The 230,686-nt window shown below is 51.5% G+C and carries 219 protein-coding genes, 1 tRNA gene and 2 pseudogenes (2 of these 222 only partly in view); 100 read left to right on the forward strand and 122 right to left on the reverse strand.

Features of this window, described 5'->3' with window-relative positions:
• On the forward strand, positions 1-312 hold the 3' end of the coding sequence (locus P8H26_RS05685; RefSeq protein WP_289631915.1) for an NlpC/P60 family protein. The gene continues 549 nt to the left of window position 1, outside the view; the window shows 312 of its 861 coding nt (coding positions 550-861); its start codon lies off the left edge, out of view; the stop codon is at positions 310-312.
• 52 nt (positions 313-364) lie between these two features.
• Here the strand turns inward: P8H26_RS05685 and P8H26_RS05690 are convergent, their stop codons facing one another.
• Positions 365-1,366, reverse strand: a complete 1,002-nt coding sequence (locus tag P8H26_RS05690; protein WP_289631916.1) for a D-glycerate dehydrogenase — start codon at positions 1,364-1,366, stop codon at positions 365-367.
• Between the two features lie 194 nt (positions 1,367-1,560).
• On the opposite strand from P8H26_RS05690, the gene P8H26_RS05695 reads away from it, so the two are divergent.
• The 17 genes and pseudogenes from P8H26_RS05695 (at position 1,561) to pnp (ending at position 22,910) form a co-directional block, all read left to right on the forward strand.
• Complete coding sequence (locus P8H26_RS05695) at positions 1,561-2,214, forward strand: SH3 domain-containing protein (protein ID WP_308446652.1); 654 nt, start codon at positions 1,561-1,563, stop codon at positions 2,212-2,214.
• A gap of 102 nt (positions 2,215-2,316) precedes the next feature.
• Positions 2,317-3,744, forward strand: a complete 1,428-nt coding sequence (gene miaB / locus P8H26_RS05700; RefSeq protein ID WP_289631917.1) for a tRNA (N6-isopentenyl adenosine(37)-C2)-methylthiotransferase MiaB — start codon at positions 2,317-2,319, stop codon at positions 3,742-3,744.
• A gap of 420 nt (positions 3,745-4,164) precedes the next feature.
• Positions 4,165-5,205, forward strand: a complete 1,041-nt coding sequence (locus P8H26_RS05705; RefSeq protein WP_289632189.1) for a PhoH family protein — start codon at positions 4,165-4,167, stop codon at positions 5,203-5,205.
• A 95-nt stretch (positions 5,206-5,300) separates the two neighbouring features.
• Positions 5,301-5,795: an rRNA maturation RNase YbeY gene (ybeY, locus tag P8H26_RS05710; protein WP_289631918.1), complete on the forward strand. Its 495-nt coding sequence runs from the start codon at positions 5,301-5,303 to the stop codon at positions 5,793-5,795.
• Positions 5,796-5,797: 2 nt separating this feature from the next.
• A complete protein-coding gene (locus tag P8H26_RS05715; RefSeq protein ID WP_289631919.1) occupies positions 5,798-6,835 on the forward strand; it encodes a hemolysin family protein in 1,038 nt (345 codons plus the stop codon).
• A gap of 189 nt (positions 6,836-7,024) precedes the next feature.
• Positions 7,025-8,650, forward strand: coding sequence for an apolipoprotein N-acyltransferase (gene lnt, locus P8H26_RS05720; RefSeq protein ID WP_289631920.1), 1,626 nt, complete (start codon positions 7,025-7,027; stop codon positions 8,648-8,650).
• 138 nt (positions 8,651-8,788) lie between these two features.
• Complete coding sequence (locus P8H26_RS05725) at positions 8,789-9,202, forward strand: helix-turn-helix domain-containing protein (RefSeq protein ID WP_289631922.1); 414 nt, start codon at positions 8,789-8,791, stop codon at positions 9,200-9,202.
• A gap of 385 nt (positions 9,203-9,587) precedes the next feature.
• The gene (gene metK / locus P8H26_RS05730; protein ID WP_289631924.1) at positions 9,588-10,853 is read left to right on the forward strand and encodes a methionine adenosyltransferase; all 1,266 of its coding nucleotides are present in this window, start codon (positions 9,588-9,590) and stop codon (positions 10,851-10,853) included.
• Positions 10,854-11,016: 163 nt separating this feature from the next.
• Positions 11,017-11,775: a tRNA (guanosine(46)-N(7))-methyltransferase TrmB gene (locus P8H26_RS05735; RefSeq protein ID WP_289631926.1), complete on the forward strand. Its 759-nt coding sequence runs from the start codon at positions 11,017-11,019 to the stop codon at positions 11,773-11,775.
• Between the two features lie 181 nt (positions 11,776-11,956).
• On the forward strand, positions 11,957-12,637 hold the full coding sequence (gene rimP / locus P8H26_RS05740) for a ribosome maturation factor RimP (protein ID WP_289631928.1): 681 nt from the start codon (positions 11,957-11,959) through the stop codon (positions 12,635-12,637).
• 107 nt (positions 12,638-12,744) lie between these two features.
• Positions 12,745-14,358, forward strand: a complete 1,614-nt coding sequence (gene nusA, locus P8H26_RS05745; protein ID WP_289631929.1) for a transcription termination factor NusA — start codon at positions 12,745-12,747, stop codon at positions 14,356-14,358.
• Positions 14,359-14,609: 251 nt separating this feature from the next.
• Positions 14,610-15,221: pseudogene (locus P8H26_RS05750) on the forward strand (RNA-binding protein); the annotation flags it as partial.
• A gap of 65 nt (positions 15,222-15,286) precedes the next feature.
• Positions 15,287-18,349: a translation initiation factor IF-2 gene (gene infB / locus P8H26_RS05755; RefSeq protein WP_289631933.1), complete on the forward strand. Its 3,063-nt coding sequence runs from the start codon at positions 15,287-15,289 to the stop codon at positions 18,347-18,349.
• Positions 18,350-18,480: 131 nt separating this feature from the next.
• Entirely contained in the window at positions 18,481-18,924 is a 444-nt protein-coding gene (gene rbfA / locus P8H26_RS05760) for a 30S ribosome-binding factor RbfA (protein ID WP_289631934.1), read from the forward strand.
• Positions 18,924-19,910 (forward strand): tRNA pseudouridine(55) synthase TruB, encoded by a 987-nt coding sequence (truB, locus tag P8H26_RS05765; RefSeq protein ID WP_289631936.1) that lies wholly within the window; start codon positions 18,924-18,926, stop codon positions 19,908-19,910. The genes rbfA and truB overlap by 1 nt, the downstream gene beginning before the upstream one ends.
• 216 nt (positions 19,911-20,126) lie before the next feature.
• Positions 20,127-20,396, forward strand: a complete 270-nt coding sequence (rpsO, locus tag P8H26_RS05770; RefSeq protein WP_113943696.1) for a 30S ribosomal protein S15 — start codon at positions 20,127-20,129, stop codon at positions 20,394-20,396.
• A gap of 372 nt (positions 20,397-20,768) precedes the next feature.
• On the forward strand, positions 20,769-22,910 hold the full coding sequence (gene pnp / locus P8H26_RS05775; RefSeq protein ID WP_289631937.1) for a polyribonucleotide nucleotidyltransferase: 2,142 nt from the start codon (positions 20,769-20,771) through the stop codon (positions 22,908-22,910).
• A 107-nt stretch (positions 22,911-23,017) separates the two neighbouring features.
• Here pnp and P8H26_RS05780 read toward each other — a convergent pair whose 3' ends face one another.
• Together P8H26_RS05780 and P8H26_RS05785 are read right to left on the reverse strand one after the other, a co-directional pair.
• Positions 23,018-23,185: a hypothetical protein gene (locus tag P8H26_RS05780; protein WP_289631938.1), complete on the reverse strand. Its 168-nt coding sequence runs from the start codon at positions 23,183-23,185 to the stop codon at positions 23,018-23,020.
• Positions 23,172-23,387 (reverse strand): hypothetical protein, encoded by a 216-nt coding sequence (locus tag P8H26_RS05785; protein WP_289631939.1) that lies wholly within the window; start codon positions 23,385-23,387, stop codon positions 23,172-23,174. Before P8H26_RS05785 ends, P8H26_RS05780 begins: the two co-directional genes overlap by 14 nt.
• Between P8H26_RS05785 and P8H26_RS05790 the strand changes: the two genes are divergently transcribed.
• Complete coding sequence (locus P8H26_RS05790) at positions 23,386-24,408, forward strand: class I SAM-dependent methyltransferase (RefSeq protein ID WP_289631940.1); 1,023 nt, start codon at positions 23,386-23,388, stop codon at positions 24,406-24,408. The genes P8H26_RS05785 and P8H26_RS05790 overlap by 2 nt on opposite strands.
• Positions 24,409-24,459: 51 nt before the next feature.
• Here P8H26_RS05790 and fabI read toward each other — a convergent pair whose 3' ends face one another.
• The 3 genes from fabI to fabA form a co-directional block, all read right to left on the reverse strand.
• Complete coding sequence (gene fabI, locus P8H26_RS05795; RefSeq protein WP_289631941.1) at positions 24,460-25,278, reverse strand: enoyl-ACP reductase FabI; 819 nt, start codon at positions 25,276-25,278, stop codon at positions 24,460-24,462.
• Between the two features lie 12 nt (positions 25,279-25,290).
• Positions 25,291-26,514, reverse strand: coding sequence for a beta-ketoacyl-ACP synthase I (gene fabB / locus P8H26_RS05800; RefSeq protein WP_289631942.1), 1,224 nt, complete (start codon positions 26,512-26,514; stop codon positions 25,291-25,293).
• Between the two features lie 185 nt (positions 26,515-26,699).
• Complete coding sequence (fabA, locus tag P8H26_RS05805; protein WP_289631943.1) at positions 26,700-27,215, reverse strand: 3-hydroxyacyl-[acyl-carrier-protein] dehydratase FabA; 516 nt, start codon at positions 27,213-27,215, stop codon at positions 26,700-26,702.
• Positions 27,216-27,487: 272 nt separating this feature from the next.
• Between fabA and irrA the strand changes: the two genes are divergently transcribed.
• Entirely contained in the window at positions 27,488-27,925 is a 438-nt protein-coding gene (gene irrA / locus P8H26_RS05810; protein ID WP_289631944.1) for an iron response transcriptional regulator IrrA, read from the forward strand.
• Positions 27,926-27,979: 54 nt separating this feature from the next.
• Here irrA and P8H26_RS05815 read toward each other — a convergent pair whose 3' ends face one another.
• Genes P8H26_RS05815 through tsaB form a run of 3 tightly spaced genes read right to left on the reverse strand, consistent with a single transcriptional unit; the run spans position 27,980 to position 30,005 of the window.
• Positions 27,980-28,795, reverse strand: coding sequence for a 1-acyl-sn-glycerol-3-phosphate acyltransferase (locus tag P8H26_RS05815; RefSeq protein ID WP_289631946.1), 816 nt, complete (start codon positions 28,793-28,795; stop codon positions 27,980-27,982).
• Entirely contained in the window at positions 28,792-29,292 is a 501-nt protein-coding gene (gene rimI, locus P8H26_RS05820) for a ribosomal protein S18-alanine N-acetyltransferase (protein WP_289631947.1), read from the reverse strand. The genes P8H26_RS05815 and rimI overlap by 4 nt, the downstream gene beginning before the upstream one ends.
• Positions 29,289-30,005: a tRNA (adenosine(37)-N6)-threonylcarbamoyltransferase complex dimerization subunit type 1 TsaB gene (tsaB, locus tag P8H26_RS05825; protein WP_289631948.1), complete on the reverse strand. Its 717-nt coding sequence runs from the start codon at positions 30,003-30,005 to the stop codon at positions 29,289-29,291. The genes rimI and tsaB overlap by 4 nt, the downstream gene beginning before the upstream one ends.
• A gap of 274 nt (positions 30,006-30,279) precedes the next feature.
• On the opposite strand from tsaB, the gene dps reads away from it, so the two are divergent.
• Positions 30,280-30,777 carry a DNA starvation/stationary phase protection protein Dps gene (dps, locus tag P8H26_RS05830; protein ID WP_289631949.1) on the forward strand — a complete coding sequence of 166 codons (498 nt, stop codon included), beginning with the start codon at positions 30,280-30,282 and terminating at the stop codon, positions 30,775-30,777.
• A gap of 63 nt (positions 30,778-30,840) precedes the next feature.
• On the opposite strand, the gene P8H26_RS05835 is transcribed toward dps, so the two are convergent.
• The gene (locus P8H26_RS05835; protein ID WP_289631950.1) at positions 30,841-32,058 is read right to left on the reverse strand and encodes a serine hydrolase; all 1,218 of its coding nucleotides are present in this window, start codon (positions 32,056-32,058) and stop codon (positions 30,841-30,843) included.
• 161 nt (positions 32,059-32,219) lie between these two features.
• Complete coding sequence (locus P8H26_RS05840) at positions 32,220-33,485, reverse strand: aminopeptidase (protein WP_289631951.1); 1,266 nt, start codon at positions 33,483-33,485, stop codon at positions 32,220-32,222.
• Between the two features lie 181 nt (positions 33,486-33,666).
• Between P8H26_RS05840 and P8H26_RS05845 the strand changes: the two genes are divergently transcribed.
• Entirely contained in the window at positions 33,667-33,954 is a 288-nt protein-coding gene (locus tag P8H26_RS05845; protein ID WP_289631952.1) for a hypothetical protein, read from the forward strand.
• Positions 33,955-34,026: 72 nt separating this feature from the next.
• On the opposite strand, the gene P8H26_RS05850 is transcribed toward P8H26_RS05845, so the two are convergent.
• The 9 genes from P8H26_RS05850 to P8H26_RS05890 form a co-directional block, all read right to left on the reverse strand.
• Positions 34,027-34,992 carry a cell wall hydrolase gene (locus P8H26_RS05850; RefSeq protein WP_289631953.1) on the reverse strand — a complete coding sequence of 322 codons (966 nt, stop codon included), beginning with the start codon at positions 34,990-34,992 and terminating at the stop codon, positions 34,027-34,029.
• A 572-nt stretch (positions 34,993-35,564) separates the two neighbouring features.
• Positions 35,565-36,251: a phosphate regulon transcriptional regulator PhoB gene (phoB, locus tag P8H26_RS05855; RefSeq protein ID WP_289631954.1), complete on the reverse strand. Its 687-nt coding sequence runs from the start codon at positions 36,249-36,251 to the stop codon at positions 35,565-35,567.
• Positions 36,252-36,389: 138 nt separating this feature from the next.
• The gene (gene phoU / locus P8H26_RS05860) at positions 36,390-37,112 is read right to left on the reverse strand and encodes a phosphate signaling complex protein PhoU (RefSeq protein ID WP_289631955.1); all 723 of its coding nucleotides are present in this window, start codon (positions 37,110-37,112) and stop codon (positions 36,390-36,392) included.
• A gap of 114 nt (positions 37,113-37,226) precedes the next feature.
• Positions 37,227-38,000, reverse strand: a complete 774-nt coding sequence (gene pstB / locus P8H26_RS05865) for a phosphate ABC transporter ATP-binding protein PstB (protein WP_374708244.1) — start codon at positions 37,998-38,000, stop codon at positions 37,227-37,229.
• A gap of 65 nt (positions 38,001-38,065) precedes the next feature.
• Entirely contained in the window at positions 38,066-39,382 is a 1,317-nt protein-coding gene (pstA, locus tag P8H26_RS05870) for a phosphate ABC transporter permease PstA (protein ID WP_289631958.1), read from the reverse strand.
• Positions 39,379-40,866, reverse strand: a complete 1,488-nt coding sequence (pstC, locus tag P8H26_RS05875) for a phosphate ABC transporter permease subunit PstC (protein ID WP_289631959.1) — start codon at positions 40,864-40,866, stop codon at positions 39,379-39,381. The genes pstA and pstC overlap by 4 nt, the downstream gene beginning before the upstream one ends.
• A 76-nt stretch (positions 40,867-40,942) precedes the next feature.
• Positions 40,943-41,989, reverse strand: coding sequence for a PstS family phosphate ABC transporter substrate-binding protein (locus P8H26_RS05880; RefSeq protein WP_289631960.1), 1,047 nt, complete (start codon positions 41,987-41,989; stop codon positions 40,943-40,945).
• A 205-nt stretch (positions 41,990-42,194) separates the two neighbouring features.
• Positions 42,195-43,268, reverse strand: coding sequence for an AI-2E family transporter (locus tag P8H26_RS05885; protein ID WP_289632191.1), 1,074 nt, complete (start codon positions 43,266-43,268; stop codon positions 42,195-42,197).
• 253 nt (positions 43,269-43,521) lie between these two features.
• Complete coding sequence (locus tag P8H26_RS05890; protein WP_289631961.1) at positions 43,522-44,451, reverse strand: DMT family transporter; 930 nt, start codon at positions 44,449-44,451, stop codon at positions 43,522-43,524.
• A gap of 609 nt (positions 44,452-45,060) precedes the next feature.
• Here P8H26_RS05890 and P8H26_RS05895 point away from each other — a divergent pair.
• Positions 45,061-46,383 carry an MFS transporter gene (locus P8H26_RS05895; protein WP_289631962.1) on the forward strand — a complete coding sequence of 441 codons (1,323 nt, stop codon included), beginning with the start codon at positions 45,061-45,063 and terminating at the stop codon, positions 46,381-46,383.
• 126 nt (positions 46,384-46,509) lie between these two features.
• On the opposite strand, the gene guaD is transcribed toward P8H26_RS05895, so the two are convergent.
• From guaD to P8H26_RS05915, 4 genes are all read right to left on the reverse strand, one after another.
• Positions 46,510-47,835 (reverse strand): guanine deaminase, encoded by a 1,326-nt coding sequence (gene guaD / locus P8H26_RS05900; RefSeq protein WP_289631963.1) that lies wholly within the window; start codon positions 47,833-47,835, stop codon positions 46,510-46,512.
• A gap of 107 nt (positions 47,836-47,942) precedes the next feature.
• A complete protein-coding gene (locus tag P8H26_RS05905) occupies positions 47,943-49,175 on the reverse strand; it encodes a urate hydroxylase PuuD (RefSeq protein ID WP_289631964.1) in 1,233 nt (410 codons plus the stop codon).
• A gap of 94 nt (positions 49,176-49,269) precedes the next feature.
• Positions 49,270-50,478, reverse strand: coding sequence for an aminotransferase (locus P8H26_RS05910; RefSeq protein WP_289631965.1), 1,209 nt, complete (start codon positions 50,476-50,478; stop codon positions 49,270-49,272).
• 54 nt (positions 50,479-50,532) lie between these two features.
• Entirely contained in the window at positions 50,533-50,949 is a 417-nt protein-coding gene (locus tag P8H26_RS05915; protein WP_374708245.1) for a YbaN family protein, read from the reverse strand.
• An 801-nt stretch (positions 50,950-51,750) separates the two neighbouring features.
• Here P8H26_RS05915 and P8H26_RS05920 point away from each other — a divergent pair.
• Together P8H26_RS05920 and P8H26_RS05925 are read left to right on the forward strand one after the other, a co-directional pair.
• The gene (locus P8H26_RS05920; protein WP_289632192.1) at positions 51,751-52,068 is read left to right on the forward strand and encodes a septal ring lytic transglycosylase RlpA family protein; all 318 of its coding nucleotides are present in this window, start codon (positions 51,751-51,753) and stop codon (positions 52,066-52,068) included.
• A gap of 186 nt (positions 52,069-52,254) precedes the next feature.
• Positions 52,255-52,890, forward strand: a complete 636-nt coding sequence (locus tag P8H26_RS05925; protein ID WP_374708236.1) for a transglutaminase-like cysteine peptidase — start codon at positions 52,255-52,257, stop codon at positions 52,888-52,890.
• Positions 52,891-52,909: 19 nt separating this feature from the next.
• Here the strand turns inward: P8H26_RS05925 and P8H26_RS05930 are convergent, their stop codons facing one another.
• From P8H26_RS05930 to P8H26_RS05980, 11 genes are all read right to left on the reverse strand, one after another.
• Positions 52,910-54,445, reverse strand: a complete 1,536-nt coding sequence (locus tag P8H26_RS05930; RefSeq protein WP_289631967.1) for a YifB family Mg chelatase-like AAA ATPase — start codon at positions 54,443-54,445, stop codon at positions 52,910-52,912.
• A 131-nt stretch (positions 54,446-54,576) separates the two neighbouring features.
• Positions 54,577-55,518 carry a glutathione synthase gene (gene gshB, locus P8H26_RS05935; RefSeq protein WP_289631968.1) on the reverse strand — a complete coding sequence of 314 codons (942 nt, stop codon included), beginning with the start codon at positions 55,516-55,518 and terminating at the stop codon, positions 54,577-54,579.
• 101 nt (positions 55,519-55,619) lie between these two features.
• Positions 55,620-55,913 (reverse strand): DUF1330 domain-containing protein, encoded by a 294-nt coding sequence (locus P8H26_RS05940; protein ID WP_289631969.1) that lies wholly within the window; start codon positions 55,911-55,913, stop codon positions 55,620-55,622.
• A 21-nt stretch (positions 55,914-55,934) separates the two neighbouring features.
• Positions 55,935-56,651: an orotidine-5'-phosphate decarboxylase gene (gene pyrF / locus P8H26_RS05945; RefSeq protein ID WP_289631970.1), complete on the reverse strand. Its 717-nt coding sequence runs from the start codon at positions 56,649-56,651 to the stop codon at positions 55,935-55,937.
• Positions 56,652-56,720: 69 nt separating this feature from the next.
• Positions 56,721-57,281, reverse strand: a complete 561-nt coding sequence (locus P8H26_RS05950; RefSeq protein ID WP_289631972.1) for an NADPH-dependent FMN reductase — start codon at positions 57,279-57,281, stop codon at positions 56,721-56,723.
• A gap of 137 nt (positions 57,282-57,418) precedes the next feature.
• On the reverse strand, positions 57,419-58,018 hold the full coding sequence (pmtA, locus tag P8H26_RS05955) for a phospholipid N-methyltransferase PmtA (protein WP_289631974.1): 600 nt from the start codon (positions 58,016-58,018) through the stop codon (positions 57,419-57,421).
• Between the two features lie 189 nt (positions 58,019-58,207).
• Positions 58,208-59,356: a molecular chaperone DnaJ gene (gene dnaJ, locus P8H26_RS05960; protein WP_289631975.1), complete on the reverse strand. Its 1,149-nt coding sequence runs from the start codon at positions 59,354-59,356 to the stop codon at positions 58,208-58,210.
• A gap of 359 nt (positions 59,357-59,715) precedes the next feature.
• Positions 59,716-61,623 carry a molecular chaperone DnaK gene (gene dnaK / locus P8H26_RS05965; protein ID WP_289631976.1) on the reverse strand — a complete coding sequence of 636 codons (1,908 nt, stop codon included), beginning with the start codon at positions 61,621-61,623 and terminating at the stop codon, positions 59,716-59,718.
• Positions 61,624-61,941: 318 nt separating this feature from the next.
• Positions 61,942-62,913, reverse strand: a complete 972-nt coding sequence (locus tag P8H26_RS05970) for a Gfo/Idh/MocA family protein (RefSeq protein ID WP_289631978.1) — start codon at positions 62,911-62,913, stop codon at positions 61,942-61,944.
• 15 nt (positions 62,914-62,928) lie between these two features.
• Positions 62,929-63,555 (reverse strand): nucleotidyltransferase family protein, encoded by a 627-nt coding sequence (locus tag P8H26_RS05975; protein ID WP_289631979.1) that lies wholly within the window; start codon positions 63,553-63,555, stop codon positions 62,929-62,931.
• Between the two features lie 14 nt (positions 63,556-63,569).
• Positions 63,570-64,454 (reverse strand): LysR family transcriptional regulator, encoded by an 885-nt coding sequence (locus P8H26_RS05980; protein ID WP_289631980.1) that lies wholly within the window; start codon positions 64,452-64,454, stop codon positions 63,570-63,572.
• A 100-nt stretch (positions 64,455-64,554) separates the two neighbouring features.
• On the opposite strand from P8H26_RS05980, the gene P8H26_RS05985 reads away from it, so the two are divergent.
• Positions 64,555-65,535, forward strand: coding sequence for an aldo/keto reductase (locus tag P8H26_RS05985; protein ID WP_289631982.1), 981 nt, complete (start codon positions 64,555-64,557; stop codon positions 65,533-65,535).
• 53 nt (positions 65,536-65,588) lie between these two features.
• Here the strand turns inward: P8H26_RS05985 and P8H26_RS05990 are convergent, their stop codons facing one another.
• A complete protein-coding gene (locus P8H26_RS05990; protein WP_289631984.1) occupies positions 65,589-66,800 on the reverse strand; it encodes an MFS transporter in 1,212 nt (403 codons plus the stop codon).
• 97 nt (positions 66,801-66,897) lie between these two features.
• On the opposite strand from P8H26_RS05990, the gene P8H26_RS05995 reads away from it, so the two are divergent.
• The 3 genes from P8H26_RS05995 to P8H26_RS06005 are packed head-to-tail and all read left to right on the forward strand — an operon-like array spanning position 66,898 to position 68,282.
• The gene (locus P8H26_RS05995) at positions 66,898-67,506 is read left to right on the forward strand and encodes a TetR/AcrR family transcriptional regulator (RefSeq protein WP_289631985.1); all 609 of its coding nucleotides are present in this window, start codon (positions 66,898-66,900) and stop codon (positions 67,504-67,506) included.
• 29 nt (positions 67,507-67,535) lie between these two features.
• Positions 67,536-67,922: a GFA family protein gene (locus P8H26_RS06000; RefSeq protein WP_289631986.1), complete on the forward strand. Its 387-nt coding sequence runs from the start codon at positions 67,536-67,538 to the stop codon at positions 67,920-67,922.
• A 6-nt stretch (positions 67,923-67,928) separates the two neighbouring features.
• Entirely contained in the window at positions 67,929-68,282 is a 354-nt protein-coding gene (locus P8H26_RS06005; RefSeq protein ID WP_289631987.1) for a VOC family protein, read from the forward strand.
• 53 nt (positions 68,283-68,335) lie between these two features.
• On the opposite strand, the gene pheT is transcribed toward P8H26_RS06005, so the two are convergent.
• The 5 genes from pheT to infC form a co-directional block, all read right to left on the reverse strand.
• Entirely contained in the window at positions 68,336-70,753 is a 2,418-nt protein-coding gene (gene pheT, locus P8H26_RS06010; RefSeq protein ID WP_289631988.1) for a phenylalanine--tRNA ligase subunit beta, read from the reverse strand.
• A gap of 20 nt (positions 70,754-70,773) precedes the next feature.
• Positions 70,774-71,883, reverse strand: a complete 1,110-nt coding sequence (gene pheS / locus P8H26_RS06015; protein ID WP_289631989.1) for a phenylalanine--tRNA ligase subunit alpha — start codon at positions 71,881-71,883, stop codon at positions 70,774-70,776.
• A gap of 215 nt (positions 71,884-72,098) precedes the next feature.
• Positions 72,099-72,500 (reverse strand): 50S ribosomal protein L20, encoded by a 402-nt coding sequence (gene rplT / locus P8H26_RS06020; protein WP_289631991.1) that lies wholly within the window; start codon positions 72,498-72,500, stop codon positions 72,099-72,101.
• Between the two features lie 24 nt (positions 72,501-72,524).
• The gene (gene rpmI / locus P8H26_RS06025; protein WP_289384429.1) at positions 72,525-72,728 is read right to left on the reverse strand and encodes a 50S ribosomal protein L35; all 204 of its coding nucleotides are present in this window, start codon (positions 72,726-72,728) and stop codon (positions 72,525-72,527) included.
• A 336-nt stretch (positions 72,729-73,064) separates the two neighbouring features.
• Positions 73,065-73,604, reverse strand: coding sequence for a translation initiation factor IF-3 (infC, locus tag P8H26_RS06030; RefSeq protein ID WP_075653946.1), 540 nt, complete (start codon positions 73,602-73,604; stop codon positions 73,065-73,067).
• A gap of 367 nt (positions 73,605-73,971) precedes the next feature.
• Here infC and P8H26_RS06035 point away from each other — a divergent pair, with 367 nt between their 5' ends.
• The 9 genes from P8H26_RS06035 (at position 73,972) to P8H26_RS06075 (ending at position 83,012) form a co-directional block, all read left to right on the forward strand.
• On the forward strand, positions 73,972-74,739 hold the full coding sequence (locus P8H26_RS06035; RefSeq protein WP_289631993.1) for a carboxylesterase: 768 nt from the start codon (positions 73,972-73,974) through the stop codon (positions 74,737-74,739).
• A 33-nt stretch (positions 74,740-74,772) separates the two neighbouring features.
• Complete coding sequence (locus P8H26_RS06040; protein WP_289631994.1) at positions 74,773-75,918, forward strand: benzoate/H(+) symporter BenE family transporter; 1,146 nt, start codon at positions 74,773-74,775, stop codon at positions 75,916-75,918.
• A gap of 180 nt (positions 75,919-76,098) precedes the next feature.
• Positions 76,099-76,530: a DUF2852 domain-containing protein gene (locus P8H26_RS06045; protein ID WP_289631996.1), complete on the forward strand. Its 432-nt coding sequence runs from the start codon at positions 76,099-76,101 to the stop codon at positions 76,528-76,530.
• A 90-nt stretch (positions 76,531-76,620) separates the two neighbouring features.
• Positions 76,621-77,418, forward strand: coding sequence for a M48 family metallopeptidase (locus tag P8H26_RS06050; protein WP_374708237.1), 798 nt, complete (start codon positions 76,621-76,623; stop codon positions 77,416-77,418).
• Between the two features lie 67 nt (positions 77,419-77,485).
• Positions 77,486-78,148 carry a phosphoribosylanthranilate isomerase gene (locus P8H26_RS06055; RefSeq protein ID WP_289631997.1) on the forward strand — a complete coding sequence of 221 codons (663 nt, stop codon included), beginning with the start codon at positions 77,486-77,488 and terminating at the stop codon, positions 78,146-78,148.
• 49 nt (positions 78,149-78,197) lie between these two features.
• Positions 78,198-79,442, forward strand: a complete 1,245-nt coding sequence (gene trpB, locus P8H26_RS06060) for a tryptophan synthase subunit beta (protein ID WP_289631999.1) — start codon at positions 78,198-78,200, stop codon at positions 79,440-79,442.
• A gap of 2 nt (positions 79,443-79,444) precedes the next feature.
• A complete protein-coding gene (trpA, locus tag P8H26_RS06065) occupies positions 79,445-80,284 on the forward strand; it encodes a tryptophan synthase subunit alpha (RefSeq protein WP_289632000.1) in 840 nt (279 codons plus the stop codon).
• A 220-nt stretch (positions 80,285-80,504) separates the two neighbouring features.
• A complete protein-coding gene (gene accD, locus P8H26_RS06070; RefSeq protein ID WP_289632001.1) occupies positions 80,505-81,410 on the forward strand; it encodes an acetyl-CoA carboxylase, carboxyltransferase subunit beta in 906 nt (301 codons plus the stop codon).
• Between the two features lie 264 nt (positions 81,411-81,674).
• A complete protein-coding gene (locus P8H26_RS06075; RefSeq protein ID WP_289632002.1) occupies positions 81,675-83,012 on the forward strand; it encodes a folylpolyglutamate synthase/dihydrofolate synthase family protein in 1,338 nt (445 codons plus the stop codon).
• A gap of 69 nt (positions 83,013-83,081) precedes the next feature.
• Here P8H26_RS06075 and trxA read toward each other — a convergent pair whose 3' ends face one another.
• From trxA to P8H26_RS06135, 12 genes and pseudogenes are all read right to left on the reverse strand, one after another.
• On the reverse strand, positions 83,082-83,402 hold the full coding sequence (gene trxA, locus P8H26_RS06080; RefSeq protein WP_151158825.1) for a thioredoxin: 321 nt from the start codon (positions 83,400-83,402) through the stop codon (positions 83,082-83,084).
• Between the two features lie 214 nt (positions 83,403-83,616).
• Positions 83,617-87,150: a double-strand break repair helicase AddA gene (gene addA / locus P8H26_RS06085; RefSeq protein WP_289632003.1), complete on the reverse strand. Its 3,534-nt coding sequence runs from the start codon at positions 87,148-87,150 to the stop codon at positions 83,617-83,619.
• On the reverse strand, positions 87,147-90,275 hold the full coding sequence (gene addB, locus P8H26_RS06090) for a double-strand break repair protein AddB (protein ID WP_289632004.1): 3,129 nt from the start codon (positions 90,273-90,275) through the stop codon (positions 87,147-87,149). Before addB ends, addA begins: the two co-directional genes overlap by 4 nt.
• 30 nt (positions 90,276-90,305) lie before the next feature.
• Entirely contained in the window at positions 90,306-91,046 is a 741-nt protein-coding gene (locus tag P8H26_RS06095; RefSeq protein WP_289632005.1) for a nucleotidyltransferase family protein, read from the reverse strand.
• Between the two features lie 5 nt (positions 91,047-91,051).
• Positions 91,052-92,578, reverse strand: coding sequence for a tRNA (adenosine(37)-N6)-threonylcarbamoyltransferase complex ATPase subunit type 1 TsaE (gene tsaE / locus P8H26_RS06100; protein WP_289632006.1), 1,527 nt, complete (start codon positions 92,576-92,578; stop codon positions 91,052-91,054).
• A gap of 92 nt (positions 92,579-92,670) precedes the next feature.
• Positions 92,671-95,283: a PAS domain-containing sensor histidine kinase gene (locus tag P8H26_RS06105; protein WP_289632007.1), complete on the reverse strand. Its 2,613-nt coding sequence runs from the start codon at positions 95,281-95,283 to the stop codon at positions 92,671-92,673.
• A 198-nt stretch (positions 95,284-95,481) separates the two neighbouring features.
• Entirely contained in the window at positions 95,482-96,882 is a 1,401-nt protein-coding gene (gene ahcY / locus P8H26_RS06110; protein WP_289632008.1) for an adenosylhomocysteinase, read from the reverse strand.
• 169 nt (positions 96,883-97,051) lie between these two features.
• The gene (locus tag P8H26_RS06115) at positions 97,052-97,363 is read right to left on the reverse strand and encodes an HPr family phosphocarrier protein (protein ID WP_289632009.1); all 312 of its coding nucleotides are present in this window, start codon (positions 97,361-97,363) and stop codon (positions 97,052-97,054) included.
• 76 nt (positions 97,364-97,439) lie between these two features.
• Positions 97,440-97,841: a PTS sugar transporter subunit IIA gene (locus P8H26_RS06120; protein WP_289632010.1), complete on the reverse strand. Its 402-nt coding sequence runs from the start codon at positions 97,839-97,841 to the stop codon at positions 97,440-97,442.
• A gap of 287 nt (positions 97,842-98,128) precedes the next feature.
• Positions 98,129-98,611 carry an HPr kinase/phosphorylase gene (locus P8H26_RS06125; RefSeq protein ID WP_289632011.1) on the reverse strand — a complete coding sequence of 161 codons (483 nt, stop codon included), beginning with the start codon at positions 98,609-98,611 and terminating at the stop codon, positions 98,129-98,131.
• A gap of 22 nt (positions 98,612-98,633) precedes the next feature.
• Positions 98,634-100,382 (reverse strand): annotated as a pseudogene (locus P8H26_RS06130) (stimulus-sensing domain-containing protein); the annotation flags it as partial.
• Between the two features lie 221 nt (positions 100,383-100,603).
• Positions 100,604-101,323 (reverse strand): response regulator transcription factor, encoded by a 720-nt coding sequence (locus P8H26_RS06135; RefSeq protein ID WP_022709262.1) that lies wholly within the window; start codon positions 101,321-101,323, stop codon positions 100,604-100,606.
• A 312-nt stretch (positions 101,324-101,635) separates the two neighbouring features.
• On the opposite strand from P8H26_RS06135, the gene P8H26_RS06140 reads away from it, so the two are divergent.
• The 3 genes from P8H26_RS06140 to lysM all read left to right on the forward strand — a co-directional run bounded on the left by P8H26_RS06140 (position 101,636) and on the right by lysM (position 104,339).
• Positions 101,636-103,246: a phosphoenolpyruvate carboxykinase gene (locus P8H26_RS06140; RefSeq protein ID WP_289632013.1), complete on the forward strand. Its 1,611-nt coding sequence runs from the start codon at positions 101,636-101,638 to the stop codon at positions 103,244-103,246.
• A 100-nt stretch (positions 103,247-103,346) separates the two neighbouring features.
• The gene (gene arfB, locus P8H26_RS06145) at positions 103,347-103,787 is read left to right on the forward strand and encodes an alternative ribosome rescue aminoacyl-tRNA hydrolase ArfB (protein WP_289632014.1); all 441 of its coding nucleotides are present in this window, start codon (positions 103,347-103,349) and stop codon (positions 103,785-103,787) included.
• Positions 103,788-103,889: 102 nt separating this feature from the next.
• Positions 103,890-104,339, forward strand: a complete 450-nt coding sequence (gene lysM / locus P8H26_RS06150) for a peptidoglycan-binding protein LysM (RefSeq protein ID WP_289632015.1) — start codon at positions 103,890-103,892, stop codon at positions 104,337-104,339.
• Positions 104,340-104,401: 62 nt separating this feature from the next.
• On the opposite strand, the gene coaA is transcribed toward lysM, so the two are convergent.
• The 7 genes from coaA to hisB form a co-directional block, all read right to left on the reverse strand.
• Positions 104,402-105,367: a type I pantothenate kinase gene (coaA, locus tag P8H26_RS06155; RefSeq protein WP_289632016.1), complete on the reverse strand. Its 966-nt coding sequence runs from the start codon at positions 105,365-105,367 to the stop codon at positions 104,402-104,404.
• Positions 105,368-105,410: 43 nt separating this feature from the next.
• Positions 105,411-105,734 (reverse strand): phosphoribosyl-ATP diphosphatase, encoded by a 324-nt coding sequence (locus P8H26_RS06160; protein ID WP_289632017.1) that lies wholly within the window; start codon positions 105,732-105,734, stop codon positions 105,411-105,413.
• A gap of 274 nt (positions 105,735-106,008) precedes the next feature.
• A complete protein-coding gene (gene hisF, locus P8H26_RS06165; protein ID WP_289632018.1) occupies positions 106,009-106,794 on the reverse strand; it encodes an imidazole glycerol phosphate synthase subunit HisF in 786 nt (261 codons plus the stop codon).
• Positions 106,787-107,533, reverse strand: coding sequence for a 1-(5-phosphoribosyl)-5-[(5-phosphoribosylamino)methylideneamino]imidazole-4-carboxamide isomerase (gene hisA, locus P8H26_RS06170; protein WP_289632019.1), 747 nt, complete (start codon positions 107,531-107,533; stop codon positions 106,787-106,789). Before hisA ends, hisF begins: the two co-directional genes overlap by 8 nt.
• Entirely contained in the window at positions 107,530-108,180 is a 651-nt protein-coding gene (gene hisH / locus P8H26_RS06175; protein ID WP_289632021.1) for an imidazole glycerol phosphate synthase subunit HisH, read from the reverse strand. Before hisH ends, hisA begins: the two co-directional genes overlap by 4 nt.
• A 1-nt stretch (position 108,181) precedes the next feature.
• Positions 108,182-108,700, reverse strand: a complete 519-nt coding sequence (locus P8H26_RS06180; RefSeq protein ID WP_289632022.1) for a DUF2628 domain-containing protein — start codon at positions 108,698-108,700, stop codon at positions 108,182-108,184.
• A gap of 2 nt (positions 108,701-108,702) precedes the next feature.
• Positions 108,703-109,305, reverse strand: a complete 603-nt coding sequence (gene hisB, locus P8H26_RS06185) for an imidazoleglycerol-phosphate dehydratase HisB (RefSeq protein ID WP_374708238.1) — start codon at positions 109,303-109,305, stop codon at positions 108,703-108,705.
• Positions 109,306-109,570: 265 nt separating this feature from the next.
• Here hisB and hslV point away from each other — a divergent pair, with 265 nt between their 5' ends.
• The 4 genes from hslV (at position 109,571) to P8H26_RS06205 (ending at position 113,232) form a co-directional block, all read left to right on the forward strand.
• Entirely contained in the window at positions 109,571-110,128 is a 558-nt protein-coding gene (gene hslV / locus P8H26_RS06190; RefSeq protein WP_289632023.1) for an ATP-dependent protease subunit HslV, read from the forward strand.
• A gap of 64 nt (positions 110,129-110,192) precedes the next feature.
• Complete coding sequence (locus P8H26_RS06195) at positions 110,193-110,786, forward strand: DUF2585 domain-containing protein (protein ID WP_374708246.1); 594 nt, start codon at positions 110,193-110,195, stop codon at positions 110,784-110,786.
• Between the two features lie 5 nt (positions 110,787-110,791).
• Positions 110,792-112,099, forward strand: a complete 1,308-nt coding sequence (gene hslU / locus P8H26_RS06200) for an ATP-dependent protease ATPase subunit HslU (RefSeq protein ID WP_289632024.1) — start codon at positions 110,792-110,794, stop codon at positions 112,097-112,099.
• A 164-nt stretch (positions 112,100-112,263) separates the two neighbouring features.
• Positions 112,264-113,232: a DUF1402 family protein gene (locus P8H26_RS06205; RefSeq protein WP_289632025.1), complete on the forward strand. Its 969-nt coding sequence runs from the start codon at positions 112,264-112,266 to the stop codon at positions 113,230-113,232.
• Between the two features lie 4 nt (positions 113,233-113,236).
• Here the strand turns inward: P8H26_RS06205 and P8H26_RS06210 are convergent, their stop codons facing one another.
• Genes P8H26_RS06210 through P8H26_RS06225 form a run of 4 tightly spaced genes read right to left on the reverse strand, consistent with a single transcriptional unit; the run spans position 113,237 to position 116,236 of the window.
• Complete coding sequence (locus tag P8H26_RS06210; RefSeq protein ID WP_289632026.1) at positions 113,237-113,614, reverse strand: helix-turn-helix domain-containing protein; 378 nt, start codon at positions 113,612-113,614, stop codon at positions 113,237-113,239.
• On the reverse strand, positions 113,611-114,300 hold the full coding sequence (locus P8H26_RS06215) for a Smr/MutS family protein (RefSeq protein WP_374708239.1): 690 nt from the start codon (positions 114,298-114,300) through the stop codon (positions 113,611-113,613). The genes P8H26_RS06210 and P8H26_RS06215 overlap by 4 nt, the downstream gene beginning before the upstream one ends.
• Positions 114,301-114,358: 58 nt before the next feature.
• Entirely contained in the window at positions 114,359-115,474 is a 1,116-nt protein-coding gene (locus tag P8H26_RS06220) for a murein transglycosylase A (RefSeq protein WP_289632027.1), read from the reverse strand.
• 57 nt (positions 115,475-115,531) lie between these two features.
• Positions 115,532-116,236 (reverse strand): Tim44/TimA family putative adaptor protein, encoded by a 705-nt coding sequence (locus P8H26_RS06225; RefSeq protein ID WP_289632028.1) that lies wholly within the window; start codon positions 116,234-116,236, stop codon positions 115,532-115,534.
• A gap of 480 nt (positions 116,237-116,716) precedes the next feature.
• On the opposite strand from P8H26_RS06225, the gene P8H26_RS06230 reads away from it, so the two are divergent.
• Positions 116,717-117,265 (forward strand): FxsA family protein, encoded by a 549-nt coding sequence (locus P8H26_RS06230; protein WP_289632199.1) that lies wholly within the window; start codon positions 116,717-116,719, stop codon positions 117,263-117,265.
• Positions 117,266-117,614: 349 nt separating this feature from the next.
• Positions 117,615-118,100 (forward strand): protein-export chaperone SecB, encoded by a 486-nt coding sequence (gene secB, locus P8H26_RS06235; protein WP_289632029.1) that lies wholly within the window; start codon positions 117,615-117,617, stop codon positions 118,098-118,100.
• Between the two features lie 172 nt (positions 118,101-118,272).
• Here the strand turns inward: secB and dnaQ are convergent, their stop codons facing one another.
• The 5 genes from dnaQ to P8H26_RS06260 all read right to left on the reverse strand — a co-directional run bounded on the left by dnaQ (position 118,273) and on the right by P8H26_RS06260 (position 122,040).
• A complete protein-coding gene (gene dnaQ, locus P8H26_RS06240) occupies positions 118,273-118,974 on the reverse strand; it encodes a DNA polymerase III subunit epsilon (RefSeq protein ID WP_289632031.1) in 702 nt (233 codons plus the stop codon).
• A gap of 20 nt (positions 118,975-118,994) precedes the next feature.
• A complete protein-coding gene (gene coaE, locus P8H26_RS06245) occupies positions 118,995-119,585 on the reverse strand; it encodes a dephospho-CoA kinase (RefSeq protein ID WP_289632032.1) in 591 nt (196 codons plus the stop codon).
• A gap of 11 nt (positions 119,586-119,596) precedes the next feature.
• Entirely contained in the window at positions 119,597-120,448 is an 852-nt protein-coding gene (locus P8H26_RS06250; protein ID WP_289632033.1) for a shikimate dehydrogenase, read from the reverse strand.
• Positions 120,441-121,040, reverse strand: coding sequence for a Maf-like protein (locus tag P8H26_RS06255; RefSeq protein WP_289632034.1), 600 nt, complete (start codon positions 121,038-121,040; stop codon positions 120,441-120,443). The genes P8H26_RS06250 and P8H26_RS06255 overlap by 8 nt, the downstream gene beginning before the upstream one ends.
• Positions 121,041-121,155: 115 nt before the next feature.
• Positions 121,156-122,040, reverse strand: a complete 885-nt coding sequence (locus tag P8H26_RS06260) for a pyruvate, water dikinase regulatory protein (protein WP_289632035.1) — start codon at positions 122,038-122,040, stop codon at positions 121,156-121,158.
• 368 nt (positions 122,041-122,408) lie between these two features.
• On the opposite strand from P8H26_RS06260, the gene hemE reads away from it, so the two are divergent.
• From hemE to rho, 3 genes are all read left to right on the forward strand, one after another.
• Positions 122,409-123,434, forward strand: coding sequence for a uroporphyrinogen decarboxylase (gene hemE, locus P8H26_RS06265; RefSeq protein ID WP_289632036.1), 1,026 nt, complete (start codon positions 122,409-122,411; stop codon positions 123,432-123,434).
• Positions 123,434-123,964: a protoporphyrinogen oxidase HemJ gene (gene hemJ, locus P8H26_RS06270; RefSeq protein ID WP_289632037.1), complete on the forward strand. Its 531-nt coding sequence runs from the start codon at positions 123,434-123,436 to the stop codon at positions 123,962-123,964. The genes hemE and hemJ overlap by 1 nt, the downstream gene beginning before the upstream one ends.
• Positions 123,965-124,208: 244 nt before the next feature.
• The gene (rho, locus tag P8H26_RS06275) at positions 124,209-125,474 is read left to right on the forward strand and encodes a transcription termination factor Rho (protein WP_289384346.1); all 1,266 of its coding nucleotides are present in this window, start codon (positions 124,209-124,211) and stop codon (positions 125,472-125,474) included.
• Between the two features lie 55 nt (positions 125,475-125,529).
• Here rho and P8H26_RS06280 read toward each other — a convergent pair whose 3' ends face one another.
• Positions 125,530-127,554, reverse strand: a complete 2,025-nt coding sequence (locus tag P8H26_RS06280; RefSeq protein ID WP_289632038.1) for a thioredoxin domain-containing protein — start codon at positions 127,552-127,554, stop codon at positions 125,530-125,532.
• Between the two features lie 91 nt (positions 127,555-127,645).
• Between P8H26_RS06280 and mnmE the strand changes: the two genes are divergently transcribed.
• The 5 genes from mnmE (at position 127,646) to P8H26_RS06305 (ending at position 133,502) form a co-directional block, all read left to right on the forward strand.
• Complete coding sequence (mnmE, locus tag P8H26_RS06285) at positions 127,646-128,974, forward strand: tRNA uridine-5-carboxymethylaminomethyl(34) synthesis GTPase MnmE (RefSeq protein ID WP_289632039.1); 1,329 nt, start codon at positions 127,646-127,648, stop codon at positions 128,972-128,974.
• 219 nt (positions 128,975-129,193) lie between these two features.
• A complete protein-coding gene (gene mnmG / locus P8H26_RS06290; RefSeq protein ID WP_374708240.1) occupies positions 129,194-131,089 on the forward strand; it encodes a tRNA uridine-5-carboxymethylaminomethyl(34) synthesis enzyme MnmG in 1,896 nt (631 codons plus the stop codon).
• The gene (rsmG, locus tag P8H26_RS06295) at positions 131,086-131,718 is read left to right on the forward strand and encodes a 16S rRNA (guanine(527)-N(7))-methyltransferase RsmG (RefSeq protein ID WP_289632041.1); all 633 of its coding nucleotides are present in this window, start codon (positions 131,086-131,088) and stop codon (positions 131,716-131,718) included. Before mnmG ends, rsmG begins: the two co-directional genes overlap by 4 nt.
• Positions 131,719-131,771: 53 nt before the next feature.
• Positions 131,772-132,572, forward strand: a complete 801-nt coding sequence (locus P8H26_RS06300) for a ParA family protein (protein ID WP_289632042.1) — start codon at positions 131,772-131,774, stop codon at positions 132,570-132,572.
• 51 nt (positions 132,573-132,623) lie between these two features.
• A complete protein-coding gene (locus P8H26_RS06305) occupies positions 132,624-133,502 on the forward strand; it encodes a ParB/RepB/Spo0J family partition protein (RefSeq protein WP_289632043.1) in 879 nt (292 codons plus the stop codon).
• A 58-nt stretch (positions 133,503-133,560) separates the two neighbouring features.
• On the opposite strand, the gene holA is transcribed toward P8H26_RS06305, so the two are convergent.
• From holA to P8H26_RS06340, 7 genes are all read right to left on the reverse strand, one after another.
• A complete protein-coding gene (gene holA / locus P8H26_RS06310) occupies positions 133,561-134,607 on the reverse strand; it encodes a DNA polymerase III subunit delta (protein ID WP_289632044.1) in 1,047 nt (348 codons plus the stop codon).
• 107 nt (positions 134,608-134,714) lie between these two features.
• Positions 134,715-135,509, reverse strand: coding sequence for an ABC transporter ATP-binding protein (locus P8H26_RS06315; RefSeq protein ID WP_289632045.1), 795 nt, complete (start codon positions 135,507-135,509; stop codon positions 134,715-134,717).
• Positions 135,506-136,387 (reverse strand): ABC transporter permease, encoded by an 882-nt coding sequence (locus P8H26_RS06320; RefSeq protein WP_289632046.1) that lies wholly within the window; start codon positions 136,385-136,387, stop codon positions 135,506-135,508. The genes P8H26_RS06315 and P8H26_RS06320 overlap by 4 nt, the downstream gene beginning before the upstream one ends.
• A gap of 251 nt (positions 136,388-136,638) precedes the next feature.
• Positions 136,639-137,607, reverse strand: a complete 969-nt coding sequence (locus P8H26_RS06325) for an ABC transporter substrate-binding protein (protein WP_374708241.1) — start codon at positions 137,605-137,607, stop codon at positions 136,639-136,641.
• A 187-nt stretch (positions 137,608-137,794) separates the two neighbouring features.
• Entirely contained in the window at positions 137,795-138,910 is a 1,116-nt protein-coding gene (locus P8H26_RS06330; RefSeq protein ID WP_289632047.1) for an NAD(P)-binding domain-containing protein, read from the reverse strand.
• A 107-nt stretch (positions 138,911-139,017) separates the two neighbouring features.
• A tRNA-Arg gene (locus tag P8H26_RS06335) sits at positions 139,018-139,094 on the reverse strand.
• Positions 139,095-139,244: 150 nt separating this feature from the next.
• Positions 139,245-140,441, reverse strand: coding sequence for a M20 aminoacylase family protein (locus P8H26_RS06340; protein WP_289632049.1), 1,197 nt, complete (start codon positions 140,439-140,441; stop codon positions 139,245-139,247).
• 476 nt (positions 140,442-140,917) lie between these two features.
• On the opposite strand from P8H26_RS06340, the gene P8H26_RS06345 reads away from it, so the two are divergent.
• Together P8H26_RS06345 and P8H26_RS06350 are read left to right on the forward strand one after the other, a co-directional pair.
• The gene (locus P8H26_RS06345; protein ID WP_374708247.1) at positions 140,918-141,940 is read left to right on the forward strand and encodes a D-alanyl-D-alanine carboxypeptidase family protein; all 1,023 of its coding nucleotides are present in this window, start codon (positions 140,918-140,920) and stop codon (positions 141,938-141,940) included.
• A 9-nt stretch (positions 141,941-141,949) separates the two neighbouring features.
• The gene (locus P8H26_RS06350; protein ID WP_289632051.1) at positions 141,950-143,113 is read left to right on the forward strand and encodes a GTP-binding protein; all 1,164 of its coding nucleotides are present in this window, start codon (positions 141,950-141,952) and stop codon (positions 143,111-143,113) included.
• 203 nt (positions 143,114-143,316) lie between these two features.
• On the opposite strand, the gene P8H26_RS06355 is transcribed toward P8H26_RS06350, so the two are convergent.
• From P8H26_RS06355 to P8H26_RS06425, 15 genes are all read right to left on the reverse strand, one after another.
• Positions 143,317-143,553 (reverse strand): sulfurtransferase TusA family protein, encoded by a 237-nt coding sequence (locus P8H26_RS06355; protein ID WP_289632053.1) that lies wholly within the window; start codon positions 143,551-143,553, stop codon positions 143,317-143,319.
• Entirely contained in the window at positions 143,553-144,782 is a 1,230-nt protein-coding gene (locus tag P8H26_RS06360; protein WP_289632054.1) for a hypothetical protein, read from the reverse strand. The genes P8H26_RS06355 and P8H26_RS06360 overlap by 1 nt, the downstream gene beginning before the upstream one ends.
• Positions 144,783-145,023: 241 nt before the next feature.
• Positions 145,024-145,977, reverse strand: a complete 954-nt coding sequence (locus tag P8H26_RS06365; RefSeq protein WP_289632056.1) for an acetyl-CoA carboxylase carboxyltransferase subunit alpha — start codon at positions 145,975-145,977, stop codon at positions 145,024-145,026.
• A 134-nt stretch (positions 145,978-146,111) separates the two neighbouring features.
• Positions 146,112-147,047, reverse strand: a complete 936-nt coding sequence (gene xerD, locus P8H26_RS06370) for a site-specific tyrosine recombinase XerD (protein ID WP_289632058.1) — start codon at positions 147,045-147,047, stop codon at positions 146,112-146,114.
• The gene (locus tag P8H26_RS06375) at positions 147,037-147,264 is read right to left on the reverse strand and encodes a hypothetical protein (protein WP_289632059.1); all 228 of its coding nucleotides are present in this window, start codon (positions 147,262-147,264) and stop codon (positions 147,037-147,039) included. Before P8H26_RS06375 ends, xerD begins: the two co-directional genes overlap by 11 nt.
• 153 nt (positions 147,265-147,417) lie before the next feature.
• Positions 147,418-148,824, reverse strand: coding sequence for a dihydrolipoyl dehydrogenase (lpdA, locus tag P8H26_RS06380; RefSeq protein ID WP_289632060.1), 1,407 nt, complete (start codon positions 148,822-148,824; stop codon positions 147,418-147,420).
• A 71-nt stretch (positions 148,825-148,895) separates the two neighbouring features.
• A complete protein-coding gene (locus P8H26_RS06385) occupies positions 148,896-149,429 on the reverse strand; it encodes a hypothetical protein (RefSeq protein WP_289632061.1) in 534 nt (177 codons plus the stop codon).
• A gap of 67 nt (positions 149,430-149,496) precedes the next feature.
• Positions 149,497-150,156 carry a LysE family translocator gene (locus P8H26_RS06390; protein ID WP_289632062.1) on the reverse strand — a complete coding sequence of 220 codons (660 nt, stop codon included), beginning with the start codon at positions 150,154-150,156 and terminating at the stop codon, positions 149,497-149,499.
• 99 nt (positions 150,157-150,255) lie between these two features.
• A complete protein-coding gene (gene odhB / locus P8H26_RS06395) occupies positions 150,256-151,485 on the reverse strand; it encodes a 2-oxoglutarate dehydrogenase complex dihydrolipoyllysine-residue succinyltransferase (protein WP_289632063.1) in 1,230 nt (409 codons plus the stop codon).
• A 78-nt stretch (positions 151,486-151,563) separates the two neighbouring features.
• Positions 151,564-154,581 carry a 2-oxoglutarate dehydrogenase E1 component gene (locus P8H26_RS06400; protein WP_289632202.1) on the reverse strand — a complete coding sequence of 1,006 codons (3,018 nt, stop codon included), beginning with the start codon at positions 154,579-154,581 and terminating at the stop codon, positions 151,564-151,566.
• Positions 154,582-154,886: 305 nt separating this feature from the next.
• Entirely contained in the window at positions 154,887-155,789 is a 903-nt protein-coding gene (gene sucD, locus P8H26_RS06405) for a succinate--CoA ligase subunit alpha (RefSeq protein WP_289632064.1), read from the reverse strand.
• Between the two features lie 4 nt (positions 155,790-155,793).
• Positions 155,794-156,990, reverse strand: a complete 1,197-nt coding sequence (sucC, locus tag P8H26_RS06410; protein WP_289632065.1) for an ADP-forming succinate--CoA ligase subunit beta — start codon at positions 156,988-156,990, stop codon at positions 155,794-155,796.
• Between the two features lie 154 nt (positions 156,991-157,144).
• Positions 157,145-158,107, reverse strand: a complete 963-nt coding sequence (mdh, locus tag P8H26_RS06415) for a malate dehydrogenase (protein WP_289632066.1) — start codon at positions 158,105-158,107, stop codon at positions 157,145-157,147.
• A 436-nt stretch (positions 158,108-158,543) separates the two neighbouring features.
• Positions 158,544-159,728: a cell division protein ZapE gene (zapE, locus tag P8H26_RS06420; RefSeq protein WP_289632067.1), complete on the reverse strand. Its 1,185-nt coding sequence runs from the start codon at positions 159,726-159,728 to the stop codon at positions 158,544-158,546.
• 71 nt (positions 159,729-159,799) lie between these two features.
• Positions 159,800-160,345, reverse strand: coding sequence for a protease inhibitor Inh/omp19 family protein (locus P8H26_RS06425; protein WP_289632069.1), 546 nt, complete (start codon positions 160,343-160,345; stop codon positions 159,800-159,802).
• A 525-nt stretch (positions 160,346-160,870) separates the two neighbouring features.
• Between P8H26_RS06425 and dapF the strand changes: the two genes are divergently transcribed.
• From dapF to P8H26_RS06455, 6 genes are read left to right on the forward strand one after another with little or no spacing between them, the layout of a single operon-like run.
• Positions 160,871-161,755, forward strand: a complete 885-nt coding sequence (dapF, locus tag P8H26_RS06430; protein WP_289632203.1) for a diaminopimelate epimerase — start codon at positions 160,871-160,873, stop codon at positions 161,753-161,755.
• Positions 161,756-161,757: 2 nt separating this feature from the next.
• The gene (mtaB, locus tag P8H26_RS06435) at positions 161,758-163,038 is read left to right on the forward strand and encodes a tRNA (N(6)-L-threonylcarbamoyladenosine(37)-C(2))-methylthiotransferase MtaB (RefSeq protein ID WP_289632070.1); all 1,281 of its coding nucleotides are present in this window, start codon (positions 161,758-161,760) and stop codon (positions 163,036-163,038) included.
• Between the two features lie 31 nt (positions 163,039-163,069).
• Positions 163,070-164,491: a signal recognition particle-docking protein FtsY gene (gene ftsY, locus P8H26_RS06440; RefSeq protein WP_289632071.1), complete on the forward strand. Its 1,422-nt coding sequence runs from the start codon at positions 163,070-163,072 to the stop codon at positions 164,489-164,491.
• Complete coding sequence (locus tag P8H26_RS06445; protein ID WP_289632072.1) at positions 164,488-165,162, forward strand: septation protein A; 675 nt, start codon at positions 164,488-164,490, stop codon at positions 165,160-165,162. Before ftsY ends, P8H26_RS06445 begins: the two co-directional genes overlap by 4 nt.
• Before the next feature lie 15 nt (positions 165,163-165,177).
• Complete coding sequence (gene gloB, locus P8H26_RS06450; RefSeq protein ID WP_289632073.1) at positions 165,178-165,942, forward strand: hydroxyacylglutathione hydrolase; 765 nt, start codon at positions 165,178-165,180, stop codon at positions 165,940-165,942.
• A gap of 28 nt (positions 165,943-165,970) precedes the next feature.
• Entirely contained in the window at positions 165,971-166,474 is a 504-nt protein-coding gene (locus P8H26_RS06455; protein ID WP_289632074.1) for a hypothetical protein, read from the forward strand.
• Between the two features lie 71 nt (positions 166,475-166,545).
• Here the strand turns inward: P8H26_RS06455 and P8H26_RS06460 are convergent, their stop codons facing one another.
• Positions 166,546-167,382, reverse strand: a complete 837-nt coding sequence (locus tag P8H26_RS06460; protein ID WP_289632075.1) for a DUF3108 domain-containing protein — start codon at positions 167,380-167,382, stop codon at positions 166,546-166,548.
• Positions 167,383-167,711: 329 nt separating this feature from the next.
• Here P8H26_RS06460 and rpmB point away from each other — a divergent pair, with 329 nt between their 5' ends.
• The 3 genes from rpmB to P8H26_RS06475 all read left to right on the forward strand — a co-directional run bounded on the left by rpmB (position 167,712) and on the right by P8H26_RS06475 (position 169,747).
• Positions 167,712-168,005 carry a 50S ribosomal protein L28 gene (gene rpmB, locus P8H26_RS06465; RefSeq protein WP_289632076.1) on the forward strand — a complete coding sequence of 98 codons (294 nt, stop codon included), beginning with the start codon at positions 167,712-167,714 and terminating at the stop codon, positions 168,003-168,005.
• A gap of 156 nt (positions 168,006-168,161) precedes the next feature.
• Positions 168,162-168,818: a VUT family protein gene (locus P8H26_RS06470; RefSeq protein ID WP_289632077.1), complete on the forward strand. Its 657-nt coding sequence runs from the start codon at positions 168,162-168,164 to the stop codon at positions 168,816-168,818.
• Positions 168,819-169,006: 188 nt separating this feature from the next.
• Positions 169,007-169,747 carry an SDR family oxidoreductase gene (locus P8H26_RS06475; protein ID WP_289632078.1) on the forward strand — a complete coding sequence of 247 codons (741 nt, stop codon included), beginning with the start codon at positions 169,007-169,009 and terminating at the stop codon, positions 169,745-169,747.
• Positions 169,748-169,755: 8 nt separating this feature from the next.
• On the opposite strand, the gene cobT is transcribed toward P8H26_RS06475, so the two are convergent.
• The 3 genes from cobT to P8H26_RS06490 all read right to left on the reverse strand — a co-directional run bounded on the left by cobT (position 169,756) and on the right by P8H26_RS06490 (position 173,596).
• On the reverse strand, positions 169,756-171,642 hold the full coding sequence (gene cobT / locus P8H26_RS06480; RefSeq protein ID WP_289632079.1) for a cobaltochelatase subunit CobT: 1,887 nt from the start codon (positions 171,640-171,642) through the stop codon (positions 169,756-169,758).
• A 94-nt stretch (positions 171,643-171,736) separates the two neighbouring features.
• On the reverse strand, positions 171,737-172,723 hold the full coding sequence (gene cobS, locus P8H26_RS06485; protein WP_289632080.1) for a cobaltochelatase subunit CobS: 987 nt from the start codon (positions 172,721-172,723) through the stop codon (positions 171,737-171,739).
• A 249-nt stretch (positions 172,724-172,972) separates the two neighbouring features.
• Entirely contained in the window at positions 172,973-173,596 is a 624-nt protein-coding gene (locus P8H26_RS06490; RefSeq protein ID WP_289632082.1) for a J domain-containing protein, read from the reverse strand.
• A 180-nt stretch (positions 173,597-173,776) separates the two neighbouring features.
• On the opposite strand from P8H26_RS06490, the gene P8H26_RS06495 reads away from it, so the two are divergent.
• Entirely contained in the window at positions 173,777-174,106 is a 330-nt protein-coding gene (locus P8H26_RS06495) for a BolA family transcriptional regulator (RefSeq protein WP_289632083.1), read from the forward strand.
• Positions 174,107-174,309: 203 nt separating this feature from the next.
• Positions 174,310-174,570, forward strand: coding sequence for a DUF2798 domain-containing protein (locus P8H26_RS06500; protein WP_289632084.1), 261 nt, complete (start codon positions 174,310-174,312; stop codon positions 174,568-174,570).
• Positions 174,571-174,637: 67 nt separating this feature from the next.
• Here P8H26_RS06500 and aroB read toward each other — a convergent pair whose 3' ends face one another.
• The 3 genes from aroB to P8H26_RS06515 form a co-directional block, all read right to left on the reverse strand.
• Positions 174,638-175,762: a 3-dehydroquinate synthase gene (gene aroB / locus P8H26_RS06505; RefSeq protein WP_289632085.1), complete on the reverse strand. Its 1,125-nt coding sequence runs from the start codon at positions 175,760-175,762 to the stop codon at positions 174,638-174,640.
• Positions 175,763-175,784: 22 nt separating this feature from the next.
• A complete protein-coding gene (locus P8H26_RS06510; protein WP_289632086.1) occupies positions 175,785-176,393 on the reverse strand; it encodes a shikimate kinase in 609 nt (202 codons plus the stop codon).
• A 108-nt stretch (positions 176,394-176,501) separates the two neighbouring features.
• Positions 176,502-177,467, reverse strand: a complete 966-nt coding sequence (locus P8H26_RS06515; RefSeq protein ID WP_289632087.1) for a tyrosine recombinase XerC — start codon at positions 177,465-177,467, stop codon at positions 176,502-176,504.
• 118 nt (positions 177,468-177,585) lie between these two features.
• On the opposite strand from P8H26_RS06515, the gene rimM reads away from it, so the two are divergent.
• From rimM to P8H26_RS06570, 11 genes are all read left to right on the forward strand, one after another.
• Positions 177,586-178,188 carry a ribosome maturation factor RimM gene (gene rimM, locus P8H26_RS06520; protein WP_289632204.1) on the forward strand — a complete coding sequence of 201 codons (603 nt, stop codon included), beginning with the start codon at positions 177,586-177,588 and terminating at the stop codon, positions 178,186-178,188.
• Positions 178,188-178,883, forward strand: coding sequence for a tRNA (guanosine(37)-N1)-methyltransferase TrmD (gene trmD, locus P8H26_RS06525; RefSeq protein ID WP_289632088.1), 696 nt, complete (start codon positions 178,188-178,190; stop codon positions 178,881-178,883). The genes rimM and trmD overlap by 1 nt, the downstream gene beginning before the upstream one ends.
• Positions 178,880-179,236 carry a DUF4260 domain-containing protein gene (locus tag P8H26_RS06530; RefSeq protein ID WP_289632089.1) on the forward strand — a complete coding sequence of 119 codons (357 nt, stop codon included), beginning with the start codon at positions 178,880-178,882 and terminating at the stop codon, positions 179,234-179,236. Before trmD ends, P8H26_RS06530 begins: the two co-directional genes overlap by 4 nt.
• Positions 179,237-179,447: 211 nt before the next feature.
• Positions 179,448-179,882, forward strand: a complete 435-nt coding sequence (gene rplS, locus P8H26_RS06535; protein ID WP_289632090.1) for a 50S ribosomal protein L19 — start codon at positions 179,448-179,450, stop codon at positions 179,880-179,882.
• Positions 179,883-180,124: 242 nt separating this feature from the next.
• The gene (leuC, locus tag P8H26_RS06540) at positions 180,125-181,534 is read left to right on the forward strand and encodes a 3-isopropylmalate dehydratase large subunit (RefSeq protein ID WP_289632091.1); all 1,410 of its coding nucleotides are present in this window, start codon (positions 180,125-180,127) and stop codon (positions 181,532-181,534) included.
• 143 nt (positions 181,535-181,677) lie between these two features.
• Positions 181,678-182,145 (forward strand): GNAT family N-acetyltransferase, encoded by a 468-nt coding sequence (locus P8H26_RS06545; RefSeq protein WP_289632092.1) that lies wholly within the window; start codon positions 181,678-181,680, stop codon positions 182,143-182,145.
• A 430-nt stretch (positions 182,146-182,575) separates the two neighbouring features.
• Entirely contained in the window at positions 182,576-182,977 is a 402-nt protein-coding gene (gene sdhC, locus P8H26_RS06550; RefSeq protein WP_289632094.1) for a succinate dehydrogenase, cytochrome b556 subunit, read from the forward strand.
• Between the two features lie 12 nt (positions 182,978-182,989).
• Entirely contained in the window at positions 182,990-183,373 is a 384-nt protein-coding gene (gene sdhD, locus P8H26_RS06555; RefSeq protein WP_289632095.1) for a succinate dehydrogenase, hydrophobic membrane anchor protein, read from the forward strand.
• A gap of 8 nt (positions 183,374-183,381) precedes the next feature.
• Positions 183,382-185,217 carry a succinate dehydrogenase flavoprotein subunit gene (gene sdhA / locus P8H26_RS06560; protein WP_289632097.1) on the forward strand — a complete coding sequence of 612 codons (1,836 nt, stop codon included), beginning with the start codon at positions 183,382-183,384 and terminating at the stop codon, positions 185,215-185,217.
• A 17-nt stretch (positions 185,218-185,234) separates the two neighbouring features.
• The gene (locus P8H26_RS06565; RefSeq protein ID WP_289632098.1) at positions 185,235-186,014 is read left to right on the forward strand and encodes a succinate dehydrogenase iron-sulfur subunit; all 780 of its coding nucleotides are present in this window, start codon (positions 185,235-185,237) and stop codon (positions 186,012-186,014) included.
• A gap of 173 nt (positions 186,015-186,187) precedes the next feature.
• The gene (locus P8H26_RS06570) at positions 186,188-186,559 is read left to right on the forward strand and encodes a VOC family protein (RefSeq protein WP_289632099.1); all 372 of its coding nucleotides are present in this window, start codon (positions 186,188-186,190) and stop codon (positions 186,557-186,559) included.
• A gap of 154 nt (positions 186,560-186,713) precedes the next feature.
• Here P8H26_RS06570 and P8H26_RS06575 read toward each other — a convergent pair whose 3' ends face one another.
• Entirely contained in the window at positions 186,714-187,151 is a 438-nt protein-coding gene (locus tag P8H26_RS06575) for an OsmC family protein (RefSeq protein ID WP_289632100.1), read from the reverse strand.
• A gap of 109 nt (positions 187,152-187,260) precedes the next feature.
• A complete protein-coding gene (locus tag P8H26_RS06580; protein WP_289632101.1) occupies positions 187,261-188,532 on the reverse strand; it encodes a ubiquinone biosynthesis hydroxylase in 1,272 nt (423 codons plus the stop codon).
• 307 nt (positions 188,533-188,839) lie between these two features.
• Between P8H26_RS06580 and tesB the strand changes: the two genes are divergently transcribed.
• From tesB to P8H26_RS06605, 5 genes are all read left to right on the forward strand, one after another.
• Complete coding sequence (gene tesB, locus P8H26_RS06585) at positions 188,840-189,703, forward strand: acyl-CoA thioesterase II (protein WP_289632102.1); 864 nt, start codon at positions 188,840-188,842, stop codon at positions 189,701-189,703.
• 166 nt (positions 189,704-189,869) lie between these two features.
• Positions 189,870-192,425, forward strand: coding sequence for a DNA translocase FtsK (locus P8H26_RS06590; RefSeq protein ID WP_289632103.1), 2,556 nt, complete (start codon positions 189,870-189,872; stop codon positions 192,423-192,425).
• 96 nt (positions 192,426-192,521) lie between these two features.
• Positions 192,522-193,163, forward strand: coding sequence for an outer membrane lipoprotein carrier protein LolA (locus P8H26_RS06595; protein WP_308446653.1), 642 nt, complete (start codon positions 192,522-192,524; stop codon positions 193,161-193,163).
• A 157-nt stretch (positions 193,164-193,320) separates the two neighbouring features.
• Positions 193,321-194,127: an exodeoxyribonuclease III gene (locus tag P8H26_RS06600; RefSeq protein ID WP_289632104.1), complete on the forward strand. Its 807-nt coding sequence runs from the start codon at positions 193,321-193,323 to the stop codon at positions 194,125-194,127.
• Between the two features lie 164 nt (positions 194,128-194,291).
• Positions 194,292-195,875 (forward strand): ABC-F family ATP-binding cassette domain-containing protein, encoded by a 1,584-nt coding sequence (locus P8H26_RS06605; protein WP_289632105.1) that lies wholly within the window; start codon positions 194,292-194,294, stop codon positions 195,873-195,875.
• Here P8H26_RS06605 and P8H26_RS06610 read toward each other — a convergent pair.
• Positions 195,872-196,327 carry a cyclic nucleotide-binding domain-containing protein gene (locus P8H26_RS06610; protein WP_289632106.1) on the reverse strand — a complete coding sequence of 152 codons (456 nt, stop codon included), beginning with the start codon at positions 196,325-196,327 and terminating at the stop codon, positions 195,872-195,874. The two genes, P8H26_RS06605 and P8H26_RS06610, sit on opposite strands and share 4 nt — an antisense overlap.
• Positions 196,328-196,495: 168 nt before the next feature.
• Positions 196,496-197,176 carry a response regulator transcription factor gene (locus P8H26_RS06615; protein ID WP_289632107.1) on the reverse strand — a complete coding sequence of 227 codons (681 nt, stop codon included), beginning with the start codon at positions 197,174-197,176 and terminating at the stop codon, positions 196,496-196,498.
• Positions 197,177-197,530: 354 nt separating this feature from the next.
• On the opposite strand from P8H26_RS06615, the gene P8H26_RS06620 reads away from it, so the two are divergent.
• Positions 197,531-198,049 (forward strand): L,D-transpeptidase, encoded by a 519-nt coding sequence (locus tag P8H26_RS06620; protein ID WP_289632205.1) that lies wholly within the window; start codon positions 197,531-197,533, stop codon positions 198,047-198,049.
• A 1-nt stretch (position 198,050) separates the two neighbouring features.
• Here P8H26_RS06620 and P8H26_RS06625 read toward each other — a convergent pair whose 3' ends face one another.
• Entirely contained in the window at positions 198,051-199,424 is a 1,374-nt protein-coding gene (locus tag P8H26_RS06625; protein WP_289632206.1) for a PLP-dependent aminotransferase family protein, read from the reverse strand.
• 237 nt (positions 199,425-199,661) lie between these two features.
• On the opposite strand from P8H26_RS06625, the gene P8H26_RS06630 reads away from it, so the two are divergent.
• Entirely contained in the window at positions 199,662-200,543 is an 882-nt protein-coding gene (locus tag P8H26_RS06630) for a DMT family transporter (protein ID WP_374708242.1), read from the forward strand.
• 126 nt (positions 200,544-200,669) lie between these two features.
• On the opposite strand, the gene P8H26_RS06635 is transcribed toward P8H26_RS06630, so the two are convergent.
• The 5 genes from P8H26_RS06635 to tsaD all read right to left on the reverse strand — a co-directional run bounded on the left by P8H26_RS06635 (position 200,670) and on the right by tsaD (position 204,275).
• Complete coding sequence (locus P8H26_RS06635; protein ID WP_289632108.1) at positions 200,670-201,353, reverse strand: methyltransferase; 684 nt, start codon at positions 201,351-201,353, stop codon at positions 200,670-200,672.
• A gap of 89 nt (positions 201,354-201,442) precedes the next feature.
• Entirely contained in the window at positions 201,443-201,871 is a 429-nt protein-coding gene (locus P8H26_RS06640; protein WP_289632109.1) for an EVE domain-containing protein, read from the reverse strand.
• Between the two features lie 32 nt (positions 201,872-201,903).
• Positions 201,904-202,194 carry a YciI-like protein gene (locus P8H26_RS06645; protein WP_022709672.1) on the reverse strand — a complete coding sequence of 97 codons (291 nt, stop codon included), beginning with the start codon at positions 202,192-202,194 and terminating at the stop codon, positions 201,904-201,906.
• 12 nt (positions 202,195-202,206) lie between these two features.
• Positions 202,207-203,187 carry an NAD(P)H-dependent glycerol-3-phosphate dehydrogenase gene (locus tag P8H26_RS06650; protein WP_289632111.1) on the reverse strand — a complete coding sequence of 327 codons (981 nt, stop codon included), beginning with the start codon at positions 203,185-203,187 and terminating at the stop codon, positions 202,207-202,209.
• Positions 203,184-204,275, reverse strand: coding sequence for a tRNA (adenosine(37)-N6)-threonylcarbamoyltransferase complex transferase subunit TsaD (gene tsaD, locus P8H26_RS06655; protein WP_289632112.1), 1,092 nt, complete (start codon positions 204,273-204,275; stop codon positions 203,184-203,186). Before tsaD ends, P8H26_RS06650 begins: the two co-directional genes overlap by 4 nt.
• A gap of 213 nt (positions 204,276-204,488) precedes the next feature.
• On the opposite strand from tsaD, the gene hemC reads away from it, so the two are divergent.
• The 5 genes from hemC to P8H26_RS06680 all read left to right on the forward strand — a co-directional run bounded on the left by hemC (position 204,489) and on the right by P8H26_RS06680 (position 210,107).
• The gene (gene hemC / locus P8H26_RS06660; protein ID WP_289632113.1) at positions 204,489-205,418 is read left to right on the forward strand and encodes a hydroxymethylbilane synthase; all 930 of its coding nucleotides are present in this window, start codon (positions 204,489-204,491) and stop codon (positions 205,416-205,418) included.
• A gap of 3 nt (positions 205,419-205,421) precedes the next feature.
• A complete protein-coding gene (locus tag P8H26_RS06665) occupies positions 205,422-206,129 on the forward strand; it encodes a uroporphyrinogen-III synthase (protein ID WP_289632114.1) in 708 nt (235 codons plus the stop codon).
• Between the two features lie 83 nt (positions 206,130-206,212).
• A complete protein-coding gene (locus tag P8H26_RS06670) occupies positions 206,213-207,601 on the forward strand; it encodes a COG4223 family protein (protein WP_289632116.1) in 1,389 nt (462 codons plus the stop codon).
• 24 nt (positions 207,602-207,625) lie between these two features.
• Positions 207,626-209,347, forward strand: a complete 1,722-nt coding sequence (locus P8H26_RS06675; protein WP_289632117.1) for a heme biosynthesis protein HemY — start codon at positions 207,626-207,628, stop codon at positions 209,345-209,347.
• Between the two features lie 208 nt (positions 209,348-209,555).
• Positions 209,556-210,107, forward strand: coding sequence for a TerB family tellurite resistance protein (locus P8H26_RS06680; protein WP_289632119.1), 552 nt, complete (start codon positions 209,556-209,558; stop codon positions 210,105-210,107).
• Between the two features lie 84 nt (positions 210,108-210,191).
• Here P8H26_RS06680 and aqpZ read toward each other — a convergent pair whose 3' ends face one another.
• The gene (aqpZ, locus tag P8H26_RS06685) at positions 210,192-210,878 is read right to left on the reverse strand and encodes an aquaporin Z (RefSeq protein WP_289632208.1); all 687 of its coding nucleotides are present in this window, start codon (positions 210,876-210,878) and stop codon (positions 210,192-210,194) included.
• Positions 210,879-211,287: 409 nt separating this feature from the next.
• Between aqpZ and P8H26_RS06690 the strand changes: the two genes are divergently transcribed.
• Together P8H26_RS06690 and P8H26_RS06695 are read left to right on the forward strand one after the other, a co-directional pair.
• Entirely contained in the window at positions 211,288-211,557 is a 270-nt protein-coding gene (locus P8H26_RS06690; RefSeq protein ID WP_289632209.1) for a hypothetical protein, read from the forward strand.
• A gap of 147 nt (positions 211,558-211,704) precedes the next feature.
• A complete protein-coding gene (locus P8H26_RS06695) occupies positions 211,705-212,484 on the forward strand; it encodes a class I SAM-dependent methyltransferase (RefSeq protein ID WP_289632210.1) in 780 nt (259 codons plus the stop codon).
• An 8-nt stretch (positions 212,485-212,492) separates the two neighbouring features.
• Here P8H26_RS06695 and metW read toward each other — a convergent pair whose 3' ends face one another.
• Both metW and P8H26_RS06705 read right to left on the reverse strand, forming a co-directional pair.
• Positions 212,493-213,167, reverse strand: a complete 675-nt coding sequence (gene metW, locus P8H26_RS06700; protein ID WP_289632121.1) for a methionine biosynthesis protein MetW — start codon at positions 213,165-213,167, stop codon at positions 212,493-212,495.
• 5 nt (positions 213,168-213,172) lie between these two features.
• Positions 213,173-214,354 carry a homoserine O-acetyltransferase gene (locus tag P8H26_RS06705; protein ID WP_374708243.1) on the reverse strand — a complete coding sequence of 394 codons (1,182 nt, stop codon included), beginning with the start codon at positions 214,352-214,354 and terminating at the stop codon, positions 213,173-213,175.
• A gap of 319 nt (positions 214,355-214,673) precedes the next feature.
• Here P8H26_RS06705 and hisC point away from each other — a divergent pair, with 319 nt between their 5' ends.
• Together hisC and P8H26_RS06715 are read left to right on the forward strand one after the other, a co-directional pair.
• On the forward strand, positions 214,674-215,783 hold the full coding sequence (gene hisC, locus P8H26_RS06710) for a histidinol-phosphate transaminase (protein WP_289632212.1): 1,110 nt from the start codon (positions 214,674-214,676) through the stop codon (positions 215,781-215,783).
• Position 215,784: 1 nt separating this feature from the next.
• Positions 215,785-216,717, forward strand: coding sequence for a prephenate/arogenate dehydrogenase family protein (locus tag P8H26_RS06715; RefSeq protein ID WP_289632122.1), 933 nt, complete (start codon positions 215,785-215,787; stop codon positions 216,715-216,717).
• Positions 216,718-216,934: 217 nt separating this feature from the next.
• Here P8H26_RS06715 and P8H26_RS06720 read toward each other — a convergent pair whose 3' ends face one another.
• Positions 216,935-217,951, reverse strand: a complete 1,017-nt coding sequence (locus P8H26_RS06720) for a DUF2125 domain-containing protein (RefSeq protein ID WP_289632123.1) — start codon at positions 217,949-217,951, stop codon at positions 216,935-216,937.
• A 314-nt stretch (positions 217,952-218,265) separates the two neighbouring features.
• Between P8H26_RS06720 and P8H26_RS06725 the strand changes: the two genes are divergently transcribed.
• On the forward strand, positions 218,266-218,805 hold the full coding sequence (locus P8H26_RS06725; protein ID WP_289632213.1) for a gamma-glutamylcyclotransferase: 540 nt from the start codon (positions 218,266-218,268) through the stop codon (positions 218,803-218,805).
• Positions 218,806-218,974: 169 nt separating this feature from the next.
• Positions 218,975-219,268: a YggT family protein gene (locus P8H26_RS06730; protein ID WP_289632124.1), complete on the forward strand. Its 294-nt coding sequence runs from the start codon at positions 218,975-218,977 to the stop codon at positions 219,266-219,268.
• A gap of 88 nt (positions 219,269-219,356) precedes the next feature.
• On the opposite strand, the gene ppa is transcribed toward P8H26_RS06730, so the two are convergent.
• The 5 genes from ppa to ftsE all read right to left on the reverse strand — a co-directional run bounded on the left by ppa (position 219,357) and on the right by ftsE (position 223,568).
• Entirely contained in the window at positions 219,357-219,890 is a 534-nt protein-coding gene (gene ppa / locus P8H26_RS06735) for an inorganic diphosphatase (protein ID WP_289632126.1), read from the reverse strand.
• 112 nt (positions 219,891-220,002) lie between these two features.
• The gene (locus P8H26_RS06740) at positions 220,003-220,836 is read right to left on the reverse strand and encodes a 1-acyl-sn-glycerol-3-phosphate acyltransferase (protein WP_289632128.1); all 834 of its coding nucleotides are present in this window, start codon (positions 220,834-220,836) and stop codon (positions 220,003-220,005) included.
• Positions 220,837-221,059: 223 nt separating this feature from the next.
• Entirely contained in the window at positions 221,060-221,821 is a 762-nt protein-coding gene (locus P8H26_RS06745; RefSeq protein ID WP_289632129.1) for a YdcF family protein, read from the reverse strand.
• Between the two features lie 99 nt (positions 221,822-221,920).
• A complete protein-coding gene (locus tag P8H26_RS06750) occupies positions 221,921-222,916 on the reverse strand; it encodes an ABC transporter permease (protein ID WP_289632130.1) in 996 nt (331 codons plus the stop codon).
• The gene (ftsE, locus tag P8H26_RS06755) at positions 222,909-223,568 is read right to left on the reverse strand and encodes a cell division ATP-binding protein FtsE (protein ID WP_308446654.1); all 660 of its coding nucleotides are present in this window, start codon (positions 223,566-223,568) and stop codon (positions 222,909-222,911) included. The genes P8H26_RS06750 and ftsE overlap by 8 nt, the downstream gene beginning before the upstream one ends.
• A 301-nt stretch (positions 223,569-223,869) precedes the next feature.
• On the opposite strand from ftsE, the gene hpt reads away from it, so the two are divergent.
• Complete coding sequence (hpt, locus tag P8H26_RS06760; protein WP_289632215.1) at positions 223,870-224,415, forward strand: hypoxanthine phosphoribosyltransferase; 546 nt, start codon at positions 223,870-223,872, stop codon at positions 224,413-224,415.
• A gap of 163 nt (positions 224,416-224,578) precedes the next feature.
• Here hpt and P8H26_RS06765 read toward each other — a convergent pair whose 3' ends face one another.
• From P8H26_RS06765 to argH, 3 genes are all read right to left on the reverse strand, one after another.
• Positions 224,579-227,113, reverse strand: coding sequence for a TIGR02302 family protein (locus P8H26_RS06765; protein ID WP_289632131.1), 2,535 nt, complete (start codon positions 227,111-227,113; stop codon positions 224,579-224,581).
• 92 nt (positions 227,114-227,205) lie between these two features.
• The gene (locus P8H26_RS06770) at positions 227,206-227,388 is read right to left on the reverse strand and encodes a lipoprotein (protein WP_289632133.1); all 183 of its coding nucleotides are present in this window, start codon (positions 227,386-227,388) and stop codon (positions 227,206-227,208) included.
• Between the two features lie 151 nt (positions 227,389-227,539).
• On the reverse strand, positions 227,540-228,940 hold the full coding sequence (gene argH / locus P8H26_RS06775) for an argininosuccinate lyase (RefSeq protein ID WP_289632134.1): 1,401 nt from the start codon (positions 228,938-228,940) through the stop codon (positions 227,540-227,542).
• A 44-nt stretch (positions 228,941-228,984) separates the two neighbouring features.
• Here argH and P8H26_RS06780 point away from each other — a divergent pair, with 44 nt between their 5' ends.
• Positions 228,985-229,698 carry a TlpA disulfide reductase family protein gene (locus P8H26_RS06780; RefSeq protein WP_289632216.1) on the forward strand — a complete coding sequence of 238 codons (714 nt, stop codon included), beginning with the start codon at positions 228,985-228,987 and terminating at the stop codon, positions 229,696-229,698.
• 80 nt (positions 229,699-229,778) lie between these two features.
• Entirely contained in the window at positions 229,779-230,399 is a 621-nt protein-coding gene (locus P8H26_RS06785) for a LysE family translocator (RefSeq protein ID WP_289632135.1), read from the forward strand.
• A gap of 5 nt (positions 230,400-230,404) precedes the next feature.
• On the opposite strand, the gene P8H26_RS06790 is transcribed toward P8H26_RS06785, so the two are convergent.
• Positions 230,405-230,686, reverse strand: partial view of a YaiI/YqxD family protein gene (locus P8H26_RS06790; protein ID WP_289632136.1) — the 3' portion only. It continues 219 nt past the right edge of the window; 282 of the gene's 501 nt are visible here — the last part of the coding sequence; the start codon falls outside the window, past its right edge — the gene reads right to left on this strand; the stop codon is at positions 230,405-230,407.

Raw genomic sequence — 230,686 nt, forward strand, 5'->3', positions numbered from 1 at the left:
ACATCCGGTTTTGGTATTGACTGCTCCGGTCTGGTGCAACTTGCCATGCTGGACGCAGGGCGCGATGTTTTGCGCGATTCCGACATGCAGGGTGATCATCTGGGTGATGTGATTGATGCCGGTGAGAATTATGCCAATCTGCAGCGTGGCGATCTGGTGTTCTGGCCGGGTCATGTGGCGATTATGGCCAGCCCCGATATGATGATCCATGCCAATGGCCACACCATGACTGTGGCCTATGAGCCATTGCGCGAAGCAATTGAGCGGATCGCTTATTTATATGACTTACCCAGCCATTTTAGGCGCCCGTAAAAATAAAAAAGCCGCTGAAAATTCAGCGGCTTTTTTAATAAATTCGATGCGCTTAAACCTTTGGCGGCAACACGCGGTCCGGTGCGCGGTGCCCGTCCCAGAAAGCGCGGATATTGACGATGACTTTATCGCCCATATCAATACGTCCCTCCATCGTGGCAGAGCCCATATGTGGCAGCATCACCACTTTGCCTTCAGCAGCCAGTTTCAGCAAACGTGGGTCAACCGCTGGATGCTGCTCAAACACATCAAGACCAGCGCCTGCAAGTTTGCCCTGCTCGATCTGATGGATCAGGGCATTTTCATCGACAATCTCGCCGCGTGATGTGTTCACGAGATAGGCATTCGGCTGCATCAGCTCGATGCGCCGCGCTGACAAAAGGTGAAATGTTGCCGGTGTCGAAGGGCAGTTGACGGAAATAATATCCATCCGCGCCAGCATCTGGTCGAGGCTGTCCCAATAGGTTGCTTCCAACTCTTCCTCAACCGCCGCATGAACCCGCTTGCGGTTGTGATAGTGAATAGCCAGACCAAAAGCTTTGGCACGGCGCGCAACAGCGGTGCCAATGCGGCCCATGCCAACAATACCGAGGCGCTTGCCCCAGATGCGGCGACCCAGCATCCATGTCGGAGACCAGCCCGGCCATTCACCGGAAGTAGAAAATATATTCGCTCCCTGCACGAGGCGGCGCGGCACTGAAAGGATCAGCCCCATTGCCATATCGGCGGTGTCTTCTGTCAGCACATTAGGGGTATTGGTTACCGCAATGCCGCGTTTGGCAGCAGCAGCAACATCAACATTGTCCACGCCATTGCCGAAATTGGCGATCAGTTTCAGATTGGCACCGGCCTGCTCAATCAATTCTGCGTCAATCACATCGCGAATCGTCGGCACCAGCACATCGGCCTCGCGCATGGCTGCGGCCAGCTCTTCACGCGACATTTTATGATCATCAATATTCAGGCGCGCATCAAACAATTCGCGCATGCGCGTTTCAACCGGATCCGGCAATTTCCGGGTAATGACGACCAATGGTTTCTTTTTGCCCGACATTTCTACCCCTTTGATGTGTCGCGTTGAGACCTCCTTAACCAAGAAGGTGCAGAGTGCGGCATTGTCATGGTTCATCACCTGTCTAGCAAGGCAGACGAACAAAGACAAAGAAAAACCGCCGGTCTGGGTAAGCCATTTTAATACACAATCCGGTGATGGTAATATACCACAATATAAGCCGGTCGGGACTGTGAATGAAACTGCATATGCGTAAAACAGAAAAATCAAAATTTTATCTGCTGATGGCCGCAAGCCTCCTTTCCGGTTTATTTCTGCTGCCTTCTTTAACCGGAGGACATCGCGCAAATGCACAAAATGCCGACACACAACAGGAAGCCCCCGCGCTTGAAGAGGGCCCGTCCGGTGAAGAGCCATCATCCAAAGAAACAGCTTCTTCCGCCAATCTGGGGCCAAGCGGCCTGCCAATTCCTCGTTTTGTCAGCCTGAAACCTGCCCGCGTGAATATCCGTGTTGGTCCGGGGCGCGATTATGGTGTTTCATGGCTTTATACAAAGTCCGGCCTGCCGGTCGAAATTATTCAGGAATATGATAACTGGCGGCGTATCCGCGATGCAGACGGCACAGAAGGCTGGGTTTATCAGTCGCTTCTCGCCGGCAAGCGCACAGCGATTGTTGCACCGTGGGAACGCGGCAAAAGCGAGAATCTGATTGATCTTTATGCCAGTGCCAGTGACACATCTCGCGTGATTGCCCGTGCAGAACCGGGTGTCATCAGCACGATCCGTGAATGCAACGGCCAGTGGTGCCAGCTCGATGTTCAGGGCGAACGCGGCTGGATCCGGCAGACACTGATCTGGGGCGCCTATCCCGGCGAAGTTTTTGACTAAGCGAAGCAAAGGCCTGATCGTAAAATCCATCTGAGTCTTCATACTGGTTTGCGCGCATCTGTCCCCTTCTCAACGTAAGGGAAAAGCGTTAAAAGCCGCTCCATGAAGGATCAAACAGCACCCCAACCGCATCACGAGACCTCAGACGCCGTGCTTGGCGTCTCAACGTCCGGTAATGACCTGTCCAACAGCCGCAAGGTTTTTGTTAAAACCTATGGCTGCCAGATGAATGTCTATGACAGTCAGCGCATGGCCGACAGCCTGGCCAGCGAAGGCTACGTCACCACCGACTCTGCCGATGATGCGGATATGGTGCTGATTAATACCTGCCACATCCGTGAAAAAGCCTCCGAAAAACTGTATTCCGCGCTGGGTCGTCTGCGCAATTTGAAGAATAAACGCCAGGCTGACGGCAAAGACCTGATTATCGGCGTTGCCGGTTGCGTGGCACAGGCCGAAGGCGATGAAATTCTGCGTCGTTCCCCGACCGTTGATCTCGTGGTCGGCCCGCAGACCTATCACCGTCTGCCGCAGGCATTGGCACAGGTGCGTGAAGGTCTTCAGGTTGTTGACACCGAATATGCGGTGGAAGACAAGTTTGAACATCTCCCAGTTGCCAGCCGCGAGCAGGTTCGTAAACGTGGTGTCTCCGCATTTCTGACCGTGCAGGAAGGCTGCGATAAATTCTGCACTTTCTGCGTGGTGCCTTATACACGCGGTTCTGAAGTTTCCCGTTCTGTTGCCCAGATCGTTAATGAAGCCACGAAGCTGGCACAGGCCGGTGTGCGTGATCTGACGCTGCTCGGCCAGAATGTGAATGGCTGGCATGGTGCAGGTGATGACGGCCGTGAATGGGGCTTGGGTGAGCTGCTCTACCGCTTGGCAGAAATTCCGGGCATTGCCCGTTTGCGCTACACCACCAGCCATCCGCGCGATATGGATGAAACGCTGATCAAAGCGCATGGTGATCTCGATATTCTGATGCCTTATCTGCATCTGCCGGTGCAGTCTGGTTCAGACCGCATTCTGAAAGCTATGAACCGCAAGCATAAAGGCGAGGATTATATCCAACTCATTCAGCGCATTCGTGCTGTGCGCCCTGACCTTGCCTTGTCCGGTGATTTTATTGTCGGCTTCCCCGGTGAAACCGATCAGGATTTTGAAGACACAATGCAGCTGGTGCGTGACGTGGGCTATGCACAGGCCTATTCGTTCAAATATTCACCACGTCCCGGTACACCGGGCGCTGATCTGCCTGACCATGTGGACGAGGCCGTCAAGGATGAACGCTTGCAGCGTCTACAGACGCTGCTCAGCGAACAGCAATATGCATTTCAGAATAGTCTTGTCGGTACGGAAATGGATGTTCTTCTGGAAAAACCGGGGCGCTTTGAAGGCCAGATGATCGGCCGTTCACCGTGGCTTATTCCGGTCATTCTTGACAATGAAACGGGTGAAGTCGGCGATATGATCCGTGTACGCGTGATCTCAACCGGCACCAACAGCCTTGTCGCCGAAAAAATAGCTTAAAGCGCTTCCGGCAACAGTGCGCAGTACCTACGAAGAGCAATCAGTCCAGTGGACTGATTGATGATCCCGCTTCAATGTATAGGATATGCGTAAAAACAAAGGTTTCGAGCCGATTCAAAATTCAGTTTCAACTGAAACCGCTCTAAATAATGCTCAAGCCCTGAACGGCTCTGCTTTCCCGCGTGACAGTGTCATTAATCTGTACCATAATCGTGTCAAATATGATCCGTCACGGCGGATCAGCGCCTCTTAGAACGTCCTGCGTCTTATGGGCGTACAAAGGTCGCTCTGACAGTTTAAATGTAAAGCCAAACCGCAATCAAGGAGAGCCGGTTGAACGTCACCACGGGCAAACAGGTTACTAAAGAACTGAAAAACCCCGCCACCACAATCCCTGCACTGCAGGATGGCGCGTCCGATATGGCTCATATTGTCCTCGACTTTGACAGCAACCGGCTGGCCAGTGCGCTGTTCGGACAATTCGACGAAAATCTTAGTTATATTGAGCAAAAGCTCGGCGTTGATGTGCGCTCAAAAGGCAATCAGCTGATCCTGCGCGGTGAAGCTGCTGCCACGGCACAGGCACGCATGGCACTGGATCACCTCTATTCGCTTTTGCAAAAGGGGCATGATCTGAGCAAGTCCGATGTCGATGGTGCATTGCGCATGGCCGCCACTGCCACACCGGTGAGTGACGATCAGCTGAGCCTGCCGACATTGGAATCCAAAGCGCGTCTCTCCGCAGCGCAGATCTCCACACGCAAAAAGACCATCTTTGCCCGCACGCCGACGCAGGATGCCTATATGCGTGCGATGGAGCGCTCGGAACTGGTGTTCGGCACCGGCCCTGCCGGTACGGGTAAAACCTATCTCGCCGTTGCTCATGCCGCTATGCTGCTGGAACGCGGTCTGGTGGAGCGTATTGTGCTTTCCCGCCCGGCGGTTGAAGCCGGTGAGCGGCTCGGCTTTTTGCCCGGTGACATGAAAGAGAAGGTCGACCCTTATCTGCGCCCTCTCTACGATGCACTTTATGACATGATCCCTGCGGATAAAGTCGAGCGTGCACTGGCTGCCGGCGTGATTGAAATTGCACCTCTCGCTTTCATGCGCGGGCGCACACTGGCACATGCTGCTGTCATCCTCGATGAGGCGCAAAATACGACAACCATGCAGATGAAAATGTTCCTGACCCGCTTGGGCGAAGGGTCTCGTATGATTGTCACCGGCGATCCGAGCCAGATCGATCTGCCGATCGGTCAGAAATCCGGCCTTGTGGAAGCGCTGGAAATTTTGGGTGATGTTGAGAATATTGTTACTGTGCGTTTCAGTGACAAAGATGTGGTGCGTCACCCGATGGTTGCTGCAATTGTCCGTGCTTATGAAAAGCGCGGCGCTGCCCGAACACTCAGCCGCCAAAAACACATTGTTACTGAGGGTGAAAACACGCCTTCAGAAACCTAAATACATATTCTGACTATATCTGATCTGTTTAACAGCCCGCCTTTTTTTGCACAGGCGGGCTGTTATCTTAGTTATTAGGCTCTCACGGAACTGAAATGATAACAATCGACATCCTTACTGAAAGCCCGCTCTGGGGTGACAGTGAAACTTACGAAACACTTGCACAATCCTGCGTTGATGCTGTCTGGGCGCGGCTTGAACTGCCGAAAAAACCGACAGAACTGAGTCTTGTCCTGACCGATGACGCCTCGATCCGCACCATCAATGCGGAATGGCGCAATAAAGACAAAGCCACCAATGTGCTGTCTTTTCCGGCTTTTGACATCGCGCCGGGCGACGCACCGGGGCCGATGCTCGGCGATATTATTATTGCGCGGGAAACAGTTGAACGCGAAGCACAAGAAGAAAACAAAAGTTTTGACCAGCACCTGCATCACATGATTGTGCATGGCCTGCTGCATCTTCTGGGCTATGACCATGAGGATGATGAAGAAGCGGAAGAAATGGAAGGACTGGAGCGCGAAATTCTTCATGCTCTTGCCATACCTGATCCTTATACTGTACATTCAACCGATAATGAAAACGATTGACCATGGCTGATCAGACTAATCACAACTCTTCAACGGGCGCTGTTAACAGCGACGCCGTTTCTCAGAATGATCCGGAAGCGCAGAGTACGGGGCAAAGTCCTGTACGGTCGGGGGGAGCCGAAAAACGCTCGCTCTTTGCCGGATTATTTCCGTTTCTCCGTTCCCGCCAGACCAGCTCGATCCGTGAGGATTTGACAGATGCATTGTCTGATGATGCCGGCGGAGACACCGCTTTTTCTGCAGAAGAAAAGGCAATGCTCAACAATATTTTGCGCCTGCGGGAGCTTCGCGTTGATGACGTGATGATCAGCCGCGCCGATATTGAAGCGATTGAATATTCAACACCGCTTGGTGAACTGCTGGAACTGTTTGAATCGTCCGGCCACTCCCGTATGCCGGTTTATGTTGAGACGCTCGATGATGCGCGCGGGATGATCCATATCCGCGATGTTCTCAACTACATTACCCGTATGAGCAGACAGCAAGCTTCCGATACGGAAACCGCTGCCGCTGCCAAGCGCTATGATCTTTCTAAAATTGACCTCACTACGCCGATCAGCGAACTGAACCTGATGCGCAAGGTGCTGTTTGTGCCATCTTCTATGCTGGCAAGCAGCCTGATGGCGCGTATGCAGGCCAGCCATATCCAGATGGCACTGGTGATCGACGAATATGGCGGCACAGACGGCCTCGTCTCGCTGGAAGATATTGTTGAAATGGTTGTCGGCGATATTGAAGACGAGCATGACGACGAAGAATTGTCGCTGATCCGCAGCCCTGACGGCTCCTACATCGTTGATGCGCGCGCGGAACTGGAAGAACTTGAGAAACTGATCGGCCCCGGTTTTATGCAGGGCGAAGACAGTGAAGATGTGGACACACTCAGCGGGCTTATCATCTCGGCTCTGGATCATATTCCGGAAACCGGCGCTATTGTTGATGCCTTGCCTGACTATGAACTGGAAGTGCTGGAAGCTGATTCACGGCGCATCCATAAAGTACGGATCACCCCGAAAAATTCGAATTATTTTCAAGGGTAATGACCACACTCTGTTCAATAAAAAACACCGCCGCCATGCCGGCGGTGTTTTTGTTTCTGTATTATCTTCTCAGTTTTTCTTAATCTTCGACTCATAAACTAAGTAGAGCGCCGTGTGCCCTTTTGGGCGCACAAGACTCGCTCTACACTTTATATTTGCAGCCTTTTCCCTATTGAAAGACCGAACATAGTGAGCAGCTTTTATCAACGCCTGACTGAAACCATCACCGGCTGGCGTAAAGCGCTTCTGACGGTTTTTGCCGGTGCTGTTGTCACGCTGACATTACCGCCGTTTGATCTTTTGCCTGCCGGTTTCATCGGCTTTCCGCTGCTCGTGCTCCTCATTGACAGCGATACATCACTCGCGACCGGATGGAGACGATTACTCCCCGCTTTTCGCACCGGCTGGCTGTTTGGCTTTGGTTATTTTCTCGCCGGTCTGTGGTGGATCGGCATGGCATTGCTGGTTGATGCGGAAAACTTCGCATGGGCATTGCCGCTCGCCATTCTCGGCCTGCCTGCCTTTCTTGCGCTTTTCTTCGCTTTTGCAGTGGCGCTGGCACGGGTTTTCTGGGGAGCGGGCATCATCCGCATTCTGGTGCTGGCGATGGTGCTCGGCATCACCGAATGGTTCCGCTCCTTTATTCTTACAGGTTTTCCGTGGAATGCGCTCGGCTATACGCTGATGCCCTCTCCTTTGTTCATGCAGTCAGTCACCATTACCGGTCTTTACGGTATGAATATTCTGGCCGTCGTGATTTTCGCAATGCCGGCCTTGTTGTTCGGAAATGATGAGCAGCGTTTTGGCTGGCGTACCGGCATCATAGCCGCACTTGCCCTTCTCAGCGCCCATGCCGGATATGGCACATGGCGGTTGCATCAGGCACCATCCCTACAGGATCAGGCAGCAAAAGATGCGCCAGTAATCCGGCTGGTGCAGGCCTCCATTGCACAGGATGCGAAATGGGATGACCAGCTGCGCCGTGCGATTTTCGACAAGCATCTTGAGATCAGCACCCGCCCGCCTGCAAGCGGCCAGCCTTTGCCTGATGTGATTATCTGGCCGGAAACATCCGTGCCTTATGTGCTGCCGCAGGCAGAAGCGGCTTTGAAAGCCGTAGGGCAGGCACTGCAACAAAACCAGACAATCCTTGCCGGAGCGGTGCGGGCGCAGGAAAGATTGCCCGATAGCCAGAACGGCGATCAGGAACCGCTCTATTACAACAGTATTTTCGCGATCAACGCTTCCGGTCAGGTAGAGGCGACGGCCGACAAGGTTCATCTTGTGCCTTTCGGTGAATATCTGCCGCTGGAAGGCTTGCTGCGTTCCTTAGGTATGCAGGAAGTGGTGGAAATGCCCGGCGGCTTTACGGCGGCACCGGCACGCCATTCACTCACTGTCAGTCCGCATATGACACTGCTGCCACTGATCTGTTACGAAGCGATTTTTCCGTCTGAGCTTGGCTATCAGGGCAAGAGCGTAGATGCGATCATCAATATCACCAATGATGCATGGTACGGGAATACACCGGGCCCCTACCAACATTTCCGTCAGGCGCAAGTGCGCGCCGTCGAACAGGGGCTGCCGCTGCTGCGTGCAGCCAATAACGGCATTTCAGCAATTACTGATTCTTACGGTCGAATCACCGGTCAAATGAAACTGAATGAAATCGGCTATATTGATGGCCGTCTGCCGCCTAAGACGACAGGCTTCTGGGGTAAACCGGCCGGAGAAATGCAGTTCTTCGGTATTCTGTTCATCTTGCTCGTAATTTCATGTGGTTTACATGCCATCCGTACCGAGCGTTTCGGTTGACATCATATTTTTGATGTTATGATATACACATGAAACTGATGAAATTTCAGATTACCCTATAATTCTCCGAAAAATATGCTGATTTAAGCAAGCCATTTTTCATCAAGGAAAGCTCGCATAAGCGAGGAGCATTTGTGAATGACCGAGAATAAAAAGAAACCCAATCCAATTGATGTTCACGTAGGCAGCCGCATTCGCCTGCGCCGTAACATGCTCGGTCTTAGTCAGGAAAAACTCGGCGAAAATCTCGGCATCACCTTTCAGCAGATTCAAAAATATGAAAAAGGCACCAACCGCGTCGGTGCCAGCCGCCTGCAAGCCATCTCATCAATCTTAAGTGTGCCGGTTGCCTTCTTTTTTGAAGATGCTCCCGAGCAGGCAGGCCAGCAGAATTCCGGCTTTTCAGAAGACAATGAAACAACTTATGTTGTTGATTTTCTTCATACAAATGAAGGTGTTCAGCTGACACGCTATTTCACCAAAATCTCCGATCCGAAAGTACGCCGTAAAATCATTGATCTGGTAAAAACACTTGCCAATGATGATGAGTGACATCTGGAGTCGGTGTCAGCGCGAATTCAATTAAAACAGAATCCCTGAAACTGACCTATCTCATTGTTTTGTCGCATTATAGCAGGTGCTAAATGCGACAATTTGGCTGCTCTATGCGCTAAATCTCACACATAAACACATGCAGATAGTTGTATATCTTATCGTTTCGTGCTGATTATACGCGAAAATAACGTCTGATATCTTTATAGAGCAAATGCTCCTCTTTCATACCGTAGCGGACACGCTTTTCTGAAAGCGTCCGGAAACGGTTTGAAAACGGCGCGCAATGATTTATCAGCAGTTCGTGCGCAGAAACGCACAATGCTGAAAGCAACTGTTTCTCCGGAGAGCAAGGCACTCCGCAGATTTTCAAGAGGGGTTTCCCGTGTCACGCAGTTCCTATCTTTTCACCAGTGAATCGGTATCCGAAGGTCATCCGGATAAGGTTTGCGATCGTATTTCCGATGAAATTGTAGACATGATCTACAAGGAAGCACGCAAAACCGGTGTTGATCCGTGGTCTGTGCGTATTGCCTGCGAAACCCTTGCCACGACAAACCGCGTGGTGATTGCCGGTGAAGTACGTGTGCCGGACACACTGCTGAAAAAAGACAAGAACGGCGAACTTATCCTTGACGCTAAAAATCACGTTCAGGTTAACCCTTCCCGCTTCCGCTCGGCTGCGCGTAAAGCCATTCGCGAGATCGGTTATGAGCAGGAAGGCTTTAACTGGCGCAATGTGAAAATCGACGTACTGCTGCATCCGCAATCAGCGGATATTGCGCAGGGCGTGGATAATGCCGCCGACCGTCAGGGTGAAGAAGGTGCAGGCGATCAGGGCATTATGTTCGGTTATGCCTGCCGTGAAACACCGGATCTGATGCCGGCGCCAATCTATTACGCCCATAAAATTCTTGAGCTTCTGTCTGCCGCGCGTCACGCCGGTGAAGGCGATTACGCCAAGCTCGGCCCTGATGCTAAAAGTCAGGTGACTGTGCGCTATGCAAACGGCAAACCTGCAGAAGTGACCCAGATCGTGCTGTCGACCCAGCATCTGGATGCTTCATGGGATTCTGCCAAAGTGCGTCAGGTCGTTGAACCGGTGATCCGTGAAGCGCTCGGTGATCTGCCGGTTGCTGCAAATTGTAACTGGTACATCAACCCGACCGGTAAATTCGTCATCGGCGGACCGGATGGTGATGCCGGTCTGACCGGACGTAAGATCATTGTTGATACTTACGGCGGTGCAGCCCCGCATGGCGGCGGTGCATTCTCCGGTAAGGACACCACCAAAGTTGACCGTTCCGCTGCCTATGCCGCGCGCTATCTGGCTAAAAACGTGATTGCTGCCGGTCTTGCCGACCGCTGCACCATTCAGCTGTCCTATGCGATCGGTGTTGCCCAGCCGCTCTCGGTCTATGTTGATCTGCACGGCACCGGCAAAGTTGCCGAGAGCGATGTGGAAACAGCATTGCGTCAGGTGATGGACCTGTCCCCGACCGGTATCCGCAAGCATCTCGACCTCAATAAACCGATCTATGCCAAGACCGCATCCTATGGCCATTTCGGCCGTAAAGCCGGTCGCGACGGTTCTTTCTCATGGGAAAAGACCGATCTCGTGAAGGCACTGAAATCCGCTCTTAAAGTCTGATTTCATTCTCAATATTCTAGATTTCAGGGCGCCATGTTTCTCTCATGGTGCCCTGATTTTTTAAGTGCGCACCAAAAATCAGTAGACTTTCCGTCGCTGATTATGTGTAAAGCGGCTTCATTATTCCCATTCCGATTATCTGAACCATAAAGAAACGCACACGATGTCTGATACTGAACGCAACTGTGACCTCAAGGATGAAGCCGTGAGCGCAGAGTCCTCTGAACAACAGATACGCGGCTCGCGTGCGACTGAAGCTTTTTATGGTCGCCGTAACGGCAAGCCTTTGCGTCCGCATCAGCGTTTTCTGCGCGAAGATCTGTTGCCTCAGCTCAAGCTCGATCTGCTGAGCCCTGCGCCGCAGGATCTGCGCACATTGTTTATGGCTGATGTTGCGAAAGTGCGCATGGAGATCGGTTTTGGCGGCGGTGAGCATCTGGTGCATGAAGCCACCCGCAAGCCTGAGGCCGGTTTTATCGGCGTTGAGCCTTTCGTCAACGGTATGGCGAAAATGCTTGGCGCACAGGATGCCAATCCGCTGCCGAACCTGCGCCTCTATGATGACGATGCCACACTGGTGCTCGACTGGCTGCCGGATGCATCGCTCGACGGTATTGATCTGTTCTACCCTGATCCGTGGCCGAAGAAGAAACATTGGAAGCGCCGTTTTGTCAGCCAGAAAAACCTGACCCGCTTTGCCCGCGTTCTGAAGCCTGGTGCGCTGTTCCGCTTTGCCTCTGACATTGATACTTATGTCAACTGGACATTAGAACATTGCCATGAGCACGGCGCGTTTGAATGGCAGGCACAAAGTGCTGCCGACTGGCATACACCCTATGAAGCATGGCCGGGCACACGCTATGAAGCCAAAGCTTTCCGCGAGGGCCGCAAGGCTGCCTATCTGACATTTATACGACGTTAATCAGAGCTGCATGAGCAGTCTTGTCAATCTCTGCAGTTTTCTGTATAGTTGCTTCAAATTCTTGGTCGGTAGAACAAGAGTGGGTCCCACCGGTCCCGCTCTTTTTTGTTTGGTAGCACACTGATACCTGAACTACCCGACTGCAAACGATCTAGTACGAACGGATTTTAAGGAATACCGGGTGAACGAACAAACACAACAGGAACAGGTCATTACAGCGCTTGACGCGACACAGGATGAACCACGCATTATCCGTGAAACGGGTATTGATGCAAAAGTGGCATCGCTGATCGAACCTGCGATTAATGCGGCAGGTTTCCGTCTGGTTCGCGTCCGCCTTTCCGGCCTTAACGGCCTCACCCTACAGATTATGGCTGAGCGTCCGGACGGCACCATGACCGTTGAAGATTGCGAAATCGTAAGCCGCACCGTATCTCCGGTTCTCGATGTTGAAGATCCGATTGACGGCAAATATCACCTCGAAATTTCTTCACCGGGTATCGACCGCCCGATGGTTCGTAAATCTGACTTTTCCAACTGGCAGGGTCATATTGCCAAGCTTGAAACTTCAATGCTGCATGATAACCGCAAAAAATTCCGCGGCCGCATCATTAAAGTTGAAGCCGGTTCAGTCACACTGGAAGCCGATCAGGCGACTTACGGCGCCGAAGCTCAGACGGTTATTCCTTTTGAGCTCATCGTTGACGCAAGACTTATTCTGACCGATGACCTGATCCGTGATGCCCTGCGCAAGGATAAAGCCCTGCGTGAAGGCCGCATTCCCGGCGATGAACTGAGCGATGAAATCTCTGATCTGTCGGTTGATTCATCGGCACAGAGTGACGAATCAGAAAAAGAATAAACAGATTTGAGGGCGCTCCTGTCATTAAGGCGACGGGATAGTCATTCAAGGTAAAAAAGCTTTCGCACCCAGAAGCAAAAAACGGGTGCTGCACCAAGGAGAGACCAATGGCAGTCAGTGCAAACAGGCTAGAGCTTCTTCAGATCGCTGATGCGGTTGCGCGGGAAAAATCCATTGACCGCGAGATCGTGATTGCAGCGATGGCTGATGCCATTCAGAAAGCTGCCCGCTCGCGCTATGGTCTGGAAACCAACATCCGTGCCGACATCAACTCCAAGAGCGGTGAAATCAAACTTCAGCGTCTGCTTGAAGTCGTTGAAACCGTCGAAGATTATGCCACGCAGATCGCGCTGGAATCCGCACGCGAACGCAATCCTGATGCGCAGATCGGCGATTTCCTTGCCGACCAGCTGCCGCCAATGGATTTCGGCCGTATTGCTGCCCAGTCCGCCAAGCAGGTTATCGTGCAGAAAGTGCGCGAAGCCGAGCGTGATCGCCAGTATGACGAATTCAAAGATCGTCTTGGTGAAATCATCAACGGTACCGTCAAGCGCGTTGAATATGGCAATGTGGTTGTTGATCTCGGTCGCGGTGAAGCCGTTGTACGCCGTGATGAACTGATCCCGCGTGAAGCTTTCCGTTACGGTGATCGTATCCGCGCTTATGTTTATGACGTGCGTCGCGAACAGCGCGGTCCACAGGTTTTCCTGTCGCGTACCCATCCGCAGTTCATGGCTAAACTCTTCACGATGGAAGTGCCGGAAATCTACGACGGCATCATCGAAATTAAATCGGTTGCCCGCGATCCGGGTTCACGCGCCAAAATGGCCGTTGTGTCCCGTGATAGCTCGATTGATCCTGTCGGTGCCTGTGTTGGTATGCGCGGTTCTCGCGTTCAGGCCGTTGTCGGCGAATTGCAGGGTGAAAAAATCGACATCATTCCGTGGTCGCCAGATGCAGCAACCTTCATCGTTAACGCCTTGCAGCCTGCGGAAGTGGCCAAGGTCGTTCTGGATGAAGATGCAGAACGTATTGAAGTTGTAGTTCCGGATGATCAGCTGTCGCTGGCCATCGGCCGTCGTGGTCAGAACGTGCGTCTTGCCTCTCAGCTGACCGGCTGGGACATCGACATCATGACTGAAAACGAAGAATCCGAACGCCGCCAGAAAGAATTCACTGAACGCTCCGCTTTGTTTATGGATGCGCTGAATGTGGACGAAATGGTTGGTCAGGTTCTGGCCTCCGAAGGCTTTGGCTCTGTTGAAGAAATCGCCTATGTCGAGAGCGATGAAATCGCTTCGATTGACGGTTTTGATGCAGATACAGCCGCTGAAATTCAGGATCGCGCCAAGGAATATCTGGATCGTCTTGAAAATGATCTGAATGATCGTCGTCTTGAACTGGGCGTTAGTGATGAACTGCGCGATGTTCCGGGCCTGACCAGTGCAATGCTTGTTGCAGTTGGTGAAGACGGTGTGAAGACTATGGATGATTTCGCCGGTTATGCGGTGGATGATCTCGTGGGCTGGCGTGAGCGTAAAGACGGTGAAACCGTAACGCATGCCGGTGTTCTGACGCCGTTTGAAGTTTCGCGCGCAGATGCCGAACAGATGGTTCTTACAGCCCGTCTTAAAGCTGGCTGGATTACAGAAGATCAGCTGGAAGAAGCAGCCAATGAACTGGCTTCGACAGGCGATGATGAAGAGCAGGCAGATGCTTAATCAGCATTTTGCTCCTGCCGTTCGCGCGGACGGATTTTGATGTCCGCGCATCGGCATCTGACTGGAAAGGCAACCTGTATCGGCATTTTTGATACAGGTCTGTTTTCCGACAACCTGCATATAGCCGGAGACAATCCGTCCCCGGCTGTCATGCGCACACATTTTGCAGGGCGCCTTGCCCTTGCACTCATATTAAAGTAGAAAACAGTTCCTCTCCACCGGCGCTGTTTTCGAGCGAAGTGGAGTTCTGGTTGAAACCGGATAAAAACGACAGGACCTGTATTGTTACGCGTGAGAGCGGCCCGGCTGTAGATCTGATCCGGTTTGTGGCTGCACCCGACGGTAGTGTTGTACCGGATCTGAAGCGCAATTTACCCGGACGCGGATGCTGGATTAAAGCAGAACGGCATATTGTTGATGAAGCGGTTAAACGCAAACTGCTGCCCCGTGCACTGAAAACGCAAGTATCAGTGCCGGAGGATTTGGGCTCTCTGGTCGACAGACTATTGACAAAATCCGCGCTTGGCAGTCTAGCACTGGCCAGAAAGTCCGGTGTCGTGGTGACAGGATCGGCAAAAGTTGATTCTGCTGTGCGTACCGGCCGCGTTATAATGGTGCTTCATGCGACGACAGCGGCTGCCGATGGTATCCGCAAGCTGGATCAGGCGCGTCATGCGACAAAACTGGCTACGGCAAGAGATATAAAAGCCTATTCCCTTTTTACAGGGGATGAAATGGATTTGGCATTTGGCGGCGGAAATGTAATACATGCCGCCGTGATTGAAGGAACGGCAGCAACCGGGTTCGTCACGCGGGCGCTTCAACTGCATAAATATCGCGGCGAGAGCGCAGCGAACTTGGATAATCGGGCAACCAGTGCTGATAAGGAAACGCAATCGGCCAGTGCTGCGAAGGAAACGGAATCGGAATGAGCGACAGTAATTCAAACGACGACAAGACGCTGAGCGTCGACACAAAAAAGACGCTGACCATCAAGCGGCCAGGAGTCGAACAGAGCACTGTGCGGCAAAATTTCAGCCACGGACGCAGCAAATCGGTTGTTGTTGAGACGAAAAAACGCAAGTTTACCCGTCCTGACGAAAAGCCGGAAGCTGTAGCCGCTCCTGCTCCTGTCCAGCCAGCTGCGCCGGCTCCAGAACCGGCACCGGCACCAGTTGCCGCACCGGTTGCAGAAAAGCCTGTTGTTGCTGCAGAAACAGCCCCGACACCGGCTCCTGTGAGTGAAGCTGTTGCTGCTCCTGTTGCTAAAACAGAAAGCGCACCGGCTGCCCCACAGGCACCAAAACCAGTTGAAGCAGCGGTTGTAAAACCGGCTGCACCGAAGCCTGTTGCGCCTAAACCGGCTGCTCCTCAGGCTGCACGTCCTGCAGCTCCTGCTGCAGCAGCCCGTCCGGGTGCTCCTACAGGCGGTCGCCCTGCAGCTGGCGGTTACAACAAGCCACAGGGCTCACGCCCGGGTGGTCGCAACGATCAGCGCAACCGTTCTAATGACCGTGGCGGCATGGTGCTCAACACCCTGTCCTCATCGGAAATGGACGCACGTCGCCGCGCACTTGAGGGTGCCGTCATCCGTGATGCGGAAGATCGTAAGCGCGCTGAAGCAGAAGCCATTCGCCGTGCGGAAGAAGAAAAGCGCCGTGAAATCGAGCGCCTTGAATCCGAACGCCGCCAGGCTGAAGAAGATGCACGCCGCAAAGCTGAAGCCGAAGTTAAAGCTAAAGCGGAAGCTGAAGCACGCAAGCGCGAGCCTGTGACTTCTGCCCGTCCGGCATCCCCGCGTCCAGCTGGTGATCGCCCTTCAGGTGATCGTGCGGGCGGTGATCGCTCTGGTGGCCAGAACCGTGGTCCTGCCGGTCAGAACCGCCCTAATCAGGGTGGCTACAACCGTACCGGCGGCGCACCTGCCCCGCGTGACATCAATGCCGAAGCACCGCTGGCCGATAAGAAACCGACCCAGCAGGTTCTCAACCGCAAACCGCAAAAAGATGATGAAGATGATCGTCGCGGTCCTGCAGGCGTTCGTCGCAATGTGGCAGCGAAACCAGAAGTGCGTGCGACCAAGCCTACAAAGGCTGAGGAAGACCGTAAGCGCGGCAAGCTGACACTGACAAGCAATCTGGAAGATGAAGGCCGTTCGCGTTCACTTTCGGCTATGCGTCGCCGTCAGGAAAAATTCAAGCGCTCGCAGATGCAGGAAACCCGTGAAAAGATTTCGCGCGAAGTGATCGTTCCTGAAACCATTACAATTCAGGAACTTGCACAGCGTATGGCTGAGCGTGCCGTTGACATCATCAAATACCTGATGAAACAGGGTCAGATGATGAAGCCGGGCGATGTGATCGATGCTGATATGGCGCAGCTTCTGGCTGAAGAATTCGGCCACACTGTTAAGCGCGTTGCAGAATCTGACGTTGAAGAAGGTATCTTCACCACTGAAGATGATCAGAGCGCAATGATCTCCCGCGCGCCGGTTGTGACCATCATGGGTCACGTCGACCACGGTAAAACATCGCTGCTCGATGCTATTCGTCAGGCGAATGTTGTATCCGGTGAATCCGGTGGTATTACCCAGCATATCGGTGCTTATCAGGTTGAACAAAACGGCCATAAGATCACCTTTATCGATACGCCTGGCCACGCCGCCTTTACACAGATGCGTGCCCGTGGTGCGCAGGCGACCGATATTGCCATTCTGGTTGTTGCCGCAGATGACAGCGTGATGCCGCAGACGATTGAATCCATCAATCATGCGAAAGCAGCAGGCGTTCCGATCATCGTGGCGATCAACAAGATCGACAAACCGACTGCTGATCCGCAGAAAGTTCGCACAACCCTGCTGCAGCACGATGTGTTTGTAGAATCGATGGGCGGTGAAGTGCTTGATGTGGAAGTTTCCGCCAAGAACAAGATCAACCTCGACAAACTGCTTGAAGCCGTTCTGTTGCAGGCTGAAATTCTTGATCTGAAGGCAGATCCGACACGGACAGCTGAAGGTGTGGTTATCGAAGCTCAGCTCGACCGTGGTCGTGGTGCGGTTGCAACCGTTCTGGTTCAGAAGGGTACATTGCATCCGGGCCAGATCATTGTGGCCGGCAGTGCATGGGGACGTGTCCGCGCCCTCGTCAATGACCGTGGCGACCATGTTAAAGAAGCTGGCCCAGCTATGCCGGTTGAGGTTCTTGGTCTTGACGGTACGCCGCAGGCCGGTGATCGCTTTACCATTGTTGCCAATGAAGCTAAAGCACGCGAAATCACTGAATATCGCCAGCGTCTTGCCCGTGATAAGGCAGTTGCCCGTCAGGCCGGTTCCCGCGGTTCGCTGGAACAGATGATGTCCAACCTGCAGGCCACCGGACTCAAAGAGTTCCCGCTGGTTATCAAGGGTGACGTTCAGGGTTCGGTTGAAGCGATTATCGCTTCGCTCGATAAACTTGGTACAGATGAAGTTCGTGCACGCATCGTTCATTCGGGTGCCGGTGGTATTACCGAGAGCGATATTGCACTCGCTGAAGCTTCGAATGCCGCTATCATCGGCTTCAACGTCCGCGCCAATAAACAGGCACGTGATGCAGCAACACAGCAGGGCATCGAAATTCGCTACTACAACATCATCTACGATCTGATTGATGATGTGAAAGCAGCAATGTCCGGTCTTCTGCCACCAGAACGTCGTGAAACCTTCATCGGTAATGCTGAGATTCTCGAAGTCTTCAACATCACTAAAGTCGGTAAAGTTGCCGGTTGTCGTGTTGTTGACGGTAAGGTTGAACGTGGCGCCGGTGTACGTCTTATCCGCGACAGCGTGGTTATCCACGAAGGCAAACTCAAGACACTCAAGCGCTTCAAGGACGAAGTGTCCGAAGTGCCGATGGGTCAGGAATGTGGTATGGCCTTTGAAAACTACGAAGATGTACGCGCAGGCGATGTCATCGAAGCGTTCCGCGTTGAGATGATCACACGTACGCTGTAATTAACAAGTCAGCGGCAGTGCCTGATAAACAGGCATTGCCGCTGTTTCCTTTTTAAAAAAGCCGTTCAAGGCTTTGCGGTTATCGTGCATTTTTGCCCTTTCCGCCTCATCCAATATTTTTTGGAGTCCACATGTCCCGTTTTACCTCTACAGGACCGTCCCAGCGCCAGTTGCGCGTCGGCGAACAGGTTCGTCATGCAGTGGCTCAGGTGCTGTCACGCGGCGAAATCCGCGACGATGTTCTCAACAACACCGTTGTATCTATTACTGAAGTGCGCATGTCGCCGGATCTTAAAATTGCGACCTGCTTTATCAGCATTGTCGGCAAGACAGATGTGCAAACCGTCATTAAAGCACTGGCAGCCAATGCGAAATTCCTGCGTGGCCGTGTTGCCCCGCAATTGCGCCAGATGAAATATATGCCGGAATTCCGTTTCCGTCCTGATACCAGCTTCGATAATTTCGCCAAGATTGATGCATTGCTGCGCTCGCCGGAAGTTGCTCGCGACCTGCAGGATGACGACAGCGATGATAACGCTACCGATACAACAAACGACAACGAGAATAACGGCTGATGGCACGCAGAGGTAAGAAAAAAGGCCGTCCGGTTTCCGGATGGGTGATTTTTGACAAGCCGAAAGGCATGGGCTCTACCGAGGCCGTTTCGAAAATCAAATGGCTATTCAACGCAGAAAAAGCCGGCCATGCAGGCACGCTTGATCCTCTGGCCTCCGGCATGCTGCCGATTGCTCTGGGTGAAGCCACCAAAACTGTGCCTTATGTGATGGATGGTACCAAAATCTATGCCTTCACAGTGACATGGGGCGAAGAACGCTCGACCGACGATCTGGAAGGGCCTGTCACCAAAACCTCTGACAAACGCCCGACAGAAGCCGACATTCTGGCATTGCTGCCAAAATATACCGGCGTTATTCAGCAGACACCGCCACAATTCTCCGCCATTAAAATTGACGGCGAACGTGCTTATGATCTGGCGCGTGAAGGGGAAACAGTTGCCATCCCTTCCCGTGAAGTTGAAATTGACCGGCTTGAACTGGTTGAGATCAATGAAGCCGGACAAGCCCTGTTTGAAGTCGAATGCGGCAAAGGGACTTATGTGCGTTCTCTCGCCCGTGATATGGGACGTGATCTGAACTGTTTCGGCCATATTGCTGAGCTGCGCCGTTTGGAAGTTGCCCCGTTCAATGAAGATGATTTCGTAACGCTTCAGGAACTGGAAGCCGCATGGCCGCCACTGCCGCCTAAAGCGGAAGAAGGCGATGCGGAAGCGGAAGCCGAAGTTGCTCCCGCTGCACCGCGTAACTTTGCTGCGATTGATGATCTTATCATTGATACCGGTGCTGCGCTGGAAGAACTTGTGCAGGTTGCCCTGTCCGATGATCAGGCGCATCGCGTCCGCATGGGTAATCCGGTTATTTTGCGTGGTCGTGATGCACCAGCGGAAGCTGATGAAGTCTGCGCCAATCATAAAAACCGCTTGCTGGCTATCGGCTATATTGAACAGGGTATGTTCAAACCAAAGCGGGTTTTCACGCAGTAAACCTTATGCTTCCCGTTCATAACGATTCTTAAAAAAGCCTGCCTTGCAGGCTTTTTTGAAATGTGTCTGGAAATAAGCCACAGTTTCGATTATATGATCGTCAGGTTCCGTATCAGGCATTACCCAATGCTGACAGTACTGAACTATATAAACGGCCCCGGCTGGACGACATCTTGGCCACGGGCGACTTTTCCTCTTAAACAAAAGGACATTTCGATGTCGATTACTGCTGAACGCAAACAGGCTCTTATCAAAGAATATGCAACGAAAGAAGGCGATACCGGTTCTCCTGAAGTACAGGTAGCCGTTCTTTCAGAACGCATTTCCAACCTGACCGGTCACTTCAAAGGCCACAAGAATGATAATCATTCCCGCCGTGGTCTTCTGAAAATGGTTTCTCAGCGCCGCACTCTGCTCGACTACCTCAAAGGTGTTGACGAAGCGCGCTATCAGAGCCTGATCGGCCGTCTCGGCCTGCGCCGCTAAGCGCATTCTCCGGCGAAAATCTTTATGGTTTTCGCCGGAATTATTTACCGGTACGGGCATATGCATCAAAACCGTCCGGAGAAAACAGAGTATCAAAGGTCAGATGACCTGAAAAATACTCTGCAATTTCAAAAAACTGCATCATCTGTTTGAATTATCATCAAAGACAGCCGATGCAGCAGGGCTTTAACGCAAATGTCGCAAAAGCCCGATATGGAACTGTATTGAACAGGTCCTGCTGGCAGGATTGCAGGCAGCTCGTCATAGAATTCCGAGCTTCCCGTTGTCTTGCCCGCGCCCTGTTCCAAACCGGAATACTGCCCGCGCTCCAATCAGCGCTGAAAATCAGATATTCCAAACCAAGGACAAGATATGTTCAACACTCATAAAGTTGAGATCGAATGGGGCGGCCGTCCGCTCATTCTGGAAACCGGCAAGGTCGCCCGTCAGGCTGACGGCGCGGTTATCGCCACATACGGTGAAACAATGGTGCTGGCCACTGTTGTTTCGGCCAAGGAGCCAAAGCCGGGTCAGGACTTTTTCCCTCTGACTGTAAACTATCAGGAAAAAGCCTATGCAGCCGGTCGTATTCCGGGTGGTTACTTCAAACGTGAAGGCCGTCCGAGCGAAAACGAAACTCTGGTTTCCCGCCTGATCGACCGTCCGATCCGCCCGCTGTTTGCGGACGGCTACAAGAACGACACACAGGTTGTCATCACTGTTATTCAGCACGATCTGGAAAATGATCCGGACGTCTTGTCGATGGTTGCAGCTTCTGCCGCTCTCACCCTTTCCGGCGTGCCTTTCATGGGCCCGATCGGTGGTGCGCGCGTTGGTTACATCAACGGCGAATATGTGCTGAACCCGCATCTCGATGAAATGGCCGAATCCAAACTGGATCTGATTGTTGCCGGTACGACTGATGCTGTTCTGATGGTTGAATCAGAAGCACAGGAACTGTCGGAAGAAATCATGCTCGGCGCTGTTGTTTTCGGTCAGAAAGGCTTCCAGCCTGTGATCGACGCCATCATCAGCCTTGCTGAAGTTGCTGCGAAAGAACCACGCGACTTCCAGGCGGAAGATCTTTCCGCTGCTGAAACTGCAATGCTCGCAATCGTTGAAGACGATCTGCGTACAGCATATAAAATCATCGACAAGCAGGCCCGTTATACCGCTGTTGATGCTGCAAAAGCCAAAGTTAAGGCTCACTTCCTCCCGGAAGGCGCAGAAACAACTGAATATACTGCTGAACAGATCGGCGCCGTATTCAAATCCCTGCAGGCGAAAATCGTTCGCTGGAACATTCTCGACACCGGCAGCCGTATTGACGGCCGTGATCTGTCGACTGTTCGCCGCATTGAATCGGAAGTCGGCGTTCTGCCACGCACACACGGTTCGGCTCTGTTCACCCGCGGTGAAACACAGGCTATCGTTGTTGCAACACTGGGCACCGGTGAAGATGAACAGTTCATCGACACACTGACAGGTCTGCGCAAAGAATCCTTCCTGCTGCATTACAACTTCCCGCCATATTCCGTTGGCGAAACCGGCCGTATGGGCTCACCGGGTCGTCGTGAAATCGGTCACGGCAAGCTGGCATGGCGCGCGATCCATCCGATGCTGCCTGCCAAAGATCAGTTCCCTTACACCCTGCGTGCGGTTTCTGAGATCACTGAATCCAACGGTTCATCGTCGATGGCAACCGTTTGCGGTACCTCGCTTGCGCTGATGGATGCCGGTGTTCCTCTGACCCGCCCTGTAGCCGGTATTGCTATGGGTCTGATCAAAGAAGGCGAACGCTTCGCTGTTCTCTCCGACATTCTGGGTGATGAAGATCACCTCGGCGATATGGATTTCAAGGTAGCCGGTACAGAAAACGGTATCACTGCCCTGCAGATGGACATCAAGATCGACGGTATTACCGAAGAGATCATGAAAATCGCTCTGGAACAGGCTAAAGGCGGCCGTATCCATATTCTCGGTGAGATGGCAAGAGCTCTGTCCGGCGCACGCGCTGAACTCGGTGAATTTGCACCACGCATCGAAGTGATGAACATTCCGACCGACAAGATCCGTGATGTTATCGGTTCCGGCGGTAAAGTTATCCGCGAAATCGTTGAAAAGACCGGTGCTAAAATCAACATCGAAGATGATGGCACAGTCAAAATCGCTTCTTCTTCCAGCAAAGAAATTGAAGCGGCAAAGAAATGGATTCACTCCATTGTTGCAGAACCTGAAATCGGCGAAATCTACGAAGGTACAGTTGTTAAAACTGCGGACTTCGGCGCATTCGTCAACTTCTTCGGTCCGCGCGATGGTCTGGTGCACATTTCGCAGCTGGCTTCAGACCGCGTTGCCAAGACCACCGATGTGGTTAAAGAAGGCCAGAAGGTCTGGGTTAAACTGATGGGCTTTGATGAGCGCGGTAAAGTGCGCCTGTCGATGAAAGTTGTAGATCAGGAAACCGGCAAAGAAGTCGTTGCCGAAAAGAAAGAAGAAACCGCAGCTGAATAAGCTGGTTTCAAGCTCTGAAAAGCCCCGCATGGCAACATGCGGGGCTTTTCATTTCAATATTCCGCGAATGCATTCAGATGCTGAGCCAGCTTTCAGGGTAGCTTAGTTCAAACCGGCTCTGCTTGTATCTCCGGTTTTATGCCCTTTTGCAGCCAAGCCTCCTGATGGGCGCAATCAATAATCGCCTGCGCCTCACTGACAGCCATACCCAGCAAATAGGCAAAAAAATCCTGTCTGGTCTTATGTGCCTGCGAAATCATATTATTCAGTTGCATCAGGCGTTCCTGATGTTCCGGCAGGCATCTGGCATAACATTCCGGCTGACAACATTTGCGCGCCATAATACCACTCTCCCCCGCGAGCAAAACCGAATTGCAGATAGTTTGAAACTTTAAACAATAACAAATTCAATATAATATCTGCTAGAAACCACCTACTGTCATCCTTTTCAGGTAGCAAAGACCAAAGAAACTCCATGATTACCGGCGCCCAAAATACACTCTTTCTACCCTTCGAGAATGAAACGCTTGATCTGCCTCAGGCCGGAGAAAAATTTCTCTGCTTTGGCATCAGTGCCGACACTATGCTGAGCACAGAGTGGAAACAGGCACTGCATTGCATTCAGCCATCCAGACCGGAGTGGCTGGCACTAAACAAAGCCGGTTTTCAGGTTACAGCGCAAATAACCGAGAATGAAACCTATGCCGGCGGCATGATTTTGCTCGGCAAACATCGCGGCCGCAATGAGGAATGGCTGGCATCCTTGCTAAGCCAAGTGAAGCCAGGAGGGCTGATCGTGATTGCCGGCGATAAAAAGCTCGGCATCGACAGCTTCCGCAAACGCAGCGATCAGATCGCAACCTCACTCGACCGCATGTCCAAAAACCACGCTGTGACCTACTGGATGATGCGCCCTGAGGCGATTGAGGCTGAAACCATACAAGACCTCATTCCGGAGAGAAAACGCGTAGATGAGCGTTTCTGGACGAAACCGGGCATGTTTTCACATGGTGAAATCGACCGCGGTTCCGCTTTACTGGTGCCGCACCTCAAAAACGTCGCCTTTGGTCATGTAGCGGATTTGGGGGCTGGCTGGGGTTATCTCACCGCATGCTGTCTCGACAATCCGGCCAAAATCAGCCGTATTGATCTTTATGAAGCGGATTTTGAAGCGCTGGAAATTGCCAAAAGCAATCTGGCTGAACTCAACAGTTCAGTACCGCTGCACTACTACTGGCATGATGTGGCTTCCGAGCCGATGACAGAAATTTATGACACGGTCATCAGCAATCCGCCGTTTCACACCGGCCGCAATACCGATATTTCGCTTGGTCAAAGCTTTATCACCTCTGCTGCGAAACGTCTTAAATCCGGCGGCCGCCTGCTGATGGTGGCAAACCGCCAGCTACCCTATGAAGCTGTGCTGAAACAGCATTTCCGACAGGTCATGCCGCTGACCGATAAAGATGGTTTCAAAGTCATCGAGGCCCGCAAATAAAAACAAAAAAGCCGCGCAATGCGCGGCTTTTTTATATCATATTCAGCAAAATTATTCAGTGCCGGTCGCATCCGAGCTTTTCAGCTCATCAAGCGTTGGCATTGACACGATATTATAACCGGAATCCACAAAATGTACTTCACCGGTTACACCGCTCGACAGGTCAGACAGCAGATAAAGGGCTGACTTGCCCACATCATCAATATCAACCGTGCGGCGCAATGGCGAATTGCGGCGCTGATACGAGAAGATTGCGCGGGCATCACCGATACCGGCACCAGCCAGCGTGCGCACAGGACCTGCGGAAATCGCGTTAACGCGAATACCCTGCGGACCAAAATCAGCCGCCAGATAACGAACCATAGCTTCAAGAGCGGCCTTGGCCACACCCATCACATTGTAATTCGGAATTGTACGGGTTGAGCCGCCATAGGTCAGCGTCAGGATCGAGCCACCGTCTTTCATCAGTTTTTCAGCGCGTTGAGCAACTTCTGTGAAAGAATAGGCTGAAATCACCATCGTGCGGCTGAAATTTTCGCGGGTGGTGACATCCGCATAACGGCCTTTGAGCTCCGTCTTGTCGGAAAAACCAATGGCGTGAACGATAAAATCGAGCTTGCCCCACTTCTTTTCGATCTCGTCAAAAACCGCATCAACCGTTGCAATGTCTTCAACATCGCAAGGCAGAACCAGATCAGAACCGACCTGCTCTGCCAAAGGTTTTACGCGCTTACCAAGTGCATCACCCTGATAGGTAAAAGCCAGCTCGGCGCCCTGATCGGAGAGTTGTTTTGCAATACCCCAAGCGAGAGAATGGTTGTTCGCGACACCCATAATCAGGCCGCGTTTGCCCTTCATAATACCCTGCATACTCTCTCTCCGTCAGCCCTGATAACGCTGGAAAACCAACGTTGCGTTTGTTCCACCAAAACCGAAGGAGTTGGACAGTACCGTGTTAATTTCAGCATTATCAATGCGCTTGAGCACAATCGGCATATCCGCAAAATCCGGATCAAGTTCATCAATATGTGCGCTCTCGCAAATGAAGTTATTATGCATCATCAGCAGCGAATAGATTGCTTCCTGAACGCCTGTGGCGCCCAGCGAGTGGCCGGTCAGCGATTTGGTGGCCGCAATCGGCGGGCAGGCATCGCCTGAGCCGAAAACTTTACGGATCGCTTCAATTTCCGGTGCATCGCCCGCAGGGGTCGATGTGGCATGCGGATTGATATAGTCAATCTTGCCCTTCACAGTTGAAAGCGCCATACGCATGCAGCGCTCCGCACCTTCACCGGATGGCGCAACCATATCGTAGCCGTCAGAAGTGGCGCCGTAGCCCACAACTTCACCATAAATTTTGGCACCGCGCGCCAGCGCTGTTTCCAGATCTTCCAGCACCAGTACACCGGCACCACCGGCAATCACAAAACCGTCGCGGTTTTTGTCATAGGCGCGGGATGCACGTTCCGGCGTATCATTATATTTCGATGACATGGCGCCCATAGCGTCAAACAGCACCGACAAGGTCCAGTCGAGATCCTCACAGCCACCGGCAAACATACGATCCTGTTTGCCGTACTGGATCATCTCAACCGCGTTGCCAATACAATGATTGGACGTCGCACAGGCCGAAGAGATCGAGTAGTTAATACCCTTGATCTTGAAGAAAGTGGCCATTGTTGCAGAAGCCGTGGAGCTCATGGCTTTCGGCACGGCAAAAGGACCAACGCGCTTCGGGCCCTTTTCACGGGTGATATCAGCGGAATCAACAATCGTGCGTGTTGATGGACCGCCGGAACCCATGATAATGCCGGTACGCTCGTTGGAAACCTGCTCTTCGCTCAGGCCCGCATCGGCAATCGCCTGATCCATAGCCACATGATTCCATGCAGTGCCACGGCCATGAAAACGCATTGCACGGCGATCAACCAGCGCTTCAACATCGATCTGCGGCGCACCGGAAACCTGACAGCGGAAGCCAAGTTCGGCCTGATCTTCAGCCCGACGGATACCCGATCTGGCTTCGCGCAAGGAGGTCAATACCTCATCGGTATTATTGCCAATTGAGGATACAATCCCCATTCCGGTAACGACAACACGCCGCATTGAAATCTCCTTTGCACCAATGCCGTAGGTGACGGCCCGCTTTCAGGGCTGCCCCTATTTGCGGTAACATAGGTGCGATCTTTGCATATTTTGAGTGCGACCACATGAAATCTGTTAAATTTAATGTGGTCGCAGCCGTGAATGATAGATGTTCAGCGCCTTATTGTCCGTCGCTGTCTTTAGACTTACGCCTCGCTGTCTTTCGACAGGCCAACGCGCAGATCAGAAGCTTTATAGATTGTTTCGCCGTCTGCTTTCAACCAGCCGTCAGCAGTGCCCAGAACAAGGCGACCGCGCATCACGCGCTTGAAGTCGATACCATATTGCAGAAGCTTGGTATGCGGACGCACCATGCCTTTGAACTTCACTTCACCGGTGGACAGCGCCATACCGCGACCCGGCTCACCGAGCCAGCCGAGGAAGAAGCCGGTCAGCTGCCACATGCCGTCGAGGCCGAGACAGCCAGGCATGATCGGATTGCCCTGAAAATGGCAAGGGAAATACCAGTCGTCCGGGCTTACATCGTATTCAGCACGGATATAGCCCTTATCAAACTCACCACCGGTTTCGGAGATTTCGGTGATGCGGTGCACCATCAGCATCGGCGGCAGAGGCAGCTGGGCATTGCCCGGGCCAAACATTTCACCGCGAGCGCAGCTGAGAAGCTCCTCATATCCGTAACTAGACTTCTGCTCTGCCATTACCGACTCCAATCATTTATCTGTCTGTTGTCTGTTTGGCCCTGAGCGAACATCCATGTTCGTCAGGTTCAGACAAAATCTTTGCACACCCCTAACACAGAGTGTTTCCTGCTGTAAAATACCCGCAAGAAACTATTTGCCTGTCAAGATATACAGGAATAGCTATTGCCAGTCATTCGTTCAGCGCATATATCAATCTTGTGACAGGATGGGCAACAGCCCTTAAGCATTAAATTTGAACGAATTTGACACAAGCTTCTGACAGGTCAGTGATGAATATTCATTCCTCCCATGCCAGCAACGCTTCGATTGAGGAGCGCCTAAGGGTCGCCGGTCTCAGACCGACGCGCCAGCGGGTTGCGCTTGCCAGCCTGATTTACGCTCACGGCGACCGCCATCTTTCCGCAGAAGAACTGCATGAAGAAGCCGTTTTCGCTGCCGTTCCGGTCTCGCTTGCCACCGTTTATAATACGCTGCACCAGTTTACAGAAGCCGGTATGCTACGCATTATTTCGGTTGAAGGTTCGAAAACCTATTTCGACACCAATATTTCCGATCACCATCACTTCTTTGTGGAAGGCGAGAATATTGTTTTCGATATTCCCGATGGTGAGGGCGGTCAGCCAGTGGTCAGTAATCTTCCAAAAGCCCCTGAAGGCATGGAAATCGTCAATGTTGACGTCATTGTGCGGTTACGTCGTAAGGACTGATACCACACGGGTAGACGCGATTGCGCACCTACGCCACAAAGACTGACACCGGATTTATTTTTCCGTCTCTGATGTATTGATATCGCGTCCCAGCAAAGAGCTGTGCAGCATCTCTGCCACGCGCTCTTCCATAATACGCGCCAGTTCCTTGCGGCTGGTTCCGGCCGTCACGCTTACCGGCTCACCGAAGCGTATCTCCACATCAATCGCGCCCTCTTTGAGCACCCCTTTAAGATGCGGCATCAATTGTACATCACCCGGCCATGAAGCGATCGGCCGATGGAACCGTCCCATCGGCATGCCGTGAATTCCCGTATAGGCAATCGAGACCGGCTGCACGATCACCTTTTCTTCACCAGTCTCGCGGATTGCCGCATGGGCGGCACCAAACAGCGATGTTTTGAACGGCAGCACACGGTTACCGTCTGAAGTGGTTCCTTCGGGAAACAGTACCATCGCATCGCCGCCCGCCAGACGCAGGGCAATATCCGAGGCCTGTTGCGCTGTCCGGCCCTTTTTCTCACGCTCGACAAAGACAGTACGTTGTAGAACCGCGAATGTGCCAAAAACAGGCCATTTGCGCACTTCAGATTTGGCGATGAAGCAAACATTGGCAACGGAGGATAAAACGACAATATCGCTCCACGACACATGGTTTGAAACCAGCAGTAACGGGCGTTCCTTTACAATGTCGCCGTGTACTTTTACCCGAAAGCCGAGCAACCATGCCGCAATCCGATGGAAAAACCGTGGCAAACTCTGCTGCCAGCCAAGCCGTGCTTTAACAAAGAGATACTGAAACGGTACCAGCGACACGACAAGGCTGAAAAACAGACCGAGAATAATCGTAATACGGATAAGGCCGATCATGGCAGCACAATTTTTTGCTGAAACTGCCGGCGCAAAACCAATGCACCGCTGCGCCCCTGCTCAGTCTCATAATAAGCCGGACGATGACCGACCTGAATGAAACCAAGACGCCGGTACAATGCCTGCGCTGCCACATTGCTCTCGTCAACTTCCAAAAACAGGCTTTCAGCCCGTTCATGATGCAAATGTCGTAATACGGCTTCCATCAGTTCGCGCCCGATGCCGCGGCGCTGAAAGGCGGAAGAAACAGCAATGGTCAGAATTTCCGCTTCGCCTGCAACCAGCCGCGCCAGCACAAAACCGGCACTTTGACCGGGCTTACCCACAGGGCGGGCAATAAAGCCGAATATATTGCCCTGCGAGAGCATACCCGCAAAATCTTCCTCGCTCCATGCATGGTGAAAAGCCGGTGCGTGCAAGTCCGCAAGTTCAGGGCAATGCGCCTGCACCAGCGCTTCCAAGGCAAAACTTTGCCGCGAGAAAGGAAGACTAATCATTCATGCTCCTGATTCTTCTGCCCGTTATTACCAGACTGAAGGCGGGGCAGTGCAAATCCGGTTTGCGGTTTCACATCAGGCCCGCGCATGTAAAGCGGCTCAGGCGGTATGCCCGCATCCCGCCCGGCTGCAAGGTGTGCAAATGTGCTGATGGAAGCGGAAGCACTGGTTCCCGTAATCTTACGCTCACGGCCTTCCGCAGCGCTGAGCTGCTGCGCGGCACTGCCATACAGCGCATAATCTGCTCCCAGCTGCTCCAAGACCTGCAACAATTCCGTCTCACTGCCAGCAACCGGATTGGTTGCCGGAGAGCCGTCTGCCGCAAAACCCTGCGCATAAATATCACCGCGATAGGCAGACAGTGCAATCAGCACCGGCTGCGCCTGCGCAACGGCCTGTGCCTCACAGGCAAGCGCTTCAAAACCGCTCACACCGACAACGGGACAAGACAGCGCCAGACCAAAACCGCGCGCAGCAGAGACACCAACACGCACCCCTGTAAAGGAACCGGGGCCGATATTAACCGCTACACGGCTCACAGTATTGCGGGCAATTTTTGCGGTCTCAAAACACTGCGCAACATAGTCCAGCAGAACCTCTGCATGGCCTTTGCCAATGTCATGGCTGACCTCAGCAAGAATCTGCTGTGTATGCGGGTCATAGAGGGCAACGGCGCACATGCTGCCGGCGGTATCGAGCGCGAGAATAGTCATGATTTACGACCTAAAGCAGATTGCACGCTCCGGCAAGTACAGGCAGATCAGCAGTGCTAAAATTTCATGCCGGAGCCCTGTCACGATCACGCCCATCTCCCTGCATTATAACGCAAAATATTCCTTCAAGCCCTTTAAAACACAGGGAACAACCCTACCTGTAAGACGTTATGTACATAACAGCATTTTACTGCATCCAGTTTCTTACACTGTCCTCTCCCGACAGTTTTTCAGACGAATGAAGAGTTTGTCCCTTCGATAAAAGGAAATTGCTATGTCTGCACCAAAACTTAAAAATCATCCGACAAAAAATAATCTGCCGACCAATGCCAAAACTACGGTCATTGCCCTGCTGAACAAAAATCTGGCTGCGATCATTGATCTTGCGCTGATTACCAAGCAGGCACACTGGAACCTCAAAGGCATTCAGTTCATTGCCGTGCATGAAATGCTGGATACATTCCGCACCGATCTTGATGAGCATTCTGACACGATTGCAGAACGTATTGCCCAGCTTGGCGGCACAGCGCTCGGCACCACGCAGAATGTTGCTGAGGCGAGCATTCTCAAACCTTATCCGGATGATATTTATGCGATCAAAGATCATCTCAACGCCTTGATCACACATTACGGTGAAGTAGCAAATCTGGTGCGGCAATCCATCAAAGATGCAGCGGAAGCCGGAGATGATAACAGTGCCGACATTCTGACCGGCGCATCCCGCAGCCTTGATAAAGCGCTATGGTTTCTCGAAGCGCATATTCAGGAATAATCAGAACAGACTTACCACACACCGCCTGTCCCAAAACAGGCGGTGTTTTAAATTGGCGGTAATTTAAAGCGCGTCCGCAATGGCCTGAAAGACAACAATGCTTTCATCTTTCATTTTCTGGCCATCTTTATTGTAATCCGCATAGGCGGAAGTTTTGGCAATCACCACTTTGTGCTCAGGATTGACGTAGATAAACTGCCCGTAAATACCGACAGCGACAAAATCCCCCTGCGGTTTCCCCGGTATCCACCACTGATAGCCATAGCCCAGCGGCTTGCCCTGCACAGGATCATCCCTGCCCGGCATCAGATGCGGCGCATCCGGCGTGACAGAGGCATGTACCCATTCGGCCGGTACCAGTTGCTCGCCTTTGAAATTGCGCCCTTCATTCATATAAAGCAGGCCGAAACGCGCGTAATCGCGCAAAACAGCATTCAGCCCGCCTGCCGAGACTGCATCACCCTTTGCATCAGCCAGCCAATAGACATCAGCCTCTGCTCCCAGATGCGACCATAATTTTTCCTTGAAATAATCAGTCATCGGTTTACCGGTTGCGCCCTCCAGAACCATGGACAGCACCTGCGTATCGGCGGACACATAAATATTGACCGTGCCCTGCTGCCTCACTTTCTGCAGATGAGCAGTGAAATCTTTCACCGAACCGGTCAAAATCTGGATAATGTAGCGCACAATATCGGATGAGAGATCGCCATAATCCTCGTTAAACCCGATGCCTGAAGACATTTGCAGCGCGTTCTTGACGCTCACCCCTTTATAGCCGCCCTCCGCCAGTTGCGGTGCGTAATGATCGACGGTCTGATGGATATCGATCAGACCATCCCGCACGGCATTGCCGATCAGAAATGAAATCGTGGATTTCGACATCGACATGGCGATTGCCTGCGTTGCAGCCGTATTGCCCCGTTCATAGCGCTCATAGGCAACTGCACCGTCCTTCAGCACGATGAAGCCGGTTGTCTGTGTGCGTTCCAGCCAGTCAGCGACCCGTTTTGTCTCTCCCTGATAAAGATAGGTTTCAGGCAAAGGTTTTTCATTCTGCGGCAAGGGGCTGACTTCGCCGCTCTGTTCTACACGGATAGACGGGTAGATTTTATAAAGTGAGCGAAAATTAGCATCAATCACATCGGGCTTGAATGTATTGGCATATTGATAGACCGCATAATATTCGTGAATTTGCTTACGGAAAACAAAGCCCACACCTGCCGCGATAATCAGCAACAGAGCCAGGCTATATAAGCTAATGCGCAGCGATCTTTTCATGATGCAGCCCCTCTCGACACAATTATCAGCCCGCATACGATAAACCGGATTATCGCTCCGGCAAGCTGCAATTCCCGAAATGCTTTTAAAAATAAAATAGCCGCCGCTTGTTAAAAAAAGCGGCAGCTATTGTTATGAAAATATCGGGAATTCAGATTTTATCAGGCAACCCATTCGCCTTTGCGCATCACAGGCACTGATGTGCCATCCTGCGCGATACCATCCACATCAATGCGGTCTGAGCCGATCATCCAGTCAATATGAATGAAGCTCTTATTACCGCCCTGTGCCGCAATCTGTTCCGGCGTAAGATCAGCACCATTGATGAAACATTTGGAATAGCACTGACCAAGCGCAATATGGCTGGCGGCATTTTCATCAAACAACGTGTTATAAAACAGCAAGCCGCTCTGTGAAATGGGCGAGGAATGCGGCACCAGTGCCACCTCCCCCAGACGCCGTGCACCTTCATCCGTATCCAGCACCTTGTTCAGAACAGCCTCACCCTTGCTGGCTTTGGCCTCAACAATCCGCCCGCCTTCAAAACGCACGCGGATATCATCAATGATCGTGCCCTGATGCGACAATGGTTTGGTGCTTGAAACAGTGCCTTCAACGCGCAAAGCATGCGGGGTTGTGAAAACTTCCTCGGTCGGAATGTTCGGATTACAGGTAATCCCGTTTTTAGCGGTGGATGCGCCGCCATGCCATTCATGGCCGTCTGCCAGACCAACGGTCAGGTCAGTATCCGGTCCGGTGAAACGCAGCGCACGAAAATTACGCTCATTGAGAATTTTTGTGCGCTTGCGTAATTGCGCATTATGGTCTGCCCATGCAGCCACAGGATCAGCATTATTCACGCGTGATGCGGCGAAAATCGCTTCCGCCAGTTTGCGGGTCGCCACATCCGGCGCATCATCCGGAAAGACCAGCTTCGCCCATGACGGATTCGGGTATGACACGATATTCCAGTTGATGTCGAAACCGGCTATTTTTTCCAGAGCCGGCTGATAGGCCATCGAAAGCGCCTTATTGGCACGGGCAACTTTATTCGCGTCCTGTGCCGATAACAGCATCGGATTGTCACCTGAAATAGCAAGACGCGCCGCACCCTGACTATAGGCTTTCGCCATGCCCTGATAGAGCCAGTCACTTGCATGATCAAAGCTCTCATCCGGCGCATACTGAAAACGCGACAGCGCCATGTCTTCATCGGCAAAAAACGGCGTTACCAAACCCGCACCGGCTTTATAGGCATGCTCCGCAATACGGCGCACCAGCGGCAGCGCGACAACCGGCGCTGTAATCACCAGATCCTGCCCTTTGCGCAATTGCAGACCAACCTTAACAGCCACTTCAGCCAGCTTGTCCAGCTTAACCGGATCAATAATTGCGCCTGCGTGATTGTTATCAGATGAAACCGACATAGATACTCTCCGCTTAATTATGCTCTGCCTACACAGATACTCCCGCATCCTTATGCAGGCCAGCCCTTATCACCAATTTTTGGATCGTAGCGTGTCTGTTATAATAATATTTCTGCATATGGTCAGGAACAGTGAACAGCGTTAATATGTCAGTTGAAGTCATATTTATCGGAACAAACCCATGAACCGAAACTCCAAAAACGCGCGATCCTTCCGGAAGCTAAGCCTTGTTGCAGGGTTGTTTGCAATGACGCTGGCGGGCTGCACGACACTCACACCAGAGCAGCAACGTGCGGAGGATCAGAAAACCTGCACGAGCTATGGGTTTAAACCCAATTCAGAGGCAATGGCCAATTGCCTGCTCCAGATTCATCTGGACCGGCGGGCAGATATTCGCGCATGGCAAAATGACCGTCCGCAATTCTCAACACCGATGGTGATTTATCAGCCTGTTGTCGTGCCGCGCTGATAATAAGTGCTCAGTGATAACAAAAAAGCCCGCTATATGCGGGCTTTTTTGTTATCAACATTTGCTAGTGAATTATAATACAGGCTCAGGACGATCCTGTTTCAGCAACAATGCGCCGATTGCATCAACCTTGTGCGGATCCATCTCTTCGGTGCTTGCGGCAAACGCATTTTGCGAAGCAGACGCAGCGACAGGCTTGGTTTCAAACGGCAAGCGGGAAGGTGCCTGCGGCGCGGCCTGCGATGCATGGTAAGCAACCTGTACCGGCGCTTCAGCCACAGCAGCTTGTGTTGCAGTCGGATCAGCCGGTGCCGGTGCAAAACGCTGCTGATCTGCCGATGCAACCATGACCGGTGCGGCCGCAGGGATCCGATCGCCCTTGCCACTCGCAGCCGTATTGGTCACGTCGTAAACACTCTCGGGCATAGAGCCGTTTTTAGGCTCATAGGCTGCAGCAAGATTATAAGGTGTTTCCGGCAGCGGTGATTCCAGCGAGCCGTCTTTACGGCGCTTTTCATAGAAAGAATTACCGCCGGCAACCAGCACATAATGCATATTTCTATACGGGAATTTCAAACCAGCCGTATGGAAGAACATTGCGTTTTTCAGCTTCGGATGACGTTCGCCCTTCAAAACAGAATCGGCGGCCTCTTTGACATCCGGCAGAGCTTTGGAATTCATAGCGCGGGTCATAACGCCCGGCGCAAACTGATTTTTCTGTCCGACAACACCGCAAACGGTTTCAGGATATTTTTCCGAAACCAGACGGTTCATCACAACCGTGCCCACTGCAACAAGACCATCACGGCTGGAGCGGGCAGATTCAAAGAACATTGCGCGCTCAAGGCATTCGCGGTCTTTGGACGTGTAAGTGTAGGTTTTCTTGCCGTTACGGACGGTAACGCCCGATTCCTTGGCACCCTGTGCAACTTTAGCTGATTTTGAACCGGTCGAGGTGGTTGTGCAGCCCGCTAAAATGAACGGTGTGGCAACCAGAGCACCGATAAACAGTGTTTTCGCTAAATATGAGCGTTTCAACGGTTCATCCTTATCAACAATTCCTCTTCACACCCAAGCCACACATCCAAACCTGCAGACAGACTCGCTATGGTAGAAGGCCACGCGAAATTCGTGGCGCATTGGGGCTAAATGAAGGCGCAGGGCCGACTTTATATGAGAGTTAGGATTAGCAATAACGGGTTAATATTTACCCCAAGAAAATGCGCCCCAATAGTTAACGAATTGTTAACGCATTCTTTTGAGCACTCACTAAAATACAAAACCATCAAGAATAAACGGTCAGAATGCTCTGAAAACCGGTCATTCTGCACTTTAGCGGATCATCAGTTTGCAACATTTCCGGTGAGATATTGCCTTATTTTCAAACGAAAAAACGCTGAAGCACCGGCGCATCATGCAATTCGAAGGTCAATCACGTTAGTAATATTTCATTACAATCCGTTACAAACAGGCAGGTTTTAGTGAGGTAGACAGGTTCGCTGCGCTCAACTCATTGCTAAAAAACAGAATTTGCAAGAATCGTCCTAAATGAAAAGCCGGTGTGAAGTTTCTCACACCGGCCTGACAAATCTTCAAATATGGATGAATTCTCAGCCGAAAGCGTAACCGGCACCGCGAACAGTACGAATCGGATCGATTTCACGGCCTGTATTAATCGCTTTGCGCAGACGGCCGATATGCACATCCACGGTGCGGTCATCGACGTAAATGTCACGTCCCCAAATACCATCCAGCAACTGCGTGCGTGAGAAAACCCGCCCCGGTGCCATCATGAAATATTCCAGCAAACGGAACTCTGTCGGCCCGAGCTTGATTTCACGTTCTTTGCGATAAACACGATGCTGTTGGCGGTCGAGAACAATCTCGCCGACTTTCAGAACATGAGACAAAACACTCGGATTGGCACGGCGCAGCATCGCCTTGATACGTGCCAGCAGTTCCGGTGTGGAGAAAGGCTTGACCACATAGTCATCGGCACCCACGGCCAGACCACGCACACGCTCGGACTCTTCACCGCGGGCTGTCAGCATGATGATCGGCAGACGCTCCGTTTCAGCGCGCTGGCGCAGGCGGCGGCACAGCTCAATGCCGGAAACACCTGGCAACATCCAGTCCAGCACCAGAAGGTCAGGTACGTTTTCACGCAAATGAATTTCAGCTTCATCGCCGCGCAGTATCGTATCAACCTGATAACCTTCAGCCTCCAGATTATAACGCAGCAATTCGCTGATGGCTTCTTCGTCTTCAACAACCGCTATTCTAGGCGTGTGTGACATTGCGTATCCACTATTCGTTTAGACATAAGGGGGCATTTGCATTCCGGTCCCACCGGAATGCATGACTTCTTCATTCTGACATGCAAGCTCTGAAAGCAGCATATCCTGCGGCCGCAAACGGCCGTTGATCAGAACAGTTTAATTTTTATGCAGTTCGTCGAGAACGACATCATGGCTGAAATCGTCTTTCGGACGATCCGGCGGCATCTGATTGCCAGTGACAATGTAATACACTGTCTCGGCAATATTGGTTGCATGGTCACCGATACGCTCAATATTCTTGGCGCAGAACAAAAGATGCGTACAGGCCGTAATATTGCGCGGATCTTCCATCATATATGTCAGAAGTTCGCGGAACAGCGATGTGTACATCGCATCAATTTCATCGTCGCGGTCACGCACGATATTAATCTGCGTCACAGAGCGGGTTGCATAGGCATCCAGCACATCTTTGAGCTGGGTGCGGGCCAGCTCAGCCAGCGTTTCCAGTCCGCGATACAGTTTAACGGACTGACGGGTTTCAGAAACGGCGACGACACGCTTGGCAATGTTCTTGCCCATATCACCCACGCGTTCCAGATCAGCTGAAATACGGATCGCACCGATAATTTCGCGCAGATCCACCGCCATAGGCTGACGTTTGGCGATAATCATAATCGCCTTGTCATCAATTTCACGTTCGCCCGCATCAAGGATCAGATCCTCGGAGATGACACGCTGTGCCAGAGCATTATCGGCAGTAACAATCGCCTTGATGGACTGCTCCACCATACGTTCCGCGTGACCGCCCATTTCAGCGATTTTGCGTGCGAGAAACTTCAGTTCTTCATCATAGGATGTAACCGTATGCTGTGACGGCATGGAAATTTCCTTATCCTGAATTTAGAGCATAATCCCGAAAACCTGTTCGACGTTTCCATTGAGATTATGGCTTACAAACATGCTAACCGGCTGGCCGGACACCATTTGGCAATATCAGCCGAAACGACCGGTAATATAATCCTGCGTGCGCTTTTCTTTCGGCGTGGTGAACATCATATCCGTATCACCAACCTCCACCAGATTGCCTAAGTGGAACATCGCTGTGGTCTGAGAAATACGCGCCGCCTGCTGCATGGAATGCGTTACGATGACAATCGTATAGTCACGGCGCAACTCATCGATCAGCTCTTCAACCTTTGCGGTTGCAATCGGATCAAGCGCCGAGCAAGGCTCATCCATCAGAATGACTTCAGGGCTCACCGCAATCGCGCGGGCAATACAAAGACGCTGCTGCTGGCCACCGGAAAGACCGGTGCCTGCATCATTGAGGCGATCTTTAACTTCTTCCCAGAGGCTGGCACCGCGCAGACTTTTTTCGACGATCTCATCCAGTTCCGCGCGGGTTCTGGCCAGACCGTGAATACGCGGGCCGTAAGAAACATTTTCATAGATGGATTTCGGAAACGGATTTGGCTTCTGAAACACCATGCCAACACGGGCACGCAGTTCAACCACGTCGATCTTCGGATCGTAAATATCTTCACCGTCGAGCGTGATCAGTCCTTCGACTCGACAACCCTCAATCGTATCATTCATACGGTTGAGCGAGCGCAGAAAAGTAGACTTGCCGCAGCCGGAAGGACCGATCAGCGCGGTTACGCTGTTTTCTTCAATATCCAGATCAACGCCGTGCAAAGCCTGTTTTTCGCCGTAGAAAACTTTGACCTTGTCCCCGCGCATTTTGATTTTCTTAGGCAAGGCGTTCATCTTTTCTCCGAGTGTTTTTTCTAACGTATAATCATTCATCAGGTTCATGGCCGGTTCCTTCGGATCTACCAGCGACGCTCAAAGCGGCGACGCAGAATGATTGCGGCAATATTCATTACAGCGAGGAACAGGAGGAGCACGATAATCGCACCCGATGTCCGCTCTACAAAAGCACGTTCTGCTTCATTCGCCCACATGAAAATCTGTACCGGCAATGCAGTCGCAGGATCCATAGGCGTAACAGGAGCATTGGCAACAAAGGCAACCATACCAATCAGCAGCAGCGGCGCGGTTTCACCCAGAGCCTGTGCCAGACCGATGATGGTACCGGTGAGAATACCGGGCGCTGCAAGTGGAAGCACATGATGGAACACCACTTGTGTTTTAGAAGCACCAAGGCCGAGCGCCGCAGCGCGGATCGACGGTGGCACCGCACGCAACGCCGCGCGTGTTGCAATGATGATTGTTGGCAGTGTCATCAGTGTCAGCACCAGACCACCAACCAGCGAGGCTGAACGTGGCATGCCGAAGAAGTTGATGAAAACCGCCAGGCCCAGCAAACCGAACACAATGGACGGTACGGCAGCCAGATTGTTGATATTCACTTCAATAATATCGGTGAAGCGGTTTTTACGCGCATATTCTTCCAGGTAAATCGAGGCAGCCACACCAATCGGCAGAGCGAAAACCAGCACGATGAGCATCATGTAGAGCGAGCCGATCAGCGCCACGCCCAGACCGGAAGTTTCCGGACGGCTGGAAGCGCCCATCGTGAACAGACCGGTATTGAAAGACTGGCGCATAACGCCCTCATCCTTCAGGGTCTTCATCCAGCCAACCTGCAAGTCTGAGACTTTACGTTTGCTCTGGTCAACGGTCAGGTCAATCTGGCCTTTATTGGCAGAATCAATATCGGCCGCGGCGAGGAACTTAATCGTCTGTGTGGTACCGATCAGTTTCGGATCGCCTGTCACCATTTCACGCAATTGCAGACGCACGCCGTCAGAGTAGAAACGTGTCATGTCGCGCATGGCCGGACGATTGGATTTCTCCACACCAAGCTTGTCCGCCAAAGCATTGCGCACCAGCAGCGGATAATTCGCGGTGATCAGCACATTCGGATTGGTTGCACGCTCATTGGACGGATCAATCACCTTCTCATCCAACAGTACCGGTATTTCAATCGTTGTCTGCCAGAAGGCTGTGTAACCTTTGGAAAACACCGAGAAAAACAGCGCACAGAGAAAGAAAATACCAATGCCAATCGCAATCACGCCATACATGCGGAAACGGCGTTCGGCAGCGTAGCGGCGCTTGATGCCAATATCACGGCGGGCCGGTGCGGTTGAAGTTGTCTTGGGAGTGAAAACAGCGTCGGTCATTCATATTGCTCCCGATATTTGCGCACAATGTAGAGAGCGAAAATATTCATCAGCAGGGTCAGGAAGAAGAGTGTGATACCCAGCGCGAAAGCGACCAGTGTTTGCGGTGAGTTGAACTCAAGGTCACCGGTCAGCTGGTTGACGATCTTAACAGTAATCGTCGTCATCGCTTCAAACGGGTTAAGCGTCAGATTGGCGGCCACACCGGCAGCAAGCACCACGATCATGGTTTCACCGATCGCACGCGATGCTGTGAGCAACAGCGCGCCGACAATACCAGGCAGAGCAGCTGGCAGGATCACGCGCTTGATGGTCTCAGAGCGGGTGGCACCCAGTCCCAGCGAGCCGTCACGCAGGGAGCGTGGTACGGCAGTAATAATATCGTCAGAGAGCGAGGATACGAACGGGATCAGCATCACGCCCATCACCAGACCGGCAGTGAGCACGCTCTGCGCCATGATGAAGCCCTGACCACCCGAAAGTGCAGCACTCAGGTCACGCAGGAACGGTCCGACTGTGACCAGCGCGAAGAAACCGTAAACAATGGTCGGAATACCGGCCAGCACTTCCAGCAACGGCTTGACGATGGCACGGGTGCGGGCACCGGCATATTCCGACATATAAATAGCGGCGAACAGACCAACCGGAACAGCAAAGACCATTGCGACCAGCGCGATATAAAGCGTACCGGCAAGCAGCGGGATCAGACCGAACTGACCGTGCGAATCGGTGGCACCGGCTGCCGCAAAACGCGGATCCCAAACGGTTCCGAAGAAGAACTCATAGGCCGGAACATCGCTGAAGAAATTGATGGTCTGAAACAGCATTGAGAAAACAATGCCGACAGTTGTGAGAATGGCGATGGTAGATGCAGCAATCAGCCCCCACAGCACAATGTTTTCCACATTGTTGCGCGCACGCACGCGCGGTGCAATCGTCATCCAGCCAAAGATAAATCCGGCAATCGCCAGTGCGATGGTAAGAGCTGCGCGAATGTTTGAGGAAAAAGCTGCCGCTTTATTCCACTGCACAGCAACCGGAACCATCACATCGTGACCTTCGGTTGCCAGCGCGACGCCTTTATCAGCCATCAGCGCACGGACTTCACCGTAGGTTTGCGGCAGGTTTTCACGTTGCTGCGGATCAAGTCTCTCCAGCCCGTTTGCGAGGCTTTTTACCACGCCGAGGGTGAGGCTTTCACTGTAATTTTCGGTATTGCCGAGAGCATCCTGCAACTGCGACTTGGCAGTTTGCTCAAGATAGACGGTTGCGCTCAGAGACCAGATGACAAACAAAATGATTGCCGGCATCACGGTCAGAGAAAACACCCACCATCCATGATAATGCGGACGGGAATGCGGTTTTTCTTTCTTATCAGCCACATTTTTTACGGCATTCAATTGTGAAACCGCTTTTGCGCGACCAAGGAGATACCCTGCCACGCCAAGTAGGAGCACAATTGTTAAGACCAGCATGATCGACATTTAAATTCCCTGATCACCGTCCACGACAAAAAACAATCCGGAAGCAGAAAATCTCTGCTCCCGGATCATACTCAAATTATTTAACCTGCATCACAGTACCGGCTGTAAATGCATCACGCTGGGCTTTGCGCTCTGCGTCCGGTGCCGGAACCAGACCATAGTCTGCCAGCGGGCTTTCATCACCAACCATCTGGTCAGCAAGGAAGAATTCCACATATTCTTTCAGGCCAGGGATCACACCGATATGGGCTTTCTTCACGTAGAAGAACAGCGGACGCGATACCGGATATTCGCCCTTGGCGATTGCATCAACTGTCGGCACAACATCATTAACAGTTGCAACCTTCAGCTTGTCAGCATTGTTTTCATAGAAAGACAGACCGAATACGCCAACGCCGGTTTTGTTGGCGCTGATGCGAGCGAGTGTTTCGCTGTAGTCGCCATCAATATCAACTGCCTTGCCGTCTTTACGTACAGCAATACAGGTCTTTCCGGCTGCTTTATCATCTGCACCACCGGCTTTGATGACATCCAGCGCGCCGCTTTCTTTACAACCGTCTGCAAGCAACTTTTCTTCAAAAACTTCACGGGTGCCGTGCTTTTCGCCCGGAATATAAGCTGCGATATCCCAATCCGGCAGAGCGGCGTTAACCTGATTCCACTTGGTGTTTGGATTATCTACGAGCTTGCCGTCTACAACGATTTTAGCAGCAAGTGCCTTGTAAACATCAACTGGTGTCAGCTTCCAATCCGGACCGTTAATGTCTGTTGCAAACACGATACCATCATAACCGATGCGCACTTCCTGCACATCCTTCACGCCTGCATCAATGCAGGACTGGAGTTCTGAAGACTTCATCGCGCGGGATGCATTGGCGATATCGATTGTGTTTTCGCCTACACCTTTACAGAAGTCTTTGATGCCTGCGCCCGAACCGCCGGATTCAATAACAGGGGTTTTGAAATCCGGGTAAGTTTCGCCGAAAGTTTCAGCAACGATCTTGGCATATGGCAGAACGGTTGACGAACCGGCAACCTGAATCTGGTCGCGAGCCTGAGCGGCAGTAGCACCGGCTACAGCAGCAATTGCCAATGCAGCAGTCGTTGTAATCAGCTTGTTCATAGGAGCAGCTCCAGTTTGAAGAATGAGGTAACGTTTTGGACGTTACCAGCCATCTACGCGCTCTATATAACAGCTATATGACACTAATATTACAGGTTTGTATCAGTCCGCAATTCAGCATTTTATAATAAAAACTTGCCGTCTCCCGCAGAAGAAACACAGTCTCAAAACCGAGAAACGAAAAAACAATAAAGATGACAATGTGTTAGGAGATGGTCGCTTTTTCCTCACCCGTCTCGCTCTCATCTTCCGTGGTCTGCGCCGATAAAAAATTACCGACATGACGTAATGTTTCAAAATGATCGCAGAAAACTTTTATGACAACCAGAAGCGGCACCGCTATCAGCGCACCGATGAAGCCCCACAGCCATGACCAGAAGGCAACAGCGACAAAAACCGCAACCGTGTTCAGCTCCAGTCGACGACCGATAATTGTCGGTGTCACAATCTGCCCTTCGACAATATTACAGGCCAGCACAAAGGCCGGTGCGAGCAAGGCATAGGCAATCTGGTCGAAAGAAACGATCGCAATAATACCCACTACCACAATTGTCGTCATCGCACCGATGTAAGGCAGGAAATTAAACAATGCAGCCATGACACCGAAAACGAATGGTGTCGGCATATCCAGCGCCCAAAGACCGAGTCCGACCGCCAGCCCCAGAAGACCATTGATGATTGTAATGGTCAGCAGATAGCTGGAAATGACCTGCTCCACATCATAAACCACGCGCAAGGCGCGCTTCTTTTCACTCAGCTTGCCGAAGGACTGAACAATTTTTTCATAAAACATCGTGCCGGATGCAAGAATGAAAAGGGTCAGGATAAAAGTCACAGCAATCGTCGTTCCGCCGGACAACACATTGCCCGCGGCTTGCGAGAGAATACCGGGCTGGGCAAGAGAGACCGTTTGCACTTTAGGGTCCTGCCCCATCTGCGCAACCTGATCGACCTGCTTGCTGATACTCAGCAAATGCTCCACCGGTGCCTGCAGTCTGTGGAGCTTTTCTGTCAGTTCGCGGCCAATCTCCGGTGCCTCGCTCACCATTTCCGTGACAGGGCCGCTTAGAAGATAACCGGTCACCCCAATGAAAGAAAAAGAAAACACCACAAGCAGTGTTGCCGAGATTGCCTCAGAAATCCCCAGCCGCTTCTTTAAAAAGCGGACAATCGGCGTCAGCATCAGTGCCAGTAAAATAGCCAATGTCACCGGCATGAAAAAATCACGGGCAAAATACAGGGCGTAGACCAGCATCATCAAAAAGATACCGACCAGCATTGCGCGCCCCGTGCGCACATATTTGATCAGGGTCTGAAAACTCACGTTTTCAGACGACAGCGTTGAGGCAGGATAAATCAGGTCATTGTCTGCCGCTGCGTCTGAACCGGTATTGTTTTGATCATGCGGCATAGATATCCGCCTCCCCTCATTGATTGTGCGGATTTCTTCCGGCCATTGCCGGTAAATTAAGGGAGGACAGACAGGCGTCAATATAAAGCGATAAATATATATCGCTTTATATTGAGAAGGTTTAGTTCAGAACGAGCCAGCCGGAAATCAGAATGACGACGGCACCTGCCAGCATATGAATTTCTACCGGTGCGTTAAACAACAGCGCCCCGTAAAACAGCCCCCAGATAATCTGGCTATACTGAACCGGGGCCACAACAGAAGCGGAGCCCAGACGGAACGCCTTAACGATCATTGTCTGTGCAAAAGCAATCAGCCCGCCCCCCAGCGCGGCCAACCCCAGATCCTGCCATTGCGGTGTAATCAATCCGTTATAAAGCGCCAGCAATCCGGCAAAGCAGGACTGGACAATCAAAAGTGCAACAACCAGCGCCTTGTCGGATTCATCGCTTTTTGCACGACGCAGCATGACCTGTGCGATCGCAAAAAACAATGCGGAGCCCAAAGCGGCCAGATGCCCTGCGGATAATGGTGCAGCGCCCGGCTGCAAAATCCAAAGCACACCGGCAAAGCCGAGAAGAACGCCGAACCAACCCCGCAAGGAGAGACGCTCTCCCACCATGATGAAAGCGACAATCGCGACAAAGATCGGCGACAGGAAGCCCAGTACATAGGCTTCAGCCAGCGGCAAAGCCGAGAATGCATAATAAATCAGCAGCGTGTTCATCGACAAAAGCAAGGCGCGTCCAAAAGCAAGCTTCGGATAGACCGGCAGCAATTGTTTCGCCTGCCCGCTGAGAACTCCGTGACCTGTAATGAAAGACAGCGCAAAAACCGACAGCAAGAATGTTGTCTCATAAACGCCGATCCGCGCGCTCAAAGTTTTTACGATTGTGTCCGCCCCGGAAAACGCCGTAAAAGAAATAAAGGCGATCAGAGCTGCGCGAAGATTATTCGTTTGCGTATTCATAGGGTCACTGCCGTCAATGTGCGGGGTCGTCAATGTGCGGGTTTTCGGAGAGTATTCCGGCAGGCTGGTGCTCTCCCACACTTAGCCCCCTTCACATCGGCCCTCTTCACATGCGGCATGTGACAGCAGGTCATCAATGACTGGTAACAGTTCAAATCAGGAAAACTGACCTTACTGCAACGTGCGCGACGTTACTGTTTCCTGAGAAGAAAGCAAGAGAACCTCTCAGATTTCAACAATCCGCATTGGTGTATTCTTGCGACAGACAACATCCGGACAATTTTATAACATTTTAAACTTCTCATACGCACGAAACTTTCGCATTTCGAAAGAATGCAACCCTCGCCCTCATAAATTGCCCCTCTCCCTGTAGACAAAGCCGGTTTATCAGCATAGGCCGTTTACGTTAAAGTCAAAAAACCTCTCTGATACAGGCATTTTCAGGCGGCATCTCCCGTTTAGTCAGGCTCCGTTTCATTATGGCCTGCTATTATGCGCCGGATATTTGCAGCAAGCAGCGAGTGTTTTTTCGTTTCCTTTTCAGAAGAACAGCAAACCGGATACAGCGCATCATTCAGAGCAGAGCGGAAATTACGTGTCTCCCAAGACGTATCCGCCATCAGATACTCAGAGTGATATCCGCGCTTAAATTAATCCGGCTTTGCTTCTTGATGTAAGATTGGATTTGAAATGTCGCCTAAAGACAATGCTTCGCCGGCTCATTCGCCGGCACCGGAACTCGACCGAAAAACCCGCATAAAATCTATTCTCGGTGGTTCTGCCGGTAATCTTGTTGAGTGGTATGACTGGTATGTCTATGCTGCTTTTACGCTTTATTTTGCGCCTAAATTTTTCCCGTCAGGCAACCAGACAGCCGAGCTGCTGAGTGCTGCGGCTGTTTTCGCCGTCGGCTTCCTGATGCGCCCGATCGGCGCATGGATCATGGGTATCTATGCTGACCGCAAAGGTCGCAAAGCTGGTCTGACCCTTTCCGTTACCCTGATGTGTATCGGCTCGCTGATGATCGCGGTTACACCGGGCTATGAAACAATCGGCGTGATGGCACCCGCATTGCTGGTTTTCGCCCGCCTGTTGCAGGGGTTGAGCGTGGGTGGCGAATATGGCGCCAGCGCAACTTATTTGAGCGAAATGGCAGGCAAAAGCCGTCGCGGCTTCTTCTCCAGCTTCCATTATGTGACACTGATTGCCGGTCAGCTGACCGCACTCGGCGTATTGCTGATCCTTCAGCGTCTTCTCACACCGGAACAGCTCGGTGACTGGGGCTGGCGTATTCCGTTCTTCATCGGCGGTCTGCTGGCGATCTTCGTCTTCTGGGTACGCCGTGGCCTTGTTGAAACAAAATCATTTGATAATGCCAAAGGCGGCGACAAACCACGTTCGAGCGGTTTTGCCCTGTTCACGCAATATCCGAAAGAAGCCTTCACCGTTCTGGCACTGACAGCCGGTGGTACGCTGGCTTTCTATACCTACACAACCTACTTGCAGAAATTCCTCGTCAACACATCCGGTTTCAGCAAGGAATCCGCCAGTGAAATCACCGCTCTCGCGCTGCTGATTTTCATGCTGATCCAGCCGCTGGCCGGTGCTCTGTCTGATCGTGTTGGCCGCAAGCCGCTTATGATCGGGTTTGGTGTGATGGGCGTGCTGTTTACCTATCCGATCTTCTCCACCCTTTCGACAACAACCGATCCTTATGTGGCTTTCGGTTTGTCGCTGGCAGGTCTGATTATCGTGACCGGTTACACCTCGATCAATGCGGTAGTGAAGGCAGAAATGTTCCCGGCGCATATTCGTGCGCTTGGTGTGGCTCTGCCTTATGCGCTGGCTAACACGATTTTCGGCGGTACAGCCGAATGGGTGGCGCTGAAGTTCAAGCTCTCCGGCTATGAAACCTGGTTCTTCTGGTATGTGACAATCATGATCGGTCTTTCACTGATTATCTATATCCGTATGAAAGAAACCCGCGATCACAGCCTGATCCACGAAGACTAAAGCAAGTGCATCCCGAAAAGTGTTTGCGGTTTTCGGACAAGATGCACGTTTTAAAAAGACACGATGAAAAACGGCCGGAAATTACTTTCCGGCCAGTTTTTCTTTAAGCAGGCTTTACCGACACCGTTAATTAGCCGGTTTTACCGGCTGACCAGCCACATAGGTTTCCACAATCGCGCGGTCATCGCCGAGCGTCTGCAACAGGAATAATTCCTGTGCCAGATTGGAACCTGCATCCATGCGCAACCGCATGGCAGAGGTTGCACGACTGTCCAAAATCACAAAATCCGCTTCCGTACCTGCATTCAGCGTACCGATCCTGTCCTCCATCGACAGCGCGCGCGCATTGCCCAAAGTCATCATATAGAATGAACTCAGCGGGTTGAGCCGCTGGCCGCGCAATTGAAGCACTTTATAGCCCTCATCCAGCGTTTTCAGCATCGACCAGCTGGTGCCGCCGCCAATATCGGTTGCTACACCAATACGCACACCGGCATCACGCAAACCATCGCGGTCAAACAGCCCGCTGCCGAGAAACAGATTGGAGGTCGGGCAGAACACCGCCACCGAACGACTTTCAGCCAGCACTTTCACTTCCCGCTCTGACAAGTGAATGGAATGCCCGAGCAATGTCTTGTCCCCGAGCAGACCGTAATGCTCATAAATGCCGGTATAATCCGGCGCATCGGGATAGAGGGAACAGGTGAAGTCAATCTCGGCATGGTTCTCAGACAGATGGGTCTGCACATAGCATTCCGGATGTTCGCGAACCAAAGCCTGCGCTGCTTCCAGCTGTGCCGGTGTCGAAGTAATCGCAAAGCGTGGCGTGATCGCATAATCCAGACGGCCTTTGCCACGCCAGCGGGCAATCAGCGCCTTACTGTCATCATAGGAAGATTGCGCTGTATCGCATAAAGCCGCAGGTGCATTGCGATCCATCATCACCTTACCGGCAATATTGCGCATATTCAGCCGCTCGCTGGCGCGGAAAAACGCATCCACGCTTTGCGGATGCACAGAGCCATAAGCCACGACAGTCGTAGTGCCGTGACGCAGCAATTCATCAATAAAGCGCTCGGCAATATGCTCGCCGAATTGTTCATCGGCATATTTCTGCTCTTCAATGAAAGTGTAATCATTGAGCCAGTCCAGCAGTTCCGCCGCATAAGACGCGACCACCTGACTTTGCGGAAAATGGATATGTGTATCAATAAAACCGGGCAGGATCAGATGCGGACGATGATCGGTTTCCGGTGTATCCGGTGATTTTTGCGCCACAACAATCGCATAGTCACCAACGGCCTTAATCATCCCGCCTTCAACAAGCAGTGCGCCGTTCTCATGATAGATATAGGATGATGTATCGCTGATATCCTGCGGTTCATTGATAAAACTCAGGACCCGTCCGCGGATAAGACGCTGATTATGCTTTTGTGTCATATTCACAGACATGAAAATACCCTCGCTGAACAGCAGAAATAACCAATATTAGAGCGCCGTGTGCCATACGCGGCACACAAAGGTCGCTCTAACACTTTAAAATTAGAGCATAGATTCGATCAGGGTTTAGCGGCTGATGCCGTTTCATACCAGCGCCGCAGCAGTAAACGTTCCTCTGCACTCATGCCTGTGAGATTGGCCGGTGGCATGGCATGAGAACGCGCTGCATGGAGATAAATCTCTTTGGCATGAGCTGCAATCGCAATATCGCTGTCCAGTATCACGCCTTTCGGCGGCACCAATATACCCTCCCATGACGGTTCTGCCGTATGACACATGGAACAGCGCCCCAGCACCGTATCGCGCACCGTGTCAAACTCCGGAGTATTGATAAATTTCTGCTGAATAGTTGACGCCTGCGCTTCACCGGCATTGTCCAGCTGTTTCGGCTCTGTGGACAGCCACATAATCACGATAAACAGCAGCACTGTGGCCAGCCATGTCCAGGTCGGACTGCCCTTGCGCGCGTGGCGTGTATTGAACCAATGGCGGATTGTTACCCCCATCAGAAATACCAGCGATGCGATAATCCAGTTATATTTTGTGCCGAATGCCAGAGGATTATGGTTCGACAGCATCAGGAAGATAACTGGCAGCGTCAGATAATTATTATGGGTCGAGCGCTGCTTGGCGATGACGCCATATTTTGGATCAGGTGTGCGTCCGGCAATCAGATCCGCAACCACTTTCTTCTGGTTCGGAATGATAATCATGAACACATTGGCGGACATGATGGTGGCTGTGAAAGCGCCCAAATGCAGAAAAGCCGCGCGTCCTGTAAACAGCTGCGTATAGCCCCATGCCATAAGAACCAGCACGAAGTAGAGGATCACCATCAACTGCGTGGTATTGCGCCCGAGTGGGGATTTGCACAGCAGATCATAAATGATCCAGCCACCGGCAATGGAAGCCAATGAAATGATGATCGCCGTGGTGCGGGAAACATTGAGCACCTGCGGATCAATCAGATAGAGATCAGCACCGCCGTAATAAACAATAGCCAGTAGCGCAAAGCCCGACAGCCATGTGGCGTAGGATTCCCATTTGAACCAGATCAGGTCTTCCGGCATCCGCGACGGCGCCACCAGATATTTCTGAATGTGATAGAAACCGCCACCGTGAACCTGCCATTCCTCACCATAGGCACCGGGCGGCAGATCGGGCGCTTTGCGCAAGCCCAGATCAAGGGCAATAAAATAGAAAGATGAGCCGATCCACGCGATTGCGGTGATAACGTGGAGCCAGCGGGCAGCAAAGCCAAGCCAGTCCCACGCGATTGCCAGTTCAAACATGCATTCCTCCCCGATATGCAGCAGACCGTCTGCCACTATAGGGGAAGAATCAGCTTAAGCGCCAGATGGTTATATGCGGCACAATGAACAGCAATTAAAACCGCAGCGCTGCCACACGTTCCGGCAGCATCGTAATGGTTTCAGCATCCACATTGGCAAAGGCAAAGCGCAGGAAGTCCTGCTGCCCTTCACCAAAATACGCTCCCGGAATGGTGATAATCCCGCAGGTCTTTGCCAGTTTCTCCGACACAGCCGCAGATTCCACACTATGTCCCCTGCCTCCAGAGGAGGCGGTAAACGGATGACGCACAAAGGCGAAATAGGCACCAACGGAAATGGCCTCCCAGCCTTCCATCTGCGCAATTGCATCGCGCAAAGCCTGCGCACGATGTGCGATTTCACGACGGTTTTCATTGCGCCATTCTGTCAGCGGCTCAATCGCCTGCGCAATTGCAGCCTGCGGCGGCAGAGGTGCGCAGATCTGCAGATTGTCCATGATCTTGGCGATTTCTGAAATCACAGCTTCCGCCGCAATAATCGCGCCGAGACGATGCCCCGGAATACAGAAGGATTTGGAAAAGCTGTAGAGCTGGATCAGATAATCATTCCAGTCAGCCTCATCAAAGAGATGATGCGGCACCGCATCTGCATCTTCAAGAAAGTCGCGATAGGTCTCATCGAGAATCAGCCATGTGCCATTGGCGCGGCAAATTTCATAAATCTGTTTCAGCACGTCCGGCGAATAGACTGCACCGGTCGGATTATTCGGGGTGACCAGTGCAAGAACTTTAATACCGGCATGGAGAACCTGTTTCAGTTCCTGCGGATCGGGCACAAAACCGTTTTGCGCACGGCATGGCATCAGCTCCAGTTTGATGCCCAGCATAGCCAGCGAGGTCTCGTGGTTGAAATAGAGCGGATTGCTCAGCATCACCGCATCACCGGCACCCGCCAGCGCCATCACCGCAGCGATAAAAGCCTGATTGCAACCGGCTGTAATCTGCACCTGTGTAGCATTGAGTTTGGCTTTATAAAGCTGGCTCACATGCGCGGCATAGGCCTCACGCAAAACTGGCAGACCTTCAATAGCCCCGTAATTGGCAAAAGCTTTGGAAGATGCCGCTTCGCCGGAAAGACGCAGCATTTCATCATGGGGCGGATAACCGGGAACGGCCTGAGATAAATCAATCAGCGGCCCCAAAGCACCGTCATAGGCCTGCGCCCATGCTTTAACAGCAGGAATTGGCGGCAAAGATAAAGCAGAAACTGCCGGATTAATCCGCGGCGCAGCATTGTCACTCATAATAGGCTCCCAGATATTATGCATCCGGCAGCACCATCAGATATGCGCCGGATTTTACTCCTCTGGTCGGGATACCACATAGTACGCGCAAGCCAACATAAAAAGCGCAACGCCTAAGCTCAAATATAATCCGGGCTGCGCACTCCAGAGAAAAATCGCGTAGCCGATCATCATGCCGCCGCAGGCGAATTTCTTGGCGCGGCGCGGAATCGCCCCGCGATCCCGCCATTTAATGACCAAAGGCCCGAATTGCGGATGTGCCAGAATGCGCTTTTCAAGCTTGGGCGAAGAACGGGCAAAGAACCATGCAGCGAGAATAATGAAAATCGTCGTCGGCATAACCGGCAATATTGCGCCGATAACGCCCAGCCCCAGCATCAGAAAACCGAGACAAAAATAAAGCACACGCTGCGGCCCCGACAAAACAACCGGCGTATCACCCGTCAACTCTTCCTGCGCATGGTGCTGCACATCAGCCGGTTCTGGTTTCGGCTTATCCGCAATGTGATCAGATGGAGGAAGCGACATAGATTTAACCCGATACAATCTTCAGCATAGCAATGTTATGGGCAAGACCTGTCCGTTTTCAAGCGCAGAACCATCCTCCCCGATTCTGCCAACGCATCATTTTAGCTGTCTTAAAACCCTTCCACAGAGCTCTAAACCCAAAAGATGAGACAAGCAATCAGCTTTCAAAAACGTGATCAGGGCACAAAATCACAATTTTGCCACAAATTTTACACCTTGGCCGTCACCGTTTTACACTTGCAATACAAACACAGATTGCAAAACCATACCATCAGATTCAGTTTTGAATCCACGATTCAACATGTCCACTTCTTAGAACACGACCACCTCATCAACAATAATTGCAAAAATATAAATCAATATATGTATAAATAAAATAAATTTAAGACAAATTATAAAATTCTATAGAATAAACTACAGAATAATATTCAATATAACGAAATTTTACAGATTGTTAACCTAAAATTTAATCCAAAATATATTCAATTTGTCACCATTTCACTGCCACATTTCCATTGCAGTTGAGCACCTGAACTTCTGTTATTTCAGAATATCAATTAACGACAGACCGATGACTGACTGCTGCTTTATCTGCAAAGCCTGTTCCCGCTCTGACACAACCGTCGTGCCTTGCTTGACGCATATTCATTATGCAACCGCAGGGTGCTGACCACGGTACGATCTATGACGACAATCCGCGCCAAGCGCCTGCCTGCATTCTTCGCATTTTCCGCCGCTGTATTTATGCTTTCCGCTTTTGCAAGCACCCATGCAGAAGCCGCCGCCGCCAATTGCGGCCGCGCCTCATGGTATGCACTGACCTCCAAGACCGCATCCGGCGAACGCATGAACCCTGCCGGTATGACTGCCGCCCACCGCACCCTGCCGCTCGGCAGCAAAGTACGCGTGACCAATCAGAACAACGGAAAATCGCTGGTCGTGCGTATTAATGACCGCGGCCCGTTCATCAAAGGCCGTGTTCTTGACTTGTCAAAAGGTGCAGCACAAAAGCTGGGCTTTATCGGCGCAGGCCATACCAAAGTTTGCTACAACAAACTTTAATCAGCGCCAGAGCATTTCCTGTTCATCCTGAAACATCGAAAATGCTTAAGGGGCGATTTATCGCCCCTTAAGGCTTGTTAACCATTCTTTAATAAACTCGGGCGTAGCGCGCTCCGCACAATTGACTCTTACCCGTTACAGATATTAACATTTCGTTAATAAGTAGCTGTGGCTGAGGCGTTGTGTATGTTCAGTTTTGTAAACTTTAAAAATCTGACACTGTCAGCCGCAGGCTTGGTCTTAGCGCTCGGATCATCTGTCTTTATGCCTCAGGCAGTTCAGGCAGCACAAACCGGTAATCCTTTCATGGCCACCGGCGGCTTGACATCGCAGCCAATCGGTCACTACGAATTCTGCAAACGCATGCCGAATGAATGTAACCTCACCTCTGCCCAGACAGCGCCAATCAAACTTGACCAGGCCACATGGGCAAAAATCGTGCAGGTCAATATCGAGGTCAATGCACTGATCCAGCCAATGACTGACATGGAAATCTATGGTCAGGAAGAATACTGGACCTATTCGACCACTGTTGGTGATTGTGAAGAATATGTGCTGCTCAAGCGCCGTGAACTGGCTGAAGCCGGTTTGCCGCTCAGCTCATTGCTCATCACCGTTCTGCGTAAACCTGATGGTGAAGGCCATGCCGTACTGACAGTGCGTACAGATCGCGGCGACTTTGTTCTCGACAACCTGACCGATGCCGTTAAAAACTGGCAGGAAACCGATTACACCTACCTCAAACGACAGGCTGCCAATCACACCGGCCGCTGGGTATCGATTGAAACACCAGGCAATCTGGTGGTCGGCGCGGTTAAATAACTCCCCTTATAAAACTCTTTCAGGCGGTCACTCCTTCTGAGGACGTACGGTAAGCCACAGCTTCCGCAAGGTGGTGACGCTCCGCATGCACCGATCCGTCGAGATCGGCCAAAGTCCGTGCCACTTTCAACACTCTGTGGTAGGCGCGTGCTGAGAGCCTGAGCTTGTCACTCACATCATAGAGCAGTTTACGTCCTTCAGCACTCATTGAGGCTACATCCTCGAGCAAATGCGGCGGGCATGCTGCATTGGTCAGAACATGAGCGCAGCCCATCCGGCTATAGCGTTCTTCCTGTATTGCCCGCGCCCGTGCCACGCGTCCGGCCACAGTGACACTGGCCTCTGCAGCGCCGGTCAAAATCAAATCAGACGGCTTGAGTGCGGCCACCTCCACACGCAGATCAATACGGTCGAGCAAAGGCCCCGATATCCGCGCCTGATAATCGCTGCGGCAACGCGGGCCACGAGCACAGGTAAAGCCCGGCTCACCGGCCATACCGCATTTGCACGGGTTCATCGCCGCCACCAGCTGAAACCGCGCCGGATAGCTGACACGGTGATTGGCACGAGCGATCATACATTCACCGGTTTCCAAAGGTTGGCGCAAAGAATCCAGCACTTGAGGCGAAAACTCCGGTAATTCATCCAGAAACAACACACCATGATGTGCCATAGAAATCTCACCGGGCTTTGCCCTGTGACCGCCGCCAACCATCGCCGCCATAGAGGCCGAATGATGGGGGCTGCGAAATGGCCAGCGGTCTGTGAGCCTGCCGCCAGACAAGGTTCCCGCCACAGAGGCAATCATTGAAACATCCAGCATTTCGCGCGCGGACAAGGGCGGCAGGATACCGGACAAGCGCTGTGCCAGCATGGATTTTCCGGAACCCGGAGGCCCCGAAAAAAGCAAATTATGGTTGCCCGCAGCCGCAATCTCCAGTGCCCGTTTTGCCGTTTCCTGCCCTTTTACATCTGCCAGATCAGGAATCGCCTCAAACCCCTCGCTGAAACTCTGTAACGCAGGCTTGGGACGGGACAACACCTGCGTGCCACGAAAATGATTGGCAAGGGCAATCAGGCTGCGCGGATTGAGAATATCCATATCCGCCCCCGCCCATGCGGCCTCACTACCGCAAGCCTGCGGGCAGATCAGGCCAAGCTCCTGCATATTAGCGGCAATAGCCGCAGGCAACACGCCGGCAACAGGAGCGATCGTGCCATCCAGCCCCAGCTCCCCCAGCACCACATAGGATTGCAGACAATCTTCCGGCAAGGCACCGACCGCCACCATCAGCCCCATAGCAATCGGCAGATCATAGTGGGAGCCTTCTTTCGGCAAATCCGCCGGTGCCAGATTGATGGTCACTTTCTTCACCGGCATCGACAGGCCGGATGCATGCAATGCCGCCTGTACACGCTCGCGGCTTTCAGCCACCGCTTTGTCCGGCAGGCCGACAATCGACATACTCATCTTGCCCGGCGCAGCCATCACCTGCACATCAACAAGCTTGGCCTCAATCCCCTGAAAAGCAACCGTACTGACCCGTGCAATCATTGCCGTTCCCCACCTTGTTAGCTGTCACTTTAAACAGCAGAATTGCGAGGCTGCAACAAACAAAAACACCGGAACTGCAAATGAGTCTCCGGTGTTTTATTAATTATATCAATTAGTTATAAAGATGTAAATCAGACGCGCTTGGCCTCGACAACATCCCAGAACAGCTGCGCAATATCCGCACCGCCGAAGCGCTTGATCTCACGGATGCCAGTCGGCGATGTCACGTTAATTTCGGTCATGTAATCACCGATCACATCAATACCGACGAGAATAAAGCCGCGTTCTTTCAGCGATGGTCCGATGCGTGCGCAGATTTCTTTTTCACGTGGCGTCAGTTCCGTGGCTTCCGCACGACCGCCAACATGCATATTGGAACGGGCATCGCTCTCCGCAGGCACGCGGTTGATGGCACCCACCGGCTCACCGTCGATCAGAATGATGCGCTTGTCGCCGGAGCGCACATCTTTCAGATAACGCTGGGCGATGAACGGTTCACGATACATCTGCTCGAACATTTCCAGAAGCGAGGTCAGATTACGGTCATCTGTCGTCAGATGAAACACGCCTGCGCCACCATTGCCGTAAAGCGGCTTGATGATGATATCGCCGAACTCCTTGCGGAATTTAAGCACTTCCTGCAGGTCTTTGGTGATCAGTGTTTCCGGCATCAGATCCGGAAACTCTGTCACAAAGATTTTCTCAGGACTGTTGCGCACCCATGCCGGATCATTCACCACGAGTGTCTTCGGATGAATACGCTCCAGAAGATGGGTTGTGGTGATGTAATTCATGTCAAAAGGCGGATCCTGACGCAGCAGGATAACATCCATTTCCGACAAATCCGTATGCACGGCTTCGCCGAGCGTGAAATGATCGCCTTCAATATCACGCACCTGCAACGGCTCCAGAGCCGCGCTGACCACACCGTCACGCATCGACAGGCGATCCGGTGTGTAATGATAAAGCTCATGGCCGCGCTCTGCTGCCGCAAGGCACAAAGCAAAGCTGGTATCACCCGCGATACGAATGGAATTGATATGGTCCATCTGAACCGCAATTTTCAAAGCCATAGTGCCCTCTGTCTCATAATTTCAGTAACTGCTACGCATATTTAATACAAAATACCGGCCAGTAAAGGCCGGTTTTTATAATGCTAACTACATTAATGTGATCAGGCCGCATTGCCTTCAACAATTATAACCTCACCATCGGCAACAGTCTGACGAATTACTACTGCTGCCTGATATTCCGGTGAATTATAGCAGTCCAATGCATGCTGCATGGTCGGGAACTCGATGATGACATTGCGTGCACGACCTTGCCCCTCAACCGCGTGAGAGATACCACCACGGGCAATGAAATTCGCGCCGAAGCGCTCGAAAGCAGGTTTGGCAGTGCTGATATAATCTTTATAGCGCTCAGCATCGCGCACATCCACACGTGCAATCCAATAGGCTTTTGTCATCACCCTCTCCCACTCATTGTTTTAAACGGCAGATGCCATTTCTTCCAAAATGCTTTGTGCTGCGGCTTTGCGATCTGTCGCACCGACAATCGGACGCGCCACAACCAGATGGCTCGAACCGGCACGCAGAGCATCTGCAGGTGTCATAACACGCTTCTGATCGCCTGCTTCACTGCCTGCTGGGCGAATACCCGGCGTAACAATTGCCATATCTTGACCAATAATTTTACGAATTGCGGCCGACTCAGCGGCGGAGGCAACAATGCCGCCCATGCCTGCATCACGCGCCTGCTGCGCACGGCGCAGCACCAGCTCTTCCGGTGTCATGCTGTAACCGGCTTCCAGCATATCCGCCTGATCCATCGAGGTCAGCACAGTCACGCCAAGCAGGCAAAGATCAGAGCGTTTGGCGGCTTCCACAGCCGCACGCATGGCTTTCGGATAGGCATGGAGCGTCATCATGGTCACACCGCGCTTGGCGATATTTTCCACGCCTTTAGCGATGGTATTGTCGATATCCAGCAGCTTCACATCGAGAAAGACTTTTTTACCCATCGAGAGCAGGCGTGAAGCAAAATCGAGACCACCACCCTGTTCAGTTTGTGAGAAGACCAGCTGATAACCGATCTTATAGAAGGAAACTGTATCGCCCAGTTCCTCAACGATCTTTTCCGCCGCAATCACATCCGGCACATCAAGGCCGACGATCAACCGGTCGCGTACGCTGCTCACATCCATATCCGTCTCCGCACTTCATTCTGATCTGAAATTTATCCCTCATCGCACAACACGACTTTGCAGGAAAGCTCAGATTTTGTTGATCAGGCTGCGGCAAACACGCGCCAAGGTCTGTGCGGTACGTTCATCACGCAAAGCACCGTCTTCATTAAACGCCTGATGGGCATGGGGAACAGAACATTGCTCGGAAATAATCTGGGTATTGAGCATCATCATCACGGAGCGCAGATGATAAAGACCGCGCATGCCGCCAAAGCCGCCCGGTGAAGAGGAGCACAGCGCAACAGTCAAATGCGCTGTCGGGTGAAACGGTTTGCCGCCGTCTTCATTAATACGGCTCACCCAGTCCAGCGTGTTCTTCAACAAAGGCGGGATCGAGGAGTTATATTCCGGTGAAGCAATCAGCAGGCCTTTGTGTGCCGCAAACAGCCGTGCAAGACTGTAGACGTTTTCAGGAATGCCCTCCTCCGCTTCCAGATCCTGATCCATAATCGGCAGCGGATAATCTTTCAGCGAAATGAACGTCACCTCAGCGCCCTGTCGTGTCAGTTCCTGCACAGCAGCACCGGCAAGCTGACCGCTATAGGCATTCTTACGGGTTGATCCGGCAAAAACGAGTACTGAGGCCATGAGGGCTATCCTTTCAGAGAATGCGGCAAAACAAATATCCAGAACAGCATCACTATTTAGCGCCTTTTATAAAAAAGCAACGCCGCATCAACATTCTGATACGGCGTTCTGTGCTGCGTTTTAAGGATGGCCGCAATCTATACTAAAATCCGGCGGTAAACCCACAGGCGTGCAGGCGGCAGATTACGCAAAATGAAATCGAATCCTTCAACGCTATAGGCTCCGCGCCCGACAGGCAGTGGTGAAACAGCGCCATAGGAAATCTGCATCACCGGACGACCGACAGGAATACGGTTCAGCAAATCTTCAAGAAATGCCAGCCGCTTTTCCATCGGAAAATTCAGCAACGGCACAGCAGAAATAACGCTGTCAAACTGCTGATCGCGCTTGTCGCCAAGCACAGTATCGAGATCAAAGGCATCGCCCTGCAGGAAATTCACACCGGCATAAGTGCTGGTCAGATGCTGAAAAAACGCAGCAGAATATTCCACCGAAAACAGATTTTGCGGCTCAATCCCGCGTTCCAGAATGGCCTTGGTGATCACACCGGTACCGGGCCCGAGTTCCAGAACCGGCAGTCCGGATGAGGGATTAACAATACTGGCCATACGGCGCGCTGTGATACCACTTGTCGGCAGGATAGCACCGACAGCCTTCGGCTTATCGATCCAGCCTTTGAAAAAGCGTATCTCTTCATCAAATTTTTGTGCAAGTTTTTTTGGTATCAGCCCAGCCATTCAACACTCCCAATGTCGCCAGTAGATAAAAGATTGACGCGTTTCGCGGCGGAAGCAAGGCAAAAACGTAAATAGCCATCATTTTTCTTGAGGCAAAGGCAGAAATTGAACAGTAACCCCATAAATAAAAAGGCGGCATTTGCGTTTCACACAAATGCCGCCTCAAAGCTTCAAAATTCAGGCCGGAAATTAATCGCGGATACCTTCAAAAAAGTCTTTCATCCGCGAGAAGAAACCCGTCGATTGCGGGCTGTTTTCCGTAGACGAAATCTTCTCAAACTCTTCCAGCAATTCGCGCTGACGTTTTGACAGATTTTGCGGTGTTTCAATCGCAATCTGAATATAGAGATCACCCGTCATCTGCTGACGCAGAACAGGCATACCCTTACCCTTCAGGCGGAACTGTTTACCGTTTTGCGTGCCTTCAGGCACTTTCACACGGGTCTGGGTGCCGTCAAGTGTCGCCACTTCAAACTGACCGCCCAGAGCAGCAGTTGCCATTGAGATCGGCACCTTGCAATAAAGGTCAGAGCCGTCGCGCTGGAAAAACTCATGCGGTTTGATCGACAGGAAAATATACAGATCACCGCTCGGACCACCGCGTGTTCCGGCTTCACCTTCACCGGTCAGGCGAATGCGCGTGCCATCTTCAATACCGGCAGGAATATTGACCGACAGGTTACGTTCCTGACTGATCCGGCCCGCACCATCGCATTTAGGGCACGGATCTTTGATCATCTGGCCGCGACCGTTACAGGTATGACAGGTGCGCTCCACGGAGAAAAAGCCCTGCGCCACACGCACGCGGCCAGCGCCGCCACAGGTCGTGCATGTCACGGGCTGTGTGCCTTTTTTGGCACCGGTGCCTGTGCACTCTTCGCAGGACATTGAGCTCGGAACACTGATCTGTGCCGTTTTACCGGCATAGGCCTCTTCGAGTGTCACTTCCATATTATAGCGAAGATCAGCGCCGCGTTCGCGACCGCCCGAACGGCGATTACGTCCGCCACCCATAACATCGCCGAAAATATCTTCGAAAATATCGGCAAAACCGCCAGCGCCAAATCCGCCACCGCCAAAGCCATTGAAGCCGCCACCGGCACCGCCGCCGCCGTTTTCAAAGGCAGAATGGCCAAAACGATCATAGGCCGCACGTTTTTGCGGGTCCTTCAGAACGTCATAGGCTTCGCCCAGCTCAAGAAACTTGCGCTCTGCTTCTGTATCATTCGGATTGCGATCCGGATGATATTGCATTGCCAGTTTGCGATAGGCTGTTTTAATAACCTTATCATCCGCAGTTCTGACAACGCCAAGCGTTTCGTAATAATCCACTTTCATAAACCATTCGTCCCGATGGCTGTTGTCTGATGATGTCGCCCCGATCAGAACATTTTCAGACAGTCATTGAAGGTTGTCGCGGCCTTTGTTGTTAAAACAAATATCTGGCGCTGACACTTTTTTCACCGCATTTCCAAGGCAAATCGTTATATATTTTTAGCCCGGAAATACTTCATGTACCCGTCCGGTTTATGTGGTGACACCGGAATTCAATGTCCAGAGACGGGCAAAAATCATCAGTTCCCTGACAAACAGGCCGCCGGATTGCTTGCAAAGCAGGCTCACCACAGCCGGAGTTCAGGTAACTGAATGGACAAAAGCCCGGCTTAATGCCGGGCTTTGCCTTTCAACCTGAAAAATCAGGATTTCTTTTTGTCTTCGTCGATTTCTTCGAAATCGGCGTCAACAACATCGTCTTTATCAGCACGGGCATCCGCAGTGTCGTCGCCGTCTTCTGCATTCTGCGCTGATTCATACATAGCCTGGCCAAGTTTCATAGAAGCTTCGGCAAGAACCTGTGTTTTAGCTGTGATGTCTTCAGCATTTTCGCTTTCAACAACAGCCTTCAGATCGGCAAGAGCTGTTTCAATCGCAGCCTTGTCATCACCGGTAACCTTATCGCCGTATTCCTTCATCGACTTTTCAGTCGAGTGGATCAGCGCTTCAGCCTGGTTCTTTGCTTCAACCGCAGCACGGCGTGCCTTATCGGCATCCGCATTGGCTTCAGCATCCTTGACCATCTTTTCGATGTCAGCGTCAGAAAGACCACCGGAAGCCTGAATACGGATCTGGTGTTCTTTGCCGGTGCCTTTATCTTTCGCGGTCACGTTCACAATACCGTTCGCGTCGATGTCAAAAGTCACTTCAATCTGCGGTACGCCGCGCGGTGCCGGCGGAATACCAACCAGATCAAACTGGCCGAGCATTTTGTTATCGGCAGCCATTTCGCGTTCGCCCTGTGCCACACGAATGGTCACAGCAGACTGATTGTCATCAGCGGTCGAGAAAGTCTGCGACTTCTTGGTCGGGATCGTCGTGTTACGGTCGATCAGTCGGGTAAACACGCCGCCAAGGGTTTCGATACCCAGTGACAGTGGGGTTACGTCGAGCAGCAGAACGTCTTTAACATCACCCTGCAGAACGCCGGCCTGAATTGCAGCACCCATCGCAACCACTTCATCAGGGTTCACACCCTTATGTGGTTCCTTGCCGAAAAAAGCTTTAACAACTTCCTGAATTTTCGGCATACGGGTCATACCGCCAACCAGCACAACTTCATCAATTTCACCGGCTTTAAGACCGGCGTCTTTGAGTGCAGCCTTACAAGGGCCGACAGTGCGCTGTACCAGATCATCAACAAGGCTTTCCAGCTTCGCACGCGAAAGCTTGATGGCCAGATGCTTAGGTCCGCTTGCATCAGCAGTGATGAACGGCAGGTTGATTTCAGTCTGCTGAGCCGAAGACAATTCGATCTTGGCTTTTTCAGCAGCTTCCTTCAGGCGCTGCAGAGCAAGCTTGTCGTTTTTCAGATCAATGCCCTGCTCTTTTTTGAATTCTGCTGCCAGATATTCAACCAGACGCATGTCAAAGTCTTCACCGCCGAGGAAAGTATCACCATTGGTGGACTTCACTTCAAACACGCCATCGCCGATTTCGAGGATGGATACGTCGAACGTACCACCACCAAGATCGTAAACAGCAATGGTTTTGGCTTCGCTCTTGTCGAGACCATAGGCCAGAGCAGCAGCAGTCGGTTCGTTGATGATACGCAGAACTTCCAGACCGGCAATCTTACCGGCATCTTTGGTTGCCTGACGCTGAGCATCGTTGAAGTATGCAGGAACTGTAATAACAGCCTGTGTTACATTTTCACCAAGGTAAGATTCAGCGGTTTCCTTCATTTTCTGAAGGATCATCGCGGAAACCTGCGAAGGCGAATATTTCTTGCCGTGGGTTTCTACCCAGGCATCGCCGTTGTCGCCCTTGACGATCTTGTACGGAACCAGATCTTTGTCCTTTGTTACCATCGGATCATCAAAACGGCGGCCGATCAGACGCTTCACAGCGAACAATGTGCCTTCCGGATTGGTAACAGCCTGACGTTTCGCAGGCTGACCAGCGAGACGTTCGTCACTATCGGAAAAAGCGATAATCGAAGGGGTTGTACGCGCACCTTCAGCATTCTCAATGACCTTCGCAGTCTTACCGTCCATAACGGCGACGCAGGAGTTGGTCGTTCCCAGATCGATACCAATTACTTTAGCCATACTTATTCTTCTCCATTCAGCGAACTGCCGGGACCTCTGCCGAGCATTCCATGTGGCAGCCCCTATCGGGTTTTTGACAAAACGAACCGGCTTTTAAACGCCTGATCGTCACGAGTCGAGGGGTATATAAGAAGGGGGGATTTTCACTGCAAGTCACAACACTATGGTTGCGACAAAAATCCCACATTTTGCTCACTTTTTCATGTGTTTTGATCGTTTTTGACGGTTTTTACAGAATTTAAAAATTTTATTACAGCACGAAGCATGTCACGCATCTTATCCAAAAACCGGTTTCCGCTTTTTAGGATGCGCTTTATGTCACTGCTTTTCTGCTGCTGCATAAATCCTGTCAATAACATGTTGGTTAGCCTTTGAGTTTTCAAGGCTGAACAGCATTTCTTGCCCACCGCGTGCAAAGCGGACAAAGGCATCAGCCTGCAGGCTATATTGATTGATATTGGCAAAAGTCCATTCCTGTGCAGCACTATGGGAACGGTCGTGCCAGGTGACCCGCGCATGATCATATTTTCCGGCGTTAAACGGCGCATGAACCGTGATCATACCCTGATCGCCGTGGAAGGTCATTTGCTGGCGTCCAGCAAGCTGCGTTGCCACATAAAAACTCAGATCAAAATCCGCAAACCGTGCCAGTACAGACGCAGTGCGGTCAGTACCGAAAACCGGATCGCGCTCAATGCGGGCAAAAATCTCCTGCGGTTCCTGCTCTGTCACCATGCGCGTCACCACTGTCGGATAAACACCGATATCCGGCAGAGCACCGCCACCTAATGCCACCTGATTGCGCATATTCGCCGGATCATCATTAAAATAAGTGAAGCAGCCCTGCACCATACACAATGTGCCGATTGCCCCTGAGGTGATCAGCTCACGCACTTTCGCCCATTGCGGATGGTAATAGACCATGAAGGCTTCCGAAATCACGACCTGATGGCGGTCACGCGCTGCGATCAGGCGGTCAATCTCTTCGGCTTTCAAGGCAATAGGCTTTTCGCAAAGCACATGTTTGCCTGCCTCTGCCGCCTTCAAAGACCATTCGATATGCTGGGATGTCGGCAACGGAATATACACACCATCAATCTGATCACTTGCCAGTAATTCCTCATAGGAGCCGAAGCTCAAAGGTGCATTAAAGCGGTCGGCAACAGCACGGGCACGCGTTGCATCACGGCTGGCAATGCCCTGAACCACGCCGGTCTCAGATGCCGCGATTGCGGGAATGACCTGCGTGATACCAATATTGGCGGTCGATAAAATACCCCAGCGGAACATGAGGATACCTTTCCGTTATGAATGAGATGCAACTGCTTCGTGCCACGGAACAACTGTCACTTCCGGCCAGTTTTTCTGCGCACGCAGTGCTTTTTGGTGATGGGTTATACGATTATCAATCACCGGATTGGGTGTGATGCGCAATGAGAAAATATCGTCCAGACCAAACGGCGCATAGAGTTTCAGCTGACCATCAGGCTTCAGCCTTATCCCCACAGCATGGGTCTTGGATGCAAATCGGGCGATACCCTCTTCACTGGATTGCAAGGGCGCATAAGTTTGGCCAAAATGCTTTTCAAACCACAAATGCACCCGCGCCTGATTGCGGATTTCCACCGGCAAGGGCACACCGGAAAACACCTCGTCGCCTGCCTTGATAATCCGGTCTTCCGCTTCATAGGAAAGATCAGCGCCATCATAATAAAACAGGTCAATATCTTTGATACCATGCGTTTCCGGCCTGCCCGTCAGCACATTCCAGACCAGATTATAGAGCGCACCTGAAACAATATACCAGTCCGGTAAATTCAGCTGCTGCGCACGGCTCAGCACATCATTCAGAAGCGAACTGTTGCGGATAATACCCAGAAAGACATCTTGCTGCTCCTGTGCGGGCAGTCCGGAAAAACGCAAATGGGACATAGGATTTCCGACGGTTATAATTTGAAAAAATCAATAAAAGCACGAAGCGCCGGCCGCATGTTACGCCGGTTCGGATAATAAATATACATACCTGGAAATTGCTGTGTCCAGTCCGGCAGCACCTCTGTCAAAACACCATTTTTCAAGTGTTCTTCCACATAGGGCTCCAGCAGCGAGACTAGCCCTGCGCCATCCTGCGCCGCCTGCAACAACAGATGATTGTCATCCAGTATCAACGGGCCATTGAGTTTAACATCCAGCCGGTGCCCCTGTTTTTCAAATTCCCAATGATAAAGACTGCCAGAAGAAAACCGCTTGAGAATACAGCGATGCGCGATCAGATCTTGCGGATGTTGCGGTGTGCCATAGCGCTCAAAATAGGCAGGGGAACCGACAACCGGACTGCGCAAAGCTTGCCCGAGCGGCACCGCAATCATATCTTTTTCAAGACTTTCTCCCAAGCGGATACCGGCATCAAAACCCGCCGATACAATATCCACAAACTGATCTTCAATGTGGATATCCAGCACCACATCCGGAAAGGCCTCGCCGAATGCCTGAAATTTCGGCGCCAGAAACAGATGCGCGGCAGAACGCGGCGTGCTGATCCGTACCGTTCCGGCAGGTCTGGCGCGCATATCCTGCACGGCAAGCAATGCCGTATGAATACCAGCCAGCGCCGGTGAAAGTTCCGCCAGCAGGCGCTGCCCCGCTTCCGTCAGACGTACCGAACGGGTGGTACGAGAGAGAAGTGAAATACCAAGATCGGCCTCAAGCTGCGCAACAGCCTGACTGACGGCTGATGGTGCAATGGCCAGTTCTTTTGCCGCCGCACGAAAACTGCCATGATCGGCAACCGTGGCGAAAACCGCCAATTGGGAGAGCTGAGAGCGTTTCATTGATCTATTTTACAGAACAGCTTGTAAAAATAAAACCGGATTATCGAACAATCAAAACAAACATATGTTTTCGTCATCAGATGAAATAAGGAAAATCACCATGAAAATGCGCAAACTCGGCTCTGAACTGACAGTCTCGGCTCTTGGCCTTGGCTGCATGGGCATGAGCCATGCCTATGGCGGGCAGGATGAGGCAGAAGCCATTCGCACCCTGCATCATGCAGTGGATAGCGGCGTGACATTTTTTGACACGGCGGAGGTTTACGGGCCTTTTGAAAATGAAAAACTGGTCGGCAAAGCGCTCAAACCGCACCGCGATAAAGTGACCATTGCCACAAAATTCGGTTTCAAAATCGAAGGCGGCACCTCCAATGGTGTGAACAGCCATCCCGATCACATCCGTGCTGTTGCCGAAGCCTCATTGCAACGCCTTGGTATTGAGGTGATTGACCTATTCTACCAGCACCGCGTTGATCCGGCAGTGCCGATTGAAGATGTGGTCGGCACATTGAAAGACCTGATTGCTGAGGGAAAAATCCGCACCATCGGCCTGTCTGAAGCGGGGCCTGAAACACTGCGCCGCGCCCATGCAGTGCACCCGATAGCTGCATTACAAAGCGAATATTCACTCTGGGTGCGCGACCCGGAAAGCACGGTGCTACCGGTCTGCCGTGAACTTGGCATCGGCTTTGTGCCTTACAGCCCGCTTGGTCGTGGCATGCTGGCAGGCAGTGTCCGCACACAGGCTGATCTGGCAGAGAATGATTTCCGCAAAACCCTGCCGCGTTTCCAGCCGGAAAATCTCGCTGCCAATAATGCGCAGATTGATCTGATCGAACAAATTGCAGCCGGTAAACAGATCACACCGGCACAGCTGGCGCTGGCATGGGTGCTCAATCAGGCAGAATTTATTGTGCCGATCCCCGGCACCCGCAAAATCAGCCGTCTCAATGAGAATATCAAAGCTGCAGAGATTAGCCTCTCGGCTGAGGAGTTAAAACAGATCGGCGCTATCATCACGCCCGATCAGGTATCCGGCAAACGCTACACGGATGCTTCGCTGGCTATGACCGGTCTTTAAACAAAATGACGCTGTTTCAACAAATGAAACAGCGTCATTCAATCACATCCCAATTACAAACGGCGCAATGAGCGGGGTGCCAGTGTCAGCAATGCTGCCAGTGCCATGCCAAAACCAACCCAGAGCGGGGCATGAAGACCATAACCGCTCTCCAGCGCCAGACCACCTGCCCAGGGGCCAAAGCTCAGGCCGATATTAATCACCGACGCATGCATGGCATTAACCAATGCACCGGGATGGGCAATGCGCATAATACGGGCAACCAGCGGAGGATTAAGCGCAATCCCCGTCAGGCCGATCAGAACAACAGAAAATAATGCCGCCGGTTTTGATTCTGCAAAACACGCAAAAATCAGCATTGCAACAACCATCACTGCAATACCGCCAATCAGAAGCGGCATTGTATAACGATCAGCAAAACGGCCGTTCAGAAAGTTTCCCGCAATATTGGCAATGCCATAGAGGGCAAGCAGAAACGGCATAAGATGAACCGGAAACTGCGCTAGATCAGTCATAATCGGTGAGAAATAGCTGTAAAAAGCAAAAGACGAGCCGATTGCCAATGCGCTGGTCGCGTAAGCTGCCCAAAGAGCAGGATTGCGCATATCCTGAAGCTCGGACTGCAATGTTGCTGAATGACCGGCAGGGCTTTTCTCAATTTTCAGCGCAACAATCAGAGCGCAGAATAATACAACCAGCACAATCAGCCAGAAGCTGACCCGCCAGCCGAACAGGCTGTCTATCCATGTTGCCAGCGGCACACCCAGCGCGGTTGCCAGCATCAGCCCTGCAAAAACCAGTGATACGGCACGCCCCCGCATATTGGCTGCCACCAGACGCGCGGTTATGGCCAGCATCAGGCCAAATCCTGCTGCCGCTGCAATGCCGGTCAGCACGCGGGCAACCATCATCACCTCAAAACTTGTGGTCGAGGCTGCAACGCTTTGGGCAACGGCATAGAATATCAGGAGGCCCAACAACCCGTTTTTATGTTCAACGCGTAAAGCCAGAAACAGCAGCGTCACCACCGGCCCGCCAAAGACCATACCTAAGGCATAAAGGGAAATAAGATTGCCGATATCGGCAATGGAACGGCCAAAGGCCTGCTGCAGCGACGGCAACAGACCGGAAATCATCAGTTCAGATGTTGTTAAAGCAAAAACACCCAGCGCCAGACTATAGACAACCAGCGGTATTGCTGGCTTATCAAGGGAAGCAATTATCGTTCGCTCCGCTGGTAAAGCGGAATCGCAAATATCATTCATCGTGAATCTCATTATGTAGTGATGATTACATAATTCATATCAACTTGAATGCTGCGGTCAAGTGAATTATATAAGACATACTAAAGAAAGGTATGAAATGGCTTTACGCGGCAGACCGCGCAGCTTTGATCGTGAAGATGCGCTGGACAGAGTTATGAAAGTTTTCTGGGAAAAAGGCTATGAATGCGCCCAGATTAACGACTTTACTGCGGCTATCGGCATTACTCCGCCAAGTTTTTACGCCGCATTCGGCTCCAAGGAACAAGCGTTCCGGGAGGCTGTGGACTATTACAGTGCAACAATCGGTGGCGCGCCTCTGGATGCGCTCGATGAAGCTACGACCATTCAGCAGGGCATCCGCGCCATGCTGGAAACCCATGCAGACAAGACCTATGCCTGCCCTGCGGGTGGATGCATGGTCAGCGTCAGCAGCATTCAATGCAAACCGGAAAACAAACCGGTCAAAGAGTTTCTCAAAACTATCCGGCAAACTTCATTTGAGCGGATTTTTGCCCGTTGTGAACGCGCGCTGAAAGACGGCGACCTGCCGGCAGGCACAGACCTGACGCAGATGGCAGAATTCTATCATGCCATGTTGCAGAGCCTGTCTTATGAAGCACGGGATGGCGGCACCAGAGAATCTGTGCAAAGTATCATTGAGATGGCAATGCGTGCCATGCCGCAGCGCGTTGTGGTAACAGCCTGATCCCGTAACCTCCGGACTTCAGAAAACAAATGTTGAAAACTTACAGCGGTGGCTGCCTGTGCGGTTCAATAAAATTTGAAGCGAAGGGAAATCCTTTATCGCTCAAGCCCCACGGTTGCTGCTGTAAAATTTGTCAGCGACACACAGGGGCCTTAACCGCAACCTGGGTGGAATTTGCTGCTCAGGCCGTGCGCTGGACCGGTGAAGGCGGTAAGCCAGCCACCTACCGCTCATCCTCCTATTCCAGTCGCGCTTTTTGCCCTGCTTGCGGCAGTTCCATTGGTGCGATTGACGATGAACCGGTCATTGCGCTGCTGCTTGGTTGTTTTGATGATAATAACCAGCCGGAATTTGCGTCGGAATATACGTCTTTTGAAGATATGCAGCCCGATTGGTGGCATCCGGAACGCAGATAGAACCACATGCCCCATCAGACAATCGCCTCCGTCCTAATCCATGTCAGTGATGTTGCTCAAGCCCTGCAGTGGTATCAGCGGGCTTTTCCGCAGGCTGTCGCCTGCCGACTAGATGAGTTTGATTTCGACTATCTCAGGATCGGCACGATTGATCTTGAAATTGTCCCTGCTGATGAAAAAGTCGCCTCAGGTGCTGCGGGTTCTGTTGTCTATTGGCAGGTTGAGGATTTCGATCAGGCTGTCGCGCATCTGCTGTCAGTCGGCGGTGTTCTCTATCGCGGCCCTTTAAACATTCAGGACGGATTACTCATGTGCCAGATCCGTGACCCGTGGGGCAATTGCATCGGCCTTCGTGGCTAATATAAAAAAAACCCGCCGGAATGGCGGGTTTTTTATTTTCGCGATTAGCTTAATCAGCCGCGCAATACGCCGCCGGTCTGTTTGGTAACAGCCTCAACGATGCGCTTGGCTGTTGCGTCCAGATCTTCATCGGTCAGTGTACGGTCAAGCGGCTGCAACACCACTTCCACGGCCACAGACTTCTTGCCTTCACCCAGCGAGGCGCCGGTGAAAATGTCAAACACCTGCGCACCCGCAATCAGCTTCTTCTCGGCAGAATTCACCGCACGAACAATTGCTGCTGCCTCAACAGTGCTGTCGACGACAAAAGCAAAGTCACGCTTCACACTCTGGAACTGCGACAGTGTCAGAGCAGGTTTGGTGGCACCGGATTTCTGCTTAGGCTCAGGGATAGCGTCGATAAAAACTTCAAAGCCGCACAGAGCGCCCGAAACATCGAGCAGCTCCAGTGCATCCGGATGGAACTCACCGAAATAACCGAGCACCACTTTAGGGCCGAGCTTCAATGTGCCCGAACGACCCGGATGATACCATGACGGCCCACCGGCTTCGATCTGAATACGGTCAACCGGCGCACCGCAGGCTTCCAATACAGCCAGTGCATCGGCTTTGGCATCAAACACGCCAACATTTTGCGCATTGCCTGACCAGAAACGACCTGCACCTTCAACACCGGCTGTGCCGCGACGGATACCACCGGCCACGCGGCGCTGGTCTTCCGGCTTATCGCCTTCATAGGTGCCCGACACTTCAAACAGTGCCAGATCAGCAAAGCCACGGTCAGCATTACGCTGAGCAGCCGACAACAGACCCGGCAGCAGGCTCGGGCGCATATCCGACATATCAGATGCAATCGGATTTGCCAGTTTCAGTTCCGGTTTTCCGCCGCCAAAAGCTTTGGCCTGCGCTTCCGAGATGAAAGAATAGGTCACCGCTTCCATCATGCCGCGTGTTGCCAGAATACGCTTAGCAAGGCGGGTCCGGATCTGCAGAGTCGTCAGGATTTTCGTGTTTACACTGCCCATATTCGGCAGGGGCTGCGGTTCAATCTGATTGATGCCGTGAATACGCATCACTTCTTCAACCAGATCAGCTTTGCCTTCCACGTCACCGCGCCATGACGGCACTTTGACCTGCAGAACAGCCTTGCCATCACCTTCAACAGCAAAGCCGAGGCGTGCCAGAATATCAGCAGATTCCTGATAGGAGACTTCAATACCGGTCAGGCGTTTGACTTCCGATACCGGAAATTCAATGGCGCGCGGGCTGTATGACGTATAGCCGACAGTTTCTGTTTCGGTTGGTTCACCGCCGCAGAAATCCAGCACCAGTTTCGTTGCCAGTTCAACGCCGGATTCCATCATTTCAGGATCAACGCCGCGCTCAAAACGATAGCGTGCATCGGTGATAATACCCAGTTCACGACCGGTACGCGCAATCATACGCGCATCCCAGAGCGCGGATTCAATCAGCACATCCGTGGTGTTTTCGTCGCAGCCGGAATGTTCACCGCCCATGATGCCGGCAATGGATTCCACGCCTTTTTCATCAGCAATCACATAATGATTATCCGAGAGCTTATACTCACGCTGATCAAGTGCCAGTACGGTTTCATCTTCCTTGGCACGGCGCACGGTCAGATTGCCCTGCACTTTGGCAGCATCAAACACATGCAACGGGCGACCATAATCAAAGGTCACATAATTGGTGATATCCACCAGTGCATTGATCGGGCGCAGGCCGATTGCTGTGAGGCGCTGTTGCAGCCATTTCGGACTCGGGCCGTTTTTAACGCCCTTTACCAGACGCAGCGAGAAACCATTACAGAACGGCTTGTCCGCATCCTGATCGAGAATGACCTTAACCGGCGTTGCGCCTGCACCTTTAACCGGCGTAATCACATCACCTTTGAGCGTGCCAAGACCGGCTGCAGCCAGATCGCGGGCAATACCATGCACACCGGTGCAATCAGCACGGTTTGGTGTGAGGCCGACTTCAATGATCGGGTCATCAATACCCATATAGGACGCAAAGCTCATGCCTACCGGCGCATCTTCCGGCAAATCAATAATGCCGTTATGCTCATCCGACAGTTCCAGCTCGCGCTCGGAACACATCATGCCGAAGCTCTCAACGCCGCGGATTTTGCCGACAGACAGTGTAACATCAAGACCCGGCACATAATCGCCAGGCTTGCCGAGGACGCCCACCAGACCGGCGCGGGCATTTGGTGCACCGCACACGACCTGTACCGGCTGGCCTTCACCGGTATCAACGGTGAGCACGCGCAGCTTGTCCGCATCAGGATGCGGAACAGCGGTTAGCACTTTAGCAATTTTGAATGTTTTGAAGGCCGCGCGATCATCAACCCCGTCCACTTCCAGACCAATATCTGTCAGTTTTTCGAGAATTTCTTCCAGCGTGGCGTCGGTTTCAAGGTGATCCTTGAGCCAGGAAAGCGTGAATTTCATCTGTTTATACCTTCCTGTATTTACGCGCTCAGACCGCCGAACAATGTCGGCAGATCAAGCGGACGGAAACCATAGTGATTGAGCCAGCGCACATCCGCATCAAAGAAAGCGCGCAGATCAGGCATGCCATATTTCAGCATTGCGATACGGTCGATCCCCATGCCCCATGCAAAGCCCTGATAGACATCCGGATCATAGCCCGCATTGCGCAGCACATTCGGGTGCACCATGCCGCAGCCGAGAATTTCCAGCCAGTCATTGCCTTCGCCGAATTTCACATTGCCGCCGGAACGGTCGCACTGAATGTCAACCTCCATCGACGGCTCGGTGAAAGGGAAGAAGCTCGGACGCAGACGCATCTTAACGGACGGCACTTCAAAGAAAGTCTTGCAGAACTCTTCCAGCACCCATTTGATATTGGCAACATTCGACGATTTATCGACAACCAGACCTTCCACCTGATGGAACATCGGTGAGTGTGTGGCATCGGAATCCATACGATAGGTCTTGCCCGGAATAACGATACGGATCGGTTCATCACGACCCTGCGTCTCACGCAGTTTCGCAAAACGCTCCATCGTATGTACCTGCACCGGCGAAGTATGGGTGCGCAGCAATTTGCGCTCTCCGTTTTCATCCGGTTTGAAGAAGAATGTATCGTGCATTTCACGCGCCGGATGACCTTCAGGGAAGTTCAGCGCCGTGAAATTGTAATAATCGGTTTCGATGTCCGAACCTTCGGCAATCGAGAAGCCCATATCGGCAAAAATTGCCGTAATCTCATCAATCACCTGAGAAATCGGGTGGATCCGACCGCGCGATGCAGCGGAAGGGCGCACCGGCAAGGTCACATCAAGTTTTTCGCGCTCAAGCTTCTCAGCAATGGCAATTTTGCGCAGATCGGCTTTGCGCGTGCTCAGCGCTTCGGTCACACGGTTTTTCAGACCATTAATGGCCGGTCCCTGTGTCTGGCGCTCTTCAGGGCTCATTGCGCCCAGCGATTTCAGCTTTTCAGAAACAGAACCTTTTTTGCCGAGAACGGCAACACGCACGGCCTCAATCGTCTGTTCATCACCGGCAGCGGCAATCTCAGCCAAAATGCCCTGTTCGAGTAGTGAGAGATCGCTCATTATTCAGATCCTTGATAATTGTGCCGTGCAACAACATCTGATGTTTTTTCTCGCATGCAGCAACCGGAAAACCGTTTTACTCTTCTGCGACATAGTTTTGTTTAGCTAATTCAAACGAAAAACCCGCGCCAGTATCACCAGCGCGGGTTTTCCAAATACAACCAAAAACCTTGGCCTAACGGCCTTGGTACAAAAGCTTTGGAAGAGCGGCTGGCTTAGTTGACAGCAGACTCAAAAGCATTCGGTGTTGTGTCTTTCAGATATTCAAGCGCTGTCTTTGCGGATGCAACGAGCGCGCCGAATGCTGCTGGCTCATGAATAGCCAGATCCGACAGAACCTTACGGTCTACTTCGATGTTAGCCTTGGCCAGACCATCGATGAAACGGCCATAGGTCAGGCCATGCAGACGAACAGCAGCATTGATACGCTGAATCCACAGAGCGCGGAAAGTGCGCTTGCGATTCTTGCGATCGCGGTATGCATACTGTTTCGAACGATCGACAGCAGCTTTAGCAGTGCGGATCGTATTTTTACGACGACCGCGGAAACCTTCAGCCTGCTTCAGGACTTTTTTGTGCTTTGCGTGAGATGTCACGCCGCGTTTAACACGTGCCATAGTATGATATCCTTAAACTAATGCTTACAGGCCGTTCGGCAGGTAATTCTTGATGACCACTTTGGCATCGGCCTCAGAGAGAACCATGGTGCCGCGTGCATCGCGAAGGAACTTGTTTGAACGCTTGATCATACCGTGACGCTTGCCAGCGGCAGCAGCCAACACTTTACCAGTACCGGTGATTTTGAACCGTTTCTTGGCAGCAGATTTGGTCTTCATCTTGGGCATTTTGCTACTCCTTAATTATAATCCCTGTCGTATCTGCGATACTCCACGCCTCTTGTTTACAATCCCCCTCGTGCGCTGCACTCCGGGTCTTATTTTCAAAGGGTTTTGTCAGCATAAGACAAAGACTCGATTGTACTTTCAGGCCGACCAAAGCCCGAAAAGCATACAAAACCGCCACGGCATGCCCTGCCGGTCGGTTTGAACAGCGTCTCAATACGCATAAATACAGTAAAAAGCAACTCTAAAGTCGCCAAATAAAAAGCCGCCCGTAGGCGGCCATTTCATTTTGCAAAAACAGAAACTGTTATCGCTTCTGCACGCAATATGCGTCAACGCTTATCCGCGCGGTGCGAGAACCATCATCATCTGACGGCCTTCAAGCTTTGGCTCTGCTTCAACCTTAGCGATTTCCGCAGTATCTTCCTTAACACGCTGCAACAGCTTCATGCCAAGTTCCTGATGCGCCATTTCACGGCCACGGAAACGCAAAGTAACTTTGACCTTATCTCCGTCTTCAAAGAAACGTCCTGCAGCCTTCAACTTCACTTCATAATCGTGATCGTCGATATTCGGACGCATTTTGAGTTCTTTAATCTCAACCGTCTTTTGCTTCTTACGCGCTTCGGCAGCTTTTTTCTGGTTCTGATATTTCAGCTTACCAAGATCAACGATCTTACAGACCGGTGGCTCCGCATTAGGAACGATCTCAACAAGATCCAGACCCGCTTCTTCAGCGAGTGCAATGGCTTCCTGAATCGTCACTGTGCCATGGTTCTGGCCTTCGGCGTCAATAAGCTGAACCCGGGGTACCCGGATATCTCGGTTGGAGCGCGGTCCGTCTTTCTGGACCGGCGTCGCTCTGAACGGTCGGCGAATGGTCGTATTCTCCTCGAATTATTAAAGATATGCAGTGAATTCATGCCGGATACGGGCAATAAATACCGCAGTTGCAGTTTCAGCCAATCCATGACCGTAGTGCAGCGCGCAAGTCAATAGCATCTTTTGAAATGCAAATCACCCCCCTCGGGGCAATATCAATGCAGTAAAATCATCCGAAAACCGGCTTAAAAGGCACTTCTGATCACAGTTTCATGAGCTTCAGAACAAATCGGCATCTGTCTGCCTGCTTTTAAAATGAGCATTGCCTCACGGAATTTCAAGTTTATAGCTTGTTGCAGCAATGTTTCATCGCGGATCGCAGAATTATACGTCCAAAACTTATACGCATAGTCAGGAGCCTTTTATGACAGACCAAACCCCGCAGTTTCTTGATGTCAAAGGCACATCAATCGCCCTGCGTCACAGAAAAGGTGACAACGCCCCTGGTCTTGTCTGGCTTGGCGGTTATTGCTCTGACATGCTCGGCAGCAAAGCCCAGCATCTCGATCAATGGGCGGAGGCGCACAACCATTCCATGCTGCGTTTTGACTATTCCGGTCACGGCGAATCCGGTGGTGAATTTAAAGACGGTACAATTTCGCTCTGGCTGGAGCAGAGCCTTGCCACCTATCGCGCTTTCACAAGCGGCCCGCAGATTCTGATCGGCTCCTCAATGGGCGGTTGGATTGCTCTTCGTATGGCGCAAGAACTCATCAAAGCCGGAGAAAAGCCTGCCGGTCTGATCCTGCTGGCACCGGCACCGGATTTTACGCAAGTTCTGGTGGAACCAACCTTAACTGAAGATCAGAAGAAACAGCTGGCAACAAAAGGCTATTTTGAAGAGCCGTCAGAATACTCACCACAGCCTTATATCTACACAAAAAACCTGATTGAGGACGGACGTAACAATTCGGTGCTCAACGGTATTATTGAAACCGGTTGCCCTGTGCATATTCTGCAAGGCATGGAAGACCCTGATGTGCCTTATGCCCATGCGCTGCGCCTCGTAGAACATCTGCCGGTTGATAATGTGACACTGACGCTGATCCGCGATGGGGATCACCGCCTCTCCCGACCACAGGATCTTGATTTGCTGACACGCTCCGTTGAAACCATGATCGCGCAAGTATAACAAGAAAAAGCCTGCAATATTCGGGAGGGGATCATGCGGTTTTCAGTGGTAGCATCAGCTGCGGTTGCGGCTTTTGTCGGATTTGGCGGCACTCTGGCGCTGATTATAGCGGCAGCAACAGCGCTTGGTGCAACGCAGGCCGAGACAGCAAGCTGGGTCACCGCCATATCACTGGCGCTCGCTATCTCATCCGGCTATCTCAGCTGGCGCTACCGCATTCCGATTATCACCGCATGGTCAACACCGGGTCTGGCGCTGATCGGTGCCAGTATCGGCTTCACCATGCAGGAGGCTGTCGGCGCATTCATCGTCACCGCACTTGCCATCATCATCACCGGCCTGATCAAACCGGTGGCAAAATTTGTTGAGCGGATTCCGGCATCCATCGCCTCCGGTATGCTGGCCGGTGTTTTGTCAAGCTTTGTCATCAATGCCGCCAAAACTCTGTCACTTGACCCAATGCTGGTACTGCCGCTGATCGGCCTGTTTCTGATTATCCGGCTTTATAATCCAGCAATGGCTGTCATCAGCGTTCTGATCGGCGGCGTGATTTTTGCGCTATTGCTCGGTCGCGCCGATAATCTCCCGACACCGGAGCTTTCTACCCTGACGATGATTGTGCCGGAATTTTCTCTGTCTGCCATGATCGGGCTGGCTCTGCCGCTTTATCTGGTGACCATGGCATCCCAGAACCTGCCTGGTTTTGCTGTGCTACGTGCCGCCGGATATGAACCGCCGACGGCTGCTTGCCTGCAGGTAACCGGTCTTGTCTCGCTGATCTCAGCCCCGTTCGGGGCGCATACCAGCAATATGGCGGCGATTTCGGCGGCAATCTGCACCGGCCATGATACCCATCCCGATCCGAAACAGCGTTGGCTGACCGGTCCGTTCTATGCACTGTGCTATCTGATTTTTGCAATTTTCGGCGCATCACTGGTGGCGGTCTTTGCGGTGCTGCCACCGGCACTCATTATGCTGATTGCAGGTCTCGGCCTGATCGGCCCGTTCATCAACGCCTTGTCACTTGCTTTGAAAAACGAGCATGAACGCTTTGCCGCAATTATCACTTTTGCCGTCACCGCTTCCGGCATCACGATTTTAGGCATCGGCTCAGCATTCTGGGCACTGATTGCCGGTTTAATCGTCGCGGGATCGGAATATCTTTCAAAGTATCGCTGAGAATTTAAAGCTTTGAAAAAGTTTAAAAATCAGTTCTGAAACGCTGGTAAAACCGATCTGCCGACCCCGCGAGAACACCGATTTTGCGGGGTTTTTCTTGAATTCCGGCTCCGTACACACCACGTATTTTAGCAATTGATGATTACTTCAGATCATCAAGCTGATTTACGGAGCCATCTCATGAACACATCCGCATTGATCCGTCCAGCCTGGACACCGGCAACAATTGCACTGATGGTCTTAGGCTTTATCTTTTTCTGGCCGCTTGGTCTTGCCATGCTGGCTTATATCATCTGGGGCGACCGTCTGCCCGGCGTAAAACGTGACCTCAATCAGGCGACTGATGATTTTGTCGGTAAATGCCGCCGCAAAGGTCAGGATTTCTCCCGCTTCACCGGCGGCATGCAATCATCCGGCAACAGCGCCTTTGATGACTGGCGTGATGAAGAGTTGAAGCGCCTTGATGAAGAACGCCGCAAACTCGATGAAGCCCGCTCGGAATTTGAAGCTCATGTGCGTGAGCTGCGCCGTGCCCGCGACCGTGAAGAATTTGAGCGTTTCATGGCTGAGCGCCGTAAGAGCAGCACAAAAGATGATGTAATTGAGTTGTAACCAGCGCACATACTTACACACCGTCTCAGAGGCGCATCGGCAGATGCGCCTTTCTTATCGTTCCAAGAGCGAATCACCTATAGTCTCCGCATGATCCTGTCCTTGTTCCGCAAACCTCCGTTAAAAAAAACAGCAAAAAAACAGTCTGCTCCGAAAGCACTGCGTGCCGAGCGGACTTATCCTGTTGCGGGACGTACACTGCCACTGAATATCTGGGAAAATCCGCGTGCCAAAAGGCTGACCCTGCGCATTGAAACCGGCGGTAAAGCTATCCGTGTTACCGTTCCGCCGCGTCTGCCAGAGCGCGAGCTTGATCTGTTTATCGCCCGCCATCATGGCTGGATTGAAGCGCAAATTTCCAAAGTACCGGTCACTGAGCCTTTTATGGATGGCAGTGCCATCAATATTCGCGGCATTGCGCACCGGATTGTGCATGAACCGGCAAAGCGCGGCACCACAAGGCAGGATTACGATGAAAACGGTCAGGCCATACTGATTGTGCATGGCGATGCCCAGCATATGGGACGACGCATTGCCGACTATCTCAAAAAACTGGCCAAGCTTGATATTAACGGGCTGGTGCTGGTGCATACAGGGCGCATCGGTAAACCGGCAACTTCCGTGCGCTTTAAAGACACAACCAGTCGCTGGGGCTCCTGCACTTCGAAGGGAGATCTGGCATTTTCATGGCGTATTATGATGGCACCGGCAGAGGTGATCAATTATCTGGTCGCTCATGAGGTTGCCCATCTGATCGAAATGAATCACGGGCCGGATTTTTGGGCGCTCTGCACCAGACTCTGCCCTGATACACCGACATCGCGGGCATGGCTCAAACGGCATGGCAGTGCACTCCATGCGGTTTCCTTTGCCTCAGTGACGGATTAAGCTGTCCCTCTGAGTTTTTACGCGCTAAACTCTATTTTTATTCAATAAACAGTCTGAAATTAAGCAAATGTCCTCCTCCGCTATTGAAGTTAAAATCTGCGGCCTGAAAACGCCGGAAGCCGTGGAAACCGTTCTGAAAAACGGTGCCAGCCATATCGGTTTCATCTTTTTCCCGAAAAGCCCGCGTCATCTCGAGCCTGCACAAGCAGCAGAGCTGGCCGCTGCGGCTCGTGGAAAAGCCAAAATCGTCGCTGTGACTGTGAATGCGGATGATGCGCAACTGGACGAAATTGTCACTGTGCTGAAACCGGACATTCTGCAATTGCATGGTAATGAAACGCCGGAACGGGTGGCTCAGGTGAAGCAGCGCTACGGCCTGCCGGTGATGAAAGCCTTTTCTATTCGCGAAAACAGCGATTTTGATGTGGTCGCGCCCTATCAGGGTATTGCAGACCGTTTTCTGTTTGACGCGAAGGCGCCAAAGGGTTCAGAACTACCGGGCGGCAATGGTATCTCTTTTGACTGGAACCTTCTGAAAGCACGGCAGGATCTGGGCAATTACATGCTTTCAGGCGGTCTGAACGCAGAAAATATTAATGTGGCTCTTGCCAAAACAGGCAGCTTTGCTATCGACATTTCATCAGGTGTTGAAAGCGAGCCGGGCAAAAAAGACGTGCATCTGATTGATGCGTTTTTTGCAGCCGTGCGTGAAGCAAGCAATACGAAATAAGACTGCCTTATCAGGCATCCATTTGAATCAAAGATCGGAAGCATATCTCATGTCGAGCGAGCTCAATTCTTTCAAAACCGGGCCGAATGAAGACGGCATGTTTGGTATTTACGGCGGGCGTTTCGTTGCAGAAACCCTGATGCCGCTGATCCTTGATCTACAGGCAGCCTATGATGCAGCCAAAGAAGACCCGGAATTCAAAGCCGAATTGCAAGCGCTCTCCACCCACTATGCCGGCCGCCCTTCCAAGCTCTATTATGCTGAAGGTCTGACCCGCTATGTGCGTGAACAGGCGCAGGCCAAGGGCGGCAAAGGCGGCGCGAAGATTTATTTCAAACGCGAAGACCTGAACCATACTGGCAGCCATAAAATCAATAACTGTCTCGGCCAGATTCTGCTTGCCAAGCGCATGGGCAAAACCCGCATCATCGCGGAAACCGGTGCCGGTCAGCACGGTGTTGCTTCGGCAACCGTTGCTGCGCGCTTCGGCCTGCCATGCGTGGTCTATATGGGCGCAACAGACGTTGAACGCCAGAAGCCGAATGTGTTCCGCATGAAACTGCTCGGCGCGAAAGTCAATGCTGTGACCGCCGGTAACGGCACGCTGAAAGACGCGATGAATGAAGCCCTGCGTGACTGGGTCACCAATGTGGAAGACACTTATTACCTGATCGGCACGGCTGCCGGCCCGCATCCTTATCCGGAAATGGTGCGTGACTTTCAGTCTGTGATCGGCACAGAAGCCCGTGAACAGATTTTGGAGCGTGAAGGTCGTCTGCCGGATGCCATTGTGGCTGCTGTCGGCGGCGGTTCAAATGCGATCGGCCTGTTCCACCCGTTCCTTGATGACACATCGGTTAAAATCTACGGTGTTGAAGCCGGTGGCCTTGGTCTGGATGGTGATAAGCATTGCGCTTCCATGACCGCAGGCAATCCGGGTGTGTTGCATGGCAACCGCACTTACTTGCTGCAAAATGAAGATGGCCAGATTCTTGAAGGCCACTCGGTTTCTGCCGGTCTCGATTATCCGGGTGTGGGTCCTGAACATTCATGGCTGAAAGATACCGGCCGCGTGAATTACGTGCCGATTATGGATGATGAAGCGCTCGAAGCTTTCCAGATCACCACCCGCACGGAAGGCATTATTCCGGCACTGGAATCCTCCCATGCGATTGCACAGGCTCTGAAGCTGGCACCGGAAATGGATCAGGATCAGATCATGATCGTCAATCTCTCCGGCCGCGGCGATAAAGACGTGCACACAGTCGGCGAAATTCTCGGAATGGAAATGTAATCATGACAAAACGTATGGATGAGAAATTCGCGGCACTTCGCGCTGAAGGTCGCCCTGCGCTGGTCACTTATTTCATGGGCGGTGATCCTGATTACGCAACGTCTGTTGAAATCATGAAAGCGCTGCCGAAAGCCGGTGCTGATGTGATTGAAATCGGCATGGCGTTTTCCGATCCGATGGCTGACGGCCCTGCCATTCAGGCGGCAGCCCTGCGTGCGCTGCATGCAGGACAGACTTTGCCGAAAGCATTGCAGATGGTGCGCGATTTCCGCGTGAGCGATAACACAACACCGATTGTACTGATGGGGTATTACAACCCGATCTATATTTACGGTGTTGACCGCTTCATCAAAGATGCACTGGAAGCCGGTATTGATGGCCTGATCGTTGTCGATCTGCCGCCGGAAATGGACGAAGAACTTTGCATTCCGGCCATTAAAGCCGGCATCAATTTCATTCGTCTGGCCACCCCGACCACGGACGAAAAACGTCTGCCGAAAGTGCTCGAAAACACTTCCGGTTTTGTCTATTACGTGTCGATGAACGGTATTACCGGTTCGGCACTGGCAGATACAGCACAGGTCAGCGAAGCCGTTACGCGCATCAAGAGCCATACAGACTTGCCGGTTTGCGTTGGCTTTGGCGTTCGTTCAGGCGAGCAGGCCAAAGCGATCGGCGCGTCGGCTGACGGTGTGGTTGTCGGTTCCGCAATTGTGGCTGCCATTGCCGCTACATTGGATGCCAACGACAAGATCCAAGGTGATCCTGTAGCTGCAGCAACGGCTGTCGTCGGTGAGCTTGCATCCGGTGTTCGCAGCGCCCGCCTTGCTCCTGTCCAATAAGCAGCGTAAAATAGATAATTAGCAGAGTGCCGCAAATTTGCGGCTTTCTTTGTGTTTTATGCGATTTATGTTTAAAGACACAAAGACGTCTAAGATTAAGAGCATTTCCAGCAAAAGTGGGAACCGGTTTTGCGTCAGGAAATGCGTACAAACAAAGAGATAGAGCATTTCCTTTGATTTCATCAAAACCGAAATGCTCTAAGAACAACGGAAAGCCCATATGAACTGGATTACGAATTATGTCCGCCCGAAGCTCAACTCCATGCTGGGGCGTCGGGATATGCCGGAGAATCTCTGGATCAAGGACCCGTCAACCGGTGAAATGGTGTTTCACAAAGATCTGGAAAGCAATCAGTGGGTAATCCCTGCTTCCGGTCATCATATGCGCATTCCGGCTAAAGACCGTCTGCGTTTCTTCTTTGATGAAGGCAAATATGAGACTCTGGAAAGCCCGAAAGTTGCGACCGATCCGCTGAAATTCCGCGACGAAAAGAAATATATTGATCGTCTGAAAGACTATCGTAACCGCACGCAGCAGGATGATTGTATCATCAATGCGCTGGGTACGATTGAAGGTCTGCCGATCGTTGCCACCGTTCAGGACTTCGCTTTCATGGGCGGCTCGCTCGGTATGGCTGCCGGTGACGCAATCATCAAAGCAGCAGAAACTGCGATTGCGAAGAAACGCCCGCTGGTTCTGTTCACCGCTTCCGGTGGTGCGCGTATGCAGGAAGGTATCCTCTCGCTAATGCAGATGCCACGCACCACTGTTGCTGTGGAAATGCTCAAAGAAGCAGGCCTGCCTTACATCGTAGTACTGACCAACCCGACGTTCGGTGGTGTAACCGCTTCTTATGCCATGCTCGGCGACATCCATATTGCTGAGCCGGGCACCATGATCGGTTTTGCCGGTGCGCGCGTGATTGAACAGACCATTCGTGAAAAGCTGCCGGAAGGCTTCCAGAGTGCGGAATATCTGCTGGATCACGGTATGATTGATATGGTGGTTTCCCGTCTGGAGATGAAAGAAACCGTTGCCCGTATCCTGAAAATCATGATGAAGCAGCCTGCACCGAAAGCCAAAGCTCCGGTTGCTGAAAAAGCTGTTCCTGCTGCTTCTGCCTGATAGAATTTTATCCTGACCGGCGAAGATTTTTTGCCGGTTGAAGTACTTTTCGCGTCGCTAAACTAGCGGCGCGTTTTCTTTTAGAAGTACCCTGTTGCAAAACAGGCCGCAAACTGGTCAGTTCATCTGCGATTATCAAAGCGTATCCCGAAAAGTGTGAAGCGCCTTCGCAGGGAAATCAGTTCACTGGACTGATTTCTTTTCCTGCTTCGATTGGAATAAGATACGCTTAAAACAAAAAGATAGAGCATTTCCGGATCTGCCATGACAAAAAACCTCACCGCCGCGCACCGTATTGAACGCCTTCTGGAAAAACACCCGAAGGGTTTTGACCTGTCGCTTGAGCGCATCAGCCGTCTGCTGGAAGCGCTGGGCAATCCGCAAGATAAGCTGCCGCCGATCATCCATATTGCCGGTACCAATGGCAAGGGCTCGGCTACCGCTTTCGCCCGTGCGCTGCTGGAGGCGGAAGGGCTGGCCGTGCATGTGCATACATCCCCGCATCTGGTGAACTGGCATGAGCGCTACCGTCTGGGGCGTAAAGGCGAAACCGGTCAGCTGGTTGATGATGCAACGCTGTCCGATGCCGTTGCACGGGTAACGGAAGCCAATGGTGAGCATATGATCACCGTATTCGAGCTTCTGACCGCCGTGACCTTTGTTCTCTTTGCCGAGCACCCAGCCGATGCCGTTATTCTCGAAGTTGGCCTTGGCGGGCGTTTTGATGCCACCAATGTCATCACCAAACCGGCCGTGTCGCTGATTATGCCGGTATCGCTCGATCACCAGTCCTATCTCGGTGATAAGGTCGAAATCATTGCCGCTGAAAAAGCCGGTATTATCAAGCGCGGTTGTCCGGTGGTGATCGGCTTCCAGAGCAGCGATGATGCCCGTCAGGTGATGATTGATATTGCAGACCGTCTGCGCTGCCCGTTGAGCGTTTTCGGGCAGGACTTCCTCGCCTATCAGGAACATGGCCGCATGGTCTATCAGGATGAGAGCGGGTTGATTGATCTGCCTCTGCCGCGTCTGTTAGGTCGTCACCAGATTGCCAATGCCGCAGCAGCGATCAAAGCCGTACGCGAAGCCGGGTTTAGTTTAAGCGATCAGGCGGTTGAAAAAGCCATGACATCCGTGACATGGCCCGCGCGAATGCAGCGCCTGACACAGGGCGATCTGATGCGTTTTGCTCCTGAAAAAGCTGAGCTTTGGCTTGATGGCGGGCACAATCCGGGTGCAGGCGTGGTCATTGCCGAAGCTCTGGCTGAACTTGAAGAGCGCGATCCGCGCCCGCTCTATCTGATTACCGGTATGATCAACACCAAAGATCCGGTCGGTTATTTTGAAGCTTTCAGTGGTATGGCAAGACAGGTCTATACGGTGGCGATCAGCTCCAGTGATGCCGGTATCGACCATGAAACGCTGGCTGATGCAGCACGCAGAGCGGGGCTGGAAGCCCTGCCGGTTGCAAGCGTAGCTGAGGGACTAAAAGCCATTAAAGAACAGGTCAAAGATGATGTGATTGCACCACGTATTCTGATTGGCGGCTCGCTTTATCTGGCAGGCGATGTGCTGGCGGCCAATAAAACCCCGCCACAATAAGCTGTATAAAAGAAATGAAAAAAGCCCCGCATGAAATTCATGCGGGGCTTTTTGATAATACCTATCTGATTAAGCCGAAGCTTTGATCCAATCAGCCAGACGACTCTTTGGTGCGGCACCAACCATATTGGCTGCGATTTCACCATTTTTGAACATCAGCAATGTCGGGATGGAGCGCACGCCATATTGCGCAGCCAGTTCCGGATTTTCATCAATATTCACCTTGGCGATCTTCACCTGACCGGACATTTCTGCTGAAATTTCTTCCAGAGCCGGTGCAATCATTTTGCAAGGTCCGCACCATTCCGCCCAAAAATCAACCACAACCGGTTCTGAAGCTTTCAGCACATCGGATTCGAAATTGCTATTGTCAATTTTAACGGTCGCCATAGGCTTTCCTCTTTCGCTGTTACAGGCCAAAACCTGCTATGAAATTCATTATTAGCTGATATGTGGTGTCATTGTGATGAAAGGTCAATATAAAGTAGTTTCAGGAAAAGTGGGAACCGCCTCCGCAGGGAAAACAGTCCACAGGACTATTTTCTTTTTCCCGCTTCGATCCGTCCGAAACTACGATAATAAATGAGTTTTCGAAGCGGCCTGTTCATACAGCTTTGCCAAGTGCAATCAGCGCCTGCTCCATCACCGTTTCATCCAGCACTATCAGATGCGGCCCTTCCGTGAACAGCAATGCAGCCTCAACACGTTTATGCGGATAAAGCGGCTCAACCAGCGCGCGATACAGTGCAAGCTGAGTAATATAGGCCTGTGGCACTTCCTGCTGCGTGCGTGCCGGAGGGCGGTTGCTCTTATAATCGACAATCAGCACACGGTCGTCTTCAACACAAATCCGGTCAATCTGGCCCGAAACAACCTGTTCTTTGCCTCGCAATTGCAGTTTACCCATTAATGAGACTTCTGCTTTGGAGGCCGGTGAAAACACCGCAGCAAATTGCGGATCATTCAGAATAGTGCTGACCGCTGCCAGTGCTTTTTCGCGCTGCGCTTCATGCCAATCGCCGGCAGCAATATTCAGATAACGCTGCGCTGCCTGTTCGCGTTGTTCCGCAGGCAAATCCGGCAAACGTTGCAGCAATGTGTGGATCACTGTACCGAGCTGTAAGCCAAAACTGCGGCCACCGCCCTCACTCTGTGCGCCCTGCTCCAGAACCGGCGAGCCGCTGCGCACAACCTGCTCGGCATCAGCCTCAATCAGTGCGGAAGCGCCGGATGGTGTTAACGGGCGTGGCAGCCCCTGCTCCGGTTCCAACGGGCGGCGATAATGGTCAGGTAGTTGTGGATAGGCGGTCTCAGATGCATCCGCTTTGTCCTGTATCTCCAGTTCTGCCAGTTCTGTTTTGCGATATCGCCGCGCACTCACACCCTCAACCGGATGATCATAGGGCACGGCCTCATCGCCCAGCCCGTCAGCGGCCAGCTTCAACCATGTGTTTTCGCTCTCACGTTCACCGCGATAACCACACAGAATCAGCCGGTCTTCGGCACGGGTCATACCGACATAAAGCAAACGGCGATATTCTTCCTCAGAGCGGGTTTTAAGCTCCTCCAGCAGCTCCGCTGTAAAACCGGTGCCGTAATCACTTTTCGGCAGCCAGAGAAATCCCTTGCCTTCATAACCGTCAGGCTCGGCCATATCAAAGCTCAGGAGCTTCGGTGCACGTCCTGCTGACCATGCGGCATTGCCGGGATCAACCATGAAAACCACAGCCGCTTCCAACCCCTTGGAGGCATGAACTGTCATGATACGCACTTCATCGCGGTTCTGATCCAGTTCACGCTTGATCTCCGGCGAAGCCGCCTCCAGCGTTTCCAGAAAGGCCTGTAGCCCTGGCAAACCACTGCGCTCGGTTGCCAAAGCGTAGTTCTGAAACTCGTCGATCACATCACCGGCTTCCGGCCCGAGCCGCGCCAGCAATTTACGCCGCCCGCCATCCTGTCCAAGAATACGGGCATAGAACTCAAAGACCGGCATTGTATCGGCCATATTGCGCCAGCGACGCAGTTTTGTGTACAGCACCTGCCATGCACCTGCATCCGGCGCATCACCTTCACCCAGCTTCTCCATTGCTGTATAAAGCGTCTGTTTTGTCCCGCGCGGCTTTGCAAGACGATAAAGCTGCTCCTCGGTCAAACCAAACAGCGGGCTTTTCAGCACACTTGCCAGTGATAAATCATCCGCCGGTTGCAGCACAAAACGCCCGACAGCCATCAGATCTTTAATCCCGATATGGCTGGTCAGGCGCAGGCGGTCAGCACCGGCCACCGGCACACCACGATTTTTCAATGCACGGGAAAGTGCAGGCATGAACAAATCACGCTTGCGCACCAGCACCATAATATCGCGCGGCTCCATGCGCCGCCCTTTGCCGTGGATCGGCTCGCCCGTATCCAGCCAGTGGCGGATGGTCGTGGCAATTTGCTCCGCCAGCTTGACGGCCGGTGCCGGCAACTGATCAATCGGTGTACGCCAATCCTCAACCTCTTCAACCTTTTCAGGCGTCAGAATATCCCAGACCTCAACCTCACCAGCATCATTGGAACGGATCGCCGCATGAATGGTCGGCTGCCGCTCGATGCCAAGTCCGCGAAAAGCTTCTTCGCGCGAAAACACCGTGTCCACCGCCGACAATACATCCGGTGTGGAGCGGAAAGAGAAATTGAGGCTGACTTTTTCAAAGCTCAATTCCGCACGGGCTGCCATGCGTGAAACAGCTTTACCTGTCGCCGCAAAATCCTCAGGACGTGCGCCCTGAAACGAATAGATCGACTGTTTTTCATCGCCCACCGCAAAAAGGGTACGGCGCACGGCACGTTGCCCCGAGCCGGAGAAGAACTCCGCCGAGAGCATATTAATCACCTGCCACTGCTCAGGGCTGGTATCCTGCGCTTCATCCACCAGAATATGGTCGATACCGCGATCAAGCTTATACTGCACCCACATGCCCGCGCCGTTGCGTGACAGCAATGAGACGGTGCGGTTAATCAGATCGTCAAAATCCAGCAATCCGCGATTGCGTTTCATCTTCTCATAGCGCGACAGCAGATCATCAATCAGTGTGAAAGCCGCAAGATTGAGCCGGATCAGCTTCAGCAGTTTAAGCCGGTCGAGCCCTTCATGAATATCGGCAGCAACGCGGTTAAAGTCGTCTTCGAAATCCGGTAATTCTGCTTTGACTGCAGCGGTTGCCACCCATGAGCCGTTTTTCGGCTCGCCTGTGGATTTGAGGAATGCCTTGCGCAGAATCTCCTGCATTTGTGCCGGTGTGGTCTGCGGTTTGATCATTCGCAATTGCAGCACCACATCCTGCGCACGGGCAGCAGGCTTGCGCAGGTTCATCACCGCATCCAGCACATCTTCGGAAAACTCAGCCACCGGCCAGAGATCGGAGAGAATATCGGCTTCAGTGTCTTCCGGATCAAAGCCGAAATGACGGTAGAAAACATCCTGACGGGTTTCCGCAACGCCGGTCTGCCGAATAAATCCATGCAAGGCATGGCGCTTGGACACCGCTTCATCCAGCAGGTTTTCCAGCCCCATTTCACCGGCAGTTTCCAACACCGTAGCAAAAGCTTCAGCCAGACCCGCATGGGCAGAGGTGGAGGCCACTTCCAGCAATTGCCGCCGTGCTTCGCCCACCAGCGCCGTCTGCATCATATCGTCGAGCATTTCAAAATGACCAGCAATATTCGCTTCAAGCGGAAACTGGTGCAGGATGGATTCACAAAAAGCGTGAATGGTCTGAATTTTCAGACCGCCCGGTGTTTCTAAAGCACGGGCAAACAAGCGCCGTGCAATTTCAAGACGGATTGCATCGGGTTCGCGCTTTTCCAGATCTTTGAGCTTTTTACTCAAGCCCTCATCGTCCAGCACCGCCCATTCCGACAAGCGCTGGAAAACGCGGTTCTGCATCACTGCCGCGGCAGCTTTAGTATAGGTCAGACAAAGGATTTTGGACGGGTCTGTACCCTCCAGCAGCAGCCGGATCACCCGCTCTGTCAGAACATGGGTTTTGCCGGAACCGGCATTGGCCGATACCCAGACGGAGTCGTAAGGGTTTGCGGCCTTGGCCTGTGCATCAATGGTTTCCTGCGGGATGATAAATTTGAGTTTTGTCATGCATCACCGCTTTCTTCAGCACCACCGGCAGACCATTCCAGAACACGCGCCAGATGATCATAATCACCCGTCAGATCACTTTCACGGAACGGCAAAGCACGGGAACGATAGCCCTGCTCCTCGCGATTATATTCCGCCAGTAATTCACCGAGGCGCGTCCACGATTCTTCACCCAGTTCCACAGCGGTTTTCACGCTGGCACCGCGATCGGTACTGAGAATGGATTCCGGTTTGAGCCTTCCGCCGCCCTGTAAACGCACATAAAGCAAATCCTGGGCATCGCTCTGGCCGATCTCTTTAAATGCACCACGGCGAAGCAAAGCCGCTTCCAGCGCCAGCTGTGGTGAGAGCAGCACATGGGCTTGCCGCACCGATGGTGTGGAGCCGGTCTTATAATCAATCACCACCGTCGTGCCGTCACGCATCACATCAATACGGTCAGCACGGCCCGACAGTGTCACGGCCAACGGCTCGACCACCGCTTTTGCCGAGGAAATCTCCGCATGACGCTCACGCACATAAGGTGCCCGCTCACGCTCCCAGTGCAAGAACTCCGGTATCAGTGCGGTAAAACGCGGCCACCACACGGCTTCAATCTCCGGCGGCAGATCAGCATCGGTAAAAGCACCGCGCCCGATTTCCAACAATTCTTCTTCCGCCTGAGGTGACAGAGGATCAATATCACGGCGGGTAAATTCGCCGAGAATGTCATGAAACAGCGTTCCGCGCTCAGCCGCAGCCGGATCGCGGATCAGCGGTTCCAATGCACGCAGACGCAGAATTTTTTTGGCATAAATCGCATAAGGATCGCGGCGCAGCGTTTCAATTTCTGTGACTGAGAAATGTTTCGGTCGCGCATCCACCGGTGGCTTTGGTTCCGGACGCGAGACAAACGGCACATCGGGGCTGACATCGAGCAGACGCGCCCAGTGCAGATATTTACCGCCGCGCTCACGCATGGCGTCTGTTACCGCTTTACCCGTTACCGTTTCCAGTCGCAGCAACCAGCGCGACGGCACAGTCGGCGCATTGGCCGAGCGCTGCGAGCGGGAGAAAATCACCTGCTCCATCCCTGTTGCCATGGCAAAATCATGCGCGGCAAGGCCGGTACGCACTTCCGGCGGATCAAGCGCGATCATACCTTTCATCGGGCGCGACATGAACGGATCATTGCGGGTTTTCGCTGGCCAGATCCCCTCATTCAACCCGCCGACAATCACTGTATCAACCGTCTGAAGACGTGCTTCCAGCGCACCCCAGATAAAGACACGCGGATGACCACCCGGATGCGGCTTAACTGTTTCATTGGCCAGCAGCGCTTCAAACATATCCGGCCATTCTTCGGGCAGAAAATCCAGCCCTGTATCAGCGGCAATCAACTGGCGCAGAAATGCACTGAACTGCTCGCCCTGCTGCCCCTGATAGAGCAGATGCACCGTATCATCGATATCGCGCGCCAGATTTTCCAGTGCCTCGACACTCGCCCGCATAATCTGCGGTACTTCAATCCGCGCCTGAATGCGGATGAGATCGGTCAGCGGTGCCACCGCCACCGTCATTGCCGCACAGAACGTCTGCAACTGAAGTAGCTCTGCTGCCGCAATATTATCCTGCCAGGCCGGTTCATAAGGCTTAGCGGAGGCTTCCATCATTTTCTGCTCAAGGAAGCCCGGCAGATCGGCAATATCCGCCCTGCCCGTACCACCGCGTAACGCGACCAGTTCCAGCATTTCCGCGAGCCTACGCAGATCACCGCGCTTTTGCCCCAGCCTTACCAGCGGATGCTTGGCCAATGCCAGCAATGCCACCGGATCACCCGGCTCAAACACACAGGTAATCAGCAGACGCAGCAGAATAACCGCTTCCGTATCGCGCAGGAGTTTACCGCCGGAATCATCCGCATCAATGCCGAAACGGGTGAGTTCCAGCACCACGCGCCGCGCCAGATTACGGTCAACCGTCACCAAAGCTGCGGTTTTATCCGGTACTTCAATCGCATCACGTAACGCCAGTGCCACTGCCAGCGCTTCTTCACGCTCATTGGCGGTTTCGATCAGTGCCACATTCTGCATCGCATCGCGCACAGCCTGTGCATTGAGCTGCAAATGCCCCCATAGATCAGTGGTCTCTGCCGGACGCAGGGCCTCACTGACAATGCGCTCACGCATACGCTTAGCCGGATTCATAATTTCCAGATGCTGCACATCTTCACGGCGGCATTGCATCTGATCCAGCAATTTGCGCAGACCATATTGCGGGTGGCCATAGGTCGACGGATTGTTCAGTCCGTCAGCAAGTAACGTCCACGCCTTCTCGTCCAGATCACGATCCAGCCCCGGAAACACCACGGCACCCTTTGGCAGATGGGCAATAGTTGCCACCAGTTTTGCCGTTGCCGGAATAGAACCGGTGGAACCGGCCACAATCACAGGGCCTTGCGGCGGATTTTTCTGCATCCGCTGCGTTTCAAACTCAATCAGCCAGTTACGGTGCTGTGATGCATTGGAACGGTTGCGCTCAGCCAGAACATCCGGCCAGATTTTGGTGACAATTTCCAGAAATTGCAGTGTCACCCGCCACCAGTCGGCAAGCTCTTCCGGTGCAATCAGGCCAAGCTCGCTCCAGCTTGCGCCTTCCGTCTCCACCTGATCCATCAGTCGCACCAGATCGCGTGCCAGCCAGATAGCATCAGCAGTGGTTGCCGGAATAGCAATATCCTCTGCACCGAACAGGGCACGAATATGCGACGGCAGGCTTTCCCGCCACGGGCGAATAAGCTGCGCGAGCAACAGCAAACGCTCCGGCTCACTCATCGGCGGGGCAAGTTGAAGAAATTCCTCTGCAGCACTGTCAAACAGCGCGGCACTTTCCTCCACATCACCCAACGGGCGGATAGACGGCAAAAGAGCGGCATTAGCCGGATTCCGGTCAACCAGCAAAGCACGAAGAGCACGCGCTGCACGACGTGTCGGCACATAGATGACCGCGTCTGCCAGCGCCAGCGGATTGCCTGCATCAGCGCCAAAACCTTCGATCAGCTCACCATTCAGCAAAGCATCGGCAAAACGCGGCAGAAATGGTGTTCCCGATGCAATAGAATAAAGACGCGGACGCCGCTCGCTCATAGACCCGTCTCCCAGATACTGATTATCGTTTTAAGCGAGTGTCAAAAGTGCCGCTTCAGCCTCGCCGATCGCTTCCGGCGTACCAACAGTCAGCCAATGGCCTTGCATGACCATACCGTAAAGCCGGCCTGCGGCAATGGCCGCGTTAAAATAGCTGTTGAGAGAAGAAACACTGATTTCTTTACCGGCAAAGAGCTGCGGATTAACCAGCGCCGCACCGGCATAGATATAATCGGAACGCTCATCCACCGGCACACGGCGCAATGTGCCGTCCTCATTGAGGTGGAAATCTCCGCGCCCTTCATGACCCGTGGAATGATGCCGGTCCGCCAGCATCAGCAGAATGTCCATTCTGCTTTCATCCCAGCTTTGCGCGAGGCGATTTAAATTTGAATCTTGCTGATCCACCCAAAATGTATCGGCATTGAGGATATAAAAAGTCTTGTTTCCGAGTTCCGGCAAGGCTTTGACAATACCACCTGCGGAATCGAGCAACAGCCCACGTTCATCGGAAATAGTGATCGCAATGTCATTACGGGTTTTCAGATGCTCTTCCATCTGATCGGCCAGATAATGCACATTAATCACGGCCTTTTTAACGCCAGCCTCAACCAGCGCATCCAGCCCGCGATCAATCAAAGTGCGCCCTGCAACTTCGATCAGCGGCTTTGGCGTGGTCAGGGTTAGCGGGCGCATCCGTGTGCCCAAGCCCCCTGCTAATACCATTGCTGTATCAGGGGCGAATGCTTCTGAATTCTTCTTATCCGGCATGGGTATTAATCCTGCAAAAGACCATTGTCCTGATACCATTTGCGCACCGGTGCAACCACCGGATGCTGCAAGGCACGCTCTGCATAGGCCTGAATACGCGGCAGATGCTGCAAATAAGCCGGCTTACCATCGCGCTTGAACAGGCGCACAAAAATGCCAAGAATTTTAGTATTCCGCTGCGCCGCCATAATTGCATAGGCCGAGCGGAAGGATTCCTCGTCAAAAGCTTTGGCCAGCTTGCGGCGTTCATCACAATAAGCCACTACAATTTGATCCTGAAGCTCATCCGCAATTGTCACGCGGGCATCCATTGCCAGAGATGCCAGATCATAGGCCGACGGGCCGATCATCGCGTCCTGAAAATCAATGATGCCTAGGCGGGCAATACCATCAGCCTTATCCTGCCAGAGAATATTCGGCGAATGATAATCGCGCATCAGCAGATTATATTCTGCATTATCCAGGCTTTTGAATACGCTGTCCCATGCCTGCTCAAAGCTTTGTGTCTGGCTCTCATTGGCAGGCTGCCCCTGAAAATGCGGCAAATACCAGACGGGCAGCAATTCCGCTTCAATCAGCATCGCATCGCGGTCAAACACATGCAGATGATGTGCGCGGTCTTCGCTGATCGTAATATCCTGCGGCCAGTCGTGCTGATGCAGATGCGCCAGCATCCGTGCCGCCGCCTCATAGCGCTCAGCGATTGGTTTACCTTCGCTATCCAGCACGCCTTCTGTGCCGAGATGCTCCATCAGAAGGAAACCACGATCAAGATTAAGCGCCAGAATTTCCGGTGCGCGGAAACCTTTTTCACGCAGCAACCGGTTCATCGCAACAAAAGCATCCATATTCTCTGCCAGATGTGCAATCTGGCGATACGGACGTCCGTCTTTGACCGGCGGATCATAAGGCATGGCCGGTGCATTCATCAGGATTTCGGTGCCGCTCTGACTGGTAATCAGCTCATAGCCACGTGGCGATGCATCGCCCAGCAGATAACGGCGGCTGGCATGATGGCGGTCGGATTTTTCCAAGAAACTGCGGATGCCGAGCGAGCGGGAAATACGCCGTGCAGCTTTAGCAGTGACTTCCATCGTCAAACGGCGGCCATCGCCTTCATGGTCAATGCTGATCGCAATTGTCGGCGCAGGCAAAACGCCCTCACCCTGCTGCGGCCATTCCACCAGCACCGCCCCGCTTTCCAGCGCTTCATCCAGCCCCAGCTCATCCAGCTCTTCCGGCGAGGACAGGCGATAAAGATCAGTGTGCGCAATGGCTAAACGCAATTCAGGATAGGACTGTACCAGCGTAAAAGTCGGGCTTGGCACTTCATAAAAATCATCATTGGCTATGGTGCGGATGATAGCGCGTGCCAGAGTGGATTTTCCTGCGCCCAGATCGCCTTTTAACGTAACAAGATCGCCTTTGGTGAGCGCCAGTGCGATATCTTCCGCAAAACGGATCATCGCCGCTTCATTTTCCAACACCAGCTCTACTGTATAGAGGGTGCTGCTGTCCTGTTCATCAGCCATGCCAGCTTCCGTTATTAAAATGCCATGTCCGGTCATCTCCGGAAATGATGAAAGTAAAGGTTTTTATGAGAAGAGCTATAGCCTGAACCCTATTATTCCGCTGCCGCACGATAGAGACGTGCCTCAACCGGAAAACGGACAATGACTGTTGTGCCCGATGAAGGCGCTGTGCGGATATCAACCGTACCGCCATGCAGTTCTACAAAGCTTTTCACCAGCGACAGGCCAAGCCCTGCACCGCGACGACGACCGCCATTGCTATGCGACTGGAAGCGTTTGAACACCGTATCCAGCACCTCTTTAGGCATGCCAGGCCCGTTATCGTGGACACTGAACAGAATATGATCGCCGTCAAGACGCGCATCCAGACCAACAACCGAATTTTCAGGCGCATAATTGGCCGCATTGCTCAGAAGATTGAACAGCACCTGATGCACACGATTGGCATCGCCCCGGAAGCTGTCCACATCGTCCGCAATATCTACCTGTAATGCTATATTATGCTCGCGCATACGCTCTGCCACGCGCTCACCGGCAGCGGCAACCGCCTCGCGCACTGGTACATCGCTGACATCCAGCTCCATAATACCGGCATCCACCGTTGCCAGATCCAGAATATCATTCACGATGGTCAGCAGGGTCAGAGATGATGTGCTGATATGTTCAACATATTCGCGCTGACGGTTGTTCAGCTCACCAAAGCCCGGTGTCTGCAACAGCTCTGTAAAGCCGATAATATTGGTCAGCGGTGAGCGCAGCTCATAGGAGACGTGCTGAACGAAATCATTCTTGATCTGGTCAGCCAGTTCCAGCGCTTCGTTCTTGTCTTTCAGCGCACGCTCCACATGCACCGTATCCGACACATCCACAAAGGTCAGCATCATCTGACCTTTTGGCAACGGCACAACGGCATAAGACAAGATCGTGCCATTGGACAGTTCCGCTTGCCCCTGCGTGGCTTCACGCTTATCCGCAAAGCCGGTGACCGCAGAAACGAACTCATCCCAATGGCGGTCGTCTGCCAGTTTTTCGCATTGTTTACGAATGACCGAAATATGCGTGCCTTCCACGGCAATTGCCGGAGGGAGCGACCACAATTCGGCAAAGGCCGGATTGGACAGGCGAATGCGCCCGTCTGCGCCAAAAACGGCCACACCTTCCGCAAGATGATCCAGCGTTTCACCCTGAACTTTCATCAAAGTATTATACCGGCTTTCGAGATCGAATTTCTCGGTCATATTCTCGAAAAACCATGTCACACCGCCCTGCGGATGCGGATTGGCCACCACGCGCAATGTACGGCTGTCCGGCAAGTGCCACCAATGCTCCTGCGGGTCAACAGCGCGATAAGCCGACAGCATGGATTCTTTCCAGCGGCGCCATTCCGGCTGCTCCGGCAATTTACCGTCACTGCGCAACCCATCAAACAGCATGGCATTGCTCGGGCGGCTTTCCAGATAGGCGATATCCAGCGACCATAATTTGGCAAAGGCCTGATTGAAGAATTGCAACTTCATTTCAGGATCAAAAATCGCCACAGCTGTTGAAAGCTGATCCAGCGTTTCCGCATGGCTACGCAAGGTGCGCTGCAATTCCGCCCGCACCTGCTCCAGATCGCTCATATTAGCTGCAAAACCGGCAGAACCGGCAGAGCATGAAACCTCCGCCACATCCAGCATATGGCGGTCACCATCGATAACAGTCGCCAAACGGTCGCGGAAAGTCGCAATAGATGCGCCTTGCTGACTGGACTGCGCGATTGCTAACTGCTGGGCTGGCTGATGGCTCAGATCGGCAGACAATACACGCTCACGCTCAATCTTCTGACGCGCCTGCTCACCCAGCAGTTCCCGCCCCTCATGAAGCACCTGATCCAGATCATTCGCACCGACAGCCTGCACATAGGCATTATTCGCCCAGTTCAGACGCCCGTCGATATCGCGAGTCCATACCGTCTGATCAAGACGGTTCAGCAGCGCATGAAGCATCGTCAGTGTTTCGGACAGTTCATTATTCTGCGCCTGCAATTGCGCGGCTCTTGCCTGAACACCATCAACATTAATAAAGCGGGTGATAGCATAGGCACCGGTTGTCTGTCCCTGCACTTCCAGCATGGTGCCATTATTGGTCTCAACCAGAAAATCAAAAGAGCGGCCATATTCACGCAGCGATAAAATCGCGCGCTCCAGTGCCACCACGGAATCGGTGCGCAGCCAGCGCCCGAAACTTAAAAACGCGGCCTGATCCTGCGGCACACCGCTGGCAACCGGCAACTGTCCCAGCACTTCTGTCTGAACATTGTGCTGTGTCGCGCCACGCTTTGCAGGTTCCGCCCCTGCCCAGACCACAATACGCTGATCTTTTAAGTTAAGCAGGGTTTCACTGCGCGTTGCAGCATGGCTGAGATCGGCTACACGTGCGCGTAAAGCTGCATTTTCGCGGTTCACACGGTTGCGGCTGCGGATAATCCAGCTGACCGACAGAAGAGCGGCACCGGTGACGCCCACAACAATGGCAAATTGCACCACTTCATTCGGACCTAAGGTGCTACCACCCGGCATCGGAATACGCCCGATATCATAGCTTTGTGCGAATGCCTGACCTGCTGCCAAAACAGAAGAAAATGAAGCTGTCGCTGCCAGAGCTTTGCGAAAATTGCGGCCTATTGCAGAGCCTGTATTTCGAAATGAGCCGACACCTGACATGCCTTAATATTCTCCGTCGCAGCATTTGCTGCTTCATAACTGTTTAAAAATCTGCGCAGAAAATTCTGCCATTATCTTCGAATCATACCACAATACAGCTACAGGGAATCCGTTTGAAGCGCTGCGCGCGCAAAAATAAAAGCCGGAAGAATGTCAATCCTTCCGGCTACAATATGTGGTATGTCGATTAAGTTATAGTTAATATCTGTAGTGATCTGACTTGAAAGGCCCCTGTGGTGTCACGCCGATATATGCAGCCTGTTCCTCAGAAAGCACAGTCAGTTTAACGCCAAGCTTGGCCAGATGCAGACGAGCGACCTTTTCATCAAGGTGCTTCGGCAGCACATAGACTTCGTTTTTGTAAGTCTCACCACGAGTGAACAGCTCGATCTGACCCAGCACCTGATTGGTGAAAGAGGCAGACATCACAAAGCTCGGATGACCGGTCGCATTGCCGAGATTGAGCAGACGGCCTTCAGACAGCAGGATCAGACGTTTATCATCCGGGAAGGTGATCATATCGACCTGCGGCTTGATATTCGTCCATTTCAGATTGCGCAGAGCGCCGACCTGAATCTCATTATCAAAATGGCCGATATTGCCGACAATCACCATGTCTTTCATCTTGCGCATATGCTCGATGGTGATGACATCTTTATTGCCGGTTGTGGTGATGACAATATCTGCATCCGCTGCGGCATCGTCCAAGGTCACCACTTCAAAACCATCCATCGCTGCTTGCAAAGCGCAGATCGGATCAACTTCCGTAACCTTCACGCGCGCACCGGCACCCAGCAGTGACTGGGCAGAACCCTTGCCCACATCACCATAGCCACAGACAACAGCTACCTTACCGGCCATCATCACATCGGTGCCGCGGCGGATACCGTCCACCAGCGATTCCTTGCAGCCGTATTTATTGTCGAATTTCGATTTGGTTACACTGTCATTGACGTTAATGGCAGGGAAAGGCAGCTGACCGGAGCGCTGCAACTGGTAAAGACGGTTTACACCGGTGGTGGTTTCTTCTGTCACGCCTTTCAGCGCCGCACGCTGGCGGGTGAAAAAGCCCGGCGTTTCCCCCATGCGCTTTTTGATCTGGGCGAAGAGGATTTCCTCTTCTTCACTGCCCGGTTTAGACAGCACATCTTCACCAGCCTCGGCACGGGCTCCGATCAGAATATACATGGTGGCATCGCCGCCATCATCGAGGATCAGATTAGAAGGCTCACCGTCCGGCCACTGGAAAATTTTATCCGTATAGGTCCAATATTCTTCCAGTGTTTCGCCCTTAATTGCAAAAACCGGTGTGCCTTCAGCTGCAATTGCCGCCGCCGCATGATCCTGTGTCGAGAAAATATTGCACGACGCCCAACGCACTTCCGCACCCAGCGCCTGAAGTGTTTCAATCAGTACGGCAGTCTGAATAGTCATGTGCAGGGAGCCGGAAATCCGTGCACCCTTCAATGTCTGTTTCGGCCCGAATTCCTCACGCGATGCCATCAAACCCGGCATTTCTGTTTCCGCAATGACAATCTCTTTGCGTCCCCAGTCAGCCAGACTGATATCCTTGATGATATATTCTCCCGATACAGACATCTGCACTCCGCTTTCAGCTGTTACAATTTCATCTGAAAAGATTTGTAGCAGATCAAGGAAGAGCGCTCAAATAAAATATAAGGCAATCTTTATATCTTTATGTAACCTGAGCCAGCCAATAAAAAAGCACCGGAAAACCGGTGCTTTTTTGCGTTTCATATGGGAGAATTCAGCATTCTTCGCCGAATTTATCACCGACCAGCTGCTCCAGAGCATCAAGAACTGCTGCCGCCTCAACGCCGCAGGCGCTGACTTCAATGCAACATCCCGGAGATGCCGCAAGCATCATCAGCCCCATGATAGATGTGCCGCCAACACTCATGCCGTCTTTCTCAACACGAACATGCGCATTAAAACTATCTACCAATTGCACAAATTTAGCTGAAGCCCGCGCGTGCAAGCCGCGCTTGTTCACAATCGTGAGCGTCCGGCTTTCCGCCTTATCAGGCTCATAACACCCGCTGACCGCAATCTGAGCCATATTTTGCTTTCCCGTCAGGTCTGACTTGTTAAGTCAGCACCTGATTTTGTTATTTACTCGTCAGTATCAGACTTAATTACTTGCTAGTCAGTACCTGACTGGCAACATTAATATATTTACGGCCGGCATCCTGCGCCTCGCGCAAAGATGCTTCCATATCATCGGACTGGCGTATACTTGTCAGCTTGATCAGCATTGGCAGATTAACGCCTGCGATCACTTCAACTCTGCCTGCATCCAGAACCGAGATTGCCAGATTTGAAGGTGTACCGCCAAACATATCGGTCAGAATGATAACACCCTGCCCCTGATCAGCCTTGCTCACCGCCGCGACAATATCTTCACGACGTTTTTCCATATCATCATCGGCACCGATACATACGGTTTCGAAATTTTCCTGAGGGCCGACAACATGCTCAACAGCATGGTGAAACTCTTCGGCCAGCCTTCCGTGCGTAACAAGCACGAGTCCGATCATTATTAAACTGCTCCCGCTGGTCGCTTTTCCATTGTCGCGCTCACAATATAAAAGCCTGTAAGCTATATCTGAACCACAGATTCAAACATTTATCCGTTAAAACACAAAACCGTAGCCGATATTGCCTGAATTTCAGCTCAGATTTTCAATATTGACCCAGACCTTCTATGTTGGCACCGAGAATAATGAGTGCAAGCAAAAAATAAAGCCCCTCGCGGCTTTCGTCGGTTATGCCGCACTGAAACACATATTTTTATTATAAATCAGTCGTTAAAAAATCTTGTATTTTAGACAGATTTGCTGCTGCCCCAGCGTTTCATAAATAAAGTGGCTTCAATTGCCCGTGCACATTGCAGCGAATCGCAATCGCCAGCCAGCGCCGGTAATGTCAGAACAGGCAGCATAAGACCTACCAGCTCACGTTTTTCATCTGTCGGATAACGCGGCGCTTTATCTGCTGTCAGCAGCTCTACCAATAAATTGATTTCAGCCTGCGGTTGATACGACACTTCAAACAAGCCGGCACCACGAATTTCAACCGCACCGGCAATCGCATCAGGTGCTGAAGCAATCAGGTTCCCGTTTTCCGTGCTGATAATTGTCTGATCATCGGAAATCAGCATCCCCACGCGCCCGTTCTGATGGGCGCGCTCGATCAGGGTCAGCGCCAGAGATGATTTGCCTGAACCGGAAGCCCCGCACAGTAAAATGCCAAAAGAGCCAAGAACCAGAGACGTCGCGTGAAACACAAAACCTTCAGGATTATTCATGTGTTTCTCCGTTCTTTGTGATTCAATTTTCCGTATTCTGTGCCGTCTGCCCGCGTTGACGCTTCGTATTTTCCGGCAATTCCGCAGGCAATTCAATCAGGAAACGTGCGCCCAGCCAATGCTCGGGATTTTCAGGATCCAGAATATTCGATGCTGTCAGTGTGCCGCCATGCGCTTCAATAATCTGCCGGCTGATTGACAGCCCCAGACCTGAATTCTGCCCAAAGGCTTCCGAGGACGGACGATCCGTATAGAAACGCTCAAAAATACGTTCAATATTTTCAGCGCCAATTCCGGGTCCGTTATCCTCAACAGTCACCTGAATTTTTGCACCCTTATGTTTCAGAAAAATTCTGATTTCACCATTATCTTCCGGCACAAAGCTACGGGCGTTTTCAATCAGGTTCGATACAACCTGACCAATGCGCAGATCATGTCCGGGCAGATAAAAGCCTTTTGCACCGCTCGGCAGCTTACCTATATCCAGCAGGATTTTTGTGCCGACTTTGTTACGCCGCACTTCTCTGGCCGCCGCAACAATATTATTGAGCAATGCCTGCATATCCACCCGATCCGTATGTTCACGGGCAAGCTCGGCATCCAGACGCGATGCATCGGAAATATCAGTGATCAGACGATCTAAACGCCGCACATCATGCTGGATAACCTCCAGAAGACGGTTTTTCGCACTATCTGTCTTCGCAAGCGGCAAGGTTTCAACCGCACTGCGCAAAGAAGTCAGCGGGTTTTTCAGCTCATGGCTGACATCTGCCGCGAAGCTCTCAATAGCTTCAATACGTGCATAAAGTGCATCCGTCATATCACGGATAGACGTGGAAAGATGTCCGACCTCATCCTGACGATCAGAATAATCCGGAATTTCCACACGGCCTTTAATCCCGTGGCGCACACGATCAGCGGCTTCAGACAATCGGCGTAACGGATTAGCGATAGTTGACGCCAGAAACAGCGACAGGATCACCATAACCAGCGACACAACAACAAAGACGCGCAGGATCGCATTGCGTTCACCGCGAACAATCTTGTCAATGTCTCCGCCCTCGGTCGACATCAGCAACACGCCGAGCACCGCACGGTAGCGCTGGATCGGCACGGCAACCGACACGACCAGCTCACCTTTTTCATTGCGACGCTGTGCCTTGCCGGATGAACCGGTCAGAGCCGTAATCACTTCCGGATAAACCGAACCATTCCCGCCTGGTTGTTCCTGATAAAGCGGCAAACTGTTGCGGTTGATCAGATTGTTGAACCACGTGCTGATACGGTCACCGAAACCGCGGTCATCTTCATCCAGATCCGGCAAATCATAGCTCAAAACCTGCCCGCGCGAATAGAGATGGCGCGAATCCAGCAGGATATTGGCATTATTATCGTAGATGCGCGCGCGCGTACTGGTCGGAGAAATCAGTGTGCGCAGCAGAGGTGCCACTTTTTCCGGATTGATCGGAAACTCCCAGTTGTCCGGTGAATCCGGTGATGGGGTAATGCTCTGTCCGGCCTGCAGTTCCAGCAGTTTATCCGGATCAATCATAATCGAATTGGTATCAACACTTGCCGATGAGGCAATGGAAGCCGCAATAATTTTACCCTGCGTCAGAAGACTTTCGATCTTCGCATCCACCAGTCCATCACGAAACTGGTTGAGATACATGATCCCCGAAACCAGCACCGCAAGGGCTGCAAGATTGAGAAACAGAATACGCTTGGTCAGACTGGAAAACACATAATTTCCCAATGTCCGGCGAACCGGAGAAAACAGGCGTCGCCAGACAAGCGAACGCTGACGGCGCGCAAGACGCTCTTTGCGACGCAATGTGCTTCTGTTTTCAGTTTCAGCGACCATTGAGGATGATCTGTTCCTTCAGCAAACAAGACAGAGCGGTTATGCGATGCATTATAACCGCTCCGTGCTTTTTATATCAGCTATATTTGTGAGCTTTACGCTTCGTGCTTTCTTATATTGCGAAGCGGTTACGCTTCGCGGAAGCGATAGCCAACACCGTAAAGCGTCTCAATCATTTCAAAATCATCATCAACAACTTTGAACTTCTTACGCAGGCGCTTGATATGACTGTCGATCGTGCGGTCATCCACATAGACCTGCTCGTCATAGGCCGCATCCATCAACGCATCGCGGCTTTTAACAACACCCGGGCGCTGTGCCAATGAGTGCAGGATCAGAAATTCGGTGACTGTGAGTGTGACCGGCTCGCCCTTCCATGTGCAGGTATGGCGTTCCTGATCCATTTCCAGCTGACCGCGCTGCAAAGATTTTGTCGGCTGTCCCGGATTTTTAACCGCACCCTCTCGGGCAGCTACACGGCGCAGTACCGCTTTAACACGCTCAACCAGCAAACGCTGGGAGAACGGCTTGGTAATAAAATCATCCGCACCCATTTTCAGGCCGAATAATTCATCAATCTCATCATCTTTCGATGTCAGGAAGATCACCGGCAGATCAGATTTCTGGCGCAGGCGGCGGAGCAGCTCCATACCATCCATACGCGGCATTTTAATATCAAAAATTGCAAGATTTGGCGGACGTGCCATCAGACCATCAAGCGCTGAAGCGCCGTCTGTATAGGTCTCGACCCGATAGCCTTCCGACTCCAGAGCAATGGAAACAGAAGTCAGGATATTGCGATCATCATCTACAAGCGCAATGGTCTGTGTTACCGGAACTTCCCTCATCAGGTCGCTTCTCCTCAATTATCTTCAACGATCATTCTTTATATAGCACGTCTTTTAAGCAGGACAAATTAAGTACAAAGTAAGGCGAGACGGCTTTCTCTCATGCTTTACCTGCAATTTATGTCCGCAACAGATGCCTTCCTTATGTGGATAGTCGTAAAATAAATTGCCATATAACCGATTTAAAAAAATTTAAAAAAATTTTAAACGATTAAAGATTTGAAATTGTCTCGCTAATCTGGTTGTGACTTTGCCTTAGCGCGGAGAGAAAATGCGCTGTCGACCAACCACTAAAAACTGCGAGTGAAAATTATGATCGAGACTGGCAATCGCAACCCAGCTGCTTCCATTGCAACGACGGGGCTAAATGACCTCGCCGCGGTCTATTATAATTTTGGGCCCGCCCAGCTTTATGAAGAGTCGATCCGCCGTGGTGAATCGACCCTGACAGCACAAGGTGCATTGATGGCCGTGACCGGTCAGCATACCGGCCGCAGCCCTAAAGACAAATTCGTTGTGCGCGATGCGACCACCGAAGATCAGATCTGGTGGGATAACAACAAGCCGATGAGCCCGGAAAACTTTGCCAAGCTGCATGCCGATTTCATCGAGCATGCCAAAGGCAAAGAATTGTTTGTTCAGGATCTGATCGGCGGCGCCGACGCTGAGCACAATATCAAGGTTCGCGTTGTTACCGAATTTGCATGGCACTCGCTGTTCATCCGCAACCTGCTGATCCGTCCTGAAATTGCTGCTCTGCAGAGCTTCATGCCGGAAATGACCATTATTGATCTGCCATCCTTCCGCGCTGATCCTGAAAAATACGGCTGCCGCACTGAAACTGTGATTGCCTGCGATCTGGTCAATAAAGTTGTGCTGATCGGCGGTACGTCCTATGCCGGTGAAATGAAGAAGTCGGTCTTTACCGCACTCAACTACATTCTGCCTGCAAAAGGCATCATGCCGATGCATTGCTCGGCTAATGAAGCGCCGAATGGTGATACAGCTGTGTTCTTCGGTCTGTCCGGCACCGGTAAAACCACCCTCTCCGCTGATCCGACACGCACGCTGATCGGTGATGATGAACACGGCTGGAGCGAAAACGGCATCTTCAATTTTGAAGGCGGTTGCTACGCCAAGACCATCCGTCTCTCGGCAGAAGCTGAACCGGAAATTTATTCCACAACACAGCGCTTCGGCACCGTGCTGGAAAATGTTGTTCTTGATGAAAGCCGCCAGCCGGATTTCAACGATGGTTCGCGCACGGAAAATACCCGCGCAGCCTATCCGCTGGATTTCATCTCCAATGCATCCAAGACAGGCACTGCCGGTCAGCCTAAGAATGTTATCATGCTGACTGCTGATGCGTTCGGCGTGATGCCTCCGATTGCCAAGCTGACCCCTGCTCAGGCCATGTACCACTTCCTGTCCGGTTATACCGCTAAGGTTGCCGGCACTGAAAAAGGTGTGACCGAGCCGGAAGCAACCTTCTCCACCTGCTTTGGTGCGCCTTTCATGCCGCGCCATCCGTCGGAATATGGTGATCTGCTACGCAAACTGATTGCTGAGCACAAAGTTGACTGCTGGCTGGTCAACACTGGCTGGACCGGTGGTGCTTACGGCACCGGCAACCGTATGCCGATCAAGGCAACACGCGCCCTGCTCTCCGCAGCGCTTGACGGTTCGCTCAATGGTGCAGAGTTCCGCACAGACCCTAACTTCGGTTTTGAAGTTCCTGTAGCTGTTCCGGGCGTAGATTCGAAGATTCTGGATCCGCGTTCAACATGGGCTGACAAAGAAGCCTATGATGCACAAGCTAAGAAACTTGCCAATATGTTCATCACCAACTTCGGCAAGTTTGAAGACCATGTGGATGCAGAAGTTCGTTCAGCTGCACCGGTTCTGGCAATTGCTGCTGAATAAATAAATCTGCATTTCTAAAATTAAGAACGGTGCCTTTATGGCACCGTTTTTATTTCTGCCGTTGCCTTCGCAGATTTCAGATATTCCGCTATAAGCGGCTATGACGGAACAAAATAAACATCTTATCCGCATTACCAACCGGATCAGTATTCATGAAAATCTGCTGGAGGAGAGCTTTATCCGCTCTTCAGGTCCCGGCGGGCAGAATGTGAATAAGGTATCCACTGCGGTGCAACTGCGCTTTGCAGCCTCGCAAGCCGGACTGCCGGAAGATGTCTATGCGCGCCTCATCAGCCTTGCAGGGCAGCGCGCGAATAAAGACGGCGAAATCCTGATTGAAGCCAGCCGCTTTCGCAGTCAGGAGAAAAACCGCGAAGATGCACGCAATCGTATGATTGCTCTGATTGTAGAGGCTGCCAAGCCGCCACCGCCGCCTCGCAGAAAGACCAAACCCACCAAAGGGTCTGTCGAGCGGCGTCTGAAAGCAAAATCAGGACGTGCTGACGTCAAAAAAATGCGCCAGCGTATCAAATCTGATTAATTTGACAGGGTTGCTATTATTTTAAACAACCGGCTTTCTTAATTCATTTATCTGCCTATATTCTTTAACCGGATGATATCTGACGCCAAAAGGAGAAACGGAATGGGCATATTTGATTTTGTGAAATCGGTTGGTACCAAACTTGGCTTTGGTGATGATGAGCCGAATGCAGATGATCTGAAAAAAGAGCTGGATTCGCATAATCTCGGCACCGGTGATGTACAGGTCTCCGTTCAGGGCGATAAAGCTGTGCTGACAGGCAATGTCAAAGATCAGTCCGCTTTTGAAAAAGCGATTATTGCTGTCGGTAACTCCCTCGGTGTTTCCAAAGTTGAAGCGTCCGAGCTTAAAGTTGAGGGCACTGCTGATGGCGCTGCACCGGTTTTCTACACGGTGAAAAAGGGCGACAATCTCTGGAAAATCGCTGAAGCCCAGTATGGCAAAGGCCACGGTGATAAAAACCCGAAAATCTTTGAAGCCAATAAGCCAATGCTAACCTCGCCGGATAAAATCTATCCGGGTCAGGTTCTGCGCATTCCGCCGCTGGCATAATTCAGTTCAAAACAAAAAGCCCCGCTGTCATCAACAACGGGGCTTTTTTACAACTCTGAAGCTCAGATTTTGCGCAGAGCCACTTCTTCAATCATATGATTTTCCCCTTTGCGCAGGATCAGATCTGCGCGTGGACGGGTCGGCAGAATATTCTCAAACAGGTTTTTGAGATTGATATTCGTCCATAAACCTTCGGCAATAGACAATGCCGCCTCTTCCGACAATTGCGAATAGCGATGGAAGAAGCTCTGCGGATCCCGGAATGCCGTTTCGCGCAGTTTCATGAAGCGGTTGATATACCACTTGTGGATCAGCACCGGATCGGCATCAATATAGATCGAGAAATCAAAAAAATCTGACACGAATGGCACGGCCTTGCCGTCTGCCGGCAGATCACGCACCTGCAGCACATTAATGCCTTCGAAAATCAGAATATCCGGACGGTCAATGGTCACATATTCTCCGGCAACCACGTCATAGGTCAGATGCGAATAGACCGGCGCCTGCACATGGCTCATACCCGCCTTCATCGAAGACAGAAAATTGAGAATGGCACCGGCATCATAACTGTCCGGAAAGCCTTTGCGCTCCATGCGGCCTTCAGCACGCAGCACTTCATTGGGATAGAGAAAGCCGTCAGTCGTCACCAGCTCAACTTTAGGGCTCGATGGCCAGCGGCTCAACAATTCCTTCAGAATACGCGCTGTAGTCGATTTTCCGACAGCAACAGAACCGGCAATCCCGATGATAAACGGCGTTTTGACCGTATCATCCTTCATCAGAAACTGTTTGCGCTGCGTATACAGCGATTGCAGCGCTTCCACATGGGTTGATAGCAGGCGCGACAAAGCCAGATAAATCCGGCGCACCTCGTCCAGATCAACAGGATCGTTCAGTGAGCGCAGACGTTTCACTTCATCCAGCGTCAGGGTCAGCGGTGTATCGGCACGGAACTCTGCCCATTCCGCTGCCGTGAAGACCTGATAAGGCGAGTAATGCTTATTCTTGAAAAGATCCATGGAGTGCATATTGGTCTCTGAGTAAAACTGGAATCCGAATAAATTCTTCCGGTTATTCCGGTTTTCGTGCAGCTTTTTCCTGAAGACCAGTCTGCGATGTGCGGTTATCCAGCTCCTGCATCACGGTTTCCAGCGACACGCCTGCAATTTTCCACACCACCATCAAATGATAGAGCAGATCAGCACTTTCCGATACGACCGCTTGCTGGTCTTGCATCATGGCAGCAATCACAGTTTCAACAGCTTCTTCACCCAGCTTCTGGGCAGCCTTATGCTGTCCCTTGGCAATCAGTGAAGCCGTATAAGATGATCCGTCTGAGGCCGCTGCGCGTTTTGCAACAATCTGCTCAAGGTCAGCAAGGGTGAAATCTGTCATGCTGCACTCCTGTTTCAGTGCAATTTATAGAATGCGCGAAGAATCCCGCATAGCAATGCCAATGGTCTTTAAAGCAAATGAGGGATGAAAAGCACCCCTCACCGTATGAAACAAGTTAATTTTACCAGAGAACCAGAGCCGTTTCCTATTCGTAAACAGCTCTAGAGCGGGTTACGTCCAGATTGGATCACAGTGCTCGCTCTAGATTCTTTAATTTGCCGCATTATCACGGGCGTCAAGTTGATCCAACTTGACTGTGAAATGCTTTAAGCTTTTAACTCTGAATATCATCCAGACGCACAGCAATACCGTGACTTGCCATATAGCGTTTGGCTTCTTCAATCGTGTATGTGCCGAAATGGAAGATCGAAGCCGCCAGCACTGCACTGGCATGGCCTTCTTTAACACCCGCCACCAGATCATCCAGCGAGCCAACGCCGCCGGAAGCAATAACCGGTGCGCGCACGGCATCAGCCACAGCGCGCGTCAAAGCCAGATCATAACCAACTTTGGTGCCGTCACGATCCATCGAGGTCAGCAGGATTTCCCCTGCTCCCCGATCAACCATTGTGCGGGCAAATTCAATCGCATCAAGACCGGTTGCATTGCGTCCGCCATGGGTAAAAATTTCCCAGCGATCAGCCTCACCTGCCCCCGACACTTTCTTGGCATCGACAGCCACGACAATGCACTGATTGCCGAATTTATCTGCCGCTTCTGCAATCAGATCAGGGTTTTGTACCGCAGCAGTATTGATCGAAACCTTGTCAGCACCGGCCAGCAAGAGCTTACGGATATCAGCAACCGCACGCACACCACCACCAACAGTCAGCGGCATGAAACATTGTTCAGCTGTGCGGGCAACCACATCGAAAATCGTCTCGCGATTGTCCGATGAAGCCGTAATGTCGAGAAAGCAGAGCTCATCGGCACCGGCTGCATCATAGGCTTTTGCCGCTTCCACCGGATCACCGGCATCAATCAAGTCAACGAAATTGACGCCCTTGACGACGCGGCCGTCTTTTACATCGAGACAAGGAATTACCCGAGCTTTAAGCATTACTGCCTCCCCGCGCGGCTTTTAAGATTGCCAGCGCTTCAGCCGGATCAATACGGCCGTCATAAAGCGCACGACCGGAAATCGCACCTTCCAGCTTACGGGCGTCAGGTTGCGTCATGCGATGAATATCATCCATCGAGGCCAGACCACCGGAGGCAATCACCGGAATGGACACAGCTTCTGCCAAGCCCAGAGTTGACGGCCAGTTGATGCCTGCCAGAATACCGTCGCGGTCAATATCCGTATAGATAATGGCTGCGACCCCTGCCCCTTCAAATTTCTGAGCCAGTTCAATCACGCCGAGTTCTGAAGCTTCTGCCCAGCCCTCAACCGCAACCTTGCCGCCTTTGGCATCAATACCAACGGCCACTTTACCCGGAAACTCTTTACAGGCCTCAATAACCAGCTGCGGATCACGCACGGCAACGGTGCCGAGAATGACGCGGGAAAGCCCTTTAGAAAGCCATGCCTCAATATGCTCCAGCGTGCGGATACCGCCACCGAGTTGCACCGGATTTTTAGTCGCTTTGAGGATAGCTTCCACGGCCGCGCCATTGACGCTGGAGCCTGCAAAAGCACCGTTCAGATCAACCACATGAAGCCACTCAAAACCCTGATCCTCGAAGGCTTTCGCCTGAGCCGCAGGATCAGTGTTATAAACCGTGGACTGGTTCATATCACCCAGTTTCAGGCGAACGCATTCACCGTCTTTCAGGTCAATTGCCGGAAAAAGTATCATGGCTTCCACTTCAGGAAATTAGTAATAAGTTTGAGACCGAGGTGCTGGCTTTTCTCCGGATGGAACTGCGTGCCGACAATATTATCGCGCGCAATTGCTGCCGTGACTGTTCCGCCATAGCTGGTCGTTGCCAACACATCAGTGCTATGTTTCACATCAAACATATAGGAATGCACGAAATAGGCATGCAAGCCCCGCTCGCCCGTAGCGATACCATCAAACACCGGATGATCATGGTTCAGCTCAATCGTATTCCAGCCAATCTGCGGAATTTTCAGCGCGGCATCAGACGGCTTCATCTCACGCACATCGCCCTCAATCCAGTTGAGACCATTGGTGGTGCTTTTCTCCAAGCCTCGCGTTGAAAGCAGCTGCATACCAACGCAAACGCCAAGAAACGGCCGCGCTTTATGCTGAACAACTTCGCTCAAAGCATCGACCATGCCGGAAACCGCATCCAGACCGTGGCGGCAATCGGCATAGGCACCGACACCTGGCAGCACAATATGATCTGCGGCGAGTACGGCTTTGGCATCGCTGGTCACGTCCACATGAATAGGACTGCCCATATCCGATACCGCACGTTCAAAAGCCTTGGCTACCGATTTGAGATTTCCGGAACCATAATCAATAATGGCAACACGCATGTCACGACCTTCCGTGATAATCAACCAGACCGATCATGGCACCCGTTGCAGGTGCAGCATTGCCGGTCATTGTGCTTTTTAACGCTACCTTGTCAGAGACCACAGCTTGCGGTTCTGCTCTTTCCGCAGGTTTTGAAGCACCATAAAAATAATGAGTTTCCGCATCGCTCAAGTCATTGGCACTAATCAGTGCCACTTCCTCGTAACCCTTGCGCCGGAGAGCCGTGAGATACCAGTTACGCCCTTCAAGCGCAACAAACAGCGACAGCAAAAACGACAGACCGGAAACGACTAATGCAGAAGACAGATAAGAGCCCAAAACGCTGAATGCACCCCAGCCGATCAGAGCCACCATCAGCGCATGCCACCACAGGCGATGCGTAAGCAGCCAGAGAAACGGCAGGATCAGCGCGAAGACGGTAAATTCATCGCGCACAAAAATCGTATGGTCACCCGCAACAGCTTTAACCGGTTTCAGTTTTACCGCGTCCGTTGGTTCCAGAACGATATAGCTGGCCATAATCAGCCTTTCAGCGTACCTTTTGTCGAAGGAATGGCATCTTTCTGCCGCGGATCGGTTTCAATCGCCATACGCAATGCGCGCGCCACAGCCTTGAAACAAGTCTCGGCAATATGATGGTTATTGATACCATAGCGCATATTCACATGCAGGGTAATGCCGGCATTCTGCGCCAGCGCCTGAAAGAACTCCCGCACCAGTTCCGTGTCAAAAGTCCCGATTTTCGGCGCATTGAAGGCCACATTCCAGATGAGATACGGACGTCCGGAAACATCGAGTGCAGCAGAGGTCAGTGTCTCGTCCATCGCGAGATCAATCGAGGCATAACGCACGATACCGCGGCGTTCGCCCAAGGCTTCTGCAATGGCTTTACCGATCGCAATGCCGGTATCTTCAACCGTATGATGGTCATCAATATGCGTATCGCCCTTGGTGGTGATATTCATATCAATCAGCGAATGTCGCGATAATTGCTCCAGCATATGATCGAAAAAGCCAACGCCGGTCGAAATATCGAAACGGCCCGTACCATCCAGAAATACTTCAGCTTCAATGCTGGTTTCTTTGGTGCTGCGGCTGACTTTTGCTATACGCTGATTGCTCATATTGATAACCCGATCTTGTTCTTCTCCAAAGTTGTTCTAGAGCACATCCCGAAAAGTGTGAAGCGGTTTTCGGGTCAGATGTGCGTAAATTCAAGGAGACAGAGCATTTCCAAAACTTCTAATAATCAGAAATGCTCTGTACAGTGCCGGAGTTTTGCCAAATGCTTTGATGATAGAGGCTGTATTATTGTCCGTTGTAATTTACGTATGAGATCATAAATACAGCAGATCGATTTGATGAAGACCAATCAGCGGAGTTGCGCGAATGATTGAACATAACCCGACTACAATTTACGGCACCACTATTGTCACCGTGCGCAAGGGCAATAAAGTGGTGATCGCCGGCGACGGACAAGTGTCCCTCGGTCAGACCATTATGAAGGGCAATGCCCGCAAAGTGCGCCGTATCGGCAAAGGCGGCAGCGTAATTACCGGTTTTGCCGGTGCGACTGCCGATGCTTTTACCCTGCTTGAACGACTGGAAGCCAAGCTGGAGCAATATCCGGATCAGCTAATGCGCGCCTCCGTAGAACTGGCCAAAGACTGGCGTACCGACCGCTATTTACGCAAACTGGAAGCGATGATGCTGGTTGCGGACAAGAATATCACGCTGGCAATTACCGGCCTCGGCGATGTTCTGGAACCGGAAAACGGTGTGATGGCGATCGGCTCCGGCGGTAATTATGCCCTGTCGGCTGCCCGTGCACTGATCGACACAGATATGGATGCGGAAGCCATTGCCCGTAAGGCAATGACTATTGCTGCGGAAATCTGCGTCTACACAAACAGCAATTTCACCGTGGAAAGTCTTGATTGCGCGTAAGAACCTGCCAATTATGCGAAAACATAATTTTAATTCTGTTTATCGCTAAAGGTATATCGTGAGCATATCACCACTTTCGACCACCGCGCCCACACCGTCATGGCAGTGGGGTAAAATCCTGATCATCATCGGAATAACGACGGCTGTTCAGGCGGTTATTCTCTACATGATGGGGCGCGTTCCAGTCTGCGAATGCGGAACAATCCGTCTCTTCGTGAATGAAGTGAACAGCAATGAAAACTCCCAGCAGCTCTTTGACTGGTACACGCTGTCTCACATCATTCACGGCTTTATTTTTTACGGATTGTTCTGGCTGATTGCGCCAAAAGCACCGCTGCATGTGCGGTTGTTTCTGGCGCTTGGGTTAGAAATTGGCTGGGAGCTGGTTGAGAATTCGAATTTCATTATTGAGCGCTACCGTGCCAATACATCCTCCGTGGATTATTTCGGCGACAGTATTCTCAATTCTGTGTTCGATACGTTCTCAATGGTGCTGGGCTTTTTTCTCGCAGCCCGGCTTCCTATATGGGTGATAATCGTCACGGCGGTGTTTTTCGAAATTCTTGCCCTTATCGTTATTCGAGACAACCTCATTCTCAATGTTATCATGCTGCTGCATCCATTCGACTTTATCCGGCAGTGGCAAAGCGGATCCTGATAAATATGACCACATTTTCTCCTCGTGAAATCGTCTCTGAGCTTGATCGCTTCATTATCGGCCAGAAAGCTGCCAAGCGCGCCGTAGCCATTGCCCTGCGCAATCGCTGGCGCCGCCAGCAGCTGGAAGGCAATATGCGCGAAGAAGTGATGCCGAAGAATATTCTGATGATCGGACCAACCGGCGTCGGTAAGACGGAGATTTCACGCCGTCTTGCCAAGCTTGCCGGTGCACCTTTCATCAAGGTTGAAGCGACAAAATTCACTGAAGTCGGCTATGTCGGCCGCGATGTTGAGCAAATCATCCGTGATCTGGTGGAAATCGCCATTGGTCTCGTGCGTGAGAAAAAGCGCGAAGAGGTCAAAGCCAAAGCTCATATCAATGCGGAAGAACGCGTGCTGGATGCACTGGTCGGCAAAACTGCCAGCCCTGCAACCCGAGACAGTTTCCGCAAGAAACTGCGCGAAGGCGATCTCGATGATAAAGAAATCGAGATTGAACTGGCCGATAACAGCTCCGGTATGCCGGGTTTTGAAATTCCGGGCATGCCAGGTGCCAATATCGGCATGATAAACTTAAGCGATATGCTTGGCAAAGCTATGGGCGGACGCACAAAGCCGCGCAAAACAAGCGTTAAAGAATCCTATGCGCTGCTGATCAATGATGAATCTGACAAGCTGCTTGATCAGGATCAGGTAACACAGGAAGCACTGGAAGCCACCCAGAATGACGGGATCGTCTTCCTTGATGAGATCGACAAGATCGCATCCCGAGAAGGCGGCATGGGGGCAGGGGTTTCCCGCGAGGGTGTGCAGCGCGATTTGCTGCCTCTTGTCGAAGGGACAACCGTTGCGACCAAATATGGGCCGGTTAAAACCGACCATATCCTGTTTATCGCATCGGGCGCTTTCCATGTTTCCAAACCATCGGATCTGTTGCCGGAATTGCAGGGACGTCTGCCGATCCGTGTTGAGCTCAATGCTCTGTCACGGGAGGATTTCCGCTCGATCCTGACCGAAACCGAAGTCAGCCTGCTCAAACAATATGTGGCGCTGATGGCTACAGAAAATGTCACGCTTGAGATTACCGATGATGCAATTGATGCCCTTGCGGATATTGCCGTTGATCTCAATTCCACCATTGAAAATATCGGTGCGCGGCGTTTGCAGACGGTAATGGAAAAAGTATTGGACGATATTTCATTCAATGCGCCGGATAAAGGCGGCTCCACCTTCACCGTTGATGCAGCCTATGTGCGCAGCAGCATTGGCGATCTGGCCAAAAATATAGACCTGTCGCGGTTTATTTTATAAACCCGCGAAGCATTGTGTGACATTCACACATCATATGCAGTTAAGTTTTGAAACCCTCTCGACTTGTGCGTGAGGGTTTCATATTTTCTGCGCGAAGTTAAAATGCTGTGCTTTCCTGAAATTTTTTCAGTATTGAGAGCAAATGCAAACGGAGCAAAAAACCTATGAACCTCGGCAATAGTTTTAAACGGATAGCAATCGCTGCCGGAACAGGTTTCTTTGCCCTTTCATCTCTTTCCGCTGCGCAGGCCACAACACTTGTGCCAGCAGGCAACCGTAATGCTGAACAGCCGGCTATTCCTGGTGCTTCCGCCAACCGCACCAAGAAAATGAATACGACCTATGAAGCAAAATATCAGAAAATCTACGGATTGCTAAAATCGGATCGTGCATTGCGCACCAAAATTAAATCAGCTGCAGCTGCCTATAATATCGATCCCGTGCATATTGCCGGTGCGATTATCGGCGAGCATACCTATAATGTTGATGCCTATGATCAGTTGCAAACCTATTATGTCAAAGCTATTTCCTACGTTAAACAGGGCGTAAGCTTCAGCTATAAAGGTGAATCTGTCAGCGACTTTGTTAAACGCCCTGAGTTTGAAAAATGTGCGGGTTTGTCAGAGAGTTATGCGCTCTGGACTTGCCGCGAAAATATCTGGGACAGCAAATTCCGCGGTAAAAAAGTGGGCGGAACATCCTATCCGAACAACCGTTTTGCTGCCGTGTTTTTCCAGCCTTTCTATGCAGGCCAAACCTTTGGTCTGGGCCAGATCAGCCCTCTGACAGCTTTGCAGATGTCCGATATGGTCAATCGTGTATCCGGCCTGCCAAAGCTGAGTGCAGATGATGGTGCGCAGGTCTATAAAACTATTATGGATCCCGATCTGAGCCTGTCCTACATGGCTGCAACAATCAAACATTCCATCAATTCCTATAAGAAATATGCCGATTTCGATATTTCGAAAAATCCGGGTATTACGGCAACCCTGTATAATACCGGTGGCGCAGATGTACGCGCGCGCGCACTGGCCTCTGCAAATGCAGGCAAGCAGGATAAGCTAATGCCGCAGGAAAATTACTACGGCTGGCTGGTCAATTCCAAAATGGATGATTTGCAGTCGCTATTTTAAAAAATCAGCGCAGGCTGCGGTGCTTTTTATGAGCCAGCCGCAGCGTTGTGCTGAGACTTTCGATCATATTCTTGTCCAGAATACGGATATGATTGGCTAATAGATTCGCTAATTCTGTGGCTTCCGGTGACAATCCCGCCGTATCAATCGTCACACGCGGATGCGATATCATAGCGAGATTTTGCAGCTCTTCTGCCTCATCCCAGATAATATTCAAATAACCGATAATTCTTTGCAGAAGATCCCAGGTCGGCTGCCCGCGGCGGCCATGCTCCAGTGCTGAAAGATAAGCGGCAGACACACGGATGGCTGTTGCCATTTCCTTCTGGCTGACACCGCGCTCCTCACGTAATTGTCGTAAACGCAAACCAAACGGTGTCATGGCCGTGACCGCTTAAGAGAGGAAAGGGCGCTGCCTTCTGCCAGCCTTTCAGCCGGTGTTTTGCGCAGCCTGACATAGAGCGCACCCTGTCCGCCGTGATGACGCACCGCATCCTCATAGGCGCTCACATAAATTCGGAACAACGGCGTGGAAAACCAATGCGGTACGGCTTGTTTTAAAACGCCGTCGCTGCCAAAGGACGCGCCTTTACCGGTAATAACCAGCACAAAGCGCAAACCGCGGTGCCATGCATCCGCCAGAAAGCTATAGAGCAGGTCATGCGCTTCGCGCTGCCGCATACCGTGAAGATCAATTCGGGCTTGTATTTCCAGCCGTCCCTTGGCGATTTTTCGGATTGTCGGCCGGTCGATATCATGAATCGGATTGAGAACCGGTTCTTGTTTTTTGCGCGTTTGCAGAGAGGTTTCACCGGATGCTTTCGCAACTCCCGCCTTCACCGGCTCGGAATGCACGCGCTGCGGAATATTGATACCATTTTCAATATCCCAAAGATGCATATCCTCAATCTCAAAAGCCTGCCGTGGTTGAACCGGACGTAAAGGGCGGGTGGTACGCGCCACAGTTTCCCAGAGAATATGATCTTCTGCCTTCATAACCACGACTGAATCTTTCGGAAAATCCTCCGGTAAGACTGATCCTGATTTCGGATTTCTTGTCATTTTCATCGTATTCTGATCCGAAACACGCCTGTCAGAGCGCTTTTTCTTTATTGATTTCACAATGTCAGCCCTCCGCAATCAGACGGGGAACCAGCATTATAAAATCTGCATCATGGCGTATCTGACCGGCAAGCTGCCCTGCCGCATCGCCTGAACCAATAAACAGATCGCCACGGGCAGGGCCGACAATTGCCGTACCGGTATCCTGAGCAATCATTAACCGGTGAAAAACACCATGACGATCAGGAAAGTTACGGACATTTATGAAAAACGGCGTGCCAAAGCAATGATATTTACGATCCACGGCCAGTGATCTTTGTGCGGTGAGGGGTACTTTGGCGGCCGCAACCGGCCCTGACAGAAGATCATCCACCGGCGCTTCGCGGAAGAAAATATATGACCGGTTGTGCCACAAAATTTCATCAATACGGGCAGGGTACTCTGCAAGCCATTGCCGGATTGTCTGCATAGTGACCTTTGCAGGTTCCAGCTCGCCTTTATCAATCAGGACGCGTCCTGCGCCCGTAAAGCCATGCCCAGACTTGGCCGCATAAGTGAGGCGCATCTGACTACCATCTGTAAAATTTAGCCGCACAGCGCCCTGCACATGGGCGAAATAGGCATCAACCTTGTCCGCAACATAGGCAATTTCCAAACCTTGCCCTGTGAGCGCGCCTTGCTCAATCGCCTGCCGGTCAAAATATTCGGTAATCTGCCCGTTATAAGTGCGGCCAAAAGCCATTTCCTCTGGCAGGTTCTCCGGCCGGTTATCTGAATCCAGTTTGATGAGATCTGCTGGTTTACGATAAAACGGAACAGAAAATTCTGCTGTTCTAATCCGTGAAGCAGCAATTTCCGGTTCATAAAATCCGGTCACAAATCCTGTTTGTTGGTCATGAGGGGTAATTTTGACAGGATAAAAATAGCACTCAAAAAACGCACGCGCTGCCTGCCGGTCGATCTCTTGTGTTGCCGCTAATGAACGGGCTTTTGCAAACACAGGCAGTAAATCTTCAAATTGCGGGCCTAAAATCCCGCTCTTATAAGAGTTTGTTTCGGCATAGATTGCAGATTTTAAAAAAGCATCGAGGGCTGCACTATGATCATCCTGCGCCCAGCCTGCACAATCATCAAATTTCAAAATTTCGGTGGAGCAGTGCGCAGCAGACAGATCTGACATAACACTGCTCCTCAATCATTTAAAACTCTGAATATTACTGAAGTTCAGTAGCAGAGATCAATCTTCCGCTTCGGTTGCAATCAGCTTCCAGTTCGGATCACGTCCGGCTGTACTACGGGCAAAAGTCCAGACATCACGGATTTCCGCAACAGTTTCCAGATCACCGTCAATAATATTGCCCTGATTATCCTGCGTTGCGGAGATCATTTCGCTAACGATGCGAACCGTGACTTGTGCATCTTTACCCTTCATATCGGCAGCAGTAATTTTTGCCTGATTGATGCCGACGAAAGTGGAATTAACTTTTTCACCACGGGCTTCACGCTCTTTGATTGCAGCGTCAAAACCTTCATAAACATCTTTGGAGAGCAGGTTTTTCAGAGTTTTGCGATCACCATCTGCATAGGATAGCACAATCATCTCATAGGCCATTTTGGCGCCGTTGAGGAATTCCTTCGGATCAAAACTGGCATCATGGGCGCGAATATTGCGCAGACCATTATTCAGCTCAGAACCGGCAGGCGCCAATGCATCAATAGAGGTAAAATCTTTCGCCGGATTTTCCGCTGTCTGGCGTTGCGGCAGAGAAACAACATTGTCGTTCTGCTGCGGAATTGCAGTCGTGTCTTCCTGACGCTGCGTATAAGGATCGAAAGGCGGACGCTCATTGCCCGTGCGCTTTCCCAATACACTGCGCAGTTGCAGGAAAATAATCACTGCAACGATGAAGAAAAAGAATGTGCCAAAACTGAAAAAATTCATACCGCTCGCCAACTATCTCCGCAGTTATCTGCCGGAATACACAATGAATACAAAATTCTGTATCATCAGCCTCTACCCGTACTGAGCAATTATACAATATCTTTATCTGAAGGCATATTCTGAATATGCCATGTCAAACCGGATACTGATGCCGCAATCGCTCTTCAGGTGCGCTATAATCAGTTATAAACCGACTGAAAGATAACACAAAACTGCTTTGTTTTGAAAAAATATATAGTTCACCGTGTTCTGTCATTCAAATCCCAAACGGGAATTCTTATCTGTATATCCTGTTTAGAGCGTTTCCAGTGGATATTAAATCATAAGAAATGCTCTATCTGTTTGTTTTTACGCATTTCCGAACGCAAAACCGGTTCCCGCTTTTGCTGGAAATGCTTTAAGTTCATAATCCGGCATATTTTACGGAATTATCCGTATCAACCGCCCGTTTAATCAAGAGGTTCCTTACCCGTGACAAAAATGCTTGGTCCAATCAGCCTGCTGCTGTTTTTAGCCCTGCCATTTGTTGAAATTGCCGGTTTTGTCATTGTCGGTTCAGAAATCGGTGTGCTGGCAACGCTTGGTTTGATTGTGCTCAGTGCGGTTTTAGGTTTTTCTCTGTTACGCAGACAGGGACTGAGCCTGCTCAATCAGATGAAGGCGGAAACCGCCGCAGGCCGCGCGCCGCAACGGGAAATCATTCACGGGACATTGCTAATTTTCGCCGGTATTTTGCTGATTATTCCGGGTTTTTTGACCGATATTATCGGCCTTTTTCTGTTTATCCCGTTTGTCCGCGACCTGATCTGGAACCGTTTTTTACGCAATCGTGTGGTCATGGCGACGAATTTTCAGGCAGGCAGTGCCGGCGCCAGCTATCAGCATTACGGACAAAGACCTGCGCCACAGGATGACGATATTATTGATCTCGACCCTGAGGATTATTCCAGTTCATCAGACAGCAATAAAAAGGCTAATAACTCTCCGTGGGGAACAGACCCGAAAGAGATTGAAGACCGCAGAAAATAACGAACACGCAATGCTGAAAATCAGGCTGAAAGAAACCGGAAGGTGCTTTAGCTCTAATAATCACCAGTCCTGCTTTTTGTGGTCCGTTCTTTAGCATTACCAAATGATGCCGCGTGTTATTGCCTGCAAAAGACACATATGCTAGCCAAATGACACGTGTTTCAGATTGCTTTTGCAACAGCCGCAGTTTTCTGAAACCAAAAGATCAATTTTATCGTTCAACTTCTTCGATTAAAGTTGGCTTTACAATAAAATTGTTTAGTCTTTCAAAGTGTTGCAGCACACACAAAAAGTGCTGTCATGCTGTTCGACGGTCTGTCGATCATCGTTAACAAAAAGGTATATGATAATGGCAGAGACGCCAAACGAAGCACAGAACGGTAACGGTAGTGCACAGCCATCCCTCAACATTCTGGCTCAGTATATCAAGGATTTTTCCTTTGAAAGCCCGGGTGCTCCGCTTTCACTGCGTCCGCGTGAAAATGCGCCAAATATCAGCATCAATGTCAATGTAAACGCCAATCCGATCGCTGAAGGCGATTTTGACGTTGTGCTCACACTGACTGCACAGGCCGGTGAAGGCAAAGATGTTCTGTTCAATACAGATCTGGTTTATGGCGGAGTTTTCCGTATTCAGAACATTCCGCAGGAACATATGCTGCCGATCCTGTTCATCGAATGCCCGCGTCTGCTGTTCCCGTTTGCCCGTCAGATCATTGCCGATGCAACACGCAATGGCGGCTTCCCGCCGCTGATGATTGACCCGATTGATTTTGCAACAATGTTCCAGCAGCGTATGGCTGAAGAGCAGGCAAAAGCTCAGGTAAAAAACTAAGTTTTTCAAAATAAATACAAAAAAGCCGCTGCGTTATAAACACAGCGGCTTTTTTGTTTCCTAAACTCAGAGCGTATCCCGAAAAGTGTGAAGCGGTTTTCGGATAAGATACGCGTAAAAACAAAAAGATAGAGCATTTCTTATCATTCAAGATAAACTGGAAATGCTTTAATCAGTTCAGATATTTTTTCCAGATTGCCTTATCGCCCATTTTATCAATCAGCTTCTGATGTGCTGCAAGGTCATCTTCTGTCAGACGTGAAGGCAGGGGTTGAGGGCGCGCTTTCAGAACAATCTCAACGCCCTGTTCATTCCCGTTTTTACTCTCACCGGCTGATTGTACGCTCAATCCCAACGAGGTCTGCTTGCCGCCGAGAAGCTCAATATAAACCTCTGCCAGCAACTCCGTATCAAGCAGCGCGCCGTGAAGCTTACGATGCGCATTGTCAACGCCATAACGCTTACACAGCGCATCCAGCGTATTCGGCCCCATCGGATGCTTGCGCCGTGCCAAAGCCAGCGTATCAATCACCACATCCGTAGAAATCGGCACCTGATTAATCCGCTCCAGCTCGGCATTCAAAAAGCCGATATCGAACATCGCATTATGCGCAACCAGTTTTGCGCCTTCGATAAAGGTCAGAAATTCTTCTGAAATGCCCTGAAATGTTGGTTTATCCAGCAGGCTTTCATCGGTAATGCCGTGCACTGCCAGTGCATCCGGATGCACTTTTTTGCCCTGCGGATTGATATAGACGTGAAATGTTTTGCCGGTGATAAATTTATTCACCATCTCGATACAGCCGATTTCAATCACGCGATCTTCGTTTTTATCAAGACCGGTGGTTTCTGTATCGAAAACAATCTCACGCATAGTTTTATCCTGTAAATTCATTATGCAGCTGTGTTTTGCAGCTTTTCTAAAATGCTAAAGACCTGTTGGCGGGCAAAATCCTTATCTTGCCCCGTATCAACGATAAAATCTGCTTTTGCGCGCTTTTGCTCATCGGGCATCTGACGCGCCAGAATGGCCTGAAACTTCTCTTCTGTCATTCCCTCGCGGGAAAGCACCCGTTCCCGCTGTATTTCATAAGGCGCACTGACCACAAGGATTTTATCCACGCGATCCATTGCGCCGGTTTCAAACAGTAACGGAATATCCAGCACCACAAGTGGTTCACCTTTAGCCTCAGCATCGCGCAAAAACTGCTGTTCTTTAGCCCGGACAAGCGGATGAACTATGTTCTCGAGCTTTTTAAGCTCATCCGGCTTTCCCAAAACACAGGCTGACAGGATTTTGCGGTCAACACGGCCATCTATAACCGCTTCAGGAAAGGCTTCTGCGATCAGCGGAACAGCCTCCCCCTGATAAAGCTGGTGCACCACCGCATCGGCATCATAGACCGGCACTCCTCTATCCGCAAAAATCTGTGCGGTTGTGGATTTCCCCATGCCGATTGAACCGGTAAGCCCTAGCCTGATCATAAATCTGCCTATTATGATTTAAGAACATCATCCAATATGATTTGCCGCAGTTCATCTGTTACCTCAGGGCACACACCGAACCAGTGTTCAAACCCCGGCACAGCCTGATGCAGCAGCATGCCAAGACCGTCCACGCAGCGCAGACCTGCTTGTCGTGCCTGACGTAAAAAAGGCGTTTCCAATGGAATATACACGATATCTGTTGCAATTGCCGTTGGTTTTGCTTGCGCTAAATGAAGCGGAAACTCTTGTGCTTCCCCGTGACCACTCATACCGAGCGATGTCGTGTTCACAATCAGATCGGCACTGCTGACAAAGCCCTGCGCCTCATCCCATCCTGCAGCCTCAACCTTTGAGCCAAAATGTGCAGCCAAAGCCTGCGCCCGCTCCACAGTGCGGTTCACCACAATAATTTTCTCAAAGCCGCGGTTCAGCAAGGCATAAAGCACCGCACGGCTGGCACCGCCTGCGCCCAGAACCAATGCGATTTTTGCGCCTGCATCCCAATCCGGCAATTGCGCATCAAGATTTGCCGCAAAACCATAGGCGTCCGTATTACCGCCATTGAGATGATTTTCCGCATCTATCCACAGTGTATTCACAGCCCCGATGGCTTCAGCCGCCGCATCGCGTTTTTCGCACAAGGCAAAGGCCGCTTCCTTATGCGGTATAGTCACATTGCCGCCGCGCAACCCTTGCTCTGCAAGGGTTTGAATGAAATTCGGAAAATTTTCAGGGCTGTTTTCAATCGCCTTATAGGAACCGCTCAAACCATAGCGCTGCAGCCAGTAATTATGGATCAAAGGTGAGCGCGAATGTTTAATCGGAAAGCCGGTTACAAAGGCCTGTTTCATTTCAGCCATCAATAATTCCTCTGGCACGCAATTCTTTCAGCAAAGGCAGCAATGGCAAACCGACAATTGTGAAATAATCACCGTCAATTTTGTCGAACAGCTGAATGCCTTCACCCTCAACCTGATAAGCACCCACACTGGAAAGCGCAATATCACCAACCCGTGCCAGATGACGGCCGATAAAGCCCGGCTCCAGATGACGCATTGTCATATGCGCAACAGAAACATGACGCCACACAATCTGGCCGTTTTGCACCAGCACCACAGCACTGTTCAGCTGATGGGTTTTACCGGACAGAGCCAGCAAATGACGGCGCGCACCGTCCATATCCGCAGGCTTGTGAAAAATTTCGCTGCCGAGAGACAGCGTCTGATCACAGCCGATAATCAGTGAATGCGGAAAACGCTGACTGACTTCTTCTGCTTTGGCTTCACTAAGGATCAATGCCACATCTTCCGGCGTTGCGCCGGTTTCATAGAGCGGCGCTTCCACAGCACGTTCATCAATATTGGCTTTTTGCGATGTAAACTGAATACCGGCATTTTTCAAAAGCGCTGCACGAAAAGGGCTCTGAGAAGCAAGGATTAAAGGCAATGCCATATTGAAAACTCCGTTAAATACTAAAAAAGCCAACTGAATTATGCAGTTACCATTGGCTCAGCAGAATAATATCAGATAATTCATCACTCAATAGAGCGAAATATCCGTTGTTATTTTAATCTTCAATTCTGGTACGTGGCCGCAACGCCAGAATGGCCGCAGCCGTTTCTTCGATCGAGCGGCGTGTGACATCAATCACCGGCCAGTTATTGCGCTCACAAATATTGCGCGCATAGGCCAGCTCCTGCGCAATATTAATACGATCCGTATAACTCTCCGTATCCAGCCCCGGAGACGTACCGAGCAAGCGGTTTTGACGAATATGAGAAATGCGCTCCGCGCTGGCAATCAGCCCGACAACAAGCGGCTTTTTCACGTGGAGCAGGGCTTCCGGCAGTGGTATCCCTAAAACCAACGGAATATTGGCCGTTTTGATGCCGCGATTGGCCAGATAAATGCTGGTCGGTGTTTTGGATGTGCGGGAAATGCCGATCAGAATAATATCGGCTTCTTCCAGATCCGGCGGCAACTGACCGTCATCATGCTCCATTGTGAAATTCAGAGCATCAATCCGGCGGAAGTAATCGGCATCAAGCACATGCTGGGCACTGGCACGACGATGTGCGGGCGCTCCAAGATAGGACTGAAAAGTCGCGAGCACTGGCTCCAGCACCGAAACACTCGGAATACCCATTTGCGAACAGGCTTCATCAATTTTCAAAGCCAGTTTCTGATCCACCACTGTATAGAGAACAATGCCCGGTTCAGCATCAATATTTTCAAGGATTTTGGCCAGCTGTTTCTCGGTGCGGATCAGCGGATACATATGCTCAATGGCACGCGCATGACTGTATTGAGCCGCCGCCGCGCGGCCTGCTGCGAGGAGAGTCTCTCCTGTTGCATCTGAAATAAGATGAAGATGAAAGTAAGAAAGAGTCTTTGTCACAGATTTCTCACATCCCTGTTGATGACTGTGTGTAAAAATATCCGGCTCTGACACGTCTTCATCTGCCTGTTAATTTCAACAGGATTCATCCACAGCGCGCCTGACTGTATATTCGTGACAATAAACACTGTGGGTAACAGGAGCAATTCAAAGTTGGGCGGAAATCATTCAACACTTATCCACAGGATGCAATAACCGCCACTCCTATTAAGATACCGTTTTTATTGATGAATTTTTGGTCGCATTGCTTTTTACCGTTTCATGGGCAATTTATCCACATCAACCGGTTTTCATGATCAGCCTGTGGGAAAGTTCAGGGAAACATTTAATCCCCGTTATCAACAGACTCTAAGAATCATAAGAATCCAAAATCATCACTTTCTTTATGGGATAACCGGGGAAAACCGGTGTGGGTAAATCGCATGACACGCAAAGTTCTGAACGTTCTCAAAGGTGAAACCGTCTTTCCACCACCAATCTGGATGATGAGACAAGCAGGACGATATCTGCCGGAATATCGCCAGACACGGCAGCAGGCAGGAAGCTTTCTTGACCTGTGCTATAATCCTGAACTGGCAACGGAAGTGACACTTCAGCCTATCCGCCGTTATGGCTTTGATGCAGCCATTCTCTTTTCAGATATTCTTGTCATCCCTCACGTTCTTGGACGCGACCTTCGCTTTGAAGAAGGAAGAGGACCTTTGATGACACCTGTGACCGTTGATGAAATCAAAGATCTCGACATTACAGGTAAAGCAGCCAAATTAAGCGCTGTATATGAAACCGTCAGTCGTTTGCGTGAGCAATTGCCAGATGAAACGACTCTGCTCGGTTTTTGCGGAGCCCCGTGGACTGTTGCCACCTATATGATCGCCGGCCACGGCACACCGGATCAGGCACCGGCGCGTCTGTTTGCCTATCAGCACCGCGATGTTTTCATTAAGCTGCTGACTGATCTCGCAGATATTTCAGCAGAATATCTGATTGAGCAGCTTAATTGCGGTGCCGATGCGGTTCAGATCTTCGATTCATGGTCAGGCGTACTGGATGAAGATTGCTTTGAAGATTTCTGCATCAAACCGGTTGCCCGTATTGTTAAAAAAGTCCGTGAAACCCATCCTGATGCAGTGATTATCGGTTTTCCGAAAGGAGCAGGGATGCTCTATCGGGATTATCGCACCAAAACCGGCGTGAATGCCCTTGGGCTGGACTGGTCGGTGCCGCTGACCTTCGCACAGGAATTACAGCTACAAGGCACTGTACAAGGCAATCTCGACCCGCTGCGTGTGGTTGCTGGTGGTAAGGCTCTGGATGAAGGCGTTGATGTCATTCTTGAGAAGCTGGGGCAGGGACCGCTGATCTTCAATCTCGGTCACGGGATTACGCCACAGGCGCCGCTCGAAAATGTCGCTCAAATGGTCAATCGTATCCGTCAGGCAGGTGCATAATGGAAAAATCCGCTAATAATGGAAGTAATGCCGCGCTAAGAGCTGTGGTTGCCGTGGTGATTACTGCAATTGCAGCCTATGCGCTGTTTTTTGCAGCGACAGATGCTGCCTATCTCTGGATCAAGGCATTCCATATTATTGCTGTGATCGCATGGATGGCTGGTATGTTATATCTGCCGCGGCTTTTTGTTTATCACAGTCAGGAAAAGACCGGATCGCAAGCTTCTGAGACGTTTAAAATCATGGAACGCCGGTTACTGCGCTATATTATCAATCCGGGGATGATTGTGACCTGGGTTTTAGGCCTGTGGCTCGCATGGAAAATCTTTGAATTCCGCGGTGGCTGGCTGCATGGTAAGATCTTGCTGGTTGTTTTGATGTCCGGTTTGCACGGTTATCTTTCAAAGAGCGTGCGGATGTTTGCTCAGGATAAAAACACCAAATCCACCAAACACTGGCGTATAGTGAATGAAATTCCGACCGTTCTGATGATTTTGATCGTCATTCTGGTTGTCGTAAAACCGTTCTGATCACCTTATAAGCACAGAAATTACGCTTTGAGCTCTATTTGAAGCGTAATTTCACTCTTTCTGATTATTTTTATAGCGCTGCAAAGCAGCTTGGCTCTTGCTCAAATCTCCGGAACCGGTTAAGGAAAGACACCTTCCTTCAAGAATAGCAGGTTTCCGATGCCGGTCATGCCCCTCATGACCATTTTGAGCGCTCAACTGCATTTTTCTTTTTTCAATCTTTTATAATATGAGTTCCGCACCCATGCAGGAAATGAAACTACAAGATCTTAAGAACAAGACACCTGTCGACTTGCTCGCGCTCGCTGAAGAGCTGCAGGTTGAAAACGCCAGTGTTATGCGTAAACAGGAACTGATGTTCGCTATTCTGAAGAGCCTTGCCTCTCAGGAAGTCGAAATCATCGGTGAGGGTGTCGTTGAATTATTGCCGGACGGCTTTGGCTTCTTGCGTTCGGCAAATGCCAATTATCTTCCGGGCCCGGATGATATTTACATTTCTCCTTCGCAAATCCGCCGCTTTTCGCTGAAAACCGGTGATACAGTTGAAGGGCCAATTCGCAGCCCGAAAGAAGGCGAACGTTATTTCGCGCTTCTGAAAGTGAATACAATCAATTTTGAGGATCCGGAAAAGATCCGTCATAAAATCCATTTTGATAATTTGACACCGCTCTATCCGAATGAGCGTTTCAAAATGGAACTGGATATTCCGACCAATAAAGACAATTCAGCCCGTGTGATTGATCTGGTTGCACCGCTTGGTAAAGGCCAGCGTGGTTTGATCGTGGCACCACCACGCACCGGTAAAACGGTTTTGCTGCAGAATATTGCGCATTCGATCACTGCCAATCATCCGGAATGCTATCTGATCGTATTGCTGATTGATGAGCGTCCTGAAGAAGTGACTGATATGCAGCGTTCTGTGAAGGGTGAGGTTGTGTCCTCTACCTTTGATGAACCGGCAACGCGCCACGTTCAGGTTGCTGAAATGGTGATTGAAAAGGCAAAGCGCCTTGTTGAGCATGGCCGCGATGTGGTCATTCTGCTTGACTCGATCACCCGTCTCGGCCGCGCTTACAACACTGTTATTCCTTCATCCGGTAAGGTTCTGACCGGTGGTGTGGATGCGAATGCGCTGCAGCGTCCAAAACGCTTCTTCGGTGCTGCCCGTAATATCGAAGAAGGCGGTTCGCTGACGATTATCGCGACTGCATTGATCGATACCGGTTCGCGTATGGACGAAGTTATCTTTGAAGAATTCAAGGGTACCGGTAACTCGGAAATCGTTCTTGACCGTAAGGTTGCTGATAAGCGTATCTTCCCTGCTATGGATATTCTCAAATCCGGTACGCGTAAGGAAGATCTGCTGGTACCGCGTCAGGATCTGCAGAAAATCTTTGTTCTGCGTCGTATTCTTGCGCCAATGGGTACAACCGATGCGATTGAATTCCTGATCGATAAGCTGAAACAGACGAAGAATAATGCTGAATTCTTCGATTCAATGAATACGTAATTCTTAGAATTAAAACTGATAATGAAACGCCGCCTCAAAAGGGCGGCGTTTTTGTTTAGAGCAACTTCTCAAGATCAGCTGCATCATAAACCGGCGGTAAGCAGACCTGATTGCGGCACAGAATGGCACAGGAGCGTTCTCCGGACAGCGACAGGAAAGAAGCCCATTGCGGCTGCTGTGAGGCTTGGTGATGGCTTAAAATGATATCTGTCCGGCAAGGATCAGCATGACGAGACGCGCAGCGATATAATTCATCGTCGGTATTCTCAACGATCAGCACCAGTTTTACCGGATCAAGCAGCTGGACTGCAGCATTGAGAATTCCTGCCTGTCCATAAGCCATATGTTGACCGCGCCCCAAGGCACGCTCTGCAAGTCTATTGGCCTTTGCTAATAGTTCTTCATCCTCAGTTATCAGCGTCAGTCTTGTACAGGCTTCTATAATCTGGCTGGTACTGCTTGGAATAGCTTCATCCTGATCGCCAAAAAGATAGAAAATGACATCATCATTATCCAAAGCTGTCAGCCGGTAATCACCATTCTGATCGAGATGGTGCTGATTAAGCGCGATCAGTAATGATTTGGCATTATCAATATAGTCTTGCTGCGGATCAGCCTGATAAAGCGACAAAGCCGCATTGATGAGTGCCGCATAATCGAAGGACAGGGCAGGGAGCTTTGTTGCAGTCCTTGACCAGACATGGCTGATTGCTGCACCTTGTTGAGGGTACAATATGCAATAGCTTGTTTTTGCCAGTTCCAGCCAGTCGGCACGGTCAAAAACGCGGGCAGCTTCAGCCAAAGCGCGGATGAAATAGGCATTCCAGTCCGTCAGACATTTTTCATCACGGCCGGGTTTGGTTCGCTGATTTCTGATGCCAAGCAGTTTTTCCCGCATTGGCTTTAATGTTTCATCTTCTTTCTGGCTGAAATTAAGCATATCCAGTCGATGAAGAATATTGCTGCCTTCCCAGTTTCCCGCAGGGCTTACATTATATTTTTCAATAAATTCAGGGGCATCTTCGCCGAGAATGGTCTCTATTTCTGACTGATCCCAGATATAGAATTTACCTTCAACACCTTCGCTGTCAGCATCAAGGCCGGAGGCAAAACCACCATCCGGCAAAGCCATTTCAGATGTCATCCAATGAATGATCTCTTCGATTCGAACCCGAAACAATGAATTTTGCGAGCTGCTCCATGCCCACAGGCACTGCCGGATTGTCTGGGCATTATCATAAAGCATTTTTTCAAAATGCGGTACGAGCCACAATGCATCGGTGCTATAGCGGGCTAGGCCACCGGCGAGATGGTCATAAATTCCGCCATTGAGCATTTTCTCGGTGCTGAGAATAAACAGATCACGATGCTGTTGTTGCTGGCTGATTTTCCATGATGTCCAAAGCATTGACATGAATGGGAAATTCGGAAATTTAGGCTGCCCGCTGATACCGCCATAAGTCGTATCAATACGTCTGGCTATTGTATCAGCATAGCGTTGAAAAGCGCTTTCATCATTCTGAGCAGGTTTAGCATCCGGTGTTAAAACAGACTGCAGATGCGTTTTAAGAGCCGTTACATTGCCGTTAATCCGTTCGCGATCATTTTTCCATAAAGTACCGAGGCTTTGGAGAATGTCCATAAAGCCGGGCAGGCGGCCATTCGCGTGTTTAGGAAAATATGTGCCACCCCAGAAAGCATCACCCTGCGGCGTCAGAAAAATAGTCAGCGGCCAGCCACCCTGTTCGCCCATGGCTGTGAGGGCTGACATATAGATCTGATCAATATCCGGCCGTTCTTCCCTATCCACCTTAATATTGATGAAATGCTCATTCATCAGTTGAGCGACTTGTTCATCCTCAAAACATTCATGTGCCATGACATGGCACCAGTGACAGGCAGAATAGCCGATCGAAAGTAAAATCGGCTTGTCGTGAAGGCGGGCAAGCTCAAGTGCTTCATTGTCCCAAAGCTGCCAGTTGACCGGATTTGCACTGTGCTGTTTCAAATATGTGCTGTTCGCTGTATGAAGGCGATTAGAGATGGCATTGTTTTGTGTCGGGCTTTGCGTCGGGTTCATGGCTTTGCCTTTCCGATTTTCAAGCCGATACGGTAGTGCTTCAAGCAGCTAAAGAACGGCAATCATTCTCTTAACTTGTAACGGATTTTCGATGTCAGTGCAGTCTTTTCATCACGATACTATTTTTGCGCTTTCAAGCGGGCGCTTGCCTTCAGGCGTGGCAATTATCAGATTATCAGGCCCGAAAACTCGATTCATTACCGAAACTATCATTGGAAAATTACCGGAAGCGCGTAAAGCGGTCTTCAGTAATCTTAAAAGCCAAACAGATGAAATTCTTGATAGCGGGCTGACATTGTTTTTTGAAGGACCGAAGAGCTTTACCGGAGAAGATTGTGCTGAATTTCATATTCACGGCGGTGTTGCTGTGGTCGAAAAATTTCTGGAAAGCTTGTCAAAATTTGAAAAATGCCGTTTAGCGGAAGCCGGAGAATTTACGCGTCGTGCATTTGCGAATGGCAAAATGGATCTGACAATGGCCGAAGGTCTGGCCGATTTGATTTCCGCTGAGACAGAAACGCAAAGACGATTAGCACAGCAAGTTGCTTCCGGCGCTCAACGCAATCTCTATATGGACTGGCGACAGAAACTCATTCAGGCGCGCGCATTTATCGAGGCGGAACTCGATTTTGCTGATGAGGGCGATGTGCCCGGATCTGTATCGGACCGCGTCTGGAGTGAGATGCATGATCTCAGCACAAAAATTGAAAAACATATTGAAGACGGTAAACGCGGTTCAATGTTGCGTGATGGTTTTCATATTGTGATTATTGGCGCACCAAATGCCGGAAAATCCAGTCTGATGAATTTATTGGCGGCACGTGATGTGGCTATTATCTCTGACGAAGCCGGTACAACGCGTGATCTTCTTGAAGTGAAGCTAAATTTGAATGGTGTTGCAACTTATGTAACAGACACAGCCGGCATTCGCGAAACGACCGGAAAGGTTGAACAAATTGGTATTCAGCGCGCGATGGATAAAGCAGCAGAAGCCGATTTAATTTTATATATTGAAGATATCTCTGATCCTATAATCGTAGACATCTTCGAATTTCAAACAGATATCTGGACGATTGGAAACAAAGCCGATCTTAAATCTGAAAATACACCAAGCTATGATTATCTGATTTCAACCAAGAACAATGAAGGCATTAATAACCTTTTGGATAATTTGTGCACTTACATTACTGATAAGACTAAACTTCAAAACGACGTCGTTCCTACGCGTCGCAGACACATTGATTTATTAAATCAGTGCAAATCTGAAATTGAAACAGCCGTTAAATCAGAAGCCCTACCTCTGGAATTAAGAGCTGAAAATCTACGTATCGCCTCTCAGCATCTTGGAAAAATCACCGGTGACGTAGATGTCGAGGATATCCTCGATCTCGTATTCTCTCAATTCTGTATTGGAAAATGATTCACGTGAAACAAATTTCATGATATAGCCTGATCAACAATCAGAGATGTTTCACGTGAAACATTCTGTGGAATCTAAAAACACAAATTGACTCAATCATATTATTCTGAGTCAACAGATTCCCATTTATGAAATTCTTGTTCACTCTCGAGTTATGTGTTCCCTTTTTAGAGAGAACATGAGAATGATGATTCACGTGAAACCAAACAAGTTTTGGATATGATTATGACAGGTTTTTACGACGTCATTGTTATTGGTGGTGGTCATGCAGGCACAGAAGCTGCCGCAGCATCAGCAAGAACAGGCGCTAAAACTGCTTTAGTAACGCATCATTTTGATACAATAGGTGTTATGTCCTGTAATCCTGCCATTGGCGGATTAGGGAAGGGACAGCTTGTTCGTGAAATAGATGCTCTTGATGGCTTGATGGGTAAGGCTGCTGATCAGGCCGGCATTCAATTTCGTTTATTGAATCGTCGTAAAGGTCCTGCAGTTCGCGGCCCGCGTACTCAAGCAGATCGTAAATTATATCGTCTGGCTATTCAAAGTTTCATCAGAGATCAAGAAAACCTCACTGTTATTGAAGGCGGCGCGGCAGATATTCTCGTTGAGAATGGTACAGTCAAAGCTGTTCAGCTGATGGATGGTACAGTTATCAATTGTGCTTCTGTAGTGCTGACAAGCGGTACATTCTTGAACGGTCTTATTCATATTGGTGAAAAAACTATCCCTGCCGGACGCATGGGTGAAAAACCGGCTCTGGGGCTATCTGAACGTCTAATTGGTTTGGGCTTTGCCTTAGGCCGTTTAAAAACCGGTACACCTTGCCGTATTGATGGCAAGACAATTGACTGGGCAAGTCTGGATAAACAATCCGCAGATGAAGATCCGGTACCGTTTTCTATGATGACGGATAAGATCACTGTACCGCAGATTGATTGCGGAATTACGCGCACCACAGATGCCACGCATCAATTGATCCGTGATAACATTCATCGCTCGGCAATGTATTCAGGGAATATTGAAGGTATTGGTCCGCGCTATTGCCCATCGATTGAGGATAAAATCGTCAAATTCGGTGACCGTGATGGACATCAGATTTTTCTGGAACCGGAGGGTCTCGATGATGATACGGTTTATCCGAATGGCATTTCGACCAGTCTGCCTGAAGATGTTCAGCTTGGTATTTTGAAAACCATACCCGGGTTGGAACATGCTAAAATGTTGCAGCCTGGTTATGCGATTGAATATGACTTTATTGATCCGCGTGAATTGACCCGTAGTCTTGAAACACGACGTGTTCAAGGCTTGTTTCTGGCAGGACAGATTAACGGTACTACCGGTTATGAAGAGGCTGGCGCACAAGGCTTGCTTGCCGGTATCAATGCTTCGCGCCGTGCCAGTGGTAGTGAACCGGTTATCCTGCAACGTACAGAAGCCTATATTGGTGTGATGATCGATGATCTGACAGCGCGTGGTGTCAGTGAACCTTACCGCATGTTTACATCGCGCGCTGAGTTCAGACTTTCGCTTCGTGCAGATAATGCTGATAGCCGCTTGACACCGTTGGGTGAAACATGGGGGCTTATTGGTTCAGCGCGGCAAACACGGTTTAATGAGAGAAAGCAGGAACTGGATCAGGCGAGGGAGCTTGCTCAATCGCTGTCGATTACGCCGAATGCAGCGGCCGGTTTCGGTTTAAATCTCAACAAAGACGGAGTTCGCCGCACGCTCTATGATCTTCTTTCTTATCCGGATATTAATCTCGAGCGCCTCACAGAAGTTTGGCCTGAGCTTTCTGGTCTGTCTTCGGCGACAAAAGAAGCTTTGGAAATTGAAGCGCAATATTCCGTTTATCTGGACAGACAGACGGCTGATATTGCAGTGATGGAACGCGAAGAGCAGTTGATTATTCCGCAGTCAATTCAATTTTCAACAATTTCTGGTCTTTCACTTGAGCTCAAGCAAAAGCTTGAAAAGCGTCTGCCTTCAAATATTGCTGAAGCGCAAAGAATTGAGGGGATGACTCCTGCGGCAATCGCATTATTGATAACACATATCCGCAGGCATGGTATTGCACAGGATATTTCGGGTGATTTGGCAAAACCAGCATGACAAAAGATAAATATTTTGATTCACTGAAACAAATATACCCATCTGTTTCACGTGAAACAGCCGATGATCTGATTGGTTTTGAAATACTGTTCAAAAAGTGGTCTAAAGCAATCAATCTGGCTTCGCCAAATACACTGGAAACGCTATGGGAGCGCCATATTCTTGATAGTGTTCAGCTTTTTAAACTGGCATCGCAAGCAAAACATTGGTTGGATTTAGGTTCAGGTGGTGGCTTTCCAGGTGTTGTGCTGGCAATTATGCTGAAACAGACGAGTGGATCTATTCGTTTGGTTGAGAGTAATAGTAAAAAATCAGCATTTCTCAGAAATGCATTGGCTCAATTTCGTGCTCCCGGGCAAGTTATAAATGCCAGAATCGAAAGCTGTTATGAGCAGGTTCAAGTTCCGGAAATTATAACAGCCAGAGCCTTGGCTTCATTGGATAAACTCTTTGAGCTGACTGAGCCGTGGATGACTAAGGGTGCTAAAGCGTTGTTTCAAAAGGGACGTGATTATCAACGCGAGATTGATGAAAGCCTGCCGAACTGGAAATTTGATCTGGTACGGCATGAAAGCGCGATAGAAGCAGATTCTGTCATTCTGGAAATTAGTAATTTACAGCGTCGTTGAATGGTCTTGGCATTGAATGAGCATTAAAACGGAAGTTATTCGGGACAATTATTATGAATAACAGAACACGGATTATAACGATCGCGAACCAGAAAGGCGGAGTGGGTAAAACCACAACTGCCATTAATCTGGCAACTGCATTGGCTGCAATCGGTGAAAATGTATTGATTGTTGATCTCGATCCGCAGGGCAATGCCAGCACTGGACTTGGTGTCGATCGCAAAAATCGCCCATTATCGTCCTATGATGTGCTGACTCAGAGCGCTTCAGTACCTGAAGCAGCTATAGCGACAGATGTGCCTAATCTCTATCTGGTTGCATCGACGCTGGATTTGCTTGGTATTGAAATGGAAATTTCCAATGCGCCGGACAGAACCAGACGCTTGCGTGATGCATTACGCTTTGATTCAGGTATTGCTGATCATTTTAGCTATATTTTGATTGATTGCCCGCCATCACTTAATCTTCTGACGTTGAATGCTATGGCCGCTGCAGACTCTGTTCTGGTACCGTTACAATGCGAATTCTTCGCTTTGGAAGGTCTCAGCCAGCTGCTTGAAACCGTCAATCAGGTTCGCAATTCACTGAATCCTGAATTGTCTATTCAGGGCGTTGTTCTGACAATGTATGACAGCCGTAATAATCTGGCCAATCAGGTTGTTGATGATGTTCGCGCATTCATGGGCGAAAAAGTCTATCGCACGGTTATTCCGCGTAATGTGCGAGTTTCAGAAGCGCCGTCACACGGCAAACCAGCAATTCTATATGATTTGAAATGCGCGGGAAGTCAGGCTTATCTTCAGTTGGCTTCCGAAGTGATCCAGCGGGAACGCCAGCTTCGCACCGCAGCATGAAACTGAATATTCGATTCGAATACGTAACAATTTGCAGAAAGCATTCAACTGATGAACGATGATCCTTCAAAAAAGCGTCTTGGTCGCGGTCTGGCAGCTCTGATTGGGGATATCGACCGGCCTGTGGAAGAACGCAAGGCACCGGTTCCGCTTGAACGTTATGTGCCTATTGAATTTGTGAGCCGCAATCCGCGTAACCCACGCCGCATTTTTACGGAAGCTGAGCTGGAAGATCTGGCGCAGTCCATTCGTGAACATGGCATTGTACAGCCGATTGTTGTGCGTCCGGCACCGGAAAATCGTGAGCACTTTGAGCTGATTGCCGGTGAACGTCGCTGGCGTGCAGCGCAGCGTGCTGGTTTAACTGAAATTCCGGTTATCATGCGCGATGTTGATGATCGTGTTGCTCTTGAGCTGGCAATTATCGAGAACGTACAGCGTGCGGATCTGAACCCTGTTGAAGAAGCAATGGGCTATCAGCTGCTGATTGATGAACATGATTATACGCAGGCTGATCTGGCACAGGTTATCGGTAAGAGCCGTAGCCATGTTGCGAATACGCTGCGTCTTTTGAAACTGCCTGCAGAAGTTCAGGGGCTGATTAATGATGGTGCATTGACTGCCGGTCATGCGCGGACATTGATTACAATGGAAAATCCGCAGGCTGTTGCAGAGCGTATTGTTAAAGAAGGTTTGTCTGTGCGTCAGGTTGAGGCTTTGTCTCAGGCTGAGAGCAAAGGCATTCCGGCAGTTAAAGCAGAGCGTGCACCTGTTGAAAAAGATGCTGATACACGGGCATTAGAAAAACTGCTTTCTGATGTAACCGGCATGAAAGTTGAAATTAACCACCGTGATCGTGGTGGTGAGGTTCGTATCCGTTATAGTTCACTTGAACAATTGGATGAGATTTGCCGCCGTTTACAAAGCTAATATATTAAAATTAATAAGAATAGCCGGTCTTAGTACCGGCTTTTTTATTAGTAAAAATTTATCGTCTTTGTTTATTTCTTATTGCTTCTACGGTTAGCGCAATAAAAGCTTGCCTGATAATGGCAGTGGAGAGGGCGGCATTCTGGCGGCTTTCCAGAACGGTACGTTGAAGTCTGTCTGCAACGCGAATGAGTGAAGCGAGGCTCCAAAGCCCTAAAGCTGTCTCAACCAGTTTTTTCCGTGCAAAGAAAATCGGTGGTTTGGCGGAATTCACCACAAGACCGGCCGGTTTGTTCTCAGCTTCCATACTATAGCGTAAACTCTGCAATTGGCTGAACTGGCGGATGGCGGAATTGACAAGCAGGAAAGGGTGCGTGCCGGTATTGACCACGCGGTCAAAGGCAATGTTGAACTTTGGCAGATCACCGATCAAGACGGCGTCAATGACTTCATCCTGAGAAAGAGCGGCAACATCGCCGACAGATTCCCGTACATCCTCAAGCTCAATGCGCTGCTGACCGCGCGCATAGAGACAAAGTTTTTCAAGCTCACCACGGGTTGCAAGACGATCACCACCAAGGCTCATGCGCAGAAACTGACGGGCATCCCCGGAGATTTGCAGATTATTGGCAAGTAGAACATCATCAATCAACCCATCGATGCCGCGTGCATCATCGCTATAGCAAGGCAGAGCCATCGCTGTGGCGCCGTTTTCTACATTGGTGCGCAGGGCTGCCCCTTTTTTCAGATCGCCAGCCTCAATCAAAATATAGGTATCCTGAGGCGGTTCAGAAATCAGGTTTTTTACAGCTTCGGCCAGATTTTTTTGCGCCGAAGCATTTTTAATCCAGATCAGGCGGTTACCGCCGAACATGGAAATGGTTCTGGCTTCATCAATCAGGCGGGCAGGATCCTTGTCGATTTCATCCGCTTCAATACGCAAAACGGCAAAAGGATCATCCAGAGGCAGGCCTGTGAGCTTTGCGAGTTTTGCACCGCGCTCACTGACAAGACCTTTGTCCGGACCATAGAGCAGGATTACCGTACCGGTTTGAGCCGGACGCGCGAGAAACCCGTCAACTTCATGTGCTTTTTTCTGTGCCATAAGTCTGCTTACAACAAAGGCAGCTAAAGTGAAATCTGTGTTTCAGTTTTCAAATAAAAATGCCGCGGGATGAGCGCGGCATTTTCAATTTCAGTTTTCAGATTACCTTACTGGATCAGCAGGGCATCATCATCAAGCGTTTCACCACGGACTTTCTTGAACATATCAATCAGATCTTTAACGGTGAGGTTTTTACGCTCATCGCCGGAAACATCGAGAATGATATTGCCGCCATGAAGCATGATGGTGCGTGTGCCGAAATCCAGCGCCTGCTGCATTGAATGCGTTACCATCAATGTGGTCAGTTTGTTTTCACTGACCAGCTTGTTCGTGAGTTTCATGATGAAATCTGCCATGCCCGGATCAAGCGCAGCAGTATGCTCATCAAGCAACAGGACTTCTGACTTGGTCAGTGTGGCCATGATCAGAGACAGCGCCTGACGCTGACCACCGGAGAGCAGATCCATGCGATCCTGCACGCGGTTTTCCAGCCCGAGATTGAGACCGGCAATCCGCTCGCGGAACAGTTCGCGACGCGTATGATTGAGCGCATGGGAGAGGCCACGTCTTTGTCCGCGCATGGCTGCGAGGGCAAGATTTTCTTCGATCGACAATGCACCGCAACTGCCGGTCAGAGGATCCTGAAACACGCGTGCAACCATAGAGGCACGATCAGCCGTTGACTGTTTGGTGACATCTTTATTGCCGATCAGGATTTTACCCTCAGAGGCTTGGACGTCACCGGCGAGGGCGCCGAGCAGGGTCGATTTTCCCGCACCGTTGGAACCGATTACAGTAACAAAAGTCCCTTCTTCAATCATGAGATTGATCCCGGAAAGTGCCTGTTTCTGCAGGGGAGTTCCACGCCCGAAGATAACGCCCAGATTTGAAATATCAATCATTTGGAAGCACCTCCGCGACGCAGGCGTGGCAGGATCAGTGCCAGTGTAACCAATACGGCTGTTGCCAGATTAAGGTCAGACGCTTTGAGCCCGATGAAATCACTGCTCAGCGCCAGCTGGATGGCAATACGATAAAGAATAGAACCGATGATACAGCCGATCAGTGCCCAGAGCAGGAAGCGGGTTCGGAACAATGTTTCACCGATAATTACCGCAGCAAGACCGACAACAATTGTACCGACACCGGAGGTAACATCCGCAAAGCCGTTGGTTTGGGCAAATAAGGCACCACCAAGTGCAACCAGAGCATTGGACATTGCCATGCCGAGATAAATCTGGCGATCTGTCTTTACGCCCTGTGCCCGCGCCATGCGCGGATTGGCACCGGTTGCACGCATGGCCAGACCGATATTGCTTTCAAGAAAACGCCAGACCAGAAAAGCGGCAACAATAACAAGCACGCCTACGAAAAGCGGACGCACATAATATTCAGGAATACCCTGGCCATAGAATGGCGAGATCATCGTATCCTGATTGATAAGTGCAACATTCGGCTTGCCCATCACACGCAAATTGACTGAGAAAAGTGCAGTCATGGTGAGGATGGAAGCCAGAAGATTAAGAATGCCGAAGCGGATATTTAATGTTGCTGTGACCAGTCCGGCAATAGCGCCCGCCATCATGGCAAACAGCGCAGCGAGCCAAGGATTGACACCGGCAATAATAAGAACAGCGGTAACAGCGGCGCCGAGTGGAAAGGAACCATCCACAGTCAGATCTGGAAAATCAAGCACACGGAACGACAGATAGACGCCGAGAGCTACAAATGAAAAGACCAGACCTAATTCGACCGCACCCCAAAAAGCGATCAGACTCACAATAAAGTTCCTTCGGCTTGTGCAGACGGCCGGCATTTTCATGCGGGTCAATTACAGAATTTCTGCTCTGACCGGTCTGATAATACGGGGCAGCCTGCCTGTTGAAATCTGAGCATAATCCGCGTGGTGGCAATTACCGGATATGGATTATGCAAAGGAGATGATCAGGACATTCAGGCTGTTGTTGAAATAAAACCTGAATGTCTGATGATGAAAAACCGGTAAAGCAGCTTTACCGGTTTGTATGCAGATTACTCTTTGATGACCTTGCTTGCGCGGTCAACTACAGCCTGAGGGATTTCAATACCCATTTTTTTGGCTGCAACCAGATTGACTACCAGATCGGTACCGGCAGCAACATTGACAGGAATGTCACCTGGCTTTTCGCCCTTCAGGATACGGACAACCACTTCACCGGTCTGCTTGCCAACATCATAATAGTTGAAGCCGAGAGCGATGAAAGCACCACGGCTGACGGAATCTGTGTCAGCAGTCATCAGAGGAATTTTGGCTTCTTCTGCTACGCTGACCGCACCTTCAAGCGCAGAAATAATAGTGTTGTCGGTCGGGATATAAATCAGATCTGCTTTGCCGATCAGCGCGCGGGCAGCGCCCTGTACTTCAGCGGATTTGGTTGCAGCGGATTCTACCACTTCCAGACCGCCTTCTTTGGCAGCAACCTTCAGACCTTCGAGAAGCGAAAGCGAATTGGCTTCACCGGAATTATAGAGGAAGCCGATTGTCTTTACATTCGGTGCAACTTCTTTGATCAGTTTGACGTGATCTGCAACCGGAGAAAGGTCGGACAGGCCGGTGACATTGCCGCCAGGCTTATCCATGCTTTTTACAAGCTGTGCACCAACAGGATCAGACACGGCAGTGAAAACAACCGGAATGTCGCGGGTGCCGGACACAACTGCCTGAGCAGAAGGGGTGGAGATCGGCACAATCACATCAGGCGCTTCGCCGATAAACTGACGCGCGATCTGTGCTGCTGTTGCAGGGTTACCCTGAGCAGACTGATAGGTGAATTTAAGGTTTTCACCTTCTTTATAACCGGCAGCTGCAAGAGCATCTTTTACGCCGTCACGGGCTGCATCAAGAGCCGGATGTTCTACAATTGCTGTGACTGCAATACTGACATCTTTAGCACTTGCCGGTGCAGCGATCATCGTTGTGGCCATAGCTGTTGAGAGCAATGCCAGAATAAGTGTACGCATGAAAATCTCCCTCTGTTCCGCGTCCCGATCAAAACGAATAATCAGTTCTCTTAGGGAGGTCAACGCGCATCACAACGGTTAGTGTGACGGGAGGCATTTTACCGCTATTATTACGGGCTGCCGTGGCGGCAAAAGCATAGTTGTTTCACGTGAATCATCGTGGTGAATGAAAACTTAACATGAAATTCTATAAATTATATTTTATAGAATAAAGCAGGTTGAGATATTCACTCAGCTCTTTTGCGGCGGCACTGCCTGCGCGGTTCGCCCCAATAGTTGAAGCAGAGGGGCCGTAGCCGACCAGATGAATACGCGGGTCTTTAACAACCTGTGTTGCCAGTCTGCCACCCATAACAATACCGCCATTGTCTTCCCGGATTTGTAATGGTGCAAGATGATCCAGAGAACTGCGGAATCCGGTGCACCATAAAATGACATCGGCATTTTGTTGCGCACCATCTGCCCAGCGGATTCCGGTTTCTGTAATTTCACTGAACATGGGTAGCCGGTTTAATGCACCGCGCTCACGGGCTGCGCGTAATGCGGGGGTGAGGGGAATGCCGGTGACGGATACAACGGAACCTGGCACAAGCCCGCGCCGGACACGATCCTCAACAATGGCAACGGCTGCACGCCCGTCTTCTTCGCTGAAGGGGGTATCTCTGAATTGCGGCTCGTGACGCGTAACCCATGTTGTCGTTGTGACTTTGGATATTTCATCAAGCAGCTGCAAGGCAGAAATACCACCGCCGACGATAACCACATGCTTACCGGCAAAAACATCTGCCGACTGATAATCCTTGGTATGAAGCTGCTGCCCTTTAAAAAGCTCTGCGCCGGTATAATGCGGAATGACCGGTGTTTCCCATGTGCCTGTGGCATTGATTAACCCGCGGGCAGAAAAGGTCTCACGGTCGGTTTCTATTCTGAAACGCCCGCTGCGTTCGCAAACAACATTGACATTGACTGGTCTGTAAACCGGCAAATGGAATTTGCTTTCATAGGCTGCATAATATTTTGGGACAGCAACAGAGGCTTTGACTTCTGAGGTTTCCGGCTCAAGTACATCCGTGAAAGACATGCCCGGAAGATCGTGTATCCGGTTCACGGTACTGAGCGTGAGGGAAGGCCAGCGATATTGCCATGCACCGCCTGCATTGGGAGATTTGTCCAGAATTAGAAAATTCTTGCCGGCTTTAAGACCCTGCTTTTGTAAATGATAGGCTGAGGATAAACCGGCCTGTCCGGCTCCGATGATAACAATATCCGTTTTATAGGCCATATGCAGTGCAGATGATGCCATACTATCGGGATTGTCCGTCATGCCTGAAACTCACATTTACTCAAAAACTAAAGCTTATTTAGGATTTTATCCGGCTCAGACAAGCGGCAGTAAAATGATAAGATGAGTGGTGATCCCGACTGGATTCGAACCAGTGGCCTCAAGATTAGGAATCTTGCGCTCTATCCTACTGAGCTACGGGACCAGACTTTCTGTTGCACACATACTGATTTTTTAGCCGTAAGCCAAGGGCAGGCGGGGCAGAAAATATGAGAATGATTGCAGCATAAATAAAAACGGAGAAGGGTGTCCCTCTCCGTTTTCTTAGATATCATGCAGTTTTGGGTACTGCTTATCAGGCAGCGATTTTATCCGCTGGCTGCAGCTGTGCTTCTTGAAGGCGATACTGCACGAGTTCCACCCAATAGCTCATGCCATAGGGCAGGGCATTGTCGTTAAAGTCATAGGCAGGGTGATGCAGGTTTGCGCTTTCGCCATTGCCGAGGAAAATATAGCAACCCGGACGCGCTTCGAGCATGTAGGAAAAATCCTCGCCGCCCATCATCGGTTCAACTTCACGGGTGATAGGTCCATTGATGCTGACCTTGTCGGCAACATCAGCTGCGATCTCTGTCTGGCCGGAATGGTTGAATGTCACCGGATAGTTGTTTTTAAAATCAAGATCGATGGTGATGCCATTCATGAGGCCAAATGCTTCACAATGTGCGCGGATGCGTTTTTCAGCAAATGCGCGGTTGTGTTTTGTGAGGCTGCGAACTGTTCCGGCCAGCACCGCTTTTTCCGGAATGATATTGTAAGCTTCACCGGCATTAAATTTGGTAACCGAGATCACCAGTGAATCAAGCGGGTTTGATCCACGTGAAACAATGCTCTGCAATGCTGTAACCAGCTGGGAGCCGATGACGATCGGATCAATGTTACGATGCGGCTGTGCCGCATGGCCGCCTTTACCATTGATAGTGATGGTGAATTCATCAGTTGCGGCCATGATCGGGCCTTTGCACACTGCCAGTTCACCAACTGCGATGCCCGGCATATTGTGCATGCCATAGACCTCAACAATGTTGAACTTATCCATCAAGCCGTCTTTGACCATCGCAAGACCGCCCGCACCGCCTTCTTCAGCCGGTTGGAAAATCACAACGACTTCTCCAAAGAAATCGCGGGTTTCACAAAGGATTTTTGCAGCGCCCAACAACATGGAAGTATGACCGTCGTGGCCGCATGAATGCGCTTTACCCGGATTTTGCGATACCCATTCCGGTGCGCCGGTTTCAGTCAGCGGCAATGCATCCATATCTGCACGCAGGCCGATCACCTGACCTGAGCCTTTTTTACCTTTGATAACGCCGACCACGCCGGTTCGTCCGATGCCGGTTACGACCTGATCACAACCGAATTCACGTAATTTCTCTTCTACAAATGCCGCAGTTTCGTAAACGTCATAAAGTAGTTCCGGTTTGCTATGTAAATGTCTGCGCCACAGGCTGACTTCCTGTTGTAATTGTGCAGCGCGGTCTAAAAGCGGCATTTCCTGTTCTCCGAACCTGTGTGCCTCTCCTCCGAGGCGGTGTGTGGATAACGTAATCCTGAGCGTATTTATCGTTCTCAGGAATTATGCAAAGATTATATCAGGCATGAGCCGGTGTGGGTAAAACACAACGCTCTCAGATAACATAGTGTGTTTTATAAAATTTCGCCAATCGGTCTTTGCCTTTTATGCTGCGTCTGGAGTAGAAAAGTGTACTTACGTAAAAATGCGCAGGCATTTTTTCTGACGACCGGATTTTTGCCGTTTTATACCGTTTGAAGACCTGATGCATTGATGGCAGGTTGTGATCTGCGGATAATCAGAGTTTAAATCCGGAATGCCTGTCTGTTGAATATTTCTTCCCGAAAGGTGGTCATCCCATGATCCCGCGTATTTTAAAACAATCCGTTCTGACATTGACTGTGTCGTGCCTTGTGGTGTCGCAGGCTATTTCCCAGGCCGAAGCCAATCCTTATATGGCTGTTGATGTAGCAACCGGAAAAGTGCTCGATCATAACGATGCCTTTAAGCGCTGGTATCCGGCATCGCTGACTAAAATGATGACAGCCTATGTGGTTTTCCGCGCATTGCGCTCTGGTCAGAAAACACTGGAATCGCCGGTGCGGATGTCTGTAGCTGCAACCAAAGAACCGCCGAGCAAAATGGGCTATAAGGCCGGCTCGGTGCTGACGCTCGACAACGCATTAAAAATCATGCTGGTGAAATCAGCCAATGACGTTTCGGTTGCGGTTGGTGAAAGCATCGGCGGCAGCAAAGCCGGATTTGCAAAAATGATGAATGCTGAGGCGAAGCGCATCGGCATGATTGGTTCAAATTTTACCAATCCGCACGGTCTGCCAGATCCGAACAATTATTCGACTGCGCGCGACATGGCTTTGCTGGCCGCTCAGTTGCGCCGTGAATTCCCTGAATATGCCCATTACTTCAATACGGAAGCAATTGATCCGGGCGAGGGCAAAAAAGTTCAGGCCAATTACAATATCCTGCTTGGCCGCTTTAACGGTGCGGACGGGATGAAGACAGGTTTTGTCTGCGCATCCGGTTTTAACCTTGCCGGTTCTGCAACCCGTAATGGCCGTACGATTGTGGCGATTGTTTTGGGTGCTGCAAAGCAGGAAGACCGTGCTTTGAAGGCTGCAGAATTGCTGCAGAATGGTTTTGCAACCCGTGGCGGCGGTGGAGCAACGCTGGCAACACTTGCACCTTATGGCAGTAACAATAATCAGGCGACCGATTTGCGTGCGCAGATTTGCAGTCAGCAGGCTATGTCTGACCGTTGGGATGGCCGTGATGTGGAAGGGCGCCTTAAAATCAATTCGCCTTATATCACCGCAATGACCCGCGAGCCGGTTGCTGTTCCTGTTGGCCTGCTCACTAAAGCACCGGATGTACAGTCGGGAGCAGCATTGCATATTTCGCAAGTGCCGATCCCGTTGCAGCGCCCGATGCGCGGTGCGATGACAACAGCAGTGAATTAAAGGTCTGACATGTCCTTCAAACCGATCAGTGTTTCTGTGCTTACAGGCTTTCTGGGCGCGGGTAAAACGACCTTGCTCAATCGCTTGCTGAAAGATCCTGCCTTGCAGGATACGGCAGTTATTATCAATGAATTCGGTGATGTGAGTATTGATCATCTGTTGGTTGAGCAGGCAGCGGACGGTGTTATTCAGCTCGCTGACGGCTGCCTGTGCTGCACGGTGCGCGGAGAGCTGGTGGATACGCTGTCGGATTTGATTGAGCGCGTTCAGCTGGGCAAGATCAATGAATTGCAACGCATTGTGATTGAGACAACCGGTCTGGCTGATCCGGTGCCCGTCTTGCAGGCATTGATGGGGCATCCGGTGCTGATGCAGGTATTGAAGCTGGATGGTGTGATTACCGCCGTTGATGCTGTGAATGGCATGGCAACGCTGGATGCGCATATAGAGGCTGTGAAACAGATTGCTGTGGCTGACCGGATTGTCATTACCAAATCTGAGCTTGCTGATAAGAACACCGTTGCTGTTTTGAAGTCCCGTATCGCAGTGCTCAATCCGGCAGCAGATATCTATGATAATGAGGCAGAAGAAATCGGTTATGCAGCATTGTTTGATTGCGGGCTGTATAATCCGGCAGGAAAAGCACCGGATGTGCAGAACTGGCTCAAAGCAGATAGCTATGACGACCATCATTCCCACGATGATCATGTTTGTGAGATTCACGGTGCCGGTTGTTCAGGCCATCATCATGGTGAGCATCACCACCACCATCATCATGATGCAACGATCCGGTCATTCTCGCTGAAGCATGATGCGCCGGTGCCTTTTGCAGCCATTGAGATGTTTCTGGATTTGTTGCGCTCAACGCATGGCGATAAACTGTTACGCATGAAGGGCATTATAGCTGTTGCTGAAGATGCTGAACGACCACTGGTTATTCATGGCGTGCAGCAGATATTGCATCCGCCTGTGCGCTTAAAAGCATGGCCGCAGGAATTGCAGGACAGCAAATATCAGACACGTCTGGTGCTGATTACCAAAGATCTGGACGAGAGCTATGTGCGCGATATGTTTGATGCGTTTTTAGGAAAACCGCGTATTGATCAGGCGGATGCACAGGCGCTGACTGATAATCCTCTGGCGATCCCCGGATTTTCCATGAAGCGCTGGTAGTTTAGAGCGCTCTGTGTTCAGTCGGATGCAAAGCGCTCTAGATTCTTTAATTTGCCGCATTATCACGGGCGTCAAGTTGATCCAACTTGACTGTGAAATGCTCTAGAGCATTTCCAGTATATTTTGAATCACAGAAATGCTCTATCTATTTGTTTTTACGCGTATCTTATCCGAAAACCGGTTCCCACTTTTCGGGATACGCTCTAGCCTTTTTGAATAAGAAAATGAAAAATCCGACCCTCACTCTGCTGCTCAAGCAGAATGTGTCCTTCTGTCTGGCAGAAGTGGGCTATGTCCAGCGGAGAAAGCGGATCAGTCGTTTCAATTCTGATCACGTCACCGGCATTTAAATCTTGTAATTTTTTGCGGGTTTTCAAAACAGGTAAGGGGCATTGCAGCCCCTTAAAATCATAGAAAAACACAGTCTCAGAACCGGCCATTATTGACCAGTCATCCGGTTCCAGAGCGATTTTTTCTCTGCCGGTGCTGCCGGCATATCAGGTGTCACCTGAGGGGCCACAGCAGCGGCCGCTTCCGGATTGGTATTTGGAACAGGAACAGATGCGGTTGCATTCTGATCAAGCGTTGGCTGGGCTGCAAGCGGAGCTGTCGCAGCCACCGTTGCTGCAACAGGTGCAGGGCTCTGTGCGATTGCGGTTGGTTGTACCGCTGTATCCGGTGCTCCTGGTGTCTCGGAAGAAGCCGGGCTTAAGGATGGCGGTGTCCGCGATACTTTCTCACCACGTGCACGTCGCGCACTCCAGTCAGAGACCAACTTCGCTTCCTGAACACCCATGATTGAAGGCGCAGGCTGCTTCTTCGATGATTTATTCAGCGCGCTGGAAAAAGCTGCGTCATAGGTCTTCTGATAGCTGGAATAAGCAGACTGGATTGAATCAGGTTGTGACATCGGCGGGCAGGAAGCTGAGGCCGAAATACCCTGCTGACCCGGGAAGTTTTGGTTGAAGACATAGCGCTTACCGCAAACATCAACTTTTGGCGGTACTTTGGTAATTTCGAACTGGTCATAGCCCTGTTTGAGCATGGTCCAGAACTCGTAATTCGGGTCATGCTTATAACGCGCCATATTGGCAGCGGTCATGCGGAACGGATAGGCCTGAACCTGAAAATCACGCTGTCCGCCTTTGAACGCATCGCGGCCGAAAGCATAAATCTCGGACATGCTTTCATCTGTCATGGAATAGCAACCGGCAGAAGAGCAGGCGCCATGCACCATCAGGTGCTGACCTGTGCGGCCATTGGCGCGGTCATAAGCATTCGGAAAGCCGAGATTGAAGGAGAGATAATATTGCGAATTCGGGTTCATCTGCGCTGCAGAAACGGAATAGAAACCTTCCGGCGCCTGACGGTCGCCTTCTACATATTTAGGACCGAGTTTGCCTGACCATTTGCAGATTTCATAAGAGGCAACCATGTCATAACGACCATTGGTCTTCTGCTTCCAGACTTCCAATACGCCTTCTTCTTTGAAGATACGCGCCATAACCGGTGAGGTTTTATTCATGCCTTTGGCTTTAATTTTAGCCAGAACTTTGGAAGGCAACTCACGTTCAGCTTTAGCGCCGACACCGTCAAAGACAGAGCCCTGACAACCGGCAAGAGCGACGGTTGCGATCAGTGAAGCAAAAATTGCAGTTCTCAGTTTCATAAGGGTCACCGGCAATATTACGCAAGAGTTGGAACAAAATATCCTGAAATGGCAAAAAGGCAAATTTTCAGCAGCGATCAGTTTGTTCAGCATTATCGGTCAGTATGATTGACAAAGTGTTATTAACTTAGCGCAGGGTGATATTTACAACAAATGATGCGCGCTGACTATACAGGCAGATAAGATTAAGGCCGCACTCAAAAGCGCGGCCTTGAAATCGTGCAGCTGACAGGAAACCTGATCAGAGATTGCGACCCATCGCCAGATATTTCTGACGGCGTTCCTGTTTTAGTGTTTCGCCATCAATCGCTTCGAGAGATTTCAGCGCTGAGGCAATCACTTCGCCTACGGCATCAATAATCGCGTTTTTACCGCGATGTGCGCCGCCAAGCGGTTCTGCAATAATATTGTCAATGATCTTCAGCTCATGCAGATCCTGCGCAGTGATGCGCATATTGGTTGCCGCATCTTTAGCGCGGGTCGAATCACGCCACAGAATGGAAGCAGCACCTTCCGGCGAAATCACCGAATAGATTGCATGTTCCAGCATATAGACGCGGTTAGCGACAGCGATAGCAATCGCACCACCCGAACCACCTTCACCAATAACAATGGTGATAACCGGAACGCGCAGTTTCATGCTCATTTCCAGCGAACGGGCAATGGCTTCTGCTTGACCGCGTTCTTCAGCGCTGACGCCCGGATAAGCACCGGCCGTATCAACAAAAGTGATGAGCGGCAGTTTAAACCGGTCAGCCAGTTCCATGATGCGGATGGCTTTACGGTAGCCTTCAGGACGCGGCGAGCCGAAATTATGCTTTAGACGAGTCTTGGTGTCGTTGCCTTTTTCCTGACCGAGAATGGCTACGGCCTGACCGTTAAAGCGGGCAAAACCGGCCTGAATGGCCTGATCTTCGGCAAAGTTACGATCACCGGCCAGCACTGTGAACTCTGTAAACAGGCGGTTCACATAATCCAGACAATGCGGACGGTCCGGATGACGGGCGATCTGCACTTTCTGCCAAGGGGTGAGTTTGCGGTAAATATCTTTCAGCGCATCGCTAGAGCGCTTTTCAAGCCGCCGTATCTCATCACTCATCTCGACGCTGCCGCTTTCCTGCGCCAGCTTTTTCAGTTCGAGAATTTGACCATCGAGATCTGCGACGGGTTTTTCAAAATCAAGGTAATTATACATATGACCTGACTATTACGCTCCGGAGACTAAAACCATCAGACATTAAGGTCTGAGTGAGGGTTTCATCTGTCCTATATAGATTGTCTGGCAGAAAAATCTATCTGCCGAATATATTTCTCTTAAACTTCATAGCGTCAATCGGCAAGCGGATGATGCGTTGCAACCAGCTGATGCAGTCTTTCTTCCAGCACATGGGTATAAATTTGTGTCGTAGAAATGTCCGAATGCCCCAATAATTGCTGAACAGCACGCAAATCCGCACCATTTTGTAAAAGATGGCTGGCAAAAGCGTGGCGCAGCACATGGGGTGACACTGCCGCCGCCGCAATACCGGTGCGTGCCGCTAGTGCCTTCAGATCGCGGGCAAAGACCTGTCGGGCCAGATAACCGCTTTCCGAGCGGGCAGGGAACAGCCACGGGCTGTCCTGCCATTCCGGTACTCTGTCACGTAAGCCCACATAAAGCTGCAAGACATTCTGCGCTTTGACCGAGAGCGGTACCATGCGTTCTTTGGCACCTTTACCGCGCACCAGCAGGAAACGCTGATTGCTGCGGATGGTTTTCTCCGGCAGGCTCACAAGCTCGCTGACGCGCATTCCTGTTGCATAGAGCAGCTCCAGCAGTGCATGCAGCCGCACGGCATTGAAATAGCCGCTCATGTCTTTCTGCGGCCTTGCATCAGCCTCTGCCTGTGCCAGAAGTTTCGAGACGGTATCTTCGCTCATGATTTTTGGCAGCGCCTGATTTTTCTTTGGTGCGTCGATAATACCGGTCGGATCATCGCTGCGCAGACCTTCCGCATAGAGAAATCGATAAAACTGACGCAGAGAAGACAGACGGCGTGCCTGTGAAGTGGAGGCAAAACCCTGAATATTCATATCATCAAGGCAGGCTCTGATATCGACGGAATTTGCTGTCGTCAGTCTGGTTTTGCGCCCTGCCATAAATTCCGCTGCGGTTTCCAGATCACGGCGATAGGATTCCAGCGTATTATCCGCAGCCCCCCGTTCAGCGCTCATCATCTCCAGAAACGAGTCAATGGCAGCATCTGTTGAGAGATTATTCTGCATCTTCGGCTTCCGGTTCTCCGTCTGAATAAGGTGTTGCAGCGGGAGCGGGGCTGGCAGGCGCTGTATCGCGCGGTTGCTGCATCATTTTATGTGCCGGTACGCGAACCACTATCTCGGATGTCACCGGACTGACCGTTTTTACAAGCACCAGCATCAGCCCGTAAATACAGGCGGAGATAAGAGCCAGAATGATGATCAGGCGGGTGAGGGTTGGCATAGAGGCAGCAGTGCTTTCACTTGGTTAGGCTTTATTGAGTGCATTGTGCCCTGATAATCTCAATAAAGCCTAACCAAATTCGAGATGAAAATGAAAAGGCCCGGTAAAAACCGGGCCTCTGATTGGTATAATCCGCAGATTACATAGTGCCGATTACATATGGATCGGCTTGTCGTAAGTGGCCATTGCCGATTCACGAACAGCTTCCGACATGGTCGGATGTGCGTGGCAGGTACGCGCCAGATCTTCCGAAGAACCGCCAAACTCCATCAGAACGGTCAGTTCGTGGATCATTTCACCGGCATTGTAGCCGAGGATATGTGCACCAAGAACTTTGTCGGTGGCTTTATCAGCCAGAATTTTCACAAAACCGTCTGTGTGCTGCATAGCGCGTGCACGGCCATTGGCTGTGAACGGGAATTTACCGACTTTATATTCAATACCGGCAGCTTTCAGCTCTTCTTCAGTTTTACCCACAGAAGCCACTTCCGGCTGGGTGTAAACAACGCTTGGGATCACATCAAAATTGACATGGCCTTTCTGACCGGCGATGATTTCTGCAACGGCAACGCCTTCATCTTCGGCTTTGTGTGCCAGCATCGGGCCTTTAACCACGTCGCCGATTGCATAAATGCCGGCAACATTGGTCTGCCAATGATCGTTGATCGCAACGCGGCCGCGTTCGTCGAGGGAAACGCCGACTTCAGCCAGACCCAGACCATCGGTATAAGGGCGACGGCCGGTCGAAATCAGAACGGCTTCAGCTTCGAGGGTAACAGCATCACCGCCCTTAACAGGTTCAAAAGTAACCTTGGCGCCATTGCCGGATTTTTCAACTGCGGTCACTTTGGCGCTGAGTTTGAAATCAATGCCCTGCTTGGCCAGCATGCGCTGGAACTGCTTGGAAACTTCACCGTCCATGCCACCGAGAACTTTGTCGAGATACTCAACAACAGTCACTTTGGAGCCGAGACGCGACCATACGGAACCGAGTTCCAGACCAATCACGCCGCCGCCGACAACAACCAGAGTTTCAGGCACTTTGGTGAATTCCAGCGCGCCGGTTGAAGAAACAATAGTTTTCTCGTCAATATCAACCTGAACGCCCGGAATACCGGCAACATCAGAACCGGTGGCGATGATGATGTTTTTGGTTTCGAGTTCTTTGACAGAACCGTCTTCAGCGGTGACAGAAACTTTGCCTGCAGCAACAACTTTACCAAAACCGGTGAAAGCTTCGATCTTGTTCTTTTTGAACAGGAATTCAACGCCGGTGGTGTTGGCTTTCACTGTTGCAATTTTATGTGCCAGCATTTTTTCGAGGTTCAGCTTTGGTGCGCTGACTTCTACGCCGAGCGCATCAAAAGAATGACCGGCTTCAGCAAAAACTTCAGAAGCGTGCAGCAATGCCTTGGAAGGAATGCAGCCGACATTGAGGCAGGTGCCGCCAAACGTGCTGCGCTTTTCAACAACTGCCACTTTCAGGCCGAGCTGGGCAGCTTTGATAGCTGCAACATAACCGCCGGGACCGGTACCGATGACAACGACATCATAAGACATTGCTTAATCCTTTTAACTCTTTTTAAGTCCGCTCAGGCAGGGGATTTCTGCATGAGGGCAAGGGCTGATTTTTATTCTTCGGGTGTGCAGGCTTTAAAGCGAAACACGTCCCAGTTCAGCGGCTCGGCCGGTTTGGCCGTTCCAAAATCATAGCTGTCCAGCATGCTGACAAAGTCCGGCAGGAGAATAGCGGCTGCAGCGGGTTCGTCATTGCGGGGCAGGAATTCTGCATCAGCACCATCTTTGAGGGCGTAGACAACGCCTTGCCAGATTGTGCAGTCATCAATTTCATCTTCAGCTACATCATCACTGGCGCAATTATAAGTGATTGTTGCAGATGGTCGGGCTACACCTTCGGACCACTGGACAATGCCTTGCAGCTTGAATTCAGGTTTTTCATTGGCGATGATGGTGAAACTATTGCCCGACTGTTCATCTTCTTTTTGTGAAGGGCTGAAGGTCAGGGTGTAGTTCTGGTTCTTGTCGGAATAAGCGGCACGGTTCTGCACGCAGGCTGCAGATGCGACAGCGGTTGCGGTCAGCAAAATTGTGCAGCTTGCGAGCAACGCAAAAGTCTTTTTGAAAATGACTGTTCTGGTAATCATTTTTCCCTCTTCGGGCTTTAAAATTCCGGTTTACAGCATCGATTTTCGGAAATTACGATGCGTCGTTCTAATGGGCTTGCTGGGTGGCAAGCTTAATGCCTAATCCGATAAATACCATACCGGTCACACGATTAAACCATGCGCCGAGCGCGAAAAAGCGCTTACGCACCGGTTCCAGCGTAAAGAACAGTGTGACAAGTGCAAACCAGCCGATCACGACGATTGCAATCAAAAGTCCGTATATGCCCTGAATTGCGGCCGGTGTTTCATGGCTGACAAGCGAGGAGAACAGGGAAAGGAAAAACAACACCGCTTTTGGGTTCAGCGCATTGGTGATGAAACCCATTGTGAAGCAACGCTTCGCAGAAATTGTCATCTTTTGCGGCTGCGGTTCTGCTTCTCCGGTTTGTAGCATTTTCTCTGCATCCGTCGCATTCAGTGGTTTTTCACGCAGCGCCTTGATGCCGAGATAAAACAAATAGGCAGCACCCGCCCATTTAATCAGGGAAAACAGAAACAGAGACTGGGACACGATCAGACCGATACCGAGGATCGTGTAAGAGATGTGGAACATCAGCGATGCACCGATGCCTAAACTGGTGATGAAGGCTGCACGGCGGCCATGCACAATGCTCTGACGCACAATCAGCGCGAAATCCGCGCCGGGTGCAACGAGCAGGATCACGAATACCGCCATCAGACCGGTGAATTCGATCACATACTGCATGAGAGGCTCCGTGATATCAAAATATATTGAGCCATTGCAGCTCGGAAAAGATGCAGTTGAAAAGAGCGCTGTTATGAGACAGCGCTCTTATTCAGTTTATTACAGGTCGAGAACCAGACGTTCCGGATCTTCCAGGCTGTCCTTAACGCGGACGAGGAAGGTCACAGCTTCTTTGCCGTCTACGATACGGTGATCATAGGACAGAGCCAGATACATCATCGGACGGATAACGATCTGACCGCCGACAACAACCGGACGCTCCTGAATTTTGTGCATGCCGAGAATACCGGACTGCGGTGCGTTCAGGATCGGGGAAGACATCAGGGAGCCGTAAACACCACCATTGGAGATGGTGAAGGTGCCGCCTTGCATATCAGCCATAGAAAGCTGACCGTCGCGGGCTGCACGGCCGAGGCGACCGATTTCTTTTTCGATTTCAGCAATCGACATCTGGTCGGCATCACGCACAACCGGAACCACCAAGCCTTTGTCTGTACCGACAGCAACGCCGACATGCGCAAAGTTCTTGTAGATGATGTCTGTGCCGTCGATTTCGGCATTAACAGCAGGGATTTCTTTCAGAGCATGGGTCACAGCTTTAGTGAAGAAACCCATGAAGCCAAGCTTAACGCCGTGCTTCTTCTCGAAAATATCTTTGTAGCGTGAACGCAGATCCATAACCGCGCTCATATCCACTTCATTGTAAGTGGTGAGCATAGCTGCAGTGTTCTGAGCATCTTTCAGACGGCGCGCAATAGTCTGACGCAGACGGGTCATTTTCACGCGTTCTTCGCGCGGCGCATCACCGGCAGGGGACGCAGGACGCGCTGCAATAGGTGCCGGAGCGGCGGCAGCAGGAGCCGTACCTTTAGCAATTGCTGCAAGTACATCGCCCTTGAGAACCTGACCGCGCTTGCCGGAACCGTCAACCTGATCGCTGTTCAGGCCGGCTTCTGCGAGCAGCTTTGCAGCTGCCGGTGCCGCAGGCATAGAAGAAGAAGAAGAAGCGGTTGCAGCAGGTGCAGCAGCGGCTACAGGTGCAGCGGCTGGCGCAGCAGCAGCAGGTTTGGCTTGAGGAGCAGCAGCTGCGCCCGATGCATCAATCTGGCCGAGCAGGGCATCGAGACCGACATTGTCACCTTCCTGAGCGGTGATTTCTGTCAGAACACCGGAAATAGGTGCCGGAACTTCAATAGAAACCTTGTCGGTTTCCAGTTCAACCAATGGTTCGTCAGCAGCAATGGTATCGCCGACTTTTTTGAGCCATTTGCCGATGGTTGCCTCTGTGACGGATTCCCCGAGGGTGGGAACGCGGATTTCGGTTGCCATGGTTTTATCTTCCCTGGATCTTTAATCTGAATGATAGGCGACCCGCTGACGATAATCAGCGGGTCAGAAATTTAAATTTTAAGAACCGAGCGCATCTTCAAGGAAAGCTGCGAGCTGTTCAAGATGCTTGGACATCAAGCCTGTTGCAGGCGATGCGGCAGCCGGACGGCCGGTATAACGGGCACGCGGATATTTCGCATCAATATGTGCCAGCACCCATTCCAGATAAGGCTCGATGAACGACCATGCGCCCATGTTCTTCGGCTCTTCCTGACACCAGACGATTTCTGCACCGCGGAAACGGGACAGTTCGTTGATGAGGGCTTTGGCCGGGAACGGATAGAGCTGTTCAACACGCAGCAGGTAGACATCGTCGATACCACGCTTTTCGCGCTCTTCGTAAAGGTCATAATAGACTTTACCGGAGCACAGAACCACACGGCGGATCTTGGCATCTTTTTGCAGCTTGATCGGCTGATCCTTGAGATATTGCGCATCATCCCACAGCAGGCGGTGGAATGTGCTGTCTCCGGACAGTTCGTTCAGCGAAGAAATCGCACGCTTGTGACGCAGCAGGGACTTCGGTGTCATCATGATCAGCGGCTTACGGAAGTCGCGTTTCATCTGACGACGCAGAATGTGGAAGTAGTTTGCCGGTGTTGTTACGTTGGCAACCTGCATATTGTCTTCTGCACAAAGCTGCAGGAAGCGTTCGAGACGTGCGGATGAATGCTCAGGACCCTGACCTTCATAGCCGTGCGGCAGAAGGCAGACGAGACCGGACATACGCAGCCACTTGCGCTCACCCGAAGAGATGAACTGATCGAACACAACCTGTGCGCCGTTAGCGAAGTCGCCGAACTGAGCTTCCCAGACGGTCAGTGCGCGTGGCTCTGACAGTGAGTAGCCATATTCGTAACCAAGCACAGCTTCTTCAGAAAGCATCGAGTTGATGGCTTCATAGATCGCCTGACCCTTCTGAAGATTATTCAGCGGGATGTAGCGGCTCTGGTTCTGCTGATCGTAAAGAACAGTATGACGCTGCGAGAAGGTGCCGCGCTCCACGTCCTGACCGGACAGACGGATCGGGTTGCCTTCTGTTACAAGCGAACCGAAAGCCAGCGATTCAGCGGTTGCCCAGTCAATGCCTTCGCCGCTGTCAATCATCTTGGAACGATTGTCGAGGAAGCGCTGAACGGTACGGTGTACGTTGAAATCACCTGGAGTTTCAGCAAGTTTCTTGCCGATTTCCTTGAGGTTTTTCAAAGGTACGCCGGTTTTGCCGCGACGCTGTTCATCGGCATTATCCGCTGTGCGCAGACCTGCCCATGCACCATCAAGCCAGTCGGCTTTGTTTGGCTTGTAGTTCTGACCGGCTTCGAATTCTGTTTCCAGCTTTTCGCGCCATTCAGCTTTCATCTGGTCGATTTCAGCCTGTGTCAGCAGACCTTCAGCAATCAGCTTTTCGCTGTAGAGCTGAACAGTGGTCTTGTGCGCACGGATTTCTTTGTACATCAAAGGCTGTGTGAACGCAGGCTCATCGCCTTCGTTATGACCAAAGCGGCGGTAGCAGAACATGTCCACAACGACCGGCTTATGGAAGGTCTGGCGGAATTCTGTTGCAACTTTGGCAGCAAAAACCACAGCTTCCGGATCATCACCATTTACATGGAAGATCGGCGCTTCAATCATCTTGGCCACATCGGAAGGATATGGTGATGAGCGCGAGAAGGAAGGATCGGTGGTGAAGCCAATCTGGTTATTGATGATGAAATGAACCGTACCGGCAACGCGGTGACCGCGCAGACCCGACAGACCCATACATTCAGCAACAACACCCTGACCGGCAAAGGCCGCATCGCCATGCAGCAGCAGCGGCATAACTTTTGCACGCTCGGAAAGCGGTACCATATCGTCACGGGTACGACCGACCAGCAGATCCTGCTTGGCGCGGGCTTTACCCATAACAACCGGATTAACAATTTCCAGATGTGAAGGATTGGCGGTCAGTGACAAATGCACGGAGTTGCCGTCAAACTCACGGTCGGAAGACGCACCGAGATGGTATTTAACGTCGCCTGAACCTTCCACATCATCCGGTGCATAGGAACCGCCTTTGAATTCGTGGAAAATAGCGCGGTGCGGCTTGCCCATAACCTGTGAAAGCACGTTCAGACGGCCACGGTGAGCCATACCGAAAATGATTTCCTTAACGCCCATAGAGCCGCCGCGCTTAACGATCTGTTCAAGGGCAGGGATCAGGGATTCACCGCCATCGAGACCAAAACGCTTGGTGCCTTTATATTTCACGTCGATGAACTGTTCAAAGCCTTCAGCTTCGATCAGTTTGGACATGATGGCTTTCTTACCTTCCGGTGTGAAAGCAATATTCTTATTGGCACCTTCAATGCGTTCCTGAATCCAGGCTTTTTCAGCCGGATCAGAAATATGCATGAATTCAACGCCGAGCGTCGAGCAATAGGTGCGCTTCAGGATATCGAGCATTTCGCGCACGGTCGCATATTCAAGACCAAGCACATTGTCGATGAAAATCTTGCGATCATAATCTGCAGGGGAGAAACCGTAGTTTTCCGGAGCCAGCTCATTATAGTCGTTCGGCTTTTCGGAAAGGCCGAGCGGATCGAGATTGGCATGCAGATGGCCGCGCATACGATAAGCGCGGATCATCATGATCGCGCGAACGCTGTCTCGGGCTGCCTGTGTGATTTCTGCTGCAGACAAAACAGGTGCGGCAGCCTGAGCTGGTGCTTTTACAGCATCCGGCTTGGCAGATTTGCCTTTTAATTTGTCTGTGATGTGTTTTTCAACTTCGGCCCAGTTCCCGTCGAGAGCAGAGGTCAGCTCATCGTTCGGCGTAACAGGCCAGTTGTTTCTTTCCCAGGATGCGCCGCGGGCGTTTTCAATCACATCTTTCGGGTTATCGCCGAGATTTGCGAAAAAATCGCGCCATTCTGCATTGACCGAATTCGGATCGGTTTCATATGCAGCATAGAGCTCTTCAATATAGTCGGCATTGCCGCCATAGAGAAACGAGGTAAGGGCGAAAACGTCATTGGCTTCTTCTTGCCGTGCCATTGTCCTTGCCGGAGTATCCACTCCGTCTCCTTATACCGGCCATACCGGAAAATCTTCCGGTCCCGTTTTAAGTTACTGGTCTGTTGTTTCTGTATTATGAAATAGTGCTTAAGAACTGATTTCCAACAGAAACGGGCATAAGTTTAATCTTAGAGTGCCCGGTTCGGGGCATGAGCCACGAACCGGGCTTTTTAGAGGCAGTCACACCGGGCGACTGCCAATATTCGTTTCAGTTTTCAGGGCTGATGCTCTTGAAAACTTCAACCCAAGAGCATTAGCCCTTGAGAACTTCAACCCAAGGGCAATTAGCCCTTGAGAACTTCAATAAGCGTCTTGCCGAGCTGTGCAGGCGATGGGGAAACGCGGATACCGGCTTCTTCCATAGCTGCAATCTTGTCTTCAGCGCCGCCCTTGCCACCGGAGATAACGGCACCGGCATGACCCATAGTGCGGCCTTCCGGAGCTGTACGACCGGCGATAAAGCCAACCATTGGTTTTGAACGACCGCGCTTGGCTTCGTCTTTAAGGAACTGTGCTGCTTCTTCTTCAGCCGAACCACCGATTTCACCGATCATAACGATCGATTTGGTGTCTTCGTCTGCAAGGAACATTTCCAATACGTCGATGAATTCTGTGCCCTTAACCGGATCGCCGCCGATACCAACGGCAGTTGTCTGGCCGAGGCCTTCATTGGAGGTCTGGAACACAGCTTCATAGGTCAGTGTACCGGAACGGGAAACAACGCCGACCGAACCTTTTTTGAAGATATTGCCTGGCATGATGCCGATTTTGCATTCTTCAGGGGTCAGGATGCCCGGGCAGTTAGGACCAACGAGGCGGGACTTCGACTTTTCCAGACGAGCCTTAACGCGAACCATATCGGATACAGGAATGCCTTCAGTGATGCAGATGATCAGCGGGATTTCCGCGTCAATTGCTTCAATGATAGCAGCAGCTGCACCTGCAGGCGGAACGTAGATTACGGATGCGTCTGCACCGGTTACGTCACGGCCTTCAGCAACACTTGCGAAGATCGGCAGTGTCTGGCCTTCAGCGCCGGTCCAGTTCTGACCGCCTTTTGAAGGGTGAATACCACCAACCATTTTGGTGTTGTAATAGGCAAGAGCCTGCTCGGTATGGAATGTACCGGTTTTGCCGGTCAGACCCTGTACGAGAATTTTTGTGTCACGATTGATGAGAATGGACATAAAATCAGTTTCCCTTCACTGCTGCGACAATTTTCTGTGCCGCATCATCGAGATCGTCGGCGGAAATAACATTCAGGCCGCTTTCATTGATGATCTTCTTGCCAAGCTCAACATTGGTGCCTTCGAGGCGAACAACCAGAGGAACTTTAAGACCAACTTCTTTAACAGCTGCGATCACGCCTTCAGCAATGATGTCGCATTTCATGATGCCGCCGAAGATGTTGACGAGAATGCCTTCAACAGCCGGATCAGCAGTGATGATCTTGAATGCTGCTGTTACTTTTTCTTTGTTCGCGCCGCCGCCAACATCGAGGAAGTTTGCAGGTTCTGCACCATAGAGCTTGATGATGTCCATCGTCGCCATAGCAAGACCGGCACCATTGACCATGCAGCCGATGTTACCGTCCAGCGCTACATAAGCGAGGTCGTATTTGGACGCTTCAATTTCTTTTTCGTCTTCTTCGGTGGTGTCGCGCAGTTCAAGAATGTCCGGGTGACGGAACAGCGCGTTGTTGTCGAAGGAAACTTTCGCATCCAGCACGCGTACACGACCATTGGTCATGACGATCAGCGGATTGATTTCCAGAAGGCTCATGTCTTTTTCAACAAAAGCTTTGTAGAGGATCGGGAACAGAGCGATTGCATCTGCGCGGGCTTCACCTTCAAGCTTCAGCGCATCGGCCAGCTTGGCATTGTCCGCATCGGTTACGCCGGTTTCAGGATCGATCGCAACAGTGATGATCTTTTCCGGTGTTTCTTCAGCAACAGCTTCGATGTCCATGCCACCTTCAGTGGAGACAACGAAAGCCGGACGGCCGACAGTGCGGTCGATCAGCATGGAGAGATACAGTTCGCGCTCGATGTCCGCGCCGTCTTCGATGTAAAGACGGTTGACCTGCTTGCCGGCAGGACCGGTCTGCTTGGTCACCAGAGTGTTGCCGAGCATTTCTTTTGAAAAGGCAACAACTTCTTCGATCGACTTGGCAAGACGCACGCCGCCTTTGGCATCGGCCGGCAGTTCTTTGAACTTGCCTTTACCGCGACCACCGGCATGGATCTGGCTCTTAACCACATAAAGCGGGCCCGGAAGGGTCTTTGCCCATTCTTCAGCCTGTTCAGCGGAGTAAACAGCCACACCATTGGCAATCGGTGCGCCGTATGTGTGAAGCAGGCGCTTGGCCTGATATTCATGAATATTCATCTGGTTGTCCTTTTTAGGGCACTCCTGAAACCTGGGCTTTCAATTAATATTGATAGTCAGGCTTCATGATTTTTGTTTGAAGTTCCAGAGAGCAGTTCGGGGCCACTTTGGGAAAAGCGCCCCGAAACATCCCAGAACTTTAAATTACGGGAGCTTATTTCAGATTAGGTGCAATCGCGATGCAGGCATCACAAAGACCCTGAACTGCTGCAACTGATTTCTCAAATGCGGCCTGTTCTTCTTTGTCGAGCTGAATTTCGATAATCTGTTCAACGCCGTTCGCACCGATAATGGTTGGTACGCCGACATACATGTCTTTCACGCCGTACTGACCGGTGAGCTGAGCTGCAACCGGCAGAACGCGGCGCTTATCCTTGAGGTAGGATTCAGCCATCTGGATTGCAGAAGCAGCCGGTGCGTAATAGGCCGAACCGGTTTTCAGCAAACCAACGATTTCAGCGCCGCCGTCACGGGTACGCTGAATGATCTTGTCGAGTTTGTCCTGTGTGGTCCAGCCCATTTTGACCAGATCCGGCAGAGGAATACCGGCAACAGTCGAATAGCGGCTTGAAGGAACCATAGTATCGCCGTGACCGCCGAGAACGAATGCGGTGACGTCTTCAACGGACACGTTGAATTCTTCAGCGAGGAAGTAGCGGAAACGGGCGCTATCAAGCACACCAGCCATACCGACAACTTTGTTTGCCGGCAGACCAGAGAATTTCTGCAGTGCCCATACCATTGCATCGAGCGGATTGGTGATGCAGATCACGAAAGCATCCGGTGCGTATTTGGCAATACCGGCACCGACCTGTTCCATGACTTTCAGGTTGATGCCCAGCAGGTCATCGCGGCTCATACCAGGCTTGCGCGGTACACCGGCGGTAACGATAACAACATCAGCGCCTTCAATAGCCGCATAGTCATTGGCACCGGTAAATTTCGCATCGAAACCGTCAACTGGTGAGGATTCAGCGATATCGAGGCCTTTACCTTGCGGAGTACCTTCGGCGATGTCGAACAACACAATGTCACCGAGCTCTTTAAGGCCGGCCATGTGAGCGAGCGTTCCGCCGATCATGCCTGAACCGATGAGGGCAATTTTATTGCGAGCCATGCTGGTTACTTCCCTGATCTAAAATCTAACTAAAACAGCTGAACCTCTGCGTGAGCTTTCCATCCGGTTACGCCTGCAGAGGCCATTACGCTGTATGGTCGATATGCCCGTTTTCAAAATAACTCAACTAATAATTTTGTATTTAAAGATTTCAATCGTTTAGCTAAATAAGTTCTTACGTAAACGTAAGTCATTTTTGACAAAAGCCGAAATTCTTCCCTGTTTCGTACTCCGAAATCAGGGAGGAAAATTACTAAGGATTTGTGTCCGCGCGGAGCTGATTTATGTGTGTTCAGAATAGCTTGCAGTCAGCCATATTGCGGAATGATCATCTGCTGCATCACAAGGGCTGTAATGATTCCCTTATTCGTCTTAAATTAGGCCACGACCGTCACAATATCGTGACGGTTGTAAAAACAGTTTATTTTAGCGCAATTCAGGCCGTTGCCTGAACTGTATTTGGTGCTTCGTTTTCAAAGGCTTCAAGATATTCTGCGCTTTGCATTTCAAAAAGACGTGATGCTGTACGATCAAATTCAAAGGCTTCGGTGCCGCTTGGGGCGCTGTAAATCTTATCCGGCGTTGCGGCAGCAGAAATCACCACGCGCGCACGCTGGTCGTAGAGCGTATCAACCAGCAGAATAAAACGCTTGGCTTCATTTCTCCTGGCATGATCAAGCACCGGTACATGGTCAATAAACATGGTGCGGAAACGCGCCATGATCGCCAGGTAGTCAGCTGCTGCTAATGGTTTTGCGCATAATTCATCAAAAGTAACACGTACCGCATTACCGACAGTACGGCTCAGATGGATGTTACGGCCTTTAACCTTGATGACCTCTGCTGTTTCACGACCGCCTTCTGTCAGATTATGCCATGCCTCGTCCATTCTGGCATCCGTTTTGAGTCCGAGCGGTGTGAGATAGACCGGCTGCCGGTCAAGCTTCTCAAGGCGGAAATCGGTACGGGAATCCAGATTGATTACATCAACACGGGTTTTAAGAATGCTGACAAAAGGCAGGAACAGCTGACGGTTAAGACCATTCGGATAGAGATTGTCCGGCGCTACATTGGACGTGGCAACCAGCACCACACCGCGCTCGAACAAAGCCGAGAACAAACGTGACAGGATCATTGCATCGGCAATATCGGTCACGGTAAACTCATCAAAGCACAGAACCCATGCCTGCTTTTCCAGTGCTTCTGCAACCGGCGGGATGGGGTCTTCCTGTTTGGTTTCGCCTTTTTTGTAGGCCTGACGATGAGCATGAATGCGCTCATGAACATCGGTCATAAAGTCGTTGAAGTGGGCGCGGCGCTTACGCTCAACCGGCAGCAATTCAAAGAACATATCCATCAGCATGGTTTTGCCGCGGCCAACCTCACCATGGATATAGAGACCTTTGACCGGCGCTGTTGCCTGCTTGGACTTGCCGAACAGCCAGCCCAGCGCACTCGATTTACGGGTGAGACGCTTGTTGCAAATCGCTTCAGTTAGCTGATCAAAGCGCTTCGCCAAAATTCTCTGCTGCGGATCAGCTTCAATATCTCCGGCACTTGCCAGAGAATCATAACGCTCAGACACAGACGGATAGGCTTTCAGCGCGTCATCAAAAGACATGTCACCCTCGAACAGATGAAAAGCTGCAGAGCGTATCTGCAGCTTTTCTTATCATAAAAGATTTGCCGGTATTAACGGGACAGGCTGAGCGGCTGGCCGCCGGAAGTCTGACCGTCAAAGCGACCGTCTGCCGATGAATAGAGCGAGGCCACTGTGCCGCCGTTCGCATCATAAAGCATCAATTGCTTACCGTTAACTGCCCATGAGGACAGGTTTGCCAGTTCGCCCGGGCAGCGCAGAGGTCCCGCGCGGTAACCCTGACCGAATTTGGTCTGCGGGGTGGCTACTTTACAGCTCTGTCCGGCAAGGGATGCGTTCCACACACCGGCAACTTTACCCGGTGTCAGATCAACAGACGATGCAGGCGGCAGGCTGGCGACCTGTGTATTGCCCTGCGGCTGTGAATTCATATCATTCGGATTGGCCGGAAACTGTGATGCGTTCACATCATTCAGCGAGCCGGACTGAACCGAGGTTGTCGGCGCAGGACTTAAAGGAGCAGGGCGCTGCGCCTGCGGGGGAGTGTTGCTGGCCATATTGTCAAAGCGCGAACTCTGGCAGCCTGCGAGAATAGTGGCGGCTGCAAGTCCGAGCAGGCCAATCTTAGAAACTCCCATACCCATCTCCTTAGATGTTGTTTTTCCGATGCGGAATGATGGAAACAGTTCCGGTTACGGGTCAAAATTGAGGCACAATCCGGCGCAGCTTAGACCATTTTGGTTTCAAAAGGAATCATTGAACAAAAGGGAAGTAGGCAGGACTGTACGATTTCTTTTGCAGACTATGTTTTATCTCTGACCGGTATTGGCCTTATTGGTTTAAAAACCTGTCTGACAGTAAAATTTGAGCAGATTATGTTTTAAAGAATAAACATATTTTGGCGACAGGCCAAGGTATGATCTGTTCATCAGGGCAGTTTCGGAACGAAAACACATAAAGGCTTTTCGAATCATCGGCACATATACTGGCAATTTGGGGGAAGTTCCGCCATATAGGCGTATGAGCGCATATCCGGAGCACATTGCGAAAAGTATGAAGCGGTTTTCGGAATGTGTTTTAAGGCTGCCTTTATGTCTTAATCGGGCTGTCTTTATAACTTAATCGGAATGTATCTTAAAACTGTGAAACCTATGTCTGTATCTATGCCAGTCAATGCAGCTTTTGCCAAAATGAACGGCCTTGGCAATAAAATCATTGTTGCGGATATGCGTGGCCGGAATGACCGGATCACGCCTGATGCCGCGCGCGCTCTGAATGCTGACAGCGAGACGGGTTTTGATCAGATCATGGCGATCCATGATCCGATAACGGCGGGTACAGATTATTATATCCGCATTATCAATTGCGACGGCAGTGAAGCGCAGGCTTGCGGTAACGGCACACGCTGTGTTGTGCAGGCACTTGCTGCAGAAACCGGCAAGTCACAATTCACATTTCAAACACTGGCAGGGCTGCTTCTGGCGGAAGAGCTGCCGGACGGCCAGATCCGCGTGGATATGGGCAAACCGCATTTTGAATGGCAGGCCATTCCGCTGGCAGAAGAATTTCGTGATACGCGGATGATCGAATTACAGATCGGGCCGATTGATGCACCGGTGCTGCATTCGCCTTCCGTGGCATCAATGGGTAATCCCCATGCGATTTTCTGGGTTGATCAGGATGTCTGGTCCTATGAGCTGGATAAGTTCGGACCACTTTTGGAAAATCATCCGATCTTTCCGGAAAAAGCAAATATTTCCATCGCGCAGGTCACGGCACAAGACGAGCTGACCATCCGCACATGGGAGCGCGGCGTTGGCCTGACGCTGGCCTGCGGTTCTGCCGCCTGTGCTGCCGGGGTATCCGCCGTGCGCACGCGCCGAACCGGACGTAAGGTGACGGTGATTGTTCCGGGCGGACCATTGCAGATTGAATGGCGTGATGATGATCATGTTTTAATGACAGGACCGGCTGAATGGGAGTTTTCGGGGCAGTTTGATCCGGCAACAGGTCTTTGGAAAAAAGACGAAACAGCGGAAGGTGCCTGATTATGGCTGTTGAGGTTGTAACATTCGGCTGCCGGCTGAATACTTATGAATCCGAAGTGATGAAGCGTGAGGCCGATGAAGCCGGTCTCAATACGCTGGAAAATGGCGCGATCATTTTCAACACCTGCGCGGTAACGGCGGAAGCAGTGCGTCAGGCACGCCAGGCCATTCGTAAAGCGCGTCGGGATAATCCGGAAGCCCGTATTATTGTAACCGGTTGCGCAGCGCAGACTGGTGCCGATGATTTTGCGGCAATGGACGAGGTTGATCTTGTTCTCGGCAATGAAGAAAAGCTGAAATCCAATTCCTACCGCATGCTGCCGGACTTTGGAGTGAACCAGTTTGAGAAGGTGCGCGTCAACGACATTATGGAAGTGCGCGAAACCGCCAGCCATATGGTCGATGCGATTGAAGGCCGAGCGCGTGCTTTTGTGCAGGTGCAGAACGGCTGTGATCACCGCTGCACTTTCTGCATTATTCCCTATGGCCGCGGTAATTCCCGATCTGTCCCGATGGGCGGTGTGGTTGAGCAGGTCAAACGACTGGTCGGCAACGGCTATGCGGAAGTGGTGCTGACCGGCGTGGATATGACCTCCTACGGGCCTGATCTTCCGGGTAATTTACGTCTCGGCAAGTTGGTGAAAACCGTTTTGTCTCAGGTGCCGGATTTGCAGCGTTTGCGTTTGTCTTCCATCGATTCGATTGAAGCCGATGAAGATCTGATGGATGCGCTGGCCAATGAAAAACGCCTGATGCCGCATCTGCATCTCTCATTGCAGTCAGGGGATAATATGATCCTCAAGCGGATGAAGCGCCGACATTTGCGCGATGACTCCATTCGTTTCTGTGAGGATGTACGCAAATTGCGTCCGGATGCCGTGTTTGGTGCTGATATTATCGCTGGTTTCCCGACCGAGACGGAAGAGATGTTCCAGAATTCCATCCGTATCGTGGAAGAATGCGGTCTCAGCCATTTACATGTTTTCCCTTACAGTCCGCGTGAAGGCACGCCTGCCGCACGCATGCCGCAATTGCGTCGTGAGGTGATTAAAGAGCGTGCTGCCCGTCTGCGTGTTGCCGGTGACGCGGCTTACCACTTGCATCTGGAAAGCCTCAAAGACACTGTGCAGAATATTCTGGTGGAGCGCGATGGTTTAGGCCGTACTGAAGGCTTTACGCTGACAGGGCTGGATACACAGGATCTGACAGCAGGACAGATTGTCAGCCGCGTGATCTCCGGTCATGATGGTGACAAGCTGCTGGCTGTTCCGCAAAATATCTGATTATCATTCGAAAATAAGAAGCGCTGTATTCATGGCTATGGGTTTTATAAAAAAGATTTTTTCTTTCGGCAAAAAGGAAGAGGCATCTTCCGCTCCGTCAGAGGAAGTCCTGTCGCCTTTAGCGGAAGAGGGCGCACCGGTTGCAGCAGAGCACACGCCTGTTGAACCGCATCATGAGACTGTGCTGGAAAAGATCGAAGAGCTGTTATCGCAGCCGGTCATCGCTGATCCGGCGACGATTGAGCTGAAACCGGTTTATGATACGCCGGAGCCGGATGAGATCATTGACGAAGAAAAGCCGCAGGCGCAAGAGCCGCCTCACGAGACTTTTCTGGAAAAGGTTGAGGAACTGCTTTCCCAACCGGTGATTGCCGATCCGGCAACCATTGAACTGACACCGGTATATCCTGAAACCGAGCCGGAAATTACTGATATTGAGGTTGCTCCTGCGCCAAAGCCGGTAAAAGTCACGGTCAGCAAATCTGTTGAAGCCAAACAAGAACCGGTTATCGTTGAAGCTGAACCAGAAAAGAAGCTGTCATGGTTTGAGCGGCTGCGTAGTGGTCTGTCGCGCTCTTCACAGCAGTTGGGCGATTCCATTGGAGGTATTTTTACCAAGCGCAAGCTGGATGAAGATACGCTGCAAGAACTGGAAGATGTGCTGATTCAGGCCGATCTTGGTTTGGAAACAGCGATGCGCATCACAGATAGCCTGTCTTCCGGCCGTTATGGCAAAGATATTTCGACAGATGAAGTGCGCAGCATTATGCGCTCCGAGATTGAAAAAGTGCTGGTGCCGGTGGCAAAGCCTCTGGAGCTTGATCTGTCGCACAAGCCGCATGTTATTCTCGTTGTTGGTGTCAATGGTACCGGTAAAACCACTACAATCGGTAAGCTGGCGGCAAAACTCACCGCAGGCGGGCTGAAAGTGATGCTGGCGGCGGGGGATACATTCCGTGCCGCAGCGATTGAACAATTGCATATCTGGGGCGAGCGCACCGGTTCTCCGGTCGTCTCCTCAAAGCTTGGTGCTGATGCGGCAGGCCTTGCCTTTGACGCATGGCAACAGGCCAAAGATGCGGGCAGTGATGTGCTGATTATTGATACGGCAGGCCGCTTGCAGAACAAAGCCGAGCTGATGGACGAGTTGGCTAAGATCGTGCGCGTGCTAGGCAAGCATGATCCGGAAGCACCGCATACGGTATTGCAGACACTGGATGCCACCACCGGTCAGAATGCGCTTAGTCAGGTAGAGATTTTCAAAAATATCGCCGGTGTGAACGGCCTGGTAATGACCAAGCTCGACGGTTCTGCACGTGGCGGTATTCTGGTGGCGATTGCCGCTAAACATAAATTGCCGGTCTATTTTATTGGTGTCGGTGAACAGATTGACGATCTTGAGCCATTTACGGCGCAGGATTTCGCCGGAGCAATTGCGGGAGAAGCACGATGAACGATCATATTTTTGAGCGCGACCCGTCTGACCCGCAGCGCAAGGAAGTGCCACCGCTGTTAAAGCTTGTGCTGGAACTCGGGCCATTGCTGGTGTTCTTTTTCGCCAATGCGCGCGGTGAATGGCTGGTGGAGCGTTTTCCTGTTTTGGCTCAGATCGGCCAGCCGATTTTTATTGCGACAGCGCTGTTCATGGCCGCCACAGTGATTGCGCTGGTCGTTTCTTGGATCATGACGCGCAGCCTGCCGATTATGCCGCTGGTCTCGGGTATTGTGGTGCTGGTTTTTGGTGCGCTGACCCTGTGGCTCCACAATGATACTTTCATAAAAATGAAACCAACCATCGTTAACAGCCTGTTTGGTGCGATTCTGCTGGGTGGTTTGCTGTTTGGTAAAGCCTTGCTCGGCTATGTCTTCGATCAGGCTTTCAAGCTGGATGCGGAAGGCTGGCGTAAGCTGACATTGCGCTGGGGTTTGTTTTTCTTTGTGCTGGCTGTGATTAATGAAGTTGTATGGCGGAATTTCTCGACCGATACATGGGTCACATTCAAAGTGTGGGGCGTCATGCCGCTCACCATTGCTTTTACAATGTTCCAGCTGCCGCTGATCAAAAAACATTCTCTTGTGCCGTGGGGTACAGAAGATAACGCAACATCTGCGGATAAAAAATAAACGGGAGCGGTATGGATGGCTCGTCTTGAAATCGAACAGTTTTTTTGCCGTGAAGATAATTTCGGCGTTCTGATTCATGACCCTGAGACGGGGCTGACGGCATCAATTGATGCGCCGGAAGAATTGGCGATCCGCGAGGCATTGACGCGACGGGGCTGGAAGCTCGATTTTATTTTTACAACCCACCATCATCACGATCATGTGGAAGCGAATGAAGCGCTAAAGCGGACATTCGGTGCGCAAATTACCGGTCCTGCCGCGGAGAAAATTCCGGGCGCGGATCGTGGTGTCAAAGACGGTGACAAGTTTCAGTTCGGCAGTTTTGAAGTGCAGGTAATGAGCACACCCGGTCATACGGCCGGAGAGGTGAGTTATTATCTGCCGCAGGCACGGGTCGTTTTTACCGGCGATACGCTGTTTGCGCTGGGTTGCGGCCGTTTGTTTGAGGGCACACCGGCAGATATGTTTGCATCGCTGCAAAAGCTGGCACTGCTTCCGGTCGATACAAAAGTCTATTGCGGGCATGAATATACACTGAATAATCTGCGCTTTGCGCTTGATGTGGATGGTACAAATCCGGCATTGAAAGAACGCGGCCGCGAGATTGAGCGGTTGCGAGCGGAAGGTTTGCCGACCTTGCCGACGAGTATCGGTCTGGAAATGGCAACCAATCCGTTTTTGCGTGCCCATGACAGTGCCATTGCCAAGCGGCTTGGGATGGATGATGCCAGTGAGTTGCAGGTTTTTGCAGAACTGCGTAAACGCAAAGATCATTTTTGATAAAGGCCATTTGGGCAAAGGTATAAATATGGTTTGTCTGACCCGTCGTCCGGCCCTTGCGATTGTGGCCGGTTCTTTTTTTGCTGTGACATGCCTTGTCGGGTTACCTTTAACAACCAGCACGGTTTTTGCGCAGAGCTTTTCAGAAGTGGCTAAGCCGGAAGTGCCGGCAGAAGTGAACAACTATCCGCTTGATGAGGCATTTCTGGCCAAGATGGAAGCCGCGCAGGCAGAGCTTAACACGGTTGATATGTCCGGTGGCAGTGATGATGAGGCCGGTACCGGCGATCATTCACCAAAGGCACTGGCTGCCCGTATTGAAAAACAGCCTAAAGTGATGGCTGTGCTTCAAAAGCACGGCCTGACAGCACAGGACTATATTTTTGGCTATTTCGCGCTGGTCAGCAGTGTGAGCGCCGTGGAAGCCGAAAATGAAGAGCAGCTTGTTGATGAACTAAAGGGCATCAATCCGGCGCATATTACTTTCGGCAAACAAAATCTTGAGCGGATTCATAAGCTGCTGGGCGAATAATAATCGTCCGGTTGATAGTTTGGGCGCGCGAGTGCCCAATTTAGCCTCGGGATGCTTCCGCGTCCGGATGATCATTTCATCTGCTCAAAACGTGTCGCGCGGACTTTCACCGTGCCGATCTGTGTGCCGACACTGGCAGCCACTGGGGCGTATATCCCTGCGCCTTGCTTGTCGGTATTCAGCGAGGCAAAGCTGATGGTGATTTTGCTTTTGTCTGCCAGATAACGCACGGATTTTTTGTCTTTCTCATAACCGGAGACGGGGACAAATCTGGCATTGCAGATGATTGCAGTGCCGTTAAAACCCTGAACAGAGAAATCCTCTGTACCCGCAGGGCTTAATTTTATCTGCGCCCGCGTCTGCCCGTCGAAAATCTCTAATGTCCGGTTGCAGACTGCGGCGGCCGTCGGGCTGGTAATCATCATCGCACTGATCGGGTCAAAAACAGATTTCATGTCAGCGGGGCGTGTTTCCACCCAAGGGTCATTTTTTCTTATCGGCGGCTGATTGTCGAATGAGACCACAGAGCCGTTTTTAAAGCCGATGGATGTGCGTTTGTGTTTTTTACCGCTGCGATAGGTGGTGAGATATGAGACAGGTTGAACAGCCGTGCTCGCTCCTTGTGAACGCATGGCTCCGTTGATTGCTATTGAACCTTTGGTACTGTCAAAAATGCGGGCAATACCGGAACTGTGAAAACTCCCGTTCAGTCCATAACTGCCGCCACTGATTCTGGTGTCCATCTCGGAACGGGCGATTGTGATGCCGAAGACCGAGATACTATATTCGGTTCTGTATGTGGAATCAGCGGCAAAAGCTGTTGCCGGTATGAAGGAGAGCATGGAGAGAAGCGCGTATTTAAAATGCCGGTGACGGTTTTTTATTTTCTCAACATAGTCAGTCAGCATTATTCTGATCTCCTGAGACTCACCTTAAGCGCGTATGGCCAGAAATTTCGTCGCCATTTGCTTTCATGCCCGCTATTTGTCTGATAAAAGCGGCAAAATGCAGTCAAAGACAGTCAATTCATTGTCATTACCTGCAATCGGCTCCTAATCAGCTCGAAACGGCTTGACGTGAAGAGCAGCTTTCACTATAGAAACCCGACTTTCCCAATGGGCCGCTGTCCGATATTGCGCGCCGCGACATCTGCAATCTTATGGTTGTTATGTTTGAAGCGAAGACGGTATCGGGTATTTGTGCCGGGGCCTGAAACAGAATTTTGAAGGTGAGACCAATGTCCCGCGCTTGTGAACTGACCGGTAAAGCGGTCCTCTACGGCAACAATGTAAGCCATGCGAACAACAAGTCGCGTCGCCGTTATCTGCCAAATCTTTGCAATGTAACTCTGATGTCCGATGCAATGGGCCAGAGCTACAGCCTGCGTATCTCCGCTCATGCTCTGCGTACTGTAGAACATCGCGGTGGTCTGGATGCATTCCTTGCGAAAGCTTCTGACAATGAACTGTCACAGCGCGTTCGCCTGCTGAAGCGTCAGGTTGCTAAGAAGCTTGCAGAAGTTGCTGCTTAATTAGCCGTTTCGGTTAAGTGAGAATGGTTTAGCCATCCTCATACTTGATTAATGCAGTTTCAGACGGAAACCGGTTTTCACTTTCTGAAATTGTCTGGATTGCTAAAGGCCGGTTTATCCGGCCTTTTTGCTGGTTCCATTACCCAGGATAAAAAAATGCCTCTACAGCATGATTCCGCTTTTAAAGCGTTGATTTTCCCTGTTCTTGCCATGTGTGCGGCTGTTGCCGCCTCCAATATCCTTGTGCAATATCCGGTTCATTATCTCGGATTGCAGGATATTCTCACTTATGGCGCCTTTACCTATCCGTTTGCGTTTTTGATCAATGATCTGACCAATCGCCGTTTTGGTCCGCAGCGCGCCCGTCAGGTCGTTTATGCCGGTTTTGCGCTGGGTGTGATCATGTCGATCTGGCTTGCAAGCCCGCGCCTTGCTGTGGCTTCAGGAAGTGCATTCCTGTTTGCACAATTGCTTGATATCAGCGTTTTCAGCCGGTTGCGTCGTCTGCATTGGTGGAAAGCACCGCTGGCTGCGGCACTGTGTGGCTCTGTGCTGGATACGATCCTGTTCTTCTCGCTGGCTTTTGCCGCTCCGTTCAGCATGCTGGATACGGCATTCGGTCTTGCAGACAGCTCTATGATTGATCAGGTGCAGTGGTTTGGCCTTGCAATGCCGCTATGGCTGTCGCTGGCGCTGGGTGACTTTGGTGTCAAAGTCCTGATGAGTGTGGTGATGCTGGTGCCTTACGGCGCGATTCTGGCTCTGTTTGCACCGTCAATTTATGGTGCAGGTAAACCCGGATCTGCAAAATAATCCAGAGCGCTCGCTCTGGATTATTTTAATTGTTGCATGTTCGCGGGCGCTTAAATGAATCCATTTGCGCCAGACATGCTTTAGCGGCCTTGCTGTCGGGATTATGCGTTTCATCCTTGTAATTATACCGGTTGTGCATTGGTTTTCTGCACGAGATAGTTGTGCGATCATTTCACAGCCGGATTCTTATGATGATTGCGAAAACCACCATGCCGCTTGTTATTGTGACCGGTGCCAGTTCAGGTATCGGACTTGCTGTCGCCAGATTATTTTCTGCTGCAGGGCATCCGCTGTTGCTGCTGGCGCGGCGTGGTGAAGCCATGCAGGCATTGAAGCTGCGCAATAGTCTTTGTATATCCGTTGATGTGACTGACAGAGCGGCATTTCTTGCGGCGGTTGACATTGCGCAGGGACGGTTCGGTATGGCCGATGTGATTGTGAATAATGCCGGAGTGATGTTGCTTGGTGATATAACACGGCAGGATCCGCAGGAATGGGACCGGATGCTGGATGTGAATGTCAAAGGGCTGATGAATGGTATTTATGCCGTAGCAGGCGGCATGGCTGCCCGTCAGCGCGGCACCATCGTCAATATCAGCTCGGTGGCAGGGCGGAAGACCTTTGCCAATCACACGGCCTATGTGGCGACAAAATTTGCCGTCCACGGTCTGTCAGAAAATTTGCGTGAGGAGCTGGCACCGAGCGGTGTGCGGGTTGTGACAATCGCGCCGGGAGCTGTGGAAACGGAATTGCTCAGCCATACCAGTGATCCGACGATTAAGGCCGGATATGAAAACTGGAAAACCAATATGGGCAGTCCCGTCTTGTCAGCGGAAGATGTGGCGCATGCGGTGCTCTATGCCTATCAGCAACCGCAGCATGTGTGCATTCGGGAGATCGTGCTGGCGGCAACCCGCCAGCAGGCATGAGTTTGGGATTAGCGTTTGCTACCGCGTGATTTCGGCTGCTCCTGATCGTCAAACAGGGAGGCGAGCTGTTCGGTCATAGCACCGGCCAGTTCTTCTGCGTCAACAATCGTCACCGCGCGCTGGTAATAGCGCGTCACATCATGGCCGATACCGATTGCAATCAGCTCAATCGGTGAGCGGTTTTCAATCTCATCAATTACCGCACGCAAATGGCGTTCCAGATAATTACCCGGATTAACGGAGAGGGTCGAATCATCGACCGGTGCACCATCGGAAATTACCATCAGAATCTTGCGCTGTTCAGGACGGCCGAGCAGGCGGTTATGCGCCCACATCAACGCTTCACCGTCGATATTCTCTTTCAGCAGACCTTCACGCATCATCAGGCCGAGATTACGGCGTGCGCGGCGCCACGGGGCGTCAGCGCTTTTATAGACAATGTGGCGCAGATCATTCAGGCGACCCGGCTGTGCGGGCTTGCCGCGTTCCAGCCATGCTTCACGCGACTGGCCGCCTTTCCACGCTTTGGTGGTAAAGCCCAGAATCTCAACCTTTACGCCGGAGCGCTCCAATGTGCGTGCCAGAATATCGGCGCAGGTTGCAGCCACTGTAATAGGGCGTCCGCGCATGGAGCCGGAATTGTCGATAATCAGGCTCACAACTGTATCGCGGAATTTGGTGTCGCGTTCGGTTTTGAAAGACAACGGCTGCGTCGGGTCAATCACGACGCGTACCAGACGCGCGCTGTCGAGATGACCTTCTTCCAGATCAAACAACCATGAGCGGTTCTGCTGTGCCATCAGGCGGCGCTGCAGGCGGTTGGCAAGACGTCCGACCGCACCTTGCAAATTCACCAGCTGCTTGTCGAGGAAACCACGCAGACGATCCAGTTCCGCATCATCGCAAAGATCGGTTGCTTCTACGATCTCGTCAAATTCACGGGTGAAGACTTTATAGTCATTGTGCTTGTCGAAATCAGAAAACGGCTGGTTCGACCGGCGTGCTTCGCCCGGTGTTTCCGCATCTTCTTCTTCGCCGTCATCAGCATCTTCATAGGCCGCGTCTTCAGCTTCCAAATCGCCGCGCTCACGGTCATCATTGGTATCTTCAGAGCTGTCGCCGTCACCGGACTGGTTTTCCGCATCCTCTTCCGATGCACCTTCCTGTGATTCTTCCGGATCAGCCTGTTCTTCCTGCTGACTTTCCTCGTCGTCGCTTTCAGACGGTTCGGCCAGTTCTTCAGCCATATCCAGCGCAACCAGCATCTCGCGCACCAGACGGGCATAATCCTGCTGACTGTTGAGACGATCACTCAGAGTTTCGAGGCGATCGCCGGTTTTTTCTTCGATCCAGTCACGCCACAGCTCAACGACATTGCCAGCCTGCACAGGCGGACGGTAGCCGGTGAGCTTCTCACGAACCAGAAGGGAGATCGCTTCTTCAATTGGTGCATCATCGCGCGAAGTAATCGCGGAATAATTGGCACGGCTGTATTTATCAGCCAGCATGGAAGACAGGTTTTGTGCCACGCCTTCCATTGCCAGAGCGCCGATGGCTTCAACGCGCGCCTGCTCTACAGCGTCATAAATAGCCCGTGCCTGCTGCCCTTGAGGGGCAAGCTGCGCGTGAACTCGCGGATCATGGCGCGCATGACGCAGCGCCATTGAATCACCAAGGCCACGGATGATGGAAATATCTTCTGCGGTCGGACGTTTCGGCAGATCCGGCAGGCGGGCATGATTGCCGGTCAGCGCCGGACGATCATGGCTGAAGCCGACCTCAAACTCATTGCTGCCGGCAATTGCACGCACACAAGCGGTGACTGCACGTTTGAAAGGTTCGGAATCGACCGGACCTTTAGGACGTTCGCGTGTGTTATCGCCGGGGCCTGCCATGATGAAACTGCCTTATATCAGAAGAACTTAACCTTACTTCGCTGTCATAATGAAGCGAGAGCGTCCCCGTTTTTACAGGGACGCTTTGTGCGCTTTAAGCGAGCACGACATTCACTGCGGATTCCGGCAATTCCTGACCGAAAGCACGCTGATAGAACTCGGCGACAATCGGGCGTTCCAGCTCGTCACACTTGTTCAGGAAGGTTAAGCGGAATGCAAAGCCGACATCTTTGAAAATATTGGCATTTTCGGACCATGTGATCACAGTACGCGGGCTCATAACGGTCGACAGATCGCCATTGATGAAAGCCTGACGGGTCATGTCGGCAACGCGCACCATTTTCGAAACAATCTCACGGCCTTCCGCATTCTGATAATGCTTGGACTTGGCGAGAATGATCTCAACTTCATTGTCATGCGGCAGATAATTCAGCGTGGTGACAATTGACCAGCGATCCATCTGTGCCTGGTTGATCTGCTGCGTGCCGTGATAAAGACCGGTTGTATCACCCAGACCGACAGTGTTGGCGGTTGCAAACAGGCGGAATGCCGGATGCGGGTTAATCACGCGGCTCTGATCGAGCAGGGTCAGGCGGCCAGAGGCTTCCAGAACGCGCTGGATAACGAACATCACATCAGGGCGACCGGCATCATATTCGTCGAAAACCAGTGCGACATTATTCTGGTATGCCCAAGGCAGAATACCGTCTTTGAATTCGGTGATCTGCATGCCGTTTTTAACGACGATGGCATCTTTACCGACGAGATCAATACGGCTGACATGGCTATCCAGATTGACGCGCACACATGGCCAGTTCAGGCGCGCAGCAACCTGTTCAATATGGGTGGATTTACCGGTGCCGTGATAGCCGGAAACCATGACGCGGCGGTTATAGGCAAAGCCTGCGAGAATGGCCAAGGTTGTCTGGCGGTCAAAAATATAGTCCGGATCTGTTTCCGGTACATGCGGGTCTCTAACGCTGTATGCGGGCACGGTCATATCGGAATCAATCCCGAACACGTCACGCACCGATACAGTTGTGTCCGGCATATTGTTTATGTCGAGATCAACCTTGCTCATCATGCCTCCTGAGCGGCGCTTGCAGGCCGCTGTATCATCATATGTTTAGAGCTGTTTCCCTTTTTCTGAATCGGGAAACCCCTCTTTCCGTGTGTCTTGGCTCAGTTTCATCGGCACAGCCAGTTCCGGTTTTTCCCGAAACTGCTTGAGTGACCGTGCCGGTGTACTTGTTATGAACAGGATGCAAAGAAATGAAAACGTTTGCGTTTCCGATATTTCTCCGACGCTTCCTGAAATATTCTTGCTTGTTTAGCAAAAACCAGCGGTCTTTAGCAATTGATAAGCTTGCACAACTTCGCGGAAACGCTCTTCCGAACCGCGATCCCCGCCATTGGCATCGGGATGGTGCTGCTTTACCAGCTCTTTGTAGCGCGACTTGATCGCATCGCTGGTCGAATTTGCCGCAATGCCCAATGTGGCAAAAGCTTTGGATTCCAGCGGGCGCGGACGTCTGGTCGGGGTTGCAGCCTCTGCACGGGCTTTGGTCTGTTCAAACAGGTTCAGCGGATCGCGAATCTTATTGTGATAGGCCGCTGTGCCCGAACGCATACGGGCAAACTGTGTAGCCGTCTGACGGGATGTGGTGTTTTTGGTTGTTGTCCATGTCGGACGGTCGCCGACAGCCGCATTCTTCTGGAACTTCGCGATTTCTTCATCGCTCAGGCCGGCAAAGGCGTTGAAATTCTTGTTATATTCACGCACATGATTAATGCAGAAATGAAGATACAATCCCTCACGCGCACCGCCTGCAGGGGCTTTGTGCGTTCCGGTTTCTTCACATCCTTCCCACTGGCATTGCGGGCCTGCGGCTTTTTTTTCTTCCTTGCGGGAACGGATACGGATGCTGTCAAAATATTTTGAATTCGTTGTCATGATATCAATATTACGGGGTCAGATCTGATGATACAAGAATTGACATTTCACGGAGTATGACTGAAGCCGAAAGGCTCGATAATCAAAGCAGACGTGAAATCGGGATTTAGCTGCATTATGTATACCGTAACGGCAACGCATGCGCATAACATAGCCCCTATATGGGGGTAGGAGATCAGAATGTCTATTCCTTTGACGCGACAAGAACGGATTACCGCAAAACTTCGCGATGCTTTTCAGCCGGTGTTGCTTGATGTCATCAACGAAAGTCATCTTCATGCCGGTCATCATCACACAGATGGCGGCCATGAAGAGGTGTTCGACGGTACCGGTGAAACACATTACCGCGTTATTATTGTGGCAGAGGCGTTTACAGGATTAAACCGTGTTGACCGCCACCGTGCGATTAATGCGCAGTTGGAAGAAGAGCTGCATGCGGGCTTGCATGCGATTGCTCTGGAGCCAAGCGCTCCGGGAGAGCCGACCCGCCGCAACCGTAATCCGGCATAGCAATTTAAAAACAAGTAACCGTGAAAGAGCGGTTACTTGTTTCATTTGAAATCTGCTGTTATGTGAGTAGCAGTGAGCCTCAGGCTCTTCCGTAAGCGTTTAACGTTAAGCAACGCATCCATTCCGGTCTTACACCGGCAAAAATCCTGCTGCCGCAGGAAGGATGCGCCTATGTGTAAGATCGCAAATTTACGGAAATGATTATGCAATCTTCCCAAACTGTCTCTGCTTTTCCTAAACTTCCGGCGCGTTACATTCCGGTTGTGATGCCTTTTATTCTCTCTGTGCTGATGACCTTTGTTGTGTCCCTGATCGCCACACTGAAAAATCTCGGGTTCAAGGCTGATCTGCTGTCGCATTGGATGCCTGCATGGGGGCTGTCATGGCTTGTGGCGTTTCCGGTGCTGTTACTGGTACTGCCACTGGTGCGGCGTCTGGTCGGCATTGTGTGCCACAAACCTTGAGTACTTAAACAAAAAACGCTCGCAAAGATCATTTGCGAGCGTTTTTTTAGATTGATGATTTAAAATTTTAAGCCAGTTTTTCCTGCAGGAAAGCCTGCACGTCAGCAGCATTCACATCTTTGGCGATGAAAGACCGGCCAAGACCGCGGGTGAGGATGAAGGTCAGCGCACCGCGCGAGACTTTCTTGTCCTGTGCGATATAGGACATCAGCACATCTGCTGACGGCAGGCCGGCAATTTCTTTCATCGAGACCGGCAGGCCGACAGCTTTCAAATGGGCTTCAACCCGCGTAGCAATATCTTCTGAGATCAGGCCAAGCCGTGCGGAGAACTGATGCGCCAGCACCATGCCGATGGCAACCGCTTCACCATGCACTAGGCGTGCAGAATCATAATTGGTGGCTGTTTCGAGTGCATGGCCGAATGTATGGCCGAGATTGAGCAAGGCACGATCACCGGTTTCACGCTCATCGCGGGCGACAACGGCCGCTTTGGCGCGGCAGGAGGTGGCAATGGCCTGTTGGCGCGCGGCGCCGCCTGCAAAGACACTCTGCCAGTTGTTTTCCAGCCATTCGAAGAATTCCGGCTGGTCGATCAGGCCGTATTTGGCAACTTCTGCATAACCGGCTGCAAATTCGCGCTTGCTCAGCGTGTCGAGAATATCCGTATCGGCCAACACCAGCTGCGGCTGATTAAAAACGCCGACAAGGTTTTTACCGTATCCGGTGTTGATGCCGGTTTTGCCGCCGACAGAAGAATCAACCTGCGCCAGCAGCGAAGTCGGGATTTGAATGAAATTCATGCCGCGACGTACAATACCGGCAACAAAACCGGCAAGATCACCGATCACACCACCGCCCAGTGCAATCACGGCATCACCGCGCTCTAAACGGGCTTTGAGAACCTCGTTGGTCACGGTTTCAAGGGTAGCAAAACCTTTGGATTTTTCACCGGCAGCAACCACAACCGGTGTGGCGGTAATGCCTGCCGCTTCCAAAGCGCTGAGCAAGGACGGCAGATGCAGCTTTGCAAGATTTTCATCGGTGACCACAGCTGCGCGGATGCCTGGCAGGCGCGAAGCAATTTCCTGACCGGCGCGGGCAATCAGACCGCTGCCGATCAGAATATCATAAGAGCGTTCTCCCAGAGATACATGAACGGTTTCGGTTGCGATATGTCCGGTAGATGTCATGGGAGATACTCGTTGTTGACGGTCAATGGGTGACTGGTTGGGTGCGGTGCAGGTGCTCCAGCAATAGATTGATGACTTCCTGTGCAATCACTTCACGTTTTTCGTCGCGCGACATGATACTGAGATCGGCGGTTGCATAGACAGGGTAGCGCTCGGTCATCAGCTTCTGCATAACCGCGCGCGGATCATCGTTTTTCAAAAGCGGGCGATCCTGACGGCGCAGTACACGCTCCATCAGCACATCAAGTTCTGCGTTAAGCCACACGGAAATACCAGCCTGAGCAATGCTCTCGCGGGTCTGATCATTCATGAAAGCACCACCGCCGGTTGCCAGAATCATCGGTCCGCCTTCCAGCAGGCGCTGCATGACGCGGCGTTCAAGATCGCGGAATTCCGGCTCGCCGTAAGAGGCAAACAATTCGGTAACACTCATGCGGGAGACATTTTCGATTTCGGTGTCGAGATCGTAAAACGGCAATTCCAGCAAAGCGGCCATCTTTTTGCCGATCGTGGATTTGCCTGCTCCCATAAGGCCGACCAGCACCACAGGGCGCTGACCCAAGATGGACTTAATTTCTTCGGCTTGCTGACGCAAAACTGTCTGATCAGTTTTTTTGTTTTGGTTCGGCATCGTCTTCTTCTCGTGACGGTGCTTCCGTTTGAAACACTTAACCCAAGTCAATCGCTTCTGATCTGCGGCTTGTCAAGAAAGATCAGTGATTTTTGACTATTGTATCGGTCAGGCGCGTGGATGGGCTTTATCGTAAATTTCCAGCAGGCGATCCGTATCCACGCCGGTATAGACCTGCGTGGTTGAGAGGCTGGCATGGCCGAGTAGCTCCTGAATGGTGCGCAGATCACCGCCGCGTGCCAAAAGATGGGTGGCAAAAGAATGCCGCAAGGCATGGGGCGTTGCGGTTTCCGGCAGGTTGAGCGCGGAGCGCATCTTCTGCATTTCCCGCTGAATGATGCCCGCCTGTAATGCGCCGCCTTTGGCTCCGCGAAAGAGCGGAACACCGGTCGTTAAATGATAGGGGCAGAGGCGGCGATATTCGCCAATCGCCTGATGAACAGCAGGCAGCAGCGGCACAAGACGGCTCTTGCCGCCTTTACCTGTAATCGTCAGAGAACGGGCGGTTGTATCGGCCACGGCCTCAGGTGTCAGCGCAAGAGCTTCGGAAATACGCAAGCCGCAGCCGTAAAGCAGTGTCAGCACGGCAGCATTGCGTGCGGCAATCCACGGTTCTTCTGCCAGTTGCTGCTGCGTATTAACAACCCGCAGAGCTGCATCTGCGGTTAAAGGTTTCGGCAGCGATTTCGGCTGGCGCGGTGCGCGGATGGCACTGGCGCCAGCTGCATTGGCCAGTCCCTGCTTTTCCAAGTATCGTAGTAGGGAGCGCACACCGGCAAGGCCGCGCCCGAGAGTACGCGCACCCGCACCGTCATTGCGGCGTGATGCCAGATAGGAGCGCAAGTCCGAAACGCGTAAATCAGAGACATCTTTCAGCGCCGGAGGTGTGCCCAAATGTCCGGTCATAAATTGCAGGAACTGACGGGTGTCGCGCTCATAAGCATCCAGTGTATGGGCAGCCAGCCTGCGGCTGTTGCTCAGGCTGCCAAGCCAGTCCTGACGCGCCTGATTGAGATCAGGTGCTGCAATAATCAGAAATTCTGCTTTTGAGGTTTCGGTTTTGGCCGTTTGCATGGATTGAATCTGTAATCCGGTTATCTTAATAAAAATAGAGTTTCTCATGGCGAGGTTACAGAACCGTTGCCGCCACAATCTAAGGTCTTTCATGTCTTCTCAGAAAAAAGGCACCCAAATGCGGGTTGCAAATCTTGATAATCCAGTTCAGCTCGCTGTGATCGGCGCGGCGCATGGCATCAAAGGGGAAGTGCGCGTTAAAACCTATACAGGCGACCCGCTGGATCTTGGTTCCTATGGCTTGCTTTATGATGCAACCGGCAAGAGCTATGAAATCCTGTCGATCCGTCCAAGCAAAACGGTAGTCGTAGTGCGCTTTGCTGGTGTTGAGGATCGCAATGCGGCGGAAGCGCTGAACGGTACTGAGCTTTATGTCGATCATGCGCAACTGCCGCAGGATCTCGATGAGGATGAATTTTATTACACTGATCTGATCGGCCTTGCCCTGCGCGACAATGAAGGCGTGTCCTATGGCAAAGTCTCTGCCGTGTTTAATTTCGGCGGCGGTGATGTGCTGGAGATCAAAGAGAGCGGTAAAAAGCCGGTTATGATCCCTTTCACGCAAATATCAGTACCAAAGATTGTTATGGCTGAAGGATATATTCTGGTTGATCCGCTGGCTGCCGGTCTGATTGATGACGGATCAAGCTCTGCCGATGAAGAGGGCGATGAAGCTGAAACCGATGCGCCTGAAACTGATGATGACGGATGGGCGCGGTAATGGGTTTTAAAGCATCTGTCCTGACCCTTTATCCCGAAATGTTTCCGGGGCCTTTGGGCGCTGCGCTCGCAGGCCGTGCCTTACGCGATGATAAATGGCAGCTCGAAACTGTGCAGATCCGAGATTTCGCCCCCGACAAACATCGCATGGTAGATGACACACCGGCTGGCGGCAGCGCTGGCATGGTGATGAAGCCGGACGTGGTAGCGCGTGCGCTCGACAGCTTAGAGCAGGACAACCGTCCACGCATTCTGATGAGCCCGCGTGGACGCCCGTTAACGCAGGATTTGGTGCGTGAACTGGCGAGCGGCGAGGGTGCAGTGATTCTCTGCGGACGCTTTGAAGGCGTGGATGAGCGCGTTATTGAAGCGCGCAATCTGATGGAAGTCTCCGTCGGCGATTATATTCTCTCCGGTGGTGAAACCGGTGCGCTGGTGCTGCTTGATGCGATAGTGCGACTGATTCCGGGGGTGATGGGTAATCATGAATCCGGTGAGACCGAGAGTTTTGAAACCGGCCTGCTTGAGCATCCGCATTATACCCGTCCGCAGGAATGGGAAGGGCGTTCGATCCCTGCGGTGCTGACCTCCGGCAATCATAAGGCGGTCGATCAGTGGCGGCTGGAAGAAGCAAAGCGCATTACCCGTGAGCGCCGCCCTGATTTGTGGGAAGCTTACCAGAAGAAGAGCAAATGATGCAGGCTCTACGGCGTGCGGAATATGCTGCTGTTTTGCTGATTGCGCTTTGGTTTTATGCGCAAAGTGGTGCAAGCTGGTGGTGGTTTGCGCTGTTGTTTCTGGTGCCTGACCTGACAATGGCTGGCTATGCATTTGGCAATCGCATCGGTGCGGCGGTCTATAATGCCGGTCATAGCATTATGGGTGTGACAGTGCTTGGCCTGTTAATGCATTTTTCAGAGCAGGACTGGCTCTGGCCTTATGTGCTGATCTGGTCAGCGCATATCGCTTTCGATCGGATGTTAGGCTACGGGCTGAAATATACGTCTAGCTTTCAGGATACGCATTTGGGGCGTATCGGGCGCAACTGAATCAGAACTTGTTGCAGACAGAGTTGATTCACAGGCGGTAATAGTGTATTGCCGCCTCACATTTCGGGATTTCCTGAGATCCAATTTTCGTTGACCTGAAATCAATGAGTAGTGAAACCGCTCCTGCCTTTACGGCATAGCATGACGGCAAAGACTGTTTTGCAAGTGATAGCGCTCTGACTGTTCGAGAAGAATCAGAAGGATAAAAACTATGAACATTATTAAGCAGCTTGAAGCTGAACAGATTGCAAAAATTTCCGAAAAGCGCGTTCTGCCTGTTTTCGACGCCGGTGACACTGTTCGCGTTCTCGTACGCGTAACTGAAGGCACACGTACACGTGTACAGGCTTACGAAGGCGTTTGCATTGCCCGTTCGGGTGCAGGTCTGCAGGAAAGCTTCACCGTTCGTAAAATTTCTTACGGCGAAGGCGTAGAGCGCGTATTCCCTGTTTATTCTCCGCTGGTTGAAGGCGTTGAAGTTGTTCGTCGCGGTAAAGTCCGTCGTGCGAAACTTTACTACCTTCGTGGTCTTACCGGTAAGGCTGCCCGTATCGTTGAGAAAAAAGACAATCGTTCGAAAGCAGAACGTGAAGCAGACAAGCGCGCCGCTGAGCGTGATGCTGCTGCAAAGACTGCTGCAGAATAATTTCTGCAATTTACGATTTTTCGAATTCCAATTGATAAGGGCGGCCTCAGGGTCGCCCTTTTCTTTTTGCAAAGATTAAATGCCGCTTGGGTAATAATCTTGCTGCGACACCCTGTTACGCTTGTCATTTCTTGACGAAATCGTGTGACAGGTGCATATGAACCATAATCATATCGGTTCTGTGGTGCTGTGATTGCCGGGAGGTAATAGCCGCAGAACGCTTGCAAAGGATATCAAGAGCCATGAGCGCGCCGCGTACACTCTATGACAAGATCTGGGACGATCATCTGGTAGATCAGCAGGATGACGGTACCTGCCTGCTTTATATTGATCGCCATCTTGTGCATGAAGTGACCAGCCCGCAGGCTTTTGAAGGTTTGCGCATGAGCGGCCGTAAGGTTCGTCACCCTGAACGCACGCTGGCTGTGGTTGATCACAATGTGCCGACTTCGGCGGATCGCGTGAACGGCATTAAGAACGAAGAAAGCCGTATTCAGGTTGAAGCTCTGGCCAAAAATGCGGCCGAGTTCGGCGTTGAATATTACTCCGAGCGCGATAAGCGTCAGGGCGTTGTGCATATTGTTGGCCCTGAACAGGGCTTTACCCTGCCGGGTATGACCATTGTTTGCGGCGATAGCCACACCTCAACCCACGGCGCTTTCGGCTCGTTAGCGCATGGTATCGGCACATCTGAAGTGGAACATGTGCTGGCAACGCAGACACTGATCCAGAAAAAGGCCAAAAACATGCTTGTGCGTGTGGATGGCAAACTGGCATCGGGTGTGACCGCCAAGGACATCACACTGGCGATCATCGGTAAAATCGGCACTGCCGGCGGTACCGGTTATGTGATCGAATATGCCGGCGATGCAATCACCTCTTTGAGCATGGAAGGCCGCATGACGGTCTGTAATATGTCGATTGAAGGTGGCGCACGCGCAGGCCTGATCGCACCGGATGCGACAACTTTTGATTATATTCAAGGCAAGCCGCGCGCCCCTAAAGGTGAACAGCTTGAGCAGGCTCTGACTTACTGGAAGACCCTGAGCACGGATGAAGGTGCGCATTTTGATAAGATTGTGACCCTTAATGCTGCTGAAATCTCACCGGTTGTCACATGGGGTTCTTCACCGGAAGACGTGGTTTTTGTAACCGATGTGGTGCCTAACCCTGATGATATTCAGGACGACACCAAGCGTTCCTCGAAATGGCGTGCGCTGGAATATATGGATCTGAAGCCTGGCACCAAGATCACTGATATTGCGATTGATCGCGTCTTTATCGGTTCCTGCACCAATGGCCGTATTGAAGATTTGCGCGATGCAGCACGTATGGTTGAAGGAAAAAAAGTTGCCTCCACCGTTAATGCGATGATCGTTCCGGGCTCCGGCCTTGTGAAAGAACAGGCTGAAGCTGAAGGTCTGGATAAGATCTTTATCGAAGCGGGTTTTGACTGGCGCGAACCGGGCTGCTCCATGTGTCTGGCAATGAATGATGACCGCCTGAAGCCGGGTGAGCGTTGTGCATCCACTTCAAACCGTAACTTTGAAGGTCGTCAGGGCTTTAAGGGCCGCACGCATCTGGTATCACCTGCAATGGCAGCGGCAGCAGCCGTGGCTGGGCACTTCGTAGATATCCGCGACTGGAACTAAGTTTTTCAGCTTTAAAAAATAAAACCCGCTCATTGCGTAAGATCAATGGGCGGGTTTTTCTTTTCAGCTAAAACTGCGCTGATTAGACTGGCGTTTTCTGATGAAGCCGCTACTCTGGTTCTTATTCGGAAAGGGAAGGTTGTATGACACAGGATCACGCTATTGATATTTCATTGCTTCACTTACGTGATGCCCGTGAACTTGCGCCTTTGCTGGCCGATTATGCGCAGGCGCTGAAGCGCGGTGCGCCGCGCCGCCCCGATGAATATTATGCCGAAAAACTGCTGCAGGATCGCAGCGCCGAATTGCTCGGTGCCCGTATTGATGGCGTGCTCGTCGGCTTTGTGATTTTCTACGATCTGCCGGAGCCGGTCTCGGGCATGCGTGCAGGACAGGTGGATCATATTTATGTACACCATGACCACCGTAAAAAAGGTATCGCCAAAGCATTGATTGATGTGCTGGCGGACAAGGCGGAAGAGCGCACATGGAGCAAGCTGTCACTCAATGCACCACGCCAGCCGGAAGACGGTCGCAAGCTCTATGAGCAGGTGGCTGCAACTGCCGACTGGAGCAGCTTTGTGATTCGTTTTGCACCGCATGTCGGCTAAAAGCGCATAAACACCATTTAAGCGTGCAAATTCAGGACAATTTCTTATGCTTCAGATTTTATTTTTCTGAGGCATGATCGAAAATAGCCCGCATAAAACCGTTTAAAACGTCCTCTCCTTGCTCAGGTGCGACTAATTGCATGGCTGGTCGCATAGTTGTGACTTTGACGTGGTGATAAAAGCGCAGTAGATAAGCCTTAACATGGTCGTCCTTTAAACGATCTTGGCCGTATTCGCTCTACTGCGCGGCTCCTGAGTATTTAAAGCTCATGAATCGTACAGCATGTTAAAATGACAGAGTTTATATCTATGCTGGGCGCAGGTTCATCATAGATATAAACTCTGTTGGGCATGAACAGACCATAGATTTTGCCGGATTGCCGGTACGTTTAACGTGGCCTGTTTATCGGTAACTTTTACCAGGATTGCTATGACAACAAGACCAATAGTCAAAAGCCAGCGCCCGCTGTCACCGCATTTGTCGATTTATAAACCGGCAATCACGATGACGACGTCGATTATTCACCGTATTACCGGTGGCGCTCTTTATTTCGGTACCGTGCTGCTCGCCATTTGGCTGATTTCGGCAGCGGTCAGCGAAGATTGCTTTAATTTCGTCAATGGCCTGTTTGGCTCCTGGGTAGGGCAGCTTGTGCTGTTCGGCTACACATGGGCGCTGATGCAGCATCTGGCGGGCGGTATCCGCCATTTCATCTGGGATATGGGTGCAGGACTTGAAAAACACACTGCCAGCAAAATGGCCTGGGCCACGGTGGTGTTTTCAGTTGTTGCGACAATCCTGATCTGGGTTGTGGCTTACAGCCTGCGCTGAGAGGACTGAGATATGCAAGATATGCGCACCCCTCTGGGTAAGGTTCGCGGCCTTGGTTCAGCCAAGGAAGGCACCGGACATTTCTGGACACAGCGTATGAGTGCCGTCGCACTTGTACCGCTGGTGATTTACTTCATCGGTCTGATTATCTGCCTCAATGGTGCAGATTATGCAGAAGTCCGCGCTGCAGTCGCTCATCCGTTTAATGCGATTGTGATGGCGCTGTTTGTTCTGACCGGTGTTTATCACATGCGTCTGGGCATGCAGGTTATTATTGAAGATTATATTCATGGCGAAGGCCTGAAGATTGTTTGCGTTATGCTCAACACCTTCTTTGCGATTGTTGTTGGCGGCGCGAGTGTATTTGCAATCCTCAAGCTCAGCTTCGGAGGTTGATAGGCCAAATGGCAACAACTCAAGATAAGGCTGCTAACGGCAGCAAATACACCTTTGTTGATCACAAATTTGACGTTGTGGTTGTTGGTGCCGGTGGTGCAGGCTTGCGTGCAACACTGGGTATGGCAGAGCAGGGCTTTAAAACAGCCTGTATTACCAAGGTTTTCCCGACGCGCTCCCACACGGTTGCAGCGCAGGGTGGTATTGCTGCCTCGCTTTCCAATATGGGTCCGGACAGCTGGCAGTGGCATATGTATGACACTGTTAAAGGCTCCGACTGGCTCGGTGACACAGACGCTATGGAGTATCTGGCCCGTGAAGCGCCTGCGGCGGTTTATGAGCTGGAACATTACGGCGTGCCGTTTTCCCGTACCGAAGAAGGCAAGATCTATCAGCGTCCGTTCGGTGGTCATATGCAGAACTACGGTGATGGCCCTCCGGTTCAGCGTACCTGTGCCGCTGCTGACCGTACCGGCCACGCTATTCTGCACACGCTTTACGGCCAGTCGCTCAAGAACAATGCGCAGTTCTTCATTGAATATTTCGCGCTTGATCTGATCATGACTGACGGTGTTTGCACCGGCGTTGTGGCATGGAATCTGGATGACGGCACCATTCACCGTTTCTCCGCTAAAATGGTCGTTCTGGCCACCGGCGGTTACGGTCGTTCGTATTTCTCGGCAACCTCTGCTCATACCTGCACCGGCGATGGCGGCGGTATGGTTGCGCGTGCCGGTCTGCCTCTGCAGGATATGGAATTTGTTCAGTTCCACCCGACCGGTATTTACGGCGCAGGCTGCCTGATCACTGAAGGCGCACGCGGCGAAGGCGGCTATCTCGTCAACTCCGAAGGCGAGCGCTTCATGGAGCGCTATGCACCTTCAGCCAAGGATCTGGCATCGCGTGACGTTGTGTCCCGCTGCATGACCATCGAGATCCGTGAAGGCCGCGGCGTTGGTAAGAACAAAGATCACATCTATCTGCATCTGGATCATCTTGATCCGGCAATTCTGCATGAGCGTCTGCCGGGTATTTCGGAAAGCGCCAAGATTTTCGCCGGTGTTGATCTGACTAAAGAGCCGATTCCGGTTCTGCCGACAGTTCACTACAATATGGGCGGCGTGCCAACCAATTATTGGGGTGAAGCGCTGAACCCGACGGAAGAAAATCCTGATCGCGTACAGCCTGGTCTGATGGCTGTGGGTGAAGCCGGTTGTGCGTCCGTGCACGGTGCAAACCGTCTCGGCTCAAACTCGCTGATCGATCTCGTGGTGTTCGGCCGTGCGGCTGCAATCCGCGCCGGTGAAGTGATTGACCGCGATGCAAAAATTCCTGATCTTAATCTCGCTGCTTGTGAGAAGATCATGGAACGCTTCGACCGTCTGCGCTTTGCTGACGGCGGCACACCGACTGCTGTCTTGCGTGAAAAAATGCAGCGCACCATGCAGGAAGATGCGGCCGTGTTCCGTACCTCGGAATCCCTGAAACAGGGTTGTGAGCGTATGGCTGAAATCTGGAAAGAAATGCCGGATATCAAAGTGACCGACCGCTCACTGATCTGGAATTCCGATCTGATGGAAACGCTGGAGCTGGAAAACCTGATGGCCAATGCGATGACCACTGTTGTGGCCGCTGAAGCCCGTAAGGAAAGCCGTGGCGCCCACGCCCATGAGGACTTCCCGAACCGTGATGACGTGAACTGGCGCAAGCATTCGCTGTCATGGCTCTCAGAAGACGGCAAGGTAACACTTGGCAGCCGCCCTGTTCATCTTGACCCGCTGGTCAAGGAAGAAGACGGCGGTATCAGTCTGGCTAAAATTGCGCCTAAAGCGCGCGTTTACTAAGAACAAGGGAAAGAGCAATGGTTGAACTGGCACTTCCCAAGAATTCGCAGATCCGTCCCGGCAAAGTCTGGGACAAGCCTGCGGGTGCAACAAACCTACGTGAATTCAAGGTCTATCGCTGGTCGCCGGATGACGGCGAAAACCCGCGTCTCGACACATTCTATGTTGATCTTGATGATTGCGGCCCGATGGTTCTCGATGCACTTCTGTACATCAAGAACAAAATCGATCCGACTCTGACGCTGCGCCGCTCGTGCCGTGAAGGTATTTGCGGTTCCTGCGCCATGAATATTGATGGCTCGAATACGCTTGCCTGCACTAAGGGCATGGAAGAGATCAAAGGCATTGTTAAGATTTATCCGCTGCCGCATATGCCGGTTGTGAAGGATCTGGTGCCTGATCTCAGTCATTTCTATGCGCAGCACCGCTCCATCGAGCCTTGGCTGAAAACGGTTTCTCCGGAGCCGCAGAAAGAGTGGCTGCAGAGCCATGAAGACCGCGCCAAGCTGGACGGTCTTTATGAGTGCATTCTCTGCGCCTGCTGCTCGACTTCGTGCCCGAGTTACTGGTGGAACGGTGACCGTTATCTCGGCCCTGCCGTGCTGCTTCAGGCCTATCGCTGGCTCATCGACTCGCGTGATGAAGCAAAAGGCGAACGTCTCGATAATCTCGAAGATCCGTTCCGCCTCTATCGCTGCCACACGATCATGAACTGCGCGCAGACCTGCCCTAAAGGCCTGAACCCTGCAAAGGCGATTGCCGAAATTAAAAAGATGATGGTTGAACGCCGCGTGTAATCACGGCGAATAATCGAAAAACAAAAAGGCACCGTTCGCGGTGCCTTTTTTATTGTCTTTCATAAATCTGCCAGATTAAGCGTGCTTAAATTTTTATGCTTTAATTTGCAACTCTTACGCGCTGTCAGCGTTTTGTGTTTGCATAAGTTGTGTAATCTTTGGCGGAGGCCGCTATGCTGGATCAGATCGGATTTATGGTCACCAATAAAGATAAAGCGCGCGCTTTTTATGCGGCAGCTTTGGCTCCGCTTGGCATTGATGCTGTCACTGAGTTTGGTAATTGGCAGGGCTATGGTCGCCACGGGAAACCGGAATTCTGGATCGGTGCACAAAAAGGCTCGTCCTATAAAGGGCAGATGCATCTGGCATTTTTAGCCGGTACGCGCGGTGAGGTTGAGCGTTTTTATCAGGCCGCGCTCAGTGCAGGCGGCGTTGAACATAGCGCACCGGTTCTGCGCCCCAATTATCATGCTGATTATTTCAGCGCTTTGGTCAAAGACCCAGACGGGCATGTTATTGAAGTTGTTTGTCATATGCCTGCATAAACAAAAAAGCCGCCGATCAAACTAGAGCGTGTCGCGTTTAATCGACTTCATGGCGCTCGCTCTAGATTCTTTGTTGGGTCGCATTATCACGGTCGTCAAGTTGATCTAACTTGACTGCGATATGCTCTAGCGGCTTTTTTATTATGCATGTGTTTTAAAGCAAAGTGGCGGTTAGCGAAATTTCCAGCGCATTCAAAGCACGGGAAACAGGGCAATTTTCTTTGGCTTGTTTGGCAAGTTTTTGAAAATCAGCTTCCGAAATATTGGCAACCCGCGCACGCAGCACCAGATCACTTTTGGCAATGGAAAAACCGCCGCCTTCATTAGGTGTGGTGCTGATGGTTGCGGTCGCCTGTAATTCCGTTGGCGGGGTGCCATTGGTGGACAGCAGGGATGAGAGCATCATCGCGAAACAACCGGCATGAGCTGCACCGATCAGTTCTTCCGGATTGGTGCCCGCATTGCCGTGCACATCTTCTGTGCGGGATTTAAAGCTGTAGGGAAGTTCGTTCAAAGCGGTGCTTTGGGTTGTTAATTTACCGGTGCCGGTCTTCAGATCGCCGTTCCAGATTGCAGTGGCAGTTCTGTTCATCGTCTTATCCTCGGTGAGAGTTTGTCCATAAAAGAGATAGTTCTCTTTTATGGCTTATCCAGTGAAAGACTGTAAAAATTGTGCTCTGCTGTGCCGTTTGGTCAGATGGTCAGATCGCTTCACCCTGCAACAGGCGCGGCATTTCCTTGCCGAAACCTGCGGCCTGTTTGATGAAATAGTTCTTCATCACTGGCAGGCGATCAACAAGGCCAAGCCCGATATCGCGCACGGTGCGCAGTGCCAGATTGTCGTTGGAAAACAGTCGGGTCAGAACATCGGTGCTGACACCCATCTGCACGGTGTCAAAGCGGCGCCATGTCTGGTATTGCTCCAGCGCGGCGAAAGAGCCGATATCAAGCCCGAGACGCTCGGTATCAACAATCACCTGTGCCAGCGTTGCGGCATCGCGGAAACCAAGATTAAGCCCCTGTCCTGCAATCGGGTGAATACCGTGCGCAGCATCGCCAACCAGTGCGAAACGCGGCTTCACAAATTCACGCGCCAGTGTCAGCCCCAGCGGGAAAGCGCGCTTGTTGCCTTCAACGCGAATTTCACCCAGATGATGACCGAAGCGCTGTTCCAGTTCGGCTTCAAAAACGAAATCATCCTGCGCAACCAGACGGTTGGCATCTTCAGTGCGCTCTGCCCAGACGAGGGAAGAACGGTTGCCTTTCAGTGGCAGAATGGCAAAGGGCCCTGCAGGCAGGAAATGTTCGATCGCGCGGCCTTCATGCGGGCGCTCGTGGGAAACATTGCAGACAATACCGGATTGTCCGTAGCTCCAGTGAACGGTTTTAATTCCGGCCTGATCGCGCATACGGGAGCGCACACCATCGGCGCCGACCAGCAATCTTGTTTCAAGCGTGCGGCCGTCAGCAAGCGTTACAGTCACAGCGTTGGAGGCGGTCGTAAAACCGTCAACGCTGCATCCTTCAATCACATGAATGCCGAGTTCAGCGGCTTTGGCATGAAGTGAGGCGTTGAGAACTTTGTTTTCAACCATATGGGCAAATGGTTCGCCCGGATTAACTTCACCGCCAAAGGTCAGGAAAACAGGGCGTACGGGATCAGAAACGCGGGAATCGGTGATCACCATATCATTGATGGCTTGAGCGTCTGGTTTGATCGCTTCCCAGCAGCCAAGCTGTTCCAGCATACGGGTGGCGGCAGCGGCAATGGCCGAAGCGCGCGGATCTTTTTTCCACTGACCGGCAGGTGCCGCATCAATAATCGTCACATCCAGCTGTGGTGCACCGGTTTTAATGGCAACCGCCGTGGTCATCCCCACATAACCCGCGCCTGCGATCAGAACATCTGTTTTGACCGGAGCAGATGCCGCCTCAGCAGCAGCCGGAGATGATTTGCGGGACGATATTGCCATGACGGTTTCCTTCTCTGCACGACAGGTTTGCAGGACTGTCAGTTCTCATTAAACCTGTTCGTGCTTTATATCATATAGATGTAGATAGGCTTTAAGCCGGTTTGTCTCAAGCGGAAATGCCGCAGTTTTTATCAGCAATCCCTTGCACCGTCAGACGACCGGTTGTAGCCATAGTTTAGAGCGGTTTACATCCGGAGTGGGGCACAGCGCTCGCTCTAGGTTTTTTGTTTGGTCGCATTGTCACGGGTATCAAGTTGATCCAACTTGACTGTGAAATGCTCTAGCTGTCGCAGAAAATGAGTTTCCTATGTCTGAAGCAATGAAAGAACTTTTGTCGATCCTTGATCTGGAACCGCTGGAACATAATCTGTTTCGCGGACGCAGCCCGCAAGTGGGCTGGCAGCGGGTTTTTGGCGGGCAGGTGATCGGTCAGGCACTGGTTGCGGCGCAGCGCACCGTTGAGGAAGGGCGTTATGTGCATTCCCTGCACGGTTATTTCATGCGTCCGGGTGATCCTTCCATCCCGATTATTTACCGTGTGGATCGCCTGCGCGACGGTTCCAGTTTTTCAACCCGTCAGGTCGTTGCCATTCAGCATGGCAAGGCAATCTTCACACTGTCTGCCTCTTTCCAGATTGATGAAGCAGGACTTGAGCATCAGATGCCGATGCCGCTTAATGTGCCGCTGCCGGAAAAGCTGCTCAGCATCAAAGATATGAAAGAGCAATATATCCAGATGGCGCCAAAGGCCGTGCGCAAATATCTGGAGCGCGATCAGCCGATTGATATGAAACCGGTTTCTCTCAGTCATTATCTGACCAAGGATCCGCTGCCACCGGAACAGAATGTCTGGGTGCGCGCCTGCGGTGAGGTACCGGATGACCGTGCGTTGCAGGCGGCAATTCTGGCCTATCTCTCGGATATGACTTTGCTGGATACATCCCTGCATGCGCATGGACGCGCGGTGTTTGATCCGGGTATGCAGGTGGCAAGCCTTGACCATTCAATGTGGTTTCATCACCCGAACAAGCTGGATGACTGGCTGCTTTACAGTCAGGACAGCCCGATGGCCACGGGTGCCCGCGGTTTCAACCGTGGTTCAATCTTTACCCGCGATGGTGTGTTGATTGCCTCCACGGCGCAGGAAGGCCTCATCCGCGTGAGGGATTAATCCTTCTGTTTTGATTACGGCTGCATGGTTAATGGGGTCTTAACTACCTATGTCGTACTATCGGGCGTGATTCATAAGATTTATCTGCTTTTCTGTGTGTATTTTGTTTTGGAATGGCGGTTAAAGGGCAAGGATCGGCGCGATATAACAGGTTGAGGCAGATTTCATGCGGCAAGGCTATTCACCGTCCTACGGGCCAGATGAACAGGAAGTGCGGGGAGAACGTCTGAGGCTCAGTGCTTTGCTGCGCCGCCAGATCGATATTTTCTCCGGCTTGCTGCTGCTGGCTCTGGTAGCGGGCGCTGTCGCTGCGCTTGCCACATGGAATGTGGCTGATCCGAGTTTCAGTCATGCGACTGCCAATGAAGTGACCAATGCTGCGGGTTATCCGGGCGCTGTTTTTGCCGATCTGGCGATGCAGTTCTATGGTCTTGCCAGTGTTATCGTTCTTCTGCCCCTCGTCTTCTGGGGAATTTTGCTGATCGTAAACGGCCGTATTGATCGTTTGGCACGGCGCGCTTCGGCTTGGTTTTTTGCCTCACTTCTGTTTGCCGCCATTGCCAGCTGTGTGCAGGCACCGGAGAGCTGGCCGATGCAGATCGGCCTTGGCGGTGTGCTTGGCGATATGGTGCTGAAAGTGCCGGGCGTCTTTCTTCGTGAGTTTCCGACCGGTGCAATTGCGCTTGGTATTGCGATTATCTTGTCAGTGCCGGCTTTGTGGTTATGTGCCTTTGCCAGCGGTCTGATCGGGCGCGAGCGCAGTCTGACCAAACCTGTCCGTGCTAAAGCCCGTCAGGTCGCGGATGATCATTATGATGATGAAGATTTTGATGAGGAAACCGGCGAAATCCGCGCGGGCTTTTTCTCAACCCTGTCTGCTTCGACCTTGGGTGCCGCATCGCATTGGATGCTGAGTGCCAAGGCATCGGTACGCCGCATGTTTGGTCTGAAACGCACGCCCTCAACGCCACGTAAACGCAACCGTGATGATGATCCGTTCGGTGATGTGACAGTCGCGCGTCGGGGAGCCGGTCAGCGGTTTGAGCCGGGTTTTGAACCTGCCGCTCATGCCGTTGATGACATGCATTTTGACGATAATGATTATGCGCCGGTGCCACAACAACCTATGCCTGCACAGGCGCCGCGTATGCAGGCGGCACGCAAGGCACCGACAGCGCGGGCACCGAGCCATCCGGTCAATACCAGCGGGCGCTTCATACTGCCTGATCTCAATTATCTGAGCGAGCCAAAAGTGGTGGCGCGTGATCCGTCGCTGTCGAAAGAAGCGCTGGAGCAGAATGCCCGTGTGCTGGAAGGCGTGCTGGAAGATTTCGGCGTGCGCGGTGAGATTATTCAGGTGAAGCCGGGTCCTGTTGTGACCATGTATGAGCTGGAACCGGCACCGGGCATCAAGTCCTCCCGTGTGATCGGTCTGGCCGATGATATTGCCCGTTCGATGAGTGCGATTTCTGCCCGTGTTGCTGTGGTTCCGGGGCGCAACGCGATTGGTATTGAACTGCCTAATCCGAAGCGCGAAATGGTCTATTTGCGTGAAATGCTGGCGAGCCGTGATTTCATGCAGACCAAGACCAAGCTGGCACTGGCGCTGGGTAAAACCATCAATGGTGAGCCGGTTATCGCTGATATTGCAAAGATGCCCCATGTGCTGGTTGCGGGTACGACCGGTTCGGGTAAATCGGTGGCGATTAATACGATGATCCTGTCGCTGGTCTATCGCATGACCCCGCAGGAATGCCGCCTGATTATGATTGATCCGAAAATGCTGGAACTCTCTGTCTATGATGGAATTCCGCATTTGCTCACCCCTGTGGTGACTGACCCTAAAAAGGCGGTTGTTGCCCTGAAATGGGCGGTGCGTGAGATGGAAGACCGCTACCGTAAAATGTCGAAAGTCGGTGTGCGTAATATTGACGGCTTCAACAGCCGTGTGACGCAGGCCGAGAAAAAAGGCGAGCAGATTTCCCGCACGGTGCAGACCGGTTTTGACCGCAATACTGGCGAGGCGGTTTATGAAACCGAAGAGCTGGATCTGGCGCCAATGCCTTATATCGTCGTGATTATCGACGAAATGGCCGATCTGATGATGGTGGCGGGTAAAGATATTGAAGGCGCGGTGCAGCGTCTGGCACAGATGGCGCGTGCAGCCGGTATCCATGTGATCATGGCAACACAGCGCCCGTCGGTGGATGTGATCACCGGTACGATCAAGGCGAATTTCCCGACCCGTATTTCCTTTCAGGTCACCTCTAAAATCGACAGTCGCACGGTGCTTGGCGAGCAGGGCGCAGAGCAGCTGCTTGGTATGGGTGATATGTTGTTTATGGCCGGTGGCGGACGTATTCAGCGTGTTCACGGGCCTTTTGTCGGGGATGATGAAGTTGAACAGGTGGTTCAGCATCTTAAAGCGCAGGGCGTACCGGAATATCTGGATGCGATTATGGAAGATGACGAGGATGAGGGCGGTTCTGCGCCTTCCGGTACCTCTAATCTGGAAAACTCGGACGATCCCTATGATCAGGCGGTTGCCGTGGTGTTGCGCGATAAGAAAGCTTCGACCAGTTATATTCAGCGTCGTCTCGGCATTGGCTATAATCGTGCGGCTTCGATTATTGAGCGCATGGAAGAGGAAGGCATTGTCGGCCCTGCCAATCATGCCGGTAAACGTGAAATTCTCGTGCCGACGCAGGATGACGATTACTGATTGATCCTGCCACAGTCAGGTCAAACTGCCGCTTTATAAAAGAATATGAAATGCGGTGAAGAGCCGCCAAGACGGATACGGGAGAATATTTCTCTGATGAAACTGAAACTGCCTTTCACGGTTGTAAAATATCTCACTGCTGCATCCATAACTCTGGGTGTGTTGCTGCCTGCCGGACTGGCTCAGGCGCAATCAGCCAATAGCGGTGCGCAGGCGCAGGCCATTGCCAATCAGTTTACGTCCGTGAAAACCATGACCGGTGAATTCGTGCAGTTTGGTCCTAAAGGGGATCAGACCGGCGGTAAGTTCTTTATTGAGCGCCCGGGTAAAATTCGCTTCAATTACGATAAATCACCGATCACCGTGATCTCCGATGGTGAATCTGTGGTCGTCAATAATAAGAAGCTGGATACTTGGGATTTGTATCCGCTGTCGAAAACACCACTGAAATTGTTGCTGAGCGATCATGTTGATCTGGGTGGTGGTCGTTTGCGCGGTTTGAAAAACGAACCGGATGCGATGACCATGATTTTGGGTGATAAAGCGGTTTTTGCCGATGCCACAATTGCGCTGATGTTTGATCCGGCCAATGCAGAACTGAAGCAGTGGACGATTACTGATGCGCAACGTCAGGATACCACGGTGATGATTTTCAACGTGCAGAAGGGTGTGCGTTTCGCGGATAACATGTTCAAAATTGATTATCAGCGCATGGCGATGAAACGTAAGAACCGTTGATTGCACAGGATAATGATTGAAAATGCCGCGCAAAACCTTGCGCGGCATTTTTTATTTATCCGGTATTTGCACATCCTGTATAAGGGGCTTATGGTGCACAAGCCGGTGAAATATCACCGCCTTGTTTCTTTTATCCTTCAGCCTGTTGAGCAGTTTTATGAGTTTTTCCGTCGCAACCTGGAATATCAATTCAGTTCGCCTTCGTTTGCCGCTGGTTCTGGATTTTCTTGAAAAACATACACCTGATGTTTTGTGTCTTCAGGAAACCAAATGCCCTGATAACCAGTTCCCGCTGGAAGCGCTGCGGGATGCCGGTTACGAGCACATCGCGATCAGCGGTCAGAAGGGCTATCACGGGGTCGCCACACTATCGCGCAGACCGATGGAAAACACAGAAGTGATCGGCTTTTGCGATATGGGAGACTGCCGACACCTGAGCGGTGTCGTGCAGGCGGGCGGAAAATCAATTCGCATTCATAATTTTTATGTCCCTGCCGGTGGTGATGAGCCAGACGTCAATATCAATCCGAAATTTGCGCATAAGCTGAATTTTCTTGAAGAAATGCGCGCGGTGACTGCGGATCGCGGTGATGGTCATTCATCTATTCTGGTGGGGGATCTGAATATTGCGCCGCTGGAAAATGATGTCTGGTCGCATAAGCAGATGCTCAAGATTGTCAGCCATACGCCGGTTGAAACCGAGACGCTGGAAGATCTGCGCGTTAAAGGCGGTTGGAGCGATCTGATGCGTCAGATGATTTCAGCGGATCAGAAGATTTATACCTGGTGGAGTTATCGCGCCAAAGACTGGAATGCCGCGGATCGTGGTCGCCGTCTTGATCATATCTGGGGTTCGAAAGATCTTGAGCCGCATATGAAAGAACTGAAAATTTTACGCGATGCCCGTGGCTGGGAGCGCCCGTCGGATCATGTGCCGGTGATTGCCCGCTTTGATCTGGATTAAAACATTCAAGGCATCGTGACTTGAATAAGTCACGATGCCTGTCTAAATGAATATCACCGGCCATTGGTGCCGATAAGTAGTGTATTTTCAGGAGTTCATCACAATGAAGCAGACAGCACAGTTTTTCTTAACTGATGTTTTTGTTGTTTCACTGGATGCTGCTCTTGATAACTCTGTACACACTGCAAAATATTTCTGCGCAAACGCCTGACGGCCGCAGTCTTTTTCAAAATCTCTCTCTTCATCTGTCGCGCGAACGCACTGGTCTGATCGGGCGTAACGGTACGGGTAAATCAACTTTGCTGCGGATCATCGCTGGTGAAATTGCACCGGCAACTGGTTCGCTGACCAGTCACGGCAAACTCGGTTTTCTGCATCAAAATACTGACGAAACCCATGAAACTGTCGCGGATTTGTTTGGTGTAGCCGAACAACTGGCTGCACAGGCACGTATTCTTGCAGGCGAAGGCAGGGATGATGATCTGGCAGATGCAGACTGGACGCTGGAAATGCGGATTGAAGATGCGCTGACCAAAATGGGACTATCTGCGATCACCCCGCAAACTCAGCTTGATCAATTGAGTGGCGGGCAGAAAACCCGTGCCGCTCTGGCTGCCCTGATTTTTCAGGAACCGGATCTGATCCTTCTGGATGAGCCGACCAATAATCTGGATGCGCAAGGGCGTGATGCTGTATTGCAGCTGTTGCGCATTTGGCGTGGCGGCGCACTGGTGGTCAGCCACGATCGTACATTGTTGCGTGAGATGGATCGGATTATTGAGCTGACGCCGATTGGCGTCTCATCTTACAGCGGTAACTGGGATTTTTATGAGACGCGCAAAGCTGAAGAGCTGGCCGCTGCCCGTCATGATCTTACAGTGGCCGAAACAGTAGTCAAACAGGCTGAAAAACAGGCGCGCCTGATCAGGGAACGGCAGGAGAAACGGGATTCTGCCGGTAAGAAATCACGCTTCAGCGCAGGGCAAAGCAAGTTATTGCTGGATGCGAGAGAAGATCGCGCACAGGCAACCGGCGGGCGTAATAATCAGCTGGCGCAAAAGCAGGCTGAAAGCGGCCAGCAGGCTCTGAGCGAAGCGCAGAGCAAGTTTGAGCGGCTGATCCCGCAGAATTTTGCCCTGGGCAATGTCAGCCTTGCGGCAACCAAAACTGTTCTGGCCGCGGAGCATCTGACAATGGCCTTCAACGGTGGTCAGCCGGTGTTTCAGGATTTGTCTTTGCAGATCACGGGACCAGAACGCATTGCCCTGTGCGGGCCTAACGGGTCAGGAAAAACGACGTTACTGCATGTATTGGTTGGAAAGCTGGCACCGCAGCAAGGCAGCGTACAATATTATGTCCGGCATGCGATGCTGGATCAGCATGTAAGTCTGCTGGACGATGATCTGAGCATCAGGGATAATTTCAAACGCCTTCAACCTGAAGCCACGGACAATGATTGTCGCGCTGCGCTTGCACGTTTCATGTTTCGAGCAGATGCAGCCTTACAGAAGGTCAGTGAACTCAGCGGCGGTGAGAGATTACGGGCAGGTTTGGCCTGTGTTTTGGGTGGGGTTCAGGCGCCGGAACTGCTCATTCTCGACGAACCGACCAATCATCTGGATATTGTTGCGCTGCAATCAGTGGAAACGGCGCTCAATGCCTATGAAGGCGCATTGCTGATTACGAGCCACGATGAGGCGTTTTTAAGCGCGATTGGAATCACGCGGCGCATTCAACTAGGAGTTTAGCTTTCGAAACTGGATGACAGCTTGTCGATCTGCTCAACCATCTCGTTCAGATTATTGCTGATATGCTGGTAAAGAGATGCGGCGAGTTCCGGATATTCTTCCAATATACGATGGAAAATGGAGCGGCTGAGACGGATCACTTCGGTTTCTGTATCGGCAACGGCACCGGTCAGGCGATTGGTTTGGGCAATCAGCGCCATTTCGCCTAAGATAGAGCCGGAGCTGATTGAGCGCAGGTTGACACGCTCCTGTTTATCTTGATGGAAAAGGGTAATGCTGCCGCTGACAACAATATAAGCACAATCGGCGCTCTGGCCTTCCTGAAACAGTTCTCTGCCGGTACGCAGAACCATGCGCTCTGCGCCAAAGGCGAGCAGCCGCAGGTGCTGAGCCGAGAAGGCCTCGAAAAGGCCAATCGTACTCAGGAACTGAATGTCATCATCGAGTGCCATATGCCTCTTTCTTACACATAATCCTTTTTCCAAACCTAACGTGATTTGGAGAATTATGCAGTAACTCAAATTACCGAAAAATATCTAAAGTTTTCGATAAAATAACGCCTTATACAGCATATAAAGCAGTTCAGAGCGCCGAGACGTCTGAACTGCATTTATTTTATGTCAGGGAACCAGCTTATAGCCGCCGCTTTCTGTGATCAGCAGACTGGCATTGGACGGATCCGGCTCAATCTTCTGACGCAGGCGATAGACATGGGTTTCCAGCGTATGCGTAGTCACGCCGGAATTATAGCCCCAGACCTCTTCCAGCAACACATCACGCCCGACCACGCCACCGGCACGGTACAGGAACTTGATGATTGCGGCTTCTTTTTCAGTGAGGCGGATTTTATCGCCCTTCTGATCAAGCAGCAGTTTCTGGCTTGGCTTGAATGTATAGGGCCCGACGATAAAGGTCGCGTCTTCACTCTGCTCATGTTGGCGCAACTGCGCACGGATACGTGCCAGCAGAACCGCAAAGCGGAACGGCTTGGTGACATAGTCATTGGCACCGGACTCAAAGCCCAGAATGGTGTCGCAATCCGTATCGTGACCGGTCAGCATAATGATAGGTGATGTAAAACCACCGGACCGCAGCTGTTTGACGGCATCACGGCCATCCATATCCGGCAGGCCGACATCCATAATCAGCAGGCTGATATTATTTGCCCGTGCGGTCTGAATAGCTTTTCCGGCAGTGTCTTCCTGCAGGATCTGAAATTCAGGATGAAGTGACAGCTGGTCGATCAGGATGGAACGGAGATCCTCATCATCATCAACGATCAGAAGTGTATGGGCGATCATATCTGCCTCATTCGGTTTCAAAAACGGGAGCTGAACATCAGCAAGATGGGTGATTTATGACATTTAACGAAGAAAAACTAAAGAGAGGTCAGATGAAACAAAATTTACCTTATAATATGCACTCTTAATGCTGCTTTTAAGTGATCTGACATCAGTTTATGGATGTGAATAGAATTAGCTGTGTAAATATATGGCGGGAGAAATGATTCTCTGGTGTTTCCAGAGCGTTACCGGAAAATAGCATGCAAAACTGGTCCGGAGGGGGCCGAACAGATGATATTGGGCAGACAACTAAAACAGAGCGGCCTGCTGCAGGCAGACACCAACAAAAAAATATCCCGCGCCATTAAAGTTATGGATGTTCATGTGCGTCCGGGGCATTGCAGTCAGGGCTATCTGATCGCGGGGCCGCTTGTGTTGCGCTGTGCTTTGGGCAAGGGCGGCGTGTCTTCGCGTAAGCGCGAAGGGGATGGTGCAACGCCTTTGACGCAGATGCGTCTGCTCTATGGGTATCGTCGCCAAACACCGGTGGTCGGAGATCAGCCGGCTACAGCTTTGCGTTTTCGGCCAACACAGCCGCAGGATGGCTGGTGTGATGCTGCCAATGACCGCAACTACAACCGGCCTGTTGCTGCCACCTATAAGCGCAGCCACGAGAAGATGTGGCGCAAGGATGAGCTCTACGATATTTGTGTGGTCATGGACTGGAATATTACCGAGCGCAAAAAAGGCTGCGGCAGCGCGATTTTCTTCCATCTTTCACGCGAAACCTATACGCCGACAGAAGGTTGTATCGCTCTCAGCCGCCGCGATATGATGCGTTTATTGCCACATCTCTCCGGTGAAACAGTGATCCGTGTGCGTCGCGGCTGATTCATTCTAGAGGCAGATACATGATCTGCTTGAGCGTTTCAAAAATCTTCGGATGGGCAGACTGGGCAACGTTGAAGCGCATGAACTGCCCACAAGTCTGCGACTGGCTGAAAATATTGCCGGGCGCCAGAACAATGTTGTGATCCAGAGCGCGTCTGGCGATGACATCGCTGTTCACGCCCTCTGGCAGGTCGTCCGGCAATTGCGCCCAGAGAAACATACCGCCAACCGGCTCGCACCATATTCTGAAGCCTGTATTCAGAAGCTTTTGCCGGATTCGTGTTTGACATTCTGCCAGCCGGACACGGATTTTCTCAATATGGCTGCGGTAACTGCCATCCGTCAGCAGTTGATAGATGATCTGTGAGGACAGCGCATTGCTGGCGAAATTGGTCGCCAGTTTCATGTCGGTAAGATTTTCAAGCCAGTCAGGACGCGCGGCAATATAGCCGGTGCGGGTGGCCGCTGACAGGGATTTGGAAAAACTGCCGATATGGATCACCCGTTCTAACCCGTCCAGTTCTGCCAGCAGCGGCGGCGGGTTCTGATGAAAATCCGCAAAAATATTATCTTCGACCAAAATCAGATCATGCTGTTCGGCGAGTTTGAGCAGACGATGCGCAGTCGCCGGTTGTATTGTGGCGCCGGTCGGATTGTGAATACCGGAATTGCAAAGATAGAGCTTTGGACGATATTGCGCGCAAAGACGGGCAAAAGCTTCCAGATCGGGGCCTTGCGGTGTGTAAGGTACGCCGATGAGATTGATGCCCTGTGCCAGCAGCAGACCACGGAAGTTGAAGTAGCACGGATCATCAATCAGCACCGTATCACCGGAGCGGATAAAGGTGCGGCAGATCAGATCAAGCGCATTGGTGCCGGAATCGGTAAGCAGGATTTGCGAAGGAGCTGCTGTCACACCTTGTTCACGCAAACGGGTGCTGAGAAGCTGACGCAGTGGCGGCAAGCCGAGCGGTTCATCATATTCCGATATATTGGCTGCGGGGTTGCGAGCGATCTGGCGCAAGGCGCGACGAATGGCGTCTTCCGGCAACCAGCCTGATGGCAGCCAGCCGCAACCTGGTCTGAATGTGGTCTCCGCATTGCTCAATGATTGCCGCATTACCCAGTAGGGGTTGATGTTGCGGTTGTGAGTGTCTGCAAAATCCGAGCTGATGAGCGGTGGATGATTTTTTTCAGCGACAAAAAAACCGGCACCGCGCCGCGCCTGAATAATACCTTCAGCCACCAGCCGGTCATAGGCTTCCACCACTGTGGACTTGGATATGGACATGGTTTCCGACAAGCGGCGGATGGAGGGCAGACGCGCGCCCGGCATCAGGCTCATGGCGTTGATGCGGTCGCGGATAATCGTCATCACCTTCTCAACCAGCGTTGTCGCTTCCAGAATTTCCTGACTGACAGAAAGCTGAGCTGCTGTGTCGCTTGCTGTTTGCAGCCTGTCTGGCGCGGTATATCCGGAATGATATGTCATCTGTATCTCCGAATTGAGCAGTACAGTTTGTTTAAATTGTACTGAAATTGTATCTGACAATTTCGCTTGTGTATCAATATTTGTCACGAAATACGCAATAAATTTCGAGAATATATGAAAATGAGTATGCAGGCAGAGAGCCAAAGCGCAGGCTGGATCAGCGGTTTTATCGGTGTTTTAATTTTCAGCGGTTCATTGCCCGCAACCCGTCTGGCGGTTTTGCAGATTGATCCGGTTTTCCTCACGGTCTTGCGCGCAACCATTGCCGGTCTTTTGGGCGGTGCTTTGTTGCTGGCTTTTCGTGAGAAATTGCCAACGTCATCAGAGCTGATTTCGCTGGCGCTGGTCTCGGGCGGGGTGGTTGTAGGGTTCCCGCTTTTTAGTGCTCTTGCACTTCAATATGTGACCTCAGCTCATGCGATTGTTTTTGTGGGGCTGCTGCCGTTGAGTACCGCAATTTTTGCGGTGTTGCGGGGAGACAGTAATCCGTCATGGCGGTTCTGGATGTTCTCGCTGGCGGGCAGTGCGGCGGTGGCATTTTTCGCTTTGGCAAAAGATCAGTCGGGCGGGGAATTTTCGCTCTATGGCAATGTGATGATGCTGTTGTCGATCATTGTCTGCGGTTATGGCTATGCGGAAGGTGCGCGTCTGTCCCGCACCATTGGCGGCTGGCAGGTGATTTGCTGGGCGTTGGTTCTGGCGCTGCCGGTAATGCTGGTGCTGGTTATTGCTTTGCGGCCGGATAATTTTGCGGCGATTGAGGCACCTGCATGGCTGGGTGTCGCCTATGTGTCGTTGTTCAGTATGCTGATCGGCTTTTTCTTCTGGTATCACGGGCTGGCACTTGGCGGTGCGGCAGGCGTGGGGCAGTTGCAATTATTGCAGCCGTTTTTCGGTCTTGCTCTGGCAGCTTTTGTGCTGGACGAACCGGTGAGTATAGCGATGATGGCGGTGGCATGTGTTGTGGTGATGTGTGTTGCCGGAGCTAAGCGCTATATTTGAGCACTATTGCTCAAAATATAGCGCTTAGCGACAAAACTAAAAAATGTGCGAAGCGTTATATTTGAAGAATGTCGCGAAATGCTATGTTTGAGTATCATACCCAAACCAATCAGGCGTAGCTCTCAGCTACGCCTGTTCTGTTTTACCATAGTACCAGACGGTGGTGCGCTTGACATCTGCATCTTCCAGAGCGCGGGTGACGGGTACGGAATAGACTTCCAGCTCCTTCAGCCGGTGCCGAGGCAGATAAGACCGTCCGGGATCGCCGACGATAATCTGCACACCCTTGGCGGCCAGCATGTCAAACCACGGGATAAGTTTGTCTGCCAGTGGCTTGTCATAAAACACATCACCGGCAAGCAAAACGTCAGTGGTGTCGCTCACATCCTGCCCGATCAGATCCTCATCGCTGAAGTCACAGGACACTTTGTTCAGTGTAGTGTTGAGACTAATGGCATGGCGGGCAAAGGGATCAATATCATTGGCGATTACAGAACTTGCGCCGCTTAATAGGGCAGCAATGCCGACCAGACCGGAACCGGAGGCAAAATCCAGTATGCGTTTATTTTGTACAGCCTGCGGATGATCGAGAATATAGCGGGCAACGCCCTGACCGCCTGCCCATGCGAAAGCCCAATAGGGTGGCGGTAATCCGATTTCGGAAAGTTCTTCTTCGGTCTTGTGCCAGAGCTCATGCGCCTCATCTGCAAGATGAAGCGCGATTTCCGGCACATGGGGCGGGTGGTGAATGCCGGTATTCGCGAGGATGAATTGTGTTGCGCGTGTCGTGTCAGGGATCAGGCGGGGCATAGACGCTCCGGATCAAGCAGGGGATACGCGACTGCAAAAGCAGAACGCTTCCGAAATAGTATTTGGGTTGCGTTCTGCATCTGTGTTTCTTAGATTTTTGTATGGTCTAATCCGCCCATGCGGCAGACTTCGATCCATTCGTCTTCTTTGACCGGTTGCACCGAAAGACGCATGGATGTGACCAGCGCCATATCGCTCAAAAGCGGATTGGCTTTGACGTCTTTCAGCGTCACCGGCTTCGGCATATCGCAGACGGCGCGGATATCCACACATTCCCAACGGTGATCATCAATGGTGCTGTCAGGGTGAGCGAGAGCGCAGACCTCAACAATACCGACAACTTCCAGCCCCTCATTGGAGTGGTAGAAAAAAGCCTTATCGCCAAGCTGCATGGCGCGCATATTATTGCGTGCCTGATAATTGCGTACGCCGTCCCATTGCTCGCCGACAGCGCCTTTGGCTTTCTGCATTTCCCACGACCATTTGAATGGTTCAGATTTAAACAGCCAATATGCCACGATTTTCTCCGGATTTATTCAGCAGGCCAAGTTTATTCAGCAGGTTTGTTGATGACCCAGTTCCACGGGCGCACAGTCACATTGTCGAACAGGCCTGCCAATGCATAAGGGTCTGCAGCGGCAACGGCTTTTGCATCTTCAATGGTTTCAGCTTCAACCATCAGCATGCTGCCCACTGGTTTCTGATCGGCTTCGCTCAGAAAAGGGCCACCGAATTTGATCTTGTCGCCAAGGCTTTTCAGATAATCGAGATGGGCAGGGCGGGTATCAAGGCGCAGTTGCAGATGGTCGGCTTTGTCATTGCAGAGAATGGCGAACAGCATGAGGTCAGGCTCCTAATCTTCGTTTTTCAAAGGACGGGACAATAATCCGGTAACAGCGGCATCAATGGTAATGCTGCCACTGAGCAAAGCTGCAATTGTTGTAATGATCGGCGCATTGATCTGTTTGCTGGCACAAAGCTCGGCAATAATCGGTGCTGTCGCCACACCTTCGGCCAGTAGCAAGCCTTCCAGCGGTTCACCGCGCCCCAAGGCCAGTCCATAGGAATAATTACGTGACTGCGGGGAGGAACAGGACAGCATTAAATCGCCTAAACCCGATAATCCCATCAGGGTTTCAGGTCGTCCGCCAAAGGCTACCGCTATGCGGCGTAGTTCCGCAAAAGCGCGGGTGACCAGCGCTGCCTGTGCCGATGCGCCAAGACCTTTGCCGATTGTAGCACCTGCCGCCACGGCAATCACATTTTTCAAAGCGCCGCCGATTTCAACGCCGGTCAGATCATCAGATGAATAGCAGCGGAATGTATTGCCTGAAAATTGTGCGGCGAGATCATCGGCAATCGCTAAATCTTCGCAGGCAATGGTAACCGCTGTCGGCATACCGCGTGCCACATCACTGGCAAAGCTGGGGCCGGAAAGAGCGGCAATTATGTGGTCGGGCAGAATATCGGCAATAAGCTGCGACATTAACCGGCCGGTTGAGCGCTCAATCCCTTTGGCACAAAGCACAACCGGGCAGTGCGGCGGGATCAGCGGTTTCAGTTCCTGCAATGCTGCGGCCATAGATTGTGCAGGAATAACGGCCAGCACTGTATCGGCATTGGTCAGCGCTTCTGCTGCATCGCTGGTTGCGCGCAGATTATCATGCAGGGCAATATCACCGAGATAGCGGTTGTTGCGATGGTTGTGATTAATGTCATCAACCGTTGTCGGATCGCGGGCGTAGAGCACGACCTCATGTCCGTTCTGCGCGGCCATGCAGCCGAGCGCTGTTCCCCATGCACCGCCGCCCAAGACTGTAATCTTCTTGTTCATGCCTTTGCCCCTCTGCGGCCAAAACCGACCAATGGTGCCGATGTGCTGTCTAGCGGCCAGCGCGAGCGCGGTGCAAAATCCAGCCCATCGGGCTCTGAACGCGCGGCATGTTCCGCGCCTGCCCATGCGATCATGGCTGCATTGTCGGTACACAGAATATGCGGTGGGGCAAGGAAATCAAAACCGTGTTTTTCACAAAGCGTTTCCAAACCTTTGCGCAGTACTTTATTGGCGGCAACGCCACCGGCAACGACCATTGTCGGGTTTTCTTTATCCGGATAGGCTTCACGAAAACGGAGCAGAGAGCGCTTTACGCGGTCATTCAGTGTATCGGCAACGGCAGCCTGAAATGAGGCGCAAATATCCGCTACATCCTGATCGCTCAGCGGTACAAGCTGGGTTGCTGTCTGGCGTACAGCGGTTTTGAGACCGGAGAAGGAGAAATCCAGTCGTGCTTCGCCTTTGAGTGGGCGCGGGAGTTCAAAACGTGAGGCATCGCCCTTGAGTGCCGCCTGTTCAACCGCAGGGCCACCCGGATACGGCAGTCCCAGTAATTTAGCCGTCTTGTCGAAAGCCTCGCCCAGCGCATCGTCAATCGTGGTGCCGAGGCGTTCATAGTGGCCAAGGCCGTGCACGAGAATAACCTGCGTATGACCGCCGGAAACCAGCAATAACAGATATGGAAAAGCCAGTCCGTCGGTCAGGCGCGCTGTCAGGGCGTGGCCTTCCAGATGATTGACGGCATAGAAAGGTTTGTCCGCAGCAAAAGCCATCGCTTTCGCTGTCATCAGGCCGACAATCAGCCCGCCGATCAGGCCAGGGCCTGCAGTTGCAGCCACTGCATCCACATCATTGATGTTCATATCTGCATCGGAAAGTGCTTTAGCGATCAATCCGTCGAGCGCTTCCACATGGGCGCGTGCTGCGATTTCCGGCACCACGCCGCCATAAGGTTCATGCTCGGCAATCTGGCTCAGAACAACATTGGACAGGATGCGTGAAGACACCCCGCCTTGTTCATTTTCATGGCGTTCAATGATAGCTGCGGCTGTTTCGTCGCAACTTGTCTCTATTCCAAGCACGCGCATAAGCGATTAGACCCGTATTAACAAAGCATTTCCGGCAAAAGCGCTGAGCACTTTTGCATAAGGAGTATGCGTTCAATAAATTAACTTCGCTGATCTTCCTGTCTTGCACCGGATAGTGGCATTATATTCATGATATTACAGTCATGAATTTGCCCCTGAGGTGAAAGGCAGTTAGAGAAGCCTTTGACATTCGCGTACCACGGACAGAGCCAGATGCAAACACCACGTTTAAAAATCGGAACACGTTCCAGCGCTTTAGCACTGGCACAGGCAGAGGAAACACGCGCACGCCTTATGGCTGCGCATGGTTTAAGCGAAGCGGATGTTGAAATCGTGCCGATGTCTACGCAGGGCGACCGTATTCAGGATCGTTCGCTGTCGGAAATTGGTGGCAAAGGCCTGTTCACGCAGGAAATTGAAGATGCGCTGTTGCAGGGACGCATTGATATTGCAGTGCATTCTACCAAAGATATGCCGACTGTTTTGCCGGAAGGTTTGCATCTTTCCACTTTTCTGGAGCGCGAAGATCCTCGTGATGCTTTTGTCGGCAAAACCAGCGCAAAACTGACCGATCTGCCGCAGGGGGCGACCGTCGGTTCTTCCAGTCTGCGTCGTCAGGCACAAATCCGGCACATCCGTCCTGATCTCAATGTCATTACCTTTCGCGGCAATGTGAATTCGCGTCTGCGCAAGCTTGATGAAGGTCAGGTTGACGGTACATTTCTCGCTTTTGCAGGACTGAAGCGTCTTGGTCTTGAGCATGTGGTCACAGAGCTGATGGATACGGAGCGGTTTTTGCCTGCTCCGGGACAGGGCGCAATTACCATTGAAAGCCGTGTCGGCGATGCGCGTGTTGATGCCCTGCTCAAGCCGCTCAATCATGAAGAGACATTTATTCGTCTGGCTTGTGAACGCGCATTTCTGGCGCAGCTTGACGGTTCCTGCCGCACACCGATTGCCGGTTTGGCTGAAATTAAAGACGGGCATTTGCATTTCTCAGGGATGATTTTGACACCGGATGGTTCACGTCTGCATCGCGTTTCCATTGAAGGTGCTGTGACGGATGCGGCGGCGCTGGGCAAGGAAGCCGCAGAGCGTATCCGTGCAGAAGCCGGTGCTGATTTCTTCACCAGCTGGGCTTGAAATATGCGCAGGGTTCTGGTCACACGCCCGCAACGGGATGCAGCTTTAACCGCCGCAAAACTTGAAGCGGCGGGTTATCAGCCGGTTTGTCTGCCGGTGAGTGAAACTGTGGCGACGGATGCATCATTGCCGCAAGGCAATTTTGATGTTGTTGCCGTGACCAGCGCCAATGCCCTGCGCCATATCGAGCCAAGCTTATTGGTACCATACCGGCATTTGCAGCTTTATGCAGTTGGCGAGAAAACGGCATCTGTAGCGCGGGATGCGGGCTTTGAGACAATCTATGCCGGTGATGGCTGGGGGCTGCATCTGGGGCGCCATGTGGCATCTGTTATGCCAGCGGGCAGTCATGTTCTTTACCTCACCGGCAAAATCAGGCGGCCGGATTTTGAGGCGCAATTGTCTGCTGCCGGTATCAATCTGACAGTTGCTGAAACTTATGACACCCGCCCTGTTACCTATAATGATGCCGAGCTGAGCCGGATTGCTGATGAGGTCAGTGCGGAGGTGATTTTGCTCTATTCTGCTGTTGCTGCCAGACAGTTTGTTGCACTGGACAAGCAGGCGCAGGGAGCTTTTATCCAGGGTGCGAAATTTATTTTTTGTCTTTCGCAGCGGATTGCCGCAGAATTACCGGCATGTAGCGCACAAATATGCATCAGCGATACGCCTGATGAAGATGCTTTGTTGCGCCTGCTGGAATTGTGCTGACGGGAAAAGAATGCAACCATTTGTTCAATTCCGTCATTTAGGTTGCATCTGAAGTTTAAATACAGATTTCTGCGAGAGGACTTATGGCTAAATCCACAGTGTCACGTCATAGCAAGGCGACCCGTAAACCGGTGGTGATTGATCTTGATCCGTCTGATGTGAAATCTGTTGAGACGTCTGCCGCAAAATCTGCGGGTAAACCTGTACCGGATGCAGAGCCGGTGGGTGATCCGAAACCTGCGGTAAAACCCTCTGTGTCGCCCGAACCGAAATCTGAAGCTGAAGCGAAACCGGCAACACCGATACCGCCGCAGACAGCTTCCCGTCCGGCTTCTTCTGCCGGTGTCTCTGGCCCAAATCCATTTGCATCAGGAAAAACCATGAATTCAACCGCCAGTCCAACGCCGCAGACGAAAAAAACAACTTCGCCTTGGGTTGCAGGGCTGGCAGGTGGTGTGATTGTTCTGCTGGGTACGACCGTACTGCAATGGGCTGGTCTGGGCTTGCTCCCGACGCAAACCAATAGCCGTGATGAAGCGGCAATCGCAGAAATAGCTGATCTGAAACAGCAGATCGCCGGTTTGCAGGCTGCAACCAAACCGAATGCGGATTTACTGACACGTCTGGAAGCTGCAGAGAAAAGCGCAGCAGAAACTCAGCAACGCTTGAATGCAATGCCGAAAGTCAGCGAAGCACCTGCAGGAAATGATGAGGCGATCCGTGCCGATGTAACAGCCTTGCAGGAGCAGCTGAAAGCACTGGCAGGGCAGGCGCAGCCTGCGGATAGCACACTGGTGAGTGGTCTGACCGAGCGGCTGAATGCGATGGAAACAAAGCTTAATACGATCGGTTCGCAGGCGGAGCAGGCCAATGCTGCACTGAATACCGATACGGATGAGGTTAAAGCGTTGCAACAGCAACTGGGTGCCTTGCAGACCAAGATTGATGCGCAGGCCACGCAGCCGGATATGGCGGCGATTATTGCGGCCAATGCTTTGAAAACTGCGATTGATCGTGGCGGTTCTTATCTGAATGAGTTGCAGACCTATAAGTCACTGCTGCCGGAGCAGGCCGGTTCTGTTGCAGGATTGGATGCGCTCGCGGAAACCGGTATTCCGACACTAAGCCAGCTGAATACACAATTTGCCTCATTGGCGGATAGTATGGTTGCCGCTGTGAATAAGCCGGCAGTGGATGCCGGTATCTGGGATCAGCTGGTGGGCAGTGCAAAAAATCTGGTGCGGTCGCGACCAATCGGTGATGTCGCTGGTTCCGGCGTTGGGCCAGTGATAGCACGCATCGAATTTGCGCTGCAAAACGGCGATGTGCAGCGGGCAATGACCGAATGGGCACAATTGCCGGAAGCAGCAAAACAGGTTGGTCAAAGCTTTTATAATGCATTGAGTGCACGGCGGGATGCGGATGCATTGCTTGCACAGTTGATTGCTGCAACCGCACAGCCTGCGCAATAAAGCGGACAAGAAAGGGAGAACGGTATGATACGGGTAATCCTGTTTCTTGTTGTTGTGGCAGCGCTGGGGCTTGGTTTTGGCTGGCTGGCAGACCGTCCGGGTGATCTGGTCTTCACATTTGCCGGAGAGCGGCACAATATTTCTCTGATGGTCGCTGCCAGTCTGGTGGTTGCTGTTACCGCCGGAGCAATGCTGCTGTGGTGGATCGTTAAAAATCTGATCCGCTCGCCGTATATTTTGCAGCGTCATTTCCGTGCGCGCAAACGTGACCGTGGTTATCAGTCGCTCTCCACAGGGTTGATTGCAGCCGGAGCCGGTGATGCAGAAGCGGCACGCCGTATGAGCAAACAGGCAGCCAAATTACTGCGTGCCGATCAGGAGCCGCTGATCCGCTTGCTGGATGCCCAGACAGCCCTGCTGGAAGGCCGCAAAGATGATGTGCGCCGGCATTTTGAGGCGATGATTGCTGATCCTGAAACCAAGCTTCTGGGATTGCGGGGGCTGTATCTTGAAGCCAACCGCGAGGGTGTACGCGAAGCTGCATTTCAGTATGCGCAGGAAGCAATCACATTGGCACCGCAGCTGGAATGGGCATCAAATGCAGTTCTGGGACATAAGGTGCTGGAAGGTGATGTTTCAGGTGCGCTTCGGGTGCTTGAGGCACGTAAGGCGGTCATTCCTTATGGCAAAGATGGTAAAGCTGCCCGCGAGGCATTGAACCGCAATCGTGCGGTTTTACTGACGGCACAGGCGATGCATGATTTTGATACAGATGCCGTTGCCTCACGTGATGCTGCGAACGAGGCCTATAAACTGGAGCCGGAACTGATACCGGCAGCCTTGATCGCCGCGCGTTGTTTGCTGCGTGACGGCAATATCCGCAAAGGCAATCGTATTCTTGAAGCGGCATGGAAGCGTGAGCCGCATCCTGAGATTGCAGAAGCCTATATTCATGGCCGTGCCGGAGACACAGCGCTTGACCGCTTAAAAAAGGCACGCCTGCTCGCAGGCTTGCGCAGCAATCATGCAGAATCCGCACTGATTGTCGCTCAGGCGGCGCTGGATGCCGGAGAGCTAAAGCTGGCGCGTGAAAATGCTGAAGCGGCACTGAGGCTCACCCCGCGTGAAAGCGCCTATCTGCTGATGGCCGATATTGAGGAAGCACAGACCGGCGATCAGGGACGTGTACGTGAATGGCTGGCGCGGGCGGTGAAAGCACCGCGTGATCCGGCATGGACGGCCGATGGTGTGGTGTCTGCACACTGGGCTCCGGCCTCGCCGGTGACAGGCCGTTTGAACGCTTTTGAGTGGAAGGTGCCGCTGACAGAAATAACGACGGATACGTCTCCGGTTCTTGAAGGCGAAGATCTGACAAGCCGTATTTTGCCTGTCGGTTATTCCGGCAACCAACAAAGCGAGGCTGATCGTAACACGGTTGACTTAGCAGCAGTTGATCCGGTTTTTCGGGATGATATTGATGATGCCGAAATGATATCTGTTGTGCCGGAGCCGCAAAGAACGCAACCAAAATCCGAACCGCAGAAAACGGAAAGTGATCTGCGTACCGCTAAAGTAACGATTTTATCCGAAGCTCCGGATAACCCTGTCGTGCAAAATATGAAAGAAAAACAGGCGGAAGACATCAGAAGTCAGGATGAAAAACATAGTCTGATTGTTGATGATCCGGGTGTGAATGCCGATACAGAGCTGCCGGTTCGCAAGGAAAGCACTTTCCGGTTGTTTTGATTCTGAGCAAGAAAGAGGCAGTCGGTCTGTTTTGATTTCGTTTTCGCAATATAAATCAGGCGAACACATGTTTTTTGTTGCAGCTTGGTGACTCTGCCAAAGTTTAGCAGATGCTTGTAAGGCAAAGCACCTCTCCATACTTGGCTCCCTATAACGAGCAGGCTATGTTGAAGTGCATATCAAAGGCTGTACAAGCACTGGAGCATGTATGTTTGAGCGTCTGTTGAGTTTTTTCAAAGAATTACCAGGCTTGGATTCCGCTAAGAAAAAACAGACATTTTTAGATGAAGACCCGCGTCTGGCAGCGGCAGCCCTGATGTTTCATGTGATTGAAGCGGATGGCGAACAGCATGATAAAGAGCGCAAACGTTTGTCTGATTTGCTGTCACAGGCCTACGACTTGCAGGGAGATGATCTGCAGGCTCTGATCAAAGCTGCTGAAACGGCTGATCAGGAATCCATTGATCTTTATCGATTTACCAGCGTGTTAAAACGTCATCTCGATGTGCCTGCCCGTTTGAGTTTTATCGAAGTGCTTTGGGAAATGGTCTATGCCGATGGTGATGTGGGCGAGATCGAAGATAATATCATGTGGCGGATTGCGGAGCTGATGGGCGTTGATCAGCAGCAGCGTATCGGGCTGAAATTGCGGGTGGCCGAGCGTTCGCAAGCGATGCGCGATGCCTTGGCAGCTTTGCCGACCGGTGAAAAACCGGAGCCTCATGTTGATCTGGTCGCTGAGAATGATAAGGCCGATTAACCGGTTCTCCGCATGTAGCGGACATAATGCATCGTGATAAAAAAGGCCGTCAAAGACGGCCTTTTATTTTATTGTTGCTGCAAATTAGTCTTTTGCGAGCAGACCTTTCCAGATGATGGCGCCGATTGCTGCGCCGATCAGCGGTGCTACCCAGAACAGCCAGAGCTGGCTGATCGCCGCTGTATCTGCAAATAGTGCTGCTGCAGTGGAGCGTGCCGGATTAACCGATGTATTGGTTACAGGGATCGAGATCAAATGGATCAGCGTCAGTCCCAGACCAATGGCAATCGGTGCAAAACCGGCCGGAGCACGGGATGATGTGGAACCGAGAATAATGATCAGGAAGAAGGCAGTCAGAACCACTTCAATCGCAAAAGCTGCGCCAAGGCCATATTTGCCCGGAGACAATTCGCCGTAACCATTCGATGCGAAACCGCCTGCGCTGAAATCAGCTTTGCCGCTGGCAATAAAATAAAGGATAGCGGCTGCAATGATGCCGCCAACGACTTGGGCAATCCAGTAAGGAATAAGGTCTTTCGCCTCAAAGCGACCGCCCAGAGTGAGGCCGAGTGTGACTGCGGGATTGAAGTGCCCGCCTGAAATTCCCCCCACGGCGTAAGCCATTGTCAGAACAGTCAGACCAAATGCCAGCGCAACACCGGCAAAGCCAATGCCCAGTTCAGGAAATGCAGCTGCGAGTACAGCGCTGCCGCAGCCGCCGAAGACCAGCCAGAATGTTCCGAAACATTCCGCTGATAGTTTATTCATCATGGAAGGCGTATCTTGCATGTTCATTCCCCGTAAACGGTTGAGAAAAACTGAAAATCTGGAACGGAATATTATTGCCCCATGAATATGGACAGATTTCTCAAGATTGAACAGTCTTTTTTTGAACACAATTGGTGTAAATATTTGTCTTCAAAGGAAATATTGCGTTCTATATTATAATTATTATAAAATAGCTGAAGGTATTAAACGGAAAAAGAGCCCGGTTTTCGTGCAGGTATAGCAGGGCAGTAAAGATTACTGTGTGCAGATCACATGATTATAAGCAGGTTTGATTTTTCAGTCTGTTACGGTGTTTTAAAGTGTTGTAACGTCTTAACAAAGTGTGAACGGCGCAGGCCGTTCTCTGAAGTTTCGGGATAATACCCTAACGGTTTCCGGAGTACCGGTATTGATGTCTATGTTTGAGCGCCGACATGTTTTTAATGCCAGATTGCTTTGTTTGCCTCTGGTCGCCTTGCTGGCGGGCTGCACAGGAACCGCAACGGCCTGGACAGAAAAAGTAACAATTGAAAAAGTTGAGCTGCCTAAAGAATGTGCCGGCTGGCAGAAAATCAACTTCAAGCAACGTGCTTATTACGCATTGATGCGGGAAGATCCGGCGCTGATTATGGAAATTGATTCACATAATCTTAAAGGCAAAAACCTTGGCTGCTGGGAATAAAAATGCTTGAGCATTTCGCTGGTATAAAAGATTTCGGTTAACGTCTGTGGCCATGCGATATTTTTAGGAAACCGGAGTGTGCCGTGATTAAGATTAACGCGACACGCTTGGTGATTTGTCTGTAGCTGTTTTGATTCAGGATAGATGATGCATCTGGATATTATTGAGCTGCAATCATTTTACGCGACAGCTCTGGGCAAGCTGGCTGTTTCCACAATCTCTTCTGCGCTGGAGCCTTTATGGCTGCCGATGCCGCAGGAGCGGCTTGTCGGTATTGGTTATACGCTGCCCTATCTCGATCATTATGCATCCCGCGCTGAGCGTGCTTTCGCTTTTATGCCTGCACGGCAGGGCGCGACGGGCTGGCCGCATGATGCGGCACTGAGCACCGCACTGGTCTATGATGAAGAACTGCCATTGCCTGACAGTTCTGTTGACCGCATTTTGCTGGTGCATACGCTTGAATTTTCAGAAAGCAGCGCAGAAACGCTGAAAGAAATGTGGCGTGTTTTGTCACCGAACGGACAGTTGATTGTGGTCGTGCCGAACCGCCGTGGTGTTTGGGCACGAATGGAGCACACGCCTTTCGGCAGCGGACGCCCCTTCAGCCGCGGGCAATTATTGCAGGCTTTTCGTGAGGCAAATTTCACACCGGGTAAAGTGGTCAATGCGCTGCATGTGCCGCCGACACGCTGGCGCTGGCTGCAACAATCATCCGGTCTGATCGAAACTGTCGGCACACGTCTGTGGCCGCTGTTTGGCGGAGTGGTGATTGGTGAGGCACATAAGCGCCTTTATCAGGGATTGCCGGTGCTGAAACGCTCATCACGGCGCGTTTTTGTGCCGGTACTCACCCCGCAAGGAACCGCACGGCAGCAGCCGGTTAAAGTGACCGTTCATGATCAAAGGGAACGGTCCGGTTTATAAAACTATACTCAGCGCTTGAGCAGAAAAACCGCTTGCTGACCAAGCAGGTTCCACATGCCCCAAGGCAGGCTGAACGGCATGCGCTCGCCGTTACGGTTCAGTGCCACTGCATCTTCAACCGTTGCACCGACTTCCTTCGTCATATCGACAAAATCACGGATAGTGCAGAAATGAATATTCGGCGTATCATACCAGCTGAACGGCAGTTCTTTGGTCACCGGCATCCGTCCGCGGAACATGAGTGAACCACGCACACGCCAATAGCCGAAATTGGGAATAGAGACGATGGCACGCTCACCGATGCGCAATAATTCGCTCAGAACCTTTTTCGGATTAAGCGTTGCCTGCAATGTCTGTGACAGGATCACATAATCAAAGCTGGAATCCGGATAATAAACCAGATCGCGGTCAGCATCGCCCTGAATAACCGATAGCCCGCGCATCAGGCACTGGTTCACACCGCTTTGCGACAGCTCAACACCGCGGCCGTCAACTTTACGCGTATCGCGCAGCAGCTGCAGCAATTCACCGTCACTGCATCCGACATCCAGCACCCGTGTACCGGGGCGCACCAGCGAGGCGATAATATCGAAATCGACGCGATTATGAATATGCAGGTTTTCAGTATTTTCCTGTCCGAAAACTGAAATTCCGTTTGATGTCTCAGCCTTGATGTCAGTCATGCCGGTTACAGGCCTTTCGCACGGGCTGCAGAACGGATAAAGCCGTCGATCGTTGAAAATAATACAGGCTCATCCAGCAAAAAGGCATCATGACCGCGGTCCGTTTCAATTTCGACAAAGGAAACAGAAGCGCCCGCAGCATTGAGGGCATGAACAACAAGACGGCTTTCCGAGGTCGGAAACAGCCAGTCGCTGGAGAAGGACGCCACGAAAAAGCGGGTTTTTGTGCCGGTGAAAGCAGAAGCCAGCAATCCGTTATGTTCTGCTGCCATGTCGAAATAATCCATAGCGCGCGTCAGATAGAGATAGGAATTGGCATCAAACCGGTCGACGAAGCTATTGCCCTGATAGCGCAGATAGCTTTCAATCTGAAAATCAGCCTCAAAACCGAAGGTGATATTGGTACGGTCCTGCAGATTGCGTCCGAATTTTCGGTGCAGTGCGGTTTCCGATAAATAGGTGATATGCGCAGCCATACGGGCAACGGAAAGCCCTTTGCGCGGCACTGTATCGGATTGAGTGAGATATTGACCATTGAGCCAGAGCGGATCGGCCATCACAGCCTGACGGCCAACTTCGTTAAAGGCGATATTCTGCGCTGATAGTCGCGCGCCGCTGGCAAGCACAACAGCCGAGAAAACTTTTTCAGGATAGCTCGATGCCCATTGCAGCACCTGCATACCACCGACCGAGCCGCCGACGACGCCTAATAATTGCTGAATACCGAAATGCTCTACCAGCATGGCCTGTGCCCGCACCATATCACCTATGGTGATAATCGGCAGATCAAGCGCGTAGGGTTTGCCGGTTGCCGGATTGACGGAAGCAGGGCCAGTTGAGCCCATGCAGCTGCCGATGACATTGGAACAGATCACAAAATAACGGTCTGTGTCGATCGGCTTTCCGGAGCCGACTAATGTGGTCCACCAGCCGTCTTTGCCGGTAATCGGGTTGGTGCTGGCAACATGCTGATCGCCGGTCAGCGCGTGGCAGATCAGGATTGCGTTGCTCTTATCAGCGTTAAGTGTGCCATAGGACTGATAGGCAATCTGAAACGGGCTCAGGACAGAACCGCTGTCGAGTTGCAGCGGTTTGTCTTCACCAAAATACACCACCGGGCTGTTCGGCTGAACAGCTTCCTGATTGCGGTTGTCTGTTGAGGCGGCAGTTTCAGCTGATATTGTCATAGACACGTATGCTTTTGAATTTGAACTGTAGCGAGAGCATTTCATGATCAGGCTGGAGTAACCTGATCGCATGATCATGCGACAAATTAAAGAAACCAGAGCAGGCACGGTGATCCAAACGGAATATAGACCGCTCTAGGGGCTATCGGGTCTTAAAGTCAAGGTTTCTCTCGACTTGTTATGCGATGCGGTTTATTCCGCTTAGGTCAAATCGCGTATCAGAGGTTTATCGGTCTTTATTGCTGATAATATAGTCTGCTACGTTGTTTCATGAATAGTCACTTTCAACAATACAGGCTCTTAATATTGGATAAGAATGATGAACGATTTCGCGAAAGCTCAACGCCCGACACCTAAAGCCGGCGTCATGGATATTGCCGCTTATGTTCCAGGTAAAGCCACTGTTCACGGTGTTGCCAAGGTACACAAGCTGTCTGCCAATGAAAGCCCGCTGGGTGCAAGCCCGCATGCTGTTGAAGCTTATCGTGCAACCGATCATTACCTAAGTTCTTATCCGGACGGCGAGGTTATTGCTCTGCGTCAGGCTATTGCGGAAACGCAAGGGCTGAATATTGAGAATATTCTTTGCGGCAATGGCTCGGATGAATTGCTCGGCCTGCTGTGTCAGACCTATCTTGCACCGGGTGATGAGGCGATTTTTACCGATCACGGGTTTCTGGTTTATAAAATCCAGACACTGGCTGCCGGTGCAAAGCCGGTTATCGTGAAAGAAAATGATACGGTGATTGATGTGGATGCGGTGCTGGCCGCTGTTACAGATAAGACCAAAGTTGTTTTCATCACCAATCCGGGCAACCCGACCGGCACTTATGTACCATTTGAGGAAGTGAAGCGTCTGCATGCTGCGCTGCCAGCAAATGTTCTTTTGGTGCTGGATGCGGCCTATGCTGAATATGTGCGCAAGAATGATTATGATGCCGGTGTGGCGCTGGTCTCTGCGAGCGATAATGTGGTGATGACCCGCACATTCTCGAAAATTCACGGGCTGCCTGCTCTGCGCATTGGCTGGATGTATGCACCATCGCATGTCACGGATGCAGTGAACCGTATCCGCGGGCCTTTCAACATGAACAGCGCGGCGATTGCTGCCGGTACTGCGGCGATCCGTGACCGTGATCATGTGCAGAAGGCTTGCGCTTACAATGCTGAATGGGCGCAGTGGCTGACAGACGAGTTCACCAAGCTCGGCCTGAAAGTTACACCATCGGTTACCAATTTTCTGCTGGTGCATTTCCCTGATACTCAGAACAAGTCTGCCGCCAAGGCCGATGAATATCTGCAGTCCAAGGGATATATTCTGCGTCGCGTGACATCCTATGGCTTCCCTGAAGCCCTGCGGATGAGCATCGGCTCGGAAGAAGCCAATCGCGGTGTGATTGCCGCTCTCACTGAATTTTTGAAGTCCTGATATGTCTGATATTCATTTTAATAAAATTGCGCTGATCGGTATTGGTCTGATCGGTTCGTCGCTGGCTCGTGTCATTCGTCGTGAAGGTCTGGCCGGTCATATTGCTATTGCTACCCGCAGTCCTGAAACGCTGAAACGCGCGGAAGAACTGGGACTGGGCGACAGCTATACAACGGATAATGCAGAAGTTGTCCGCGATGCCGATCTGGTGATCGTCTCCGTGCCTGTGGGCTCCTCCGGTCTGGTTGCCAGCCAGATTGCCGGAAGCCTCAAAGCCGGTGCGATCGTGACCGATGTGGGCTCCACAAAAGGTTCTGTGATTGCGCAGATGCAGCCAGAATTGCCGGATTATGTGCATTTCATTCCGGGACACCCGATTGCCGGTACGGAATATTCGGGGCCGGATGCTGGCTTTGCTGATCTGTTCATCAATCGCTGGTGTATTCTCACACCGCTGCCGGATACGGATGCTGATGAGCTGGCAAAGCTCAATGCGTTTTGGGAAGCTTGTGGTTCCAAAACGGATCAGATGGATCCGCAGCATCATGATCTGGTGCTGGCGATCGTTTCGCATCTGCCGCATATTATTGCCTATAATATTGTTGGCACGGCCAATGATCTGGAAAAGGTAACGGAATCGGAAGTCATCAAATATTCGGCTTCCGGTTTCCGCGATTTTACCCGTCTGGCAGCGTCTGATCCGACAATGTGGCGCGATGTCTGCCTGCATAATAAAGATGCTATTCTGGAAATGCTGGGGCGTTTCTCGGAAGATCTGGCATCTTTGCAACGGGCGATCCGCTGGAGTGACGGCGATGCGCTGTTTGACCTGTTTACGCGTACCCGTGCGATCCGCCGTGGTATTATTGATGCAGGTCAGGAAGTGGATGCACCAAACTTTGGCCGCGAAGCTGCAAGCAAGCCAACGAAATAATGCGAAGCTGCAAGCAAGCCTAAAGTCTGATCTAAAAGTCGTTATACTTGGCTGCAAATGGCAATTTCTACGCTTCCGGTGCTCATGTACATTTAAGTACACTGCGCTCCGGTTCTCGAAACCACCATTTTCGCTGCGGTCTAACGCTTTTTGTTCCAGACTTTGTGTTGGATTGTATGAAAATAAAAAACCCGCCATTTCGGCGGGTTTTTTTGTATCAGAGAAGCGGCATGCGTCCTAAGGGAATAAAGCCGGCGCTTATCTTGCCCTCTTTGACTATGACAGGAACAATGGTTGCACCTGTTTCATCTTTCGGCATGGAACCGAGAGCAAACACGACGGTGTTGATATTCTTGGCCTGATCAGGAAAGGCTGCTTGCAGAACTGTGCCGATGGCTGCCGGATTGGTCAGGCGGATTTTTAAATCTGCATTGGCCAGCCCTTGACTGTCTACGGAAGCAGGCCCGCTGATGCTGACACTGGCACCGGAAGGAAGCAGGAACAGCATCTGATTGAGCTGCAGAGATTTTCCGCGTAATACACTGCCATTTTCATCAGGCTCTTTGAACGACGCAAGGCTTGCCGGTGAGGTGATATCCAGCATGCCGTCGAGTTCAGGCAGGGCAGACAGAGCTTTGTCACCGGTCACGCGCAGATCATCAAAGGTCATTTTGATTTTGAGCGGCTCATCAACGCTGTTCAGATCAAATTGCAGGCCGAGCAGGGAGAGCGCCGGAGCGGCTTCTGTATTGTTTGTTTTTACTGTTTGAAGGAGCAGATTTTCTGAAGTGAGGCTGATGTCTTGCGGTGAGCGGCCGTTCATACGAACAGAGGCAGTCAGCTTGCCCCAGTCGGCTTTGACCGGATCAGCACCGGAGAGGGCGATGGCAGCAGGCCCCGTGAGCTGTGTTTGTACCGTGCGGAATGAAAATACTGAAGCACCGACATCAACAGCACTGGAAGCAATATTGAATGTTTGATTTTTGTCGCGGTAATTGACGCCGGAGCAGCTTACATAAAGAGAAAAAGGATAGCCGCGCGCTGAAAGCGACTGGCAGTCCAGTGTTTCTTCCTGACCTGCAGCGCTGGCAAGTTCGGTGCGGACGCGCTCTTTTGCCATTGATGCGAGATAGAACCAGCCCGCCGTGTATAAAACGACGAGGATAAGGGCAATAATAATGCCCCATGTCATGCGTCGTGAGCTTTGCGGGGAAGGGCGCGATTTAGCTACCATAGCCAAGCCTCTCGGATTTCAAAGAGTTGTCTGCTGACAGATCAAAGGAACTCTTTTATAATCATGTTTACTCACAATCCTGTGCTGAAACATGCCATAGCGGCATTGTTTTTCAGATAAGGATCGCTTGGCAGCACATTTTTTCTTCATAAGGGATTATGTGAAAAATGTTCGCCTGTCGGGATGTGCCGAATGCAGGATATAATCTGCATTCGTATGTTTACTATGCATTATATGAATTTCCAGAGACAAGCAAAAGCAAACAAATGACTTCAGAGCACAGTTCGCATTCGGATATATTGATACATAATAAAATAGCGGATTCCGGTTCCGATCTGTGGGTTTTTGGTTACGGCTCACTGATGTGGCGTCCGGGTTTTGACAGCGCAGAAAACAGTCCGGCATTGCTGCATGGATTCAGCCGGTCATTATGCATCTATTCTCATGTTTATCGTGGCACACCGGAGCTACCCGGATTGGTGCTTGGACTTGATCGGGGCGGGATTTGCCACGGTCAGGCTTTTCGGGTTGAAGCAGAAAACCGGCTGCCGGTGCTGGATTATTTGCGCCAGCGTGAGCAGATCAGCGGTGTTTATATTGAAAGCTGGCTTGGTGTCGAACTGGCCGATGGCCGTCATGTTGAGGCGCTGGTCTATGTGGCTGATCCTGCGCATCAGCAATATGCGGGACTTCTCAGTGATGAGGATAAAGCAATGATGGTCGGGCGTGCCAGTGGTCAGGCCGGACCAAATTGTGATTATGTCATCAACACCGCGCGCCATTTGCAGGCGATGGATATCCGGGACGAGCGTCTGGAAGCCGTTTTAAAGCTGATGTATCCATCAGCAGGCTGAGAAAATTACCGGTTTTACCACACCTTCAAAAGACTTTTTCGGCTTCTGATCTTGTGATTGGTGATGCTGCTGTTTAAATGTGTTTTACCCTTTGCCTGACATGCTGAATTTGGGACATGTTAAAGCTTGTGCTGGCACAGTGAACAGTCTGACTGAGTAGGAGACATTTATGATCGCAATTTTGCGCACCGTTGATCTGGCGCTGGATATTTACACCTGGATCATCATTGCCAGTGCGGTGTTTTCCTGGCTGTATGCTTTTAATGTGGTTAATTCGGGCAACCGCTTTGTGGCCTCAATCGGCGAATTCTTGTACAAAGTGACGGAGCCTGCATTGCGGCCGATCCGTAAAATTTTACCGGATCTCGGTGGTATTGATATCTCACCGATTGTGCTGTTGCTGGCGATTTTCTTTCTTCGCCAGTTCATGTGGACGACACTGGCACCGATGCTCTTAAGCTAATCAATAAAAAACCCGCTTAAAAGCGGGTTTTTTATTATCTGTGATTGAAGCATATGGCCACTTGGGAGACTGGCCGTGGCCTCAAATGTTATTTAGCTTTTTTAGCGCGTTCGATCGCTTCAACGATGAATTTACGTGCGTAATCTTCATCGCCCCAATCACCGATCTTAACCCATTTGCCAGGCTCCAGATCTTTGTAATGTTCAAAGAAGTGAGCGATCTGCTGCAGAGTGATTTCCGGCAGGTCTGTGTAGTTATGAACCTTTTCATAACGACGGGTCAGCTTTGGTGACGGTACGGCAATGATTTTTTCGTCTTTACCGGCATTGTCTTCCATGACCAGAACGCCGATCGGGCGCACATTGATCACGCAGCCCGGAATCAGCGGGCGGGTGTTGCAAACCAGAACGTCAATCGGGTCGCCATCTTCCGACAAAGTGTGCGGAACAAAGCCGTAATTGCCCGGATAGGTCATCGGTGTGTAGAGAAAACGATCGACGATCAGAGCACCGGCATCCTTGTCCATCTCGTATTTGATCGGGTGTCCGCCGACCGGTACTTCGATGATGACGTTAACATCTTCAGGAGGGTTGGAGCCGATGGAAATGGCATCAATATTCATGGGCGTGTCCTTTCATTTGGCGTTCTGATATCGGTTTTCGTGAAACCGTGCAACAAAAACGCAATTTCAGATAAAGCGGCTTATTGTCATGCTCGTGAAATTCTGAACGCTGTTATGCTTCAGCATCAGTTTCCGGTGCAGCAGAATTTGTTTGCCTCTCTTTAAGAGCCTGCAATTCCGCAAGACGGGCTTTGGCTGTCGGCGGCATAGGCGGTGCGTTTTTATCCTGTGAGGCTTGTACCAGAAACTCGTCACACGCTGTTTCTGTAGCTTCAATCAGGCGCTGTAAAAAGACTTCCTTATCCAGACCCGCTTCAATCGGTGGCAGAATACGGCAACGGATGGTGCCCGGATAGCGCAGAAATTTACGACGCGGCCAGTAAAGACCGGCATTATGGGCAATTGGCACAACCGGCAGACCGAGATTGGTATAAAGATGCACAATACCGTATTTATAGGCTGGCGGCGCGCCGGGCGCACGGCGGGTGCCTTCCGGATAAATCATGATCTGGCGCCCGTCAGCAATAGCCTGCTGTGTGCCGCCGGAAATGGAGTGCAGGGCTTTGATGCCGGTGCCGCGATTGACAGGGATCATCTGCATTTTCTTGAGATACCAGCCAAAAAGCGGAATACGCATCAGATCACGTTTCAGAATATAAACCGGATCCGGTGTGTAAGACAAAAATGCATAGACATCCCAGAAAGACTGATGTTTCGGCGCACAAATATAAGCCCCTTCCGGCAGGTTCTCTGCCCCCTCAACCACAAAATCCGTGCCGACAATGTATTTCTGCAAAAAGAGGTTGGAGCGTGCCCAGAACTTCGGGACGAACCATGCTTTTTTGCGGGGCACAAACAAAGTGAAGGGGAGAAACAGGATCATCTGGATGATCAGGCTGATATAGAACACCAGATTGAACAGCACTGACCGGATGGCTATGAGCATATTGATTGTCAGCCTTTTTAAAGCGCAAAGCAGAGAGAGCATTTCACAGTTAAGTTGGATCAACTTGACGACCGTGAAAATGCGACCAAATAAAATCCAGAGCGGTTTCGTTTAAAACCGGAACGGTCTTTCAAATAGAAGAAATTTCACCGGTTATCAATTAAAGACATGAATACGGGCAATATTAGAGCGCGGGTGGCCCATTGGGCGCACAAAGGTCGCTCTAATGGTTCTCGCTTTGGGTATCGAAAATGCTCCAATCGGTCTGTCCGAGATTGATATGAGCAAGGGCACCGATATATTTGATATATTCCGTAAACAATACGCGCAGCGTATCACCCTGACGCATCCAGTTATTGTTTTTCAGGTCACTGTTGATCACCGGATAGGGGATCAGTTCCACATTTCTGACCTGTCTGGACAGTTCCAGAATGGATCGCGGGATGTGATAATTATTTGTCACGATGAAAATGCGTTTATAATTATGCTGCTTAATCCATTTAGCGCTCTCAACCGCATTGCCGATTGTATTGAGGGCTGAACGATCCAGATCAACACAGCAGGCGAAGAGCGCAGGGTCTGTTCTGGTAACACGCTGCAGGGCCTCGCGCTTGGTCGACGGGTGAACGCCGCTGATCAGCAGCCGTTCGCCACGTTTGTCCGACAGCAGCTCCAGCGCCGTTTCAATACGCGATTTTCCGCCGGTCAGCACAATAATCGCATCGGCTTTTTGATCTGCAGGTGGCGCCTGCAAATTGCTGACATGCTCACTGAACATTACAAATCCGATGCCCAGCGCGACGATCAGCGAGAATAACACAACGGCAACGGGCGGAATGCGCCTGCGCAGGCGTTTCAGCCAATGGCGGATAAAACCGTTTTTTTGGGCATGCTTACGGGCTTCCTCACCGGCAAGCTTTGCCGGTTGCGAAGTGTCCTGCCGGTTATCATCCGCAGGGTCAGAAGCCTTGTTGTGCACATGCATTGCCGTTTGGCCTGTTCATTTCCTTTATCGGCGCAGATTAATACAACCTGCGCAAATCGGTCTTTTAGTATAATGCGGAGCACAGCGCAAAAACAGAGATTATTCTTTGCTGCCGCTGATGCTGTCCATATCTTTTAAGTGCCGTATCACGGTGAGGCGGCTGGTGAGCATTGTGAGTATGCTGACAACAATGATTGTCGCTGCAATGCCGATATAGCCTTCGCGTCCGATTGCAAAGCTGCCGAACAGAGCTGCGGCCTGATCGCCTTCCGGTGTTGCCAGATTGCGGCTTGTCCACCAAGAGATGATGAGAAAAATCAGCAAGGCTGCTGCGCCGCCAAAGCAGGCACCTTTGAGCGCGGTGCGGAAAAAGTGCCATTCAAATTCCCGTGCAACGAAACGGGCTTCAGCGCCGATAAAATGCAGCACTTCAATAATATGGCTGTTACCGGCCATAGCGCCACGCGTTGCAAAGATAACGGTCAGCACAGTTGCAGACAACATCAGGATCAACACGCCCATACCGATTAGCACGGTTGTGTGCGCCATAGAGACAAGACGATCCACCCAAGTGCGGTGATCGTCAAAGCTGGCACCCGGAATATTCTTTTGCAACTCAGTACGCAAGGTTTCAAAATCCGGCGGATTCTGTTCGTCAATAGTGACGACGACAAGACGAGGCACTGGTAATTCGTCAATATCCAGACCGGTGCCAAGCCAAGGCTCCAGCAAGCGTGCTGTTGCTGCGCGGTCGATAGTATGCGTGCTTGTTACACCGGCAAAACCAGAGGCAATTTTACCGGCCTGTGCAAGCGCTGCTTCCATATCCTGCCCCTCAATCGGGCGGATCTGAATTGTTGCTTCGCGTGAAATTTGGCTCTGCCACTGGGCAGCGGAAGCGCGCACCAGACTAACCCCGCCGATGGTGATACAGGCGAGAAAGGTCATGATTGCGATGACTGTTATCAGCGTGGTGCCTGAAACACTGACAGGCGGCACAATCGGGGTAGGGCCGCGCTTTTCGCGTTTACGCTTGCCAAGCAGTTCGAGAAAAATCCCGTGATAATGATCAATTGTTGCGCGCAGGTCAGCCATAAATATCCAGCCTTCCCTGATCGAGAATCATGCGACGCGCATCCACCTGATCCATCAATGTCAGATCATGGGTGGCGATAATCACAGCAGTGCCGGAACGGTTAAGTTCAGCGAATAAGCGCAGCAGGCGGCGTGCCAGCGGCGGATCAACATTACCGGTCGGCTCATCGGCAAGCAGAATTTCCGGCTGGTCGATGAGCGCACGGGCAATGGCGGCACGTTGTTTTTCACCACCGGACAAAACCGGTGGCAACACATGCATCCGGTCACCGAGACCAACCCAGTGCATCAGTTCCTGCACCTCATGCCGGTAGGTCGCTTCTTCCTTGCCGCGAACACGCAAAGGCAGGGAAACATTCTCATAGGTGGTCATATGGTCGAGCAGACGAAAGTCCTGAAACACAATGCCGATGCGGCGGCGCAACAGCGGAATTTCGCTGCGCTGCATGGTCGAAATATCTTTGCCGAAAATAGTAATCAGGCCACGCGTTGGTTTCAGCGCCATAAAAAGCAGACGCATCAGCGATGTTTTACCTGCCCCTGACGGGCCGGTCAGAAACTGAAAGGAGCGCGGCGGAATATGAAAGGAGACATCCCGAAGGATTTCCGATCCCATACCATAGCGCAGACCTACATTTTCAAAGCGAATCACTGATTATTTTCCCGATGTTTTTTGCCGGTTTGCTTATGGCTGCCGAACATTGACCCTTGTGGTTAATCCTGCGTTAATCTGCATGCAAGTTTGGCATTTTGAGGTTGAAAAAAGAACAGAAATTTTGTGCCTCTGCGTTTGCACACTCGTATTGTATAACCGGATAAAACGCAGATTTGATGCGGGACAGGTGCAAATAATGTAAAACTGCCCTTTCGGTAAAAGGCGTAGTACTGTAACAGCTACTTTTTTCTTGCAGGGCTTGCTCAGGCAGGAACGGATTATGACCGGAGAAGTGTTTATGCCTTATGTAGGTGGCAGAAATCTTGAAGTGCTGTTCAGTGCGGAGCAGATTGCAGAGCGCAACCGCGAACTGGCGCAAAAAATTGCAGAGCGTAAGCTGGAACGTCCGCTGGCGGTTTCTATCCTCAAAGGTTCGTTTATTTTTGCGGCAGACCTGATCCGCGCCATGCATGATGCCGGTGTTGAGCCGGATGTGGAATTTATTACCGTGTCCAGCTACGGCGCCGGTACAAAGGGCGGAGATATTCGTCTGGTGCGCGATATCGACAGTGAAGTTGAAGGGCGCGATATTCTTCTGATCGACGATATTCTGGAATCCGGCAAAACACTGAGTTTTGTGCGTGAACTGATGATGTCACGCGGTGCGCGCAGCGTCAGCATTGCCGTGCTGCTGGATAAGCCGGGTCATCGCAAGCTTGATCTCTATGCGGATTTCACAGCGTTTGAATGTCCGGATTATTTCGTTGTCGGTTACGGCATGGATGTGGCGCATTCTTTCCGTCAGCTGCCTTATGTCGGTCGCGTAATGGATGCACAGGAATAAACACTGTCCGACTGCTGAATTTAAAAAGCCGCTCAGTGTTATGGGCGGCTTTTTTTATGAAATAGAGCGGTTCCAGTTAAGTCTGAATTTTTGGAACCGCTCTATCCTTTTGTTTTGCGCATTATCCAACGCAAAACCGCTTCGCACTTTTTCTGGAAATGCTTTATTGATCGCGTTGCAGCAGACGTTCCAGATAGTCTTTTTCTTGCTGCGGGCTTAACGCATCGCCGAGCTTTTTGCGAATTTCATCAAGAATGCGGCGGGCTTTCTGGATATCAATTTGATTTGGCAGCTGATTACCGGTGCCTTCTGAGGTGCCCTGACCGGTCTCACGCCCCAGCGGATCGCGACCCTCACCGTTCTGCTGCCCCTGACCTTCGCCTTGTCCCTGCGCCTGTTGCATTTGCTGCATCATCGAACGGGCACCGCGACGCAGCGCTTCCAGCGCTTCGGCCTGCTGGTCTGTGGCCTGACCGCTTTCACCATTTCCGAGTGAACGTCCCGCACGACCCATGAAATTCTGTGCCTGATCCATTTCCTTTGAGGATTCCAGACCTTGCTGTTTCAACTGGTCGGTCAGTGCATTCAGTTCATTTTGCAAATCGCGCTGCTGCTGTTGCAGGTCTTTCAGTGCCTGCTCGGTTTCCTGTCGCGACTGACCGTTCTGCGGGTTGGTTTGTTCTTCGCCTTCACCATCATAGCTGAAATCATCGGTCTGCTCCTGCAACTTCTGATCCAGTTTGAAGGTTTCATTCATCAGTTCTTGCTGACGACGCATCAGATCGCCGAGTTTGTTCAGCTGTTGCTGTGCACCGTTGCCCTGACCCTGACCTTGCCCCTGACCCTGACTTTGTTGAGCGCTTTGGCCGGGCTGAAGATTGTTCAGCATTTCCTGCAATTGCGATAGCATCTGCTGCGCTTCAGCATGATTGCCGGAGCGGGCGAGGTCTTCAATCTGCTGCATCATCCGGTCAATATCGCGCTGGCTGAGCACGCGGGTATTGGGGTTGTTCTGTGCATTTTTATTCGGATTGGTCTGCTGCCTGCGCGCCATTTCGTTTAAGTAGCGGTTCATGGCCTCGCGCAGTTCCTGTGTGAGACGAGCAATTTCCTCAGGACCTGCATTGTTTTGCAGTGCCTGGCTTAAAGCCTCTTGCGCTGCACGCAAGGCTTTTTCCGCGTCTGAAAGCTGACCGTCTTCAATGCCGCGCGCCACATTCCACATATAGCTGACGATCTCACGCAGATCCTCATCATTGCGTGCCAGCTTCAGGCGTTCCCGCACTGAGCGCAGGCCTAAATAATGGCTGATATTGGCAATAGTGGTTTGCGGATGCATGGTCAGTGCATCCAGCATCTGGATCACCGGCGTTTTTTGGTTGCTGTCGAGCGCCAGCACTTGGCGCTGCTCTGCAACTGCGCGTGCCAGCGGATTGATAAACGGGCGCTGCGGCAGCACAAAGCGGATTTCTTTGCTTGTTCCTGTCTGTCCTGCATCATCGGTCACCTGCAATTGCAGGGAGACATATTTGCCTGCCCACGGATGCATGGTTAGATCCTGAAGCGCTGTGGTTTCGTCTGTGCTGTTTTTACCGCGTTTTGGTATGGTTAGCCGCAGTTCCGGCGCACCTGTCAGCGATTGCGCATCATCACTCTGCTTTTCCAGCAGCTTTATGTCAGGCTGTAATTTTACTGCGCCATAATCATCGGTCACTTTATAATGCAGCTCCAGAGTGCCGTTGAGTGCATAGGTCGGATTGCGGGTAAACTCAGCCACCGGCGGCGTGTCCGGTGTGATATTGAACTGCCATGTCTGCTGGCGGGAGCCCGCCTGAAGTTTTGCAGTCACTGTTTTCTTTAGCGGCAGCTCAAAATTTGTACTGTTCTGTGTTTTTGTCGTATTCGGCGCCGGTTTGGCTTCGACAGTCTGCGACTGGCCGTCCTTGTCACTCAGCGTCAGCTGGTTGCGGGTGCTGCCATTGATCTGGATGCTTAAAATACTGCCCTGCGGAATCTCAACCGGCTTTGCATCTTGCGCATCATTGGCACTCAGAAAAACCGGTGCTTTTCCCGTATAGGCTGGCGGGGTGATCCATGCATCAACACGGCCTTCGGGGCCTGCAAATCCGGCAGGCGGATTCCACAGATCGCTGACTTTGCCTGATAGCGGGCTGAAAGAATAAGCAGCGGTTGAAGCAAATAGCAAAATCACCACTGCACGGAATGCGTGGGGGTCGCGCTGCGGAATATCAGGATGCGGGAGAAAACCGTGCAGCCTGTCCGTCAGCGCAGCCATACGTTTGCGGTGTTCCTGCCACAGCGCCTGCGCCAGCGGATCATCGCTTTGTCCGGCAAGCTTGTCATCGGCCAGCTGCAACGGGCTGTGCTGCAGGCCGTTTTCCCGCTCCAGACGGCTGTTGACCGTTTGATCATCGGGCAAGCGAAAGTGCCGGAACCGGATTAATGCATAGCCAAAGACCAGTGCAAAACCCGCTATGACCATGAGATGCAGCCAGCGCGGCATGGCCTGAAACAGGCCGAGCCAAGCCAAGCTGAGCAATAATGCAGCTAAAAGCAGAACAGGTAGTACCAGTGGCCAAAGGCGCTCAAAACACAAGACCAGCGCAGCTTTGACGCGCAAGCGGTACAGCTTGCTGTCTGTTTTCCCGAGAGGTCTGGTTTCGGATTCTGGTATCAAAGATCCGGTTCCCACTGTTTCTGAAGCTGCTTTGTCTTTATGAATGAACGTGTCTTTGATCCGAAAATCGCTTCACACGTTTTGCATGTGCTTCAGATCAGCTTATCCAGAATAAATGGTTTTTCTTCGACAGCCTTTTTATCTGTTTTGCGCCAGTCGTCATGCACGGTGGCATTGCTTGGGGCTTCTAACGCGCCGCGACGACCGCAACCGGTAACAATACTACTAAGCGCAACAAGCATGATGACAGAGGTCATGAATACGCGGCTATTCATAGGGCTTTTTCCTGAAATTGAGGTGCGGGGCATCTGTAAAATCTGCCGGCAGTTGTAGCTGAATTATACATCAAGGCAAACTGTCGATAAAAAATACACAACAGTTTGAAGAGGACAATGCGCAATTGGCACTGTCCTCTCAAGTGCAGTATCAGGCCTTGATCAGACGGTTTTTCCAGTATTTGATCTGGCTGCGTACTTCCTGTGGTGCGGTGCCGCCGAAGGACTGGCGGCTTTCCACGGATTTATCCACAGTCAGGAAGCCGAAAATAGCATCGGTAATCTGCGGATGAATCGACTGCATGTCCTCCAGCGTCAGTGAGGACAGATCGGTTTTTTTCGATTCTGCCAGAGCCACTGCACGACCAGTGACGTGATGGGCTTCACGGAACGGCATGCCAAGCGCGCGCACCAGCCAGTCTGCGAGATCGGTTGCAGTGGAATAGCCGGAACCGGCAGCCTTTTTCATCGAAGCTTCAATCACGGTCAGATCGGAAACCATGCCGCTCATGGCAGCCAGTGCCAGTTCGATGGATTCGGCTGCGTCAAAAACCGCTTCTTTGTCTTCCTGCATGTCTTTGGAATAGGCCAAAGGCAAGCCTTTCATCACCATCAGCAGGCCGACCAGTGAGCCGGTGATACGGCCGGTCTTGGCACGCACCAGTTCTGCGGCATCCGGATTTTTCTTCTGCGGCATGATCGAGGAGCCGGTGGAGAAAGCATCGGACAGGCAGATGAAATTGAACTGCGAGGTTGACCAGATCACGATTTCTTCGGCCAGACGCGACAGATGCGTTGCGCAGATCGAAGCAATCGACAGGAATTCCAGTGCATAATCACGGTCGGATACACTGTCGATGGAGTTACGGGTCGGTTCGCGGAAGCCAAGCGCTTCAGCAGTCATGTGGCGGTCAATCGGGAAGCCGGTACCGGCCAGTGCAGCGGCACCGAGCGGGCTTTCATTCATGCGTTCAATCGCATCGCGCACGCGGGACAAATCGCGGCCGAACATTTCCACATAGGCCATGCAATGATGCCCGAAAGTGACCGGCTGTGCTGTCTGCAAATGGGTGAAGCCCGGCATAACAGTTGCTGCATGTTCTTCTGCGCGGATGAGAAAGGCTTCAATCAGCACTTTCAGCGAGACAGCCGTTTTTTCCAGCTCATTCTTGACCCAGAGGCGGAAATCCAGCGCCACCTGATCATTACGCGAACGGGCAGTGTGCAGACGACCGGCCGGAGCGCCGATCAGATCGGCCAGACGGGCTTCCACATTCATATGGATGTCTTCAAGCTTGCGCGAGAAGGTAAATTTGCCATTTTCGATCTCGGCTAATATGGTATTAAGACCATCGGAGATCTGTTTGTGGTCGTCAGCAGAGATGATGCCGGTTTTGGCAAGCATGGCAGCATGCGCCAGCGATCCGGCAATGTCCTGCGCATAGAGTTTGCGGTCATAACCGATCGAAGCATTAATCTCTTCCATAATGGCAGAAGGACCTGAGGCGAAACGGCCACCCCACATTTGGTTGCTGGATTTTTCTGTCGTCATGCGCGCATACCTGAGCCGAAACTTTGAGTAAAAAGAACGATATTATGGCCGAAGATAATAAAGAGACAAAACCGAAAAGCGCAATCAGCCCGAAGATGATTTTGTTCGCCGGTATTGCCGGACTTCTGGCCGGTGCCCTTGCGGTATACGTGATGGAGCAGCCTTCTGGCAATGTTGTTCCGACAGAGAATACGGCTAGTAATGCCGCAGCAGCAGGCGCAGATGATGCAAAATGTGCATTGAATCAGGAACAGTTAGCTAAACTTTCCGCTGCTGCAACCGGTGAAGTTGCCGGAATGCAACCATCCGATAAGCCTGCTTTGCTGACACATCTGCAATTTGATGCGCCTGACGGATCAAAAACCTCGATCGGCGATATGAAGGGCAAGACCCTGCTGGTGAACCTCTGGGCGAGCTGGTGCGCGCCGTGCCGTGAAGAAATGCCTGCGCTGGATAAGTTGCAGGCAGAACAGGGCAGTGACGATTTTGAAGTGGTGGCGCTGAATATCGATACCGGCGATGTGTCCAAGCCGAAAAACTTCCTCAATGAGATCGGCGTGCAGAAGCTCGGCTTTTACCGTGATGCCAGTCTGACTGTTTTTAATGATTTGAAACGCAGAGGTTTGGCTTTTGGTTTGCCTGTAACTTTGCTGATTGATGAAACCGGTTGTCAGATTGCGGCAATGAACGGACCAGCACACTGGGCGGGGCAGGACGCTGTTAATCTGATTACAGCGGCCAAGACCCTGCGCAACTGATTGGTCGCCAAATCTTGTATAATGTGATTTTACAGGATTTGGATTTTCTGCTCTGCTGAAGGTCTTAAGGGGGATTTTCTATGGGGCTGGATGTCTGGCTTGCCTTCACGGCTGCATCAATTGTTTTGCTGGTGATACCGGGGCCAACCATTTTGCTGGTGGTTTCCTATGCTTTGGGGCAGGGCTGGCGTACTGCCATGCCGATGGCCGCCGGCGTGGCGCTCGGTGACTTTACGGCCATGACATTGTCGATGCTCGGCATTGGTGCATTGCTTGCTGCCTCTGCCACAATATTTACAATCGTGAAATGGCTTGGTGCGGCCTATCTGATCTGGCTTGGTATTAAATTATTCCGTTCCGGTGCCTCAATGCAGGCAGAAGCGCGGGATGCGGATGTATCGCCTGTGAAAATGCTGGCGCATGCATGGCTGGTGACATCCCTCAACCCGAAAAGCATCACGTTTTTCGTGGCCTTCCTGCCGCAATTTCTCGACAGACATGGCGATTTCTGGACGCAGATGCTGATTTTTGAAGCCACATTTCTGGTGCTGTCTTTCAGTAATGCGTTTCTCTATGCTTTTGCAGCGCATCGTGCACGTACGTTGTTTAAAAGCCCGCGAGTACTGCGTGCTTTCAACCGCACCGGCGGTACGTTGCTGATTGGCGCCGGTGTGGCAACGGCAACAATGCGTACCAGCTGATCCGTTTATGCGGTGAAACCGTCGCGCTTCAGACGTACGATGGCGAGATCTAGCGCTGAGAGAAAAGCAGAACGGTCACGGGGTGAAAACGGCTTTGATCCGCCGAATTGACCGGATGAAACCGGATTAGCGGAGCGCAGTTCATCCATCAGATTGCGGGTGGCAAGAATATTGCCGATATTGGCCGCGCTGAACAAGCGGCCATCCGGTGCAAGTGCAACAGCACCGGCAGTGACAGCGCGGTGTGCCAGCGGAATATCCGCGGTGATAACAATCGCACCGACACG

Source organism: Pseudochrobactrum sp. sp1633 (genome assembly GCF_030376605.1).
In the GTDB taxonomy this organism is placed as follows: domain Bacteria; phylum Pseudomonadota; class Alphaproteobacteria; order Rhizobiales; family Rhizobiaceae; genus Pseudochrobactrum.

What these genes read in the sequence shown, in the direction of transcription:
- P8H26_RS05690 (WP_289631916.1), bottom strand. Translation starts at nt 1,366, where the DNA reads ATGTCGGGCAAAAAGAAACCATTGGTCGTCATTACCCGGAAATTGCCG.
- P8H26_RS05695 (WP_308446652.1), top strand. Translation starts at nt 1,561, where the DNA reads ATGAAACTGCATATGCGTAAAACAGAAAAATCAAAATTTTATCTGCTG.
- miaB (WP_289631917.1), top strand. Translation starts at nt 2,317, where the DNA reads ATGAAGGATCAAACAGCACCCCAACCGCATCACGAGACCTCAGACGCC.
- P8H26_RS05705 (WP_289632189.1), top strand. Translation starts at nt 4,165, where the DNA reads ATGGCTCATATTGTCCTCGACTTTGACAGCAACCGGCTGGCCAGTGCG.
- ybeY (WP_289631918.1), top strand. Translation starts at nt 5,301, where the DNA reads ATGATAACAATCGACATCCTTACTGAAAGCCCGCTCTGGGGTGACAGT.
- P8H26_RS05715 (WP_289631919.1), top strand. Translation starts at nt 5,798, where the DNA reads ATGGCTGATCAGACTAATCACAACTCTTCAACGGGCGCTGTTAACAGC.
- P8H26_RS05725 (WP_289631922.1), top strand. Translation starts at nt 8,789, where the DNA reads ATGACCGAGAATAAAAAGAAACCCAATCCAATTGATGTTCACGTAGGC.
- P8H26_RS05735 (WP_289631926.1), top strand. Translation starts at nt 11,017, where the DNA reads ATGTCTGATACTGAACGCAACTGTGACCTCAAGGATGAAGCCGTGAGC.
- nusA (WP_289631929.1), top strand. Translation starts at nt 12,745, where the DNA reads ATGGCAGTCAGTGCAAACAGGCTAGAGCTTCTTCAGATCGCTGATGCG.
- infB (WP_289631933.1), top strand. Translation starts at nt 15,287, where the DNA reads ATGAGCGACAGTAATTCAAACGACGACAAGACGCTGAGCGTCGACACA.
- rbfA (WP_289631934.1), top strand. Translation starts at nt 18,481, where the DNA reads ATGTCCCGTTTTACCTCTACAGGACCGTCCCAGCGCCAGTTGCGCGTC.
- truB (WP_289631936.1), top strand. Translation starts at nt 18,924, where the DNA reads ATGGCACGCAGAGGTAAGAAAAAAGGCCGTCCGGTTTCCGGATGGGTG.
- rpsO (WP_113943696.1), top strand. Translation starts at nt 20,127, where the DNA reads ATGTCGATTACTGCTGAACGCAAACAGGCTCTTATCAAAGAATATGCA.
- pnp (WP_289631937.1), top strand. Translation starts at nt 20,769, where the DNA reads ATGTTCAACACTCATAAAGTTGAGATCGAATGGGGCGGCCGTCCGCTC.
- P8H26_RS05780 (WP_289631938.1), bottom strand. Translation starts at nt 23,185, where the DNA reads ATGCAACTGAATAATATGATTTCGCAGGCACATAAGACCAGACAGGAT.
- P8H26_RS05790 (WP_289631940.1), top strand. Translation starts at nt 23,386, where the DNA reads ATGATTACCGGCGCCCAAAATACACTCTTTCTACCCTTCGAGAATGAA.
- P8H26_RS05785 (WP_289631939.1), bottom strand. Translation starts at nt 23,387, where the DNA reads ATGGAGTTTCTTTGGTCTTTGCTACCTGAAAAGGATGACAGTAGGTGG.
- fabI (WP_289631941.1), bottom strand. Translation starts at nt 25,278, where the DNA reads ATGCAGGGTATTATGAAGGGCAAACGCGGCCTGATTATGGGTGTCGCG.
- fabB (WP_289631942.1), bottom strand. Translation starts at nt 26,514, where the DNA reads ATGCGGCGTGTTGTCGTTACCGGAATGGGGATTGTATCCTCAATTGGC.
- fabA (WP_289631943.1), bottom strand. Translation starts at nt 27,215, where the DNA reads ATGGCAGAGCAGAAGTCTAGTTACGGATATGAGGAGCTTCTCAGCTGC.
- irrA (WP_289631944.1), top strand. Translation starts at nt 27,488, where the DNA reads ATGAATATTCATTCCTCCCATGCCAGCAACGCTTCGATTGAGGAGCGC.
- P8H26_RS05815 (WP_289631946.1), bottom strand. Translation starts at nt 28,795, where the DNA reads ATGATCGGCCTTATCCGTATTACGATTATTCTCGGTCTGTTTTTCAGC.
- rimI (WP_289631947.1), bottom strand. Translation starts at nt 29,292, where the DNA reads ATGATTAGTCTTCCTTTCTCGCGGCAAAGTTTTGCCTTGGAAGCGCTG.
- tsaB (WP_289631948.1), bottom strand. Translation starts at nt 30,005, where the DNA reads ATGACTATTCTCGCGCTCGATACCGCCGGCAGCATGTGCGCCGTTGCC.
- dps (WP_289631949.1), top strand. Translation starts at nt 30,280, where the DNA reads ATGTCTGCACCAAAACTTAAAAATCATCCGACAAAAAATAATCTGCCG.
- P8H26_RS05835 (WP_289631950.1), bottom strand. Translation starts at nt 32,058, where the DNA reads ATGAAAAGATCGCTGCGCATTAGCTTATATAGCCTGGCTCTGTTGCTG.
- P8H26_RS05840 (WP_289631951.1), bottom strand. Translation starts at nt 33,485, where the DNA reads ATGTCGGTTTCATCTGATAACAATCACGCAGGCGCAATTATTGATCCG.
- P8H26_RS05845 (WP_289631952.1), top strand. Translation starts at nt 33,667, where the DNA reads ATGAACCGAAACTCCAAAAACGCGCGATCCTTCCGGAAGCTAAGCCTT.
- phoB (WP_289631954.1), bottom strand. Translation starts at nt 36,251, where the DNA reads ATGTCACACACGCCTAGAATAGCGGTTGTTGAAGACGAAGAAGCCATC.
- phoU (WP_289631955.1), bottom strand. Translation starts at nt 37,112, where the DNA reads ATGCCGTCACAGCATACGGTTACATCCTATGATGAAGAACTGAAGTTT.
- pstB (WP_374708244.1), bottom strand. Translation starts at nt 38,000, where the DNA reads ATGAACGCCTTGCCTAAGAAAATCAAAATGCGCGGGGACAAGGTCAAA.
- pstA (WP_289631958.1), bottom strand. Translation starts at nt 39,382, where the DNA reads ATGACCGACGCTGTTTTCACTCCCAAGACAACTTCAACCGCACCGGCC.
- pstC (WP_289631959.1), bottom strand. Translation starts at nt 40,866, where the DNA reads ATGTCGATCATGCTGGTCTTAACAATTGTGCTCCTACTTGGCGTGGCA.
- P8H26_RS05880 (WP_289631960.1), bottom strand. Translation starts at nt 41,989, where the DNA reads ATGAACAAGCTGATTACAACGACTGCTGCATTGGCAATTGCTGCTGTA.
- P8H26_RS05885 (WP_289632191.1), bottom strand. Translation starts at nt 43,268, where the DNA reads ATGCTGGTCGGTATCTTTTTGATGATGCTGGTCTACGCCCTGTATTTT.
- P8H26_RS05895 (WP_289631962.1), top strand. Translation starts at nt 45,061, where the DNA reads ATGTCGCCTAAAGACAATGCTTCGCCGGCTCATTCGCCGGCACCGGAA.
- guaD (WP_289631963.1), bottom strand. Translation starts at nt 47,835, where the DNA reads ATGTCTGTGAATATGACACAAAAGCATAATCAGCGTCTTATCCGCGGA.
- P8H26_RS05905 (WP_289631964.1), bottom strand. Translation starts at nt 49,175, where the DNA reads ATGTTTGAACTGGCAATCGCGTGGGACTGGCTTGGCTTTGCTGCCCGC.
- P8H26_RS05910 (WP_289631965.1), bottom strand. Translation starts at nt 50,478, where the DNA reads ATGAGTGACAATGCTGCGCCGCGGATTAATCCGGCAGTTTCTGCTTTA.
- P8H26_RS05920 (WP_289632192.1), top strand. Translation starts at nt 51,751, where the DNA reads ATGCTTTCCGCTTTTGCAAGCACCCATGCAGAAGCCGCCGCCGCCAAT.
- P8H26_RS05925 (WP_374708236.1), top strand. Translation starts at nt 52,255, where the DNA reads ATGTTCAGTTTTGTAAACTTTAAAAATCTGACACTGTCAGCCGCAGGC.
- P8H26_RS05930 (WP_289631967.1), bottom strand. Translation starts at nt 54,445, where the DNA reads ATGATTGCACGGGTCAGTACGGTTGCTTTTCAGGGGATTGAGGCCAAG.
- gshB (WP_289631968.1), bottom strand. Translation starts at nt 55,518, where the DNA reads ATGGCTTTGAAAATTGCGGTTCAGATGGACCATATCAATTCCATTCGT.
- P8H26_RS05940 (WP_289631969.1), bottom strand. Translation starts at nt 55,913, where the DNA reads ATGACAAAAGCCTATTGGATTGCACGTGTGGATGTGCGCGATGCTGAG.
- pyrF (WP_289631970.1), bottom strand. Translation starts at nt 56,651, where the DNA reads ATGGATGTGAGCAGCGTACGCGACCGGTTGATCGTCGGCCTTGATGTG.
- P8H26_RS05950 (WP_289631972.1), bottom strand. Translation starts at nt 57,281, where the DNA reads ATGGCCTCAGTACTCGTTTTTGCCGGATCAACCCGTAAGAATGCCTAT.
- pmtA (WP_289631974.1), bottom strand. Translation starts at nt 58,018, where the DNA reads ATGGCTGGGCTGATACCAAAAAAACTTGCACAAAAATTTGATGAAGAG.
- dnaJ (WP_289631975.1), bottom strand. Translation starts at nt 59,356, where the DNA reads ATGAAAGTGGATTATTACGAAACGCTTGGCGTTGTCAGAACTGCGGAT.
- dnaK (WP_289631976.1), bottom strand. Translation starts at nt 61,623, where the DNA reads ATGGCTAAAGTAATTGGTATCGATCTGGGAACGACCAACTCCTGCGTC.
- P8H26_RS05970 (WP_289631978.1), bottom strand. Translation starts at nt 62,913, where the DNA reads ATGTTCCGCTGGGGTATTTTATCGACCGCCAATATTGGTATCACGCAG.
- P8H26_RS05975 (WP_289631979.1), bottom strand. Translation starts at nt 63,555, where the DNA reads ATGTCCCATTTGCGTTTTTCCGGACTGCCCGCACAGGAGCAGCAAGAT.
- P8H26_RS05980 (WP_289631980.1), bottom strand. Translation starts at nt 64,454, where the DNA reads ATGAAACGCTCTCAGCTCTCCCAATTGGCGGTTTTCGCCACGGTTGCC.
- P8H26_RS05985 (WP_289631982.1), top strand. Translation starts at nt 64,555, where the DNA reads ATGAAAATGCGCAAACTCGGCTCTGAACTGACAGTCTCGGCTCTTGGC.
- P8H26_RS05990 (WP_289631984.1), bottom strand. Translation starts at nt 66,800, where the DNA reads ATGAATGATATTTGCGATTCCGCTTTACCAGCGGAGCGAACGATAATT.
- P8H26_RS05995 (WP_289631985.1), top strand. Translation starts at nt 66,898, where the DNA reads ATGGCTTTACGCGGCAGACCGCGCAGCTTTGATCGTGAAGATGCGCTG.
- P8H26_RS06000 (WP_289631986.1), top strand. Translation starts at nt 67,536, where the DNA reads ATGTTGAAAACTTACAGCGGTGGCTGCCTGTGCGGTTCAATAAAATTT.
- P8H26_RS06005 (WP_289631987.1), top strand. Translation starts at nt 67,929, where the DNA reads ATGCCCCATCAGACAATCGCCTCCGTCCTAATCCATGTCAGTGATGTT.
- pheT (WP_289631988.1), bottom strand. Translation starts at nt 70,753, where the DNA reads ATGAAATTCACGCTTTCCTGGCTCAAGGATCACCTTGAAACCGACGCC.
- pheS (WP_289631989.1), bottom strand. Translation starts at nt 71,883, where the DNA reads ATGAGCGATCTCTCACTACTCGAACAGGGCATTTTGGCTGAGATTGCC.
- rplT (WP_289631991.1), bottom strand. Translation starts at nt 72,500, where the DNA reads ATGGCACGTGTTAAACGCGGCGTGACATCTCACGCAAAGCACAAAAAA.
- rpmI (WP_289384429.1), bottom strand. Translation starts at nt 72,728, where the DNA reads ATGCCCAAGATGAAGACCAAATCTGCTGCCAAGAAACGGTTCAAAATC.
- P8H26_RS06035 (WP_289631993.1), top strand. Translation starts at nt 73,972, where the DNA reads ATGACAGACCAAACCCCGCAGTTTCTTGATGTCAAAGGCACATCAATC.
- P8H26_RS06040 (WP_289631994.1), top strand. Translation starts at nt 74,773, where the DNA reads ATGCGGTTTTCAGTGGTAGCATCAGCTGCGGTTGCGGCTTTTGTCGGA.
- P8H26_RS06045 (WP_289631996.1), top strand. Translation starts at nt 76,099, where the DNA reads ATGAACACATCCGCATTGATCCGTCCAGCCTGGACACCGGCAACAATT.
- P8H26_RS06050 (WP_374708237.1), top strand. Translation starts at nt 76,621, where the DNA reads ATGATCCTGTCCTTGTTCCGCAAACCTCCGTTAAAAAAAACAGCAAAA.
- P8H26_RS06055 (WP_289631997.1), top strand. Translation starts at nt 77,486, where the DNA reads ATGTCCTCCTCCGCTATTGAAGTTAAAATCTGCGGCCTGAAAACGCCG.
- trpB (WP_289631999.1), top strand. Translation starts at nt 78,198, where the DNA reads ATGTCGAGCGAGCTCAATTCTTTCAAAACCGGGCCGAATGAAGACGGC.
- trpA (WP_289632000.1), top strand. Translation starts at nt 79,445, where the DNA reads ATGACAAAACGTATGGATGAGAAATTCGCGGCACTTCGCGCTGAAGGT.
- accD (WP_289632001.1), top strand. Translation starts at nt 80,505, where the DNA reads ATGAACTGGATTACGAATTATGTCCGCCCGAAGCTCAACTCCATGCTG.
- P8H26_RS06075 (WP_289632002.1), top strand. Translation starts at nt 81,675, where the DNA reads ATGACAAAAAACCTCACCGCCGCGCACCGTATTGAACGCCTTCTGGAA.
- trxA (WP_151158825.1), bottom strand. Translation starts at nt 83,402, where the DNA reads ATGGCGACCGTTAAAATTGACAATAGCAATTTCGAATCCGATGTGCTG.
- addA (WP_289632003.1), bottom strand. Translation starts at nt 87,150, where the DNA reads ATGACAAAACTCAAATTTATCATCCCGCAGGAAACCATTGATGCACAG.
- addB (WP_289632004.1), bottom strand. Translation starts at nt 90,275, where the DNA reads ATGAGCGAGCGGCGTCCGCGTCTTTATTCTATTGCATCGGGAACACCA.
- P8H26_RS06095 (WP_289632005.1), bottom strand. Translation starts at nt 91,046, where the DNA reads ATGCCGGATAAGAAGAATTCAGAAGCATTCGCCCCTGATACAGCAATG.
- tsaE (WP_289632006.1), bottom strand. Translation starts at nt 92,578, where the DNA reads ATGGCTGATGAACAGGACAGCAGCACCCTCTATACAGTAGAGCTGGTG.
- P8H26_RS06105 (WP_289632007.1), bottom strand. Translation starts at nt 95,283, where the DNA reads ATGTCAGGTGTCGGCTCATTTCGAAATACAGGCTCTGCAATAGGCCGC.
- ahcY (WP_289632008.1), bottom strand. Translation starts at nt 96,882, where the DNA reads ATGTCTGTATCGGGAGAATATATCATCAAGGATATCAGTCTGGCTGAC.
- P8H26_RS06115 (WP_289632009.1), bottom strand. Translation starts at nt 97,363, where the DNA reads ATGGCTCAGATTGCGGTCAGCGGGTGTTATGAGCCTGATAAGGCGGAA.
- P8H26_RS06120 (WP_289632010.1), bottom strand. Translation starts at nt 97,841, where the DNA reads ATGATCGGACTCGTGCTTGTTACGCACGGAAGGCTGGCCGAAGAGTTT.
- P8H26_RS06125 (WP_289632011.1), bottom strand. Translation starts at nt 98,611, where the DNA reads ATGAATAATCCTGAAGGTTTTGTGTTTCACGCGACGTCTCTGGTTCTT.
- P8H26_RS06135 (WP_022709262.1), bottom strand. Translation starts at nt 101,323, where the DNA reads ATGAGGGAAGTTCCGGTAACACAGACCATTGCGCTTGTAGATGATGAT.
- P8H26_RS06140 (WP_289632013.1), top strand. Translation starts at nt 101,636, where the DNA reads ATGATCGAGACTGGCAATCGCAACCCAGCTGCTTCCATTGCAACGACG.
- arfB (WP_289632014.1), top strand. Translation starts at nt 103,347, where the DNA reads ATGACGGAACAAAATAAACATCTTATCCGCATTACCAACCGGATCAGT.
- lysM (WP_289632015.1), top strand. Translation starts at nt 103,890, where the DNA reads ATGGGCATATTTGATTTTGTGAAATCGGTTGGTACCAAACTTGGCTTT.
- coaA (WP_289632016.1), bottom strand. Translation starts at nt 105,367, where the DNA reads ATGCACTCCATGGATCTTTTCAAGAATAAGCATTACTCGCCTTATCAG.
- P8H26_RS06160 (WP_289632017.1), bottom strand. Translation starts at nt 105,734, where the DNA reads ATGACAGATTTCACCCTTGCTGACCTTGAGCAGATTGTTGCAAAACGC.
- hisF (WP_289632018.1), bottom strand. Translation starts at nt 106,794, where the DNA reads ATGCTTAAAGCTCGGGTAATTCCTTGTCTCGATGTAAAAGACGGCCGC.
- hisA (WP_289632019.1), bottom strand. Translation starts at nt 107,533, where the DNA reads ATGATACTTTTTCCGGCAATTGACCTGAAAGACGGTGAATGCGTTCGC.
- hisH (WP_289632021.1), bottom strand. Translation starts at nt 108,180, where the DNA reads ATGCGTGTTGCCATTATTGATTATGGTTCCGGAAATCTCAAATCGGTA.
- P8H26_RS06180 (WP_289632022.1), bottom strand. Translation starts at nt 108,700, where the DNA reads ATGGCCAGCTATATCGTTCTGGAACCAACGGACGCGGTAAAACTGAAA.
- hisB (WP_374708238.1), bottom strand. Translation starts at nt 109,305, where the DNA reads ATGAGCAATCAGCGTATAGCAAAAGTCAGCCGCAGCACCAAAGAAACC.
- hslV (WP_289632023.1), top strand. Translation starts at nt 109,571, where the DNA reads ATGATTGAACATAACCCGACTACAATTTACGGCACCACTATTGTCACC.
- hslU (WP_289632024.1), top strand. Translation starts at nt 110,792, where the DNA reads ATGACCACATTTTCTCCTCGTGAAATCGTCTCTGAGCTTGATCGCTTC.
- P8H26_RS06205 (WP_289632025.1), top strand. Translation starts at nt 112,264, where the DNA reads ATGAACCTCGGCAATAGTTTTAAACGGATAGCAATCGCTGCCGGAACA.
- P8H26_RS06210 (WP_289632026.1), bottom strand. Translation starts at nt 113,614, where the DNA reads ATGACACCGTTTGGTTTGCGTTTACGACAATTACGTGAGGAGCGCGGT.
- P8H26_RS06215 (WP_374708239.1), bottom strand. Translation starts at nt 114,300, where the DNA reads ATGAAAATGACAAGAAATCCGAAATCAGGATCAGTCTTACCGGAGGAT.
- P8H26_RS06220 (WP_289632027.1), bottom strand. Translation starts at nt 115,474, where the DNA reads ATGTCAGATCTGTCTGCTGCGCACTGCTCCACCGAAATTTTGAAATTT.
- P8H26_RS06225 (WP_289632028.1), bottom strand. Translation starts at nt 116,236, where the DNA reads ATGAATTTTTTCAGTTTTGGCACATTCTTTTTCTTCATCGTTGCAGTG.
- P8H26_RS06230 (WP_289632199.1), top strand. Translation starts at nt 116,717, where the DNA reads ATGCTTGGTCCAATCAGCCTGCTGCTGTTTTTAGCCCTGCCATTTGTT.
- secB (WP_289632029.1), top strand. Translation starts at nt 117,615, where the DNA reads ATGGCAGAGACGCCAAACGAAGCACAGAACGGTAACGGTAGTGCACAG.
- dnaQ (WP_289632031.1), bottom strand. Translation starts at nt 118,974, where the DNA reads ATGCGTGAGATTGTTTTCGATACAGAAACCACCGGTCTTGATAAAAAC.
- coaE (WP_289632032.1), bottom strand. Translation starts at nt 119,585, where the DNA reads ATGATCAGGCTAGGGCTTACCGGTTCAATCGGCATGGGGAAATCCACA.
- P8H26_RS06250 (WP_289632033.1), bottom strand. Translation starts at nt 120,448, where the DNA reads ATGGCTGAAATGAAACAGGCCTTTGTAACCGGCTTTCCGATTAAACAT.
- P8H26_RS06255 (WP_289632034.1), bottom strand. Translation starts at nt 121,040, where the DNA reads ATGGCATTGCCTTTAATCCTTGCTTCTCAGAGCCCTTTTCGTGCAGCG.
- hemE (WP_289632036.1), top strand. Translation starts at nt 122,409, where the DNA reads ATGACACGCAAAGTTCTGAACGTTCTCAAAGGTGAAACCGTCTTTCCA.
- hemJ (WP_289632037.1), top strand. Translation starts at nt 123,434, where the DNA reads ATGGAAAAATCCGCTAATAATGGAAGTAATGCCGCGCTAAGAGCTGTG.
- rho (WP_289384346.1), top strand. Translation starts at nt 124,209, where the DNA reads ATGCAGGAAATGAAACTACAAGATCTTAAGAACAAGACACCTGTCGAC.
- P8H26_RS06280 (WP_289632038.1), bottom strand. Translation starts at nt 127,554, where the DNA reads ATGAACCCGACGCAAAGCCCGACACAAAACAATGCCATCTCTAATCGC.
- mnmE (WP_289632039.1), top strand. Translation starts at nt 127,646, where the DNA reads ATGTCAGTGCAGTCTTTTCATCACGATACTATTTTTGCGCTTTCAAGC.
- mnmG (WP_374708240.1), top strand. Translation starts at nt 129,194, where the DNA reads ATGATTATGACAGGTTTTTACGACGTCATTGTTATTGGTGGTGGTCAT.
- rsmG (WP_289632041.1), top strand. Translation starts at nt 131,086, where the DNA reads ATGACAAAAGATAAATATTTTGATTCACTGAAACAAATATACCCATCT.
- P8H26_RS06300 (WP_289632042.1), top strand. Translation starts at nt 131,772, where the DNA reads ATGAATAACAGAACACGGATTATAACGATCGCGAACCAGAAAGGCGGA.
- P8H26_RS06305 (WP_289632043.1), top strand. Translation starts at nt 132,624, where the DNA reads ATGAACGATGATCCTTCAAAAAAGCGTCTTGGTCGCGGTCTGGCAGCT.
- holA (WP_289632044.1), bottom strand. Translation starts at nt 134,607, where the DNA reads ATGGCACAGAAAAAAGCACATGAAGTTGACGGGTTTCTCGCGCGTCCG.
- P8H26_RS06315 (WP_289632045.1), bottom strand. Translation starts at nt 135,509, where the DNA reads ATGATTGATATTTCAAATCTGGGCGTTATCTTCGGGCGTGGAACTCCC.
- P8H26_RS06325 (WP_374708241.1), bottom strand. Translation starts at nt 137,607, where the DNA reads ATGCGTACACTTATTCTGGCATTGCTCTCAACAGCTATGGCCACAACG.
- P8H26_RS06330 (WP_289632047.1), bottom strand. Translation starts at nt 138,910, where the DNA reads ATGGCATCATCTGCACTGCATATGGCCTATAAAACGGATATTGTTATC.
- P8H26_RS06340 (WP_289632049.1), bottom strand. Translation starts at nt 140,441, where the DNA reads ATGCCGCTTTTAGACCGCGCTGCACAATTACAACAGGAAGTCAGCCTG.
- P8H26_RS06345 (WP_374708247.1), top strand. Translation starts at nt 140,918, where the DNA reads ATGGCTGTTGATGTAGCAACCGGAAAAGTGCTCGATCATAACGATGCC.
- P8H26_RS06350 (WP_289632051.1), top strand. Translation starts at nt 141,950, where the DNA reads ATGTCCTTCAAACCGATCAGTGTTTCTGTGCTTACAGGCTTTCTGGGC.
- P8H26_RS06355 (WP_289632053.1), bottom strand. Translation starts at nt 143,553, where the DNA reads ATGGCCGGTTCTGAGACTGTGTTTTTCTATGATTTTAAGGGGCTGCAA.
- P8H26_RS06360 (WP_289632054.1), bottom strand. Translation starts at nt 144,782, where the DNA reads ATGAAACTGAGAACTGCAATTTTTGCTTCACTGATCGCAACCGTCGCT.
- P8H26_RS06365 (WP_289632056.1), bottom strand. Translation starts at nt 145,977, where the DNA reads ATGTATAATTACCTTGATTTTGAAAAACCCGTCGCAGATCTCGATGGT.
- xerD (WP_289632058.1), bottom strand. Translation starts at nt 147,047, where the DNA reads ATGCAGAATAATCTCTCAACAGATGCTGCCATTGACTCGTTTCTGGAG.
- P8H26_RS06375 (WP_289632059.1), bottom strand. Translation starts at nt 147,264, where the DNA reads ATGCCAACCCTCACCCGCCTGATCATCATTCTGGCTCTTATCTCCGCC.
- lpdA (WP_289632060.1), bottom strand. Translation starts at nt 148,824, where the DNA reads ATGTCTTATGATGTCGTTGTCATCGGTACCGGTCCCGGCGGTTATGTT.
- P8H26_RS06385 (WP_289632061.1), bottom strand. Translation starts at nt 149,429, where the DNA reads ATGATTACCAGAACAGTCATTTTCAAAAAGACTTTTGCGTTGCTCGCA.
- P8H26_RS06390 (WP_289632062.1), bottom strand. Translation starts at nt 150,156, where the DNA reads ATGCAGTATGTGATCGAATTCACCGGTCTGATGGCGGTATTCGTGATC.
- odhB (WP_289632063.1), bottom strand. Translation starts at nt 151,485, where the DNA reads ATGGCAACCGAAATCCGCGTTCCCACCCTCGGGGAATCCGTCACAGAG.
- P8H26_RS06400 (WP_289632202.1), bottom strand. Translation starts at nt 154,581, where the DNA reads ATGGCACGGCAAGAAGAAGCCAATGACGTTTTCGCCCTTACCTCGTTT.
- sucD (WP_289632064.1), bottom strand. Translation starts at nt 155,789, where the DNA reads ATGTCCATTCTCATCAATCGTGACACAAAAATTCTCGTACAGGGTCTG.
- sucC (WP_289632065.1), bottom strand. Translation starts at nt 156,990, where the DNA reads ATGAATATTCATGAATATCAGGCCAAGCGCCTGCTTCACACATACGGC.
- mdh (WP_289632066.1), bottom strand. Translation starts at nt 158,107, where the DNA reads ATGGCTCGCAATAAAATTGCCCTCATCGGTTCAGGCATGATCGGCGGA.
- zapE (WP_289632067.1), bottom strand. Translation starts at nt 159,728, where the DNA reads ATGTCTTTTGATGACGCGCTGAAAGCCTATCCGTCTGTGTCTGAGCGT.
- P8H26_RS06425 (WP_289632069.1), bottom strand. Translation starts at nt 160,345, where the DNA reads ATGGGAGTTTCTAAGATTGGCCTGCTCGGACTTGCAGCCGCCACTATT.
- dapF (WP_289632203.1), top strand. Translation starts at nt 160,871, where the DNA reads ATGCCAGTCAATGCAGCTTTTGCCAAAATGAACGGCCTTGGCAATAAA.
- mtaB (WP_289632070.1), top strand. Translation starts at nt 161,758, where the DNA reads ATGGCTGTTGAGGTTGTAACATTCGGCTGCCGGCTGAATACTTATGAA.
- ftsY (WP_289632071.1), top strand. Translation starts at nt 163,070, where the DNA reads ATGGCTATGGGTTTTATAAAAAAGATTTTTTCTTTCGGCAAAAAGGAA.
- P8H26_RS06445 (WP_289632072.1), top strand. Translation starts at nt 164,488, where the DNA reads ATGAACGATCATATTTTTGAGCGCGACCCGTCTGACCCGCAGCGCAAG.
- gloB (WP_289632073.1), top strand. Translation starts at nt 165,178, where the DNA reads ATGGCTCGTCTTGAAATCGAACAGTTTTTTTGCCGTGAAGATAATTTC.
- P8H26_RS06455 (WP_289632074.1), top strand. Translation starts at nt 165,971, where the DNA reads ATGGTTTGTCTGACCCGTCGTCCGGCCCTTGCGATTGTGGCCGGTTCT.
- P8H26_RS06460 (WP_289632075.1), bottom strand. Translation starts at nt 167,382, where the DNA reads ATGCTGACTGACTATGTTGAGAAAATAAAAAACCGTCACCGGCATTTT.
- rpmB (WP_289632076.1), top strand. Translation starts at nt 167,712, where the DNA reads ATGTCCCGCGCTTGTGAACTGACCGGTAAAGCGGTCCTCTACGGCAAC.
- P8H26_RS06470 (WP_289632077.1), top strand. Translation starts at nt 168,162, where the DNA reads ATGCCTCTACAGCATGATTCCGCTTTTAAAGCGTTGATTTTCCCTGTT.
- P8H26_RS06475 (WP_289632078.1), top strand. Translation starts at nt 169,007, where the DNA reads ATGATGATTGCGAAAACCACCATGCCGCTTGTTATTGTGACCGGTGCC.
- cobT (WP_289632079.1), bottom strand. Translation starts at nt 171,642, where the DNA reads ATGGCAGGCCCCGGCGATAACACACGCGAACGTCCTAAAGGTCCGGTC.
- cobS (WP_289632080.1), bottom strand. Translation starts at nt 172,723, where the DNA reads ATGAGCAAGGTTGATCTCGACATAAACAATATGCCGGACACAACTGTA.
- P8H26_RS06490 (WP_289632082.1), bottom strand. Translation starts at nt 173,596, where the DNA reads ATGACAACGAATTCAAAATATTTTGACAGCATCCGTATCCGTTCCCGC.
- P8H26_RS06495 (WP_289632083.1), top strand. Translation starts at nt 173,777, where the DNA reads ATGTCTATTCCTTTGACGCGACAAGAACGGATTACCGCAAAACTTCGC.
- P8H26_RS06500 (WP_289632084.1), top strand. Translation starts at nt 174,310, where the DNA reads ATGCAATCTTCCCAAACTGTCTCTGCTTTTCCTAAACTTCCGGCGCGT.
- aroB (WP_289632085.1), bottom strand. Translation starts at nt 175,762, where the DNA reads ATGACATCTACCGGACATATCGCAACCGAAACCGTTCATGTATCTCTG.
- P8H26_RS06510 (WP_289632086.1), bottom strand. Translation starts at nt 176,393, where the DNA reads ATGCCGAACCAAAACAAAAAAACTGATCAGACAGTTTTGCGTCAGCAA.
- P8H26_RS06515 (WP_289632087.1), bottom strand. Translation starts at nt 177,467, where the DNA reads ATGCAAACGGCCAAAACCGAAACCTCAAAAGCAGAATTTCTGATTATT.
- rimM (WP_289632204.1), top strand. Translation starts at nt 177,586, where the DNA reads ATGCGGGTTGCAAATCTTGATAATCCAGTTCAGCTCGCTGTGATCGGC.
- trmD (WP_289632088.1), top strand. Translation starts at nt 178,188, where the DNA reads ATGGGTTTTAAAGCATCTGTCCTGACCCTTTATCCCGAAATGTTTCCG.
- P8H26_RS06530 (WP_289632089.1), top strand. Translation starts at nt 178,880, where the DNA reads ATGATGCAGGCTCTACGGCGTGCGGAATATGCTGCTGTTTTGCTGATT.
- rplS (WP_289632090.1), top strand. Translation starts at nt 179,448, where the DNA reads ATGAACATTATTAAGCAGCTTGAAGCTGAACAGATTGCAAAAATTTCC.
- leuC (WP_289632091.1), top strand. Translation starts at nt 180,125, where the DNA reads ATGAGCGCGCCGCGTACACTCTATGACAAGATCTGGGACGATCATCTG.
- P8H26_RS06545 (WP_289632092.1), top strand. Translation starts at nt 181,678, where the DNA reads ATGACACAGGATCACGCTATTGATATTTCATTGCTTCACTTACGTGAT.
- sdhC (WP_289632094.1), top strand. Translation starts at nt 182,576, where the DNA reads ATGACAACAAGACCAATAGTCAAAAGCCAGCGCCCGCTGTCACCGCAT.
- sdhD (WP_289632095.1), top strand. Translation starts at nt 182,990, where the DNA reads ATGCAAGATATGCGCACCCCTCTGGGTAAGGTTCGCGGCCTTGGTTCA.
- sdhA (WP_289632097.1), top strand. Translation starts at nt 183,382, where the DNA reads ATGGCAACAACTCAAGATAAGGCTGCTAACGGCAGCAAATACACCTTT.
- P8H26_RS06565 (WP_289632098.1), top strand. Translation starts at nt 185,235, where the DNA reads ATGGTTGAACTGGCACTTCCCAAGAATTCGCAGATCCGTCCCGGCAAA.
- P8H26_RS06570 (WP_289632099.1), top strand. Translation starts at nt 186,188, where the DNA reads ATGCTGGATCAGATCGGATTTATGGTCACCAATAAAGATAAAGCGCGC.
- P8H26_RS06575 (WP_289632100.1), bottom strand. Translation starts at nt 187,151, where the DNA reads ATGAACAGAACTGCCACTGCAATCTGGAACGGCGATCTGAAGACCGGC.
- P8H26_RS06580 (WP_289632101.1), bottom strand. Translation starts at nt 188,532, where the DNA reads ATGGCAATATCGTCCCGCAAATCATCTCCGGCTGCTGCTGAGGCGGCA.
- tesB (WP_289632102.1), top strand. Translation starts at nt 188,840, where the DNA reads ATGTCTGAAGCAATGAAAGAACTTTTGTCGATCCTTGATCTGGAACCG.
- P8H26_RS06590 (WP_289632103.1), top strand. Translation starts at nt 189,870, where the DNA reads ATGCGGCAAGGCTATTCACCGTCCTACGGGCCAGATGAACAGGAAGTG.
- P8H26_RS06595 (WP_308446653.1), top strand. Translation starts at nt 192,522, where the DNA reads ATGAAACTGAAACTGCCTTTCACGGTTGTAAAATATCTCACTGCTGCA.
- P8H26_RS06600 (WP_289632104.1), top strand. Translation starts at nt 193,321, where the DNA reads ATGAGTTTTTCCGTCGCAACCTGGAATATCAATTCAGTTCGCCTTCGT.
- P8H26_RS06610 (WP_289632106.1), bottom strand. Translation starts at nt 196,327, where the DNA reads ATGGCACTCGATGATGACATTCAGTTCCTGAGTACGATTGGCCTTTTC.
- P8H26_RS06615 (WP_289632107.1), bottom strand. Translation starts at nt 197,176, where the DNA reads ATGATCGCCCATACACTTCTGATCGTTGATGATGATGAGGATCTCCGT.
- P8H26_RS06620 (WP_289632205.1), top strand. Translation starts at nt 197,531, where the DNA reads ATGGATGTTCATGTGCGTCCGGGGCATTGCAGTCAGGGCTATCTGATC.
- P8H26_RS06625 (WP_289632206.1), bottom strand. Translation starts at nt 199,424, where the DNA reads ATGACGATTATCCGCGACCGCATCAACGCCATGAGCCTGATGCCGGGC.
- P8H26_RS06630 (WP_374708242.1), top strand. Translation starts at nt 199,662, where the DNA reads ATGAGTATGCAGGCAGAGAGCCAAAGCGCAGGCTGGATCAGCGGTTTT.
- P8H26_RS06635 (WP_289632108.1), bottom strand. Translation starts at nt 201,353, where the DNA reads ATGCCCCGCCTGATCCCTGACACGACACGCGCAACACAATTCATCCTC.
- P8H26_RS06645 (WP_022709672.1), bottom strand. Translation starts at nt 202,194, where the DNA reads ATGCTGTTCGCCATTCTCTGCAATGACAAAGCCGACCATCTGCAACTG.
- P8H26_RS06650 (WP_289632111.1), bottom strand. Translation starts at nt 203,187, where the DNA reads ATGAACAAGAAGATTACAGTCTTGGGCGGCGGTGCATGGGGAACAGCG.
- tsaD (WP_289632112.1), bottom strand. Translation starts at nt 204,275, where the DNA reads ATGCGCGTGCTTGGAATAGAGACAAGTTGCGACGAAACAGCCGCAGCT.
- hemC (WP_289632113.1), top strand. Translation starts at nt 204,489, where the DNA reads ATGCAAACACCACGTTTAAAAATCGGAACACGTTCCAGCGCTTTAGCA.
- P8H26_RS06665 (WP_289632114.1), top strand. Translation starts at nt 205,422, where the DNA reads ATGCGCAGGGTTCTGGTCACACGCCCGCAACGGGATGCAGCTTTAACC.
- P8H26_RS06670 (WP_289632116.1), top strand. Translation starts at nt 206,213, where the DNA reads ATGGCTAAATCCACAGTGTCACGTCATAGCAAGGCGACCCGTAAACCG.
- P8H26_RS06675 (WP_289632117.1), top strand. Translation starts at nt 207,626, where the DNA reads ATGATACGGGTAATCCTGTTTCTTGTTGTTGTGGCAGCGCTGGGGCTT.
- P8H26_RS06680 (WP_289632119.1), top strand. Translation starts at nt 209,556, where the DNA reads ATGTTTGAGCGTCTGTTGAGTTTTTTCAAAGAATTACCAGGCTTGGAT.
- aqpZ (WP_289632208.1), bottom strand. Translation starts at nt 210,878, where the DNA reads ATGATGAATAAACTATCAGCGGAATGTTTCGGAACATTCTGGCTGGTC.
- P8H26_RS06690 (WP_289632209.1), top strand. Translation starts at nt 211,288, where the DNA reads ATGTCTATGTTTGAGCGCCGACATGTTTTTAATGCCAGATTGCTTTGT.
- P8H26_RS06695 (WP_289632210.1), top strand. Translation starts at nt 211,705, where the DNA reads ATGCATCTGGATATTATTGAGCTGCAATCATTTTACGCGACAGCTCTG.
- metW (WP_289632121.1), bottom strand. Translation starts at nt 213,167, where the DNA reads ATGACTGACATCAAGGCTGAGACATCAAACGGAATTTCAGTTTTCGGA.
- P8H26_RS06705 (WP_374708243.1), bottom strand. Translation starts at nt 214,354, where the DNA reads ATGACAATATCAGCTGAAACTGCCGCCTCAACAGACAACCGCAATCAG.
- hisC (WP_289632212.1), top strand. Translation starts at nt 214,674, where the DNA reads ATGAACGATTTCGCGAAAGCTCAACGCCCGACACCTAAAGCCGGCGTC.
- P8H26_RS06715 (WP_289632122.1), top strand. Translation starts at nt 215,785, where the DNA reads ATGTCTGATATTCATTTTAATAAAATTGCGCTGATCGGTATTGGTCTG.
- P8H26_RS06720 (WP_289632123.1), bottom strand. Translation starts at nt 217,951, where the DNA reads ATGGTAGCTAAATCGCGCCCTTCCCCGCAAAGCTCACGACGCATGACA.
- P8H26_RS06730 (WP_289632124.1), top strand. Translation starts at nt 218,975, where the DNA reads ATGATCGCAATTTTGCGCACCGTTGATCTGGCGCTGGATATTTACACC.
- ppa (WP_289632126.1), bottom strand. Translation starts at nt 219,890, where the DNA reads ATGAATATTGATGCCATTTCCATCGGCTCCAACCCTCCTGAAGATGTT.
- P8H26_RS06740 (WP_289632128.1), bottom strand. Translation starts at nt 220,836, where the DNA reads ATGCTCATAGCCATCCGGTCAGTGCTGTTCAATCTGGTGTTCTATATC.
- P8H26_RS06745 (WP_289632129.1), bottom strand. Translation starts at nt 221,821, where the DNA reads ATGCATGTGCACAACAAGGCTTCTGACCCTGCGGATGATAACCGGCAG.
- P8H26_RS06750 (WP_289632130.1), bottom strand. Translation starts at nt 222,916, where the DNA reads ATGGCTGACCTGCGCGCAACAATTGATCATTATCACGGGATTTTTCTC.
- hpt (WP_289632215.1), top strand. Translation starts at nt 223,870, where the DNA reads ATGCCTTATGTAGGTGGCAGAAATCTTGAAGTGCTGTTCAGTGCGGAG.
- P8H26_RS06770 (WP_289632133.1), bottom strand. Translation starts at nt 227,388, where the DNA reads ATGAATAGCCGCGTATTCATGACCTCTGTCATCATGCTTGTTGCGCTT.
- argH (WP_289632134.1), bottom strand. Translation starts at nt 228,940, where the DNA reads ATGACGACAGAAAAATCCAGCAACCAAATGTGGGGTGGCCGTTTCGCC.
- P8H26_RS06780 (WP_289632216.1), top strand. Translation starts at nt 228,985, where the DNA reads ATGGCCGAAGATAATAAAGAGACAAAACCGAAAAGCGCAATCAGCCCG.
- P8H26_RS06785 (WP_289632135.1), top strand. Translation starts at nt 229,779, where the DNA reads ATGGGGCTGGATGTCTGGCTTGCCTTCACGGCTGCATCAATTGTTTTG.